218 protein-coding genes, 9 tRNA genes, 1 other RNA gene, 24 pseudogenes and 1 riboswitch (2 of these 253 running past the window's edge) are annotated in these 230,686 nt (G+C 38.3%); of the genes and pseudogenes, 93 read left to right on the top strand and 159 right to left on the bottom strand.

Going from position 1 to position 230,686, the window contains the following annotated elements; genetic code table 11:
* From ACLKL2_RS18230 to trmJ, 3 genes are all read right to left on the bottom strand, one after another.
* Nucleotides 1-620 carry the 5' portion of an IscS subfamily cysteine desulfurase gene (locus ACLKL2_RS18230; protein ID WP_413692716.1) on the bottom strand. Its footprint begins 574 nt before the window's first position, so 620 of the gene's 1,194 nt are visible here — the first part of the coding sequence; the start codon lies at nucleotides 618-620; the stop codon falls past the left edge of the window.
* Between the two features lie 16 nt (nucleotides 621-636).
* Nucleotides 637-1,113, bottom strand: a complete 477-nt coding sequence (locus tag ACLKL2_RS18225; protein ID WP_413692715.1) for a Fe-S cluster assembly transcription factor — start codon at nucleotides 1,111-1,113, stop codon at nucleotides 637-639.
* A 120-nt stretch (nucleotides 1,114-1,233) separates the two neighbouring features.
* The gene (gene trmJ, locus ACLKL2_RS18220; protein WP_113818959.1) at nucleotides 1,234-1,992 is read right to left on the bottom strand and encodes a tRNA (cytosine(32)/uridine(32)-2'-O)-methyltransferase TrmJ; all 759 of its coding nucleotides are present in this window, start codon (nucleotides 1,990-1,992) and stop codon (nucleotides 1,234-1,236) included.
* Between the two features lie 215 nt (nucleotides 1,993-2,207).
* Between trmJ and suhB the strand changes: the two genes are divergently transcribed.
* The 6 genes from suhB to ACLKL2_RS18190 all read left to right on the top strand — a co-directional run bounded on the left by suhB (nucleotide 2,208) and on the right by ACLKL2_RS18190 (nucleotide 7,386).
* Entirely contained in the window at nucleotides 2,208-2,996 is a 789-nt protein-coding gene (gene suhB, locus ACLKL2_RS18215) for an inositol-1-monophosphatase (protein ID WP_413692714.1), read from the top strand.
* Nucleotides 2,997-3,173: 177 nt separating this feature from the next.
* On the top strand, nucleotides 3,174-4,670 hold the full coding sequence (locus tag ACLKL2_RS18210; protein WP_413692713.1) for a YbhB/YbcL family Raf kinase inhibitor-like protein: 1,497 nt from the start codon (nucleotides 3,174-3,176) through the stop codon (nucleotides 4,668-4,670).
* Nucleotides 4,671-4,706: 36 nt separating this feature from the next.
* On the top strand, nucleotides 4,707-5,204 hold the full coding sequence (locus tag ACLKL2_RS18205) for a hypothetical protein (RefSeq protein ID WP_413692712.1): 498 nt from the start codon (nucleotides 4,707-4,709) through the stop codon (nucleotides 5,202-5,204).
* 75 nt (nucleotides 5,205-5,279) lie between these two features.
* On the top strand, nucleotides 5,280-6,704 hold the full coding sequence (locus ACLKL2_RS18200) for an ATP-binding protein (RefSeq protein WP_413692711.1): 1,425 nt from the start codon (nucleotides 5,280-5,282) through the stop codon (nucleotides 6,702-6,704).
* Nucleotides 6,701-6,931: a response regulator gene (locus tag ACLKL2_RS18195; protein WP_413692710.1), complete on the top strand. Its 231-nt coding sequence runs from the start codon at nucleotides 6,701-6,703 to the stop codon at nucleotides 6,929-6,931. Before ACLKL2_RS18200 ends, ACLKL2_RS18195 begins: the two co-directional genes overlap by 4 nt.
* A gap of 2 nt (nucleotides 6,932-6,933) precedes the next feature.
* The gene (locus ACLKL2_RS18190) at nucleotides 6,934-7,386 is read left to right on the top strand and encodes a winged helix-turn-helix domain-containing protein (RefSeq protein ID WP_413692709.1); all 453 of its coding nucleotides are present in this window, start codon (nucleotides 6,934-6,936) and stop codon (nucleotides 7,384-7,386) included.
* A 99-nt stretch (nucleotides 7,387-7,485) separates the two neighbouring features.
* On the opposite strand, the gene ACLKL2_RS18185 is transcribed toward ACLKL2_RS18190, so the two are convergent.
* Entirely contained in the window at nucleotides 7,486-8,412 is a 927-nt protein-coding gene (locus ACLKL2_RS18185; protein ID WP_413692708.1) for an endonuclease/exonuclease/phosphatase family protein, read from the bottom strand.
* Nucleotides 8,388-8,522: a hypothetical protein gene (locus ACLKL2_RS18180; protein WP_413692707.1), complete on the bottom strand. Its 135-nt coding sequence runs from the start codon at nucleotides 8,520-8,522 to the stop codon at nucleotides 8,388-8,390. The genes ACLKL2_RS18185 and ACLKL2_RS18180 overlap by 25 nt, the downstream gene beginning before the upstream one ends.
* A 212-nt stretch (nucleotides 8,523-8,734) precedes the next feature.
* On the opposite strand from ACLKL2_RS18180, the gene ACLKL2_RS18175 reads away from it, so the two are divergent.
* From ACLKL2_RS18175 to ACLKL2_RS18120, 12 genes are all read left to right on the top strand, one after another.
* A complete protein-coding gene (locus ACLKL2_RS18175; protein ID WP_413692706.1) occupies nucleotides 8,735-11,101 on the top strand; it encodes an AsmA family protein in 2,367 nt (788 codons plus the stop codon).
* A gap of 187 nt (nucleotides 11,102-11,288) precedes the next feature.
* Complete coding sequence (locus tag ACLKL2_RS18170) at nucleotides 11,289-12,110, top strand: TIGR01459 family HAD-type hydrolase (protein ID WP_413694363.1); 822 nt, start codon at nucleotides 11,289-11,291, stop codon at nucleotides 12,108-12,110.
* A 732-nt stretch (nucleotides 12,111-12,842) separates the two neighbouring features.
* The gene (locus ACLKL2_RS18165) at nucleotides 12,843-13,715 is read left to right on the top strand and encodes a porin (RefSeq protein ID WP_413692705.1); all 873 of its coding nucleotides are present in this window, start codon (nucleotides 12,843-12,845) and stop codon (nucleotides 13,713-13,715) included.
* A 166-nt stretch (nucleotides 13,716-13,881) separates the two neighbouring features.
* Complete coding sequence (locus tag ACLKL2_RS18160) at nucleotides 13,882-14,481, top strand: YccT family protein (protein ID WP_413692704.1); 600 nt, start codon at nucleotides 13,882-13,884, stop codon at nucleotides 14,479-14,481.
* A gap of 145 nt (nucleotides 14,482-14,626) precedes the next feature.
* A riboswitch (TPP riboswitch) is annotated at nucleotides 14,627-14,743 on the top strand.
* 105 nt (nucleotides 14,744-14,848) lie between these two features.
* Entirely contained in the window at nucleotides 14,849-15,700 is an 852-nt protein-coding gene (gene thiD / locus ACLKL2_RS18155) for a bifunctional hydroxymethylpyrimidine kinase/phosphomethylpyrimidine kinase (RefSeq protein WP_113818980.1), read from the top strand.
* A gap of 1 nt (nucleotide 15,701) precedes the next feature.
* On the top strand, nucleotides 15,702-16,493 hold the full coding sequence (locus tag ACLKL2_RS18150; RefSeq protein ID WP_413692703.1) for an ABC transporter ATP-binding protein: 792 nt from the start codon (nucleotides 15,702-15,704) through the stop codon (nucleotides 16,491-16,493).
* Nucleotides 16,486-17,283: an ABC transporter permease gene (locus ACLKL2_RS18145; protein WP_413692702.1), complete on the top strand. Its 798-nt coding sequence runs from the start codon at nucleotides 16,486-16,488 to the stop codon at nucleotides 17,281-17,283. Before ACLKL2_RS18150 ends, ACLKL2_RS18145 begins: the two co-directional genes overlap by 8 nt.
* Nucleotides 17,284-17,346: 63 nt before the next feature.
* The gene (locus ACLKL2_RS18140; RefSeq protein WP_413692701.1) at nucleotides 17,347-18,111 is read left to right on the top strand and encodes an ABC transporter substrate-binding protein; all 765 of its coding nucleotides are present in this window, start codon (nucleotides 17,347-17,349) and stop codon (nucleotides 18,109-18,111) included.
* A 222-nt stretch (nucleotides 18,112-18,333) separates the two neighbouring features.
* Nucleotides 18,334-19,011, top strand: coding sequence for a TenA family protein (locus tag ACLKL2_RS18135; RefSeq protein ID WP_413692700.1), 678 nt, complete (start codon nucleotides 18,334-18,336; stop codon nucleotides 19,009-19,011).
* Entirely contained in the window at nucleotides 19,011-19,817 is an 807-nt protein-coding gene (gene thiM / locus ACLKL2_RS18130; protein WP_413692699.1) for a hydroxyethylthiazole kinase, read from the top strand. Before ACLKL2_RS18135 ends, thiM begins: the two co-directional genes overlap by 1 nt.
* Before the next feature lie 17 nt (nucleotides 19,818-19,834).
* On the top strand, nucleotides 19,835-20,467 hold the full coding sequence (gene thiE / locus ACLKL2_RS18125) for a thiamine phosphate synthase (RefSeq protein ID WP_413692698.1): 633 nt from the start codon (nucleotides 19,835-19,837) through the stop codon (nucleotides 20,465-20,467).
* Between the two features lie 112 nt (nucleotides 20,468-20,579).
* The gene (locus tag ACLKL2_RS18120) at nucleotides 20,580-21,461 is read left to right on the top strand and encodes a LysR family transcriptional regulator (RefSeq protein WP_113818973.1); all 882 of its coding nucleotides are present in this window, start codon (nucleotides 20,580-20,582) and stop codon (nucleotides 21,459-21,461) included.
* A 320-nt stretch (nucleotides 21,462-21,781) separates the two neighbouring features.
* Here the strand turns inward: ACLKL2_RS18120 and ACLKL2_RS18115 are convergent, their stop codons facing one another.
* The 4 genes from ACLKL2_RS18115 to ACLKL2_RS18100 all read right to left on the bottom strand — a co-directional run bounded on the left by ACLKL2_RS18115 (nucleotide 21,782) and on the right by ACLKL2_RS18100 (nucleotide 28,415).
* Complete coding sequence (locus ACLKL2_RS18115) at nucleotides 21,782-23,428, bottom strand: hypothetical protein (protein ID WP_413692697.1); 1,647 nt, start codon at nucleotides 23,426-23,428, stop codon at nucleotides 21,782-21,784.
* Nucleotides 23,429-23,614: 186 nt separating this feature from the next.
* Nucleotides 23,615-24,283, bottom strand: coding sequence for a response regulator (locus ACLKL2_RS18110; protein ID WP_113818975.1), 669 nt, complete (start codon nucleotides 24,281-24,283; stop codon nucleotides 23,615-23,617).
* A gap of 18 nt (nucleotides 24,284-24,301) precedes the next feature.
* Nucleotides 24,302-25,660 (bottom strand): ATP-binding protein, encoded by a 1,359-nt coding sequence (locus ACLKL2_RS18105; RefSeq protein ID WP_413692696.1) that lies wholly within the window; start codon nucleotides 25,658-25,660, stop codon nucleotides 24,302-24,304.
* 526 nt (nucleotides 25,661-26,186) lie between these two features.
* Nucleotides 26,187-28,415, bottom strand: a complete 2,229-nt coding sequence (locus ACLKL2_RS18100) for an NADP-dependent isocitrate dehydrogenase (protein WP_413692695.1) — start codon at nucleotides 28,413-28,415, stop codon at nucleotides 26,187-26,189.
* Nucleotides 28,416-28,722: 307 nt separating this feature from the next.
* Here ACLKL2_RS18100 and ACLKL2_RS18095 point away from each other — a divergent pair, with 307 nt between their 5' ends.
* Nucleotides 28,723-29,415 carry a pseudouridine synthase gene (locus ACLKL2_RS18095; protein ID WP_413692694.1) on the top strand — a complete coding sequence of 231 codons (693 nt, stop codon included), beginning with the start codon at nucleotides 28,723-28,725 and terminating at the stop codon, nucleotides 29,413-29,415.
* A gap of 7 nt (nucleotides 29,416-29,422) precedes the next feature.
* Here the strand turns inward: ACLKL2_RS18095 and murI are convergent, their stop codons facing one another.
* On the bottom strand, nucleotides 29,423-30,058 hold the full coding sequence (gene murI, locus ACLKL2_RS18090; protein ID WP_413692693.1) for a glutamate racemase: 636 nt from the start codon (nucleotides 30,056-30,058) through the stop codon (nucleotides 29,423-29,425).
* Nucleotides 30,034-30,240, bottom strand: a complete 207-nt coding sequence (locus tag ACLKL2_RS18085) for a hypothetical protein (protein ID WP_413692692.1) — start codon at nucleotides 30,238-30,240, stop codon at nucleotides 30,034-30,036. Before ACLKL2_RS18085 ends, murI begins: the two co-directional genes overlap by 25 nt.
* 323 nt (nucleotides 30,241-30,563) lie before the next feature.
* On the opposite strand from ACLKL2_RS18085, the gene trmA reads away from it, so the two are divergent.
* Nucleotides 30,564-31,673: a tRNA (uridine(54)-C5)-methyltransferase TrmA gene (gene trmA / locus ACLKL2_RS18080; RefSeq protein ID WP_413692691.1), complete on the top strand. Its 1,110-nt coding sequence runs from the start codon at nucleotides 30,564-30,566 to the stop codon at nucleotides 31,671-31,673.
* 82 nt (nucleotides 31,674-31,755) lie between these two features.
* On the opposite strand, the gene ACLKL2_RS18075 is transcribed toward trmA, so the two are convergent.
* From ACLKL2_RS18075 to ftsY, 8 genes are all read right to left on the bottom strand, one after another.
* Nucleotides 31,756-32,676 carry a dienelactone hydrolase family protein gene (locus ACLKL2_RS18075; protein ID WP_113819867.1) on the bottom strand — a complete coding sequence of 307 codons (921 nt, stop codon included), beginning with the start codon at nucleotides 32,674-32,676 and terminating at the stop codon, nucleotides 31,756-31,758.
* A gap of 172 nt (nucleotides 32,677-32,848) precedes the next feature.
* Nucleotides 32,849-33,694, bottom strand: coding sequence for a prephenate dehydratase (locus ACLKL2_RS18070; protein ID WP_413692690.1), 846 nt, complete (start codon nucleotides 33,692-33,694; stop codon nucleotides 32,849-32,851).
* 107 nt (nucleotides 33,695-33,801) lie between these two features.
* Nucleotides 33,802-34,650, bottom strand: a complete 849-nt coding sequence (rpoH, locus tag ACLKL2_RS18065) for an RNA polymerase sigma factor RpoH (RefSeq protein ID WP_113819865.1) — start codon at nucleotides 34,648-34,650, stop codon at nucleotides 33,802-33,804.
* A 110-nt stretch (nucleotides 34,651-34,760) separates the two neighbouring features.
* Nucleotides 34,761-35,081: a hypothetical protein gene (locus tag ACLKL2_RS18060; RefSeq protein ID WP_413692689.1), complete on the bottom strand. Its 321-nt coding sequence runs from the start codon at nucleotides 35,079-35,081 to the stop codon at nucleotides 34,761-34,763.
* 124 nt (nucleotides 35,082-35,205) lie between these two features.
* Nucleotides 35,206-35,412 carry a hypothetical protein gene (locus ACLKL2_RS18055; RefSeq protein ID WP_413692688.1) on the bottom strand — a complete coding sequence of 69 codons (207 nt, stop codon included), beginning with the start codon at nucleotides 35,410-35,412 and terminating at the stop codon, nucleotides 35,206-35,208.
* Between the two features lie 5 nt (nucleotides 35,413-35,417).
* Nucleotides 35,418-36,197 carry a cell division protein FtsX gene (locus tag ACLKL2_RS18050; RefSeq protein WP_413692687.1) on the bottom strand — a complete coding sequence of 260 codons (780 nt, stop codon included), beginning with the start codon at nucleotides 36,195-36,197 and terminating at the stop codon, nucleotides 35,418-35,420.
* 1 nt (nucleotide 36,198) lies between these two features.
* Nucleotides 36,199-36,870 carry a cell division ATP-binding protein FtsE gene (gene ftsE, locus ACLKL2_RS18045; protein WP_113819862.1) on the bottom strand — a complete coding sequence of 224 codons (672 nt, stop codon included), beginning with the start codon at nucleotides 36,868-36,870 and terminating at the stop codon, nucleotides 36,199-36,201.
* Between the two features lie 17 nt (nucleotides 36,871-36,887).
* Nucleotides 36,888-38,573: a signal recognition particle-docking protein FtsY gene (gene ftsY, locus ACLKL2_RS18040; protein WP_413692686.1), complete on the bottom strand. Its 1,686-nt coding sequence runs from the start codon at nucleotides 38,571-38,573 to the stop codon at nucleotides 36,888-36,890.
* Between the two features lie 97 nt (nucleotides 38,574-38,670).
* Here ftsY and rsmD point away from each other — a divergent pair, with 97 nt between their 5' ends.
* Together rsmD and ACLKL2_RS18030 are read left to right on the top strand one after the other, a co-directional pair.
* Nucleotides 38,671-39,279, top strand: a complete 609-nt coding sequence (gene rsmD, locus ACLKL2_RS18035; protein ID WP_413692685.1) for a 16S rRNA (guanine(966)-N(2))-methyltransferase RsmD — start codon at nucleotides 38,671-38,673, stop codon at nucleotides 39,277-39,279.
* Nucleotides 39,279-39,542: a DUF1145 domain-containing protein gene (locus tag ACLKL2_RS18030; RefSeq protein ID WP_413692684.1), complete on the top strand. Its 264-nt coding sequence runs from the start codon at nucleotides 39,279-39,281 to the stop codon at nucleotides 39,540-39,542. The genes rsmD and ACLKL2_RS18030 overlap by 1 nt, the downstream gene beginning before the upstream one ends.
* A 254-nt stretch (nucleotides 39,543-39,796) precedes the next feature.
* On the opposite strand, the gene ACLKL2_RS18025 is transcribed toward ACLKL2_RS18030, so the two are convergent.
* The 8 genes from ACLKL2_RS18025 to ACLKL2_RS17990 form a co-directional block, all read right to left on the bottom strand.
* Nucleotides 39,797-40,756: a KpsF/GutQ family sugar-phosphate isomerase gene (locus ACLKL2_RS18025; RefSeq protein WP_113819858.1), complete on the bottom strand. Its 960-nt coding sequence runs from the start codon at nucleotides 40,754-40,756 to the stop codon at nucleotides 39,797-39,799.
* 47 nt (nucleotides 40,757-40,803) lie between these two features.
* A tRNA-Pro gene (locus ACLKL2_RS18020) sits at nucleotides 40,804-40,880 on the bottom strand.
* A 147-nt stretch (nucleotides 40,881-41,027) separates the two neighbouring features.
* Nucleotides 41,028-42,224, bottom strand: a complete 1,197-nt coding sequence (gene fabV, locus ACLKL2_RS18015; protein WP_413692683.1) for an enoyl-ACP reductase FabV — start codon at nucleotides 42,222-42,224, stop codon at nucleotides 41,028-41,030.
* A 156-nt stretch (nucleotides 42,225-42,380) separates the two neighbouring features.
* Entirely contained in the window at nucleotides 42,381-43,598 is a 1,218-nt protein-coding gene (locus ACLKL2_RS18010; protein WP_413692682.1) for an FAD-dependent monooxygenase, read from the bottom strand.
* A complete protein-coding gene (locus ACLKL2_RS18005; protein WP_413692681.1) occupies nucleotides 43,595-44,584 on the bottom strand; it encodes an FAD-dependent monooxygenase in 990 nt (329 codons plus the stop codon). The genes ACLKL2_RS18010 and ACLKL2_RS18005 overlap by 4 nt, the downstream gene beginning before the upstream one ends.
* Nucleotides 44,503-44,865: a hypothetical protein gene (locus tag ACLKL2_RS18000; protein WP_413692680.1), complete on the bottom strand. Its 363-nt coding sequence runs from the start codon at nucleotides 44,863-44,865 to the stop codon at nucleotides 44,503-44,505. Before ACLKL2_RS18000 ends, ACLKL2_RS18005 begins: the two co-directional genes overlap by 82 nt.
* Nucleotides 44,858-46,156: a Xaa-Pro aminopeptidase gene (pepP, locus tag ACLKL2_RS17995; protein ID WP_413692679.1), complete on the bottom strand. Its 1,299-nt coding sequence runs from the start codon at nucleotides 46,154-46,156 to the stop codon at nucleotides 44,858-44,860. Before pepP ends, ACLKL2_RS18000 begins: the two co-directional genes overlap by 8 nt.
* A gap of 11 nt (nucleotides 46,157-46,167) precedes the next feature.
* A complete protein-coding gene (locus tag ACLKL2_RS17990; RefSeq protein ID WP_113819853.1) occupies nucleotides 46,168-46,737 on the bottom strand; it encodes a UPF0149 family protein in 570 nt (189 codons plus the stop codon).
* Nucleotides 46,738-46,908: 171 nt separating this feature from the next.
* On the opposite strand from ACLKL2_RS17990, the gene ACLKL2_RS17985 reads away from it, so the two are divergent.
* From ACLKL2_RS17985 to ACLKL2_RS17960, 6 genes are all read left to right on the top strand, one after another.
* Nucleotides 46,909-47,211: a cell division protein ZapA gene (locus ACLKL2_RS17985; RefSeq protein ID WP_113819852.1), complete on the top strand. Its 303-nt coding sequence runs from the start codon at nucleotides 46,909-46,911 to the stop codon at nucleotides 47,209-47,211.
* Between the two features lie 394 nt (nucleotides 47,212-47,605).
* A non-coding RNA gene (ssrS, locus tag ACLKL2_RS17980) (6S RNA) lies at nucleotides 47,606-47,789 on the top strand.
* Nucleotides 47,790-48,013: 224 nt separating this feature from the next.
* Nucleotides 48,014-48,622 (top strand): 5-formyltetrahydrofolate cyclo-ligase, encoded by a 609-nt coding sequence (locus ACLKL2_RS17975; protein WP_413692678.1) that lies wholly within the window; start codon nucleotides 48,014-48,016, stop codon nucleotides 48,620-48,622.
* A 112-nt stretch (nucleotides 48,623-48,734) separates the two neighbouring features.
* Nucleotides 48,735-49,391 (top strand): ribose-5-phosphate isomerase RpiA, encoded by a 657-nt coding sequence (gene rpiA, locus ACLKL2_RS17970; protein WP_113819851.1) that lies wholly within the window; start codon nucleotides 48,735-48,737, stop codon nucleotides 49,389-49,391.
* A gap of 209 nt (nucleotides 49,392-49,600) precedes the next feature.
* Nucleotides 49,601-50,830, top strand: coding sequence for a phosphoglycerate dehydrogenase (gene serA, locus ACLKL2_RS17965; protein ID WP_413692677.1), 1,230 nt, complete (start codon nucleotides 49,601-49,603; stop codon nucleotides 50,828-50,830).
* A gap of 426 nt (nucleotides 50,831-51,256) precedes the next feature.
* Complete coding sequence (locus tag ACLKL2_RS17960; RefSeq protein ID WP_413692676.1) at nucleotides 51,257-53,335, top strand: methyl-accepting chemotaxis protein; 2,079 nt, start codon at nucleotides 51,257-51,259, stop codon at nucleotides 53,333-53,335.
* Nucleotides 53,336-53,385: 50 nt separating this feature from the next.
* Here ACLKL2_RS17960 and ACLKL2_RS17955 read toward each other — a convergent pair whose 3' ends face one another.
* Both ACLKL2_RS17955 and ACLKL2_RS17950 read right to left on the bottom strand, forming a co-directional pair.
* Nucleotides 53,386-54,135, bottom strand: a complete 750-nt coding sequence (locus ACLKL2_RS17955; RefSeq protein ID WP_413694362.1) for a LysR family transcriptional regulator — start codon at nucleotides 54,133-54,135, stop codon at nucleotides 53,386-53,388.
* Nucleotides 54,136-54,144: 9 nt separating this feature from the next.
* A pseudogene (locus tag ACLKL2_RS17950) lies at nucleotides 54,145-54,230 on the bottom strand (helix-turn-helix domain-containing protein); the annotation flags it as partial.
* Nucleotides 54,231-54,397: 167 nt separating this feature from the next.
* Here ACLKL2_RS17950 and ACLKL2_RS17945 point away from each other — a divergent pair.
* Nucleotides 54,398-55,600 (top strand): MFS transporter, encoded by a 1,203-nt coding sequence (locus tag ACLKL2_RS17945; protein WP_413692675.1) that lies wholly within the window; start codon nucleotides 54,398-54,400, stop codon nucleotides 55,598-55,600.
* A 77-nt stretch (nucleotides 55,601-55,677) separates the two neighbouring features.
* Here ACLKL2_RS17945 and ACLKL2_RS17940 read toward each other — a convergent pair whose 3' ends face one another.
* Nucleotides 55,678-56,106 (bottom strand): organic hydroperoxide resistance protein, encoded by a 429-nt coding sequence (locus ACLKL2_RS17940; protein ID WP_113819846.1) that lies wholly within the window; start codon nucleotides 56,104-56,106, stop codon nucleotides 55,678-55,680.
* Nucleotides 56,107-56,228: 122 nt separating this feature from the next.
* On the opposite strand from ACLKL2_RS17940, the gene ACLKL2_RS17935 reads away from it, so the two are divergent.
* The gene (locus ACLKL2_RS17935; RefSeq protein ID WP_413692674.1) at nucleotides 56,229-56,693 is read left to right on the top strand and encodes a MarR family winged helix-turn-helix transcriptional regulator; all 465 of its coding nucleotides are present in this window, start codon (nucleotides 56,229-56,231) and stop codon (nucleotides 56,691-56,693) included.
* 91 nt (nucleotides 56,694-56,784) lie between these two features.
* Here ACLKL2_RS17935 and ACLKL2_RS17930 read toward each other — a convergent pair whose 3' ends face one another.
* From ACLKL2_RS17930 to ACLKL2_RS17905, 6 genes are all read right to left on the bottom strand, one after another.
* Nucleotides 56,785-57,114, bottom strand: coding sequence for an antibiotic biosynthesis monooxygenase family protein (locus tag ACLKL2_RS17930; RefSeq protein WP_413692673.1), 330 nt, complete (start codon nucleotides 57,112-57,114; stop codon nucleotides 56,785-56,787).
* 12 nt (nucleotides 57,115-57,126) lie between these two features.
* Complete coding sequence (locus tag ACLKL2_RS17925) at nucleotides 57,127-57,417, bottom strand: SelT/SelW/SelH family protein (protein ID WP_413692672.1); 291 nt, start codon at nucleotides 57,415-57,417, stop codon at nucleotides 57,127-57,129.
* Between the two features lie 20 nt (nucleotides 57,418-57,437).
* Nucleotides 57,438-57,920 carry a GNAT family N-acetyltransferase gene (locus ACLKL2_RS17920; RefSeq protein WP_413692671.1) on the bottom strand — a complete coding sequence of 161 codons (483 nt, stop codon included), beginning with the start codon at nucleotides 57,918-57,920 and terminating at the stop codon, nucleotides 57,438-57,440.
* A gap of 1 nt (nucleotide 57,921) precedes the next feature.
* Complete coding sequence (locus ACLKL2_RS17915) at nucleotides 57,922-58,605, bottom strand: EAL domain-containing protein (RefSeq protein ID WP_413692670.1); 684 nt, start codon at nucleotides 58,603-58,605, stop codon at nucleotides 57,922-57,924.
* Complete coding sequence (locus ACLKL2_RS17910; RefSeq protein WP_413694361.1) at nucleotides 58,593-59,105, bottom strand: diguanylate cyclase domain-containing protein; 513 nt, start codon at nucleotides 59,103-59,105, stop codon at nucleotides 58,593-58,595. Before ACLKL2_RS17910 ends, ACLKL2_RS17915 begins: the two co-directional genes overlap by 13 nt.
* Before the next feature lie 160 nt (nucleotides 59,106-59,265).
* Nucleotides 59,266-59,514 (bottom strand): hypothetical protein, encoded by a 249-nt coding sequence (locus ACLKL2_RS17905; RefSeq protein WP_413692669.1) that lies wholly within the window; start codon nucleotides 59,512-59,514, stop codon nucleotides 59,266-59,268.
* Between the two features lie 398 nt (nucleotides 59,515-59,912).
* On the opposite strand from ACLKL2_RS17905, the gene ACLKL2_RS17900 reads away from it, so the two are divergent.
* A complete protein-coding gene (locus ACLKL2_RS17900) occupies nucleotides 59,913-61,226 on the top strand; it encodes a DKNYY domain-containing protein (protein ID WP_413692668.1) in 1,314 nt (437 codons plus the stop codon).
* A gap of 62 nt (nucleotides 61,227-61,288) precedes the next feature.
* Here ACLKL2_RS17900 and nfsA read toward each other — a convergent pair whose 3' ends face one another.
* On the bottom strand, nucleotides 61,289-62,011 hold the full coding sequence (nfsA, locus tag ACLKL2_RS17895; RefSeq protein ID WP_413692667.1) for an oxygen-insensitive NADPH nitroreductase: 723 nt from the start codon (nucleotides 62,009-62,011) through the stop codon (nucleotides 61,289-61,291).
* Between the two features lie 309 nt (nucleotides 62,012-62,320).
* Here nfsA and ACLKL2_RS17890 point away from each other — a divergent pair, with 309 nt between their 5' ends.
* Nucleotides 62,321-63,223 carry an HPP family protein gene (locus tag ACLKL2_RS17890; RefSeq protein ID WP_413692666.1) on the top strand — a complete coding sequence of 301 codons (903 nt, stop codon included), beginning with the start codon at nucleotides 62,321-62,323 and terminating at the stop codon, nucleotides 63,221-63,223.
* A gap of 394 nt (nucleotides 63,224-63,617) precedes the next feature.
* Here the strand turns inward: ACLKL2_RS17890 and ACLKL2_RS17885 are convergent.
* A pseudogene (locus ACLKL2_RS17885) lies at nucleotides 63,618-64,021 on the bottom strand (glutaminase).
* An 80-nt stretch (nucleotides 64,022-64,101) separates the two neighbouring features.
* Nucleotides 64,102-64,542, bottom strand: coding sequence for a glutaminase (locus tag ACLKL2_RS17880; protein WP_413692665.1), 441 nt, complete (start codon nucleotides 64,540-64,542; stop codon nucleotides 64,102-64,104).
* 323 nt (nucleotides 64,543-64,865) lie between these two features.
* On the opposite strand from ACLKL2_RS17880, the gene mrcB reads away from it, so the two are divergent.
* From mrcB to ACLKL2_RS17865, 3 genes are all read left to right on the top strand, one after another.
* The gene (gene mrcB, locus ACLKL2_RS17875) at nucleotides 64,866-67,136 is read left to right on the top strand and encodes a penicillin-binding protein 1B (RefSeq protein ID WP_413692664.1); all 2,271 of its coding nucleotides are present in this window, start codon (nucleotides 64,866-64,868) and stop codon (nucleotides 67,134-67,136) included.
* Nucleotides 67,137-67,148: 12 nt separating this feature from the next.
* On the top strand, nucleotides 67,149-67,562 hold the full coding sequence (locus tag ACLKL2_RS17870; RefSeq protein ID WP_413692663.1) for a tetratricopeptide repeat protein: 414 nt from the start codon (nucleotides 67,149-67,151) through the stop codon (nucleotides 67,560-67,562).
* A 182-nt stretch (nucleotides 67,563-67,744) separates the two neighbouring features.
* The gene (locus ACLKL2_RS17865) at nucleotides 67,745-68,710 is read left to right on the top strand and encodes a 2-hydroxyacid dehydrogenase (protein WP_413692662.1); all 966 of its coding nucleotides are present in this window, start codon (nucleotides 67,745-67,747) and stop codon (nucleotides 68,708-68,710) included.
* Nucleotides 68,711-69,027: 317 nt separating this feature from the next.
* Here the strand turns inward: ACLKL2_RS17865 and ACLKL2_RS17860 are convergent.
* Nucleotides 69,028-69,185, bottom strand: a pseudogene (locus ACLKL2_RS17860) (YqaE/Pmp3 family membrane protein).
* A gap of 649 nt (nucleotides 69,186-69,834) precedes the next feature.
* Between ACLKL2_RS17860 and ACLKL2_RS17855 the strand changes: the two are divergent.
* The 8 genes from ACLKL2_RS17855 to ACLKL2_RS17820 all read left to right on the top strand — a co-directional run bounded on the left by ACLKL2_RS17855 (nucleotide 69,835) and on the right by ACLKL2_RS17820 (nucleotide 76,056).
* Entirely contained in the window at nucleotides 69,835-70,389 is a 555-nt protein-coding gene (locus tag ACLKL2_RS17855) for a DJ-1/PfpI/YhbO family deglycase/protease (RefSeq protein WP_113819834.1), read from the top strand.
* Nucleotides 70,390-70,423: 34 nt separating this feature from the next.
* Nucleotides 70,424-71,104 (top strand): SDR family oxidoreductase, encoded by a 681-nt coding sequence (locus ACLKL2_RS17850; RefSeq protein ID WP_413692661.1) that lies wholly within the window; start codon nucleotides 70,424-70,426, stop codon nucleotides 71,102-71,104.
* Between the two features lie 112 nt (nucleotides 71,105-71,216).
* On the top strand, nucleotides 71,217-71,675 hold the full coding sequence (locus tag ACLKL2_RS17845) for a hypothetical protein (RefSeq protein WP_413692660.1): 459 nt from the start codon (nucleotides 71,217-71,219) through the stop codon (nucleotides 71,673-71,675).
* 121 nt (nucleotides 71,676-71,796) lie between these two features.
* Entirely contained in the window at nucleotides 71,797-73,860 is a 2,064-nt protein-coding gene (locus tag ACLKL2_RS17840; RefSeq protein ID WP_413692659.1) for a catalase, read from the top strand.
* A 91-nt stretch (nucleotides 73,861-73,951) separates the two neighbouring features.
* Complete coding sequence (locus tag ACLKL2_RS17835) at nucleotides 73,952-74,215, top strand: DUF7218 family protein (protein WP_413692658.1); 264 nt, start codon at nucleotides 73,952-73,954, stop codon at nucleotides 74,213-74,215.
* Between the two features lie 110 nt (nucleotides 74,216-74,325).
* A complete protein-coding gene (locus ACLKL2_RS17830) occupies nucleotides 74,326-75,123 on the top strand; it encodes an alpha-amylase family glycosyl hydrolase (RefSeq protein ID WP_413692657.1) in 798 nt (265 codons plus the stop codon).
* Nucleotides 75,093-75,566 (top strand): hypothetical protein, encoded by a 474-nt coding sequence (locus tag ACLKL2_RS17825; RefSeq protein WP_413692656.1) that lies wholly within the window; start codon nucleotides 75,093-75,095, stop codon nucleotides 75,564-75,566. Before ACLKL2_RS17830 ends, ACLKL2_RS17825 begins: the two co-directional genes overlap by 31 nt.
* Nucleotides 75,547-76,056 (top strand): hypothetical protein, encoded by a 510-nt coding sequence (locus ACLKL2_RS17820; RefSeq protein WP_413692655.1) that lies wholly within the window; start codon nucleotides 75,547-75,549, stop codon nucleotides 76,054-76,056. The genes ACLKL2_RS17825 and ACLKL2_RS17820 overlap by 20 nt, the downstream gene beginning before the upstream one ends.
* Nucleotides 76,057-76,248: 192 nt before the next feature.
* Here ACLKL2_RS17820 and ACLKL2_RS17815 read toward each other — a convergent pair whose 3' ends face one another.
* The 4 genes from ACLKL2_RS17815 to ACLKL2_RS17800 form a co-directional block, all read right to left on the bottom strand.
* The gene (locus ACLKL2_RS17815; protein ID WP_413694360.1) at nucleotides 76,249-77,019 is read right to left on the bottom strand and encodes a formate/nitrite transporter family protein; all 771 of its coding nucleotides are present in this window, start codon (nucleotides 77,017-77,019) and stop codon (nucleotides 76,249-76,251) included.
* Between the two features lie 562 nt (nucleotides 77,020-77,581).
* Complete coding sequence (locus ACLKL2_RS17810; RefSeq protein WP_413692654.1) at nucleotides 77,582-78,076, bottom strand: hypothetical protein; 495 nt, start codon at nucleotides 78,074-78,076, stop codon at nucleotides 77,582-77,584.
* Between the two features lie 929 nt (nucleotides 78,077-79,005).
* A complete protein-coding gene (locus tag ACLKL2_RS17805) occupies nucleotides 79,006-79,506 on the bottom strand; it encodes a hypothetical protein (protein WP_413692653.1) in 501 nt (166 codons plus the stop codon).
* 110 nt (nucleotides 79,507-79,616) lie between these two features.
* Entirely contained in the window at nucleotides 79,617-80,483 is an 867-nt protein-coding gene (locus ACLKL2_RS17800; protein WP_413692652.1) for an MBL fold metallo-hydrolase, read from the bottom strand.
* A 106-nt stretch (nucleotides 80,484-80,589) separates the two neighbouring features.
* On the opposite strand from ACLKL2_RS17800, the gene ACLKL2_RS17795 reads away from it, so the two are divergent.
* Together ACLKL2_RS17795 and ACLKL2_RS17790 are read left to right on the top strand one after the other, a co-directional pair.
* Nucleotides 80,590-81,480: a LysR family transcriptional regulator gene (locus ACLKL2_RS17795; RefSeq protein WP_113819824.1), complete on the top strand. Its 891-nt coding sequence runs from the start codon at nucleotides 80,590-80,592 to the stop codon at nucleotides 81,478-81,480.
* Nucleotides 81,481-81,793: 313 nt separating this feature from the next.
* Entirely contained in the window at nucleotides 81,794-82,162 is a 369-nt protein-coding gene (locus ACLKL2_RS17790) for a ribosome recycling factor family protein (RefSeq protein ID WP_413692651.1), read from the top strand.
* 291 nt (nucleotides 82,163-82,453) lie between these two features.
* On the opposite strand, the pseudogene ACLKL2_RS17785 reads toward ACLKL2_RS17790, so the two are convergent.
* The 3 genes and pseudogenes from ACLKL2_RS17785 to pnp all read right to left on the bottom strand — a co-directional run bounded on the left by ACLKL2_RS17785 (nucleotide 82,454) and on the right by pnp (nucleotide 86,950).
* A pseudogene (locus ACLKL2_RS17785) lies at nucleotides 82,454-83,703 on the bottom strand (cation:proton antiporter).
* Nucleotides 83,704-84,509: 806 nt separating this feature from the next.
* Nucleotides 84,510-84,626: pseudogene (locus ACLKL2_RS17780) on the bottom strand (S1 RNA-binding domain-containing protein); the annotation flags it as partial.
* Nucleotides 84,627-84,838: 212 nt separating this feature from the next.
* Complete coding sequence (gene pnp / locus ACLKL2_RS17775) at nucleotides 84,839-86,950, bottom strand: polyribonucleotide nucleotidyltransferase (protein ID WP_413692650.1); 2,112 nt, start codon at nucleotides 86,948-86,950, stop codon at nucleotides 84,839-84,841.
* Nucleotides 86,951-87,209: 259 nt separating this feature from the next.
* Between pnp and ACLKL2_RS17770 the strand changes: the two genes are divergently transcribed.
* Nucleotides 87,210-87,866, top strand: a complete 657-nt coding sequence (locus ACLKL2_RS17770; protein WP_413692649.1) for a glutathione S-transferase — start codon at nucleotides 87,210-87,212, stop codon at nucleotides 87,864-87,866.
* Between the two features lie 58 nt (nucleotides 87,867-87,924).
* On the opposite strand, the gene ACLKL2_RS17765 is transcribed toward ACLKL2_RS17770, so the two are convergent.
* Nucleotides 87,925-88,572: a TenA family protein gene (locus tag ACLKL2_RS17765; RefSeq protein WP_413692648.1), complete on the bottom strand. Its 648-nt coding sequence runs from the start codon at nucleotides 88,570-88,572 to the stop codon at nucleotides 87,925-87,927.
* Between the two features lie 241 nt (nucleotides 88,573-88,813).
* On the opposite strand from ACLKL2_RS17765, the gene ACLKL2_RS17760 reads away from it, so the two are divergent.
* Nucleotides 88,814-89,194: a VOC family protein gene (locus ACLKL2_RS17760; protein ID WP_413692647.1), complete on the top strand. Its 381-nt coding sequence runs from the start codon at nucleotides 88,814-88,816 to the stop codon at nucleotides 89,192-89,194.
* Nucleotides 89,195-89,277: 83 nt separating this feature from the next.
* Here the strand turns inward: ACLKL2_RS17760 and ACLKL2_RS17755 are convergent, their stop codons facing one another.
* The 7 genes and pseudogenes from ACLKL2_RS17755 to ACLKL2_RS17725 form a co-directional block, all read right to left on the bottom strand.
* Nucleotides 89,278-90,081: an ABC transporter ATP-binding protein gene (locus tag ACLKL2_RS17755; protein ID WP_413692646.1), complete on the bottom strand. Its 804-nt coding sequence runs from the start codon at nucleotides 90,079-90,081 to the stop codon at nucleotides 89,278-89,280.
* Nucleotides 90,078-90,983: an ABC transporter permease gene (locus ACLKL2_RS17750; protein WP_113819816.1), complete on the bottom strand. Its 906-nt coding sequence runs from the start codon at nucleotides 90,981-90,983 to the stop codon at nucleotides 90,078-90,080. Before ACLKL2_RS17750 ends, ACLKL2_RS17755 begins: the two co-directional genes overlap by 4 nt.
* 12 nt (nucleotides 90,984-90,995) lie before the next feature.
* Complete coding sequence (locus tag ACLKL2_RS17745; protein WP_413692645.1) at nucleotides 90,996-91,955, bottom strand: ABC transporter substrate-binding protein; 960 nt, start codon at nucleotides 91,953-91,955, stop codon at nucleotides 90,996-90,998.
* A gap of 279 nt (nucleotides 91,956-92,234) precedes the next feature.
* Nucleotides 92,235-95,205: pseudogene (locus tag ACLKL2_RS17740) on the bottom strand (putative bifunctional diguanylate cyclase/phosphodiesterase); the annotation flags it as partial.
* Between the two features lie 539 nt (nucleotides 95,206-95,744).
* Nucleotides 95,745-96,014 (bottom strand): 30S ribosomal protein S15, encoded by a 270-nt coding sequence (gene rpsO, locus ACLKL2_RS17735; RefSeq protein WP_028870486.1) that lies wholly within the window; start codon nucleotides 96,012-96,014, stop codon nucleotides 95,745-95,747.
* A 301-nt stretch (nucleotides 96,015-96,315) separates the two neighbouring features.
* Entirely contained in the window at nucleotides 96,316-98,730 is a 2,415-nt protein-coding gene (locus ACLKL2_RS17730) for an ABC transporter permease (RefSeq protein WP_413692644.1), read from the bottom strand.
* On the bottom strand, nucleotides 98,727-99,413 hold the full coding sequence (locus tag ACLKL2_RS17725; RefSeq protein ID WP_113819724.1) for an ABC transporter ATP-binding protein: 687 nt from the start codon (nucleotides 99,411-99,413) through the stop codon (nucleotides 98,727-98,729). The genes ACLKL2_RS17730 and ACLKL2_RS17725 overlap by 4 nt, the downstream gene beginning before the upstream one ends.
* Between ACLKL2_RS17725 and tesA the strand changes: the two genes are divergently transcribed.
* From tesA to ACLKL2_RS17710, 3 genes are all read left to right on the top strand, one after another.
* Nucleotides 99,412-100,017 carry a multifunctional acyl-CoA thioesterase I/protease I/lysophospholipase L1 gene (gene tesA / locus ACLKL2_RS17720; RefSeq protein WP_113819723.1) on the top strand — a complete coding sequence of 202 codons (606 nt, stop codon included), beginning with the start codon at nucleotides 99,412-99,414 and terminating at the stop codon, nucleotides 100,015-100,017. The two genes, ACLKL2_RS17725 and tesA, sit on opposite strands and share 2 nt — an antisense overlap.
* Before the next feature lie 210 nt (nucleotides 100,018-100,227).
* Entirely contained in the window at nucleotides 100,228-100,431 is a 204-nt protein-coding gene (locus tag ACLKL2_RS17715) for an EamA family transporter (protein WP_413692643.1), read from the top strand.
* 23 nt (nucleotides 100,432-100,454) lie between these two features.
* Entirely contained in the window at nucleotides 100,455-101,102 is a 648-nt protein-coding gene (locus tag ACLKL2_RS17710) for a DMT family transporter (protein ID WP_413692642.1), read from the top strand.
* A gap of 265 nt (nucleotides 101,103-101,367) precedes the next feature.
* Here ACLKL2_RS17710 and ACLKL2_RS17705 read toward each other — a convergent pair whose 3' ends face one another.
* From ACLKL2_RS17705 to grpE, 10 genes and pseudogenes are all read right to left on the bottom strand, one after another.
* A complete protein-coding gene (locus tag ACLKL2_RS17705; RefSeq protein ID WP_413692641.1) occupies nucleotides 101,368-102,060 on the bottom strand; it encodes a PEP-CTERM sorting domain-containing protein in 693 nt (230 codons plus the stop codon).
* Between the two features lie 560 nt (nucleotides 102,061-102,620).
* Nucleotides 102,621-102,706, bottom strand: a tRNA-Leu gene (locus tag ACLKL2_RS17700).
* 11 nt (nucleotides 102,707-102,717) lie between these two features.
* Nucleotides 102,718-102,791 (bottom strand) — tRNA-Cys (locus ACLKL2_RS17695).
* An 8-nt stretch (nucleotides 102,792-102,799) separates the two neighbouring features.
* Nucleotides 102,800-102,875: transfer RNA gene (locus ACLKL2_RS17690), tRNA-Gly, on the bottom strand.
* Nucleotides 102,876-103,046: 171 nt separating this feature from the next.
* On the bottom strand, nucleotides 103,047-103,610 hold the full coding sequence (pgsA, locus tag ACLKL2_RS17685; RefSeq protein WP_113819227.1) for a CDP-diacylglycerol--glycerol-3-phosphate 3-phosphatidyltransferase: 564 nt from the start codon (nucleotides 103,608-103,610) through the stop codon (nucleotides 103,047-103,049).
* 165 nt (nucleotides 103,611-103,775) lie between these two features.
* Nucleotides 103,776-105,607: pseudogene (gene uvrC / locus ACLKL2_RS17680) on the bottom strand (excinuclease ABC subunit UvrC).
* A 71-nt stretch (nucleotides 105,608-105,678) separates the two neighbouring features.
* On the bottom strand, nucleotides 105,679-106,323 hold the full coding sequence (uvrY, locus tag ACLKL2_RS17675; RefSeq protein ID WP_113819225.1) for a UvrY/SirA/GacA family response regulator transcription factor: 645 nt from the start codon (nucleotides 106,321-106,323) through the stop codon (nucleotides 105,679-105,681).
* 406 nt (nucleotides 106,324-106,729) lie between these two features.
* Nucleotides 106,730-107,863, bottom strand: coding sequence for a molecular chaperone DnaJ (gene dnaJ / locus ACLKL2_RS17670; protein WP_113817925.1), 1,134 nt, complete (start codon nucleotides 107,861-107,863; stop codon nucleotides 106,730-106,732).
* A 143-nt stretch (nucleotides 107,864-108,006) separates the two neighbouring features.
* On the bottom strand, nucleotides 108,007-109,923 hold the full coding sequence (dnaK, locus tag ACLKL2_RS17665) for a molecular chaperone DnaK (RefSeq protein ID WP_113817926.1): 1,917 nt from the start codon (nucleotides 109,921-109,923) through the stop codon (nucleotides 108,007-108,009).
* Between the two features lie 315 nt (nucleotides 109,924-110,238).
* Nucleotides 110,239-110,832, bottom strand: coding sequence for a nucleotide exchange factor GrpE (gene grpE / locus ACLKL2_RS17660; protein ID WP_113817927.1), 594 nt, complete (start codon nucleotides 110,830-110,832; stop codon nucleotides 110,239-110,241).
* A 140-nt stretch (nucleotides 110,833-110,972) separates the two neighbouring features.
* On the opposite strand from grpE, the pseudogene nadK reads away from it, so the two are divergent.
* Nucleotides 110,973-111,870, top strand: a pseudogene (nadK, locus tag ACLKL2_RS17655) (NAD(+) kinase).
* Nucleotides 111,871-112,021: 151 nt separating this feature from the next.
* Nucleotides 112,022-113,701 (top strand): DNA repair protein RecN, encoded by a 1,680-nt coding sequence (gene recN / locus ACLKL2_RS17650; protein WP_413692640.1) that lies wholly within the window; start codon nucleotides 112,022-112,024, stop codon nucleotides 113,699-113,701.
* A 382-nt stretch (nucleotides 113,702-114,083) separates the two neighbouring features.
* Here recN and ACLKL2_RS17645 read toward each other — a convergent pair whose 3' ends face one another.
* The 3 genes and pseudogenes from ACLKL2_RS17645 to ACLKL2_RS17635 form a co-directional block, all read right to left on the bottom strand.
* Nucleotides 114,084-115,031, bottom strand: coding sequence for a putative bifunctional diguanylate cyclase/phosphodiesterase (locus ACLKL2_RS17645; protein ID WP_413694359.1), 948 nt, complete (start codon nucleotides 115,029-115,031; stop codon nucleotides 114,084-114,086).
* Nucleotides 115,014-115,376, bottom strand: a pseudogene (locus ACLKL2_RS17640) (diguanylate cyclase domain-containing protein); the annotation flags it as partial. The pseudogene ACLKL2_RS17640 and the gene ACLKL2_RS17645, both read right to left, overlap by 18 nt.
* Before the next feature lie 10 nt (nucleotides 115,377-115,386).
* Entirely contained in the window at nucleotides 115,387-116,028 is a 642-nt protein-coding gene (locus ACLKL2_RS17635) for a GAF domain-containing protein (protein WP_413692639.1), read from the bottom strand.
* 582 nt (nucleotides 116,029-116,610) lie between these two features.
* Here ACLKL2_RS17635 and lolB point away from each other — a divergent pair.
* The 6 genes and pseudogenes from lolB (at nucleotide 116,611) to ychF (ending at nucleotide 121,675) form a co-directional block, all read left to right on the top strand.
* On the top strand, nucleotides 116,611-117,222 hold the full coding sequence (gene lolB / locus ACLKL2_RS17630; RefSeq protein ID WP_113820203.1) for a lipoprotein insertase outer membrane protein LolB: 612 nt from the start codon (nucleotides 116,611-116,613) through the stop codon (nucleotides 117,220-117,222).
* Between the two features lie 9 nt (nucleotides 117,223-117,231).
* Nucleotides 117,232-118,085 (top strand): annotated as a pseudogene (gene ispE / locus ACLKL2_RS17625) (4-(cytidine 5'-diphospho)-2-C-methyl-D-erythritol kinase).
* Between the two features lie 76 nt (nucleotides 118,086-118,161).
* Entirely contained in the window at nucleotides 118,162-119,109 is a 948-nt protein-coding gene (locus tag ACLKL2_RS17620) for a ribose-phosphate pyrophosphokinase (protein ID WP_113820205.1), read from the top strand.
* Nucleotides 119,110-119,341: 232 nt separating this feature from the next.
* Nucleotides 119,342-119,968 (top strand): 50S ribosomal protein L25/general stress protein Ctc, encoded by a 627-nt coding sequence (locus ACLKL2_RS17615; protein WP_413692638.1) that lies wholly within the window; start codon nucleotides 119,342-119,344, stop codon nucleotides 119,966-119,968.
* Nucleotides 119,969-119,970: 2 nt separating this feature from the next.
* Nucleotides 119,971-120,561 (top strand): aminoacyl-tRNA hydrolase, encoded by a 591-nt coding sequence (gene pth, locus ACLKL2_RS17610; RefSeq protein ID WP_113820207.1) that lies wholly within the window; start codon nucleotides 119,971-119,973, stop codon nucleotides 120,559-120,561.
* Nucleotides 120,562-120,584: 23 nt separating this feature from the next.
* Nucleotides 120,585-121,675 (top strand): annotated as a pseudogene (gene ychF / locus ACLKL2_RS17605) (redox-regulated ATPase YchF).
* Between the two features lie 67 nt (nucleotides 121,676-121,742).
* Here ychF and ACLKL2_RS17600 read toward each other — a convergent pair.
* The 6 genes from ACLKL2_RS17600 to sbcD all read right to left on the bottom strand — a co-directional run bounded on the left by ACLKL2_RS17600 (nucleotide 121,743) and on the right by sbcD (nucleotide 128,495).
* Entirely contained in the window at nucleotides 121,743-122,621 is an 879-nt protein-coding gene (locus ACLKL2_RS17600; protein ID WP_413692637.1) for a diguanylate cyclase, read from the bottom strand.
* A gap of 60 nt (nucleotides 122,622-122,681) precedes the next feature.
* Nucleotides 122,682-123,443 (bottom strand): DeoR/GlpR family DNA-binding transcription regulator, encoded by a 762-nt coding sequence (locus tag ACLKL2_RS17595; protein WP_113820210.1) that lies wholly within the window; start codon nucleotides 123,441-123,443, stop codon nucleotides 122,682-122,684.
* Between the two features lie 117 nt (nucleotides 123,444-123,560).
* Nucleotides 123,561-124,082, bottom strand: a complete 522-nt coding sequence (locus ACLKL2_RS17590) for an SbcC/MukB-like Walker B domain-containing protein (RefSeq protein ID WP_413692636.1) — start codon at nucleotides 124,080-124,082, stop codon at nucleotides 123,561-123,563.
* Complete coding sequence (locus ACLKL2_RS17585; RefSeq protein WP_413692635.1) at nucleotides 124,067-124,501, bottom strand: hypothetical protein; 435 nt, start codon at nucleotides 124,499-124,501, stop codon at nucleotides 124,067-124,069. The genes ACLKL2_RS17590 and ACLKL2_RS17585 overlap by 16 nt, the downstream gene beginning before the upstream one ends.
* Nucleotides 124,435-127,272, bottom strand: a complete 2,838-nt coding sequence (locus ACLKL2_RS17580; protein WP_413692634.1) for an AAA family ATPase — start codon at nucleotides 127,270-127,272, stop codon at nucleotides 124,435-124,437. Before ACLKL2_RS17580 ends, ACLKL2_RS17585 begins: the two co-directional genes overlap by 67 nt.
* Nucleotides 127,269-128,495 carry an exonuclease subunit SbcD gene (sbcD, locus tag ACLKL2_RS17575; RefSeq protein ID WP_413692633.1) on the bottom strand — a complete coding sequence of 409 codons (1,227 nt, stop codon included), beginning with the start codon at nucleotides 128,493-128,495 and terminating at the stop codon, nucleotides 127,269-127,271. Before sbcD ends, ACLKL2_RS17580 begins: the two co-directional genes overlap by 4 nt.
* A 245-nt stretch (nucleotides 128,496-128,740) precedes the next feature.
* Here sbcD and ACLKL2_RS17570 point away from each other — a divergent pair.
* From ACLKL2_RS17570 to ACLKL2_RS17545, 6 genes are all read left to right on the top strand, one after another.
* Nucleotides 128,741-128,817, top strand: a tRNA-Met gene (locus tag ACLKL2_RS17570).
* A gap of 10 nt (nucleotides 128,818-128,827) precedes the next feature.
* Nucleotides 128,828-128,912: transfer RNA gene (locus tag ACLKL2_RS17565), tRNA-Leu, on the top strand.
* A 56-nt stretch (nucleotides 128,913-128,968) separates the two neighbouring features.
* Nucleotides 128,969-129,043, top strand: a tRNA-Gln gene (locus ACLKL2_RS17560).
* Between the two features lie 112 nt (nucleotides 129,044-129,155).
* A tRNA-Gln gene (locus ACLKL2_RS17555) sits at nucleotides 129,156-129,230 on the top strand.
* 5 nt (nucleotides 129,231-129,235) lie between these two features.
* Nucleotides 129,236-129,320, top strand: a tRNA-Leu gene (locus ACLKL2_RS17550).
* Nucleotides 129,321-129,799: 479 nt separating this feature from the next.
* A complete protein-coding gene (locus ACLKL2_RS17545) occupies nucleotides 129,800-130,264 on the top strand; it encodes a hypothetical protein (protein WP_413692632.1) in 465 nt (154 codons plus the stop codon).
* Between the two features lie 62 nt (nucleotides 130,265-130,326).
* Here ACLKL2_RS17545 and ACLKL2_RS17540 read toward each other — a convergent pair whose 3' ends face one another.
* The 10 genes from ACLKL2_RS17540 to ACLKL2_RS17495 form a co-directional block, all read right to left on the bottom strand.
* Nucleotides 130,327-130,755, bottom strand: coding sequence for a hypothetical protein (locus ACLKL2_RS17540; RefSeq protein ID WP_413692631.1), 429 nt, complete (start codon nucleotides 130,753-130,755; stop codon nucleotides 130,327-130,329).
* 3 nt (nucleotides 130,756-130,758) lie between these two features.
* Nucleotides 130,759-131,388, bottom strand: coding sequence for a DUF6796 family protein (locus tag ACLKL2_RS17535; RefSeq protein WP_413694358.1), 630 nt, complete (start codon nucleotides 131,386-131,388; stop codon nucleotides 130,759-130,761).
* 121 nt (nucleotides 131,389-131,509) lie between these two features.
* On the bottom strand, nucleotides 131,510-131,905 hold the full coding sequence (locus ACLKL2_RS17530; protein WP_413692630.1) for an ASPIC/UnbV domain-containing protein: 396 nt from the start codon (nucleotides 131,903-131,905) through the stop codon (nucleotides 131,510-131,512).
* Entirely contained in the window at nucleotides 131,872-133,110 is a 1,239-nt protein-coding gene (locus tag ACLKL2_RS17525) for an FG-GAP repeat domain-containing protein (protein WP_413692629.1), read from the bottom strand. The genes ACLKL2_RS17530 and ACLKL2_RS17525 overlap by 34 nt, the downstream gene beginning before the upstream one ends.
* 460 nt (nucleotides 133,111-133,570) lie before the next feature.
* Nucleotides 133,571-133,792 carry a thioredoxin domain-containing protein gene (locus tag ACLKL2_RS17520; RefSeq protein WP_413692628.1) on the bottom strand — a complete coding sequence of 74 codons (222 nt, stop codon included), beginning with the start codon at nucleotides 133,790-133,792 and terminating at the stop codon, nucleotides 133,571-133,573.
* 55 nt (nucleotides 133,793-133,847) lie between these two features.
* Complete coding sequence (locus ACLKL2_RS17515) at nucleotides 133,848-134,000, bottom strand: hypothetical protein (RefSeq protein WP_413692627.1); 153 nt, start codon at nucleotides 133,998-134,000, stop codon at nucleotides 133,848-133,850.
* 15 nt (nucleotides 134,001-134,015) lie between these two features.
* Nucleotides 134,016-134,495, bottom strand: a complete 480-nt coding sequence (locus tag ACLKL2_RS17510) for a glycosyl hydrolase family 8 (RefSeq protein ID WP_413692626.1) — start codon at nucleotides 134,493-134,495, stop codon at nucleotides 134,016-134,018.
* The gene (locus ACLKL2_RS17505; protein ID WP_413692625.1) at nucleotides 134,411-135,049 is read right to left on the bottom strand and encodes a glycosyl hydrolase family 8; all 639 of its coding nucleotides are present in this window, start codon (nucleotides 135,047-135,049) and stop codon (nucleotides 134,411-134,413) included. The genes ACLKL2_RS17510 and ACLKL2_RS17505 overlap by 85 nt, the downstream gene beginning before the upstream one ends.
* Before the next feature lie 103 nt (nucleotides 135,050-135,152).
* Nucleotides 135,153-136,031, bottom strand: coding sequence for a CPBP family intramembrane glutamic endopeptidase (locus tag ACLKL2_RS17500; protein ID WP_413692624.1), 879 nt, complete (start codon nucleotides 136,029-136,031; stop codon nucleotides 135,153-135,155).
* Between the two features lie 100 nt (nucleotides 136,032-136,131).
* Nucleotides 136,132-137,307: a cystathionine beta-lyase gene (locus ACLKL2_RS17495; protein WP_413692623.1), complete on the bottom strand. Its 1,176-nt coding sequence runs from the start codon at nucleotides 137,305-137,307 to the stop codon at nucleotides 136,132-136,134.
* A gap of 189 nt (nucleotides 137,308-137,496) precedes the next feature.
* On the opposite strand from ACLKL2_RS17495, the gene ACLKL2_RS17490 reads away from it, so the two are divergent.
* A complete protein-coding gene (locus ACLKL2_RS17490; protein ID WP_413692622.1) occupies nucleotides 137,497-137,982 on the top strand; it encodes a YcxB family protein in 486 nt (161 codons plus the stop codon).
* An 86-nt stretch (nucleotides 137,983-138,068) separates the two neighbouring features.
* Here the strand turns inward: ACLKL2_RS17490 and ACLKL2_RS17485 are convergent, their stop codons facing one another.
* Together ACLKL2_RS17485 and truC are read right to left on the bottom strand one after the other, a co-directional pair.
* Nucleotides 138,069-138,800, bottom strand: a complete 732-nt coding sequence (locus ACLKL2_RS17485) for a hypothetical protein (RefSeq protein WP_413692621.1) — start codon at nucleotides 138,798-138,800, stop codon at nucleotides 138,069-138,071.
* 1 nt (nucleotide 138,801) lies between these two features.
* Nucleotides 138,802-139,575 (bottom strand): tRNA pseudouridine(65) synthase TruC, encoded by a 774-nt coding sequence (gene truC / locus ACLKL2_RS17480; protein ID WP_113820514.1) that lies wholly within the window; start codon nucleotides 139,573-139,575, stop codon nucleotides 138,802-138,804.
* A 313-nt stretch (nucleotides 139,576-139,888) separates the two neighbouring features.
* Here truC and ACLKL2_RS17475 point away from each other — a divergent pair, with 313 nt between their 5' ends.
* The 10 genes from ACLKL2_RS17475 to ACLKL2_RS17430 all read left to right on the top strand — a co-directional run bounded on the left by ACLKL2_RS17475 (nucleotide 139,889) and on the right by ACLKL2_RS17430 (nucleotide 149,601).
* The gene (locus ACLKL2_RS17475) at nucleotides 139,889-141,058 is read left to right on the top strand and encodes a glycoside hydrolase family 88 protein (RefSeq protein ID WP_181817782.1); all 1,170 of its coding nucleotides are present in this window, start codon (nucleotides 139,889-139,891) and stop codon (nucleotides 141,056-141,058) included.
* A gap of 174 nt (nucleotides 141,059-141,232) precedes the next feature.
* Entirely contained in the window at nucleotides 141,233-141,874 is a 642-nt protein-coding gene (locus ACLKL2_RS17470; RefSeq protein WP_413692620.1) for a PEP-CTERM sorting domain-containing protein, read from the top strand.
* A gap of 609 nt (nucleotides 141,875-142,483) precedes the next feature.
* Complete coding sequence (locus tag ACLKL2_RS17465; protein ID WP_113820498.1) at nucleotides 142,484-143,365, top strand: NAD(P)-dependent oxidoreductase; 882 nt, start codon at nucleotides 142,484-142,486, stop codon at nucleotides 143,363-143,365.
* 461 nt (nucleotides 143,366-143,826) lie between these two features.
* On the top strand, nucleotides 143,827-145,980 hold the full coding sequence (gene katG, locus ACLKL2_RS17460) for a catalase/peroxidase HPI (protein WP_413692619.1): 2,154 nt from the start codon (nucleotides 143,827-143,829) through the stop codon (nucleotides 145,978-145,980).
* A 165-nt stretch (nucleotides 145,981-146,145) separates the two neighbouring features.
* Nucleotides 146,146-146,463, top strand: a complete 318-nt coding sequence (locus ACLKL2_RS17455; protein WP_113820496.1) for a DUF6693 family protein — start codon at nucleotides 146,146-146,148, stop codon at nucleotides 146,461-146,463.
* A gap of 104 nt (nucleotides 146,464-146,567) precedes the next feature.
* Nucleotides 146,568-147,614, top strand: coding sequence for a DUF3549 family protein (locus ACLKL2_RS17450; protein ID WP_413692618.1), 1,047 nt, complete (start codon nucleotides 146,568-146,570; stop codon nucleotides 147,612-147,614).
* Between the two features lie 11 nt (nucleotides 147,615-147,625).
* Complete coding sequence (locus ACLKL2_RS17445) at nucleotides 147,626-147,946, top strand: DUF3301 domain-containing protein (protein WP_413692617.1); 321 nt, start codon at nucleotides 147,626-147,628, stop codon at nucleotides 147,944-147,946.
* A gap of 10 nt (nucleotides 147,947-147,956) precedes the next feature.
* Nucleotides 147,957-148,295 carry a hypothetical protein gene (locus ACLKL2_RS17440; RefSeq protein ID WP_413692616.1) on the top strand — a complete coding sequence of 113 codons (339 nt, stop codon included), beginning with the start codon at nucleotides 147,957-147,959 and terminating at the stop codon, nucleotides 148,293-148,295.
* Between the two features lie 2 nt (nucleotides 148,296-148,297).
* Nucleotides 148,298-149,074, top strand: coding sequence for a Zn-ribbon-containing protein (locus tag ACLKL2_RS17435; RefSeq protein ID WP_413692615.1), 777 nt, complete (start codon nucleotides 148,298-148,300; stop codon nucleotides 149,072-149,074).
* Nucleotides 149,075-149,121: 47 nt separating this feature from the next.
* Entirely contained in the window at nucleotides 149,122-149,601 is a 480-nt protein-coding gene (locus tag ACLKL2_RS17430) for a CreA family protein (RefSeq protein ID WP_413694357.1), read from the top strand.
* 65 nt (nucleotides 149,602-149,666) lie between these two features.
* Here the strand turns inward: ACLKL2_RS17430 and hemH are convergent, their stop codons facing one another.
* The 8 genes and pseudogenes from hemH to ACLKL2_RS17390 all read right to left on the bottom strand — a co-directional run bounded on the left by hemH (nucleotide 149,667) and on the right by ACLKL2_RS17390 (nucleotide 159,053).
* Nucleotides 149,667-150,686: a ferrochelatase gene (hemH, locus tag ACLKL2_RS17425; protein ID WP_413692614.1), complete on the bottom strand. Its 1,020-nt coding sequence runs from the start codon at nucleotides 150,684-150,686 to the stop codon at nucleotides 149,667-149,669.
* 189 nt (nucleotides 150,687-150,875) lie between these two features.
* Nucleotides 150,876-151,649, bottom strand: coding sequence for a bifunctional 2-polyprenyl-6-hydroxyphenol methylase/3-demethylubiquinol 3-O-methyltransferase UbiG (gene ubiG, locus ACLKL2_RS17420; protein ID WP_413692613.1), 774 nt, complete (start codon nucleotides 151,647-151,649; stop codon nucleotides 150,876-150,878).
* Nucleotides 151,650-151,682: 33 nt separating this feature from the next.
* Nucleotides 151,683-151,943, bottom strand: a complete 261-nt coding sequence (locus ACLKL2_RS17415) for a DUF3081 family protein (protein WP_413692612.1) — start codon at nucleotides 151,941-151,943, stop codon at nucleotides 151,683-151,685.
* Nucleotides 151,944-152,041: 98 nt separating this feature from the next.
* On the bottom strand, nucleotides 152,042-153,376 hold the full coding sequence (locus tag ACLKL2_RS17410) for a DEAD/DEAH box helicase (RefSeq protein WP_413692611.1): 1,335 nt from the start codon (nucleotides 153,374-153,376) through the stop codon (nucleotides 152,042-152,044).
* A 195-nt stretch (nucleotides 153,377-153,571) separates the two neighbouring features.
* Nucleotides 153,572-153,889: a DUF406 family protein gene (locus ACLKL2_RS17405; RefSeq protein WP_113820488.1), complete on the bottom strand. Its 318-nt coding sequence runs from the start codon at nucleotides 153,887-153,889 to the stop codon at nucleotides 153,572-153,574.
* 105 nt (nucleotides 153,890-153,994) lie between these two features.
* Nucleotides 153,995-156,472, bottom strand: a complete 2,478-nt coding sequence (locus ACLKL2_RS17400) for a glycogen/starch/alpha-glucan phosphorylase (RefSeq protein ID WP_413692610.1) — start codon at nucleotides 156,470-156,472, stop codon at nucleotides 153,995-153,997.
* Nucleotides 156,473-156,758: 286 nt separating this feature from the next.
* Nucleotides 156,759-158,412: pseudogene (gene pgm / locus ACLKL2_RS17395) on the bottom strand (phosphoglucomutase (alpha-D-glucose-1,6-bisphosphate-dependent)).
* 29 nt (nucleotides 158,413-158,441) lie between these two features.
* On the bottom strand, nucleotides 158,442-159,053 hold the full coding sequence (locus tag ACLKL2_RS17390) for a replication initiation regulator SeqA (protein WP_413692609.1): 612 nt from the start codon (nucleotides 159,051-159,053) through the stop codon (nucleotides 158,442-158,444).
* Between the two features lie 139 nt (nucleotides 159,054-159,192).
* On the opposite strand from ACLKL2_RS17390, the gene ACLKL2_RS17385 reads away from it, so the two are divergent.
* From ACLKL2_RS17385 to fur, 4 genes are all read left to right on the top strand, one after another.
* Nucleotides 159,193-159,978, top strand: a complete 786-nt coding sequence (locus ACLKL2_RS17385; protein WP_413692608.1) for an alpha/beta fold hydrolase — start codon at nucleotides 159,193-159,195, stop codon at nucleotides 159,976-159,978.
* A gap of 618 nt (nucleotides 159,979-160,596) precedes the next feature.
* Complete coding sequence (gene ybfE / locus ACLKL2_RS17380) at nucleotides 160,597-160,875, top strand: LexA regulated protein (protein WP_113820484.1); 279 nt, start codon at nucleotides 160,597-160,599, stop codon at nucleotides 160,873-160,875.
* Between the two features lie 10 nt (nucleotides 160,876-160,885).
* Complete coding sequence (gene fldA / locus ACLKL2_RS17375; RefSeq protein WP_113820483.1) at nucleotides 160,886-161,413, top strand: flavodoxin FldA; 528 nt, start codon at nucleotides 160,886-160,888, stop codon at nucleotides 161,411-161,413.
* A 29-nt stretch (nucleotides 161,414-161,442) separates the two neighbouring features.
* Entirely contained in the window at nucleotides 161,443-161,868 is a 426-nt protein-coding gene (gene fur / locus ACLKL2_RS17370) for a ferric iron uptake transcriptional regulator (RefSeq protein ID WP_413692607.1), read from the top strand.
* 120 nt (nucleotides 161,869-161,988) lie between these two features.
* Here fur and ACLKL2_RS17365 read toward each other — a convergent pair whose 3' ends face one another.
* From ACLKL2_RS17365 to clcA, 7 genes and pseudogenes are all read right to left on the bottom strand, one after another.
* Complete coding sequence (locus tag ACLKL2_RS17365; RefSeq protein ID WP_413692606.1) at nucleotides 161,989-162,951, bottom strand: TAXI family TRAP transporter solute-binding subunit; 963 nt, start codon at nucleotides 162,949-162,951, stop codon at nucleotides 161,989-161,991.
* A gap of 77 nt (nucleotides 162,952-163,028) precedes the next feature.
* Nucleotides 163,029-164,363 (bottom strand): annotated as a pseudogene (argA, locus tag ACLKL2_RS17360) (amino-acid N-acetyltransferase).
* A 129-nt stretch (nucleotides 164,364-164,492) separates the two neighbouring features.
* Nucleotides 164,493-164,780: a trimeric intracellular cation channel family protein gene (locus ACLKL2_RS17355; RefSeq protein ID WP_413694356.1), complete on the bottom strand. Its 288-nt coding sequence runs from the start codon at nucleotides 164,778-164,780 to the stop codon at nucleotides 164,493-164,495.
* A 156-nt stretch (nucleotides 164,781-164,936) separates the two neighbouring features.
* A pseudogene (locus ACLKL2_RS17350) lies at nucleotides 164,937-165,118 on the bottom strand (trimeric intracellular cation channel family protein); the annotation flags it as partial.
* A gap of 275 nt (nucleotides 165,119-165,393) precedes the next feature.
* On the bottom strand, nucleotides 165,394-165,744 hold the full coding sequence (erpA, locus tag ACLKL2_RS17345; protein WP_113820478.1) for an iron-sulfur cluster insertion protein ErpA: 351 nt from the start codon (nucleotides 165,742-165,744) through the stop codon (nucleotides 165,394-165,396).
* 90 nt (nucleotides 165,745-165,834) lie between these two features.
* Nucleotides 165,835-166,545, bottom strand: a complete 711-nt coding sequence (locus ACLKL2_RS17340) for a DUF6776 family protein (protein WP_413692604.1) — start codon at nucleotides 166,543-166,545, stop codon at nucleotides 165,835-165,837.
* Between the two features lie 10 nt (nucleotides 166,546-166,555).
* Entirely contained in the window at nucleotides 166,556-167,980 is a 1,425-nt protein-coding gene (clcA, locus tag ACLKL2_RS17335; RefSeq protein ID WP_413692603.1) for a H(+)/Cl(-) exchange transporter ClcA, read from the bottom strand.
* A 210-nt stretch (nucleotides 167,981-168,190) separates the two neighbouring features.
* Here clcA and hemL point away from each other — a divergent pair, with 210 nt between their 5' ends.
* The 4 genes from hemL to rraB all read left to right on the top strand — a co-directional run bounded on the left by hemL (nucleotide 168,191) and on the right by rraB (nucleotide 173,156).
* Entirely contained in the window at nucleotides 168,191-169,468 is a 1,278-nt protein-coding gene (gene hemL, locus ACLKL2_RS17330; RefSeq protein WP_413692602.1) for a glutamate-1-semialdehyde 2,1-aminomutase, read from the top strand.
* A 220-nt stretch (nucleotides 169,469-169,688) separates the two neighbouring features.
* The gene (gene parC / locus ACLKL2_RS17325; protein WP_413692601.1) at nucleotides 169,689-171,968 is read left to right on the top strand and encodes a DNA topoisomerase IV subunit A; all 2,280 of its coding nucleotides are present in this window, start codon (nucleotides 169,689-169,691) and stop codon (nucleotides 171,966-171,968) included.
* A 3-nt stretch (nucleotides 171,969-171,971) separates the two neighbouring features.
* Nucleotides 171,972-172,715, top strand: a complete 744-nt coding sequence (locus tag ACLKL2_RS17320; RefSeq protein ID WP_113820473.1) for a 1-acylglycerol-3-phosphate O-acyltransferase — start codon at nucleotides 171,972-171,974, stop codon at nucleotides 172,713-172,715.
* 75 nt (nucleotides 172,716-172,790) lie between these two features.
* Nucleotides 172,791-173,156: a ribonuclease E inhibitor RraB gene (gene rraB, locus ACLKL2_RS17315; RefSeq protein WP_113820472.1), complete on the top strand. Its 366-nt coding sequence runs from the start codon at nucleotides 172,791-172,793 to the stop codon at nucleotides 173,154-173,156.
* A gap of 76 nt (nucleotides 173,157-173,232) precedes the next feature.
* Here the strand turns inward: rraB and ACLKL2_RS17310 are convergent.
* The 4 genes and pseudogenes from ACLKL2_RS17310 to ACLKL2_RS17295 form a co-directional block, all read right to left on the bottom strand.
* Nucleotides 173,233-173,621, bottom strand: a pseudogene (locus ACLKL2_RS17310) (DUF2750 domain-containing protein).
* Nucleotides 173,622-173,629: 8 nt separating this feature from the next.
* Nucleotides 173,630-173,893 (bottom strand): ubiquinone biosynthesis accessory factor UbiK, encoded by a 264-nt coding sequence (ubiK, locus tag ACLKL2_RS17305; protein WP_113820470.1) that lies wholly within the window; start codon nucleotides 173,891-173,893, stop codon nucleotides 173,630-173,632.
* Between the two features lie 92 nt (nucleotides 173,894-173,985).
* Nucleotides 173,986-174,867 carry an HTH-type transcriptional activator IlvY gene (ilvY, locus tag ACLKL2_RS17300; protein ID WP_413692600.1) on the bottom strand — a complete coding sequence of 294 codons (882 nt, stop codon included), beginning with the start codon at nucleotides 174,865-174,867 and terminating at the stop codon, nucleotides 173,986-173,988.
* Nucleotides 174,857-175,738: a sulfurtransferase gene (locus ACLKL2_RS17295; protein WP_413692599.1), complete on the bottom strand. Its 882-nt coding sequence runs from the start codon at nucleotides 175,736-175,738 to the stop codon at nucleotides 174,857-174,859. The genes ilvY and ACLKL2_RS17295 overlap by 11 nt, the downstream gene beginning before the upstream one ends.
* A gap of 303 nt (nucleotides 175,739-176,041) precedes the next feature.
* On the opposite strand from ACLKL2_RS17295, the gene ilvC reads away from it, so the two are divergent.
* The 3 genes and pseudogenes from ilvC to ACLKL2_RS17280 all read left to right on the top strand — a co-directional run bounded on the left by ilvC (nucleotide 176,042) and on the right by ACLKL2_RS17280 (nucleotide 179,099).
* On the top strand, nucleotides 176,042-177,526 hold the full coding sequence (gene ilvC / locus ACLKL2_RS17290; protein ID WP_113820467.1) for a ketol-acid reductoisomerase: 1,485 nt from the start codon (nucleotides 176,042-176,044) through the stop codon (nucleotides 177,524-177,526).
* Nucleotides 177,527-177,776: 250 nt separating this feature from the next.
* Nucleotides 177,777-178,556 (top strand): annotated as a pseudogene (locus ACLKL2_RS17285) (PAS domain-containing protein); the annotation flags it as partial.
* Nucleotides 178,557-178,664: 108 nt separating this feature from the next.
* Nucleotides 178,665-179,099 (top strand): methyl-accepting chemotaxis protein, encoded by a 435-nt coding sequence (locus ACLKL2_RS17280; RefSeq protein WP_413694355.1) that lies wholly within the window; start codon nucleotides 178,665-178,667, stop codon nucleotides 179,097-179,099.
* 80 nt (nucleotides 179,100-179,179) lie between these two features.
* Here ACLKL2_RS17280 and ACLKL2_RS17275 read toward each other — a convergent pair whose 3' ends face one another.
* From ACLKL2_RS17275 to ACLKL2_RS17260, 4 genes and pseudogenes are all read right to left on the bottom strand, one after another.
* Nucleotides 179,180-180,316 carry a sensor histidine kinase gene (locus ACLKL2_RS17275; protein ID WP_413692598.1) on the bottom strand — a complete coding sequence of 379 codons (1,137 nt, stop codon included), beginning with the start codon at nucleotides 180,314-180,316 and terminating at the stop codon, nucleotides 179,180-179,182.
* A 337-nt stretch (nucleotides 180,317-180,653) separates the two neighbouring features.
* Nucleotides 180,654-181,390, bottom strand: a pseudogene (locus ACLKL2_RS17270) (response regulator transcription factor).
* A 67-nt stretch (nucleotides 181,391-181,457) separates the two neighbouring features.
* A complete protein-coding gene (locus ACLKL2_RS17265; RefSeq protein ID WP_413692597.1) occupies nucleotides 181,458-182,171 on the bottom strand; it encodes a spondin domain-containing protein in 714 nt (237 codons plus the stop codon).
* A gap of 8 nt (nucleotides 182,172-182,179) precedes the next feature.
* Nucleotides 182,180-182,854 (bottom strand): spondin domain-containing protein, encoded by a 675-nt coding sequence (locus ACLKL2_RS17260; protein WP_413692596.1) that lies wholly within the window; start codon nucleotides 182,852-182,854, stop codon nucleotides 182,180-182,182.
* 269 nt (nucleotides 182,855-183,123) lie between these two features.
* On the opposite strand from ACLKL2_RS17260, the gene tcdA reads away from it, so the two are divergent.
* Entirely contained in the window at nucleotides 183,124-183,906 is a 783-nt protein-coding gene (gene tcdA, locus ACLKL2_RS17255; RefSeq protein WP_113820461.1) for a tRNA cyclic N6-threonylcarbamoyladenosine(37) synthase TcdA, read from the top strand.
* Nucleotides 183,907-184,013: 107 nt separating this feature from the next.
* Here the strand turns inward: tcdA and ACLKL2_RS17250 are convergent, their stop codons facing one another.
* Together ACLKL2_RS17250 and ACLKL2_RS17245 are read right to left on the bottom strand one after the other, a co-directional pair.
* Nucleotides 184,014-188,819, bottom strand: coding sequence for an NAD-glutamate dehydrogenase (locus ACLKL2_RS17250; protein ID WP_413692595.1), 4,806 nt, complete (start codon nucleotides 188,817-188,819; stop codon nucleotides 184,014-184,016).
* Between the two features lie 396 nt (nucleotides 188,820-189,215).
* Nucleotides 189,216-189,638: pseudogene (locus ACLKL2_RS17245) on the bottom strand (DUF4437 domain-containing protein).
* Between the two features lie 2 nt (nucleotides 189,639-189,640).
* Between ACLKL2_RS17245 and ACLKL2_RS17240 the strand changes: the two are divergent.
* Complete coding sequence (locus ACLKL2_RS17240; protein WP_413692594.1) at nucleotides 189,641-190,012, top strand: LysR substrate-binding domain-containing protein; 372 nt, start codon at nucleotides 189,641-189,643, stop codon at nucleotides 190,010-190,012.
* Between the two features lie 142 nt (nucleotides 190,013-190,154).
* On the opposite strand, the gene ACLKL2_RS17235 is transcribed toward ACLKL2_RS17240, so the two are convergent.
* The 8 genes from ACLKL2_RS17235 to ACLKL2_RS17200 form a co-directional block, all read right to left on the bottom strand.
* On the bottom strand, nucleotides 190,155-190,514 hold the full coding sequence (locus ACLKL2_RS17235) for a VOC family protein (protein ID WP_413692593.1): 360 nt from the start codon (nucleotides 190,512-190,514) through the stop codon (nucleotides 190,155-190,157).
* A gap of 212 nt (nucleotides 190,515-190,726) precedes the next feature.
* Nucleotides 190,727-191,038: an antibiotic biosynthesis monooxygenase family protein gene (locus ACLKL2_RS17230; protein WP_413692592.1), complete on the bottom strand. Its 312-nt coding sequence runs from the start codon at nucleotides 191,036-191,038 to the stop codon at nucleotides 190,727-190,729.
* Between the two features lie 152 nt (nucleotides 191,039-191,190).
* Complete coding sequence (locus ACLKL2_RS17225) at nucleotides 191,191-192,024, bottom strand: SDR family NAD(P)-dependent oxidoreductase (protein ID WP_413692591.1); 834 nt, start codon at nucleotides 192,022-192,024, stop codon at nucleotides 191,191-191,193.
* Between the two features lie 60 nt (nucleotides 192,025-192,084).
* The gene (locus ACLKL2_RS17220; RefSeq protein ID WP_413692590.1) at nucleotides 192,085-192,309 is read right to left on the bottom strand and encodes a MerR family DNA-binding protein; all 225 of its coding nucleotides are present in this window, start codon (nucleotides 192,307-192,309) and stop codon (nucleotides 192,085-192,087) included.
* Nucleotides 192,309-192,437: a MerR family DNA-binding transcriptional regulator gene (locus ACLKL2_RS17215; protein ID WP_413692589.1), complete on the bottom strand. Its 129-nt coding sequence runs from the start codon at nucleotides 192,435-192,437 to the stop codon at nucleotides 192,309-192,311. Before ACLKL2_RS17215 ends, ACLKL2_RS17220 begins: the two co-directional genes overlap by 1 nt.
* 261 nt (nucleotides 192,438-192,698) lie before the next feature.
* A complete protein-coding gene (locus ACLKL2_RS17210; protein ID WP_413692588.1) occupies nucleotides 192,699-192,962 on the bottom strand; it encodes a hypothetical protein in 264 nt (87 codons plus the stop codon).
* A 14-nt stretch (nucleotides 192,963-192,976) separates the two neighbouring features.
* On the bottom strand, nucleotides 192,977-193,111 hold the full coding sequence (locus ACLKL2_RS17205) for an HNH endonuclease (protein ID WP_413694354.1): 135 nt from the start codon (nucleotides 193,109-193,111) through the stop codon (nucleotides 192,977-192,979).
* A gap of 68 nt (nucleotides 193,112-193,179) precedes the next feature.
* Nucleotides 193,180-193,779, bottom strand: coding sequence for a DUF4202 domain-containing protein (locus ACLKL2_RS17200; RefSeq protein ID WP_413692587.1), 600 nt, complete (start codon nucleotides 193,777-193,779; stop codon nucleotides 193,180-193,182).
* A gap of 297 nt (nucleotides 193,780-194,076) precedes the next feature.
* Between ACLKL2_RS17200 and ACLKL2_RS17195 the strand changes: the two genes are divergently transcribed.
* On the top strand, nucleotides 194,077-194,238 hold the full coding sequence (locus ACLKL2_RS17195) for a hypothetical protein (protein ID WP_413692586.1): 162 nt from the start codon (nucleotides 194,077-194,079) through the stop codon (nucleotides 194,236-194,238).
* Between the two features lie 54 nt (nucleotides 194,239-194,292).
* Here ACLKL2_RS17195 and ACLKL2_RS17190 read toward each other — a convergent pair whose 3' ends face one another.
* Together ACLKL2_RS17190 and ACLKL2_RS17185 are read right to left on the bottom strand one after the other, a co-directional pair.
* Nucleotides 194,293-194,973: a DMT family transporter gene (locus ACLKL2_RS17190; protein ID WP_413692585.1), complete on the bottom strand. Its 681-nt coding sequence runs from the start codon at nucleotides 194,971-194,973 to the stop codon at nucleotides 194,293-194,295.
* The gene (locus tag ACLKL2_RS17185; protein ID WP_413692584.1) at nucleotides 194,871-195,104 is read right to left on the bottom strand and encodes an EamA family transporter; all 234 of its coding nucleotides are present in this window, start codon (nucleotides 195,102-195,104) and stop codon (nucleotides 194,871-194,873) included. The genes ACLKL2_RS17190 and ACLKL2_RS17185 overlap by 103 nt, the downstream gene beginning before the upstream one ends.
* A 427-nt stretch (nucleotides 195,105-195,531) precedes the next feature.
* Between ACLKL2_RS17185 and ACLKL2_RS17180 the strand changes: the two genes are divergently transcribed.
* Nucleotides 195,532-195,951 carry a DUF3429 domain-containing protein gene (locus ACLKL2_RS17180; RefSeq protein WP_413692583.1) on the top strand — a complete coding sequence of 140 codons (420 nt, stop codon included), beginning with the start codon at nucleotides 195,532-195,534 and terminating at the stop codon, nucleotides 195,949-195,951.
* A 264-nt stretch (nucleotides 195,952-196,215) separates the two neighbouring features.
* Here the strand turns inward: ACLKL2_RS17180 and ACLKL2_RS17175 are convergent, their stop codons facing one another.
* From ACLKL2_RS17175 to ACLKL2_RS17150, 5 genes and pseudogenes are all read right to left on the bottom strand, one after another.
* Nucleotides 196,216-196,764: a hypothetical protein gene (locus tag ACLKL2_RS17175; protein ID WP_413692582.1), complete on the bottom strand. Its 549-nt coding sequence runs from the start codon at nucleotides 196,762-196,764 to the stop codon at nucleotides 196,216-196,218.
* A gap of 205 nt (nucleotides 196,765-196,969) precedes the next feature.
* A pseudogene (locus ACLKL2_RS17170) lies at nucleotides 196,970-198,515 on the bottom strand (transposase).
* Nucleotides 198,516-198,745: 230 nt separating this feature from the next.
* On the bottom strand, nucleotides 198,746-199,162 hold the full coding sequence (locus tag ACLKL2_RS17160) for a hypothetical protein (RefSeq protein WP_413692580.1): 417 nt from the start codon (nucleotides 199,160-199,162) through the stop codon (nucleotides 198,746-198,748).
* 163 nt (nucleotides 199,163-199,325) lie between these two features.
* Complete coding sequence (locus tag ACLKL2_RS17155; RefSeq protein ID WP_413692579.1) at nucleotides 199,326-199,664, bottom strand: hypothetical protein; 339 nt, start codon at nucleotides 199,662-199,664, stop codon at nucleotides 199,326-199,328.
* Nucleotides 199,654-200,001, bottom strand: coding sequence for a hypothetical protein (locus tag ACLKL2_RS17150; protein ID WP_413692578.1), 348 nt, complete (start codon nucleotides 199,999-200,001; stop codon nucleotides 199,654-199,656). Before ACLKL2_RS17150 ends, ACLKL2_RS17155 begins: the two co-directional genes overlap by 11 nt.
* 373 nt (nucleotides 200,002-200,374) lie before the next feature.
* Between ACLKL2_RS17150 and ACLKL2_RS17145 the strand changes: the two genes are divergently transcribed.
* Nucleotides 200,375-200,584 carry a site-specific integrase gene (locus ACLKL2_RS17145; protein ID WP_413694352.1) on the top strand — a complete coding sequence of 70 codons (210 nt, stop codon included), beginning with the start codon at nucleotides 200,375-200,377 and terminating at the stop codon, nucleotides 200,582-200,584.
* Between the two features lie 176 nt (nucleotides 200,585-200,760).
* On the opposite strand, the gene ACLKL2_RS17140 is transcribed toward ACLKL2_RS17145, so the two are convergent.
* From ACLKL2_RS17140 to ACLKL2_RS17100, 9 genes and pseudogenes are all read right to left on the bottom strand, one after another.
* Complete coding sequence (locus ACLKL2_RS17140) at nucleotides 200,761-201,237, bottom strand: hypothetical protein (RefSeq protein ID WP_413692577.1); 477 nt, start codon at nucleotides 201,235-201,237, stop codon at nucleotides 200,761-200,763.
* On the bottom strand, nucleotides 201,200-202,261 hold the full coding sequence (locus ACLKL2_RS17135) for a discoidin domain-containing protein (RefSeq protein WP_413692576.1): 1,062 nt from the start codon (nucleotides 202,259-202,261) through the stop codon (nucleotides 201,200-201,202). The genes ACLKL2_RS17140 and ACLKL2_RS17135 overlap by 38 nt, the downstream gene beginning before the upstream one ends.
* A gap of 928 nt (nucleotides 202,262-203,189) precedes the next feature.
* Nucleotides 203,190-204,823, bottom strand: a pseudogene (groL, locus tag ACLKL2_RS17130) (chaperonin GroEL).
* A 44-nt stretch (nucleotides 204,824-204,867) separates the two neighbouring features.
* Complete coding sequence (locus ACLKL2_RS17125; protein ID WP_113819130.1) at nucleotides 204,868-205,158, bottom strand: co-chaperone GroES; 291 nt, start codon at nucleotides 205,156-205,158, stop codon at nucleotides 204,868-204,870.
* Nucleotides 205,159-205,340: 182 nt separating this feature from the next.
* Nucleotides 205,341-205,580, bottom strand: a complete 240-nt coding sequence (locus tag ACLKL2_RS17120; RefSeq protein ID WP_413694351.1) for a DUF1107 family protein — start codon at nucleotides 205,578-205,580, stop codon at nucleotides 205,341-205,343.
* Between the two features lie 128 nt (nucleotides 205,581-205,708).
* A complete protein-coding gene (locus tag ACLKL2_RS17115; protein ID WP_413692575.1) occupies nucleotides 205,709-206,179 on the bottom strand; it encodes an FxsA family protein in 471 nt (156 codons plus the stop codon).
* 128 nt (nucleotides 206,180-206,307) lie between these two features.
* Nucleotides 206,308-207,459 (bottom strand): 3-phenylpropionate MFS transporter, encoded by a 1,152-nt coding sequence (locus ACLKL2_RS17110; RefSeq protein ID WP_413692574.1) that lies wholly within the window; start codon nucleotides 207,457-207,459, stop codon nucleotides 206,308-206,310.
* A gap of 154 nt (nucleotides 207,460-207,613) precedes the next feature.
* On the bottom strand, nucleotides 207,614-208,231 hold the full coding sequence (locus tag ACLKL2_RS17105) for a prepilin-type N-terminal cleavage/methylation domain-containing protein (protein WP_413692573.1): 618 nt from the start codon (nucleotides 208,229-208,231) through the stop codon (nucleotides 207,614-207,616).
* A complete protein-coding gene (locus tag ACLKL2_RS17100; RefSeq protein WP_413692572.1) occupies nucleotides 208,225-208,743 on the bottom strand; it encodes a GspH/FimT family pseudopilin in 519 nt (172 codons plus the stop codon). The genes ACLKL2_RS17105 and ACLKL2_RS17100 overlap by 7 nt, the downstream gene beginning before the upstream one ends.
* A gap of 199 nt (nucleotides 208,744-208,942) precedes the next feature.
* Here ACLKL2_RS17100 and ACLKL2_RS17095 point away from each other — a divergent pair, with 199 nt between their 5' ends.
* Nucleotides 208,943-209,128 carry a DUF3545 family protein gene (locus ACLKL2_RS17095; RefSeq protein ID WP_258546879.1) on the top strand — a complete coding sequence of 62 codons (186 nt, stop codon included), beginning with the start codon at nucleotides 208,943-208,945 and terminating at the stop codon, nucleotides 209,126-209,128.
* A 461-nt stretch (nucleotides 209,129-209,589) separates the two neighbouring features.
* Here the strand turns inward: ACLKL2_RS17095 and rpoS are convergent, their stop codons facing one another.
* The 18 genes and pseudogenes from rpoS to mazG form a co-directional block, all read right to left on the bottom strand.
* Nucleotides 209,590-210,570: an RNA polymerase sigma factor RpoS gene (gene rpoS / locus ACLKL2_RS17090; protein ID WP_413692571.1), complete on the bottom strand. Its 981-nt coding sequence runs from the start codon at nucleotides 210,568-210,570 to the stop codon at nucleotides 209,590-209,592.
* Nucleotides 210,571-210,678: 108 nt separating this feature from the next.
* Nucleotides 210,679-211,512 carry a peptidoglycan DD-metalloendopeptidase family protein gene (locus ACLKL2_RS17085; RefSeq protein WP_413692570.1) on the bottom strand — a complete coding sequence of 278 codons (834 nt, stop codon included), beginning with the start codon at nucleotides 211,510-211,512 and terminating at the stop codon, nucleotides 210,679-210,681.
* Nucleotides 211,513-211,518: 6 nt separating this feature from the next.
* A pseudogene (locus ACLKL2_RS17080) lies at nucleotides 211,519-212,066 on the bottom strand (YqaA family protein).
* A gap of 111 nt (nucleotides 212,067-212,177) precedes the next feature.
* A pseudogene (gene surE / locus ACLKL2_RS17075) lies at nucleotides 212,178-212,923 on the bottom strand (5'/3'-nucleotidase SurE).
* The gene (truD, locus tag ACLKL2_RS17070; protein WP_413692569.1) at nucleotides 212,920-213,216 is read right to left on the bottom strand and encodes a tRNA pseudouridine(13) synthase TruD; all 297 of its coding nucleotides are present in this window, start codon (nucleotides 213,214-213,216) and stop codon (nucleotides 212,920-212,922) included. Before truD (ACLKL2_RS17070) ends, surE begins: the two are co-directional and overlap by 4 nt.
* Complete coding sequence (gene truD / locus ACLKL2_RS17065) at nucleotides 213,183-213,962, bottom strand: tRNA pseudouridine(13) synthase TruD (RefSeq protein WP_413692568.1); 780 nt, start codon at nucleotides 213,960-213,962, stop codon at nucleotides 213,183-213,185. The genes truD (ACLKL2_RS17070) and truD (ACLKL2_RS17065) overlap by 34 nt, the downstream gene beginning before the upstream one ends.
* Entirely contained in the window at nucleotides 213,959-214,441 is a 483-nt protein-coding gene (ispF, locus tag ACLKL2_RS17060; protein ID WP_113818283.1) for a 2-C-methyl-D-erythritol 2,4-cyclodiphosphate synthase, read from the bottom strand. Before ispF ends, truD (ACLKL2_RS17065) begins: the two co-directional genes overlap by 4 nt.
* Nucleotides 214,442-214,500: 59 nt before the next feature.
* Entirely contained in the window at nucleotides 214,501-215,028 is a 528-nt protein-coding gene (locus ACLKL2_RS17055) for an IspD/TarI family cytidylyltransferase (RefSeq protein ID WP_413692567.1), read from the bottom strand.
* 20 nt (nucleotides 215,029-215,048) lie between these two features.
* Nucleotides 215,049-215,180: a 2-C-methyl-D-erythritol 4-phosphate cytidylyltransferase gene (locus tag ACLKL2_RS17050; RefSeq protein WP_413692566.1), complete on the bottom strand. Its 132-nt coding sequence runs from the start codon at nucleotides 215,178-215,180 to the stop codon at nucleotides 215,049-215,051.
* Nucleotides 215,173-215,442, bottom strand: coding sequence for a cell division protein FtsB (ftsB, locus tag ACLKL2_RS17045; protein WP_413692565.1), 270 nt, complete (start codon nucleotides 215,440-215,442; stop codon nucleotides 215,173-215,175). The genes ACLKL2_RS17050 and ftsB overlap by 8 nt, the downstream gene beginning before the upstream one ends.
* Before the next feature lie 128 nt (nucleotides 215,443-215,570).
* Complete coding sequence (locus tag ACLKL2_RS17040) at nucleotides 215,571-216,131, bottom strand: phosphopyruvate hydratase (protein WP_413692564.1); 561 nt, start codon at nucleotides 216,129-216,131, stop codon at nucleotides 215,571-215,573.
* Nucleotides 216,132-216,475: 344 nt separating this feature from the next.
* Complete coding sequence (eno, locus tag ACLKL2_RS17035; protein ID WP_413692563.1) at nucleotides 216,476-217,774, bottom strand: phosphopyruvate hydratase; 1,299 nt, start codon at nucleotides 217,772-217,774, stop codon at nucleotides 216,476-216,478.
* Nucleotides 217,775-217,896: 122 nt separating this feature from the next.
* Nucleotides 217,897-219,533, bottom strand: a pseudogene (locus tag ACLKL2_RS17030) (CTP synthase).
* A 328-nt stretch (nucleotides 219,534-219,861) separates the two neighbouring features.
* On the bottom strand, nucleotides 219,862-220,584 hold the full coding sequence (locus tag ACLKL2_RS17025) for an amino acid ABC transporter ATP-binding protein (protein WP_113818278.1): 723 nt from the start codon (nucleotides 220,582-220,584) through the stop codon (nucleotides 219,862-219,864).
* On the bottom strand, nucleotides 220,581-221,231 hold the full coding sequence (locus tag ACLKL2_RS17020; RefSeq protein WP_258546846.1) for an amino acid ABC transporter permease: 651 nt from the start codon (nucleotides 221,229-221,231) through the stop codon (nucleotides 220,581-220,583). Before ACLKL2_RS17020 ends, ACLKL2_RS17025 begins: the two co-directional genes overlap by 4 nt.
* Entirely contained in the window at nucleotides 221,200-221,901 is a 702-nt protein-coding gene (locus tag ACLKL2_RS17015; RefSeq protein WP_413692562.1) for an amino acid ABC transporter permease, read from the bottom strand. The genes ACLKL2_RS17020 and ACLKL2_RS17015 overlap by 32 nt, the downstream gene beginning before the upstream one ends.
* A gap of 209 nt (nucleotides 221,902-222,110) precedes the next feature.
* Nucleotides 222,111-222,938 carry a transporter substrate-binding domain-containing protein gene (locus tag ACLKL2_RS17010; RefSeq protein ID WP_113818275.1) on the bottom strand — a complete coding sequence of 276 codons (828 nt, stop codon included), beginning with the start codon at nucleotides 222,936-222,938 and terminating at the stop codon, nucleotides 222,111-222,113.
* Between the two features lie 525 nt (nucleotides 222,939-223,463).
* Nucleotides 223,464-224,279: a nucleoside triphosphate pyrophosphohydrolase gene (gene mazG / locus ACLKL2_RS17005; RefSeq protein WP_113818274.1), complete on the bottom strand. Its 816-nt coding sequence runs from the start codon at nucleotides 224,277-224,279 to the stop codon at nucleotides 223,464-223,466.
* A gap of 425 nt (nucleotides 224,280-224,704) precedes the next feature.
* Between mazG and ACLKL2_RS17000 the strand changes: the two genes are divergently transcribed.
* Nucleotides 224,705-226,087 carry an L-cystine transporter gene (locus ACLKL2_RS17000; protein WP_413692561.1) on the top strand — a complete coding sequence of 461 codons (1,383 nt, stop codon included), beginning with the start codon at nucleotides 224,705-224,707 and terminating at the stop codon, nucleotides 226,085-226,087.
* Between the two features lie 92 nt (nucleotides 226,088-226,179).
* On the opposite strand, the gene pdxJ is transcribed toward ACLKL2_RS17000, so the two are convergent.
* The 6 genes and pseudogenes from pdxJ to lepA form a co-directional block, all read right to left on the bottom strand.
* Nucleotides 226,180-226,920 carry a pyridoxine 5'-phosphate synthase gene (gene pdxJ, locus ACLKL2_RS16995; RefSeq protein WP_113818268.1) on the bottom strand — a complete coding sequence of 247 codons (741 nt, stop codon included), beginning with the start codon at nucleotides 226,918-226,920 and terminating at the stop codon, nucleotides 226,180-226,182.
* A 24-nt stretch (nucleotides 226,921-226,944) separates the two neighbouring features.
* Nucleotides 226,945-227,646 (bottom strand): DNA repair protein RecO, encoded by a 702-nt coding sequence (gene recO / locus ACLKL2_RS16990; protein ID WP_413692560.1) that lies wholly within the window; start codon nucleotides 227,644-227,646, stop codon nucleotides 226,945-226,947.
* A gap of 35 nt (nucleotides 227,647-227,681) precedes the next feature.
* Nucleotides 227,682-228,585: pseudogene (era, locus tag ACLKL2_RS16985) on the bottom strand (GTPase Era).
* A 58-nt stretch (nucleotides 228,586-228,643) separates the two neighbouring features.
* Nucleotides 228,644-229,330: a ribonuclease III gene (rnc, locus tag ACLKL2_RS16980; RefSeq protein WP_113818265.1), complete on the bottom strand. Its 687-nt coding sequence runs from the start codon at nucleotides 229,328-229,330 to the stop codon at nucleotides 228,644-228,646.
* Nucleotides 229,327-230,247: a signal peptidase I gene (gene lepB, locus ACLKL2_RS16975; RefSeq protein ID WP_413692559.1), complete on the bottom strand. Its 921-nt coding sequence runs from the start codon at nucleotides 230,245-230,247 to the stop codon at nucleotides 229,327-229,329. Before lepB ends, rnc begins: the two co-directional genes overlap by 4 nt.
* A 142-nt stretch (nucleotides 230,248-230,389) precedes the next feature.
* Nucleotides 230,390-230,686, bottom strand: partial view of a translation elongation factor 4 gene (lepA, locus tag ACLKL2_RS16970; protein WP_113818263.1) — the end only. 1,500 nt of this gene lie beyond the right edge of the window; only the last 297 of its 1,797 coding nucleotides appear in the window; the start codon falls outside the window, past its right edge — the gene reads right to left on this strand; the stop codon is at nucleotides 230,390-230,392.

Here is a 230,686-nt window from a genome sequence, read left to right as displayed (position 1 = left end):
GCTTTATGTGCAGAGAAAGAGATAAGATCCACCTTCATCGCTTGTACATCTATCTCAACCTTACCCGCACTTTGCGCCGCATCTACATGTAACACTGTGTTATTAGCGCGGCATAATTCACCAAATGCAGCGATATCTTGAATAACCCCAATTTCATTATTCACATGCATTAGGCTCACTAAAATAGTGTCTTCACGCATTGCTTGCTGTAGTTGTTCTGGAGTAATAATACCGTCTTCTGGTGGTGTTAAATAAGTCACTTCAAAGCCTTCATGCTCTAATTGGCGACAGGTATCTAATACCGCTTTATGCTCTGTTTTAGCCGTAATAATGTGTTTACCTTTATTTTGATAAAAGTGCGCGGCACCTTTAATCGCAAGATTATCTGATTCAGTTGCACCAGAAGTAAACACAATTTCACGTGAATCAGCGTTAATTAATTCAGCCACTTGTTCGCGTGCGATATCAACGGCTTCTTCAGCTTGCCAACCAAAACGATGTGAACGCGAGGCTGGGTTACCGAAGTCACCATCCACTGATAAGTATTTAACCATTATGTCAACAACGCGCTGATCAACGGGGGTCGTTGCTGAATAATCAAGATAAATTGGTAATTTCATTTTTTCTCCGCTGCTGTTATTTGGCTATAATATTCAGCAGTTCACTATTGATAAACTTATTATTTTGTTGCTCAGAGACATTTTGCACATGCTCACTTGCCATTAACTCTTGTAATGTAATTCCGTCCAGAAAAGAGCTAATACGCATACTTAATTGCTCCCATAAAGCGTGCGTTAAACACTCCACACCATCTTCTTGGCAGCCACCTTTACCAGCACATTTACGCACATCAACACTTTCATTGACCGCGTCAATGATCATGGACACTGATATTTCTGATTTACTTTTGCCTATTTTATAGCCCCCACCAGGGCCTCGGACACTACTAACTAACTGCTTTTGTCTGAGTTTAGAGAATAATTGCTCTAAATATGAAAGTGAAATTCCTTGGCGCTCTGAAATGTCAGCGAGTGGTACGGGTCCTGTATGCTCTTTTATTGCAACGTCTAGCATTGCAGTGACCGCATAACGGCCTTTGGAAGTTAATTTCATAATAGAGTTCGCTATAATAAGAGTTGATGATTCAACCAGTGCAAGACTGGTGATATAACACTCTCAGTATAAATACCCGACAGTTTTAGTCAAGTATCAAACTCTATACCTTAATTGGTCTTATTTTTTGCTATCGTTTTTGTTATTTCTTGGATTTTCTTCAAGACTTTCTACCGACTTTTGCATGCTACTAAAAATACCACGTAACATTTTTAACTCATTAATTTCAGGTCTTGCTCTATTAAATAGACGACGTAATTTATCCATTACTAAACCAGGGTGAGCTGGCACAATAAAGCCAATTTGGAATAAGGTTTTTTGAAGATGTTCAAGCATACCTTCAAATTCAGAAGCTCGAGGGTACTCTTCTACTACTTCAGGAAAAGATTCAGAAGCTAAATAAGCCATACGCACTTCATAGCTTAATGTTTGTACTGCCATCGCAAGATTCAATGAACTATAGTCAGGATTTGCTGGAATAAACACGTGGAAATGACACTTTTGAAGTTCATCATTAGTTAACCCACTGTTTTCACGACCAAATACTAATGCTACTTTATGTTTTTTACCTTCTGCAGCTGCTTTTTCACCCATTTCTCTAGGGTCAAGCATAGGCCAGTTAAGGGTTCTAGGGCGAGCACTTGCACCAACCACTAAACCACAATCAGCAATCCCTTCATCGAGTGTTTTATATACTTTATGATTTTTAAGTACATCACTTGCGCCTGCAGAAAGGGCAACAGACTTACCATCCACTTCACATTCAGGGTCAATCAACACCAAATCGGTCAAACCCATCGTTTTCATAGCTCGAGCAGCACTGCCAATATTGCCTGGGTGAGAGGTACCAATTAATATAATACGCACATTGTCTAGCATTGTTTTTCCTTTGTGATCCTGTGATTTTTTTGAGCGCAAAGTTTAGCACTATTCAATTAACAACTAAACTAGTGCAAAGGTGCATTTATCATATAATGCTTAATAAACAGGCTAAATTTTGAACAATTAAATTATTGCACAATAGTGTGACCTGTGTATAATTCGCGGCCGAAGGAATTTCCCTTCATGTTCTTTTAAAATCTAATGGTGATCCAATGCATCCAATGTTAAATATTGCGATTCGTGCTGCGCGTAATGCGGGTAAAGTAATTGTTAAAGGTTATGAAAATTTAGAGTCAGTTGAAGTGGAAGAAAAATCCCTTAATGACTATGTAAGCAGCGTAGATAAAGAAGCTGAATTAGCAATTATTGGTACGTTACGTAAATCTTACCCAGACCACAGCTTTGTTGCTGAAGAGTCAGGTATCGATAATGGTAAAGATACAGATCACCAATGGATTATCGACCCACTAGATGGGACAACAAACTTCATTCGCGGCATACCTCACTTTGCTGTATCAATTGCATTAAAAATTAAAGGCCGTACTGAAGTCGGTATCGTATTCGATCCTATCCGCAATGAATTATTCTCTGCTGTTCGTGGTCAAAGCGCTCAAATCAACGGTTACCGTACTCGTACAAGTTCAGTGCCTAAACTAACTGGTACATTATTAGCGACTGGTTTCCCGTTTAAGCAAAAATACAACCTTGAAGCTTACTTAAACATCTTCCAAGATTTCTTTAACGATGTCGCTGATATGCGTCGCGGCGGTAGTGCTGCCCTTGACCTAGCTTACGTTGCAGCAGGCCGTATGGACGGTTTCTGGGAATTTGGTCTAAAACCATGGGATATTGCAGCAGGCGAATTATTGTTAAAAGAATCTGGTGCCATGATGACTGATTTTAACGGTGGTAATGATTACTTCAAATCTGGTGATGTTGTTGCCGCTAACCCGAAACTATTAAAAGAGATGTTAACCGTTATTCGTAAGCAAAATGCTTAATTGAATATAGTGACAAACTAACCATTAGATATAAGCCAGGACTTTTGTTCTGGCTTTTTTTTACCTATTTTTAGCCACTACATAATTCCCCTACATTTCCTCACTATACTTCAAATAGCAGTCCTTATTTAAGGATTATGTAACCCTCTATTATCGACGTTAATCGGATTGTAACTTATGAATAAAATTTGGCTAAGTGCACTGACTTTACTGTGTGGTACAGTACTTGGTGCTTGTAATAATAATACATCGCCGTATCCATCAAACTTCACTATTAGTAGCACAGTTATGCAGGACGGTGGCACGCTTCCTAAAATTTACACGTGCGATGGTGAGAGTATTAATCCACCAATTAGTTGGCAAGGTGCGCCCGAAGGCACACAATCTTATGCCGTTATTATGCATCACAATGCCCCTGAAGGAATTCATTGGTACTTAACTTTATATAATCTAGCGGTAAATATTACCCATTTAGACAGTGGCTTTTCCTTCAATAAAGAACAAGGACAACAAGGTACCAATAGTGTTAATCAACGAACTGAGTATGCACCACCTTGTTCGAAAGGCCCTGGTGAAAAAGCGTATATTTTTACTGTTTACGCACTCTCTGAAAAAGTATCATTGTCAAATAATACACAGGTTGATCGAGCCACTTTATTAACGGCAATTGAAAATGTCACCTTAGCATCTGCCAACATGACAGTTACCTACCAACGAAGTGAAACGGATCAGCCGCCTACACCTAAACCTCCAATCGAAAAGAAACATACAACAACGCAACCATTGGAGTCAGCAAGGTGCACTCGTATTGAGAACTCAATTAAACAAGCTGGATTTGCAAATAGTGTTCAAGTCACTTGTGATCAAGAATATGCTTATGTAGCTTCGTCAACTTATCCAGATCATCAAATGATGACAGGTATTACTAGCACTAATGAGCAAGTACCTGTACCCGCTTTAGATTATTCAGCCCCCATTAAATTACAGCCTAAGAAAGCAGATCAGATAACAACCATTGATGCAGCCGTTGGTGTTGCTGTTAATGGAGTTCCTATTTACGACTACTCATCTCAAGGTGAACTCTCCATTGAACAATATGATGCTGCACACGATACATTAGCACTTGGCCAGTTAGATATTTGTGGCGGTCATTCAGGAAGAGGTGATGATTACCACTACCATGTTTCCCCCACTTGTATGATAAACACAATGAGCAACCAAGGTAGCGATGCGATTATTGGTTGGGGTTACGATGGTTACCCTTTATATGGAAATAAAAACCCTGACGGCACGACTATCTCTGAAAATACGTTAGATGTATGTAATGGACAATCGGATCCAGAATTTGGCTACCGTTACCACACCTCTATAAAGCCGCCTTATATTATTCAATGTTTAGTCGGAGAGGTAGATACAAATCAATTACCAAGAGTAGCTCCACTGAGTGGTGATACCCAAGGAATACGCGCAGACCTAAGACCACCACAGGATAGTGTTGAGAACTTACAATATATCACTGAAAAAGACGGCAGTCGTAGCATGCGCTATAGCTACCAAGGTAAAGAATACTTCACAACCTATCGTCCTAGCGACCAAGGTGAGCAGTGTTATGACTTCCAACAAAAAACCATTAGTAATGGCGGTAAGCTAGAAAGCGGGACTTTCTGTCGATAAAAATTATCTGCTAAACCATTAATACAAAGGTAAATAATGCATCAAATAACATTCCGACTATACATATATCTACTATGTTTACTCTGTTTCAGTGCATCACTAAGTGCACATACATTAAAAGAGAGCACGGCTCAGGTTATCTTACGTGATGGACAAGTAGAGATAACGATTATTACCCAGCAAGATCATTTAATTATTGCCATGCAAAATGATCTTGCTTGGTTAATGGGCGACTTACAGGAGGTTATGCCAGATAATTTAAGTGCAGCAAAACAACAAGCATTTATCGCACATAGCTTACAAAAATCCACTCAACTAACAGTTAATAATAAAAGTATTGATATACAAACAGGCAAACTTGTTGCTCATGAGAAAGGAGAAATCGAAATAACCTTACAAGCGAAACATCAGTTTGAAATGGTTAAAGATATCTCAGTCAGTTTCTCTAAAACACTGGGCGTGGTACACGTTAGCTTTGTAAAACCTCAATATGCTTTGGTTAAAGCTGGTCAAGCAGCCAGCGCTAGCTTTTAAATTGTTTGGTGATAATCATTATGCAATACTACTTTAATGCGTTAAATCAAATTGCCTATTAATACTAGAGAACCTGTGAAACTAATACATAAGTTTTTTCTTGCTTTTTTTATCACCAATATCACCTTAGTCGGCGTGATGTTGGTTTTTATTTATATTAATTTCACCAAAGACTTTAATCATTTCATTGACCAACAAGAGCAAAAGCACTTTAGTGAAGTTAAACAGCAGCTAATAGATATCTACAAAAAAACCAGAAATTGGGATGCAGTAGTAGATAATAGTCAACAATGGCGCGCTATTGTTGACCCTCAAGAAAAACCACAAAATGATAAGCAAGCGATAACAGAGCGCCCTACTCTTCCTTCTCTATTATGGTTTGAACTCCCTAATAACCTATTAAAAACAGGTCGCCGTATTAGCCTGTATGACCAACAAAAAAAGGTCTTAGTCGGTCGGGAAGATATTAATGAAAACCCTCTGATTGAACCAATTTTAATAAATAATAAAGCGGTTGCCTGGCTTGGTCTGGTCCCATCTCGATTGTCTGCCAGTAGTCCTGCTAAAGCCTTTTTAAATGCACAACTTCATAACTATTTAATGATTGCTTTATTGGTAATATTACTGGCCTTTGTGATGGCCATTTTGTTATCAAAACACCTCACTAAACCTATTCAACAAATCGTCAACGCAACAACCGCACTTAATGAAGGTGACTTTGATAAAAGAATCCCCTCACTCTCTCAAGATGAATTAGGCACCTTGTCCCAAAACGTTAACCATTTAGCCAGCACCCTACAAGATAACCAACAAATGCGCTTTCAGTGGATGTCCGATACCTCTCATGAATTAAAAACACCATTAACCGTATTACGATCACATTTGATTGCAGTACAAGACGGTATATTTACCGCCGATCAAGATCGTATTAGCTTGTTAATCAATCAAGTAGATAATTTAAATTACATTGTTGATGATTTATCACAACTCGCCCACAGTGATACCGCACATTTAACCTATGAGTTTCAAACATTGAATATGGCCGAGTTAGTACAACAAACGATAGACAGTTGCCGAGCTCGGTTTCAACAACGTCAGCTCCATGTGGCTCCGCTACATTTAAATAAAGCACACCATTATCAAGTGAATGGCGATCCAGAACGTCTTAAGCAATTATTGATGAACTTGATGGAAAACAGTTGTCGCTATACAGATCCTGGTGGGCAAATTGCAATCTCCCTTAAACCAGTAAAACAGCAACTTCAATTAACGATTTCAGACTCTGCTCCTGGGGTGAGTAAACAGGAACGAGATAAATTATTTGAGCGATTTTATCGTGTTGAAAAATCACGTAGTCGAGAGTATGGCGGTTCAGGGCTTGGCTTAGCACTTTGCCAACAAATCACTACTGCACATAAAGGTGAGATTTCATTGCAAGACTCACCTTTAGGTGGATTACAAGTGACATTAACACTACCGAAAATAGGTACATTTAGATGAAGCACCCTACTATTTTGATTGTTGAAGATGAACGGCATATCGCAGAGGTATTAATCGCCTATTGTTTGCAACAAGGTTATCACGCTCATCATCTTGATAACGGCGCATTAGTTGTCGACTATATTAAACAGAATCCTATTGATTTGGTTTTATTAGACCTAATGTTACCGGAAGTTGATGGAATAACGCTATGTAAACAGATCAGAGTTTTTCTAACCTCCCAATAATCATGGTAACAGCCAAACAACAAGAGCAAGACCGTTTAATAGGACTAGAAACGGGAGCCGATGATTATATTGTTAAACCTTTCAGTCCTAAAGAGGTGATCGCAAGAATTAAAGCCGTATTGCGCAGAACTAATCACACTAGCTTGGATACAATCAATTACGCCGGATTTCAGCTTTATGCAGACGGTTACGTGGCCTTATTGGAACAACAAAAAATCGACTTCACTGCCGTAGAGTTTAAAATTTTCCTGTTGTTTATCACTCATCTTGGAAGAGTGTTCACCCGCGAAGATATTATTCAACATATCTACAAAGATGATGCATTAGAGGTATCAGACCGAAATATTGATACTCATATAAAAAATATTCGAAAAAAAGTGGCTGCAATTAAAAGCGACAGTAACCCTATCAGAGCCATTTATGGTGTAGGTTATAAGTTTGCACAGGAACAGTAATACTAAGGATAAGGCGAATACCATGAAGTAAAATAATTTATTAGCTCATGGTAAGCAGCTTAAAAAGAGCAAGAACTTAACCAGTTGATAATATTATCACTACGCTCTTAACCTTAAACAAATACTAACGACCGCATGGTCGGTACTTTCACCATCAATATCAAAGATTGGGTTTATTAAGTGTTTATCGGTATTAATGTAATCACTTACTTCATAAAAGTTAGACTGCGCTTTGGTATCAAATTCACTAGATAGCAAAATATAATCCAGCACTGAGCTACTTTGACCGAAATAATGAGTCGCTGCTCGCTTTAGCTGCTCCTCTGATAAAACGGCTTGATTCGTTTCGTATAATGTCCATGCATCACGCAAGGTATAAAACTGCATTAACTGCTGTTGCTGCTGATCATTATTAAACAACAAATTTGGAGTCGTTAAATGCGCTAAAATGCCATCCTGCAATGGGTTATTAAAATCCCCCATTAAGATCATTGCATTCCCTGTTTTGGCACGCCTTTCAACCATATGCATCATCAATAAAGTCGCTTCACTACCACGCTGAATAGAAGAAGCCCAACCACCAGCAACTTGCGCTTTAAACTGTTCAATCACTTTTCCTTCTAATGACGTAAGCGGATCAAGCTCAACCTGCCATGCGGCACGCTTGGATTTAAAGTGCACGACATAACAATCACATAACCCTAAATGCGGTATATCAACCGTTGCTCTCACCACTTGCCGACTAAAATCAAACTCAGCACTTAACCCTAACTGAATAACAAGATCTTTATCAACAGGCACAGATGCAACATCAACAATAGGAAATTTACTGGCTAAAGCGACAACAGGGTCACGATAAATAAAATCATCAATGACAGTCGGTTGGTCAACCACAGCAAAGTGTTGGTAGCCGGAATCAGCCACTAAGCTTTGTAAAGATTCAATACTAAACACTTCTTGAAAGCCAATAATGTCAGGCTGATGTTCAGTTAAGTAGGTTGTTATCCAGCGCTGTTTTTTTGCCATTGCTCCGCTGAGTAGATGCGATCAAAATCATAAAAAGCATCCGGCGGAGCTAGATAATTGAACAGGTTAAAGGTCGCGACTTTAAATGCAGTTTGTGTACTATTTGGCACATCAGATACCTCACTCTGCTTCAGTGAAGGGCCAGAAGAATTAACTGCAGTAATATGATTAATGATGGAAAGTCCTTATAAATTGGATAGATACTCTCAATGCCTTAAATAATAACACACAACACACACTTCAAAACAAAAGGGTGATCATGAACCCTTAAGCTATTACACTGTCTATCATCAATACATCTTTTCTTTATAAGGACATGTTAATGAAATTGTTTCTGAAACTCGCATTAGCCCTATTGCTTTTATTAGTTATCGCAGTCGTTGTTGTTGTCGCAACAGTGGATCCCAATGACTATAAACAGCAAATTCAAGATCAAGCAAAAAACGCCATTGACCGAGACTTAGTGATCACTGGTGACCTAGGTTGGAGTTTGTATCCACTACTCGGTTTCAAGAGTGGTCAAGTAACACTACAAAATAGCCCTGAATTCGAAGAAAAAACGTTACTAAATGTACAAGAAGCAGCGGTATCAATTAATATATTGCCATTATTCTCAGGCAATATCGAAATTGGAGAGATTGTGCTTGATGGTGTTGAATTTAATTTAATTACCAATAAAGACGGTACGACTAACCTCGATGATCTTACTGCTGAAAGCACTGATGAAACAGCAACTGATACTGCAGAACAAGAAACAACAGACACAGAGGAAGAAACCTCGAGTTCACTAGACCTCTCTAAATTTGTATTATCAGGTATCAATATTACCAATGCCACTTTAAAAGTGATTGATCATCAAACCGATGAAATCCAAGAAGTGGCGATCAATAGCCTACAACTTGAAGAGTTTGCATTTGGGCAAGTTGCTCACTTTAGCTTAAATAGCTCAGTTAAAAATAGCCAAGTAGAAGCGGATATTGATGTTAATGCAGATATCTTTGTTGATGCTGACTTAACTACGGTAGAACTGACTAACCTAACCATTGAAAGTGATATTTTAAGTGATGCCCTATCAGGCAGTAAACTTAATACAGTGTTCACTAGTGGTTTAAAATACCAACCAGAAACACAAGAGTTAGATATTCAAGCAATCACTATTAACAATACATTTACAGGTGATTTCTTAGATGGCACCATTTATATTAACAGCAGTGATATCAATGTTGTTGAGCATAACCAAGTGAACCTAGGTAAATTAACTTTAACGAGTAGCTTAAATGGTTCTGCATTACAAAATAACCAAGTAAATAGCACATTAGAAACTAATCTTGCGCTAGATATCGCCAAACAGACAGCAAAAATTGATACCTTTAAAGTAAACAATACCGTTAAGGGTGATGATGTTGAAGGCGAAATGAACTTCTCGCTACAAGAACTAACCATCAGTGATTTCCAAAAAATCCTTATTAAACAATTCACCATCGACAGTGAAGTCACGGTTGCCGCTATCGGTGAAAACAAAATCAATAGTGATATCTCTACTGACATCAGTTACGACCTGGACCAGCAAAAACTGAGTTTAACGTCACTTAAAACCAAAGTGGATGATATTGAATTAAATGGTAAAGTGAGCTTTGTGCAACAAACTGTGCCAGTAATTCGTTACACACTAAACGGTAATGTTTGGAACCTTAACCCTTATTTACCTGAAGCAACTGAGAGTACTGAGTCAGCAGAAAGTACAACTACAAGCACAGAAACAAGCGAAGAAGTTGAACCCGATTTAAGTATTCTTAACGACTTAGATATCAAAGGGACGTTAACGATTGCCGGCGTGTTATACCAAGATATTACTATAGGTAAAATCACCAATGGTTTAACCGTTAAAGATGGTAAAGCCACCATTAACCCATTGACTGCAAACCTATATGACGGTTCAGTTAGTGTGAATGCTTCAGTTGATGAAAATGGCGGTAAAAATAGTTACCAAGCAACCACGGCACTTAAAAATGTTGCCTTGCTGCCTCTATTAACAGATGCTGCACAAGTTGATCTGTTAAGTGGTACAGCGAACTTTAACCTAGCAGCTAGCGGACAAGGTCTAACCAGCACTAAAATCCAGCAAGGTGTCAATGCTAAAGGTGATTTTAAAGTAATAGATGGTGAGTTATATGGAATCAACTTACCTTATGAAATCCGTGTATTTAAAGCCAAACTAACAGGTAAAACCATTGAAGAAGATAAACTAGTTAAAAAGACAGACTTTGCTTCTTTGACCGGCGAGTTTACCGTAGATGAAGGTATTGCGGATAATCAGAAACTAACCATGACATCTCCAGTTATTCGTTTAGATGGTGCAGGGACAGCAGATACTATCAAGCAAACTATCGATTACAAGTTGGGAGTCACACCTTTATCTAAAACTGATGAAAGTACTAGCTATGGAGACTTAAGTGGAGTTTCTATTCCACTGCGAATCCAAGGGTCATTCTCTGACCCAAGTTTTAGCCTAGATACTGAAGGTGCATTAAAAGAGCAACTTGAAGCCGCTAAAACAGCTGTGAAAGATACCGCTAAAGAAGCATTAAAAGACACTGCTAAAGATATACTATCTGGTGAAAAAGTCTCTAAGGATGACTTAAAAGAGGAAGCAAAAGACCTAAAAGACAAGTTAAAAGGATTATTTTAATCGATAATATTTAACATCTTTTATTGTTTTATAAAAAGCTGATTCAGGAAACTGGATCAGCTTTTTTAATAGAATGTATATCTGAAACATAATACCTATACACTATTACCAATCAAACTCATTAACCAATCTATTTTACTTGTTAAAATAATTGGTATTACTTTTAAGAGGAATTGACTCTGTGAAAATGATCAACGGTTTAACAGATATTATTGATAAATTTGACACCTTCATTCTTGATCAATGGGGAGTGTTACATAATGGTGGAAAGGCTTTTCCTGAAGCAATACAAGCATTAAACTTTTTAAAATCACACAACAAAAAAGTCGTTATCTTATCCAACAGCGGCAAAAATAGTTCATTTTCCTATGCCCGACTCACTGAATCAGGCATCAACCGTGACCTTTATCTAGATGTGTTAACTTCTGGCGATCACATGCGTCATAACTTCAAGTCAGGAAAGTTCAAAAGCCTAGGGCAACAAGCTCTACACTTTAAGTGGGAAGAGGACGATACAGTACTCGAAGACTGTGCAGTGCAATCAGTTGCAACAGTTGAACAAGCCTCCTTTGTATTATGTTGTGGGGTAGACAGAGGTAGTGTTGAAGCTTATATGGATGATTTAACCATTGCCTACCGTAATAACCTAGAATTAGTCGTAAGTAACCCTGATCTGGTTGCCATGACCCCAGAAGGTAACTTAAAAACCTGCCCAGGTGCCATTGCTATTGCTTACCAAGAAATGGGCGGAAAAGTACATTGGCATGGCAAACCACAAAAAAAGATCTACGACATGTGTAAAACACTGGTCGGCGGTTGGGATAATGCGATAGCTGTAGGCGATAGCTTAGAACACGATATAGCAGGGGCAAATGGTGCTGGTATCAGTAATTTGTTTATTACCAGCGGTATTCATGCCGATAAGATTTCAGATAAAGCAAGTATCGAAGTAATTTCCAAGCAATATGAAGTATCTCCGGACTTTTATGTCGACTGGTTTAAACAATAAGCTTGATATCTTCTCTCTCTGTTAATGAGTCAATTTACTGACCGTTAAAATTTGAGCTAGGCTATTTTGTTTGTAACGATAGCCTAATTTAACCTTTTTCTATTTTATAACGTACATATTACATAGCGATTAAAGAGAAAAATTTAATCGCTTATATTTATCAGAAATAGGCGTTTATTAACCATCAAAATTAATATTAATCTCTCTATCTACTCACTTTCCCCTAGTCTTTTTGCTCATTTAATGTACAAAGAACTATTCTCAAAACAATCAAGATGCTGGGTATTTTGGTAAAAATAAAACGATGTCGAAGAACAATATAAAATAAGAATCATCCCACGTAGACCAAAATTCAAAAAACATAAAATTTTAAACAACAAAAATTGTGATAAAGATCACTATATGTCACTTTTATTATTACTTTATTGTGAATTCTTGGAGAAATTTATATAGATTGGCAACTGTGATTTAAAAGGACACGGAAAGTCTACATTTTTGCAGGAAGCTTTTAACACATCTTCCTGCTTGCCTCAATAATAACATTTAAATATGACAGTTTTTTAATTTAAATGACTCTAATAAAAACAGGAAAATGAATATGACATTCAATAAATATCTACTAGCTATCACGTCTAGCGCAGTTATCGCCTCTCCTCTTTATGCAGCAACAGTTTACCAAACAGACTCACAAGTTACCAAACAGACTCACAAGAATTTAATATCGGTGGCCGTGTGGAAGTACGTGGGAACGTCACTGATGGCGAATACTCTGATGCATCACGTGTACGTTTAAACGTAAACGGTAAAAACAAGCTAAATGAAGATTTAACTGTATTTGGACGTTACGAGTTTGAAATAACTGAAAATGAAGATGATAATGATGCGAACCTAAACACTCGTCACCTATACGTAGGTGCAGATACACAGGCAGGCTCATTTATTTACGGTCACCAAGCTAATGCGGTAACTTACTTAACTGACTTTACTGACCTAGCAGAAACATTCAGTGGTTACGTTAATGAAAATACAGTAACAACCGCAGACCGTTCAAAGAATACATTACGTTACGTGTACCAAGCTGATGCTTTAACTGTACAAGCTTCTGCTACGCAAAACGCAAATGACAACGCTGACGGTTACGGTTTAATGGCAGCTTACAAGTTTAGCCCAGAGCTTGAATTAGCAGCTGGTGTAGCAACAAGTGACCAAGAATACGGTAATGGTACAGACACAGATGATTCAACATCATACTTAGTAGCTGCTAAATACGCTAAAGATAGTATTTACCTATCGGCAATGGGTATGGCTGGTAATATCTCGGCAGATGGTATTGAAGACTCAGACTTCGTAGCTGCCGATGCCTTTGCAGCTTACTACTTTGGTGCCAACCAAGAGAACGTTGTGAATGCAAGCTACAGCTACTACTCAGCTGACGATATCGATTCATTAGATACAAACTTTATTGGTATTGAATACGCTCGTTACATGGGTAACTTTGCATTATACGGTAGCTACAAACTAGCGCTAAACAACGATAATTCAAGTGATTATACAGCTGGTAACCGTGAAAATGAGCTACAGTTCGGTGCTCGTTACGGTTTCTAAGGCTTCTGATTAAACACGCACATATCAAAAAGCACTCTTCTGAGTGCTTTTTTGTGTTAAATTAAAAGATTAATTGATTAATAAAAATAATTTTTCTCTATACACACAGACCAAATTGCTCAATCAACACATTTCTCTTCCCCTTTAAGCATAATGAGTATCAAATATGAAACTATTGAAATTTATAACCCTTGCCTTAATCAGTAGCCTAAGCCAACAAGCCTTTGCAGATATCCAGCTAACCGTGCCCTCTCAGGTATCACTAAAGGTTGTGAATGGTGAGATCGCTAAACAACAAAACTCGTTAATATTAAAAGATGGTAAAAACCAAATTGCTTTTCAATATGAAGGGAATTACCGTGCAGGTGGCGAGGTTAATTATTTCACCACAGATATCATATTAATCACTTTTGAAGGAAACAACCAAGACTACACAATGAGCTTACCTAGATTACGCTCTGAAAAGCAGATTAATCAATTTAATGAACAGCCAGAAATCACCTTAACAGATACTAGTGGTAAAGCCGTTTCTTTTGAGCAAGGTAAATTAATGAAAAATGGCATCCAATTTAACCGAGACTTAGTAGCTGAAGCCGCAGCGTATAATCAAACAGACAAACCCGCTTCATTACACCAACCTGCCACTATTATTGTTCCTGCCAATGGACAAACAGAAGGCGATGTAGCAGGACAAATGCTAGATTACTGGTACAAAAAAGCAGATGAGAAGACCCGTGCGCAATTCAAAGCACGTATTAACCAATAATTTACTTTTATCTCTTGTTTGCGCTTTGCTTGACTCAGCAAGCGCAAACATCTGCCTCCCCTTTTCCTCATCAATTTATGCCTCACAGATAACAAAGCGCTATATGTTGCATTGCACTTTCATCTAAACTTGTTATGATTCAAAACACTTATAGTCGGGGAGCCGAAGGCTGAGAACGAATGCGATACCTTTTAGGATTGCATCGATACCCGTTGAACCTGATACAGTTAGCACTGACGCAGGGAACTATGTAAACACCTACCATAGTGCATCTTTGCGCGTATTGGGTTTTCTCATATAGTTCCGAGGCGTTGTAATCGGAGCAATGATGGCCAATAGCAACCTTAAAACTCAAATAGCAGATTCAATGACAACCTCTTCAGCTCAGGCGGAGGTGCCGATCGTATTGACCATCGCAGGTTCCGATAGTGGCGGTGGTGCAGGTATTCAAGCGGATATTAAGGCTATTTCAGCCACAGGCAGTTATGCTTGCTCAGCAATTACCGCGATCACAGCGCAAAATACCTTAGGTGTTTCTGGTATTTTCCCCATTCCACTAGAGCATGTTGAAAAGCAATTAGACGCCGTTTTCAGTGATTTAAATATCGTGGCGGTAAAAGTTGGTATGCTAGCTGATAGTGATATTATCAGCTTGGTGACCAAAAAATTAAAACAGTACCAGCCTCAATTTATCGTCATTGACCCGGTAATGGTCACCACCAATGGTGACTTATTATTAGAAAAATCAGCCATCCAAACATTAAAATCTGAGCTGTTTCCTTTAGCAAACATTATTACTCCAAACCTACCTGAAGCCGCAGCATTAATCGGCGACAGTACATCACAGAACCTTCCTGAAACAACCCAACAAATGCAGTCGATGGTCAAAGGGTTACGTCAATTAGGAGCTAAAGCCGTGTTATTGAAAGGGGGATATTTACAACAAGATAAGCACAGTACCGATCTGTTAATTTTATCTCATGTTATTCAAGAGTTAACAGCTGATCGAGTTTACACCAATAATAACCATGGGACAGGTTGTACACTTTCTTCGGCTATTGCTTCCTATTTAGCACAAGGTTATCTATTGGCAGAGGCAGTACAAGCAGCAAAAAATTATATTACGCACGCGTTAATGCATGCTGACCAACTCACTATCGGTAAAGGACGAGGCCCGGTACATCACTTTTACCAACAACACAACGACAGTGATTGCTAACATGGCCTTAACCATTACAAAAACAAAGATGCTACATTCACCAGCCATTACTATTGAACAAGGTGTTATACGCTATCAACAAGATACTCAACCTGTATTATCTGGGCTGGACATGCAGATGCCTGCACAAGGATGGAGCTGTATTTTAGGTCGCAGTGGTTGTGGCAAAACGACCCTATTACGCTACCTTGCGAATTTACTAACGGACAAGGTGCAGTGGTCTGGCGAGTTATCTACTAGCAATCAAATAGCACTTAAAGAGCAAGTCGCTTATATGGCTCAACAAGACTTATTAATGCCTTGGTTAAACGTATTAGATAATGTATTACTTAGCGAAAAGTTTACCCCCAAAACACCATCTTCCCCTTCAAAAACACAGCAACACCATAAAGCATTAACGTTGTTAGCTGAGGTCGGCTTAGCTGATAAGGCCCAAGCATTACCACAAAATTTATCAGGGGGAATGCGCCAACGTGTCGCCTTAGCCAGAACCTTGATGCAAGATAAACCAGTAGTATTAATGGATGAACCCTTCTCGGCTTTAGATGCAGTAACGCGCTATAAACTACAAAACCTAGCACACCAATTATTAAAAGATAAAACGGTTTTATTAATCACTCATGACCCATTAGAGGCCGTTCGCTTAGCTGACCAATTATATATCTTGCATGGAAAGCCCGCCTTTGCGAGTGTACTTTCATTGCCAAATTCCGCCCCTCCCAGAGCATTGAATGCAGAAAGTGCGATATTACAGCAACAAATTATTCAACAATTAGAGCAAGATTATGAATAAATTTCCTAATATTAACGTCTTAACTCAGCGTATTAACAACCCTGAAAAAGTGTTGCAAAACAGCCTACGAATAATATTCACGTTATTGATGCTTTTGGTGATTTGGCAAGCCAGTGTATTAATATTTAAGTTACCTAGTTTTATTTTACCAGAGCCTTTATCGGTATTTGAACGTTTAATAAGTCGTCTCGATATTTTACTTAAGCATAGCTGGGTAACAACACAAGAGATTGTTTTAGGTCTATTGTTAGGCTTATCCATGGGACTATTTTTTGCCTTACAGATGCTCCTATTTAAACCGGTAAGACGTTGGTTACTACCCATTTTGATCGCTAGCCAAGCTATTCCCGTATTTGCTATCGCCCCTATTTTGATGATCTGGTTAGGTTACGGTATTGCCTCAAAAATAGTGATGGCGGCGATTATTATTTTCTTCCCTGTAGTGACCTGTTGTTATGACGGGTTAAAGAACACACCTACTGGGTATCTCGATTTAGCCAAGACAATGCAAGCCACTAAATGGCAACTATTACGCCATATTCAATTACCAGCCTCTTTACCTACACTCGCTTCAGGGATACGTGTCGCTGTGGTGATAGCGCCTATTGGTGCAGTTGCTGGCGAATGGGTTGGGTCAAGTCAAGGCTTGGGATATTTGATGTTACAAGCCAACGCCCGCATGTTAATTGATGAAATGTTTGCCGCGCTATTTATCTTATCGGCTATTTCCGTTGGGCTTTATTTCATCACGGACAAACTTTTAAACAAATTAATACCCTGGCAACTTTAGTTATTTACACACAACACTGTCCATTGAATGGACTAATATTGGAATAATAAGGAAATACCTGCAATGAAAAAGCACTTTTTACTGACATCACTGACATTACTTTTCACTCTGTTTACACAGTCGACAATGGCACAGGAAAAGAAAGTCACCTTGATGTTAGATTGGTTTGTTAACCCAAACCATGGCCCAATTGTGATAGCACAACAACGAGGCTACTTTAAGCAACAAGGTTTAAGCATTGATATTCAAGAGCCAGCCGATCCAAGTCTTCCTCCTAAACTAGTGGCGGCAGGTAACCTAGATTTAGCAATAACCTACCAACCAAACCTAATTATTGATGTCGCAGAAGGGCTACCGTTAGTACGTTCTGCAACCCTCATTGCCACACCATTAAATACCTTAATGGTATTGGATAACGGCAAAATTAATAACCTAAGTGACTTAAAAGATAAAAAAGTCGGCATTGCTATCTCAGGTAGTGAAGAAGCGATTATCGGCAAAATGTTAGAGACAGTAAATCTAACTTATAATGATGTTGAAATCATTAATGTGGGTTGGGCTTTATCTGCTTCTTTAGCATCAGGCAAAGTGGATGCCATTTGGGGTGGATTACGTAACTTTGAAAGTAACCAATTAGCTTTAGAAGGTTTTGAATCAAAAGCTTACTTCCCTGAAGAGCACGGCGTACCTGCTTATGATGAATTAATCTTTGTTGCCAATGCTAACAACTATGATGCAGCGATGATCAAAGCCTTTAACAAAGCCTTAGAACAAGCCACTATTTACATCACTAATCACCCTCAAGCGGCACTGGAAAGAGTTTGTTAGTTATGCACCAGATACCTTAGACAATGAGCTTAATAAACGCGCTTGGAAAGATACTCTGTCACGCTTTGCACTGCGCCCTTCAGCAGTCGATTTAACACGTTACGACGATTACGCTCAGTTTATGTTTGACAATAAACTGATTAAAAAACTGCCACAGGCAAAAGACTACATGCCAAGCTTCAAATAATATAGTGATTAGCCTACTGATTAAGCGAGATAACCATGAATCATCAAGATTTAATTAACGCTTGCCAAGCTGATTGGCAAGCCTACACAAAACACCCTTTTGTATTGCAGCTTGGCAATGGCAGCCTAGCACAGCCATGCTTTTTACATTATTTAAAGCAAGACTTTCTATTTTTAAAACAGTACGCCCGTGCTTATGCTCTCGCCATTTATAAAGCAAATACATTGGCTGATATGCGTAAAGCCTTACCGAGTGTGCATGCATTATTGGACTTTGAAATTAATCACCATATTACCTACTGTAAAAACTGGGGATTAAACGAAGCTGATTTAGAAGCAGAAGATGAAGATGTGGGCACTGTGGCTTATACACGTTACGTGTTAGATGCTGGGATGACAGGCGATCTCGTAGATTTATATGCAGCGCTTGCGCCTTGCTCTATAGGTTATGCTGAAATAGGTCGATTTTTAGCTGAAGACAAAAATACCTTATTTGAAGGCAATGAATTTGCTAGTTGGATCGAACTCTATAGTGGAGAAGAGTTCCAACAAAGCATCATTGAAAGCACACAACACCTTGACCAGTTGTTAGCTGATATTGATATCAATAGCCCACGTGGCCAGCAGCTTATTAAAGTGTTCAAAACAGCCACACGAATGGAAGTGGCTTTTTGGCAACAAGGGTTAGATGCACTCAATCAAGGAGCTAAATAATGACTACAATCCAAGACAAACAACAATTGATCACAGAGGCACTACTTAGCTTACGTGAGCAAAAACCACTGGTGGTCAACATCACTAATTATGTGGTAATGAATAATACCGCTAATGCATTACTAGCCATTGGAGCTTCACCTATAATGGCGCATTCCCGACAAGAGTTAGCGGAAATGATGTCCTTTAGCGGCGCTTTAGTGATTAATATTGGCACCTTAGACAGCCAATGGATCCCACGTATGCTATATGCTGTTGAGCAGGCTAATGCCAATAATAAACCTGTGGTATTAGATCCTGTGGGGTGTGGCGCGAGTAGCATACGCACAGAGACTTCACGTCAAATTGCAGAACTCGCCAAACACCTGATTATTCGTGCTAACGCCTCTGAAATCATCGCTTTAGCCGGAGAGCAAGCGACCAGTAAAGGTGTGGATGCGCTAGACAGTAGTGAATCGGCGGTCAATGCTGCACGTTATTTAGTTAAAACTTACCAAGCTAATGTAGTTATTTCTGGTGAAGTGGATTACATCATCACAGCACAGTCTGAAATACAGTTATATAACGGGCATGCAATGATGCCATATATTACTGGTATGGGCTGTAGTTTAAGTGCCCTAACCGGTGCCTTTGCTGCGATTGGTGAAGATACAGGTTTAGCCGCAGCTGCCATTTTAGGTATTGCCGGTGAACTGGCAGAGAAAAAGTCAGCTGGACCAGGCAGTTTGCAAATGAATCTCTTAGATTTGCTATACCAAATTGATTCTGAAATGATTGTTCAACACCTAAAACTGACCATTAATTAAATTATCAAGGAATATACATGAACCCGTATCGTTTATATTTAGTTACTGACGACCAGCAAGATTTAACAACTCTGTTAAAAGTGGTTAAAGAAGCCGTTGCGGGTGGTGTAACCATGGTACAAGTGCGTGAGAAAGGCGATAATATTCAGTCTTATATTAAACGTGCTCAAGCCGTGAAAAAGGCATTACAAGGAACTCAAGTCGCACTTATTATTAATGACCGTGTAGATGTCGCTTTAGCTGTTGATGCTGATGGGGTGCACCTTGGACAATCAGATATGCCAGTTCAACTAGCCCGCAAACTAATTGGTCCAAATAAATTATTAGGGTTATCCATAGAGAATGAGCAACAACTGCTTGAAGCAAATGATTTACCGCTGGACTACATTGGCTTAAGTGCAATTTTTGCAACACCAACCAAAACCAATATCAAAAAACAGTGGGGAATACAGGGGCTAACAAAAGCACTACAACTTAGCCAGTTCCCAATTGTTGCTATTGGTGGGATCAATCACACTAATTTAGATTCAATTATCGAGACAGGTGTGGACGGTGTCGCCTTAGTATCAGCCATTTGTCATGCAGAATCGCCACAACAAGCAGCTGCGGATTTATTAAAGCAGATACAAGCAGCCACACCTCACCATTAACTCTATTTTTAGGGCAGGTTAACGCTAACGATTAATCTGTCACTGTAAAACTATTAAGAATAATTTACACTGTAGCTCATATCGTTAAGCTAATCATAACAATGAGCGCATTATGAATATCACCTTAAAACAACTGCATATTTTTATCACCATCACTCAAGAAAAAACCTTAACCACAGCGGCGGATAAACTGTTTTTAAGCAAACCAGCGGTTAGTATGGCCTTAGCGGAGTTAGAAAAGCAGCTAGGGCATAAATTGTTTGAACGTAAAAATAACCGTTTATTGATTAATGAAATGGGTAAGGCTTTACTGCCTTTAGCCGATGAACAATTAGAGCGTAGCAAGGCGATTATTACCCTCTTTGACAGTCATAACTTTCAAGGCAAATTACGTATAGGGTCGAGTAATACCGTAGGTAATCATCTGCTGCCTATTTTATTGTCTCAATTCAGGCAAGTGAGCACTCATCAAGATCAATTTATGTGCATCGATAACAGTACCAGTATTGGTAACCAACTGATCGACTACGAGCTAGATATTGCATTGGTTGAAGGTTTACTCATTGATAAACAATTACACGTTGAACGATGGTTAAAAGATGAGATGGTGATTGTTGTACATCCTGAACATCCATTAATGAAGCATAAAGTAGTGACGATAAATGATTTACATAATCAACATTGGATATTACGAGAGAAAGGCTCTGGCTCACGACACTTTTTTATTGACCATATTGGGCAACATTTAACAGATCTGGATATCGCCTTTGAGTTAACCAGTACCGAAGCGATCATCAATTGTTGTGCATCCGGATTAGGGATGGCTTGTATGTCTAAAACTGCAGCGCGTCATGCATTAAACGATAAACGCGTAGTCACCTTACCTATTGATATTGATATGTCGCGAGATTTATACCTGGTCTGGCATAAGGAAAAATACCAAAGCCCAATTTTACAAGAGTTTATTAATTATTGCCGTCAATGGACTTTATAATACTAATTAGATTAAATAAGTGATCTAAATTTTGCGTAGGAAAAATGACTTAGTTTAAGGTGTTAATTGAGCCTATCGATGATTAACTTCGTTAATCATCTGTCGGAGAATGAACGAAAAGATATTCATTCTTTAATGGCTATTTCCTTACGAAATTCACAACAAATAAATAAGTTATTTTAACAAGTATAATAGATCAGTTAATTAGTATGATTGGTATGATTGGTATAATCCTTAAACGAAATGCCCCATACAAAAATGCCCGATAAGCGAACTTTTCAGGCATTTTAAGATTAGCTGGTGAATAGGGAAATACCCGTTTATTTAGCTTTTTTCATCTCACCTTTATGTTGTAAAAAGTTATTAAATTCAACATTTGTAACTTTACCATCGCCATTTGCATCTAACATGTCGAATGTAGGACGTTTTTGACCTTTATGCTTCATGATAACTTTTGCATCAATCTCTTGTTGTGTAATTTTACCATCAGCATTGCTATCTAACTTATCAAAACCTTTTAATAAACGCCCTTTTGCTTCATCTTTAGTGATTGCACCGTCGTTATTTGTATCGAATTTCTCAAAGTTTGCTTTTGGGTGACCTTTACCTTTATGCATTTTTTTCACTAACTCAAACTCAGCAGAAGTAATTTTACCATCTGAATCTGTATCAACTTTATCGAAGCCTTTTAGTAAACGCCCTTTTGCTTCATCTTTAGTGATTGCACCATCGTTATTCGCATCGATTTTATCAAAGCTTGGTTTTTTATGGCCTTTATCTTTGTGCATTTTTGAGGCTGCTTTTAGCTCTTGCTTAGTAATATCGCCACTGTTGTCTACATCAATTTTATCAAAGTTATCTGCTAAACGCCCTTTTGCTTCGTCTTTACTGATCACACCATCATCATTGCTATCCATTTTCTTAAAGTTAGCTTTTTTATGGCCTTTACCTTTGTGCATATCAAATGCAGCTTTTAACTCTTGTTTAGAAAGGTCACCACTTTTATCTGCATCAATTTTATCGAAGTTTTCAGCCAAGCGACCTTTTGCTTCGTCTTTGCTGATCACACCATCATCATTGCTATCCATTTTCTTAAAGTTAGCTTTTTTATGGCCTTTACCTTTGTGCATATCAAATGCAGCTTTTAACTCTTGTTTAGTAAGGTCACCACTTTTATCTGCATCGATTTTATCGAAGTTTTCAGCCAAGCGACCTTTTGCTTCGTCTTTGCTGATCACACCATCACTGTTGCTATCAATTTTCTCAAAGCTTGGTTTTTTATGACCTCTGCCTTTACCTTTATGCATCTCTTGAATTTTTGCAAATTCAGCTTCAGAGATTGAACCATCATCATTGCTATCTACTTTATCAAAATGCTTTAACAACATGCCTTTAGCTTCACTCTTAGAGATAGCTTTATCAGCGTTTGTGTCCACATCAGAGAAGTCTAATTTATGGTTTCCACCTTTACGCATGTTTTCCATTGCGTTGTATTCAGTCGTTGATAATGAACCGTTTGCGTCACTATCAATTTTATCAAAGTGCTTCGCTAAACCACCTTTTGCTTCATCTTTAGTGATAGCACCATCTTTGTTTGTATCTACTTGTGCAAACTCAGGCTTCTTAGGTTGCTTACCTTTATGCATTGGTTTTGCAGCATCAAATTCAGCTTTAGTAATTTCACCATCATTATTAGTATCAAAATCAGCAAACTTAGGTTGTTTACGATCTTTCTTCATTTGTTTGATGTTCTCAAACTCTGCTTTTGAAATTGAACCGTTTGCATCCGCATCCACTTTATCAAAACGCTTAGCTAATTTACCCGTTGCTTCTTCTTGGCTAATTTCACCATTGTTGTTGCTATCAAAACTTGCGAAGTCGTTATTTGCAACTTTATTCACTGCAGCCATTGTTAGAGAGCTAGAAACGATTAATGCAACACTGCTTAACATAAATAACTTTTTCATATAAACCTCTTTTTACTTTAGTAATAATGGCTCTGTTCTAAGCCGATGTAGAGATAATAAAGAAGCAATGTGCAGGAAATATGGATAAATTAAGGAGTTAGCGTTTTTATGCTATTTTTTAAGAGATATTGATCACTGAATGTTGATGTGTATCGCCTCATTGAGGCGATACACTGAATAGTGGCTTTATAGTGCGAACTTATAACCCACACCATAAATTGATTGAATACAATCAACCTCGGCATCGACATTTTGTATCTTACGACGTAGGTTTTTAATATGGCTATCAATGGTTCTATCTGTTACTACTCGGTTATCAGAATAGATTTGCGACATCAATTGCTCACGGCTAAATACTTGGTCTTTATGTTGATGAAAGTGGGCAAGAAGACGGAATTCTGCACGTGTTAAGCTAACCTCTTGCCCTTTCACTAATACTTGCATAGTTGACTCATTAATACTTAAAATTTGCTCAAAGGCTTTTGTATCGTCACTAGCACGCCTTAATATGTTCTTTACACGTACCACTACTTCACGTGGACTATAAGGCTTACAAATATAATCGTCAGCACCTAGCTCTAAACCAATAAGACGATCGATTTCATCTACACGAGCGGTTGCCATCACCACAGGAACCTCACTAAAGGTACGTAGTTCTCGGTAGATATCTAAACCATTTTTCCCTGGTAACATAAGATCTAAGATTAACAAATCAATAGGATTATTTTTTAACCAGTCAATGGCTTGACTGCCATCATTAATCACATCGGTAACAAAACCCGATAAACTAAGATACTCGCTTAGCACTTGTGCTAAGGACTCTTCATCTTCCACAATTAAGATACGTTGTGACATAACACTTCCTTTAAACAATTATTTTGATGAGATAGGCAGGTTAATAGTGATCGCTAAACCACCTAGCTCTGAATGGCTTGCTAACATTTTGCCATGGTGTGCTTTGACAATCGTTTGGCAAATAGATAAACCTAAACCTGAACCACCACTTAAACGACTTCGTGATTCATCAACCCTAAACAAACGTTCGAATAGTTTAGGTAATGCAGCATCTGGCACACCAGGCGCACTATCTTCAATACGAATTTGCATGATCTTTTTATCTTGGGTGACTTGCACATTTAAAATACCAGGACCATCGGTATAACGTAAACTGTTCTCGAATAAATTAGAGAAGAGTTGAGTCAAAGCCTTACTGTCTCCGGTAATTGTATTAACTGCACTTTCTTGAAAATAATGTTGTAACTGAATTTTTTTCTCTTGAAAACGTAATTGATATTGTAAGCAATTATTTTCAATTAGTTTCTTAATGTTAACCGACTCAGTTAAATCAAATTGCATGCCCGCATCGGATAAGGATAACTGATATAAATCATTCACCAGTTTATTCAAGTTTTGTACTTGGTAATGCAAAGAGTCAATATACTTAGGCTCTGGTTTACGGATACCATCCTGTAATGCTTCAATTTCGCTTTTTAACACGGAAATAGGGGTGCGTAATTCATGTGAGATATCAGCCAACCATTGTTCTCTGGTCTCTTTTTGCACTAATAAGCTTTGGCTTAATTCATTAAAACGCATTGATAACGCAGCTAACTCATCTTCACCATCTATTTGTATTTTAGTTTGGTAATCGCCTTCCTGTATTGAACTAGTTGCATCTTCCAAGCGTTTCAAAGGCGTTAATAAGTGACGCACTAACAACCATGACAGCACAAAGGAGATTAATGTCACCCACAATACAATCCACATTAAGTTGTATTTTTGTTGTTTATGGAAGCTGCTCTCTAAAGCGCCAGGTGTAATATCACGCTTTTTGGTTGCCACCCAGCCCACCAGTTTATGGTTATATCTGATTGGCACTTTAACTATCTCATCATTGCCTAGTGTGATGTCTTTATTCCATAGCGGCCTCCAGTTATTATCAAATACAGTAATACGTCTCAGTAATCGAGCCACATAACGTGATCGAGCTTTTTGTGGTTCACTACTATTTTCTGATGGTCGCGCAAAAATACGCCCGAGAATAAATTCTGCTACTTCAGGTGTTAACTCATCCCACCCTTTATCTTCAGAATAATAGGAGGAAAGGTTTTCTGACACTAGGCGTAGTTTCCGCTCTTCTCCATGGTTTAAATAACGCTGTAACCCTTGTTGAAAGCTATCATCAATTAAACTGGCGATACCGATCACCATCAAGGAACTGATCAGTAACATAGAAAATAGGATTTTTTAAACAAGGTAAGACGCATCAAGCACCCTTAAACAGTAAAAGTAAACAAAGTATAAGATAGGCATAGCTTATAGCCGAAAGTACATAATATCATTTTTATCGTAATAACAGACAATAGCACCAAAAATGAACATTATTTTTTCTATGACATAGTTTGATGAGTAAAAGTTCGCCCTTTCTAATAGCCCGTTATACCAATTGTATTAAATAACTGATCTAAATTTTGCGCCGGAAAAATGGCTTAGTTTGAGGCGTAAGTTGATGTAAATGGTTGTTCCCTATACGAAAATTACAACGAAAAAATAAGTTGTTTTAACAAGTAAAATAGATCAGTTACTTACTATGATTGGTATTAATATCAATCACTCTCATTAACTACTCTATTCCCCTTGTTAAAGTAATTACTATCGCTGACTTCAAATAATGGGCAAAAAAAACCATTAAGTCATCGACCTAATGGTTTTTATGTAGATGCAAAAGTTATTGCATCACAATATGCCTATTGCAGATTTAGATATTATCTACAGCAGCATTTAACGTTTTACTTGGACGCATTGCAGTAGTTACTTTAGCTGGATCAGTATGGAAGTAACCACCTAAATCAACTTGCACACCCTGTGCATCGTTCAGCTCTTGTACAATCACAGCTTCATTACTTAGTAGTGAATCAGCTAGTGGTTTGAATTGTGCTTGTAGCTCAACATCTTTAGTTTGAGTAGCTAAGGCTTCAGCCCAGTACATTGCTAGGTAGAAGTGGCTACCACGGTTATCCAATTCACCTACTTTACGAGAAGGAGATTTATCTTCTTTTAAGAATTTACCATTAGCTACATGTAATGCTTCAGCTAGTACAACTGCTTTCTCATTACCTGTTTTAGCCGCGATATCTTCAATAGATACCGCTAGCGCTAAGAACTCACCTAGTGAATCCCAACGTAAATGGTTTTCTTCAACAAATTGTTGAACATGCTTAGGAGCTGAACCACCTGCACCTGTTTCAAATAGACCACCACCTGCAAGTAACGGTACGATTGAAAGCATTTTAGCACTCGTACCTAACTCTAAAATTGGGAATAGATCCGTTAGGTAATCACGTAAAACGTTACCCGTTACAGAGATAGTATTTTTACCTTCTTTAACTCGTTGTAGTGAGAATTTACATGCTTCAACAGGGGCTAAAATTTGAATATCTAGACCCGTTGTATCGTGATCTTTTAAGTAAGCATTTACTTTTTCGATAAGGTTTTTATCGTGTGCACGTTTTTCATCTAACCAGAAGATAGCTGGTTGGCCTGTTGCTTGCGCACGGCTTACAGCTAAACGAACCCAGTCACGGATTGGAATATCTTTAGCTTGACACATACGCCAGATATCACCTTTCTCAACATCGTGAGACATCAATACATTACCTGCTGAATCAGTTACTTTTACAGTACCCGCTTCAGTGATTTGGAATGTTTTGTCATGTGAACCGTACTCTTCGGCTTTTTGTGCCATTAGGCCAACGTTAGAGACGTTACCCATAGTTGCTGGGTCAAATGCGCCATTTTCACGACAGAATTTGATTGTTTCTTCGTAGATACCTGCGTAACAACGATCTGGAATTAATGCTTTAGTATCTTCAAGTTTACCTTCTGCATTCCACATTTGACCGCTAGAACGAACCATAGCAGGCATAGAAGCATCGATGATCACATCACTTGGTACATGTAAATTAGTAATCCCTTTATCTGAATCTACCATTGCTAGGCTTGGACGCGTTGCGTAAACCGCTTGGATATCAGCTTCAATAGCCGCTTTTTGATCAGCAGGTAGAGTAGCGATTTTAGCGTATACATCACCTAGACCATTACGCTCATCAACACCTAACTCTTTAAATAGGTCAGCGTGTTTAGCAAATACATCTTTAAAGTAAACCGTTACAGCGTGACCAAACATAATTGGGTCAGATACTTTCATCATCGTTGCTTTCAGGTGAAGCGATAACATGATGTTGTCTTCTTTTGCTGCTGTCATCTCTTTTTCAAAGAAAGCACGTAATGCTGAAGCGCTCATACGAGATGAATCAATAACTTCATCTTTTAATACAGGCGTTGACGCTTTTAATACTGATGTTTCGCCAGCTGCATTAGTGAATTCAATTTTCAGATCATCATCTTGTTGTAATACAACAGATTGCTCAGAGCTGTAGAAATCACCTTCAGACATGTTTGAAACATGCGATTTAGATTCTGTAGACCATTTACCCATACGGTGTGGGTTGTCTTGTGCGTATTGTTTTACTGCATCAGCAACACGACGGTCTGAGTTACCTTCACGTAATACAGGGTTTACTGCACTACCTAACACTTTTGCGTAACGCGCTTGTGTGTCTTTCTCTTCGTCAGTTGTTGCTACTTCAGGGTAAGCCGGTAAGTCAAAACCGTGTGCTTGTAATTCTTTAATCGCAGCTTGTAGCTGAGGAATCGATGCACTTACGTTCGGTAATTTAATAATATTTGCTTCAGGTGTTTTAGCTAACTCACCCAATTCGGCTAGCGAATCTGCTTGTTGCTGATCTGCTGGCAGTTTATCCGAGAAGTTAGCAATGATTCGACCAGCTAAAGAGATATCACGCGTTTCTACAACAATGTTTGCAGCTTTAGTGAAGGCATTAACAATCGGTAATAGAGAGTGAGTTGCAAGCGCAGGTGCTTCATCTGTTTGTGTATAGATGATCTTTGCTGATTTATCTGTCATTTTATTTCCTTTAACAAAAATTTATGAAGTGAATTAATTGCGTAAAAAATGTTATCAGTTTGTTACACAAAATAATTAAGCCGATATCATATCGAAAAAAACAAAATTATCTAGTTTAGTGCTCTTATCTCAAAGGTTTAAATGTGACCTTGATCACCATTCATGCACTGTATATGTTACAAGCTAGTAACAAAACAACTGAAAACATGATTATTCGACACCCTTAAACATACCATTTAATCACTGCACTGCGTGAATTTTTTATTCTGATATACTTAACCTTTTTCAACTGTGTTAAGGAACATAAGTGACTCAAGCTCCCATCAATAAAAAAAGTAACAATAACAAAACAGGTGAAAATAAGCGTAAACACCCAACTAAAAAACCCACTCACTTTAATGTAAAGAAAGCGGCGCATAAAACCTTTGTTCCTAAAAAAGTCATGCCTAAATCAATGCAGAAGATTGTATTGTTTAATAAACCATTCGATGTATTGAGCCAGTTTACCGATGAAGGCAATACCGATAGCATGCGAGAAACCTTAAAGGACTATATTGATATTCCTAATATCTATGCAGCAGGACGCTTAGATAGAGACAGTGAAGGATTATTGGTATTAACCAATGATGGGCAATTACAAGCTGAAATTACTCAACCTGGTAAGAAAACAGCCAAAATATATTGGGTACAAGTAGAAGGTGTGCCTACTGAAGCGGATTTAGATAAGCTACGTAAAGGGGTTACATTAAAAGATGGTTTAACCTTACCCGCGAAAGCTAAAATTATGGATAACCCTGAAATTTGGGAGCGTTATCCACCGATCCGCGAACGCGCTAATATCCCAACCACGTGGTTAAGCATTACTATTATGGAAGGCCGTAACCGCCAAGTCCGCAGAATGACAGCTAACATTGGTTTCCCTACGTTACGACTTATTCGCTATGCAATCGGCGATTGGACAATTAAAGACTTAGATAATGGCACTTATAAGGTACTGTAACCTTGGTTTATAGATTGCAAAGCTGTAACTCATTAAAACCATAACCAGAAAAACTCTGTGTTAATGCAGCTAGGTGTTGGTTATCGTTAAACAACTTAGTATAAAAAGCTTGATGTGCATTAGCCTGTTGGCTCTGTAAATCAAGCTTTTGCTCTTCCCCCAATAACTGCTTTACTCTTAAGGCAATCGCTTCACCTGAATCCACCAAGTTTACCTCAGTGTTAAAACACGCTTGTATCTCTGTTTTTAATAAAGGGAAATGTGTACACCCTAAAACTAAAGTATCTGGCATGCTGGCGTTTTGGGATAACCAAGGGGCTAAAATATCCATAAACTCATCTTGGCTTAGTAGTTTCCCCATTAACTTATCTTCCGCCAATTTAACTAATTGCGTAGAGCCAATACTTAATACGCTTTTATCTGCAGCAAATTGCGAGATCAATTTATGGGTATAATCACGAGCAATAGTACCAGGAGTGGCCAGTAAACCTATCACGTTATTACGAGTCACTAAACTCGCAGGTTTAATGGCAGGTACCACCCCAACAATCGGAATAGTAAAGTGTTGGCGTAGGGCTTTTAGGGCAACGGTGCTGGCTGAGTTACAGGCAATGACAATCAAGTCAGCTGGATATTGTTGCAAAAGTCCGTTAGTAACTGAGTAAGCCGTGCTACTAATTGGGTTTGCTTTAATTCACCATAGGGGAAGTAAGCATTATCAAAAAGATACTGACATTGAATACCAGGGTTAAGCTTAATTACCTGCTCAAAAACAGACAATCCACCCACACCAGAATCAAATATAAGTACACGTTTTACAGACATTAACCCACTTCCTAGAGAAAAAAACTATTTTATACCAATTAGATTAAATAACGGACCTAAATTTTATCTAGAGGAAATAACAACGTGATAATACAAGTTAAGCTAACTCCTTACCTTTTCTTTTAAAAGAACAACTAATTTTTCATGGATTTAGCAAATAAGATAGCGTGTTCATGACTGTAATAAACCTGTGCCTGAACAGATAAATAAAGAAATAGAATGATATAACCTAGCCAAGCTCAAGCGCCTGCTTTAGAATGCCCCTCCATTTATATGTTATTGAAAGAATAGCGCCAAAAAAGCAATAGAATACAGAGGTAGAAATGAGCATAGAGTTTGTTGATCCGGATAATTATGAATCACAATTAGACGCTAAAAAAGCACAATTTAATCGCCTTTTTTCGACCTTTGAATTACCTGAATTAGAGTGTTTTACTTCTCCAAAAACACATTATCGTATGCGCAGCCAATTCCGTGTTTGGCATGAAGATATGGATTTATACTTCTACATGACGGATCAAGAGACTCGTCAGCGTATTCGTGTCGACCAATTCCCACCTGCAAGCGAGCTAATCAATCAATTAATGCCAAGGTTAGTTGAAGAGTTAAAAGTCTCTCCCATTCTTCGTTATAAGCTCTTTCAGGCGAATTTCTTATCCAGTATGAGCGGCGAAATTATGGTTAGTTTTCTTTACCATAAAATATTGGATGAAGAATGGTTAACGGCTATTAAAGCACTTAAAGAACGTTTATCGGGAGAATTTAAGATTAACTTCATTGGTCGCGCTCGTAAGCAAAAACTTATTGTTGACCACGATTACGTCATTGAAAAACTACAAGTTGATGGACAAGAGTTGATCTACCAACAAGTTGAAAATAGCTTTACCCAGCCAAATGGTAAGATTTCAGAAAAAATGTTGGATTGGGCCATTGAATGTACCCGTAATAGTGAAGGTGATTTGTTAGAACTGTACTGTGGTAATGGTAACTTCTCACTTGCTCTGGCTAAAAACTTTAACCGTGTATTAGCCACTGAAATTTCAACGCCTTCAGTGAACTCAGCACAATACAACATCGCGGCAAATAACATCGATAACGTCACGATCGTGCGTATGTCAGCAGAAGAGTTTACCCAAGCTATTAATGGTGTGCGTGAATTTAACCGTTTAAAAGAGAAGAATGTCGATTTATCAAGTTATCAATGTAACACCATCTTTGTTGATCCACCGCGTGCTGGGTTAGATGATGAAACGGTAAAAATGGTACAAACCTACGATAATATTATGTACATCAGTTGTAACCCTGAGACCTTGAAAGCGAACTTAGAAGTCTTTACACAAACCCATGATATTAAGCGTTTCTCTTTATTTGATCAGTTCCCTTACACTCATCACACTGAAGCCGGTGTGTACTTAGTGAAACGTTATGATTAACTGACAATGTAAAAGGGCTGAATAGATAATCTATTCAGCCCTTTTAGTTATAATAGCAATCATACTGATTCGCTGTTCAGGATTAAGTTAATTTCTCAGTAAAGAAGTCAATGCTTCGTTTCCAAGCTAATTCAGCCATAGTCGGTACATAACGCGCTGTAGAGTCATTATGGAAACCATGGTTGGCTTTTTCATACATAAACATCTCGTAGTCCACATCGTATTTTTTCAAGTCAGCTTCATACTCAGGCCAATAAGCATTCACCCTTTTATCTAACTCTGCCAGTTGAATCACTAACGGGGCTTTAATGTTTTTTCTGATTTCTGCGGCGGCAGGTGTTCCATAAAAAGGCACACCAGCATCTAACTTATCTGGCACAGTGGCGGCAAGGAAATTAACGATATAACCACCAAAACAGAAACCAACCGCGCCTAATTTACCTGTGCTTAATGGATGTGTTTTCAGGAAATCAGCAGCAGCGATAAAGTCTTGCTCGATCTTCTCTTTATCCAATGATTTTTGCATTACTTTACCTTCATCATCATTCCCTGGATAACCACCTAAGGAATATAAAGCATCAGGCGCAAAGGCAATAAAGCCTGCTTTAGCAAGACGGCGAGCAACATCTTTGATGTAAGGGTTAAGACCACGGTTTTCGTGAATGACTAATACAACAGGTAACTTACCTTCAACAGTTTTTGGCGTCACAAAGTAACCTTGCCCTTCACCGTGTCCGTCTGGTGATGCAAATTTTTCATAGGTTGCAGTAATATCATCATCATTAAAAGAGACTTGCTCTGCTAGTGCATAATTAGGAGTTAGTGCTGTTGATAATGTCGCAAGCGTAACACCTGCGCCAGCAATACCCGCTAAACGTCTTAAGAAAGTACGTCTATCAATATCACCGTGTGCATATTCGTCATACCAATCGAAGGCTTCCTGCGGTATTTGCACTGTGCTTTGCTCTTCTGTTTCCGATTTTAACTGTGTAGATTTAGTCATATTAACACTCTCATTATTTAAAATTTATTAGAAATAAAGAAACGATCGTTCAAAACATAACTATTTTTTAAGCAAGTGTAAATTAATTAATAACCATTATATTATTAAGGAATTGTCTAAAAGAAAGGAATATTTTAGTTTTCACAAACTTGGAAAGGTTGAGTTTTGACGCTTAATTAAGCGCCTTAATATATGACCCAATCACGGTCACGTCATAGGATGACTGTATCTCAGCTAAGGCTGTCGCAATATGCAGATCTTCTTGGTGACCATCAATATCGATGAAAAAGTGATAATTACCAATTTGTGAACGTGTTGGTCGAGACATTATTGAGGTTAAATTTACTTTCTGTAATGCAAAGGCGCTCACAATATTACCTAACACACCAGGACAGTCTTGCTTGTTATTAACCACTAAAGTGGTTTTATATTCTTTGTCAGCAATACGCGCCTGCGGTGTTTCTGAAAGCACTAAAAAACGTGTTTGATTATTCGCGTAATTAGTTACATCGTTATTAATGATATTGGCATCTTGTGCATGAGAAAGTGCATGTTGAGGAATAATCGCCCCCGCATTTTTACCATGCTTTTTAGCTAACACTAAAGACTCTATATTGCTCTGAGTGTTATGAATTTTTACCCCTTCCAAACTATTAATAAACTCAGCACACTGCCCATGTGCCACAAATTGCACATATAGGTCTGTTAAGTCAGACATCTCTTCACAAAAACCCGCAAAGGAAAACTGAATAGGTAATAACAGCTCAGAAATAACTGATAATTTAGTATCTAACAGTTGGTCTAATACAACTTGAACATAACCTTCCGATAAATTCTCAATAGGTAAAACACCTAATTGACACTCTTTACCCACTGCCTGAAAAGTCTGGGTTAAGGTACCGTAGTATTTAATATCGGCAGTTTGTACAGGTTGTTTGGCTTGGATTGCTTGTATGTAGCGCTTTGTAGCTAAATCAGAAAATGTATCTTTAGGGCCAAGCGTTGCAATAGTAAGCATAAAATACCGAGAGTAATAGAAAAGGAAATTGGCTAGGGATTATATTCAATAAATAATGAGTTTTACATAAAAAAGGTGAGCTAGTTGCTCACCTTTAATTTAACTAATTAAAAATCCATATTGGTTTTTAATTTTTTCAGGGCGTTGGCCTCTAATTGGCGAACACGTTCAGCTGAAATATCATAACGAGCAGCTAAATCATGCAGTGTTGCTTTAGGCTCGCTTAACCAGCGTGAACTTAGAATGTCTTGGCTACGTGTATCTAACGTCGATAAGGCTGAATACAGTTTGTTTTTAGTATGAGACTCTGTATTTTCCTGTTCTATCTGATTTTCAACACTTGCTGTTTTATCTTCAAGAAAGTGCATTGGTGCGAAGTTATTATCGTCATCATCGTTAACACTTAAATCAAATGAATGATCCTGTGCATTTAAACGAGACTCCATTTCAAGTACATCTTTAGTACTTACATTAAGTTCTTCCGCTACAGCTTCCACTTCTTCCTGCTTAAACCAACCTAAACGTTTTTTAGATTTACGCAGATTAAAGAATAATTTTCGTTGTGCTTTTGTAGTGGCAATTTTAACCACACGCCAGTTACGAATAACGTATTCATGAATTTCAGCTTTTATCCAATGCACAGCAAAAGAAACCAGACGCACACCCACAGTTGGGTCAAAGCGTTTTACAGCTTTCATTAAGCCGACATTACCTTCTTGAATCAGATCCGCCTGTGCTAAACCGTAACCGGCATAACTTTTAGCAATGTACGCAACAAAACGCAGATGCGACATAACTAGTTTTTTAGCGGCTTCTAAATCACCTTGGTAAAATAGACGTTCTGCTAACTCTTGCTCTTCTTCAGCGCTTAGCTTGGAGAATGAATTAACAGATTGAACATAGGCTCCAATACTTCCTTGAGGAACGAGACTCATCGAATTTATTGTTTCACTCATGATTCACCTTTGAATACTTTAAGTTTTTGTTAATAAATGTTTCTTAACAAGAAACAACTTATTATACAGTAGCAAAATAAAAATAAAAATATTTTAAGCCGCTAAAAAGGTTAACTGGCTATCAAAAAATTTAAATAACATTTATCTGCTATTTTTCGCTTAACATAACGTGATAGCCAATATTGGGCCAACACATGATGTTGGAATAGATCTCTAAAATGTAGAGAGTTAACTCGCATTATTTGACCATCAATTAAGTCAAAAGTTGCATAGGCAATTAACCTCCCATCCAGACGAATTGCTAATATTTCCTTACATTCAGCAATTATATCGATTAATTTTGTCTCTTTTTGAACCGCTATCTGTTCTTGAATTAACGTTTGAAAAGTAGGTGAAGAGACTGGTAACAATTTAATATCAACAACTTTCATAAAACACCTGTGCTCCTTGTTCACAATTTATTTTGTGAACTAGATCACATTCTACAGGCAAAAAAAGAGATCAAGCAGATCTCTTTAATTTAAATTCAGATGTTTTTGATATTTTTCATGCGTATTATTTAGGCTCTATCGTCACTAGGTACTGTTTGACCGATATAAATGAGGCAATAAGCCCCAATAAAGCACCTATAAACAATAACATAATAGACTCATTAAAGGTCAAAGAGATAATCTCAAATTTAGCTTTATAAAGCCCTGTTAAGTTAACAACACCAGACTCTAACCAGATAACCATAATGGTTGAAAATAACCACGCAATCACCCCACCTAAGAAACCATACCAGGCACCAATGTAAAGGTAAGGCAATTGGATAAAGCGGTTAGTTGCCCCACTAGCTTTAATACTTCTATTTCTGCACGTTGATTAAGGATATTAAGGCGAATGGTATTACTTACGATTAATAACACTGACAATAGTAATAAGGTAGCAATGGCAATTACAATGTCCACCACTAAATAGAAGATAGCCTGTAGTTTCTCAATCCAATCAATATCAACACGCACTAAATCTATATCTTGTTCACGCTCTAAATTAGCCACTAACAACTTAGTACCTGCGGAATTCATTGCTGATTCAACGGGCACCACAATCAATACGGCGGGTAATGGATTTTCATCTAAATAGTTTAAGGCTTTAGAGAAACCCGACATCTCTTTAAACTCTTGTAAGGCTTGATGACGAGAGATATAGGTAACCGTTTCAATATTCTCATACAAGCCTAATTTATTGATTAATACTTGTATCTGCTCTTCAGAGAGATCCTTTTTCAAGAATAAACTGATTTCTGATGCGCTTTCCCATTGTCCACCAACACGATCAACGTTTTTATAAACAACATGAAATACTGTGGGTAATGATAGTGCTAACCCTAATACTAAAATGGTCATCGATGTAGCAAATGGGGTTTTCCATAACTCCATAAAGTTATGAACAAGTTGATGAATGTGTTGACTGATAGTGGCTTTGACACGTCCAAAAAATGAGACTTTATTAATCTTTGGAGAGCCTGATAATTTTCTTTTGCTTGCACCCAAACTGTTATTCATATCAATCCCTTAGTAGACCATCATTAATCATATGACCTTCACGCAAGGTCAAGGTACGATAACGCATTTTAGCAATTAGTCCTAAATCATGGGTGGCGATTAAGACTGACATACCGAACTTATTTAAAGATTCAAATAGCGTTAAAATTTCTAATGACAATTTAGGGTCTAGATTACCGGTAGGCTCATCGGCAAGTAATAATGGAGGTTGGTTGATAATAGCGCGCGCAATACCAACACGTTGTTGTTCACCGCCCGACAAGTTGATTGGGAAGGCATCTTCTTTGCCTGACAGACCAACTTTCTCTAATGCTGCTAGGCTACGACGTTTAATTTCAAAACGGCTATAACCTTCAATCAATAAAGGTAAACCAACATTATCTAATACGGTTCTATTCATTAACAGACGATGATCTTGAAAAATCATTCCAATATGGCGACGTAAATAGGGAATATCGTTGCCTTTAATATGACTGATATCATTACCATTTAATACAATTCGCCCCGCCGTTGGTCTTTCCATTAGGCTAACTAATTTTAGTAACGTACTTTTACCGGAACCAGAGTGCCCTGTTAAGAAGGCCATTTCACCTTGTTTTAAGTGAAAGTTAACGGAATTTAATGCGATATGGTCATCACTATAAACCTTACTGACTTCTTCAAATAATATCATCGTCTATTTTTACCTTGTTATGATTCTTCTTCTTTTGAGAAAAGTGCATCAATAAACTCTTTGGCATTAAACTCTCTTAGATCATCAATGCCTTCACCTACGCCTATATAACGAATAGGTAATTTAAACTGATCGGCAATAGAGAAGATAATCCCGCCTTTCGCTGTACCATCTAATTTAGTGAAGGTAACGCCGGTTAACCCTACCGCTTCGTTAAATAATTTAACTTGGCTAATGGCATTTTGTCCGGTACCTGCATCAATGGTTAACATGATCTCATGTGGCGCAGTCTCATCTTTTTTACGCATGATACGCACCACTTTAGCTAGCTCGGTCATCAAGTGATCTTTATTTTGTAAACGCCCTGCCGTATCAGCAATTAATACATCAGCGCCACGTGCTTGTGCGGCATCCATTGCATCAAATAAAACCGATGCACTATCTGCACCTGTTTGTTGGGCAATCACTGGGATATCGTTACGCTCCCCCCATACTTGTAACTGTTCTACCGCAGCGGCACGGAATGTATCACCCGCAGCAAGCATCACTGATTTTCCTTCGTTTTGATATTTTTTCGCTAGCTTACCAATGGTGGTGGTTTTACCCACACCGTTTACTCCTACCATTAAAATAACGTAAGGTTTTTTGGTTTGGTCAATGACTAGCGGCTGCTCAACTTCATCTAGGATATCAGACAGATCTTTCTTTAATAGGTCATACAGTACTTCTGCATCTTTTAACTGTTTTCTATTTGCATGATCAGTTAAGTTATTAATGATACGTAAGGTTGTTTCCACACCAATATCGGCAACGATCAGTTGTTCTTCTAACTCCTCAAACAGATCATCATCAATTTTTTTACCTTTGAATAAAGATAATAAACCGCTACCAATACTCAGACGTGTTTTCTTTAACCCTTGAGCAAAACGAGCAAAGAAGCCTAATTTTTTATCTTCCTGTGGGGCAACAGTTTCACTAACAGGTTCAACTTGTTGCTCTTGTTCAATTTCCTCAACAACATCTTGCTCTACCTGTTGGCGAGCTAACTCTGCATTTCGCTGAGCTTCTTGGTATGCTAAACGCGCTTTCTCTGCTTGCTCTTTTTTGGCTTGCTCTACCGCTAACGCTAGCTTTTCTTGCTCTGCTTTTTCAGCCGCTAATTTAGCTTCTGCTGCAAGACGTTCCTGCTCAGCTTTCTCAGCCATTAGTTTAGCTTCTGCTGCAAGACGTTCCTGCTCAGCTTTCTCAGCCGCTAGTTGAGCTTCTGCTGCAAGACGCTCTTGCTCAGCTTTCTCAGCCGCTAGTTGAGCTTCTGCTGCAAGACGCTCTTGCTCAGCTTTCTCAGCAGCTAGTTGAGCTTCTGCTGCAAGACGCTCTTGCTCAGCTTTCTCTGCCGCTAACCTAGCTTCTACAGCAAGACGTTCCTGCTCAGCTTTCTCGGCCGCTAGTTGAGCTTGCTTATCTGCTTCTGCTTTTTCTGCTGCTAATTTAGCTTCAATAGCAAGACGCTCTTGTTCAGCTTGTTCAGCAGCTAACTTGGCTTGCTGTTCTGCCTGTGCCGCTTTTTCCTGTTCAGCTAATTCGGCTTGTTGCGCCGCTTCCTGTGCTTCTTGTTGAGCTAATACTTCTGACTGTATCTCTTGCTCTGTTTTCTTGGCTGGTTTTTTAGAAAACCATGAAAACAACCCTTTCTTTTTAGACATTAATTAAAAACCTTACTAACAAGCTGATTACCCTGCTAAAATAGCGAGCATACTGAACTGCTATATTAACACTATTGCTTCCCGGACTTAAAATAATATGCGTAAAAATCAACGAGCTTCAAGCCAAGAAAAAGGCAAAAAGCCCAACTCCGATGGATTTATCCGATTAATATCAGGCCAATGGCGTGGAAAAAAGCTGCCAGTCAAAGATAAACAAGGATTAAGACCTACTACAGACCGCACCAAAGAAACCCTGTTTAATTGGCTAATGCATGATATTCGTGATGCAAACTGCCTCGATTGTTTCAGTGGCAGTGGTAGTTTAGGCTTTGAAGCTTTATCTCGTTACTGCCAATCTTGCACATTTTTAGAGTTAGATAAGCAAGTCGCAACGCAATTAAAAAATAATATCGGCACATTAAAAGCAGAAAATGCCCAGGTGATACAGGGTGACTCTTTACGCTATTTAACCCAAACAGCCGACCAACAATATGATGTAGTCTTTGTTGATCCACCTTTTAACCTTGGCTTGGCACAACCTTGTATCGACCAATTAGAAGCACAAGGTTACTTAACCGACAACAGCCTTATTTATGTAGAAGTTGAAAATACCTTAACTAACTTGAACTTTCCGAATAATTGGGCGCTACTAAAAGAGAAAAATGCCGGACAAGTTCGCTATCAATTATTCAAGAGAGAGAAATAATGGCTTATTTTATCCCCTTTGCAAAAGGCTTGATGGTGATTATTTGGGGCTTATTACTGGTTAATTTAGTATTGCCTTTCCTAGGTAAAGCAGCCATGGCTTTCTACTTTTTATTAGCCTTTGTTGTCGTTATGCATGCAATCCAATTATTAGTGATTTATGGGGCTTTTGCTGAAAAGTTAAAATTAACCAAAAAAGAAGGGGTTGAGATTTTCTTTTTTGGTGTGTTCAAAATGTGGCAACTTAAAGACCGTTTGATGTAATACCAATTGTATTAAATTACTGATCTAAATTTTGCGCCGGAAAAATGGCTTAGTTTGAGGCGTAAGTTGATGTAAATGGTTGTTCCCTATACGAAACTTACAACGAAAAAATAAGTTGTTTTAACAAGTAAAATAGATCAGTTACTTACTATGATTGGTATAGTTGCTAGTACTCTTAATGAAGATGCCTTAAAAACAAAAAAGGATGAACACAAGTTCATCCTTTCTACTTTAAAGTCTTTGGCTAGCGAGTTCTACTGCCCCCACTCGATAATACCATCCACTTTTTTACCATCTTCACTGACCACCAGCCATTTAATATGCTTTTCACGCATTAACTCTTCCGCTTCGGTTAAGCGAGCAGATGCAGAAATTAAACGAGGTGTTGTATTCATTAAGTTTGATGCTTGGCTATCCACAATACTTTCACCAGAAATCAAGAAACGACGAACGTCACCATCTGTGATCACACCTTGTAAGTTATCACCGTCTAACACTAAAGCTAAGCCAGTACGCGTTTCAGTCATCACCATTAACACATCTGTTACTGACGTTTGTGCACTAACAATCGGTAAGTTATCACTGCGCATTTCATCACGAACAAAAGTCAGTAATCGTTTACCTAAGCTGCCTCCTGGATGAAAACGCGCAAAATCCATTGGGCTAAAGTCTTTTTCTAAGGTTAATGTATTCGCTAATGCATCACCAATCACTAAGGTTAAGGTGGTAGACGTACTTGGTGCTAAGTTGTTTGGGCAGGTCTCTTTTTCTACACTAGCATCCAATACCACATCAGAGTGCTTGGCTAATGTTGAGTCTTTGCCGCCAGTAATAGAGATGATTTTATTACCAAAGTGTTGTAATGATGGGATGATTTTTAATAACTCATCTGTCTCCCCACTGTAAGAAATAAGCAGTAATACGTCATCTTTAGTGACCATCCCTAGGTCACCATGAAAGGCTTCACCTGGGTGCATAAAGAATGAAGGTGTACCAACAGATGCAAGTGTTGCAGCAATCTTAGTACCGATATGTCCAGACTTCCCCATACCACATACAATCACACGACCTTGGCAGTTTTTCATCAATGCTAAAGCTTGTAAGTAAGCTTCACCCACTTGATTACTATGATCCGTGATTGCAGCACTTTGTACTTCAAAAACAGTTTTAACTTCTTTTAATAGTTGAGATTCTGGCAATGAAAAGCGAGACATGAAACTTCCTTTATATGAGAGGAAAGGTAATTAATAAACGAGGAAATTGGTCGGTATGAGAAGATTCGAACTTCTGACCCCTGACACCCCATGACAGTGCGCTACCAAGCTGCGCTACATACCGATGGTGCATAATTCTAATTATTTAGTGAGAAGTTGCAACAAAAAAGTCATCTGTTTGTTACTCCCAAATACTAAAGCTTAACGCTTTGCTAAAAAAATACCCGCATAAAGCGGGCATTTTCAATTTATTCAATGATTGAATACGTAATTATAGGCAATCAAACTCTACCAATGTGTCCACATCAGCTTCGTAATCAACACCGTCAACACCAAAACCAAACAGTTGTAAAAACTCATCTTTGTATTCTTGGTAATCAGTTAATTCAAACAGATTTTCTGTGGTGATTTGTGGCCATAATTCTGCACAAGCTTGTTGAACTTCATCACGAAGCTCCCAATCATCAAGACGCAGACGACGTGCTTCATCAGTCGTTGGTGCAGCACCATCAGCTTTGAATAGTTGTGTTGTGAATAGACGATGAATCTGTTCCATACAACCTTCATGTAAACCTTTTTCTTTCATGATTCTAAATACCATTGATAGGTATAAAGGCATAACAGGGATCGCAGCACTTGCTTGCGTAACAACACTCTTCTGTACTGATACGTAAGCTTCACCACCTAGCGAATCAAGTTGTGCTTGGATAGCTGTAGAAGCACGATCTAAATCGATTTTTGCTTTACCTAATGCGCCATCCCAGTAGATTGGCCAGGTAATTTCAGTACCGATGTAAGAGTAAGCAACGGTTTTAACACCTTCAGCTAACACACCAGCCTCTGCTAATGCATTCATCCAAAGTTCCCAATCTTGTCCACCCATTACAGTAACAGTATTAGCAATCTCTTCTTCAGTTGCAGGCTCTACAGACGCTTCAATGATCGTATCTTTGTTAGTATCGATAGCCGTTGATGTGTAAGTCTCACCAATTGGTTTTAGGCTTGAACGTACTACTTCACCTGTATCAGGTAGTTTACGAACTGGCGCAGCAACTGAGTAGATAACCGCATCAATTTGACCTAGGTCAGCTTTGATTGTATCGATAACTAATTGTTTAGTTTCGTTAGAGAATGCATCACCGTTAACGCTTTTAGCGTATAGGCCATCTGCCTTTGCTTGCTTATCAAAAGCAGCACTGTTGTACCAACCAGCAGAACCAGGTTTACGATCAGTAGCCGGTTTTTCAAAGAAAACACCAATCGTTGATGCGTCACTACCGTATGCCGCAGCAATACGTGATGACATGCCGTAACCAGCAGAAGAACCAATCACTAATACACGTTTAGGGCCTTTTTCAATTTTGCCTTGTTCTTTAGTGTATTCAATTTGTGCTTGAATGTTTTTTTCACAACCCGTTGGGTGTGTAGTCGTACAAATAAAGCCACGAATCTTTGGTTTAATGATCATATTATTTCGCTCTTATGGTATTAGAAACCTTCAATCATAGACTCGTTTTATTAATAAACGAGGTATTTAATCAAAGGCGTAAGTAAAATTATCGCTAATATACCTGTTCTCTTAGCAAATGCCAAAAAACAAGGTTACAAGTTAATGATTTAGCCTTTAAACAAGCGCTTTAGGTAAACAGATGGCAGGTTTATGGCCATTGACCCCCATTGCTTGTTTAATAAATTGTTTTTTTAATGGCGAAATAGTATCGGCCATTAACAAGGCGGTATCTCTTAATATTTTTTTAACTGGATTATCACCGTCGAACAATTGTTTTAATAACTCCATTGAAGCAATCATTTCAGTCGCTTCAGTCTTACGCCAACGTTCAAAGTGGCGCAAGTTTTGGTACAAGCCAATATCACTGCCTTGCTCAACCTGTTTGAGGATCTCTTCAGCTAAACAAGCGGCATCGAGTAACCCCAAGTTAACACCCTGCCCAGCTAAAGGATGAATTGTATGTGCTGCATCTCCAATCAAAGCTACGCGGTGTTTTGCAAAGTCACGTGCATAGCGCATGGTTAACGGAATACAATGACGCTTACCTTGCACTTCACACAAGCCTAAACGGTTATCAAAGGTACGCGCTAAAACTTGATTGAAAGCTTGATCATCTAAGGCCATCAATAAACTAGCTTGCTCTGGAGGTAATGACCACACTATCGAACTAGTGTATTGACCATATAGAGGTAAAAAGGCTAACGGTCCTTGTGCGGTAAAAATTTGTCGAGCACAAGCTTGATGGGGATCTGCAGTTTTAATAGTAGCAACAATCGCATTATGCTGATAATCCCATTGGGTTAATGGAATATTTAATTGCTGGCGTACCCATGAATTAGCACCATCGGCAGCCACCACTAATTTAGAAGTAAGCTGTTTGCCGCTTTCTAAAGTTAACCAAGCTTCGCCGTCACCAATCGCCATATTTTGCAAAGCATCAGGACAAAAGAAGCTCACATTCGCCTGCTTTTGCACGCTAGTTAACAAAGCTTGTTGTAGATTAGTATTTTCAACAATATAACCTAGATCAGACTGATTAACCTGTTTGGCATCAAAAGCAATTTTTCCAAAACTGTCTTTTTCCCATACTTGCATCTGATGGTATGGCGTAACGCGTTGCTCAGATAAATGTGACCAGACATCTAAATTTTCAAATAAGGTTTTACTCGCAAAACTTAATGCGCTGACACGATTTTCAGGCTCTGCTGTCAATACAACAGGTTGCTTAGACTCTATGATCGCAATCGACAATGTGCTATTCGCTAAACAGCGGGCTAGCGTTAAGCCAACCATACCGCCACCAACAATGGTGACATCATAGGATTGCATCATGATAATTTCTCTCTGTTAAACAAATCAAACTGCCCTTTAGACTGTTCGATAATAGGCGTAGATAAAAATGGAAAAAGATTCATTGCTTTTAGACCAATGTTACGAGGAATACTTAACATTGGATAATGGTTGCTAAAGATACGCACTAGGCTATCGGTCATCCAAATTGTACTGTGGTGATCTTTTTCACGACATTGCCAATAATCATTTAGCATGGAAAACGATCCAACATCATCAGACGCAGCAATAATAGTCGCAAGTACAAACAGATCTCTTAACCCTAAGTTAAAACCTTGCCCAGCCACAGGATGTAAACTATGCGCCGCATTACCAATACAAACAGTGCGATGAGAAAGTGGTTTAGTGGTTTTTAATAGGTTTAAAGGATAGATATCACGCTTACCAGTTTGCTCAAATAATCCTGCACGATAACCAAACTTTTTCTGTAATTGCGCTAAGAACTCACTGTCAGATAGATCAGCAATCTGTTCCGCTTGCTGTTTCTCAACACAATACACTAATGAGAAACGGTTATCCGTAAGTGGCAACAAAGCGATCGGCCCACTTTTAGTAAAGCGTTCATAGGCGATATTTTTGTGGGCTTTATTACATCGCACATTACAAATAATCGCACTGCGCTGATAGTCAGACAAGCTACTACTAATACGCGCTAATTTTCGCACCTGACTATGGCAGCCATCGGCCCCAACACATAACTTTGCACTCACCGTTTGGCCATTATCCAAAACACATTGGATCAGCTCGGGTTGTTGATTTAAGTCTGTTAATTTGACTTGATGTAAAGTAGTTAAAGAGGAAAAAGCCGCTAATGTACGTGACAGAACTTTACCTACGCGACGTAACTCCACCACATAGCCAAAAGCCTCTCCTGATAATTCAGGTGTTAACTCAGCACCACCAAAGTAGCCCTTATCTGAAACTTGAATGCTTTCAATCGGCTGTGCATGGGCTTTAATATCCCCCATAAAGATAAACCACTTAAAATATCAACAGAGCCAGCATTTAATGCAATACAACGCGCATCGAAACTGGGGTGGTACTCAAACTCTTTCTCTTGTATGGACTCTAGACGTTGTGCATTTTCGTCTAATAACAAGACCTTCAATTGTGGGTTTTGCGTTAACAAGGTTAGCGCTAATAACGAGCCCGACATCCCCGCCCCGACAATCACTACATCGTAGATGATAGCGTCAAGCGGCTCTGCCGTATCAAGTATTGGTCGATGTGGTTGAGATAATTTAGCCATTCATTAACGCTTCAATTGCTTTAATCTCTTTTGGCACAGCAGACGTTAAAATTTCACAGCCAGTCTCTGTCACAATGACATCATCTTCGATACGTACACCAATACCTTTCCAGCGGTCATCAACATCTGCATCTTGGCTAATATATAAACCAGGCTCAATGGTAATAGCCATGCCAGCTTGTAGCGCACGCGGCGATTTAATGGTGCCAGTATTGCCCACATCATGCACATCTAAACCAATAGGATGCCCTAAACCATGCATGTAAAAAGCGCGATAAGCTTGTTCTTCAAGCAAACTGCTTAAGTCACCTTTTAACAGTCCTAACGCTAATAAACCTTCAGTCATTTTAGTCACAACCTGTTGATTGATCTCTAAGACACTAATACCAGGTTTAACCAACGCTAAAGCTAATAACTGACAATCTAATACCAGTTGATAAATAATCGCTTGTTCTTCTGTAAAACGGCCATTAACAGGGAAAGTACGTGTAATATCACCTGCGTAACCTTGATATTCAGCACCCGCATCGATCAACACCAAATCGCCATCTTGTAATACTTGGTCATTTTCCGTGTAATGTAAGATACAAGCGTTATTACCGCCAGCAACAATGCTGTTATAAGCTACATCACGTGTACCTTGACGTGCAAACTCGTATTCCACTTCTAATTGTAGTTGAAACTCAAACATACCAGGTTGGCACTGTTGCATGGCACGAACATGACCTAATGCTGATATTTCACCGGCTTTACGCATTATCGCTTGCTCAGCTTCACTCTTAAATAAACGCATCTCATGTAAAGCAGGTCGCCAATCTAAAAATTGATTAGTACTGATCACGCCACTACGAGATTGACTACGCAACCCATTTAGTACTTTTTCTAAAGACTGGTCTAAAGCAAAACCGCTTAACGTTGGGTAATATAAATTTTCAATGCCTACCAACAGTTCACTTAATTTACTTTCGAATTCATCGATAACATATGCTTGATCAACTGCGAGAGTGTTAATTGCCTCAGCTTGTCCCATACGGTAACCATGCCAAATCTCAGCTGTTTTATCTTTTTTACGATTAAATAAAACCGTGGTTAGTTGCGCACCTTGTTTAATCAATAGCAGGCATGCATCAGGTTCATTAAACCCGCACAGGTAATAGAAATCACTGTTTTGACGAAAGCGGAATTCAGTATCATTGCTTCGGGTTAGTTCTTGATTAGCAGGGAAAATAGCCATGCTGTTATCTAGCATGCTATCGGCAAATTGTTGACGGCGTTTTATAAATTCAGTCATAAGCTCTCAGATTAATGCAGTGTGTTAGAAACAGGTGACGATGTTTGACGAGAAAAAGTATTAAAACATAACATCGCACTCACTCGAAGGTACTCAACAATTTCTGTAAATGCAATTTCTGACTCTTCATCTTCTTGTTCGAAATCAAGAGATAGTTGAGAAATATCGCGAATATCACGAATCACTTCTTGAACATCTTCCGATGCTTGATTCAGAGACTGTTGCACCATACCAAAACCAACTAAAAAACCTTGAGCCCATTGCGCCATTGCTTCTGCACGCTCATCTAAGGGTTTATCGTCCGCTGGAAGTAATAAATGAAATCCTAATCCATCATCTGTACATTGTTTTACTACGTCAGCGTAGATTTCAGCGATCAGTTTTTTCAGCTCTGAGGGTAACCCCATCCCTTCATTCACCACATCATTAAACAATGGCTGCCAGCTTTTATCATCCAATGCGATGCCACCGCATACAAAGCCAGATAGTACCCCATGGGTCTCCGCGGCATTAGTGAATAGCTCCGCCTGTTCAAGGGCTTGCGAAATTTTATCAAAACTTGGTAATACAGCAGAATTCATAGCGACACTCATAATAAACGAAAGATAGTTAACTTATTCTATCATCCACGGGATCTCGTCGCCAGTAAGTACTTGAAACTTGATAGCTAGGTCGATATAGTTCGCGCACAATACAACATTTTTTTAGGGAAACAGACCACTCCCTTATTTAATCAATTTAACGGGGGCATTATGGCACATCTTGATATCACTATTTTAGGCCAACAGTATAAAATCGGCTGCCCTGACGGTGAGCAAGACAACCTGCTAGGGACTGTTGCTCAAGTTGATGAGCATCTTAAAGAGATGAAAAGCAACACCAGACATCTACGTAATGATCAATTAGTGGTGATGGCTGCATTAAACTATCGCCATCAACTCAATACGATCAAAGCAGAAATGCAAGCACAGACAGACCAATTAAATAACCGTATTCAACAATTACAAGATGCAATTAATGGTGCTTTAGATAAAACACCTACAAGCGAAGAGTAATCTCACACAGAATTAATAACGCCTTATTCATTTGGTTTTATATCCAGCCTTAAAAACATACCGACACCACTTAACATAAAAAATTAACGGTTTCGGTATTTATAACAATTTTTATTTTAATTACACTTAATCACTCTTAATACCTCTTAATCGTCCTTAAATTAGTCGGCTAATTTTAATGAAAAATAGCAAATGAAAGACAAAGAATTGAAACATAAACCATTTTCCCAAGCCTACTCCTTAAGTCTAGTTATCAAGCAAAGATCGTACACAAAATAACGCCATTAATTAGCGTGAGTGAAATATTGTGTGTAAAAAAACATCAAGCAGTCACAAACTTCCCATTTTTTCTTAAAAAGCCTTTAAAAACCCAATTAAAGTAGGTACAGTTTATTCAACCCTCGGGTACCCGTTAATCTTGACTAAGTCCCTGAGCCGATAAGTATTACCCTGGTGAATTAGGTTGATTACTATTGTGTAAACTCGACTAGTATCGAGAAACCTGCGGTAAGCACTGATACACCACCTTGACCTTCGGGTTCAAGGTCACAGTCAACAGCGGTATCCTTGGGTTAACTCATTTCTAGCTGATTTTTTTATTGTTTTTATAACAATAACTCAGCGTTTAAAATTCAGCATTTTACGTTCCTAAAAACATCCCTATATAAACTTCCCCCACTGAATTTAATCAATCTCTTTGGTTGTGTGTATAACTGTATTGTTGATAAAATATTAGCTATCTCAACACAACTTATTGGTGACGGTTATTATTACTTCTCAGCGTGACAAGATTCGAAAAACCGTGCGCCAAGCACGAAAAGCATTAAGTGAAGAACAGCAACAAATTGCCTCTGCCGATTTATTTTTACGTTTGCAACAACATACTCGTATTGCACAAGCGCAACATATTTCAGTGACCTTAGCTTATGATGGAGAGATAGGCCTAACACCGTTTATTGAGTGGTGTTGGCAACAAGGTAAACAAGTCTATCTACCTATGGTGCATCCAACGCAAACAGGCCATTTATTCTTTTTAGCTTATCAAGCAGATACAGAGATGATCATCAACCGCTATGGTATCAAAGAGCCCAAACTGGCTAGCTTATTTAATCAAGCTCCTGAGCAGTTAACTCACCTTGCAGAGCACCCTGAAATTTTCCCCGTTGAGAAATTAGATATTGTATGCACACCTTTAGTTGCCTTTGATACACAAGGTAACCGTATTGGTATGGGCGGTGGTTATTATGATCGTCTGTTAGCCCCTTGGTTTACAGACCAATCAGGGCCTTATCCAATCGGTTTAGCACATGACTGTCAATGCGTAAAATCACTGCCCATTACAGCTTGGGATGTGCCCTTACCAGAGATAATAACACCGCAACAACATTTACTTTTTTCAGACAAAAAATAAACCCCACAATTAATTCACGGTTTTTCATAAATTTAGCTTAAATTAACAGCGTAATTAAGGGTATAATCGCGCCACTTTCAAGACTCACTCTCACAGAACAGGATTAAAAGTCATGACGCAAGACGACAAGAAAAAAGCAGCCGCTTATGCAGCCCTAGAATATGTAGAAAAAGATACCATTGTCGGTGTTGGTACAGGTTCAACGGTTAATCATTTTATTGATGCATTAGCAACCATCAAAAACGACATTGTTGGTGCAGTATCCAGTTCAGAAGCGTCCACTGAAAAATTAAAAGGGTTTGGCATTGAAGTGTTCGACCTTAATGAAGTGTCAGAGTTGAGCATCTATGTTGATGGGGCAGATGAAATTAACCCATACAACCACATGATTAAAGGTGGTGGTGCTGCATTAACACGTGAAAAAATAGTATCAGCCGTTGCTGATAAGTTTATTTGTATCGTCGATGATACTAAAAATGTCGATATTCTGGGTGAATTTCCGCTACCTGTTGAAGTGATTCCAATGGCGCGTAGTTACGTTGCACGTGAATTAGTTAAATTAGGCGGTGACCCGGTATACCGTGAAGGCGTAGTAACAGATAACGGTAATGTTATTTTAGATGTATATAATCTTAAAATTGCTGAACCATTAACGTTAGAAAACCAAATCAATTCAATTGTTGGTGTTGTAACGAATGGTTTATTCGCAAACCGCGCAGCTAACGTGGTACTCGTTGGTACAGATAGCGGTGTAGATACCTTAAAATAAATGTAAAGTTGGCTCTCGGCTAGATTCAATACAGTGAGAGTCAATCTAGCGTAATCGCACAACAGTCGTCAGTAATAAGTTGTTTCATTTTAGCATATAGGAAACAGCACTCTCAGATTCACAATGACGACTATTTTTGCTATTTTACGCGCACTAAAATTATTCGCAAAATTGTCCATTCACCTTTAAATAAGGCTCAAGGAAATACAATGACTAAGTATTCACTCAATAAAGATAAAATTAAAGTTCTTCTACTAGAAGGTTTACACCCTAGTTCAGTGGCAACATTCACTGATGCGGGTTACACAAACATTGAAAGTATTAAGACTTCATTAAGTGAAGAAGATTTAATTGAAAAAATTAAAGACGTACATTTCATCGGTATCCGTTCTCGCTCTAACCTAAATGCAAAAGTATTAGCAGCAGCAGAGAAACTAGTGGCTATCGGTTGTTTCTGTATCGGTACTAACCAAGTGGATCTAGACGCAGCACAAGCAAAAGGTGTTGCTGTATTTAACGCGCCTTTCTCTAATACACGTAGTGTTGCTGAATTAGTACTTGGTCAAGCATTACTATTATTACGTGGTGTTCCAGAGCGTAACGCTAAAGCTCACCGTGGTGAGTGGGATAAGTCTGCAACTGCATCATACGAAGCGCGTGGTAAAAATCTAGGTATTATCGGTTACGGTCATATCGGTACACAGTTTGGTATTCTTGCTGAAGGTTTAGGTTTTAATGTTTCTTTCTACGACATTGAAAACAAACTGACATTAGGTAATGCAACGCAAGTAGCAAGCATGAAAGAGTTATTAGCTAAATCAGATGTTGTTAGCTTGCACGTACCTGAAGTTGATTCAACAAAGAATATGATGGGTGCTGAAGAATTCGCACAAATGAAAGATGGTGCGATATTCATGAATGCTGCACGTGGTACTGTTGTTGACATCCCTGCACTTTGTGATGCATTACGTAGCAAAAAATTAGCGGGCGCAGCGGTTGATGTATTCCCAACTGAGCCAAAATCAAACACAGAAGAGTTTGAATCTCCTCTACGTGAATTTGATAACGTGATCCTAACGCCACACGTTGGTGGTAGTACGCAAGAAGCACAAGAAAATATCGGTTACGAAGTAGCGGGTAAACTGGTTAAGTACTCTGATAACGGTTCAACATTGTCTTCTAAGAACTTCCCTGAAGTGTCTTTACCTGCACATAAAGATGCAAGCCGTCTATTACATATTCACCGTAACCAACCAGGTATCTTAACTAAGATCAACTTGGCGTTTGCTGACAACGACATCAACATCGCAGCACAATACTTACAAACTAATGAAAATATTGGTTACGTAGTTATTGATGTAAACAGTGAAGATGCAGATACAGCATTAGAAAAACTGAAACAAATTGAAGGTACTATCCGCGCACGTTTATTAAACTAAGCGCCGAATAACCTATTACGAAGGGACTCATTGAGTCCCTTTTTTTAGTCTAAAACCAACACAAACCTATACTAAATAAATACCTAATACCAATTGTATTAAATAACTGATCTAAATTTTGCGCCGGAAAAATGGCTTAGTTTGAGGCGTAAGTTGATGTAAATGGTTGTTCCCTATACGAAACTTACAACGAAAAAATAAGTTGTTTTAACAAGTAAAATAGAGCAGTTACTTACTATGATTGGTATAAGGTCACTTCCTCTAAAAAATCAACACTTCCTTCTCACCTAAACATCTAAAATTAAGCTGTTTTTTGGGAAATATCAGCAGAATTGATAAATATCACTAAAGTAGTAACTATTAAAAATATCCCCTTCTTTCTGGTCTATAATTCCTGTAATTAAATATCTAAAGCAAGGAATATAAATGTCCGTATCATTAACTATCAAAACAAAGCTAGTGATTACACTATGTGCGCCGCTATTAATTATGGCGGCATTTTTTATCTATTCTTCTATTGAGACTGAAAATTATGTACTCGATAAAGAAAAAGAAAATGTACAAGTACAACTAGCTGAAGTACTCAACAATAACCTTAAAGGTCAAATAGATACCATCACCTATGCAATAACTGGTTTTTATAACGATTCAAAAATTGAGAATATTAAAAAAGGCCTCGCTGATGAAATGTCTGAATTCAGCTCAACCTTCAACAATATCTATGAAAATAGCAATTCTAAAGCAGAAGCTGAAACAAGTATTTATAACTTTATAAACCAATACCGCTGGAATAATGGCCGTTATTTATTTGCTTATAATGCGTCATCTTATATAGCAAAAGCTTACGGGAGTAATTTAAATAACATAGGTGTAAATGATTACAATAAGGTCAGTGGAGACGGTAAATATTTTGTCCGAGATATTGTTAAAGCCGCTAAAGATAATGAGATAGGCTTTAGCGAATATGCTTTTACCAACCCAACAACAAATACTCAAGAAGATAAAATTACGGCTTCTTTTTATTTTGCACCTTTAGACCTTGTTATTGCTAGTGGAGAATATATAAGTACGTTACGAGCAGATAAGATAAGTGCCGCCTTGCATGCAGTGGTCGTTGCTAAATATGGAAAAAATGGATACTTCTGGATTCAAGATAAAGAGGGGAAGATCATCGCTCACCCTAAAAAATCAATCATAAATACAGCAACAGAAAGTACTAAATTAATTGCAAATGGTATTAAAGGTAAAACGGAAGCAATAGTAAAAGTCGTTTATGAAAACTCGGCAACGAAGCAACATGAAAACAAAATAACCTATTCTCGAAATATCTTCCCAGATTGGGGGTGGACTATTGTTACAGGTGTATATGAAAACGATATTATTGAAGTTCAAAATAGCTTGACAGAAGTTACTGAAAATATATTTGATCAACAAGTCACCTCAATGATCACTACAGCAAGTGTGTTAATCCTCTTATCATTTGTAATAGTTGTTTGGATCATTACGGCGATTATGAAAAATTTACGTATATTAAAAGATCGTATTGATACGCTATCCACTGGTGAAGCAGACTTAACATCACGCATAACGATTATGAATAACGATGAATTAAGTGATATTAGTAGATCTGTAAATAACTTTATTATTTATCTGCAATCTATGATGCTTGATATTTCACAAGCTTCCTCAAATATCACAGCTACAACAAAACAATTAAATGAGCAGTCAATAAAATCAAATAATGCCTTACTCACTCATGCAAGTGAAACAGATCAAGTCGTCAGTGCTATTACAGAAATGAGTAGCACTTCTGAAAGTGTTGCACAAAACGCAGCAGATACATCAACGAATACACAAAAAGCTAATGATGAAGCGATATTATCAAAAAAAATTGTCACAGAGGCTTCAAATAGTGTTATTGCATTAGTAGACGAGGTTGATTCTGCTTCAGCAAGCATTAATACCATGAGTAACAATACCCAAGAAATAATTAAAGCATTGAGTGTTATTGGCGAAATAGCAGATCAAACCAACTTATTAGCCCTAAATGCAGCGATAGAAGCAGCCAGAGCAGGAGAACAAGGACGAGGCTTTGCAGTGGTTGCTGATGAAGTGCGTTCTTTAGCTGCACGTACACAAAGCAGTACAGGTGAAATCAACCAAATACTTACAATATTAAGTAAAGATGCTGACAATGCAGTCGCAGCAATGGATATCACTAGAAGTAGCTGTCAACGAACGGCTGAAAATACAGCGAAGGTAACAGACAGCCTAGATAACATGACTAACTTTATAATTCATATCAATGACTTAAGTACTCAAATCGCAACAGCATCGGAACAACAAAGTGTTGTTACCGAGGAGGTAAGTTGCAATATGACGACTATCAACGAGATGGTACAACAATTGAAAATGAATGGCCAAGAAACACTAGATAGTACTGAAGAGCTAAGTTCAGCTAACAATCAGCTAGACCTATTAGTTAAGAAGTTTAAGTTGCAATAAATAAAGCTATTAATCAGTTAATGAGGCACCTAATCGTAGGTACCTCACTACTATCGCTTATTTTTAACCTCTTCTAAAATAAAATCTCGAAATACCTGATTCGCACGAGAAAGATAACTGTCCTTTCGCCATGCCAAACTAAGGTCAATACAGAAAGGCTCTACAAAAGGGCGAGTAATAATTTCATCGTCATCTTGAATCGCCACTTTCCACATCGGAGAGATCGCATAACCTTTACGAATAATCGACTTAATCAAAGGCAGTAGATTACTGGTAAATGCTATCTGAGGGCTGGCTTTCTCTTTCTGACTGATCCTTTCAATTAATGAATGATGGTAATAACCTTTACCAAACAGTATTAATTCATACTTCAGAAACTCAGCATATTCAATTTTATCAAACTTCGCTAAAGGGTGATCGGCAGCCATACATACCACCATCTCCTCTCGCATCAGTTTACCGGTTTCAAATTCAGGTGGTAAATCGTGGTCAGCTACAACACCTAGTTCCAAATCACCTTCTAACAAACGCTTACGGATGTTACGTGTGCCAGTATCGATGATATTCATACCTAATGCAGGATATTGATGTTTAAAGGCCATTAATAAAGGGGGTAAAAAATAGGATCCGAGCATAGGTGGTACACCGATATCTACTTCACCTTGATCTAAGCCTTCAATTGCTTGCATCGCTAACTTCGCATCACTAGCTTGCTGTAGAATCTGTTTAGCATGCTGTAAAAATTTGGCCCCTGCTTCAGTTAACGACACACCACGTTCACGTCTATGCAATAAGGGCATATTCAATTCATTTTCTAGTTTTTTAATACTTGCACTAATCGCCGGTTGTGCCAAAAAAGGTGACGAGCGGCTGCAGAAATACTCCCCGTTTCCACGATCGCAACAAAGTGTTGTAGTTGTCTAAATTCCACTTTTTTATCCCTATAAATTGATCTAAACACCCATAAATTATATCTATGGATAACATAAAAACAACAGAATTTATTTATTTAAATTAGGCGGTTATTATGCGCGTATCAAACAAGGGGCTTCTGTCAAAAAAATGAAAAAATTCACACATTACAATCGTTTAGTTATCGCTGTTTGTCTATGCTCAGTGGTGACATTTTCTAATATCTACTGGTTACAACCATTACTTCCAACCTTACAGCAGGAATTTAATGTTAGCCTGTTAGCAGCTAACTTAGCGATGTCAGCCCCTTTGTTAGGTATGGGCTTGGGGTTATTAATCTTTGCCAGCATTTCCGACTCAATTGGACGAGGCCCTATTCTTTTAAAAGGCATGATTGCAGGCTTATCTATTTCATTCATGCTCCCTATGGTAGAAAACTACACGGTATTTTTATCATTACGTTTTATTCAAGGTGCTTTGCTATCAGTATGCCCTGCTGTGGCTATTCCGTTATTAGGAGAAGAGTTAAGAAAAAGCTGGCTACCAACGGCTGTTGGCTTTTATATCGCTTCTAACACCATTGGTGGCATCAGCAGTCGTTTAATTGGAGGCGCATCTGTTGACTTACTAGGCAGCTGGCAGGCAACGGGCTTTGGAATGGCAATTGTCACGGCAATTTTATTTATTGGCGTTTATGTTGCATTGCCACAACAACGTCACTTCACCAAACAAAAACTCCAACTAAAACCTAGCTTAAATATGTTTGCTAAACATATACAAACTCCACAGCTTCTTATTATCTACATCATCATTGGTCTTGGTTTTGGCTGTTTTGTTAACCTATTTAGTTACTTAATGAGTGTCTTAGAAGCGGCACCTTATGAATTACCTAGTGCACTACGTAGTTTGATCTTTGTAACCTTCTTAGGTGGCACAATGAGCGCTTCATTGGCAGGTAAATTTGGTAATCGTTATGGGCAGCTTGCAGGTGTTGCAACAGGTATTTTCATTATGTTGGCCGCTAACCTTTTATTAAGTCATCAAAACTTATCAGTCATGACCCTAGGCATGATCTTAATGGCTTTTGGTTTTTTCTTTTGTCATGCACAAGCAAGTACTTTAGTGGGTCGCTCAGTGAAAAAAGGTAAAGGTAGCGCGCAGGCGTTATACAGCTTATTTTATTACAGCGGTGCTAGCTTAGGTGTATTCTTCATCGCGCCTTTTTATGAGCAATGGGGATGGCAAGGTGTATTAGGCAGTACTAGTCTCGCATTAATTATTTGCTTGTTATTATTAGTAGTATATCAGGTGAAATATAACGGCCAACAAAAACCAGTGGTACGTTCTGCATAAAAAACCGCTGATCATTAAACGATCAGCGGTTCTTATCTACTATTCGTATTAACACTTAATACGAATGAACACTCTGATTAGATGATCACTAGTTCTTTAGCAATGTTGCCACGTGTTGCATTTGAGTATGGACATACTAAATCAGCTTTTTCTACTAATGTTTCAGCTTGTGCTTTATCCATGTCGCCTAGTGAGATAGATAATTTAACAGCGATACCAAAACCACCTTCGATTGGACCGATAGATACTTCAGAGTTGATGTATAAGTCGCTTGGTAATGCGATTTTTTCAGCACCAGCAACGTGCTTAAGAGCACCGATGAAACATGCTGCGTAACCTGCACCAAATAGTTGCTCAGGGTTAGTACCTTGACCGTCATCACCACCTAAGTTTTTAGGAGTAGATAGTTTAACATCTAAACGACCGTCATCAGACTTAGCGATACCTTCACGGCCACCTGTTGCTGTAGCGTTAGCTGTGTAAGCGACTTCTTGTAATACATTCATAATGAACTCCAACGTTGAGATTAATAAAATTTATTTATTTTGCACACAAAATAATAACTAGAATAAATAGCAATTGCAAATACTTTGCATGCAAATTAAAATGTTTGATAAAAGGAGTCGCCATGTCATATGCACAACTACAATTAAAAAACCAATTATGTCACCGTTTGTACATGGCATCGAATAGCATTGCCCGCACTTATCGACCTCTATTAGCCGACATTAACCTGACATACCCTCAGTATGTGGTAATGATGGCACTATGGGAAGAAGATAAAATAACCATTGCCGCTTTGATTGAGAAAACTGCGATTGATGGCAGTGCCTTGACACAAATCTTAAAAAAGATGACAGACAAAGCACTCTTAATGGTGATTAAAGATGAATCAGATAAACGTAAACGTCTTATTCAATTAACTAAACAAGGGCAGTCTCTTAAACAGCAAGCCAGTGATATACCAAATAAAATCCAGTGTAAGTTTAATAGTATTGATAGCACACAAGCAGAACAGTTAATGCACTTACTGGACTTAGTGGTACACGATTTAAATAGCGAAGAATTGAATATGTTAGATATTGAGGAGTAACCGCTCATTTGATTTAGCATTATAAAGTAACGATAGCCAATACAGTGCTATCAATACAGTGCTATCAATACAGTACTAAAAGCTACCGTACTTAACGCTCAAACTCAGCACCATAATCTCGCTCTACTTTGCTGATACGCACCTTAAACTCACTATACCAATGTTGATACCCCATTTTCTGGGCTACTCTATGCTCAACATTTTCTTTCCACTGTTTGATAGACGCTAAATCAGACCAGTAAGAGATAGTTATCCCAACCTCTTCTCGTGCTGATTCAATCCCTAAAAAACCCGGTTGTTGTAAAGCAAGTTCCATCATACGGTCCGCAGTCGTTGCATAGCCGTTATTGCCTTCAGTGCGTGTTGAGGTGAAAATAACCGCGTAATAAGGTGGTTTGGGTGTATCAGCAATTAATGACATTGTAGTAATAACCTAGCTCTTATTACTTTTACGATCGATACAGCCAAGATCTTTATCAGGTGCAATCACATTTCTCACTAATTGTTTAAGCTCAGTGATTTCAGGGAAACCGCCCATCTCTTTACGTGACCAAATGAGCGTACCATTTGCATACATTTCAAAAATCCCACCTTCTCCTGGTTGTAAGGCAACCTCATCTAACTCATTTTCGAAGGTACTTAGTAACTCTTGCGCCATCCATGAAGAACGCATTAACCAGCGGCATTTTTTACAATATTTAATTTCTATTTTATTCATCAGCATTAAGGCTCAGTTAGGTAAAGTTAATACGATACTCTACACGTTAAATCTAAAGACATAAATTTACTATTAGGATCTGCCTGGTAATCAGAGAATGGACCACAAAAAGTAAAACCATGTTTTAAATATAAAGCATGGGCAGGTAAAAAATAATCCATTGACCCCGTTTCAAGACTTAACTGGTTAAATTCACTCAGTTTAGCTTGAGTAATAATATGCTGTAACAAGCGTGAAGCGACACCTCGATGTTTATAATGTTTAGCCGTTCTCATTGATTTTATTTCTGCTTGTTGCTCATTTAACTGCTTAAGCGCTGCACACCCAGCTAAGTTTTCGCCATCCCAGATGGTCCAAAATTTTACAGAAGGATCTTTTAACCCTTCCAAATCTAGGGCGTGTACACTCTCAGGTGGAGAAGTTGCATGCATATCTTGTAGGTGTTCTTGTAACAAGGAAATAATCTCATTGCCTGACAAATCATCTAATTTTATCGAAAACGGCTGCATCTTAATTAAGCTCATTAATGGATTTTTTAAAATGGTTTATATTCATTCTTAAATTTTCTATGGGTAAAGGTCGGCTATAATAAAAACCCTGTACATAATCACAATTTAAGCTGATCAAGGCTTGCTCTGTTTCATAATCTTCAACCCCTTCTGCAACCACACTACAATCTAATTGCTCAGCTAAAAAAACAATAGATTTTACGATGGCATAATCCGCTTTTTGAGTAAGCATTCCACTCACAAAGGAGCGATCTATTTTGATCTGATTGATCGATAACTCTCTTAATAAAGAGAACGAGGAGAAACCTGTCCCAAAATCATCAATACTAAATTGAAAACCTTTTTCAGTCAGCGCTAAAATTATCTCTCTTGCGCACTTTATATCCGTCATCATCGCACTTTCAGTGATCTCAAAAACCAGTACATCGGTTATCGTCGTGTCATTTTCATGTAATGAACAAATAAACTCATAAAAGTCGTGACTTTTTAAATCTTGAGCAGATAAATTAATATGCAGCGAACCACTAAAACCCGCTTCATATAAACGGGATAAATTGTTCAAGGCTTCAACAATCACCCATTTAGTAAGAGACAAAATAAGTGTACTGCGCTCTGCAATCTTAATGAAGTATTCAGGTGAAAGATAACTACCATCAGGCTGAGGCCATCGGATCAAGGCTTCCAAGCCATGCTCTTCGCCACTTTTTGCGCAAATAACCGGTTGATAAAATAAAAGAAACTCCCTGCTTCAATGGCCGTTTGAATTTTAGTGGTCATCAATAAGAAGTTACTCTCTTTTTGAATTAATTTATCATGATAAAAAATCAGTGTTTGCTTGGTATTTTTAGCTTCATACATAGCGAGGTCAGCAAACCTCACTAATTCATGCATATCAACGCTATCTTGCGGGTAATGACTAACACCAATACTCAAGCGAACATTAATAAACTGGTCATCAATCTCCACCGGTTGCTTTGCTACTTTGGTAATAATATCAACACATTGATCTAAACCATTGGCGCTTTGATAGGTGGTCAATACCGCAAACTCATCACCGCCGATTCGATATAGTGATGCATAATTACTTATATTTTGTTGTATCCCCCGTGCAGTAGCAATTAATAATTGATCCCCAAAATGATGCCCAAAGGTGTCATTAACTTGTTTAAAGTCATTTAAATCAATAAATAAAACCGAACAAGCCGTATCATCTGCCAGCGTTTTAGCTAGGTTTTTAAAAACATTTTACGGTTAGGTAATCCGGTTAATGCATCATGCTCCGCCTGATAACGCTGTACTTCAACCGCTTTTTCAATACTCAATAAGCTGCCATAACTTAGTTTGATCACCAAAAAACAAATGCACCGCCGCCAAACAAGATACAAGCAACAATAGAAACAAGCATTGTGTCTATCGGGAAAGAGACAAAGTAGTAGAGGATACCGACATAACCGATAATAAATAAGATAATGAAATAAAACAGAATATACCAAGATGCTAACGATGTTTTTCTACAAATACGCAACGTACTTACTAAACTCGCTAATAAAAAAATAGTTCCAGCAATGATGGTCGCAATAAAAAATTCGCTCAAATAAGGCCCCTCATTTAATATCCATAAAATAATAAGAACAGATAAAAAGTGCTTCGTCTACAAGTATAGTTGAGAGCATGAACTGAACATGATGAATTTAATGAAAAATCCATAAAATATAGCTTAACATAGCATACAAATAAAATATTCATCACTAAAAACACCATTATTGAATATAAACATGTGATACCTGTCCTTGCTTACAGTGATAAAATCGATACCTTTATAGAGTCAAATAGTCACATCAAGCAAAGTAAAGAAAGGAAGGGTTTAATATTTAGATTAGCGTATTAAACAAATTTAGATGAAGTCAAACATAGACAATCACATCTAAAATTTATATAAATATATTATTTTATATACAACTAATAATAATTAATAATAAATGGGGTAGATAAATGAAAATACTTATGTGGATAGGCTTAGTGTTACTTGTGATATTTGTGCTTTATGCATTAATAGTATCAGTTTTCTCCTATTATGTTAGCAGCCCTCGCACACATAATGCGACGGTATTAAACGCTAATTTAAGTAACCAATATTACCTGCAGGAAGATAAAGTTATCTTTGTGTTAGATGGTAACTTCTTTCAAATTGGAGGGGTTGATATAGAAGGTGCTGACCCTAATAGCTTTGAGGTTATCGACCAATCATATGCAAAAGATAACAACCGCCTCTATTACAACGGCAAACCGATTAGTGATGTCACGCCAGATTCTATCGTCAATGTCACCTCGACCTTTGATGAAAATGCAAAGAACTCAGGTTACCTCATTAGCAATGGGAAAGTATTTTGTTACGGAGAAGTTATCCAAAGAGCTGATACAGACACATTCAGCTTCCTAGCTGGATTATATGCTATGGATAAAAACTACCTTTATTATGACACTAATATCAAAATTCCGCGTGAAGTTGAACCAACTTTAGTCGACCATACAAACTTCCAGTATTTGAAACACGGCGACCAAATATTTTATCAAGGTGAGCTAATCAGTATGCTGGGTAGTCAATTTGAGATTATTGATGACCAATACTCAAAGGATGCAGTTCATGTTTATTCACACGGTGAAATAATAAAAGAAATGACACCAGAAGGCTTTACTGTTATCTCGCCTTATTACCGAAAAGATAAAAACCAAGCATATTATTTCAACAACCCTATTCCAGAAAGTGACCCAAACACATTCAAAGTGTTAAATGATACGATTGCAAAGGATCAGCACCACCTCTATTACAATGGTTATATCATAGACAATAAAACTACAGCAGAGGTTAATCGATCAGAAGCGAATGAGTTAGCTAAAAGGTGGAAGTGGAGAGAGCTACATTTATCGCCAACAACGGTTATTGTTGTGCCAAGTGATAAGGTTGAAGATATTGCCTACGAATACTTTGCTTACAATAACGACGTCTACACAAGAACCCAAAAATTAGAGGGTGTCACCGCCGATCAAGTGATTGTTCTGGACCGAGACAGCAAAGAGTTTACAAGAATTGGCGATCAAGTTTTTTATTTTGGAAACCCTATTGAAGGTGTAGATGCCAACACCTTTGAACTCATTGCAGATCGTTTTTCACAAGATGCAGAGCATATTTATTGGGGAGAGCATAAGGTAATAGACGCCAACCCCTCAAACTTTGAATATGATGAAAGGTTATTTGCAGATGAAAATGAAGCCGGTGAGTTTGTTTTAAAAACAGTAGAATACTAACCTAATACTAGCAATAACTGACTCGCGTGATTATTTACTTATCACGCGAGTATGACTAATCATTAACGCTTCGTTAGCCCTTTTTTATTTAAGTATGGCAGGATATGTGGGCGAGATTCTTTAGATAACTGCCCTGTTACTTGCTCTGACCAAGTGCTTTGTTTTTGGTTACTGCTACGACTTGCATAGTAGTCATGAATCACTTGATCGTAACCTTTAATATCGTCCATATTAAGCGGCTGATATTGATTTTCATGCATAATCACATTAGCAGGCAAACGTGGCTTAACTTCAGGATCTTGGGCAGGGTAACCTAAACACATCCCAAATAATACTGATGTATTCTGTGGCAATGCTAGCAATTCATCCACCAGCTCAATTTTGTTACGTAACCCACCAATATAAACACCACCTAACCCCATTGATTCAGCTGCTAACAAACAATTTTGCGCCATAATGCCACTATCAACAGCGCCAATCAGTGTCAGCTCTGTAAAGTCCGCTTGTACCTCAGGGTTAATGCTCGCATGACGTTGGTAATCAATACAAAAAACTAAAAATTCCGTCGCCTTTTCAACATACACTTGATTACCTGCGTATTCAGCTAACAACTTACGTTTACTTTTATCTGTCACTCTAATGATAGACACAACCTGCAGCATACTTGAAGAAGAAGCCGCTAATCCAGCTTGAATAATCGTATCCAGTTGTGATTTCTCTATAGGCTGATCAGTATATTGGCGAATCGAACGGTGACTTAACATAGTCTCAATCGTTTTGTTCATAAAATCGGTAATCCTTATCATTATAATTGTCGTTGTAAGGTGCAGCCCTATATTAATGATATTTGTGAATAGTTTGAAATAAAGGTAACAGAAATAACACGCCTAACGAAGTTTATCCAAGCGTATACCTCAAATGTTCACCATTGAATCCTATTAACATATATACCCATCAAATTTAACATACCTTATTCAAATAGTTTACTTTGATTTAAAGACTTCACCCTATATCCTCCAGCGTCTTGTGGGAGGTTTGGGTTAATAGTATCCAGCAGAAAATAATAAAAAAATAAATAACATAAGTGATAACAAATGATTCAGGCAATTATTCGATTTTTAGGAATTCAAAGTAGCGTCGTTAACTCAGAAAAAACCGTCGCAACAATAGGTGGCATGTTAGCTATATTTTGTTGTTTTTATGCAACCGTCTACTTTACAGGGGATGCTGGTTCAGTGGCTATCTTGCCTTCGATGGGCGCTTCCGCAGTATTGCTTTTTGCAGTTCCTCACGGTCAGCTATCGACGCCTTGGGCTTTTTTAGGAGGTAATATTTTTTCCGCTATTGTTGGTGTAACTTGTGCAACCTTGATAGAGCCTATGTTGATCGCAGCACCAGTTGCCGTAGCATTATCTATTTTAGTCATGCACTTAACGAGAAGTTTACACCCACCAGGTGGAGCAACAGCATTAGCAGCAGTAATCGGTGGACCAACTATCCATGGACTTGGTTATTGGTATGTGATCACACCAACGCTAATCAATTGCAGCATATTATTCTTAATCGCGATGATTTTTAATAACCTATTTCATTGGAGGCGCTATCCACAAAGTTTTATGCACTACCAAAGCGCTGGCTATCACCCCGATACAAGACGCATTAAGATGCAACATATTCATCAAGCCATAAAACGCTCAGATTTAGTGATTGATGCCAGTGACGAACAAATAAAACGCGTGGTTGATTTAGCTGATGCAATTTACCACGAAGAAATGATTAAACAGTTTGTATTAGAACTTGGTGCTTACTATACCAATAGCAAACCCAGGAGGCAGTGGTCTGTGCGCCAAATAATCGACCAGCGAGAGCATCAAGATCCATCTCGTTATCTAGTCATATATCGTATTGCAGATGGTGAAAGAAAAGGGACAACTGATAGTTGTACATTACAAGAGTTTGCAGAGTGGGCAAATGAAAAAATGCGCCCAAAAGGTTGACTAACAAGGCAGTAGAAAGCTTGAGTATCATGTAAAAAAGGTCATCGTTAAATTGATGACCTTTCATCTAATATCTATCTACCTAAAAATCCAACTTTGGCATTTTTAGCAACTTTTACTGCTCTTTTTCTTTGGCTGTTAAAAGCGGTTTTTTCTTGCCGTCTTTTTTACTGTCTTGGCCTTTACTCACGATGCTTTCCTTTCATTAAGATAAACAACTACTAACCCTTTGACGTATGTTATACGAGGCATTGAGCACTCTGCTAACGGCGAGATTATGTTCCTAACAATTAAAAATAGATAGCAATATTTCTCATAAAATTAAAAATAATTTAGCCCAAATTTAACAGATTAATTTAGGTTAAATCCAAAGTCTAAAACGGCATGATAAAGACTAGAAAATGGAGTCTTCCATTTTAGTGGTTAACAATTCCAACACCTTCATTCCCATATATGAATTCCCTTTTTTATTTAATCGAGGACTCCATACGGCTACAGCATATTTTCCGGATGTAATGCAACAATGCCGCCACCGACACCACTTTTACCAGGTAACCCGACTTTAAAAGCAAACTCCCCAGCTTCATCATAAAACCCGCATAACTGCATCACCGCATTGATACGCTTAGCCTGACTTGGATTGACAATCATCTCTCCCGTTGTCAAGTCAACACCACCACTCACTAAAAACATAAATGAATGTGCTAATTCACAGCAATTCATTTCAATCGAACAAAGATAAAAATACAGATCTAAAACTTCATCAACATCATTGTGAATATTTCCAAAATCACGCATTAAATGAGATCAGCGCTTTATTTCTATCACTAGTGAGCTTCTCAGATTCAGCTACTTTTTCGTTATATTGTAAGCTTTGGTTATTGGCTATTTTTCTTACAAAATTTAATAGAATCAGCTTTAGGGTCATCCAGATAAGACATCAAGACATCACAAATAACAATGGCCCCAGCGTTAATGAATGGATTACGAGGAATACCATTCTCAACTTCTAATTGTATTAAAGAGTTAAACGCCGTACCCGATGGCTCCACACCAACACGTGACCACAACTCACCACCAAGAATACGCATCGCTAAGGTAAGCGAAAATACTTTAGAGATACTCTGAATCGAGAAGCGCTCTTGGCTATCACCTTGATAAAAATTACCTTTATCAATATGTACTAGATGAATCCCTAATTTATCAGGTTCAATCTTCGCCAGCTCTGGAATATAAGAAGCCGCAACCCCTTTATTTTCCAAAGGTTGCAGTTCAATAAAAATATCGTTAAATACCGTTTTAAAGTTAATATCTTTCATAAAGAGTTTAGGACAGCCATATATTGAGAATAGAAATATAAAGGTAAATGATAACCGAAAATATTAACGAAGCACTCCCTTTATATTCAAAAATAAAAAAATTAAAGCTGATTAGATGGTTAGTAGTAAATGCAGGCATGTTTAATATTAAGGCAAGATAGTTAAGGACATATATGGTCAAGATTTACAAGATTTAAAATGCTCGTGAACTTTCTTATCTAGCTAGCTGTCCTAGACCTTTACTTCAATGAAAAATCGCAATTCACTTTCTCTGTAGTGACCATGCGACTACTTTTTATTTCTCGTTCTCATAAGGTCTTACATTGGTTGATAAACACGCGAAAACTCGTCAAAAATTGAATGAAAAATGGGCTATATTAATAATATTAGTCATCATCGCCAGCAGCATCCTCCTCTATTTAGACTCCCTCGTTAATTCAACGTTTAAAGATAAACAGTGGTCAGTTGCATCTACCGTTTATGCTCGACCTCTAGAGATATATGAAGGCTTACCACTCAAGTTGACAGACCTTCGTGAAGAGATGACCATGCTTGGTTATCGTTTTGTTCAAGACGTTAAGAAACCAGGTCAGGCATTGTTCAATGGCAACAAGGTCACAATATTTATCCCTAAATTTCAGTTTAGTGATGAGTTAGCGCCAGCACAAAAAATCAACATCACCTTAAATAATGGCTTTGTATCAAAACTAGAAAGCGAAGAAAATAAAGCGTTAGTACGTTTACAGCCCTTGGTGATCGGTGGCATCTACCCTTCACACAATGAAGATAGAATCTTAGTACAACTGGCAGATGTTCCTGATTCTTTACAAGGAATGTTAGTGGCAGTTGAAGATAAAGACTTTTATGACCATCACGGGATTTCACCGCGTGGTATTGCACGAGCAATGGTGACCAATATTAAAAATGGTGGATTCTCACAAGGTGCATCAACACTAACGCAACAATTGATTAAAAACTATTACCTAACACCAGAGCGCACATTAATTCGTAAAGCACAAGAAGCGCTGATGGCGATATTATTGGAGTTTCATGCTAGCAAAGCCGATATTTTAGAAGGATACATGAATGAAATATACCTTGGTCAAGATGGTCCGCGTGCCATTCATGGCTTTGGTTTAGCCAGTCAGTATTACTTCAAAAAAGATCTAACGGATTTATCTCTTTCACAACAAGCCCTGTTAGTGGCATTAGTACGTGGCGCAAGTTTTTACAACCCATGGCGCAACCCTGAACGCGCATTAAAACGCCGTAATTTGGTGTTAGATATTGCCGTAAGAGAGGATCGCCTCGATCAAGATGCAGCTGAATTAGCTAAACAAGCGCCACTAGAAGTTGGTGAACGAAGTGCCAGTGGCCATAAACGTTACCCAGCTTATTTAGACCTAGTGCGTAGACAATTACAGAATGATTATAAAGCAGAAGATTTAAGCTCAAATGGTTTGTCTATTTTCACCCACTTTAACCCGCTAATTCAAGAAACCGCTGAAGCTAGCTTAGTTAAAGCAATGGAGAAACAAAAACAGTCAGATCCAGAGCATAAGTTACAGGGAGCCGTGATTGTTACACAACCAAATACAGGTGCAGTTACTTCAATCGTAGGCGGCACCGACACTCAATATGCAGGGTTTAACCGCGCCATAGATGCGCGTCGACAAATCGGCTCATTAATGAAACCCGCAGTATATTTAACCGCATTACAAAAAAGTGAAGAATATACTTTAGCTACCCTCATCAGTGATGATGCCTACGAACAGAAATTACCTAACGGCACCAGTTGGACACCTAAAAATTATGACTTAAAAGATCATGGTGATGTGCTTTTATATAAAGCATTAGCACATTCATACAACCAAGCAACCGCTCGTTTAGGTAATGACTTAGGCTTAGATAATATATTATCAACCATCAAACAACTCGGCGTTGATAATGATATTCCCGCTGTCCCCGCTATTACATTAGGAGCCGCAGAATTAAGCCCGCTTGATGTGGCTAAAATGTATCAAACCATCTCATCCGGTGGATTTTACACACCGTTATTAGCAATCAGCTCAGTTGTGGATGCACACGGAGAATTACTCACTAGCTACCCTATTGATATTGAAAAACGATTCAATTCCAGTTCTATTTATACCTTACGCCACGCATTACAGGCTGTTACGCACGAAGGCTCAGCTAAAGCGTTAGAGTGGTTATTACCAGACTTTGCTGTTGCAGGAAAAACAGGCACAACAAATGATTTACGAGACAGCTGGTTTGCAGGGTTTTCAGAAGATATGCAAGCAGTCGTCTGGCTTGGCCGTGATGATAACAAATCAACAGGGTTAACAGGCTCAAGTGGTGCGCTACGTGTTTGGGCAGATATTTTCAAAGCACGCGCTTATCAAGCTCTACAAAATACGCCACCCAAAAATATCACCCTAAGTTGGGTTGATAGCGAAACAGGTGTTGGCAGTGAAGATAATTGTAATAACGCAATTCAATTACCATTTATAAGTGGCAGTGAACCAACACAAGAGAAACGTTGCGGAGCAACGGATAAAGTCATCGACTGGTTCCGTAATTTAACCGATTAAAGGGAGAAAATAATGAAGCATCACAAAATTGCTATTGTTTGTTTATCTAGTTTTTTATGGGCCTGTAGCACCAAACCGACTGTCACCGCACCGGTAACAGACCCGATAACACCCAACTCAAGCAGCACGACCACAGACAGTAATGATAATAACGTTAAGCGACGCTCCGCATTAAACTCATTATTAAACCTTGCAGAGCAACAAGAAAGTCAAGGGAACTTACAGGGAGCAACACGAACCTTAGAGCGAGCAATCAGAATCTCTCCACGTAACCCTGAAATCTATTTACAATTAGCTGAATTAAACTACCGCCAAGGCAGAAATGCTCAAGCAGAGTCATTCGCTGAAAAAGCACTCAGCTTTAATCCGAATGATACAATCACAGAGAAAGCAGAATTATTATTGAAAAACCTTGAGACTAAATAGAGATATAACCTTGTTAACAGTAAGTTATTTCTAAGTAAGTCTTGTTTTTGGAGAGTGAATCAGCCAATAAAATTTATGGGTGTCATCGACATTGTCATCATTGCGGCAATAAAGTGAGCTCGTATTAGGGTAATATCATTGTTAAATGTAGCCTGGACTATCAAAACGGTTTAAAAGGAAAAATGATGAAAGATAAAGTTGTGTTATATAAAAAGATCCCTGAACAACAACAATTATTATTAAGCCAAATGTTTAACCTTATCTGTTTTGATAAAATTGATGAAAGTAATTTACAAGAATTTATCCATGAAATTAAAGATGCCATTGGCTTAATTGGCTCTGGCGTTAAATTACCTCAAGAAATTTTACAGCACGCTCTGAATTTAAAAGTAATATCAACCATCTCAGTTGGCTATGATCACTTTGATCTTGAGTACCTGAAATCACGCAACATTGCATTAATGCACACTCCCGATGTCTTAACTGATACTACTGCTGACACTATTTTTACTTTAATCATGTGCTCAGCAAGACGAACCACTGAATTAAATAACTTCGTGACATCCGGCAAATGGTCTAATAACTTAAAAGATGATTATTTTGGTGTCGATATTCATGGTAAAAAACTCGGCATATTAGGTATGGGGCGCATAGGTTATGCCGTTGCTAAACGAGCGAATTTGGGGTTTGACATGCCAATAAATTACTATAACCGCAGTGTAAACTCAAAAGCAGAAAAAAACTTCAACGCACAAAAAATGGAGCTTGACGAATTATTAGTTGATTCAGATTTTGTTTGCTCAATATTACCCGCTAATCAACAAACAGACCTACTCATTGGCCAAAGAGAGCTTGAATTAATGAAAAGTTCAGCCATTTTCATTAATGGTGGACGAGGAAATGTAGTTGACCAAGATGCACTCGCCATCGCATTAAAAAATCAAACAATAAGAGGCGCTGGTTTGGATGTTTACCAAGTCGAGCCACTTCCACAAAGCTCTCCTTTAATGGAGTTAAAAAATGTAACACTCTTCCCCCATATTGGCTCTGCAACCTCAGAAACAAGAGTTGCAATGATTACATGTGCAATAGAAAACCTCAAAGCAGCTTACATTGGAGATTTAACAAAAAATTGTGTTATTAGTTGAATAAAAAAGTAGGCCACACCACTATTTTAAATAACGAAACTAACTATTTTCGGTACTTTCTACGATAAGTTATTGGTAAGGAAATATTGTTTTGAGGGAGTTAAGTAAACAATAAAGTTTATGGGTGTCCTCTCTCAACCTACTCTCTCAACCCTTTGCCTCTTCACCCTCTCTGCCTAAGCGCAGTTGAACCAAACTCTTAACACCAACTTATCTAAGTACATATGCATTCCCATGCACAGCATGGGAACGAGCTAAGTTTCGGTGTCCACCTACTGACCATCCCAACCGGTAAGTATTAAACCGAATCTATTTTGTTACTTTCTTGCGATAACCCAAATCGCATGGATAATCCCAGGATATAACCGAAAAGCGTCAAAATGATATTCAAGACTAATGTCCATGAGAATCCGACTTGTAAAAAAACACCTAGTGGTGGCAATAAAACAGCAAAAATGATTCTAATGATATCCATTGGTTAATCCTTAAATGTAAATGAGTCTTTGGAAAGGGCTAAGCGATGATTTCAACAACCTAGTCTAGTACCCACTTTCCACGTTTAACATATTCGTGTAACAGTAAACATTAGAGCAAATAACATGCCATGGGTTTACAGTTCAAAAATAGGCAGTGTTTTTTTATGGAGGGAGATACAAATTATTGCATCAGGAAATAGGTTTAGTTAACAGATTGAAACAGACAACTTTCATCTATAGAGATGAATCTAGAGCAAGTGTTTATAAGGCTTTTAACTCTATATCAATATGATTCAAAGCTAACATTCCCCCTTAAAAAATTAATACTCTTATGCGTATTTATCGCACTATTTAAAAAATAATAAGGGTATTTATTTACTGAAATACAAATATTTCAATATTGGTAAAAGTGACCACACCATGAAAATATTACATTTATAAATAAAAATATTACATCATTCATTTCAATGTATTCATTACTCTGCAACGCCTATAAACACTCCAAACAACTGTTTTAATTGATATATACCATTTTTCTACAACATGGTATTGCTATTGCAATGTCAAAAGTAACTAAACAACCAGAATAGACGCTACACACATCAAGCACTAGCGATTACTCATTAATCTCTTTGAATGGGAGGCAGAATGAATAACAACAATTCACTTAAAAATAAAAAAATAGCAATGATTGCAACCGATGGTTTTGAGCAAAGCGAATTACTTCAACCCAAACAAAGTTTAGCGGCACTGGGTGCAGAAGTAGATGTTGTATCAATCGATAACAATCAAGAAATTTGTGGATGGGATGTCAATAAATGGGGCGATAAAATTAACGTCGATAAACAAGTTGGCGATATAACCCTTTCAGATTATGACGGTATTACTTTCCCTGGTGGTCAAATCAATCCAGACATATTACGCGCCAATCAACAGGTCGTGTCGTTGACTCAAAAAGCAACAAAAGAAGACAACATAAAAGTTATCGCTGCTATTTGCCATGGTCCTTGGTTATTAGCAGAAGCTGACATTGTAAACAACAGAAAGGTCACCTCTTTTCCAAGTATCAGAACAGACTTAAAAAATGCGGGGGCACTCTGGGAAAATAAAAAAGTAGTCGTAGATGGAAAATTAATCACTAGCCGTAACCCCGATGACATTCCTGCTTTTGTCGACGCGATTGCATACCAATTGACACATTAAATTGCTTACGTGAAAGATAAATAGAGGATCAAACATGAATAATCAAAAAATAATAGTCGTAACAGGCGCTTCAAGTGGCATAGGCGCAGCGACGGTAGATAAAGTGCTCGAAGCTGGACACAAAGCAGTAGTCACCGCAAGAAGCACAGAAAAACTTAACAAAATAGTACAACGTTGGGGTGAAGATAAAGTATTAGCTGTCACCGCAGATGTCACAAACTTGGATGCAATAAGTAACGTCATCAAAAAAGCTAACCAGAAGTTTGGCAGAGTAGACGTTGTATTTGCCAATGCTGGCATGGGTGCCAGTACACCTGGTATTGAACATGGCGATCCAGATGATTGGAAAACCATGCTAGATGTCAATATAAACGCTTTACTGTATACCGCTAAAGCAAGTCTTCCTGCACTAAAAAAAACGCAAGGACACTTCATCGTCACTAGCTCCATAGCAGGAAAAATTTCACTTAAAGGTTCAGTGTACGGTGCTTCAAAATGGTTTGCTTATGGTTTTGCGCAAAACTTAGCTATTGAGATGGCAGAATGGAAAGGTCGTTGCACCACCATCTGTCCAGGCATGGTCAACACCCCTTTCTTTGATGAAGCTAAGCCCGACAAATTAGATCCAACAGATGTTGCAGAAGCAGTTGTTTATGCCATTTCAGCCACCCCACGTTGTGATGTTAGAGAAATAACACTTATGCCGACAAACTAATCTACATTACTGATTTACATGACTTATTTGCATAGCTAGGCCTATTTAACTCTCTCAACAGGCCTATCAATCAACATTAAAAAGTAAGTAAAAATTTAAAGGAAGCCACTTAATGAATAACTTTAATAATGTGCACGACTTCTTAAAACAAAATCAAAAATTGCACTTACGTATTGCAGAATTTTATCGTTCGTTATCAATGAAAGCTGAAAGCCAACGAACCAAATTATTATTGGATATTCTGATAAAACACGAACTTGAATTACTCGATTTTGTCAGTGCCTACCTTGATAAAGCATCGGATAAAACTCAAGAAGCATTTATTCAATTTGATCCTGAGCAAAATATTGATTCTTTATTTTCAACTGATTTTAACCACGCACAAGTCACAAGCGAACAGGTTGAAGCATTAGCTGGACGATTTAACCAATATTTATCAGATATTTACCAAGGTATTGCTAAATCAAATGAATCCCAAGAAGTAGAAAAAGTGTTTGATAACCTTCATCAACACACTGAACAAAAAAAGAAACAACTCTCCATCGATATCAATGAAATGAATGATATTTAATAAATACTTACTGGCAAAAAAAGATCAGTATTTGGCATTTTTATTACTATTAATCAATGAGGTAAGTGTTCAATTGTTAGCCTCTACACATTAATTTTTAGCAAAAGATTAAGGACTAGATATGACAGAATCATTTAAATACTCAGGCGGTAAAGGCAAAGGCGGAGAACTTCACCAATCAAGTGATGATTACCCCACCATGACCACCAGCCAAGGCTGTCCAATCAGTGATGATCAAAACTCTTTAAAAGCCGGAGCAAATGGCCCCACCTTGATGGAAGATCAAGTATTAAGGGAAAAACTGTTTCATTTCGATCATGAAAGAATTCCAGAGCGAGTGGTACATGCCAGAGGATATGGTGCGCATGGTTACTTTGAAACCTACGAATCATTATCTGATATAACTTGTGCAGATATCTTTCAGCGAGCAGGTGAAAAAACACCCTTATTTACACGAATCTCAACGGTAGCAGGTAACAAAGGCTCAGGCGATTTGGCTCGTGATGTGCGAGGTTTTGCTGTTAAGTTTTACACTAAAAAAGGCAATTGGGATCTTGTAGGTAATAATATTCCTGTCTTCTTCATTCAAGATGCCATGAAATTTCCTGATTTAATACATGCAGCAAAAGAAGAGCCTGACAGAGGCTTTCCGCAAGCACAAACAGCACATGATAATTTCTGGGACTTTGCCAGCCTAACACCTGAAGCAATGAATATGGTGATGTGGACAATGTCCGACCGTGCGATCCCCCGTTCATTGCGTTTTATGGAAGGTTTTGGTGTGCACACCTTTAAATTGATTAATGCTAAGGGTGAAGAAAAATTTGTTAAGTTTCATTGGAAACCTAAACTCGGTATGCAATCAGTGGTTTGGAATGAAGCACTCAAAATAAACGGTGCAGATCCTGATTTTCATCGCAGAGATATTTGGGAGTCGATTTTAGCGGGTGATTATCCTGAATGGGAGTTAGGCCTGCAAGTGTTTGACCAGCAATTTGCTGACGATTTTGAGTTTGATGTTTTTGACCCAACTAAGCTAATTCCTGAAGAGCAAGTACCGATTAAAATTGTTGGCCGTATGGTTCTTGATCGCTTAGTCGACAACTTTTTTGCTGAAACTGAACAAGTCGCATTCTGTACCCAAAACATAGTGCCAGGCATTGATTTCACTCCAGATCCTTTATTACAAGGCCGTAATTTCTCTTATTTAGATACTCAAACTAAACGACTTGGTGGCCCCAACTTCACTGACATTCCGATTAATGCACCAAAATGTCCAATGCATCATTTTCAACAAGATGGGCACATGGCAATGAAAAATCCAAAGGGTCGTGTTAATTATGAACCTAACTCTTGGGATGCAGATGAAAATAATCCTCGCGCTTGTCCTGAACAAGGTTTTAAAAGTAGTACAGAGCAAATGACCGGAGATAAAACACGCTATCGTTCTGAAACGTTTTCAGATCATTATAGCCAAGCTCGCCAGTTCTATCTCAGCCAAACAGGCGTAGAGCAGAAACACATTCAATCTGCACTTGTGTTTGAATTATCAAAAGTCGAAAAATTAGCTATCCGAGAACGTTTAGTATCACACCTCATCAATATCGATAAAAAGTTAGCTGAAAACGTCGCTACAGGTTTAGGTTTAGAAACCATGCCAGAAGCCGCTGAAGCAGCAAAAGCAACACGTACCGATTTACCTGTATCAGATGCTTTGAGTATATTAAAAAATTCAAAAAATACTTTCAAAGGTAGAAAATTGGGTATATTAATATCAGAAGGTTTTGACGGTGCATTATTTAAATCAGTTACTGATGCATTAGCTGATGAAGGTGCTCGATACGAAGTGGTTGCAGCAGACATAGGCGGCGCAGCTTGTTCTAAAGGTAATCACGTTAAAGCACAGCAAGCTATTGCCGGTGGTCCATCTGTCTTATACGATGCAGTATTAGTCCTAGTGAGTAATGACGGAGCTGACTATTTTGCAACAGTGCCCGAAGCTAAAGATTTTATTAGTGATGCTTATGCCCACAAAAAATTCATTGGTTATACGCCTGAAGCACAAGCTTTACTCAAAGCCGTGGGGTTAGATGAGGTAAAAGATAACGGCATGATTAACGTAGAAGATAAAGAAGCGGATTCATTTATTAACACACTTCGCTCATTGCATTTCTGGCAACGATAGGTCAACTAGACAGTTATCACTAAGCAAGTACTGTGAATGAATAATAAACGGCCGTTAACTCGGTCGTTTTCTCACCATTAAAGGGGAAATTATGTCTCATCAACATGGTAAACAAATTAAAAATGACAGTGTTTACGAAGCCTTAATTAACCAAGGAAACAGTAAAGAAAAATCGGCGCGCATTGCCAATGCGCAAGCAAATCCAGAGATGCATCCATCTAAAAAAGGCGGAAAAGCGCAGCCATATGAAAGCTGGACTAAAGCAGAATTGTACAAACGAGCACAAACATTAACTATTAATGGCCGCTCTAACATGAATAAAAAAGAATTAATTGAAGCGTTAAGATCCCATTAGTTAATCACCCCAAGTAATTCAGAGGGCATATTAATGATAGTTTCAAAAAATTAAATAATAGATAACTCGCTACTTTCATCTTTTCGAGTACATCATTGGAGCATAAAACTATGTCAACATATCAAGGTGTTTTAGGTGTGAATAAAATTGATAAAGGTTACCAATTTTCAGTATGGGCACCCAATGCTAAATCCGTTTCTTTAGTGGGTGACTTTAATGACTGGGACGAAGACCAAAATGCAATGCAACAAGCAGATAACGGGATTTGGTGGGTCGATATTCCAACAGCCGCTAATAATGATGAGTATAAATTTTGTATTGAATCTGCCGATAATAAAAACAACAAAAAAAACGATCCTCGCGCTAGAAAAATGACTAATAGCGTAGGCAATTCAATCATATATGATGATGATTTTGATTGGAAAATAGACAATTTTGAATTACCTCCTGTCCATCAAAGAATCATTTACGAAATGCATATCGGCACCTTTAATCAACTATCAGGCGAACGTGGCACCTTTAACTCTGCAATCGAAAAGCTGGATGATTTAGTTGAATTAGGCGTCAATGTATTAGAAATAATGCCAGTTAATGAATTCGCCGGTGATATTAGCTGGGGTTATAACCCAGCAGCGCCCTTTGCTATTGAAGAAGCTTATGGTGGTCCCGATGGTTTAAAGCAATTTATAGATGCAGCACATCAGCGAGGCATGGGTGTCATTTTAGATGTTGTTTATAACCATTTAGGACCAAGTGATTTGAACATATGGCAATTCGATGGTTGGAGCGAAAACGATAAAGGCGGCATTTACTTTTACAATGACCAACGAAGCTCAACCCCTGGGGCGAGACCCGACCTGACTATGGTCGCATCGAAGTGCGCGACTACATTAAAGACAATGCATTGATGTGGTTGCGAGAGTTTAAAGCCGATGGGTTGAGAGTAGATATGTTGCCCTTTATGCGCTGTATTTCTGGGGCAGACAACGGACAAGATGATATCCCAGAAGCCTACGAGCTTATCCAGGATATCAATTCAACCATCAAACAACACTTTCCTAATAAAGTGTGTATAGCCGAAGATCTACATAAACATAATTTCATCACCGATCCAGTAGAACAAGGTGGATGTGGTTTTACATCGCAGTGGGATGCAGAATTTGTACACCCAATACGAGCAGCGTTAACTCAACCAACCGCTGAAGATATAGACCTTGATAAAATAGTAGGCGCCCTACTGCATAGTTACAGTGGTAATATTTATTCACGGGTTATATACACAGAATCACATGATGAAGTTGCTAACGGACAGGCTAGAATAGTAGAAGAAATTGCCCTCAAGCCACGTTGACGATGATTTTTTTGCTCGTCAAAAAGGGATTATTGCAGCCACGTTAGTGTTAACAACGGCTGGAATCCCAATGCTGTTTCAAGGGCAGGAGATGAAAGAAAGTGGTTGGTTTGATGACAATGAAGCTCTTAATTGGCACAAAAAAGAGCAATTTAATGAATATTACGCAGCCTTCCAACAATTAATTGCATTACGTAAAAATAGTGAGGGTCATTCAGCAGGGTTAACAGGTGACCAAACACACATTATTCACCGAGATGACGCGCATAAGATTATTGGATTCAGCCGTTCAAATGGTGTTGATGATGAACAAATTAATGTTTACCTGAATCTATCTGATGTTGAAATAGAGGAGTATGCATTAAGTGAACTACATGAAGAGGCCACCTGTTTATTTGCGTGGTCTGATGGCATAGTGACTGATGAGGTTAGCGTAAAGAATGGATCTATCAACATACCTAAATACAGTGTGTTCATTTTTTCTAATTAGGTAAAGAAAACAAACTGGACAGTCATAAATATTTAAAAAAGTACTACTCATCATCAACGAGTCGTCAAAGTTTATGGGTGTCCGCTATTTTTAGTTAATAGATAACATTGTAAAATAACCGATGATTTACGCTACATTCATAATATGTTTTAAATACAGAATGGGATATAGACATTATCTGAAGTCGTTTTCTCATTTATTAAGACCTCTAATATGCCCATAATTCAATAGGGCAACAAAAATGCTGCCGCCAATCGCATTCCCTAATAAAGCTAATAAGATAACCGGTGTAATCGTCATTAATGTAATCTCAGGAGACATTAGATAACCAATAAATAATTCTACAGATCCGGCAATAGAATGATGAAGACCACCAATACCGATAAGAAAGGTAGCAATATAAATACAAAGAATTTGACTGGAAGTTGAATGTGTAGAAAGAATGGTCCAAGCACCAATAGCCATTAACCACCCTGCTAATACAGCACTAATAAGTAAACTAATTGAGTCATACTGTAAAACATGCTCAGCAACTAATAAATATCCCTCTTTAGCATGAATAACAGGTTCGGCAGCATTCAATAAGACTGAAATGGTAAAACCACCGGCTAGATTACCTAAAATAACAATGACCCAAAGTTTTAATGCGCCTGCAATATCAGTACTTCCATCAAGTAAAGGATAAACAGCTGTGGCGGTGTGTTCGGTAAAGAGCTGCGTACGGCTTAATATGCATAAAACAAAGCCAAGAGGATAAACTAACGCCATAAATACACGGTTAATACCTTCCGTGCTCCCCACAATACTTGTCATCACCGCGACAGCTAATACTGTAAACCCGATGATCATGCCCGCAGCAACCGAGGATAATAGTAAACCTAAAATAGGCCTCTCTATTTGGCTTTTACCCTCATGTATTGCAAGTTGTAATATATCGTCAGCGTGCCTGAAGGTACCGTCAATGCGTTTTACAATGACTTCTTTATAGTGTTCAGCTTCTATTTTTCGTTCTTTGCCTTGTTCAATATTGTGCTTACCAATACGTTTTTTAATCTTATCGATATGATAAGTATCAGGTTGATCTGTGATGTTTTTTTCTTGAGTATCGTTTTATTTGTCATCATTTTACTCTTTTATATTTAACATAAATAAAAGTTACATTAACAAGAAAAACAGCCTAAAGAAGAACAGTAAAGAAGTTAATAAGATTGGCAGTCAGAGATGTTGAGATTAAGCATCCCTTTTACGCATTAATGAACACGTATTAGCTGAATATCACTTAAAGTTAATACCTTATTTACGATGTTTTTTTAGAAAGACTCTTTTACAAAAAACAGACATAAGTATTGATATTATAGGTAAATGAATGGTTTATTTTTAGTAAATTGGGTTTGTGAAGGGGCAATAGCATGCTTGCCCTTAAGTTAAATGTCAATCAACGTTTCTATAATAGTTATTCAATCTATATTACCTATTACACAACCTCATTTGCCATTTAATGGTACCGATTACGCTATAGCTACTTTTATGCTGTAGCTACTTTTTCAGCATTCATGCCTTCTAAGATATCTTTAATTTCATCTTTGTTATCGCTATTGTATTGCACACCGATAAGTACAGAACCTTTCTCGATAGCATCTTCGTAATATTTAACTTCGTGTTCTGGAATAAATGCACCGATAACAGCACCTAAACTACCGCCTACTGCTGCGCCAGCGCCACCCGCTGCAAATGCTGCAACTAATGGACCTGCAACGAGTAAACCTGTACCGCCTGTTGCAACGGCACCAACAGTTGTAAACCCTGCGATAACTGCTGCTAATATACCTGTAGATGCGGCACCTACAATACCACCTTCAGCGGCTTTTGTACCTTCGTCTACAGCAAAGTCATCTGTAGAATATGAGTCATTAGCTATTACACTTATGTCATCTTGTTTAACGCCAATTGCTTCTAATCTATGAATTGCAGCACTTGCTTTTGATGAGTTTTCGAATAATCCAGTAATTACTTTGCTCATAATGAAACCTCTTGTTAGTTAAAAAACTAGCTAATTTATTACCTTAGCTATAGTGGTATCAGCAATCACTGTGCCAGCATGACCCTTTGCGCGTTCAAAAAACAAAATAACATTAATTATCAGCCACTTACTATTTAATGGTCATTATTAGAAATCAATATTATTGTGTATTGCTTCATTGCTAAAATAGGTTTACGTGTAAGCTTTACATCAGTTATTATAATTTTTACACGCTCTATGTTAATTAAACTGGCTCTAGTAAGTTATTAATTTTTTAGTAACCTTTACTATCTTTAGATAACTGACAAATTAAGAAATAATTAATATATAAACTGCGCACAACAGACCGGTCAGGCAAAAACAACTTATGCAGGACAGCCAATGTTTTTAAAATATAAAACAGATCTAAATATAATTGCCCACATCATCGCGAGTATTAACGAATACACTTTTTAGTGTGTAAAGATAAAGAATAATGCTCATTTTCAGACAAATCAGAAATTCTGCGCATGCAGGCCATCAACGAATGCTAATTATCTTTTTATTGAACATGGTTACAGAAAGTGAATAGGTGACCGCGATCTTATTATGATTGGTACTGTTTACTAACGGCCCAGTCGTGAACATCATAAATAAGCACACTATCAGCATCACTTGATAGCGCGGTGCCCTTTTTAACCTCCGCCCATTTACTGCGGTAGATTTGATTAAACATAAACCCAATTTTAACCCTCAATAAGCACTTTCCTACACATTAATAATCTCAAGATTCGTCAATATCAAATCTCCTTTAACGACAATATAACACTAGGTCAATATAAGCCTAGTGTTTAGGTTATAAAACATAAGTGGCACGAGCTTAATGAATTAAGTGCTTATAAGCTCGAGTCACTCTCTTTATCCAGCGTAATAACTACATGCCAAATAAGCTATAAGCTTTCTAATAACCCTCTCCATCCTGTGATGTTGTTATAAAATTGAGCATGAGGTAATCGAGTATATTTACCTTCTTTTTCTACTATAAAAGAGGGAAAACCTTGAAGGCTCCATTGTTGCATTAACATATGGCTCTTCTGAATCGCATTAGAAGAGTGCACTCCCTCTGCTGACATCAAATCAAACCAGTGATGCTTATCAGCCCCCAGCCTAATCGCAATTTCAGCTAATACGTTAGAATTACTTGTATCAAGTGCTGATTGATAATGAGCTTGCTGAATCGACTTCAGCATCAAAAAGCCCTTGTCATAATGTTTTTCCATAACCCAAATAGCTTGAGCCGTTATATATGAATCCAGTATGATCGATTCATTACCACTCAGTCTTTCATGATAAGCTTGAGAAAATACCTGCCCAGTACTTAATGCGATTTTTTGATCATGACTCTGCGCCATTTTCCTAAACCCACTATCTATTTCTCTTCTTTTGATCATGCCTCCAGGGTGCATAACTAATTGAATAGATGTCAGTTCATATATCATTTCTACAAGGGGAGTTGCTCCGAAGCATCACCCGCACATTGGATCATATAAATAGTGAATTTTTACCATTTCATCTCCCCCATATGAACCTTTGCACCTATATTCAACGCAAGTGGAAATGAGGCATTAGGGTAAGCTTCCGACATTTTATTGATCAACTCTTCAGCATTTGTGCTGTGTTGTTTTTCTTGTTCGAATTTCTTTAAGTATAAAGCGGTATAGTTGATGTTATCTGGTGTTAGACTGGTATTAGGAGTCATATGCCCAGGTACTGCAATAAGTGGATTTAATCCTTGCATTTCAGCTAATTGTTCCTGCCATGCATCCAATTTCTGTTCGCTTTGAGTATCTGCAGTCCACACATGCAAATTACCAAATATTCCAATATTCCCCACTATTGCTTTTATTGATGGGATCCAAAGGTAAGGTCGATATGCAAGTAAACCTGATGTCCCGTGAATCTCTACTTTATATCCATCTATAGTAAAATCACTGTCGGTGATTGCTTTAGGTAGTATTGGTGAATGAGGGGCATTGTTACCCATTTTAGGTCCCCAAAAAGCTAACTTTCCAGCCATTTTACTTTGGATCACTTTTTGAACTGCTGGTGTTGTGATTATTTGTGCATTAGGAAATATCTGCTTTAGCATTTCTGTACCAAAATAATAATCAGGATCCGCCTGACTAATGAAAATGGTCGTGAGTTTTTTACCTGAATCAAGTACGTTAGCTGCAATTCTTAAAGCATCAGCCTTAGTAAAACCAGCATCTATGATAGCAGCCTCTGTCTCACCGTATATCAAGGTTGAGTTAACGTGAAAGCTATGACTATCTGCGTTATATACTTTTAATGATAGTGCTGTTTCACTAGTAGCATATGCTGTATTAGCAAATAGTATCGAGGCGATAATTAATATAATTTTGTTCATTCTGTTACCCATGTCATTTATTGAAGTGGGGATAATTATGAATGATTGATTGGTACGTTTATATACACAATAATGCACAATATTGTTTCATATATCGGACATATAAATGGATAGAATAAAAGCAGCTCAAGTATTTATTGATGTGACACGTTCCGGCAGTTTTACTGCAACGGCTGACAGACTAGAGATGTCGAGACCAATGGTTACTCGTTATGTAGAGACAATGGAAAACTGGTTTGGGGCACGCTTACTTCACCGTACAACTCGAAAGGTAACACTAACGACGATAGGTGAAGAGTGTCTTGAAGATGTAGAGCAATGGCTCAGCGTTGCTGATAAGCTTGTTTCTAATATTAAATCTTCAAAAGAGTTGTCAGGTTCAATAAAAATAGCCACCAGCATGTCTTTCGCTCACTCTCAATTTATGGCTGCTATTTGTGCGTTTATGTCGTTACACCCCAAAGTTAAAATTGATGTGAATCTACAAGATACCGCTATCGATTTAATAGAGGGGCAAATTGACTTAGCGATTCGAATTGCCTCTGCACCAGATCCTGCTTTGATAGGGAAACCTATTGCAGTATGCCGGTCAATCATCGTTGCCAGCCGAGCTTATTTAGCAACAAAACCAACCATTTTTACACCTGAAGATATCAGCTCACATGAATGTCTTAGTTACGTTAATTTTGAACGCCATGTTTGGCATTTAAAACGTGAAAATGAACATAAGTCTTTACATGTTAATTGTAGATTAACAGCCAATGAAGCCACCGCTCTACTTGAAGCGACTTTGTGTGGTGCAGGTTTATCAATGCAACCGACTTATATGGCCAACGAAGCTGTGAAGAGAGGTGATTTAGAACATGTATTACCTGATTGGAAAGCAAATGACATGAATATATATGCATTATATTCATCTCGGAAATTCTTGCCTCCAACAGTTCGCGCTTTAGTTGACTTCCTAAGTGAATATTTTAAACAGCACCCTTGGGATTGATCATAATAATAAATAAATTGTCCCATTAACAAAGGTATTTACGATTGGGAAAAGTGATTCAGAGTCAGTCTTTTTAATTACTTTTTCTTCTGAACAAGAAAAAGTAAAGTCACCGACAAGGCAAAATGCTACTAATAATAATCGAGAAAAACCGACGAGCTCAGGTTAAGAATAGGTCAAATTAGTGGACATATATATAAATTAAAGTGGTGGATGAGTGCCGCAAAGCTTTCCTTAAACGCTTCATTTATTCGTCAAATTATTCTACATACGTTATTATTTATTGTTATCCAAAACCTTGCTGGAAAAATCTGTGCCAAATAACACCACAACCACGCTCTCCATTAAGTTAAACAACTTTCTGCATCGCATTGATTGTAAGGTAACGTTAATAGCATTGGTTACTGAGTGTGGTTGCAGTTTAAAACGTATTCGTCGTTCTAAAAACTGGTCACTCACAGGCACGCAAAGCCAACTTGTTAAGATAAGCGAGCAGTTAAAGCAGGGGAGAACGCTGTGGATTGCAGAATCGATTAATAAAGGCTTACCGAAGCCTACCTTTGATTTAACAGCAATCGTTCAATCAAACCCCGACATGACCCTCAATCGTTTAATAGCAGAAACAGGCTGCACATTAACAGAAGCCAGAGCCGCCCTGGATAAAGCAGAAGACTTAATTTAAGCCTCTTGTCACTATTTAATCATTTTATCTTTCACGGTTTGTTATTATTAAAGCCAAAAAATTTGATAGTCAGTACGGCTACAACTGCCCCATTGTCAGGATGAGAAAGCGATTCGGTGGCCAGTTTCTTTGCCTCCTTTTTTTCTAAAAGCAAGGAGGTCGCCAACAAAGCGAAACCACAGCCAATAAAGCGCTACCAGCACAACGAGCGAAGACGAGGCAACTCTTAAACAATGACAATTTAAAAAAATACCCATTCCCACACCCCGCAAGAAAGCCAGTTATTTGTAGTTAGCCGATCGTTTTGGCCACTTTACCAATACTCAAACCTTGAATTAAAATAGAAAACACCACAACCGCATAAGTGAGAGTCAATAAAATATCGCGCTCTGTTCCATCAGGTAATTGCAATACCAGTGCAACCGAAATACCACCACGCAAACCACCCCATGTTAAGACTTTCCACGCCCCCGATGGCAAGGCTAATTGTTTATTAAATATAGTGGTGGTTGTCCCGACAACGATTAAACGTGCAAGTAACGCGATTAAAACGGTTACCCCACCAGCAATAACCAGGTTACTCGAAAACGCAATCATGACCACTTCGAGCCCTATCAGTACAAACAAAATGGCATTTAAAATTTCGTCAATCAGTTCCCAAAACAGATCAACGTAATGGCGTGTTTTATCGCTCATCGCCATACTACGACCATGATTACCGACCATTAACCCCATCATGACCATTGCCAGTGGTCCCGACAAATGCCAATGGCTTGCAAGTGTATACCCGCCGATAACGCCCGCTAAAGTCAGTAGCACCTCTTCTTGGTAACTATCAATGCTTTTAAGCAGGTAATATAAAATCCCCCTAATACCAAACCAAAAACAATACCGCCGCCCGCTTCAACTCCGAACGTATGCGCTACATGGTAGGTAGTAGGAATATCTCCGCTGGATAACACCCCCAATAAAAGCACAAAAATAACCACGCCTATACCATCGTTAAATAACGATTCGCCTGCGATTACTGTTTCAATACTTTTTGGGGCGCCCGCGGATTGTAAAATCCCCATTACCGCAATCGGATCCGTTGGTGAAATTAAGGCACCAAACAGTAAGCACCAAATAAACGCTAAATCAAAACCAAGCAAAGGAAGTAGTAAATAAAGCGCACCAGCAATAATCACGGTCGATAACAAGGTACCAACACACGCCAAAATACCTATTGGTAATTTATATCGCCTTAAATCACTCACATTGACGTGCAGCGCTCCAGCAAAAAGTAGCATAGAGAGCATCCCATCAAGCAAAACTTCAGTAAAATCTAACTGGTCAAGCAAGCTCACTTCGTAATCGATCAGGCCATCAAACCCTAAAAAACCCAAAAATATTGCGATCATAGATAAAATCATTGAAATAACCATCACACCAATAGTGGTGGGTAAGCCAATAAAGCGATGGTTTACATAGGTGAGTAACGCAGTAATGGATAAAAATATCGCACTAATTTCAAGTACGCTTAAGCTGGTTGCTGATGCCATAGTTTAAGCCTCAATTTTTATTGAATGATGCTTTGCTCAAAACAAGTAAAGCAGAAGAGTTATTATGCGGTTTTCTCGTATTATATTGATGTAGCGTAAACAAGCACACCCAAAACATCGATATGTAACATCATTATAAATTTAAAATAAACAAGATTCATAGCAGCTAGCTACCCCCTACTCGTTGAGTTTTTAATAACGTCAAACAAGCAGGCTAAAAAAGAAATCACAGAGCGCTTCCGTTCATAACACTAGCCTCTCGGCTAATTCACCCAGCGCCCCAAAACACCACCACTTTCCTACAGGCACAAAAAAGGAAGCCAAAGCTTCTTTTATAAAGTAACCACAAATAAACCAGCTAAAACGAGCGTAGACGAATCAAAACTCAACGTGGCTACAACTCCCTCCGTTGAGCTTTCCCAATTCATTCAGGCATTTTAGTAAGGCCAAACAGGATGTTTGGATTAGTTGAGGCTAGTGCATGGAGCGATTTATGCACAGCATAGTGTTATGAGTGGACTAAGCTCTGCGTGTCCTTTGCACGTCCGAAACGGTACGTTTAAAATGAATGAATTAATTGGATTAGAAAGCGATTCGGAGCGCTCCTTTTCTTTGGTTACTTTCTTTTGGGCATGCAAAAGAAAGTAACACGCCGTTAGGGCGGAATACCAAGTGATAAACAAACTTAAAGCCACGACGAGCTCCCCTTTCTACAATTTTCTTTCAGGCACAAAAAAAGCAAGCCGAAGCTTGCTCTATCAAGTTATGCAAAAGTTTACTTAACTAAAAGCAAACTTTAAGAAAAATTACTCAGCAGCTGGTGCCGCTTCTTTTTTCTTCTCTGCAGCTTCTTTCATAGAAAGACGTACGCGACCTTGGCGGTCTACTTCTAGTACTTTAACTTTAACTTCTTGACCTTCTTTATTACACCAAATACATAAAAGGCTAATGATGAGCAACCGAAACGTAGTTTCGCAGTGCGAAGAAGAAACTGATACTTTTTGTACACGCTCTTCACCGTTATTTTTAATATAGCTGTGAGATGTGAACAAGACCGTCTTTCTTCTTTTAGCATTTTATAAGTATAAAAAAAGGAAGCCGAAGCTTCCTTTTTAAAGTTAAGAGTTAAGAAAAGTTACTCAGCAGCTGGTGCCGCTTCTTCTTTCTTCTCTGCAGCTTCTTTCATAGAAAGACGTACGCGACCTTGGCGGTCTACTTCTAGTACTTTAACTTTAACTTCTTGACCTTCTTTCAGGTAATCAGATACTTTTTGTACACGTTCTTCACAGATTTGTGAGATGTGAACAAGACCGTCTTTACCAGGAAGGATGTTAACGAATGCGCCGAAGTCAGCTAGACGAACAACTTTACCTGTGTAGATAGTACCTACTTCAACTTCAGCTGTAAGTGCTTTAATGCGGTTGATTGCATCGTCAGCTTGCTCACCAGAAGTTGCAGCAATTTTAACTGTACCGTCATCTTCGATTTCGATCGTTGTACCTGTCTCTTCACATAGTGCACGGATAACCGCACCACCTTTACCGATAACATCACGGATTTTGTCCGTGTTGATTTTCAGTGTATGGATACGTGGAGCAAATTGTGAAATATCTTGGCGACCTTCAGAAATTGCTTCATCCATTACAGACAGGATGTGTAAACGTGCAGCTTTTGCTTGGTTTAACGCAATTTGCATGATTTCACGTGTGATACCTTCAATTTTGATATCCATTTGTAAAGCAGTGATGCCGTTTGTAGTACCCGCTACTTTAAAGTCCATATCACCAAGATGATCTTCATCACCCAAGATATCAGAAAGAACAACGAACTCTTCGCCTTCTTTCACTAGACCCATCGCGATACCCGCAACAGATGCTTTAAGTGGTACACCAGCATCCATAAGCGCTAGAGATGAGCCACAAACAGAAGCCATTGAAGATGAACCGTTAGATTCAGTGATTTCAGATACAACACGTACTGTGTACGGGAATTCTTCAACCGTAGGCATTACTGCTAATACACCACGTTTAGCTAGACGACCGTGACCAATTTCACGACGCTTAGGTGAACCAACAAAACCAGTTTCACCTACACAGTAAGGAGGGAAGTTGTAATGTAATAAGAAGTGATCTTTCTTCTCACCCATTAGGCTGTCGATGATTTGTGCATCACGTTGTGTACCAAGCGTAGCTGTTACTAATGCTTGCGTTTCACCACGTGTGAATAGAGAAGAACCGTGAGTACGTGGTAATACACCAGTACGAACGTCAAGTGCACGAACACTTTCAGGATCACGACCATCGATACGCGGCTCACCTTTGATAATGCGCGTACGTACAACAGTTTTCTCTAAATCGTGTAGGTATTCACCTACTTGTTTAGCAGCTAGCTCTTCGTCAGCAGCTAATAATTTTTCTTTAACTTCAGCAGTGATAGCTTTGATTGCGTCGTAACGCTCGCCTTTATCACTGATTTGGTAAGCTTCTTCAAAACGCGCTTGCGCTTCAGTTGCAACAGCAGCATCAAGTGCTTCGTTACGTGTTGGAGCAGTCCAATCCCATGCAGGGCGAGCTACTTCAGCAGCAAATTCTTTAATTGCAGAAACAACAGCTTGTTGCTCATCGTGACCGTATACTACCGCGCCTAACATTACGTCTTCGCTTAAGATACCCGCTTCAGATTCAACCATTAATACAGCGTTGTCTGTACCAGATACAACTAAGTCTAGCTCACTTGTTTCTAGTTCTGTTTTAGTTGGGTTAAGTAGGTATTCACCATCTTTATAACCAACACGAGCACAACCGATAGGACCGTTAAAAGGCATACCAGAGATAGATAGTGCCGCAGATGTTGCGATCATAGCAACGATATCTGGGTTAACTTCTGGGTTGATTGAAACAACAGTTGCAATCACTTGTACTTCGTTTTTGAAACCTTCAGGGAAAAGAGGACGAACTGGACGGTCAATAAGACGTGCAATTAACGTTTCTTCTTCAGATGGACGACCTTCACGTTTGAAGAAACCACCTGGGATTTTACCTGCAGCGTATGTTTTTTCTTGGTAGTTAACAGTCAGAGGGAAGAAATCACGCTCTTGATCATCTGCATTTTTACCAACAACAGAAACGAATACACATGTATCGTCCATGCTACACATTACAGCGGCAGTTGCTTGACGAGCAATTACGCCTGTTTCTAGTGTTACCGTATGTTCGCCATACTGGAAACTTTTAACAATAGGAGTCATTTTTTTCCTTTAATAGTATTATTTTCATTTTGCTTTTTATCGCGCCGACAGTATACGTGATGCAAATAAGTTTGAACATTTTTTAGGTGAAAATTTTAAGAGAAAGCCAGCAGCACCATCAAAAATAAACCGTTAAACAATGAATCCTTTAAAAAGTGTACAAATTCAGCCTAGCAATTCTACAATCATTTTCTGTGCTGGTTCGTTGTTTATTGTACAGGTAGTATATGAACTATTTACGTCTGTTATGCGAGTTCAAATGCCAAGCGATTTACCTATTCTTTATTCACTACAACATTGCCCTTATGCAATGCGGGCTCGAGTCGCTATTTTTCGTTCACAGCAACCGGTATTAATACGTGCCATTAAACTCAATAATAAACCACCTGAAATGTTAGCGTTATCCACCAAAGGCACGGTGCCGATGCTCGTATTACCTGATAACCTGGTGATTGAAGAAAGCCTCGATATTATCTTAAAAGTATTAAATGACAGCGACCCACACCAATTACTCACGGCGCATGGTCAGCAACCTCTTACCGATATCATTGCCATTATCACTGAATTTGAACAAGGCTTCTTTGTTGCTGTTGAGGCCTATAAATGTGCAAAACGTTATCAAGAGGCAAATATTATTGAATGCCGTGAAGCCTGTGAGGTGTACTTACAAAAGTTAGAAGAGCGTTTAACCCAACACACTTTTTTAACCGCTGACCGAGAGGGGTTATTAGACATTGCTTTGATGCCCTTTGTACGTCAATTTTCAAAAGTTGAACGACAATGGTATCAGCAATCGCCCTACCCTAAACTGCGTGCTTGGTTAAATGGTTACTTACAAAGTGCGATGTTTACTAAAGTCATGGCAAAACATGAGTTATGGGTTGATGGACATAAATATATTACGTTTGGAGGGTAAAATAACAGCTCAACACTGCATATAAGCATTGAGCTGGGAACGTGCTCATTCTAATAAATTATGCATAACACGCATCAAAAAACTGCTTTTCTAATAACACTGCCTGCTGAAAGTACTCTTGTATCGTTGCTTGTTGACTTACATCTGCTGCAAGGTAAGCAGTATCAAGTTGTGTGCGTAAATGCTCAACCACTGATTCAAAATACTCGCCAGCATGCAGGGTTATCCACTCACCAAAATAAAATGGCAATGATTGCACAGCATCAACAACCGGCTCCGCCCAGCTTAAGTAGACCCATTCAGCCACACACAGTACTGCAACCATATTGCCATATTCACCGCTATTTGCTGCTTTTAACATTAAGGCTTGAAAGTCACTGGTTGGCTTTAATAAGGCAGGAGAAACGCGCTGAGATTGTTCCACCTCCAACATGTCAAAAGAGCGTTGAAAGTAAGTATTTTCAGGGCCTGCGATATTGCCTAGGAAATGCGCTAAAGGTAAACGGTCAGGTAAAGATGGTGCATGATGTATTGCAGAAGCTGCTAAACGGACGAAGTTATCGATAAACGTATAATCTTGCGCTAAATAAACACGCATTTTAGCTAAGGGTAGATTACCGTCAGTCAATTCAAGACAAAAAGGATGAGTAGTCGCGGCAGACCAGTTATTAATACAACTTTGTTTTAATTGTTCACTTGCGCGCATTATTTTTTCCTAGTTGGTTAATAGAGAGGGGCAAACAATACTATTGTTTTAATGAATCTGTAACCTTGCTTTGTAAATTCGCTTCTACTTTTTAGTTTATCTTTATGTGCGCTCTCTCATTTTATTACCAATCAAGACTATAAATTCAATTTTTATAATCTAACTCTCCCTATCCAACTTGAATTGTCATAACGCTCATGTATTAATCAAATAGTTTATGTAACAGTCAGAGGAGAAGAATATGCCTAACAATCCCATTGGTTGGTTTGAGATTTATGTGAATGATTTAGAGCGTGCAAAAACCTTCTATGAGACCGTATTTGAGGTCAGCTTAGAAAGTATTGGTGACCCAAATGATAGCAGCATACAAATGCTCGCCTTCCCTTCTGATATGGAAAGGTATGGTGCAACGGGTGCGTTAGTTAAAATGGATCATGTATTAGCTGGCGGCGGTGGCACACTTGTTTATTTTGCATGTGATGATTGTGCCATTGAAGAAGCCAGAGTCACAGCTGCAGGCGGTTCAATTCAAAGGCCTAAAATGGATATAGGTGAATATGGCTTTATCAGTTTAGTGGTCGACTCGGAAGGTAATATGATTGGCTTACATTCAATGACTTAGTTAAGCCTTTTTAACAGCTATAAAAATAAAAAAGAGCCCTTAGGCTCTTTTTTAACATTAACGGAAGTTAAATTGGTTAAAGATCAAGCCCCTAACAACAACTTATCATCATCTAATTCTTCGCCGTCAGTTCGTGCTTGTGCAAATAGATTTAATAAGTCTTTCACTTCATAACCTGCACGTTTTTCACCCGCTAAGTCAAAGATGATCTTACCTTCATGCAACATGATAGTACGTGAACCATGGTCTAAAGCTTGACGCATTGAGTGAGTTACCATCATTACTGTTAACTGCTTTTCAGCAATAATTTGTGATGTGATATCCATAATCAATGCGGCGGTTTTTGGATCTAATGCTGCTGTGTGTTCGTCTAGCAGTAAAATAGTACTTGGCTGTAATGCAGACATTAACAAACTAACCGATTGGCGTTGACCACCCGATAACAGCCCCATTTCACTTTCCAAACGATTCTCTAAACCTAGGTTTAAACGGCTTAATTGTTCGCGGAATACTTTACGCATTTTGCTGTTAAGCGCAGAAGATAAACGCCCTTTTTGACCTCGACCATAGGCTAGCGCCATATTTTCTTCAACCGTTAAGTCACCACAAGTTCCCGCAAGTGGATCTTGGAATACACGTGCGATATCAGCAGTACGCCCTGTCGCAGGTAACTTAGTCACATCACGGTCACCAAATAATATTTGCCCTTTGGTGCTATTAATATCACCAGCAATGGTATTTAACAGTGTGGATTTACCGGCACCGTTTGAACCAATAACAGTAACAAATTCACCCATGGGGATAGTTAAATCGATACCACGTAATGCTAGCTTTTCCGTCGGTAACCCTCGGTTAAAGGTAACATGTAAATCTTTACAACAGATCATGCTTCATTCCTCGCAGCTTGTTTGGCTTTCCATTCTTTACGTAATTTAGGGAATATTAATGCGAGTGCTACTAATACTGCCGTAATTAAATTAAGGTCTGAGGCACTGAATCCTAAGAAGTCAGCATTCAATGCTAAAGAAACCGCTAAGCGATACAACACTGAGCCCACAATACAACTTAATACAATCACATACATAGAACGGCTTGCGAATAATGATTGACCAATGATCACCGCCGCTAAACCAACAACGATAGTACCAATACCCATGGTCGAATCAGCAAAACCATTAGTTTGTGCAAACAATGCCCCCGCTAAACCAACAAGACCATTAGACAAAGCTAAACCTGCGTAGACTTTTTGTTTAACCACAATACCATTAGCCTGTGCCATGCGTTTATTTGAACCTACTGCGCGCATTGCTAGACCGTATTGTGTCCTTAAGAACCAAGCCACTAACAAACCACCAGCAACCGCACATACAGCAACAAAAATCACACGCATGTACATATCAGGTAACCCAAAGATCCCTTCAAATGGCGTTAAGATGGTTGGCTCCATGATTAACGCTACATTTGGTTTGCCCATTACACGTAGGTTGATGGTATACAGTGCAGTCATGGTTAAGATACTGGCTAACAGGTGCAAGATATCAAAACGTAAATTCAACCATGCAGTGACTAACCCAGCACAAGCAGCCGCTAAAGTACCCGCCAGCGTAGCTAGTAATACATTAACACCCATTACAATCAGTGTTGCAGTGACTGCAGCACCTAAAGTAAAGCTACCATCAACGGTTAGATCGGGAAAATCTAAAATACGAAAAGTAAGGTAGACCCCAATGGCAACTAAACCATAAATGAGGCCAATTTCTAAGGTACCTAAAAATGAAAAAAGTGACATAGTGTTCCGTTCTTATTTAATAACTTTAGTAGCGCGTGTTAACACAGCTTCAGGGACTTCAACGCCCATACGCTCAGCCATTTTAGGGTTAACAAATAAGTCAGTTCCCTTAGCTAATTTCACATCAATTGCACCTGGTTTTTCGCCATCTAAAATACTCACAACGATATCACCAGTCTGACGGCCTAAATCAAAATAGTTGTAACCAACCGCCGCAACTGCACCACGTGCAACTGTATCTGTATCACCAGCAAATACTGGAATTTGCGCATCGATACCCACTTTAATCACAGACTCTACCGCACTGATAATGGTGTTATCGATTGGACAGTAAATCGCATCCACTTTACCGACTAATTGCTTACTCGCAATCATCACATCAGAAGATTTAGGAGCAGCAGACTCAATCACTTTAATCCCCATTTCAGCAGCGGCTTCTTTAAGCGCAGCAACACTTGATACTGAATTCGCTTCACCTGGATTGTAAGGTACGCCTAATGTTTTTAAGTTAGGAACAAACTCTTTAATTAATTCTAAGTGTTGTTTAACGTTTACCATGTCTGATAAACCCGTCACGTTACCGCCAGGTTGCTCAAGTGTTTGTACTAACTTAGCGCCAATAGGGTCTGTTACCGCAGAGAATACAACAGGGATATCACGGCTTACGCTGACCGCAGCTTGCGCAGATGGCGTAGCAATGGCAACAATCACGTCTGGTTGTTCACCTACTAATTTACGTGCTATTTGTGCAGCAATAGCGGGCTGACCTTGTGCACTTTCATAAGTAAATTTTAGTTCATCACCTTTATATTTACTTTCGTCTAAAACAGACTTAATACCGTCACGAACCGCATCTAAAGCTGGGTGTTCAACAATTGCAGTAGTCGCAACATAAACAGGTTTTGCTTGTAAACCAGAAGAGATGAGTGCCGCAGCAAGGAGAGTTGTTTTAACAATTGAATTTAGCTTCATAATATAATCCTTTAGGTAAGCTATTTTAATGAGATAAAGCATGGCGATAGCCTGTGGCACGCCATCTAGCAGGTTTTATTGCGCTTAACGTTACCAGTTAACTTTCAGATTACCAAGCACCTCGTATTAAAATCAGCAATAGATCCTTGTTACATCAAAAAATGTTTCATTTCTTGTATAAAAATTAAAACTAGCCTTGATAAATAGCCTTTTTTTCAATCAATTATTATTGAGTCATTATTACCGACTAAGCACCTTGCTGATTGAAATACAGTAACTCTATCTCTTTTGCGACCTGTGGTTTTGAGAAAAGTAACCTTGAAATACCTGACAGCCATGCGCTAACAAAAAGTCTAACTGAGTGTGATCTTCTACCCCTTCCGCGACGGTGGCTAAACGTAAGCTCTTGGCTAAATTAATAATGGTTGCGCAGATTTCGCCATCCTCAACTAACGTGGCACAATCATCAACAAAAGACTTATCGATTTTTAATACATCAATAGGTAAACGTTTTAAGTAATTTAAAGAGGAGTAACCAGTCCCAAAGTCATCAATGGAGATTTTAATATTTAACGCTTTAAGCTGTGACAACACATCAATACAACGGTCAATATCCGTGAGTAATACCCCTTCGGTAATTTCAATCTCTAGTAAATTAGCATCAAAATTATGTTCAGATAATAACTGTTCGATAAAAGGCACTAAGCGCTCTGAAACAAGGTGTTTACCTGAAATGTTCACTGATACGGGTACATTTTTATAGCCTTTATTCTGCCATTCACCTAATTGTTGAACCACTTCTACTAAGGCAAACTCACCAATATTGATAATTAAATCCGACTCTTCAGCGATCGGAATAAACTCCGCAGGCGAGATAAAACCCTCTTTAGGATGGTTCCAACGCATTAATGCTTCAAAACCTAACAACTCTCCAGTTTGTGTCACTTTAGGTTGATACACTAAATGAAACTGTTCACCAGAATGAATACCCACTAGCATCTCTTGCTCATAGTTAAAGTTACGTTGAGCACTATCTACCATTTCCATCTTAAAGATTTGGTAATTATCACGTCCACGCTCTTTGGCATGATACATCGCGATATCGGCATGCTGAATCAGCTCTTCCGCTTTATATTGTTTGCCTTTTTCAGTCATTACAACCCCGACACTGGTAGGGATAGTGAGGTTACGCCCAGCTAGTTGTAATGGGTTACGCATGATGGTTAATACATCATTGGCTTTTCTATTGGCGACTTCAGCGGTGAAGTTACCCGTCATAAAGATAACAAACTCATCTCCCCCAACGAGCAATAATATCGTTAACATGCGTGACTTTAATTAATCGAGTTGCCACTTCACATAACAGATCATCACCCGCTTTATGGCCTAGGGTGTCGTTTATTTTTTTAAACTTATCTAAATCCATAAAGAACAGCAAAATGTTGCCATCTTTATACTGATTTAACTCAATTGCTTTGCTTAACGAGTCCATTAAGTATGTACGATTATATAAACCGGTTAAGGGATCGCTATAGGCAAGTTGGCGTAAATTATCCTGTAGTTTTAATTGGCGGGTCACATCGCGAATATGTAAGGTAAACTCATTATCCTTACTACCACCGAAGTTAGCACTGGTCACGGTAATTTCCGCTGAAAACGTTTCAGTCACATTACGTACTAAGGTAATACTGTTGCGAATATTACGTAAAATACCTTCTGAACCTGAGAACTTACACGCTAAGCTAGCTTCAATCACCTCTCTATCCGCATCCTGTATAAACAGGTCAATAAAACGCTTTCCTTTAACTTGCTGTTTAATACAACCAAAATTACGCTCTGCAGAAGGGTTGAATTCAATGATTTCACCGGTCAAATTAATGATAATAATACTATCCATAGACGATTCGAGGATCGCACTTTTACGTTTTTCACTAGAGCGAAAATCATCAAGTGCGTTATCACGTTTAGATATCTCACTGTTTACCCGTTCAATCACCTCATTGTATTGACTAGCGATCTGCCCTACTTCAGTGAATGGCTCTACCGGGACCGGCTTATTAAATGTACCCGCTTCTTTTTGCTGATGCATGGTGCTTAGTAAATCAATTAATTCGGTAGAAGCTTGATGCTCTGAAATATTCATGCCCTGAAACTCAGACTCAACAGAAACACGTAAAGGGATAAACCGCTTTAGCAATGAAATCAATAGATAGCTTAATGCAAAACAATAAACACCTATACTAACCACACCGATTAACTGTGCTTGAAGTTGCTCCCAACGAGTAAGCCCAGTGCCTAATTCAGATAAATCTGCAAATAAAGCAACGGCTATGGTCCCCCATATGCCAGCAAACAAGTGAGAAGGCACAACACCTAAAGCATCATCTATTTTCAACTTTTCTAACCACAGGGTAGAAAAATATAAAATAGCGCCGCCAACAATACCAATCAGCATCGCCTGAAATGGAGTGACAACATGGCAGTTTGCAGTGATTGACACTAATCCAGCAATCACCCCATTTAAGATAAAACCAACATCAAAAAAGCGTTTAAAGTAGTAATGTAAAATAGAAGAAACAATACCGCCCCATGCGGCAGCTAAACAGGTGTTTAAGATGATTAGTGGTACTTTATCTGTTAACTGTAAGGTACTTCCGCCATTAAAGCCAAACCAACCGAACCATAGCAATAACACGCCAAGTACTGATAGAGGGACATTATTGCCCGTGGGGAAATCTTTTTTATCATCAAAGCGCCCTAGCCTTGGCCCAATAATGATAATGGCAGCTAGGGCAACATAACCACCAACGGAATGCACCACGGTTGCCCCCGCAAAATCAACAAAACCAAGTGATTCTAACCAGCCTTGATTACCCGCTTGATAAGCCGAGGCCCACACCCAATGACCAACCACCGGATAGATAGCCGCTGATAATATACCGGTAATACAAAGGTAACCGACAAAGGTCATTCGCTCTGCAACAGCGCCTGAAAGTAGAGTCGCCGCAGTACCACAGAACATCATTTGAAAGAGGAAAAAACTGATTTGATAAGGGGATTGGTGTTCGCCAACAAAGAAACCACTAAAACCTAATATGCCATTGAAGGAATCGCCAAACATAATAGCAAAACCAAAGATCCAAAAGATAACGCTAGAAAAGATAAAGTCAGAGATATTTTTAGCAGCGACATTGATGCTATTTTTACTGCGAATTTTGCCACTTTCTAAACATAAAAATCCTGCCTGCATACAAAATACTAATAATGCGCAAATAAGCAGCCAAGAAAAATCCATTTTGTTTAACCCTTTTTATATTTATTGAGCAATACACCATGACGTTACAGCAAAATTTAGACAATCAAAAAGAGCGTATTACTATTTATAGTTTATATAAATATATGAATAACATGGAATTTACAACAACAAAAGAGCCAGTTTGGAGAATTTAGATAAGGTTTACTATCACGAATTTGACTAATAGATACCAACAAAATGCTCGCAATAAGCAAGTAACCAAGGGGATTGAATACCGTTTATTAGTAAGTTTTTATAAAGAAGGAGTTATACCAATTGTATTAAATAACTGTTCTGAATTTTGCGTCGGAAAAATGGCTTAGTTTGAGGCGTAAGTTGATGTAAATGGTTGTTCCCTATACGAAACTTACAACGAAAAAATAAGTTGTTTTAACAAGTAAAATAGATCAGTTACTTACTATGATTGGTATTACCTTTAGCAGGCACAAAAAAAGAGCCCTTAGGCTCTTTTTGAAATTAAGTTAAACCTCGAATTAACGACGTAGACCTAATTCTGCGATTAATGCTGTGTAAGCTGCAACATTTTTACGCTTTAAGTAGTCAAGTAATTTACGACGTTGACTAACCATGCGTAATAGACCACGACGGCTGTGGTGATCATGGATGTGCTCTTTGAAGTGACCTTGAAGGTGGTTGATTTGTACTGTGTACAATGCAACTTGAACTTCAGGTGAACCAGTATCGCCTTCTGCGCGACCAAATTTTGCTACAATCTCAGCTTTCTGTTCTGCACTTAGTGACATAACGTACTCCGATATTTTGCGGTTATGTGGATAACCTATTTTAATTATTATCGCCGATCACTAATTCAGCGATAAAGTGAAGGCCGAAGTTTACGGACTTTTAACCTTATGTGCAACTATAAACACGCTTATTTTCGTGCTATTTATGCGTGGCTTCGCAAGCTATTAACCCAAGCATTTAATGCACCTATGAATTCAACGAGTAAACGACTTTATGCTCAATGAAAAGGTCGTTATTTTCAATAAAAAACGGCTTTTGTAAAAACAAAAGCCGTGATTATTTAATTATGCATAAAAGTAGTTAACGTAAAGGTTTTAATAATCCTTTAATGACTGAACGTAAACTAATAAATACCACAATTATCGCGAGAACAGGCAACACAACAAACATACTTGGGTGCCACTGTGGTGACAACTCAAATCCCCAAATCATTAATGCAGATAAAATAATCTCCGCCGCAATGGCAGCAACAAAGCCACCACTAAGTGCTAATAAACCATATTCAGCCCATAATGTATGACTGATACGTTTTTTACTTGCCCCTAATGTTCGGTAAAGCGTTATCTCTCTTTTACGCTCACTTAAACTTAAGCGTAGTAGAGTGAAAATTAGCAAGATACCCGCAACAACACCTAACGCCGCTAACCCAGTTAAAGACCAAGATATTTGTCTTAATAGACTTTGTACCTTAGTGGCCATAGTACGCAAATCCAATAGGGTAACCGTCGGGTAAGCGCGCGCTAATTCATTCACTAAAGGTGTTTGATCCTCTTCGGCTCTAAAACTGACCATCCAAGTAGAAGGTAAATCAGCCACCGCATCTTTACTAAAGATAAAGACAAAGTTTGGTTTTAAACTTTGCCACTCTACCGCTCTTAATGAATTAACCGTTGCCGTGAAAGGTTGACTATTCACTTCAAAAGTCATGGTATCGCCTATTTGTAATCCAAGCTCTTGCGCTACTTCTTGCTCTACTGAGACGGTTTTCTTACCCGTCCAATCACCTGCAATCACTTCGTTATAATCAGGTAATTGATCCATCCAAGTGAAATTCACTTCACGCTTCAAAATACGCACTTCAGGATCTTGGTATGCAGGTAGCTCGGCCGAGTCTTGACCTTGTATTTTAGTAATACGCCCTCGAATAATGGCAAAAGCATCACTATGCGGTAGCCCAGCTTGATCTAACGCTTGTAAATACCCTTGTTGTTGCTCTGGACTGATATTAATAGAGAACACATTCGGCGCATCGGGCGCTAAGGTTTGCTGCCAGTCACCTAACAAGTCACTTTTCACCAACCAAATTAACGCCACTAACATCAGCGAACCAGATAACGCAGCTAGCTGCATCATACTGTTTTTTGGTGAACGACTAATACGGCTTAACGCTAGGCTCAGCGCTGCTCCCCACTTTATTTTTCCTAATAGCTGTAAAAAGCCATAACTTAAACCAGCTAACACAACAAACAGCACTAATAAGCCGATTAACACCATCCACACTAATTTGTTACCACCATAAAACACGACTAGTGCCGTAAAAGGTAATAACAATAACCACCAGCTAGTTTTACTGTATGTCACTGCTTGCTTTTGAATGACATTAATCGCTGGGGCATCTAATAAGCGAGTTAATGGGATCAGCAATGCCGGTAAGCCAATGCAAAGTGCAACGCCTAAGGCAAACAAGAAAGGTTGTACACCAACACTTGGTAACTGTTGAGGCAAAATATCGGCAAGCGGTACACGTAATAGATACTCTAATAACAAACCTAATGAACTACCAATCACAAAAGCACTGATAAACATAATCAATACTTGTGTGGTTAACCAAGTCCGCAACCAAGCACGACTAGACCCCATGCTTTTTAACATGGACACAGTTTCACTGCGATTTCGCACATAATGCAGGCAAGTTAAGATAAGTGTCACCGCTGCCATCAATATCACCATCAAAATAGTCAGTGATAAATATTGCTTAGCTTTATCCATTAAACGAACAGCACGACTCTCTCTATTTTGATCAACCCATGACTCACCAGGTTGTAACTCATAACTCTCCTGAAAAGCAGCTAATGCAGTAGGCTCACCGTTAATGAATAGACGATAACGTACTCGACTACCTATTTGAATTGCACCGGTTTTATCGAGGTCAGTGCTATGAATAAATACATTGGGGATACTGTTAAATGGGTTATAAGCTAACTCTGGCTCCTCTTCTATGGTGCCACTGATCGCAAGTTCAGCATCACCGATGGCAATCGTGTCGCCAACCTTGCTTTCTAAGATTGAAAATAAACGAGGAGAAAGCCACAACTCGCCAGGTTTAACTTGTTTTTGAGCCGATTGTTGAGCATCTCTAAGGGTTAATGACCCACGTAATGGATAACTAGTTTCAACACTTTTCACTGTGACTAATTGTAAGTTCTGATCACTAAACGCCATGGTTTGAAAACGGCTTTGTGAAGAAGTACTTAACCCTGCGGCTTGTGCTTTATCCACTAACTCTTCTGGCACAGGGTTTGTTGATCGAAACACAAGATCTGCCGCTAATAGATCACGTCCTTGATTGGTCATGACCTTTTCAACACGTAATGCCAGAGTCGATAAAGCAACAACACAAGCAATAATCAAAGTTAATGCCACCATCACAGGCCATAACTGACCAGACCAGATCTCTCGCCAACTCCAGCTGATTATCATTTTATTTGTTTTCATGCGCTTTCCTGACACTGACCAGCATTCATAATCAAAGTGCGTTGACAACGTTTTGCCAACTCAGGATCATGAGTGACTAATACCAAGGTGGTGCCTTGCTCTTTATTCATAGCAAATAACAACTCAACAATCGTCTTAGCGGTTTTTTGGTCTAAATTACCCGTAGGCTCATCGGCAAATAAGATTTTAGGTTGAGTAACAAAGGCACGTGCTAAGGCAACACGTTGTTGTTCACCTCCGGATAACTGCGTAGGTAAATGTGTTTCACGTCCAGATAATCCTACTTCAGCCAATAGCTTCTTCGCTTTAAGCTCATTAGCTGCTTGATCTTCATTACCACGTAATAACATAGGTAGCGTGACATTTTGTAATGCAGTGAGTGACGGGATTAATAAAAAATTCTGAAACACAAAACCGATTGATTCACTACGCATTTTAGCGCGTTGCTCATCATCCATTTCTGAAATAGTTGAGCCTAATAAGCTAATAGTCCCTGAGCTGGGTTGATCTAAACCTGCCAATAAACTCATCAGTGTGGATTTACCCGCACCTGAAGTTCCCATGATAGCAACAGACTCTCCTGCATTGATGTTGAAGGAGATCCCCTTTAGGATAGACAGTTCGTTATCATTACTAATCACAGATTTAGTAATGTTTTCAACATTGATAATGGATTGACTCATGATTAAACTCGTTTCCTTAATATTTTCGTTGCTTATTTTTTCATCTGCAGCTAACAGTAACACGTTACTTATTGTCGGAGATAGCTTAAGTGCTGGTTATAAAATACCTGTTGAACAAAGTTGGGCAGTACTGCTACACGAACAATTAAAAGCACAAAACCAAGACCTTGAAGTGGTTAATGCCAGTATTTCTGGTGACACAAGTGGTAATGGTTTAGCGCGATTACCTGGCTTGTTAACAACACACCAACCCGATTATGTATTAATCGAACTGGGTGCTAATGATGGCTTAAGAGGTTTCTCTCCAACCATTATCAGTGACAATTTAAACGCTATGATTGAATCAATCAAAGCTGAAAATGCCAAACCGATATTAATGCAAATTCGTGTGCCAACTAATTATGGGCAACGTTACGGTAAAGCTTTTTCAGATATTTACCCCGCATTAAGTGAACAGACAGATACGCCATTAATGCCATTTTATTTAGAACAAGTCATTACAAAACCTGAGTGGATGCAAAATGATGGCTTACATCCTAACGTTAAAGCGCAAAGTTGGATCGCTGAGTTTATCGCAACAGAACTTGGTAAAATAATTAAATAATCTGCTGCATAAAACAGAATAATACAGTTCCTTTTTAATAACTGTATTATTCGACCGCTCTTCTATCTGAATAATTTCACTTTAGAGTGAATGAAAATAAAATAACTAGTCTGCTAAAGATTTTAGACTTAATATCAAAAACTTAATTCAGTCAAAAATCAAAAAATAATATATTAGTAGATACGACACTAATCTTAGCGGGGATCAAGGATGATTAAAAATCAAAAAACGGCGACTCTTTTTGCTCTATTAGCCGTACTGATGTGGTCAACTGTTGCTACTGCATTTAAAGTGACACTTCTCTATTTCAGCGCATTACAAATGCTATTTGTGGCAAGTTTAACAAGTAGCCTTGTATTGTTAATTATCTGCTACCAACAAGGCAAACTTAACTTATTAAAAGAGAGTTTTTAAAACGCCCCTATTTTTATTTATTAATGGGCGCGATCAATCCATTTTTATATTATTCTCTGCTGTTTCAAGCTTATGACCTGCTGCCTGCACAACAAGCACAATCACTCAATTACACCTGGGCGATTACTTTATCTTTATTAGCCGTACCAGTATTAGGACAAAAATTACGCAGAAATGACGTGATTGCTATTACTTTAGGTTATCTAGGTGCGTTAATCATTGCGACTAAGGGCAACTTATTGACGCTCGATTTTGTAAGCCCCTTAGGTGTTGGCTTAGCTTTATTAAGTACTATTTTGTGGGCCTGTTATTGGATATTTAATAGTAAAAACGATGCTGACCCTATCGCTTCTTTGTCGCTATGTTTTCTTTGTAGCTTACCGATGATCTTAGTTTCTGTGATGGTGTTTGACGATATCAGTATGACGGCTTGGCAAGGCTGGTTAGGTGCAACCTACATTGGCTTATTTGAAATGGGTTTAGCTTTTGTGGCTTGGTTAACAGCGCTTAAATATGCGGAAAGTACCAGTAAGATCAGTAATCTTATCTTTATCTCGCCTTTTGTTTCCTTGTTATTACTTAACTTTATTATTGGAGAAACTATCTACGCTGCAACGATTATCGGATTGGTCTTAATTATTGTAGGCTTGTTGATTCAGAAAAAGAATTAATACCAATTGTATTAAATAACTGATCTAAATTTTGCGCCGGAAAAATGGCTTAGTTTGAGGCGTAAGTTGATGTAAATGGTTGTTCCCTATACGAAACTTACAACGAAAAAATAAGTTGTTTTAACAAGTAAAATAGATCAGTTACTTACTATGATTGGTATAATACCATCAATAACAACCTTTGCTCTACCAGCCTATAAAAACAAAAAAGCACTGACCATTGCGATCAGTGCCTTTGAAAATAAGTATAACGGGTTAATTAAGCCTATTTTTTAGCTTTACGTGCAAATGACAAGCCAACCAATGCTAACCCGAAAATAGCGATAGTAGAAGGAGCAGGTACATTCACCACCAATGCAGCGTTATCAAAACCAGCACCTTGATAAACAGTGGAATCAGCAAATAACACAAAACCATAATTATCAGATACACCATTAACCCAATCTTGGATCGTACTTGTCACATCTAATGTGTAAGTATCAAATGTCGCTGTTTTAACGTCATCTACTACCGTTGTTTGGTTCGTTGATAAGTCTGCCCATTCATATAATGGTAAAGAGCCTGCAGTATCTGTCCAAGCACTTTCTACTTCACCTAATAACACACCCATTGCATTTTTAGTATTTACAGTAGAAACAAAATCAATGCTGAATACGGCAGAAAAGGCATTATTATTAACATCGCTTGCCGTTAGGTAACTTAAGTCAAAATCAAAAAAAGTAGCAATACGTAATGATTCTTGAGAGGTATTTTTACGCTCACGTACAATTAACTCAGAACTGCTTAAAGGACCGCTGTTAACTGTACCTACTGAACTCTCGTCGCCATCAGCAGAAACACTCACAATAGTATCTGGTGAAACACTAATAACGCTGGCTTGAGTACTTGGTGCGATAAGTGCCGACATTAAACATACGCCAGCAGAGAGGCTTGTTAACAGTTTTTTTGAATTGATCATAAATTATTCCTTTTGCTACTTACCTAACCTAACCAATATTGATCTCACTTAGGCTAATCCATTAATATTTATTTAATGACTAAATAAAGCACAATCTATGCCAAAATTAATACCTCTTTAGTTTCAGTTAGATACAAAAAAAGCAATAAGTACCTACAAATAGATGTAAAAAAACCGACAATTATCCCTTTATAAATATTAAATTACCTAATTAATCTTACAATAGAAAACAATAATTACTTTAATGCACAGATCTAAGGTCAACTAGCCAAGGGTGGGGTAATACCAGTTACATTAATGAGCGTATCTATTTTACTTGTTAAAATAGATCAGTTACTTACTATGATTGGTATTAGAGCACATTATTTAATGTCACGGGTATAAATTGAATTGAACGTATATTTCAAATAAAAATGCTGCTAGCTGCTAATGGTGTTCAAAGTAAATGCAGTAAATAATTTTTGAAGTAATAAGGGACTAGGAGGAAAACAAGTTTAGCACTATTTAACTCAAATTTTAGGCATAAAAAAACCAGCTTATCGCTGGCTTATTTATAGAATTGGTGCCTGGAGCCAGACTTGAACTGGCACGCCTATTAAGCGACGGATTTTAAATCCGTTGTGTCTACCGATTTCACCACCCGGGCAAATTCTATAATGGAGGCGGAACCCGGAGTCGAACCGAGGTAGATGGATTTGCAATCCACTGCATGGCCACTCTGCCATTCCGCCAAAACATTTGGAGCGGTACACGAGACTCGAACTCGTGACCCCAACCTTGGCAAGGTTGTGCTCTACCAACTGAGCTAGTACCGCATCACTATGTTTATCTCAAGAAGAAGCAGTAACTGTTTCCCCTCTCGATGAGTGCGCATTCTAATGATTCTTCACAATGAGTCAACACTATTTATCGACTTTTTTACTTCTTTTAAACTGTTCGCCGATTTTTTAGACTAAGCGGCGAGATATTCAACGATATTAGTGAAATTAATCACTTTTTACTTCGTTGCCTTTTTTTAATAATGGCCACGCCGCTTTTAAATAAACAATCATAGACCAAAGCGTTAATGCAGTTGCAATGTACAGGAATACAAAACCAGCCCACTCCATTGTCACTGAGTATTGCCATATTAATAAAAATAACGCTAACATTTGTGAAGCGGTTTTTACTTTGCCGATCCATGACACAGCAACAATGCCTCGCTCACCTAATTCCGCCATCCATTCACGTAATGCTGAGATAATAATTTCTCGGCAAATCATCACCATTGCCGGGATAGTGATCCAAATTACCGCATAATGCTCCACTATCATCACTAATGCGACGGCCACCATTATTTTATCGGCAACAGGATCTAAAAACGCACCAAAAGGCGTTTGTTGATTTAAGCGACGTGCTAAATAGCCATCAAGCCAATCTGTTACACCTGCTAAGCAAAATACAAACGCAGCTGCAGCAGACGCCCATACACTTGGAAGGTAGTAAATAATGACAAATACTGGGATTAATAAAATTCGAAATGAGGTTAATATATTAGGTATGTTAAGCATTGAAATATCCTTTAGGCTATGCCCGCTTATTTTGGCACTTTATGCTTAGTATTTGCAAATGCTTAACCGATAAAATAGCTATTAAAATGAACTAACTACTTGTTATGAGCAATATAGTTTATATTTCCTTTGTTTGTGGTTAATGGTTTAACTTTTAAACTCAAATTAATGGTGTAACGCTTCATGAATAGTCTCAGCTAAACTCTTACTTATTCCGTTTAATTTACTTAATTCATCAATACTCGCAGACTTCACTCCTTGCAAACCACCAAAATGATTAAGTAGCATTTGACGTCGTTTAGCACCCACACCAGTGATCCCTTCCAAGGTACTCGTTCTTCTTACTTTATCGCGCTGCTGTCTATGCCCCATAATGGCAAAACGGTGAGATTCATCTCGAATCTGCTGAATAAGATGCAATGCAGGTGAATCACTCTCTACTTCTAATATTTCATGGCTATCGGCTAAGATTAATGTCTCTTCACCGGCTTTACGTGCCACCCTTTAGCAATACCAATTAATAAAGGGTATTTTTCAGGAAAGTTATGCTCTAGAGAACTAATAATGGTCTCAGCTTGGCTTAACTGCCCTAACCCACCATCAATAAAGATGATATCAGGTGTGGTTTCCGCGCTTTGTACATCCTTAAAGCGTCGTGCTAATACTTGTCCCATGGCGGCATAATCATCACCTGGAGTGATACCAGTAATATTAAAACGACGATAATCTGATTTTTTCGCCCCTTCGCGGTTAAAGACAACACATGAGGCGACGGTTTTTTCTCCCATCATATGCGAGATGTCATAACATTCCATACGTTGAATAGGCGCCGTTAACTCAAGCTTCTCTTCCAATAGGTTATAACGTTGTAAAATCGACTTCTGTTGGCTTAAATGCGTGCTTAAGGCTATTGTTGCATTGGTTTTTGCTAACTTAATAAAACGTAAGCGTTCACCTCGCATTACAATCTTTAGTTTGGTTTTGTAACCACTGTGTTCTGAGAATAGATCTTCAAATATTTCACGATCAGCAAAGTCATCGGTTAATAAGATTTCTCTTGGTATTGCACGGCCGTTTTGACCTGACAGATAAAACTGACTTAAGAAACTACTTAACACTTCTTCTTGCGAAGAGTTTTTAGGCACTTTAGGGAAGTAGTTACGACTCCCTAACACACGCCCTTGTCGAATAAACAACATATGAATACTGGCAACACCATGTTGATAAGCAAAGCCTAATACATCTAGCTGCTCAACTTCACCGCTAACCCATTGTTGCTCTTGTACTTTTTTTAAGGATTGAATTTGGTCACGTCTTACCGCTGCTTTTTCAAATTCGAGATTGACACTAGCACCTTCCATCTCTGTCACTAATTGCTCAATCACCCCTTGACTCTTACCTTGCAAGAATGCGGTCGCAAGCTCGACTTGGTGCGTGTATTCCTGCTCAGGCATCGCATTAACACAAGGGCCTAGGCAGCGTTTTAATTGATACTGTAAACAGGGACGCGAACGGTTTTTATAGTAGCTATCTTCACATTGGCGAATGGGAAATAATTTCTGCATTAAATGCAAGCTTTCACGAACAGCACCACCACTTGGGTAAGGGCCAAAATAGGTGCCTTTACGCTTTTTGTTTTGGGAGCGTACTAAGGTTAATTGAGGATGTTTGTGGTCACTTAAAAACAGGTAAGGATAAGATTTATCATCACGCAATAAAACGTTGTACTTAGGTTTATGCTGCTTAATAAAATTATGTTCAAGGATCAACGCTTCTGTTTCAGTATGCGTAATGGTGACTTCAATACGTACAATATGGCTTACTAAAGCTAAGGTTTTAGGATGTTTTTGGGTCAGGCTAAAATAACTGCTCAAACGTTTTTTAAGATTTTTAGCTTTACCGATATAGATAATTTGATCTTTATCGTCAAACATCCGATACACACCAGGTTCAGTGGTTACGGTTTTTAAAAAAGCATCTGAATTGAATTTAGTCATAAATGAGATCACTGCATATAATAAAAAGGCACCTAAGTAGGTGCCTAATATATCATTTCAAAATAGGTATTTTAAAGCGTATCGGCATCTAACATGCCATAACGAATTGCAAGGTGCGTTAATTCAACATCCCCTTGCACACCTAATTTATCAAACAAGCGGTAACGGTAACTGTTCACCGTTTTAGAGCTTAAACTTAATTGCTCAGAAATATCCACAACACGTTGCCCCTTAGTGATCATGATCATGATCTGCAGTTCACGCTCCGATAGCACACGGAATGGATCTTCATCACTTGGTGCAAGTTGCGATAGCGCCATCTGTTGCGCAATTTCTGGTGTTAGGTAACGTTGTCCTGAGTTAACAGCACGGATCGCATTTAACACTTCATCTGGACAAGCAGCTTTACTGAGGTAACCCGCAGCGCCCGCTTGCATTACTTTTGTTGGAAATGGATTTTCAGTATGCATGGTTAACATAATGATTTTGATATCTTCATTGATACGCAAAATCTTATTCATTGCATCCAACCCACCAATACCAGGCATATTAATATCCATTAAAATTACGTCTGGTTCATTACTTCTGCACCACTTCACGGCTTCTTCACCGCTTTCCGCTTCGCCTATTACTTTCATGCCTCGAACATCATCAATGATACGGCTTATCCCTGTACGAACTAATTCATGGTCATCGACCAGCAGGATATTTATCACTAAACTTCTCCGTATGAGTAAAAACTAACTCATAAATTAAACAGGTTAATCTATTATGTTTGATACTGTTATTTTCTGTTCTTCATCTATTCTGCTAACAAACATAATATACTGAATAACTTACTAATCTTAATTTGAGCATCAATTTTGCAACGAGCTACTCTACCTAATTTTTTAGGTCGCTTATAGAGCCAGAGTTAACTATTGCTACGCTATGCGATTTTTTCTCCTTGTCATGCTTATAAAACACACAAAAAAGCTACTTTAACGCTTTATATTTAATAATACAATTTAAGTAACGCGACATCATAGCAAACTATTTATAATAAAATACAAAAAAAAGGCCACTTGAAAGTGACCTTTTTAAAGAATATCAGATTTTAAGTAATAATGACTATTATTTCTATTACTTACTTATATCGTCAAAAAACGTTTTTAAGCTGTTTAAAAAACCTTCTGACTTAGGTTTATGCTTTTTGCTGCTGCTTGAGCATAATGAGTTTTCAAATTCTTTTAATAACTCTTTTTGCTTGATAGAAAGTTTCACAGGTGTTTCCACTGTTACTTTACACATCAAATCACCGGTAGAGTGGCTACGTACCGATTGAACACCCTTGTTACGCATACGGAACATACGGCCCGTTTGTGTCTCTGCGGGTATTTTTAATTTAACGCGTCCATCTAAGGTAGGGACTTCAATTTCGCCACCTAATGCTGCTTCGGTAAAGCTAATTGGTACTTCACAGTACAGGTCATTACCATCACGCTCAAATACATCGTGTGGACGTACATTCATTTGTACGTATAAATCCCCTGCTGGTGCACCATGCTCTCCCGCTTCACCTTCACCACTTAAACGGATACGGTCGCCAGTATCAACACCTGGTGGGATTTTAACTGATAATGTTTTGCTACGCTCGTAACGACCTTCACCATGACACTTGTTACATGGGTCAGTAATAATTTTGCCTTTACCATGACAAGTTGGACAGGTTTGGTTAACAGCAAAGAAACCTTGACGCATTTGTACTTGGCCTTGACCATGACAAGTGCCACAAGTTTTACTGTCTGTGCCTTTTTTAGCGCCTGAGCCATTACACTGTTCACAATGTACTAACGTAGGAATTTGGATCTCTTTAGAGATACCTTTAACAGCCTCTTCTAAGGTTAGTTCCATGTTGTAGCGTAAATCAGAACCTTGCTGTGCACGTTGACCGCCACCACGACGACCACCGCCAAAGATATCTCCGAATATATCGTCAAAACCACCGCCGCCGAAACCACCACCGAAGCCGCCGCCACCTTGACCTTGCTGATTAACACCATCGTGACCGTATTGATCAAATGCTGCTCTTTTTTGAGGATCGCTAAGAATTTCGTAAGCTTCTTTTACTTCCTTGAATTTTTCTTCTAGCGCAGTATCACCTTTAGTACGGTCTGGATGGTACTTCATCGCCAGGCGTTTATAAGCCTTTTTAATCTCTTTCTCTGTCGCATCTTGGCCTACACCAAGTACTTCATAACAATCACGTTTAGACATGGTCAGTTCTCAAACCTTTTTTTATACTTCGTTCAACAAATAGCTGCTTGTTGAAATTGGTATTGTTCAAAACAAACGCGCGGATTATAGATAAATCCATAACCCGCGAGCTGATACGATACTGCTAATTAGGGGTTACCCAATTATTTTTTCTCGTCTTTTACTTCTTCAAACTCAGCATCAACGATGTCATCGTCTTGTTTAGCTTCAGCTTCTGGCTGTGCTTCACCGGCTTCGCCTGCTTGTGCTTTTTGTTGAGCAATTTCCATCAGTTTTTGAGAAGCTTCAGCTAGGGCTTGAGTTTTAGCTTCGATTTCAGCTTTATCTTCACCTTTGCTTGCTGTTTCAACTTCAGCAATTGCTGCTTCAATTTTCTCTTTCTCATCAGCTGGTAATGCATCACCTGCTTCTTCAATTTGTTTCTTAGTACCGTGAACCATTGCATCTGCTTGGTTACGCGCCGTTACTACTTCTTCAAACTGTTTATCAGCATCAGCATTTGCTTCAGCATCATTTACCATTTTTTCAATCTCTTCGTCAGATAGACCTGAGCTTGATTTGATAGTAATTTTTTGCTCTTGGTTTGTATCTTTATCTTTAGCAGATACATGTAAGATACCGTCCGCATCCATATCGAAAGTTACTTCGATTTGTGGAGTACCACGAGTCGCAGCACGGATACCTTCTAAGTTAAATTGACCTAGAGATTTGTTGTCTGCAGCACGTTTACGCTCACCTTGAAGAATGTGGATTGTTACCGCACTTTGGTTATCTTCAGCTGTTGAGAATGTTTGTGACTGTTTAGTCGGGATAGTTGTATTTTTCTCGATAACTTTCGTTAATACGCCACCCATTGTTTCGATACCTAAAGATAACGGTGTAACGTCTAATAATAGAACGTCAGTTTTGTCACCTGAAAGTACAGCACCTTGAATCGCAGCACCCATTGCAACCGCTTCATCAGGGTTAACATCTTTACGTGCAGCTTTACCAAAGAACTCTGCTACTGCAGCTTGTACTAATGGCATACGTGTTTGACCACCTACTAAGATAACATCATCGATGTCACCAACAGAAAGGTCAGCATCTTTAAGTGCAATACGTAATGGTTCAAGTGTTGCTTTAACCATATCTTCAACTAGAGACTCTAGTTTAGAACGTGTTACTTTAATGTTTAAGTGCTTAGGACCTGATGCATCAGCTGTGATGTATGGCAGGTTGATATCTGTTTGTTGTGCAGAAGAAAGCTCGATTTTTGCTTTTTCAGCCGCTTCTTTAACACGTTGCATCGCTAGAGGATCTTTAGTTAGATCGAAGCTTTGCTCTTTTTCAAATTCTTTAACAATGTAGTTAATTAAACGGTTATCGAAATCTTCACCACCTAAGTGTGTGTCACCGTTTGTTGCTAATACTTCAAATGTTTTCTCGCCATCTACTTCATCGATTTCAATGATTGAGATATCGAAAGTACCACCACCTAAATCGTATACAGCAACAGTGCTGTCACCTTTAGTATTGTTAACACCGTAAGCAAATGCAGCAGCAGTTGGCTCATTGATGATACGTTTAACATCAAGACCAGCGATACGACCAGCATCTTTAGTTGCTTGACGTTGTGCATCGTTAAAGTAAGCAGGTACTGTGATTACTGCACCAGATACTTTTTCACCTAGGTAATCTTCAGCTGTTTTCTTCATTTTCTTAAGAATTTCAGCAGAGATTTGCGGTGGTGCCATTTTGTCACCGTGTGCTTCAACCCATGCATCACCATTATCAGCTTTGATAATTTTGTAAGGCATGATTTTGATATCACGTTGTACTTCTTCATCTTCAAAACGACGACCGATAAGACGTTTGATTGCAAATAAAGTATTTGTTGGGTTCGTTACAGATTGACGCTTAGCAGGTTGACCTACTAATGTTTCGCCGTCTGTGTAAGCAATGATTGAAGGAGTAGTACGTTCACCTTCTGCGTTTTCAATGATTTTAGCTACATCACCATCCAGTACAGAAACACATGAATTTGTAGTACCTAAATCAATACCAATAATTTTACCCATTTTACTTTCTCCACATTTATTAATGTTTTATTTGTTTAGTTGACTCTCTGCAGTATTGCAGTGTCCGTTTCATACTTCATATATAAGGGGCTATTTTTAGGTTTCAAGGGCAACAAGTAAAAAAATCATTTTTTAAAATTAATTTCAAAAGGTGAGCCAGTTCAGCGAAATCTCTTGTCCTTTATGCGTCATCAATTAATAACTTGTTGAAAGTCCTCTTAAGCCAGTCCCTTATTTTCTCGTAAATACAAAAAAGGCACCGAAGTGCCTTTTAATAATCAATCAGCAGATTGATTTATCATATTATCGCGATGACTATGCGTCTTTTGACACAACAACCATTGCTGGACGGATGATTTGACCGCCACTTAACTCGTAACCTTTTTGCATTACTGCAACAACTTGGTTAGCAGGAACGCCTTCAACCACTTGCATGCTCATTGCTTGGTGTTTTTCTGGGTTTAATGGCTCGCCCATAGGGTCAATTTGTTGAATGCCAATGCTTGAGATAGCTTTTAATAACTCAGTTAAAGTCATTTCCACACCATCAACCATAGGTTTTAGCGTTTCATTCTCTTTATCAGCATGTTGAATTGCTAACTCAAGGTGGTCAACAACAGGCGTTAAAGCATTAGCAAAAGTTTTTAATACTGATTTGCGACGGTTTTCTGCATCGATACCCGCTTTACGGATTTCGTTTTGTGAGAAAGCTTGCGCACGAATTACTAAATCTTTCTGCTCTTTGATCTCTTCTTCAGCGGCAGCTAGCTTTTTAGTTAGCTCTTCAATTAAAGCTGATTGGTCATCGGCTGTTTCAAGTGTACCTTCAACCGCTTCTTGCTCAACGGCCTCATCACCTAAAACCGTGTCAATTGCTTCTTCAACCGTGTTTTTTTGTTCTTCGCTCATAGCTCAATCCTACTTAATTTTATTTTGGTCAATAATATATGCTCTATTATGGGGATAGTAATAATAGTTTCAAGGCTGTTAATAAAAACATTTTTAAGAGGTATACTGAAAATCACCACATTTTATCGAGTATCTATTTTATGACGCAAGACACTAAGCAACAAAGTCAATTTCAAACCATTGGATTAATTGGCAAACCTCAGCACAGTGAAGCATTACAAACCCTCGCTAGCTTATACTTTTTTGCAAGCTCGTGGTCATGCAATTATTATCGATATTCGTCTTGCTGATGACCTAGAACTCCCACAAATTCGTTATGAAGATTTAGTCGGCATAGGTCAAAAATGTGATTTAGCAATAGTCGTTGGTGGTGATGGTTACATGTTAGGTGCGGCCAGAGTATTAGCTCGCTTTGACTTGCCAGTGATCGGAGTGAATAGAGGTAACTTAGGTTTTTTAACTGATTTAGATCCCGATGATTTTGAAAAACCATTAAGTGAAGTATTAGAGGGTACTTACCAAACAGAACATCGTTTTTTATTAGAAGCACAAGTATATAGCCATGGTCATTTAAGAAGCAGCAGTACGGCCGTTAATGAGGCAGTATTACATCCAGATAAAATCGCGCATATGATTGAGTTTGAAATCTATGTAAATGATAACTTTATGATCAATCAACGTGCCGATGGTTTAATTCTTTCAACACCAACAGGCTCTACAGCTTATTCGCTGTCTGGCGGCGGCCCAATCATGACCCCTAAACTGGATGCAATCAGTTTATTACCTATGTTTCCCCATACCTTAAATAGCCGCCCTATTGTGATTGATGCCAATAGCACAGTGCGTTTAAAAGTAGCACAAAGTAATAGCACAGAAATGCAAATCAGTTGTGATAGCCACGTTAACCTATCTGTATTACCTGGCGATGAAGTGATCATTAAAAAGACCAAACATCAGTTAACCTTATTGCACCCACAAAACTATAACTACTTCCATGTATTACACACCAAATTTGGTTGGGGTAACAAACTATTCTAAGCATTCATCCAATGGCTGACTAATCAGCATAAAATAAAATATTTAGCATAAAATAGATAAACAGCACTTTACTGTTTAAAAAAACAGTACTAAACTGTATTTTTAAACAGTAGTTTTATCGTTGTTAATATCATCATAGGATAACCATTTTATGCTAAGTCAATTAACTGTTCAGCACTTTGCCATCGTAAAGTTCTTAGAGCTTGATTTCCACCAGGGTATGACCACTATTACCGGTGAAACAGGTGCAGGTAAATCCATTGCTATCGATGCATTAGGGTTATGTCTGGGTGCACGTGCCGATGCAAGCATGATTAGGCAAGGCACGGATAAAGCAGAAGTTAGTGCACGCTTTAATCTAATCGATACGCCTAATGCCTTGATTTGGTTAAAAAGCAACGACCTTGAAAACACCTTAAATGATAATCCGAACGAATGCTTATTACGCCGAGTGATCACACGCGAAGGCCGATCTCGTGCATATATCAATGCCATTCCAGTCCCATTATCACAACTCAAAAGCTTGGGGCAGTTATTAGTTAACATACACGGTCAACATGCACACCAAAGCTTATTACGCACCGATGTACAGCTATCAATTATTGACGAATATGCTAACCACCAACAATTACTACAAAAAGTAAAAGACACCTACCAAGGTTGTCACTTTCTTAAGAAGCAATTACAGCAACAACAATTAAGCCAACAAGAGAAACAAGCGCGTAAACAGTTACTTGAATATCAAATTATTGAGTTAGATGAATTTGCACTAGGTGAAGGTGAGTTTAGTGAAATTGAGAGTGAACATAAAAAACTAGCAAACAGCGGCGCATTATTAGAAAGCACTCAAGTGAGTTTAAATCTGTTGGCTGATTCAGATGAAGTCGATGCCCTTACGTTAATACAGAAAACTATCTCTTTATTAGAACCACAGGTTCAACATGATAGTCAGCTAGAGCCCATTGTTAGCGCATTACAAGAAGCGGTGATCCAGGTTGAAGAGGCAGGTTATGAATTACGCCAGTACAGTGAAAAACTAGAGTTAGACCCTGAGCAGTTTGAACAACTTGAATCCCGTTTAAGTCAGGCGATGACGCTTTCTAGAAAACACCAAGTTCAACCTGAAATGCTTTATGAATTTCATCAGAAATTGAGTAAAGAGTACCAACAACTAAACAACAGTGAAGCACAGATTGAACAGCTCACTGCAGAGCTACATACAGCTAAACAAGATTACGTAAAACACGCTCAAAAACTCAGTCAAAGCCGCCAACGTTACGCTAAAGAGTTAAGCAAAAAAATCACTAAAAGCATTCAAAAGTTGAATATGGAAGATGGTCAATTCGAAGTCGCCATGACACAACATGAAAGTGATAGCCTTAGCCCATTAGGTATTGACGGTATTGAGTTTCAAGTGGCTGCGAATGCAGGGCAAGGTTTGCAAAACTTAGGTAAAGTCGCTTCGGGCGGTGAATTATCTCGTATTAGTTTAGCGATTCAAGTGATCATCAGCCAACGAGTATCGACACCTACTTTAATCTTTGATGAAGTCGATGTGGGTATCAGTGGGGCAACAGCGGCCGTTGTTGGTAACCTATTACGTCAGCTTGGTGAAACCACACAAATTTTCTGTGTAACGCATCTACCACAAGTAGCAGGTAATGGTCATCAACAAATGATAGTGAATAAACAAAGTGATGGTAAGAGCACTAACACTAGTATGCAGCTATTAGACGAAACACAGCGTATTCATGAATTAGCAAGATTATTAGGTGGTGACAGTATTACCGAACATACATTAGCCAACGCTAAAGAGTTATTAATTGTTTAATAGCCTTTCAACAATTTACAGTTAAGTCTCCTTACATATTTGGAGGCTTAACATGCTAAAAAATGATTTCAAAAGGTAAGCGTTGAGGCGATGTTAGTGTAATAAAACCTTTTTGATAACAAGAAATAATTGTTAATAAAGCCTAATAATTTCAGATAAAAACTAACAGCAGATGCTATTGTCATAATGATATTAGCAACAAAAAAGCCGCCTAAATAGAATTTGAGCATAAAAGCGGTTGTTTAATACCAATTGTATTAAATAACTGATCTAAATTTTGCGCCGGAAAAATGGCTTAGTTTGAGGCGTAAGTTGATGTAAATGGTTGTTCCCTATACGAAACTTACAACGAAAAAATAAGTTGTTTTAACAAAAAAATAGATCAGTTACTTACTATGATTGGTATAAATTCATTTATTATTAAACAACTCATTAATGAACAAACTAAACCGTACCTGTTAAACACTAGTTTCAATTTTAAAAAATCATTCTGTTGTGACATTAACGTAAGAAGATCATCCGCATGAATCGGTTTAGAAATTAAATACCCCTGTAAATAATCACAACCATTCTCAAATAACCAACTCGCTTGCTCCTGTGTTTCTACCCCTTCTGCCACTATATCTAAGCCCATTCCTTTAGCCAAACCAATAATAGACTTAACAATACAAATATCCTCGTCACCATGTGGTAACCCATCAACAAAAGACTTATCAATTTTTAGCTTAGATACATTGAGATTCTTTAAACGGGAGAGTGAAGAATACCCTGTGCCAAAATCATCAATGGAGAGTTGAATCCCTAGATCAGTTAACTTATCTATTTGTGTTGATAACACTTGAAAGTCCCCTGCCATCAATTCTTCTACTATTTCAAACTCAACTAATGCAGTAGGTACCTTTTGCTCCTTTAAACAGCTTTCAATCTGATTAATTAATTGTGGTGAAAACAGTTGTTCTGAGGAAATATTGACAGAGATTCGCTTCAGTTTTAGTCCTAATGCTTTAAACCTCTTAATATCAACACAAGTTTGTTCAAAGATAACCATGCCTAACAGCCCCATTAACCCTAAACGCTTAGCAATAGGTAAAATGATATTTGGTGTTATTACCCCCTTAGTAGGGTGTAACCAACGAACTAGCGCCTCTAAAGAGAAGCCCGAGCTTTGATAGTTTTGTTGAATAATAGGCTGGTAAAAAGCAACAATCTCACCATTGTTTAATGCATCTACAAATTCATGCTCTAATGAAGCTTCTTCCTGGTGTTCTATTAACCATATCGGGTTAAAGTAAGAAACTCTGCCATTGCCATTAGCTTTAGCCTTCAGCATGGCGATTTCAGCTTTACGTAACGGATCTTTATCTGCTAATTCTTTAATACAACAATGAAACACCCCAAGGCTAGCGGTTAAGTTAATCACTTCATTAGTAAAGGTTTTAAACCCGTCATTAAACTGCGCTTTAATACTTGCAATCACATATTCTAGCTGGCTATGCTTTCTAAAGTCAGCTAACCATAGCGCAAAAAGGTCACCACCAACTCGAGATAATTGATAAGGTAAATTGACTGAGATACTTTCTAAACGGCGCGCAATTTCACATAATAATTTATTGGCAAAATCGTAACTAAAGCGTGCATTAATATTAGTAAATTCATCTAAACCGATTAACACAACGGCACAGTTATCATTGGGGAAGCGTGGCTAATATCTTGAAATATTCTTTTTGAAAAAATAAACGGTTTTCTAAACTGGTTAATGGATCTACTCTTTCCATATAACGTATTTTTTGCTTTTCAAACAGCCATTTGGACTGCGCATAAACCAATGAAATACAATCTGCAACTGAAACTGCATAGGAAATTTCCGCCATATCCCAATATTGATGTTGTAGTGTTTGCTCAATACATAACACCCCTGATAACTCGCCATCTCTAAAAATTGGCGCATCTAACATGGACATAATATTAAGCGGAGTCAAATAGCCTTCTAAAAACTCTTTGGTTCTGCTATCAGTTCTTGCATTATCGGCGTTAATAACGCGGCTCGTATTTAGTGACTTAAAATACTCAGGACACGAAGACTCTAGTATCTCTATACCGGCGTCGAATCGGTTCTCTTCTTTAATATAGAGATATTGGCAAACGATACTGCTTTTTTGATCATTAAAAAGCCATACACTAACACGTGAGACATTTAACAATTGACAACAAGACTTTAAAATAGTCTGTATTTTAAGCGCTGAATCGTCTTTTTCAGAGTCACTATGCTGCACCCCTAACTGTGTTAAAGACTGCTGTAACCCTAAAAATTTATCCAATAAGTGCATGACATTATCCTTAATCAGCCTTTTACAACTTATACCTTAGTTTTATTAAACCAAGACAAGTTTATTTTCTATAAAAAATACTTAATGTGTTCATTCAATACTTAACAAATTAACAAAAATCGCTTCCCCTCCTTGTGAAATCATTTTTACTCATTAAATATGTAATTTACACAACAACTATAACTAAAGAGATATTTTTTCTTCGATAAGTGACTTTATAGCCATATTTTGATAAAAAACAAGACAAGGCTAAAAAGAATATCGATGATTCTAATATCAATGATACAAAATAATTAATTATCTAACTTTCCCTCCCTTTTAAGCATGCCATTACGTTTGCAGATCAGCGGCCTTATTTAAATGGTTTGTTGTAAAAATTAATTCAATTAATCAAATATCTATTAAAAATAGTATAAGAACTTAATTAATCCATCTTTTGGTGCCAAAATGTCAATCAAGAAATATCTATACCTTATCCCCCTTTTACTATCACTAAGTTACTAATAGATTTTTATAAAGGAACAAAGCCATCGATTAAATACTTTGCTATATTAGAGTCACTTCTTTAGATGGGTTTAAATAATGAAAAAATTAGCAACACTATTCCTTATGATCACCTTAGCTGGTTGTTCTCAATTCAATACTTCCGAAGAGCCCTCTGTACCAAGCAATCTCACATGGCAACAACACCAAAAACAACTACAACAGTTAGATGATTGGATATTAACGGGTAAATTAGCTATTTTCCTTGAGTCCGAACGCCAGACTGCCAACATATATTGGCGTCAACAAGGTGATAATTACGCGATACAATTAACTACTTTCATTGGAACCCGTATTTTACAGGTCACTAAAAATGAGCAAGGGGTAGAAATCATTGATAATGATGATCAGGTTTATACCGGACAAGATGCTAATACCTTAATTAAGCAGTTAGCGCCTGGGTTAGATTTACCTGTTCAAGCATTACAACAATGGGTTAAGGGCAACCCAGAGCAGGCACCTTATCAACTTAATGAACAACAACAAGTGAGTGATTTATTAGGAACAGATAGTAGTGGTAAGCAATGGGAAATTAGATATCAAGACTACCAAGACTTTTCAGGCTACTACTTACCACGAAAAATTGACCTTAACCGCGATGATATCAAACTTAAAATAGCGGTTAGCCAGTGGAACACCCAACAACAATAGAGTTTATCCATGCGTATCGAAAAAATTCGCTGGCCCGCGCCAGCGAAACTTAACCTATTTTTATACATCACAGGGCAACGCTCTGATGGTTACCATAATTTACAAACCCTATTTCAATTTATTGACCGTTGTGATTTTCTCACCATCAAAGCCAATCGTAGTGGAGAAATTACTATCTCGCCAGAGATTGCAGGCGTACCTCTTAAAAGTAACCTAATTTACAAAGCTGCTCGTTTACTGCAAAAGCACAGCAATTGCCCACTTGGCGCACATATCGAATTAGAGAAGAACCTGCCCATGGGCGGAGGCTTGGGTGGTGGATCATCAGATGCAGCAACCACATTAGTTGCCTTAAACTATCATTGGCAACTTAATTTAAGTAAACAAACATTAGCAGAGCTAGGTGTCAGCTTAGGAGCAGACGTACCGATTTTCATACATGGTAAAGCGGCCATTGCCGAAGGCGTTGGTGAAAAGTTAACATCGGTTAACCCACCACAACCCTACTATCTTGTTGCTATGCCTAGCTGTCATATTTCAACACCAGCCGTATTTAAAAATCCATCATTAAAAAGAGATACAAAAAGCTTTCACATGAACAGCTTATGAGCAATAAGTGGACAAATGATTGCCAACCTTGTGTTAAAAAAGAGTATCCCGAGGTTGCTAAGACTATAGACTGGTTGCTAGAATACGCTCCGACTCAAATGACCGGAACAGGAGCATGTGTTTTTAGTACATTTGAGCATGCTGATGATGCTGAATTATTAGCAAAAAAGTCGCCAAATTGGTTGAATTGCTTCACCACCAAAGGCGTAAACATTTCACCATTACGTGAATTATTAACTACCAAACTAGATTAATTACGATTTAATTAATCACACTTGTTAATGGTACATTGCCATTAGCCAAATCAACAGGATTACAGAGGTCCTCATAGTGCCAAACATGAAATTATTTGCAGGTAACGCTACCCCCGAATTAGCCCAAAAAATTGCTGATCGTCTTTTCATCAAATTAGGAAGTGCTGATGTAGGCCGTTTTAGTGATGGTGAGATACATGTTCAAATTAATGAAAATGTTCGTGGTGATGATATTTTCATCGTGCAATCGACTTGTGCTCCAACTAACGACAACTTAATGGAACTGATTGTCATGATTGATGCACTACGTCGTGCTTCAGCAGGACGAATTACTGCGGTAATCCCATACTTTGGTTATGCACGCCAAGACCGTCGTGTGCGTTCAAGCCGTGTTCCAATTACTGCAAAAGTAGTGGCTGACTTTCTATCTAACGTTGGTGTTGACCGCGTAATGACAGTTGACTTACATGCAGAACAGATTCAAGGTTTCTTTGATGTACCTGTTGATAACGTATTCGGTAGCTCTGTACTACTAGAAGATATGTTAGAGAAAAAATTAGAAAACCCAATGATCGTATCACCAGATATCGGTGGTGTTGTTCGTGCTCGAGCACACGCTAAATTATTAGATGATGCAGACTTAGCAATCATTGATAAACGTCGTCCTAAAGCAAACGTTGCACAAGTAATGCACTTAATCGGTGACGTTGAAGGCCGTAACTGTATCATCGTTGATGACATGATCGATACTGGCGGTACATTATGTCAAGCGGCAGCAGCACTTAAAGAACGTGGTGCATTATCTGTTTACGCTTATGCAACTCATGCAGTATTCTCTGGTTCTGCATTAGAGAACATCAAAAACTCAGTTATTGACGAGTTCATCGTAACCGATTCTATTCCATTAACAGATGAAATCATGGCAACAGGCAAAGTAAAACAGCTTACTTTAAGCGGTATGCTAGCTGAAGCAATTCGTCGTGTAAGTAATGAAGAATCTATCTCTGCGATGTTCCATTACTAAAAATCAATAAGATAGTAACACTGTCTTAGTTTGCTTTTAGGAAAGCGTTTATTTCTTAGGAATAAACGCTTTTTTTCGTATTTAATTTGTACAAACACACTTACTGAGTTACTATAGCGCGCCTTTTTTATACACCCTTAACTAAGGGGAAGGTGGTTATCGCTGGTCGCAAACGATAATCTATTTTAATTTGAGGAATTAATATTAATATCCTCATTAATGGAGTTTTACCATGTCAATTACATTAATCGCTACAAGCCGTACAGACTTAGGGAAAGGTGCGAGCCGCCGCCTACGTCACACAGACCAAACACCTGGTGTTGTATACGGTGCTGGAAAAGAGCCTGTTTCTTTAACTTTTGAACACAAAGAGTTAATGAAAGTTGAAGGTATCGAAGCATTTTACTCTTCTGTATTAAGCCTAGAAATCGACGGTGTTGCTGAGCAAGTACTGCTTAAAGATATCCAACGTCACGCTTTCAAAGAGCGCATCCAACATTTAGACCTTTTACGTGTTGATGCAACTCAAGCAATCACAACTACAGTTCCTCTTCATTACTTAAACGAAGAAACTGCAGAAGCAGTTAAAAATGGCGGCGTAGTTGCTCACTTAGCAAACGAATTAGAAGTAACTTGTTTACCAGCTGATCTTCCTGCATTTATCGAAGTTGATATTGCAAACGTTGAAATTGGTCAAACTGTTCACATCTCTGATGTTGCACTTCCAAAAGGTGTTGAATCTGTTGAGCTTAACAAAGGCGAAGAGCATGATTTACCACTATTAGCAATCACTGTTAAGAAAGCAGCGGCTGTTGAAGAAGAAACTGAAGAAGCAACAGAAGCTGACGCTGCTGAGTAATCGTGTCAACTACGATTAAATTGCTTGTGGGCCTGGCTAATCCAGGCCCCGAATATGCAAATACTCGACACAATGCCGGACAATGGTACATACAACAACTCGCCTCTCAAGAAAACATCCAGCTAAAACCAGAAGCTAAATTCTTTGGCCATACTGGTCGTATTCAGTTTGCTGGAAATGACATTCGCTTATTAGTCCCAACTACCTTTATGAACCTCAGTGGTAAAGCGGTTAGCGCAATGGCAAAATACTACCAAATTAAACCCGAAGAAATTTTAGTAGCTCATGATGAGCTAGATATCGTTCCTGGTATCGCTAAATTTAAACTAGGTGGTGGTCATGGTGGGCATAATGGTTTACGTGATATCATTTCAAAGTTAGGCAATAACAAAAATTTCTACCGTTTACGTATTGGAATCGGCCATCCAGGCGATAAAAATCGTGTGAGCGGTTATGTACTTGGTAAAGCAACGAGTACAGAACAAAATTTGATCGAGCAAAGTATCGATGAAGCAGCGCGTTGTACCCATATTTTAGGGGTCGACGGTATCGAAAAAGCGATGAATCGCTTACATAGCTTCAAAGCACAATAACAGTAAATTAATAGGATAAAATCATGGGTTTTAAATGTGGTATTGTAGGTTTACCCAACGTTGGTAAATCGACCCTTTTTAATGCATTAACTAAAGCAGGCATTGAAGCGGCTAACTTCCCTTTTGTACTATCGAGCCTAATACTGGCATCGTACCTGTACCAGATCCACGTTTAGACCAACTTTCTGCTATCGTCAATCCACAGAAAGTAATACCAACAACGATGGAGTTTGTTGATATTGCGGGGTTAGTTGAAGGTGCATCAAAAGGTGAAGGTTTAGGTAATAAATTCCTAGCTAACATCCGTGAAACTGACGCAATTGGTCATGTTGTACGTTGTTTCCAAGATGAAAATATCGTTCACGTAGCAGGTAAAATCGATCCACAAGAAGATATCGATATCATTAACACTGAATTAGCATTAGCTGATTTAGAAAGCTGTGACCGCGCTATTTTACGTTTAGGTAAAAAAGCAAAAGGTGGCGATAAAGATGCTAAATTTGAATTACCAATTTTAGAGCGTATTAAAGCACACTTAGAAGATGATGGTATGGTACGTGGTTTAGACTTCGAAAAAGAAGAACTAGCGGCTATCCAATACCTAAGCTTTTTAACACTAAAACCAACTATGTACATTGCTAACGTAGCTGAAGATGGTTTTGAAGATAACCCATTCTTAGATAAAGTACGTGAAATTGCATCCAAAGAAAATGCTGTAGTTGTGCCTGTGTGCGCTTCAATTGAATCTGAAATCGCTGAATTAGATGATGAAGATAAAGCAGAGTTCCTAGAAGGAATTGGCCAAGAAGAGCCTGGATTGAACCGTGTAATCTACAGTGGTTACGAGTTATTACACTTACAAACTTACTTTACTGCAGGCGTTAAAGAAGTACGTGCTTGGACTGTCCCTGTAGGAGCGACTGCGCCACAAGCGGCTGGTAAAATCCACACTGACTTTGAACGTGGCTTTATCCGTGCTGAAATCATTGGCTTTGACGACTTCGTTGAATGCAAAGGTGAAGCAGGTGCAAAAGAAGCAGGTAAATGGCGTTTAGAAGGTAAATCATACATCACTCAAGATGGTGACGTGATCCACTTCCGTTTTAACGTTTAATTACGTTAATAATAAAAACGGCAACCTAGGTTGCCGTTTTTTATATCTTTAAAAAATATTGATAGAATCAAAAAGCAAGTTCTAATCTATTTCTACCATTCTCTTTTGCTTTATATAACGCTATATCAGCCCGTTTTAATAGACTATCAAAATCTTTGTCTTGCTCAGAAATTTTTGCCATACCAATACTAATAGTGACATTAATCTTATGTGGATCAAGGCTCTCTATGGCGTCCAATAACAATATCGCTTTATTAAAAGCTTCTTCATCGTCACATTGATCAAAGAGAATAACAAACTCTTCCCCACCAGAGCGCGCAGTCACAGCGGTTTCGTCATCTATCGCTAACGCTTCTCCAACTTGCTGTAACACCAAATCTCCTACTGAGTGACCATGGTTATCATTAATCGATTTAAAGTGGTCGACATCAACCATTAACACCCATAACGGATGCTGCTGTTGTTGGGCTGCTTGCATTTTTTGCTTAGCAACATCCATTAAATAATGTCTATTATATAAACCAGTTAGCTGATCATAAAAAGCTAATTGATTAAGCTTATCTTGCTGCAACTTAATGGTTAAATGTGTGCTCACACGTGCAGCTACAATCGCAGGTCGAAAAGGTTTAGTAATATAATCAACGGCACCAATCATGAGACCTTTCTCTTCGTCCTTTTCACCCTGTAATCCGGTCACAAAAATAACGGGAATAGATGCTGTCACGGGATCAGATTTTAATGCTTTACACACCTCATAACCATCCATCTCAGGCATGGATACATCTAACAAGATTAAATCTGGCTGTGGAAATTGCGCAGCTATCTGTAAACACGCTTGTCCACTGTGCGCGGTATTAATATTACAGAGCCCTTTAATACATGACGCTAACATTTTTAAGATACTAGGTGAGTCATCGACTATCAGTACCTTTTGCTCATTAGACATTATTATTCAACTCCTATTTAACCAACCGATTAATCCATTAATCTATTTCTATTTCTATTTCTATTCGCCACACAATTGTATATTAATCCCTTGATCCGCAAACAAACTAAGTAGTTTGGGGTCTGACTTTGGATCAGTAACCAAGTAATTGATCTTATGTGTACCACATACTTTATAAGTACTCATTTTCCCCAGCTTTAAATGTGAAGCAAGAGTAACGACCTGTTCTGACTGCTCAATGATAGTTGCTAAGGTTTCCGCTTCATCGATATGATTGATGCTTAACCCTTGGCTTGGGTGCAATGCCCCTACTCCTAAAAAACAAGTGTCGAAGTGGATCTTTCTTAACATCGCATTGGTGGTTGCCCCTAACGCCATCACAGCTGGTTTAAATATTTTTCCACCTAATAAGATTAGTTCAATATTATTATGATGAATAAGCTTTGTTGCGACTAAAGGGCTAGGCGTGACAACTGTAAAGCTAAAATCAGTGGGTAAATTCATTGCTAACTGCAGGCAAGTCGTACCTGAGTCAATGAGGATCGTTTGTCCCTCCTTAATAAATGGGATAGCCGCCATCGCCACACGTTGTTTTAACGGGTCAATCTCTTCATGACGTTGACGATACTCTTGATGTTCATGCTGTAAGGGTAACGCACCACCGTGTACACGTCTTAGTTGTTTTAACTCATCAAGTGCTTTTAAATCTCTACGGACCGTATCTTCAGAAACCCCTAATTGCACACTTAACTCTGCTGCGTAGACTCGCCCGAATTGACTGAGTAACATTAAGATTTTACTGTGCCTTTCCTGCTGTAACATAATTTACCTTATTATTTTTATCTGATTTTACTTAAGCGCCGATAAATATCTACTTTTAGGTACTCTTGTTTTGCTCTGAGTCTCATTATTTATATAATTAAATTCATGTACTTAGGATTAATTACTCGCAGTATCTGCGTTAAATCGATAGCCTGCTGCTAATTGACTAAACCCAGCTGATGTGCCTTTAGTAACATGTATTTGATGATTAATGCGCTCTTTTAAAGCATCTACGTGCGATATAATGCCAATTAGCTTACCGCTCGCATTAAGTCGCTCTAATGCCTCTAAAGCAACTTCTAAGGTACCAGCGTCTAAGGTGCCAAACCCTTCATCTAAGAACAAGGATTCTATTTGTGTTTTATGGCTCACTAAGTTGGATAAGGCTAAGGCTAAACCAAGGCTCACTAAGAAACTTTCACCACCCGATAAGGTTTTAACATCACGTACTGCATTTGCTTGCCATAAATCGATCACCTGTAATGCTAAAGGTTGATTAATATTACGTTGCAATTGATAACGTTGGTGTAAGTTCGCCATCTCTTTATTCGCCAGATAGACTAAATTATCTAAAGTCACTCCCTGTGCAAAGGTTCTAAATTTAGCCCCATCTGCAGAGCCAATCAGTTTATTAAGCATCTCCCAATGCTGCGCATTTTGTTGTTTTTGTTGCTGTTGTTGAAGAATACCTTGTTGCTTTTTTTGTTATTATTATCAGCTTGTAGCAAGCCAAACTGTGTCGCATACTTGGTCTGGTGTGCCTGCATTTTTTGTTGCAGTTGAAGTATATCCTCCTCAACTTGTGCTAATGCTTTATCAGTTAGCTTACTTGCTTGTAATTCTGCCAGTTGATGACTCAACGTTTCCAAGCGAGTACTCTCTTTTAATGCACTATCTTGTAACTGTTGACGTTGAGACAATAAGGCTTGAATCTCTTCTGCTGCTAAACAAGCGCTCAAATACTCAGCTTGGTCTATAAATGCAGAGGCGATTAATGCTTTTTCAAACTGTGACGATTTAGCTTTAGATTCTGCTTGATACTCTTGTTCAGAAGCCAATAATTGCGCACTTTCCCCTTTAATGCTTGCGCCTTATCCGTTAATACTTGTAACTCTGTGTTGATCTCTTCTAGCTTAGCTTGGCTAGCGGTTAATTTTGCATTCGTGCTTTCACGTAATTGTTGTTCACTTTTTTCCCCAAACTGCTGCGCTCTTTGTAATTGTAGCTGTTCAATCTGTTTCGTTAATACCGTCACTTTCCCGCTAAGCTCATCTAATGCTAGCTTTTGTTGTTGTAATGCTTGCGTTAATAATTGTGTTTGTTGATTTAACTCAGTGAGTTCGGCCGTCATTGTCTGTTGAAGCTGTAATTGCGATTTATATTGCTCCACTTGCTCTTTCGCTTTTTCAAGCCATTGCTGTGGGGCTGAAAAGAGCAGTTTCCCCATGACATCATTAGCTGCAACTTGCTCAGGTAACTGCTCAGTAATGCTAGCCTGTAATGCTGCTATTTTATGCTTGCTTTGTCTCAACTCTTCAGAAAGTGAATTAACCTGCTCCAGCAGCGTTTTTTCTTCATAACGGTTTTGCTGCTGTTGTAATGATAGTTGATGTTGATTTTCAGACATCTTTCGTATCTGCTTTTCTAACTCAAGGTGCGACTGTTGTAACCCACGAACCTTTTCAACCTGTTGTTGAGTGTAACTTAGCTTAGTTTCAAGCTCTTGATACAAGGTCTTCAACTGCTGGCTGCTATTGGCATCATAAACACGATGCTGCAAATACGCATGATTTGACCAATGTTGCTGATATTCACTTTTATCATTTAACTGCGATTGCAGTGAAGTTTGTAACTCTTTAAACTGCTCAATCTTGGTTTTAAACTGCCCGTTTAATTCAGCATAATCTTTACGTGCTTTCATTAATGCTTGTTGTAGTTGCTGTAAACGTAACTGATGCTCCGGTACATCTATCTGTTGATAGTTGACCAGTGCAGGATGAGATAACGAACCACATAACGGGCAAGGTTGGTCTTCTTGCACCTTTAATTGCAACTCAGCTAAGCTGTGAATAATTTGCTCCTGCTCGAGCAGTTTTTCAGTATTCGCCACATCGTTAGCTAATTGATAGCCGTGCTCCTTTAGATTCTCTAACTGTATTTTATCATCATGAATGCTCGTCTCTAATCGATTTAAGTCACCTTGCTTTTTAAGCAATTCCATTTCAATTTGATCTAACTTTTCAGACAATGGCAAACAGGTTTGTAGTTGCTTTAACTCTCCCTGTAATGTCATCAACTGTTGGTCCCCACTTGCCAAAGTAGCACCAGGTAACACATCACAGGCATGACTTATATCAGTATTTAATTGTTGCAACTGAGTTTGTAACGGCTGCGTATTGCTTAACAGGGTTTGTAGCTCTTGCTCCACCCTTTGATTATTGGAGTACAATAACTGTTTTTTCTGTTCCGCTGCGTCTAATGACTGGACCAAGTCAGCGCGCTTGGTTTTAGCCTCATCGAGCTGTGTTAACTGCAAAGCGACACTAGCGAGATGTTCGCCTACAACAGGCATATAATCTTGCTGTTTTAATAAGGTATCTAACTCATTTATTTTTGTTTGTGCACTCTTTACTTTGTTCTCTTCTACACTGAGCTCTTGCTGACTTAACGCCACCTGTTTTTGTTTACTGGCTAACTCTGTTTGCAAGGTCTCTTGTTGTGCTTTTTTATCTGAGATTGCAATATCTAAAGGCACTAACACTTTATTAATCTCATCCAGTGCTTTAGTCGCTTCTTGCTGTTGTAATGAAACACTCGTTGCTTGTTGTAACTGCTTTTCTTGCAAGGTGGCGATAGCACTATTATTTGCTTTATCTTGCTCCACGACACTGGCTAATTGTGCTTTTATTTTTATATGTTGAGCATCTGCGTATTGCTGTGCGTCATAAATAGGAGTGAGTTTCTCAGCTTTTTCAGCCTTTTCTAAACTCACTTGCTTACTTTTAAAGTCACTTTTTTGCTGTTCAATATTAGCAAGTATTAACTTTTGCTCTGCGACAGCCTTTTCATACTTTGTGTTCTCTTGTAACCAAGTTAATGTTTTATCTAAAGCTTGGGCTTCAACAGTGAGGCTTTTTTGTTGTGCTTCGAGTTGTTTTACCTCTTCAGCTAAGGTTTCTCGCTCTGCTTCATCTAATACACTCAACACTTTTGCTTGTTCGGTTAATAGTGTTAATTCCGCTTGTACCTGCTTATTTTGCTGATAAACATATTGTGCGATTTCACAATAGATCTCTGTACCTGTTAACTCTTCTAATAATTCAGCTCGCTCACCACTAGAGGCATTTAGAAAAGCAGCAAAACCACCCTGCGCGAGTAACATGGACTTAGTAAAACGTGAAAAATCTAATCCAGTTAACTCAGTGACCTGCTTTAATACGTCACTACTTTTTGTTGCTAAGACTTGCCCATCAACTTCACTCAACTCGCATAGCGGCGCTTGTAAGTTACCATTTGCTTGATTACGAGCGCGTTTTTGAGACCAATAGACACGGTACGCTTTGTTTTTAACAGCAAACTCAACTTCCGCTAAACAATCGCCTGTACCACGAGTCATTAACTCATTTTTGCTTTGTGTTAATTTATCCAGGCGTGGAGTTTGTTGGTATAACGCCAAACATATCGCATCTAAAATGGTGCTTTTACCTGCGCCGGTTTGACCTGTGATCACAAATAAAGCGTTATCTTGAAAAGCTTGATCCTGGAAATCTATTTTCCACTCGCCCTTTAATGAGTTTAAATTTTTAAAGCGTAACGATAATATCTTCATGATTGATGCTCCACTGCTGACAACACTTCAGCAAAAAGCCCTTTCAGTTGTTGCTTCTGCTCATCACTTATATTGTCTTCAATCTCTAAACGATGTTCAAACAGCTGTACAGGCGTCACATTTTCTAAGCTCTTTTTATCGTTTTCTTGCCATTGATTAGTTTCATTAATTTGCGGACTGCTGACTTTTAAAATATCAATGGCCGTGCCTTCTACTAACTGACTTAAATGGGTATGAAGATCAGACATATACTCAGCTTGCTTTAACTTGACCTCTACCCAAACAGTTTGATCTTTGAGTTCAGATTTAAGGTGGTTAATTTGCTCTGTTATCTGTTCGAGATCACCACTAATTATTTTCAATGTTTGAAAGCGTGGAATATCCAGTTCACTTACCTGTAGATCGGCTTTATCAGTAAATTCAATAATATTTATTTTTTTGGTTTGTTTACTTTCATCAAAACTTAAAGGAATAGGAGAGCCACAGTAACGGATCACCTCAGACTTTTGTACTCGCTGTGCTTTGTGTAAATGGCCTAGGGCAATGTAATCAAAAGCAGGAAATAAAGCCGCAGGAAAAGCCGTTAATGTACCAATATAAATTTCACGTACTGAATCAGAGACCGAACAACCCACAGTGGTTAAATGACCACTGGCAATAATAGGCGTGTTATCTGCTAACTTATCCTCTTTTATTTTAGTTTCAGCTAAGTCATAAAGTGACTGATAAGTGTCGGCAATGCCTTGTTGTAATGATTGCTGCTTTTGCTCAGCTGAACTACCTTGCTCGCTCAACATAACGTCATTAGCCCGTAAAAAAGGTAAGGCACACATTAAAGCCTGCTGTTCACCTTTTTTATCTTTTAAACTAATAAGGTGATCGGATAAATCATCACTTAACCCTGCTAAAACAGATACATTTAAGGCACTTAACAATGATTTACTTTCATTAAGCACGGCTACACTATCGTGATTACCAGAGACAATTACTAATTGAGAACAAAAGCTCTGCTGTAATTGCACTACAAAATCAGCATATAGTTTTCGTGCATAGGAAGCTGGCGAGGCACTATCAAAAATATCCCCTGCTACAATCACCGCATCTATTTGCTGTTCATTTACCACCTCAATTAACCAAGATAAAAATCCTTTATGTTCGCTTTCTCGCGTTTTCATCATAAAATACTGGCCAAGGTGCCAATCTGAGGTGTGTAATATCTTCATAGTTCGCTATCGTTGAGTTTAATTACCTTCAGTTTAACTTTTTCGTTAATAGAAAACTCTATAACAAGGTGTTTTTTGGTTATGTTTGCACAAAATAAAAACAACTTGACTAGCATTTAGGCAAATAAACAAAAAAACCTTTTTTTCTTAAAAATTAGTTGACGAGGTACGCCGATATCCGCATAATGCGCCCCATCGAAACGACGCACTGTTCTGCAGAGCAAGTTAAGATTAAAGTAAAAAATGGCTACATAGCTCAGCTGGTTAGAGCACATCACTCATAATGATGGGGTCCCAGGTTCAAATCCCGGTGTAGCCACCATTTACTTTACGCGGAAGTGGCGGAATTGGTAGACGCGCTAGATTTAGGTTCTAGTATCGCAAGGTGTGAGAGTTCAAGTCTCTCCTTCCGCACCATTCTTTATTTCATAAAGAATCCAATCAGAGAAATTCAACTCTTTAAAAATAAAAATTGGGATATCGCCAAGCGGTAAGGCACCAGGTTTTGATCTCGGCATTCAGAGGTTCAAATCCTCTTATCCCAGCCACATTCTCTAATACGTTATTAACGGATTAGAATCCTTGAAGAAGGTTAAACTTGAAATAATGTTTTATTTAATTATAAAATATTAAAGAGAAGTAAACTCTTAAAATAACAACTGGGATATCGCCAAGCGGTAAGGCACCGGGTTTTGATCTCGGCATTCAGAGGTTCAAATCCTCTTATCCCAGCCACATTCGCGGAAGTGGCGGAATTGGTAGACGCGCTAGATTTAGGTTCTAGTATCGCAAGGTGTGAGAGTTCAAGTCTCTCCTTCCGCACCATTCTTAACTAAGCGTTAAGAAATAATAAAACCAGCTAATTGCTGGTTTTTTTATGCCTGAAATTTGAGTTTATACAAATTAACTTCAAATTTTTTATCCCAGCCACGTTCTTGGAAGTGGCGGAATTGGTAGACGCGCTAGAGTTAGATTCAGCTATTCCCAAAGAAGGCGCAAGCTGTGAGAGTTCAAGTCTCTCCTTCCGCACCATTCTTAACTAAGTGTTAAGAAATAATCAAACCAGCTAACTGCTGGTTTTTTTATGCCTGAAATTTGAGTTTGTATATTCCTAACCCCTTTCACACAATTAACTCCATCAGCGAAAGCTTTCGCCTCCCCTCTATAGATAAACTGAAACAGCACATGCAATACTCTACTCAATAAAATACTATTATGTTAAGTTACTCTTAGTTGAACTATTTAACTGGTTACAACGACTTATATGTTAATGATAAACCCCATAAAAGAGAGATGGATAGATTATGTTTACTAAAGAGATGGTACATACAGCACTACAAACTTGGTGTGATAACGTTGTTAAAGTAGGGAAAGTTCACTCTGAAGGTGGCGATGCACAAGCATTTTCTCTTCAAGTGTTATCTGAAAGTTACGACTACGACAACGGCCATGTATTGTTCAAGCCAACTTTAACATTTGGTCAACAAACATTCCGCCCTACTAAAGAGGGTGCACTTTCTTACTTTGTTGGTGGCAACAGCGAATTTCCAAATGATAATGGCTTTAAACTTAAGCCTTGGGTTAAAGTTTGGTACAGCAAGGAAGACTTTATTCTGCATGGTGATTTAGCGATAGTGCAATGTAATGTGCATTTCATTGGGGAAGATGACAGCCATATTTTTGTAAATAAGAGCTTTGTATTTAAACTATGCGAAGATAATAAAGTACGTATTATCTTGCATCAATCTTCTCTACCTTACCAACCATAAGTATTTAATAACCCACTTATTTGGGTTTCAAAAAAACCAGCTTTACGCTGGTTTTTAACTATTTAACTACTTAGCTTGGTAGTTTTTAGCCAATATAAAAAAGCAACAAATACACCAAAGCTCAATGAGATATAACAAAGTGGCGTACCCATTTCACTTCTTGGACAAATATCTCCCTGAGAGAACTCCAGTGCACTGCCTACAACAGCAATTAAGATTACTGGTGCCCAACCTATGATAAATAGCCATTTGGAATATTTTTTGCGATCAAATAAAGCAGCGATTAGCATTAAGAAATAACCAATACTCACAATATAACAAGCCGGTATATTAATAACCGATGGACAAGGGGCAATACCTGTAACAGTTAAATAAGAAACAGAAATCCCCCCATATAATCCTGCACTTAGCGACACTAATAGAATAGCCTTAATAGCTATGGCGATTGGTATATTTAGTCTCTTATTTTCATTCTCAGGTATATTGTTCATCGTTTATAAATTTAACTTTTTGTATTGTCTATGCACGGCATAAATCGAAATAGAAAATATAATTAAATGCACAACGTTCATTGCCGCAGGTAACAACCACACACCAATACTTAAACCAGTAAAGTAAGTAGCAAATATTGCCCCTAAAATAACTGCAGGGCTAAATAAAGCAACCCAACGCGGATATAAGGTTTTACCTAGTGCAATACGCCATATCCAGAGTATAGAAACAACAACCATTGCTAAACGTAACGCATTAACCAAAGGTTCATTATGTGCGCCAAACTCACTTAATAAACTTTGTAATTGCAAAACAAAATTAGAGTCCGTTGTGTCGGCTATTTCATGGGCTGTTAGCGCTAAATAAATACGCCCTCCTAACCATGCATTACCGACCATAAAAGCATAACCACCGAGTAGAGTAATGATCCAACCATGTACTTTACTTCCGCCTTTAATAAACATTTGTCCTAAGTGCCAATACCCTAAAATATATAATGGGGCAGCTAAGGTACTAAAAAAGTGTCCTATTGTTAACCTGTCTTTACTTACATTAGCAAAGTAACCATAGCCTTCAGCTTCATAACCGCCAAGAGGAGAAAACTGTAAAGTAAACTCCCTATTCCCACTAATAAAGCAGCAAAAAATCCGGCGATCCCCGTTAATAGCAAGATGTTATATGTTTTTTTATCCACAAAAATGCTCTCTTATTAATAATTTAAAGCGCTAAGCTTTTATTTAATATCACTGTTGATTATTGATAATCAGCAAGGTTAATCGTGGAATCCACTTGAGGTGAATCAATACTCACTGTTTTGCCATTTTGGTAGCTTACTTGTATAGACTTAATGTTAGTTTGATTATCTAAACCAAAAAACAGGTCACTCGTTTGATCAGAGCCTAAGCCTTCACTGCTATAAAACTGGTTTGTATAGGTTTGACCATTTTCCATAGTAAGTGTCACAATTGCCCCTAATGAGCGTGTTTGGTCTTTAAATCGCACTTTTAACCAATGGCGTTTACCACCATTGTTAATAAATGCGCGCAACTTACCGTTTAAATTACCAATAACGGCATCAGGCCAACCGTCCTGATTAAAATCTGAAACAACGGTAGTCACACCAAAGTGCTTATTGATAATACCAGCCACTTCTTCGACAGGCTTAAATGTATTATCTTGATATTGTTGTAATAGGTTTCCGGGTAGAGATCCAGATGTTCAACAGCAGGAAAGCGGATATAGTTTTGAGTAATAAGATAATCAGCTAAAGAGTCGTTATTAAAGTCATAAGAGACAAGACCCCAACCAAATCCATATTTTGCGGCATTATTTGCTAATGCAGTATCCTTGAATTTAAAGTCACCTTGATTTTCTAGCAAGATATAGTCTTTATTTAAGGTTTGCTCGGCAGTTAAATCACCAACAACTAAAAAATCAGGTAAGGTTTTTCCTACGTTACTGAAGTATAAATCTAACAGCCCATCATTGTTATAGTCACTAACAGCAATGCCCATTGGATAACTATAGGTAACCGGTAGTTCAATACTATCAAATGTTAAATCACCGTTATTTTTAAATACACGAACAAATCCTGTATCTTGAGCCACTACTAAATCACTTAACCCATTATTATTTAAATCAACAAAAACAGCTGTGAAGGTATTATGTTGCTCAAATACACCTGATGACTTAGTAACATCGGTAAAAGTATTATCACCATTATTTAAAAGTAAGTTGCTAATACCGCCATAAACTTGATTAAAAATAGTTTCACCTTCAACGTATTCTGGGCGAATATAGTTAGAAACATATAAATCAACGGCACCATCATTATTAATATCGCCAAATGAAATTGATAAAGGCAACGATTTTTTATCTAAAGGAAATTCTATTTTTTTCCCAATAAAACCTTCACCTGTATTTTCATAAAGGTAAACTCCGCTACTTCGAGCAACAAATAGATCTACCCGCCCATCATTATTAGCATCAATGGAAGCAGCTCCATAAGTTGGGTCATCATTAGCTTTATCAAACCAGCCCTCTGTAGGCAAACTCACCAAGCTATTATTAACATACTTTTGTAAGCTATCTTGTTGACCAATACCACCACCAACAAAGATCTCATCAATATTGTCATTATCTATATCAATGGTAGATAACGCCATAAAGGGTAAACCAGCAAGAAAGTCTGATTGATGTGTAAAATCAGTACTAATTTCAGTAAAACGCAAATCAGTTTCCCCTTGTGCTTGTTCTGCTCCTTGTACAATATAAGTTACAATTCTAGTAAAAAAGAATGAAATACATATTAATATACCGATAACAATTAACGATACTTTCTTCCATCTACTCATAGTTTTCTCCGGTTGAGTGACCAATTTATTCGTCCTTGATAAGGGCTATATTAATAAGACCTAATAAAGCACTTAAAACATTCAATTTTTATATAAAATGGCTATAAAAATTAAAATATAAGTATAGAAGAAAATAGAGTTGTTTAGATTAAAGGAAAGAATCATGCTAACTTTTCTTTATTGCACGTAGTACATATTGAAATCAGAAGCGATTTTAAACGGAGAAATACTGCCCAAAGTAGTATGTAATTTATAAAATTGTTAAACCCATTATATGGATAAAATAGTGGTAACCACTTTCTGACTGAGAGTGTAAATAACGACAAAGATACAAATAAAATAAACAATGCAAAAAGGACTGTATTATTATTCAGCAAGTTTATTTAAACAAATTACTGGCATTAAATTAATCGACATGGGGATGTTATCCATGTCGAAATATCTTTATATTAAATCGCAGCTACTTTAATAATGCCTGTGCTAACCAAGTTTTGAACTGCCCAGCTGGTAAGGCACCATTCAGGGTATCTACGACTTTTCCCTGTTTAAATACCATCAAGGTTGGAATACTGCGAATATTATATTGCGCGCCTAATTGTTGTTGATCTTCAGTATTTACTTTTAAAAATCTTGCGGTTGTATTTTGTGTCGCGACCTCTGTAAATGTCGGTGCGAAATTCACACAGAGGCCACACCATGGCGCCCAAAATCAATAACTACAGGTTTATCACCATTGATTAATACGGATAAATTCGCTTGAGTTCCTTCAATAGGAGCGCCTTGTAATAACTCCTTTTACAACGTCCGCAGCTTGGGTTTGCTTCAATTCGCTCAACAGGTAAGCGATTCAGGGATTGGCAATGCGGGCATCTAGAAGTAATTGTTGTCATTTATAATCTCTCTTTTTACTGCTTAATCATGGCTAATTGCGATAATAAAATAAAGGTGGCTGAATAATAATCAGTTTCTGCATTTACTTCAGGGAAGGTGATTTCAGTATTACCCTGCATGTTAGCCTCAGTAGCCTTTTCAATAGCTTGCATACCACTATTAGCAGATAATGTTGAAACTTCACCCGTTAATAAATCCACTGATGCAGGCACAGGTTGTTGGCTCCACCAGTCGATAAATGGCGCAACTAACTCAGTTTGGTAATCTTTAGCTAACATCAAGTAAAGAGGCAACCTATTTGCATTCTCACCATATTCAGTTGAGTTGGCCCCAGTTAAAGTGACTTTATCTTCTGAAAGTATCATCCAATCCGCAGGTAAACTCCAATCACCAAAACGAGCCCATTCCATTAATGAGGTACCCGATTGGTAGACATCACCCCAGATAGGGTCTGCAGTGATGTCAGAGAATAATTTAAATGCAGGAACACCCAATAAGATAAATTAACTTGCACACTACCATCGGCTAATTCAAAACCTGTTTCACTTGGTAAAACGACTTGGTAATCAAACTTTTTACGTATTAGTTTAGCTTTAATGGCTTCTAATACACGGAAACCTTCCACTAAATATATTTGACGGTCCCATTTATTCTCAGCCGCAAATAATGCCCATGCAATAATGAGATCGCCATTACTTGTATTAGGTTTAGCTGAAATACAGGTTTTATCACAAGTCTGCTCTGATGAATCAACTTCGCCACGAAACAGGTAATCTTTACGCTGCATATGTTGCTGAGTCCATGCCCAGACTTTCTCAAATTGCTTCCTATCATTTGAGAAAACAGCAAATAACAATGCAAAGCCTTGCCCTTCGCTAGTGGATAGGTTGTTATTTTCTTGGTCAATAACTTGCCCATTTTTAATAAATTGCTCTTTATAAGCAATCCAATTTTTTTGATAGGGTGTTCGTTCAAAAGAAAGAAATTGTGGTAGAAGTGATATGACAATGAAAAACAATATTATTAAGGCGAATATAATTTTCTTCATGTTTCCAGTATTCCTTAACTTTTTAACAGGCAGATGTATTGATAAATAGGCCTCTATGATAAAGGTGAACACTATAAAGATCACCAAAAATTAACCTCAAATACTATTTAAGCATGGGGTAGGTAAATAGAAAAAAGTGGCAAAGATTTACTAACCAGTGACATAAAATAGCCCACTCTAAGCGTTGTGTTTTATAAAAGATATATCCGTAACCTAAACCAGCTATGGCAGACACCAATACATAGTTGAGTCCTCCGATAAAGTGCGCCACTGCAAAAATAGAAGCAACGATAATAGGTGCCAAAATAGGGATCCGTGTAGGACTTAATAGTTTCGAAAGTTTACTTTGTAAAACACCTCTAAATAATGCTTCTTCCGCTACGCAGGTGAATAACAGATTAATGGCGATAAACTCAAACCAAAAGTCTGGCACCTTAGGCTTAAACGCCACCAGCCCTAATAACACAGCACCAATCAATGTCGCAGAGATAGTACAGCCAATAACCAAGAGAGGTTGTTTTACACTTTGCCAATGTGCATGTGAGACATTAATACTTTTTTCAGTGGTAGTACTGCTATTTAGTTTTCGAAAGCAATAAGCGGCTAACAACAAACCAGCAATCCCTTTATCAATATTTGCATACAAGGTATAAGTTATCGCATCCTGGCTGATTGGCTCATTAATGATAATGGGTAAATTATTAAACCCAGGTACAAGATGCAAGGCGAGCGCTACACTAGCAGCAATGAATACACAGCTAAATAATCGAGATAACCGAACCTGTTTTATATTTAACGCAGCATAATACAAAGCAAAATAGCAAGTGAGATTTGCTAATCCCATTACGTTTATATGCTTCTCTTTAAAAGCAAAGCAAAGACAGATTAACAATAAAAATGACCAAAGTGGCTGTCTGGCTAGTGTAATTTTACAAAAAGGAAAAGCAGCTAATATCGCTAAGCCTAAAAAGTAGAAAGTCATATTCCATTGTTCATATGTGCTTCACGACCTAAAAAATAGGTATAGTTAAAAACAAAAAAGGAGCCAGCTTGGCCCCTTCTATCAATTACAACAATTTAAGTTATTTAAGTGCTGCATGAAAGCGTTCAAAACCCGCTTCTAAATCGGCAATCAAATCTTCTGGGTTTTCTAAACCGATATGTAAACGAATCAATGGCTTGCTGCTATCCCATTCGGTCACGGTTCTGATTTTATCAATACCCGATACACTTAAAATTAAGCTTTCAAAACCACCCCATGAGAAGCCCATTTTAAAATGATCCATATTCTCAACTAAGGCGGTTAATGATTTGCTGTTCCCTTTCTTTAATACAAATGAAAATAAACCATTTGCCGCGCTGAAATCTCGTTTGAAGAATTCATGTCCAGGGCAAGATTCAAATGCAGGATGGCGAATATGATCCACTTCTGGACGAGTTGCTAACCAGTTTGCTACTTGTAATGCATTCTTTTCATGCTGTGCCATACGTACGCTTAGAGTACGTAAACCTCGGCTTGCTAGATACACATCATCAGGCGATGTACATTGCCCCATTAGGTAACTATTTTCACGTAATTGCTCCCAATGTGCTTCATTAGATGTTGCTGTTCCCATCATCACATCAGAGTGACCAACAATATATTTAGTCGCAGCTTGAATCGAGATATCAACGCCCATTTCAAATGGACGTGAATTAATAGGTGAAGCCCACGTGTTATCTAACATCACCACTAAACCATGCTCATGTGCAATTTTGCTTAATGTGGGTACATCTTGAATCTCCATGGTAATTGAACCAGGCGATTCTAAAAATAATACTTTTGTATTGTCTTGAATCAGGTCTTTAATACCCGCGCCAATCATTGGGTCGTAGTAAGTGGTCTCAATACCAAACCCTGCTAATAAGCTATCGCATAATGCACGTGTAGGCTCATAAGCACTATCTACCATTAACAGGTGATCACCGGCTTTTAAAAATGACATTAGTGAATTGCTAATAGCCGCAGAGCCCGATGGATAAAGTGCAGTGCCTACACCACCTTCTAATTCTGCAATCGCAGCTTGAAAAGCAAAGTGTGTTGGGCCGCCACGACGACCGTAAAACATCTCTCCATTAGCTTTATTCTTTGAAGCAAAACGCATCTCTTCCATGGTTTCAAATACCATAGTTGAAGCTCGTACCACAGGTGGGTTGATCACCCCTTTAGTCCATTTTTTATCGCGACCTAGTGTTACTATCTGTGTCTCTTTTTTCATTTAACTCATCCACCCCATCATTAATAAAGCATTGAAAAATCTATTTAGTCTCTAATAATCACATACTACCACTTCAAAAATAGATAAACAGCGAGAAAATTGTCATAAGATAGTCTGGATTAAATGGCTTAGTGATTGAAGAAGTGGGTATAATCTTTATTTATATTGCTTAACATTGATAGGTTTACCATGCAGTTAGAAACAGTTTTCACACTTGACCGCTCCCATTACGCAGAATGCTTTGATCAATCTATGTCATTAAAAGCACCACAAAAGCCACGTTGGGGATTTATTATAGGTGCGATTATTACTGGTTTATTTTTTCTGTTTTTAACTGAAGTTCAAGGTTTATTAGCCTGGTTCTTCTTCGCTATTGCAGTCCTTGAATATCTGAGCTTTAAATATCGCAAAGCATGGTGGCTGACACGACAAATGATCAGTAAAAATGCAGGCAATAAAATCACTTTGATCTTTGATGAAAATGGCATTGGAAATAAAAGCGTTTACATCAATAGTCAATTGGCTTGGGAGTCGATTAAAAGCTATCAAGAAACGGATGCTGGGTTTATGTTGAATTTACAACAAGGTGGTCAACAGTACCTCAGTAAAAGCTGTTTAAACAAAGAGATACAAGATTACTTATTGATGCAGCTTGAAGGTAAGAAAACAGCATAAAATAGTTCCCACCTAAAATAAGCAGTAGATTAAGAACCTACAGTGATAAAAAACTCAAAACGATAGGCTCCCTTTATTAGAGAAAGCTACTCCGCAATTTTTCTAAAAGTAGCGTTCTCATCATTACTTGGATCTAACGCAACAAGTTGTAAATCAATGTGGTTATCTTGTGTTGGATACTCAGAAGCCGCTTGGTCAGGACCATGAGTTTTAAAATGCACTTTAATAAAACCTTCTTGCACAAATACCTTGTCTTTCACCACACTTTTTTCTTCAATCACAATCTTTGCTTCACGCACTCGGTTACCTAATAACTCAGAGCTGAGGTGACGCGCTTGCTCGGTGTTAAAGTCATATGAAAACAGTCCAACATAGGTAAAAACACCACTGCCCATCGTATTAATAATAAAAGGCGCTGAAAAATAGGTTAGCCCACTTCTGTTATCACTTAATAAAGCCATTTTAGACATATTTAAATATGCAGTCCCACGGTCATATACTGGGCCAGTTTCTGCTTGTGCAGGCGCAACTAACACATCAAATTGCCCATGTAGAAAGTCATTACCTTGCACTTTTTCTAGAGTATCTAATAAAACAGGTCGCTCATTTTCTGGATAAATAATCGAGGTTGGATGAGCATTAGCCAGTGATTCAAAAATAATCTTTTTACTGCTTTTTTCACAGACTTTTTGCGATTCATTCCAAAACCCTTGTTCAGTAATGCAGGCTTGTTGGGTATTACTACCTTGTTGAAAGTAGTAGAAAACACCCATTATTATCAAAACAATTAATAGCACTTTGTTAAGGGATTTATTCATCTTATTTCTCTATTGATAAATTAATGTCAGTTAACACACGCGCAAACTCACTGGTTAAAGGCGCATGAATTTCCACCTTTTGCTCAGTATGCGGGTGTGTAAAGCTCAAGTAAGCGGCATGTAACAATAAGCGATGAATATCAAAATGCTCTCTAAACATCGTATTATGCTTACCATCACCATGTGAAGTATCTCCGACAATAGGGTGGCGTAAATGTTTCATATGGCGGCGTAATTGATGTTTACGGCCTGTTTTAGGCTGTAACTCTACTAATGAATATCGAGAAGCCGCGTAAGGTCCAACTGCAATCGGTACTTCCGTTTGAGAAATACAACGATATTCGGTTACTGCATCTTGAGCGGGTTTAGTCATATCAGCTTTTTTATCGGCAATTTTGTCATATTGGTATTTCAAAGGGTAATCTAAAACACCTTGCCCGATATGCCCTCTTACTACTGCTAAGTAACTTTTTTCAGTGCTATGATCGATAAACTGCTGCATCAGATGACGTGCGCTGTCTTTATCTAATACAAACAATAACACCCCAGAAGTAGGTCTATCTAGGCGATGTACAGGGTAGACATGTTGACCAATTTGATCTCGTAACTTTTGTACTGCAAATTCTGTAGCATGCGTATCTAACCAACTACGGTGAACTAATAATCCCGAAGGTTTATTGATCGCCACTAAATAATCATCTTGGTACAAGATATCTAATTCAGGTGTATTACTTTCAACCACAATGTCTTGTTGCTCAGCCACTGTCGCTAGCATTGTTTCTAGGTTGTCTAGCTCGTTATCTGCTACTTGTACTGCTTCGGAGGTGTGTTGTTTTGACGTCATAACTCTCGCTTACTGCTCACCCCTAAGACATGACTCAATAACGTCATAGTGGCTAATAATGTTTATTCGATAAACGGTAAAAATAAGCGACTAATATAACAATAAACGCTAAAAACTTCATCTCTGTATTGGTTAAAGCCAACAATACGAATAGACTGCTTCACAGCGAGTGCTTTAACCATACTAAATGCCTAAGGATAGATAAATGCACATAATAAAAGGGGTAATATTAAGCGTGTTGCTAATGAGCAGCACGATTACATTGGCAGCTTCAAATGAAGACGATGCAGCGTTTAATAAACGTATTTCTCAAGCTATTCAGGCGTCTCTTTCTCATCTAGAAACAAGTGTTGCATTGATTAAAGACCCTAACCTCTTCCCTACTTATGGCAACCATGATCTGACTTGGCAATTAAATAAGTCCCATAAATGGACTGCTGGCTTTTACCCCGGAGCATTATGGCAAGGTTACCAGTTAAGTGGTGATACTCGTTTTCAAGAGTGGGCCAAACAATGGACTGAGTCCTTAGCAGACCAAACACATGATACGGGTAGTCATGACTTAGGGTTTAAATTTATGGCCACTTACGGTCAGGCATTAGCAATCAGTCATGACATTGATGTTGGCGCTTATCAACAGATCATGCTCTTTGCAGCTAATACCCTCGCAGATCGCTATCATAAAAATATCCAACTACTCAGCTCAGATTGGGATGATAAGTATTTTGAAAACTCGATCCCCGTGGTTATCGATATCATGATGAACTTAGAACTCTTGTTATGGGCTGCGGAAAACGGTGGTGATACACAATGGGCAGAAATAGCAAAAGATCATGCATTAAAAACTTACCAAGACTTTATACGAGAAGATGGCAGTAGTTATCATATTGTTCGCTACAACAAAACAACAGGCGAAGTGATTAATAAGGGCACATTACAAGGCGATGGAGACGAAACGACTTGGTCTCGAGGTCATACATGGATAATTTATGGCATGGTCGTTATGTATCGTTACACACATGATGATATTTACCTTCAATATGCACAAACCTTAACTGACTATTTTATTAAACAACTGCCCGACGATGGCATTGCAATGTGGGATCTCGATAGTAAGGTTTTACAACCTGACACATCAGCGTCTGCTATCTTTGCTTCTGCGTTAATCGAATTATCAGGGTATATTCAACAGCAAACCAAGCAAGCTGCCTATATACAAACCTATAAACGAATATTGAACTCTTTAATTTCAACTCCTTATTTTATTAAAGACATCACCAAAGCCCCTATTATTAATAAATCAGTACATTATTATACAAAACCCAATGCCATTGATGTACCTGCTATTTTTACTGACTATTACTTCCTAGAAGCGCTAAACCGCTACCAACAAAAGCATATACATAACCATTAACCCATTAAACAGGGTGTCAGAATATTTTACAACATTCAGGTTAGCTCACATTATCATAACAAAAACTTCACTGATTACAGCAACATAGTTAAATGGCATTTTTCTTGCTTAATCTGTACTATACAGCACGCTATTTAACACTCGTATTTAAAAGACTTAAGCGTTGGAGTTAACATGATAAAATTAATGGGTATCTTCTTTTCCCTCATCCTCAGTACAACTGCTAATTCAACACTTCTATATGATTCAGGTGAACCAAGTGGCACAAGTTTACGTTGTGTTGCAGAGGGTTGTTTAGGTTCAACAGAGTGGTGGGTTATTTCAGAGTTTACAGCTGACCAAGATTGGGATATTACTGGTTTTGAATTCTTTGCAAAAGATAACAACGGCAATAATGGTAACGGAGACGGAGCGGGTATTGAAAATTATATATCTACAAGTTGGAAGATTATATCCGCCGATGACCCCTTTGGAGAAGCGTTGTTAAGTGGTACAACTGTTGCAACAACAAGTACTTATGATCTTAACAACCTTAATGTTACTTCATTCTTATTGTCTGATTTAGAGATTTTATTAGCAAGTGGTACTTATTATTTGGCTCAACATCATGATTTTTCTGATGAATCTGAATATCTAGTATTGGAATCAAGTTATTATTCAGAGTATTACCATACGGATTATGTAGATCGTGAATATGAAGTAAATGGTACTGCTGCTGTAAAAATTATCGGCACTGTACCTGAGCCAGCTTTATTTGGTTTATTTGGTTTGGCATTAATGGGTTTGAGTTTGTCACGCAAAAAGAAAGTGGCTTAGGAAATGCACTTTATAAAAGTGTCATCCTCTATTTAAAGATGCTTCCCAAAAACAAACAAATTAAAACTAGCCTCTATATCAGAGGCTTTTTTATTTCCGCTTAAAAAATATATTTGAAAGCAATAATCTCTATAACCACTGCAATACTAATAATTAGTATGACTATTCCCTTCTTTCCTTTAACATCATACAAATAATGATTAATGAAAATATACTTGATAGGAGTACTTTTCATTGTGTTAAGTAGATTATTAATCATTTTCTAATCACTACACCGCCACTTTTCTTAAAATACTTTAATACCTATTCTTATAATGAATGCTCCCCGAAACCTTTATTAGAATATATAAAATAAACAGAGAAAACACATAAACACCTGATATTAAAGTTAATTTAACTTTTAATTTTCATAATCAAACGAAACAAGCCTAAGATAACAAATACTTTATACAGGTCACAAAAAACATTCGATATTAGTGAATTTACCTGCGTGAATCGCAGTAATCGTGACCTCAAAAGGATTTCACTGCATCAAAGATTGATTAAATATAACGAGCCAGTTATCCTTACCGAAACGTAAACATATAATAAGACATTTAGGAGTTAGTTATGACAAAACCAGTAATCGGTTTCATCGGCCTTGGCCTTATGGGCGGCAACATGGTTGAAAACTTACAAACACGTGGTTTTCAAGTAAATGTAATGGATCTCAATAAAGATGCTGTTGCTAAAGTAATTGCACGTGGTAACGCGACAGAAGTTGCTTCTGGTAAAGAGTTAGCTGAGAAAAGTGACATTGTAATGCTAGCATTAACGACTTCAAAAGTAGTTGAGCTAGTTGTTTATGCTGAAGATGGTATTTTAGCGGGTATGTCTGAAGGTAAAGTGTTGATCGATTTCGGTACATCTATTCCAGATTCTACGCGTAAAATCGGTGCTGCATTAGCAGAAAAAGGTTGTGGTATGATCGACGCACCACTAGGTCGTACGCCTGCACACGCTAAAGATGGTTTATTAAACATCATGGCAGCTGGTGATATTGAAACATTTAACAAAGTTAAACCAGTACTAGACGAGCAAGGTGAAAATGTATTCCACCTTGGTGCATTAGGTGCAGGCCATACAACTAAACTAATTAACAACTTTATTGGTATGACCACGGTAACTGCAATGTCACAAGCCTTTGCTGTAGCAAAAGCAGCGGGTGTTGATGGCCAACAACTGTTTGATATTATGTCTGCGGGTCCTTCTAACTCACCATTTATGCAATTCACTAAATTCTATGCTGTAGATGGCGAAGAAAAACTAGGTTTCTCAGTTGCTAATGCGAACAAAGATCTTGGTTACTTTAACCAAATGGTTGCAGACCTAGGTTCTGAATCTTTAATTGCTCAAGGTACTTCAGCAAACTTACAAGCAGCTGTTGATGCAGGTCTTGGTCAACACGATGTACCCGTTATTTTTGATTACTTTACTAAATTAGAAAAATAATTAAAAAGTACCTTTAAAAATAAATAAAGCTCGCTTATTTCTAATAAAACTATGTGGGCTTGAAACACAACTTCGACACTGATATTGTATTTCTTAAGTTAATTCTTAATGAAGTTATAATATCAGTGTCTTTTTGTTTATGTTCATAAAAAATTCATAGAAATAACATCTGCTAGTAAAGTGATCACCTGCCATTATAAACTCTTATATTTGATATTTTATTTATTGAGCTCCTTCACACTAACCGCTTTATTTATCACCACATCTTGGCTATATTCTACATCGTTAGTAGTAATTTAAAAACGTGAAGCCAATCAAAAAACCAAGTTTAATTGCCCCAAGCTATCAATCTCATTGATACAAACAACTTCACATTTAAAATTTTATAAGCAATAGTAACACTCAAGAAACAATAGAATTGTGCAGTAAAGTTTACCATTTTAATTTAAGAGGATTTACATATGTCTGAAAGCAAATGTCCAGTAATGCATGGTGGCGCGACAACACCAACAGCAAATAAAGTATGGTGGCCTAAAGCGCTTAACCTAGATATTCTTCATCAATATGATACCAAATCTAACCCTCTCGAAGCAGATTTTGATTACCGTGAAGCGGTAAAAACACTTGATGTAGAATCACTTAAAAAAGATATGCACGCGCTAATGACTGATAGCCAACCTTGGTGGCCAGCAGACTGGGGACATTATGGTCCATTAATGATTCGTATGACTTGGCACTCAGCAGGTACTTATCGTATTGCAGATGGTCGTGGTGGTGCAGCAACAGGTAGCCAACGTTTTGCTCCTCTAAACTCATGGCCTGATAACGTTAACTTAGACAAAGCGCGTCGTCTTCTTTGGCCAATTAAGAAAAAATACGGTAACAAACTAAGCTGGGCAGATTTAATCGCTTACGCTGGTACTATCGCTTATGAATCAATGGGACTTAAAACGTTTGGTTTTGCTTTTGGTCGTGAAGATATCTGGCATCCAGAAAAAGATATCTACTGGGGTTCTGAAAGAGAATGGTTAGCACCAAGCGGCAGTGAAGGTTCTCGTTATTCAGGTGAGCGTGATCTTGAAAATCCACTAGCATCAGTAATGATGGGTCTTATCTACGTGAATCCAGAAGGTGTAGATGGTAAATCTGATCCACAAAAAACAGCTGATGATATTCGCGTTACTTTCGAACGTATGGCAATGAATGACGAAGAAACGGTTGCACTAGCGGCGGGTGGTCATACAGTTGGTAAATGTCACGGTAATGGTGATGCAGCTGAATTAGAAGAAGATCCAGAAGGCGCAGCACTTGAAGATCAAGGTTTCGGTTGGTTAAACAAAACTAATCGTGGTATTGGTCGCAACACAGTGTCTAGTGGTATCGAAGGTGCTTGGACTACTAACCCAACAAAATGGGATAACGGTTACTTTGATCTACTACTTAAATATGATTGGGAACTAAAACATAGCCCAGCAGGTGCAACACAATGGGAGCCAATCGGTCTTGCAGACGAGAAGAAACCAGTTGATGTTGAAGACCTAACAACACGTTACAACCCAATTATGACTGATGCGGATATGGCAATGAAAGTTGACCCTATTTACCGTAAGATTTCTGAGAAATTTGCTAACGATCAAGAGTACTTCTCAGAAGTATTTGCAAGAGCTTGGTTCAAACTAACGCATCGTGATTTAGGTCCTAAAGCACGTTACATTGGTCCAGATGTACCGCAAGAAGAGTTAATCTGGCAAGACCCTGTTCCAGCTGGTAACACTAACTACGATGTTGATGCAGTTAAAGCTAAAATCGCAGCATCTGACTTAACAGTAAGTGAACTAGTTGCAACGGCATGGGATAGTGCAAGAACTTACCGTAACTCAGATAAACGTGGCGGCGCTAACGGTGCTCGTATTCGTCTTGAGCAACAAAGAAACTGGGAAGGTAACGAACCAGAGCGTTTAGCTAAAGTATTAAGCGTACTTGAAGTAATCGCAGCTGAAAGCGGTGCAAGCCTAGCTGATGTTATCGTACTAGCAGGTAGCGTAGGTATTGAAAAATCAGCAAAAGAAGCTGGCTTTGACATTACAGTACCATTTGCACCTGGTCGTGGTGATGCTTCACAAGAGATGACTGATGATGAAGCTTTTGAAGTACTTGAACCTATCCATGATGGATTCCGTAACTGGCAGAAAGCACATTACACTGTAACACCTGAAGAGATGCTACTTGATAAAGCGCAACTATTAAACTTAACTGCGCCAGAAATGACAGTGCTAATCGGTGGTCTACGTGTAATCGGTACTAACTACGGTGGCACTAAGCATGGTGTATTTACTGATAACGAAGGCGCATTAACTAATGACTTCTTTGTTAACTTAACTGATATGAGTTACTCATGGATAGCGACTGGCCGTAACTCTTATGAGATTCAGGATACAGCAACTAAAACAGTTAAATGGACAGCAACACGAGCGGATTTAGTATTTGGTTCAAACTCAATCCTTCGTTCATACGCTGAAGTTTACGCACAAGACGACAACAAAGAGAAATTTGTTAAAGACTTCGTTGCAGCTTGGGTTAAAGTAATGAATGCAGACCGCTTTGATTTAGTATAAACCAACCATTAGGCTGTCATGGCCTAATAAAATAATCGCTAAGCCCTGATATTTCAGGGCTTTTTTGTATCTATACTGCCTGAATTAACAACCTAGACATCAAATAATGGTCTTCCTGCACTAAATACGTTAACTTTGACTTAACCAAATTTACTGAGGAAATATATGAAGATTCAAGCAGATGTAGCAACAATCGATATCTTAGGCCATATCATACTGTGGTTTTTATTAATCATGGTGACCTTTGGTATTGCCGCTTTCTTTTACCCTTACTCATTTTCTAAGTTTATTATCAATCGTTCTGAATTCATTGATGACCAAGGTCGCTCAAGAAAGATGTCATGTAATACCGATATTTTTGGCAATATTGGCCATGTTATTTTATGGATGATCATTTCTATTTTAACGCTAGGGTTAGGTTATGCCTTTTACTTTTATAAAGTCTGGAATTACTCGTTGAATAACACCACTGTCGCTAATTAACCATGGCTAAGGCGATAAATACAAGAGAGTTTGAAGCACAATATAGAGGTCTTGCTGATACCTGTATATAATCGCCATACCATTAATAAATAAAGACAGTTTTCATGAGCATGAACACCCTGACCGATTTTTTAGAACAAGCCCAATGCCAATTTCGTGTATATGATCTAGGGCGTATTGTACAAAAAATAGAGAATAGCGAATTTCAAAAAGTGGCTAACAACAAACAGCCCTACCCATACCCTATTCAACAACATGCTTTTGTCGCGCTGACCTTTTGGCAAGTTGCAGCTCAAAAAGAGCATTTTGTATGGTTTCTAAAAATGCCTTTGGATGAACAAGGTTTAATGAAAATCACAGCGCAAACTAGCTTTATCCGCATGGTAGTCGAAGCCATGGGAGAAAACTTAACCGCCGATGTTAGCGATAAAACCCAGGAACGCCTTGCCAGTAACCCTTTTGTATTTAAACCAAGTACTGAAAAACTAGCGATTTTTAATTCAAATATGAACAGTATTTTTGTGCGCCCTGCTTCGTCATTCTACCCTGCAGTACAAGCCTATTTTTCAGGTTCAGTGAATAACCAAGATTGGCAAACATTAGGCTTTCAAGGTTTTGCCGACCTAGCAGCACGTTTAGATCATGATGATAACCAACAAAAAATAATATCTGCTTTATCAACACTGCCAGAACAACCTTTACAAACCTTATGTTTGTGTCTGGAAAACCAAAGCAATATCGGTAGCCCATTAGCTGAAAAAATAATAGAACAAGCTAAGCAACGATTACAACAGGGGCAAACCACCAGCGCTATTTTATTATTAAGAGCGCTCGCCAGTGCAAAAGGGCAAGGCTTCACTAAACAATTACTAGATGCACAATTTTCCACACCGCTCTTACATGAAGCTGATTGGTATATCACTATTGCTGGGCGCTGTTGGACACAATTACAAGATGAGACCTTGTTAAACCGTTACTTTGAAGCCTTAGCAACACATCAACAAGCGCTATTCCCACAATTATTTTCGGATCTTGTTGCTATCCCTGCATTACGTGACAAAGTGTTAAAGCAGTTACGTTTAACGGCTCGATCTCCGGCGTTATCACAGGCTATTGGCCTGTTATTTTCAGGATTAAAGCCAAACACATAAGGACCATCCATATGATTATTTGGGATCTGTTATTTATTTTATTGATGGTGTTAGCGGGTACCACTATTTGGAAGTTACGCCAGCAATCAGAGTTAGCTAAAAAAATAACTGAAATGCATTGTCAGAAGTTAGATTTACAACTACTGTCTTTTTCCCGATCTCGTTTTAATTTTAAATTAGGCAGTGATTTTTTGCAGGCTAATTTTGTATTTGAGTTTAGCAGTGACGGTGACAATAATTATCAAGGAACCCTCACCTTAAACGGTTTAGTTAAACCTCGTTTTCAATTACCTGCTTATCGTGTTGTTGACGAACAGCAGTCTTTTCACTAAAGGTGATTCTATGGATCGTATAATCTTAATTGCTCAACAATTAATCAAAGAAGGTAAAACGCCAACCACTAGCTTAATCAAAGCGCGTTTACCCAAAAACACCCCACTGCCAGCCATTATTCAAGGCTTAAAAATGTGGCAAGACAATCCTAATAAAATAATTGAAGCTCCCACAGAACCGGCGTTAACAAGCTCAGCCTCACAATCGGTTTCGGGTAGTATTGATGAACAGATTGATAGTCGCATAGCACAAGCTATCGCCCCATTAAAAGAAGAGATTAACACCCTAAAAATGCAAGTAAAAACCCTACAAACCAAGATTGCTGCAGCGCAATCGCAGGAAGACTAACTGTGTATATTAAAGAATTAAGCTTTGAGTGTTACCAAGATACACAATACGCTGCAGTAGAACGCGCTATTAACAATTACTTAGATATGTTGCGCTATAACGGTCAAATACTTGGTAGAGAGTTCCCAGTGGCCATGCAAGGTGCTATTTTTACAACTCGCTTAGTGTGCCCAGAAGAGCACAGTTTACTCGCACGCTTTAATAGCCCGCAAGTTACCCACGCATTACAGGGATTAACTAACGCAGGTTTATTAGCACCTAAAATCAAAACCATCGCGGAAGATCTTAACTCACAACAATGCGCCACTAATTTTACTCCAAGCTGGCAGATTTTATATACTACCTTTCTCGACACTTGCTCGCCGATCCGTTGCGGTGAAACCTTAGCGCCTATTCCCCTTTACCGCACGCCAGAGGAGATAAGCAATGGTGATCGTAAAAGTGCGATAAAGTGGCAAGAGGAATGGGTCAACCTAGATGAATTGCAAATGAATGGCTCTGCAGTGTCCAGTGCCGCTTTAAAAGAGTTAGGAGAAGTAGATAGTAAATTTTTTTATCGTGGAACCAATCTGTGTAAACGCATTCAATATATAACTAAAGTGCCAACTTATTATTATTTGTATCGTGTAGCAGGAACCTCATTACAGGAAGAGCAAAATAGACCTTGCCCAAGCTGCGGTGGTGAATGGAGATTAAATGAGCCTTTATTCGATATTTTCGATTTTAAGTGCGACCAATGCCAACTTGTCTCGAACCTTTCATGGGACTTTAAAAAATAGGAATTTAATATGTTAAAGAAGATAAAACTAATCATCATGGTCATAGTATTACTGGTTATCGGCTTCTTTTTTTACGAGGCTGCTCTCAAGATGAAGTGGGAGATGTCAGCTTAGGCTTGTTTACCACGCAGGATATTAAACTTAATATGTTAAAAGATCCGTTAGTGTCTGGTGTTACCTGTCATATCGCGTCCATCGAAGCGGACTTAAGCTTTTCTGACCCGAGTGATAGCGCAATTTCATGTCGTCAAACAGGTAAAATAACACCTGCCATGATTGCTAATATCGATAAAAGTAAATCAGGTGAAGTGGTATTCAAAAAGTCTAAAAGTATCTTCTTTAAGAACATGAAGATTCGCCGTATATTTGATGCTGATAACCAAACCTTAATGTATGTTTCATACTCTACCAAAGAGACATCAGGTAGCTTTAAACATAGTCTTTCAACCGTACCGTTATGGGGAACTGATGCTTACCAAGAGAAAGAACAAGTGACACCGGTACAAGAAGTAAACGAAACTTTATAATCGTAATTAAAAAATGCCCCGTATAAGCATCGCTTAACGGGGCATTTTTGATTCACTTTCAACCATTATAAATTAGGCTTTAACACCTCAAACATAGCTTCAATATGATCATCACGGTCATTTAATGCAGCGATATAACGGTATTTTTCACCGCCCGCCTCTTCAAATATTTCCCTATTCTCTGACTCTAGCTCTTCTAATGTTTCTAAACAGTCAGCACTAAAGGCAGGACTAATAATTGCAATATCTTTGATACCTTGTGCCGGAAAGCTTTCTAACGTTGCGTCGGTATAAGGCTTTAACCATTCCGCTTTACCAAAACGGCTCTGGAACGTGCTTATCACTAAATCTTTATCAAGGTTTAATTTTTCTACCACCAAACGGGTTGTTTGCAAACATAAACAATAATAAGGGTCACCATTTTTCAAAAATAGCTTTGGCATACCGTGGTATGAGAAAACGATTTTTTGAGGTGTACCATTTTTTTGTAAATCTTCTTCGATACTATTCGCTAACGATTCAATGTAACTAGTGTTTTTATGGTAGCCATTAATAAAATGTAACTCGGGTACCCAACGCCATGTTTGTAATACTCTCGATACAGCATCAAAAGTTGAACCTGTGGTTGGGCTGGAATATTGAGGATATAAAGGCAACACCACAATACGGGTAAAACCTTTCTCTCGTAACGCTTTCAAACCAGACTCAATCGACGGGTTACCATAACGCATACTCATCACTACTTCTGTATCTTGGTAACCTTTTTCTTTTAGTAACGCACTTAGTTTATCGCGTTGCAGTTCAGTAATATGCGTTAAAGGAGAGCCATTTTCAGTCCAAACACTCTCATATAATTTCGCTGATTTTTTAGGTCTAAGGCGTAGCACAATACCATGTAAAATAATCATCCAAATAAGACGTGGGATTTCGACAATACGTCTATCCGATAAAAACTCTCGCAAATAAGTGCGTACCGCTTTTGTAGTCGGTTGATCTGGACTACCTAGGTTTGTGAGTAAAATACCTGTTTTTTGATGAAACCGCTCTTCGTGAGGGTTATCTGTGATGCCAGAGAATCGTGACACATTAAGCTCCTTTGTTGAGCATTAAAATTGATAGTATGAGGGTATCTATCCTCGCCTGCATTAGTTTAGATCAATATTAAATTAACGGATGATTTAACCACTGATGCAACAATTTAACTTACTTCTTTAAATGCTGTGTTAATTGGTTAGGTTCGCTGCGACAACCTAAATAACTGATTGAAATATAACTTATTCAGACCTCAAGGAATAATCTTTTTTATCTATTGAGTCCATCGGTTTTACAATGCTCATAACGTAATTAACTGAGAGATCCTTAGTTGAAATAGACCAACGCCAACGTAATGGATTAAATACAAAACCATGTTGCTGAATACAGGTTAATGTTGCCTGCTGGACCATTTCTTTTAATTCGGTAGGTTTAATAAATTGTCCCCATTGATGGGTTCCAACCGGTAACCAGCGCATCACCCTTTCAGCACCAAAAATTGCCACGATATAACTTTTAATATTACGGTTGATAGTGGAACATAACATAAGCCCATTTGGTTTTAGTAAGCCCCCACAAGCGCCTATGAAAGCATTAGGGTCTGCAACGTGTTCAATCACTTCCATATTTAGTATCACATCAAACTGCTCGCCCTCTTCTAACAAGTGCTCTGCCAATGTATTTCTGTAATCAATAGTTAAACCTGCTTGTTTAGCATGCAGTTGCGCCACGGGTATATTGTTAGGTGCAGCATCAGCCCCTAATACATCTGCCCCTAAAGCGGACATCGGCTCACTTAATAAACCACCACCGCAGCCAATATCTAATAAACGTAGTCCTTTAAAGGGTTGTTTGTGTGTTAGGTCTCTATCATAGTGAGTGGCGATTTGTTGTTTAATATAATCAAGACGCGTTGGATTGAGTTGGTGTAATGGTTTGAATTTACCTTGCGGATCCCACCAATCATTTGCCATTGCTTGGAATTTTTCAATTTCTTTGGGGTTTAGTGTATTCATTATTTCCCATAGTTTTGCATAGTTTTGAGATGTTTAGTCATCTAATAGGTTAGCAATTTTCTTAAAGAAGATTTTTAAGGTTTCTTCACTTTTATAATCTAGGTCATAGGCACCATGGAACAATAATGTAACGGTGAGATCTTTAAAGGACAACCAACAGGTATATCCATCAAAGTCTTGCGACGCCTTAATATCATGGTATTCATATACACCTTCAGTTTTAACACCCTTACGAGTGATCAGCTCAAACACTTGCAGTAAGTGGCGCTTTTTCATTTTATTAATATCCATCATTCACCTCTTTAATTAGTACGTAATGGCAGATAAAAAGATCAAAAAAACCCCGCTGATTGCTCAGCGGGGCAGAATAATAATAAAACCTAAGCTAATGATTAATCTCCTGAATCATCAATAATTGTGCGTTTTTTACGACGCATTGGCGCCGCGCCAACATCAATAGACTCGTGAAATACATTCTCTTGTTTTTTATTGGTTACTCTGGCTTTTTTCACCGCTGCTTTTTTCTTAACAGCTGTCACTTTTTTCGCTTTAAAGACCTTCTTAGGTGCTGGTTTCAATCCTTTAAATTTAGGATTAATGCCTTCCACCTTATCAAAGCTAATTTTTTGAGCAACAAAGCTTTCTACTTTTTTAAAGTTATCCCAATCTTTTGGTCCAATGATAGAGATAGCATCACCCAACTCACCAGCACGACCAGTTCGGCCAATACGATGAATATACTCTTCGGTATGCTTTGGAATATCGAAATTTAAAACGTGACTAACATGAACAAGATCTAAACCGCGTGAAGCGATATCCGTTGTTACTAATATTTTTTGTTTGCCACGAGAGAATGAGTCCATAATTTTATTACGGTTTGCTTGAGACAAATCACCATGCAAGGCTGCCGCTGACATGCCTTTCTCAATTAAAATAGCACTTAAACGCTCAGTATCGGCGCGTGTTGCAGTAAAGATGATCGCTTGATTAATCTGTTCCTCTTTTAAGAAGTGAAACAGTAATTTCTCTTTTTGGTTAAGATTATCAGCCAAGTAAAAACGTTGTGTTATTTCACTGTGTTGCTGATTCTCTTCACCTACTGCAATACGAATAGGTGCTTTTAATAGGTGTCCTGCAAATTCATTCACTTCTGCGTGACCTAATGTTGCTGAGAACATTAATGTCTGACGCAAACGATGGTTAGCCGCTTCATTGATTGCTGTTAATTGCTCAGCAAAACCTAAATCCAACATACGGTCTGCTTCATCTAAAATAAGTAGCTCTAAACCTGGTAAGTGTAAAAGCCCTTTTTTAACATGGTCCACAATACGTCCTGGTGTACCGACGATGAAATGCGGGTCTTTATCAATGGCTTTTACTTGGTCATTAAAGTTTTCACCACCTAATACTAAAATCGACTTCACGCTGGTGTTAGACACTAATAAACGCAATTGAGCATAAACTTGTTTGGCTAGCTCACGAGTAGGCGTAAGGATCAACACACGAGGGTCACGTCGTGTAAGTGCACGACTTTTCAAAACACGCTGCATAGCAGGTAATAAATAAGCCAGCGTTTTGCCTGAGCCTGTTTTAGAGGATGCTAAAAGATCTTTCCCTGCAATTGCCACCGGAATGGAATCAGCTTGAATTTGTGTTGTTTCTTTAAAACCTAAATGTGAAACAGAAGTGATCAAACGCTGATCAATGGGTAAATCTTTAATTAGCAATGTATGCTCCAAAACAGTCAAAATAATGAGTTAAAGGTTAAGTATAACGATTAAGCAGAAAATTAAGAAATGAAGTTTGCCATTGTGAAGAAAAAGTTGGTTTTAAGGGCAAGTATATTAACAGAGAGTTGTATTAAGCTCCCGATACCATCACAAATAGGGTGGGAGCTTGTTCAATTGTTTAATTTAAGCTGACTAGATACTACTCAAGCCCATTTCAAAAATTAACTTTTCTGCAGTACATTCAAATTTCAGGCTCACTTTGCTTTCAACAACATATTCCATTTCTTTATAGTCTACTGAAACTTGTACTTCCGGAAAGCGAGTTTGTGCAGATTGAATATACTTATCAGCTAATTGCTCAACACTTGCTTTGTCAGGGCCGTTGAATGGCAGGACAAGTAAAGTATCATCCTCAGTGATCACTGAACCGAGTTCAACAAAAGTGCCGCAGGCTTCGCAAATATCATTCTCTTGATTGTTTTTTTGTGGTGCTGTTTGTTGTGTCAACATAATGCCCTCGTCGCTGGTTATACATCATGTTTAGATTGTAACTCTGTTTAAATAAAAAAGGCGACACCTACGGAGCCGCCTTTCACCTTTTAATGATTTATATCATTAAGCGATGGGAAATTTTTTCAAATTCCAGATTTTAGTTGCATAATCTTCAATTGATCTATCTGAATTAAATTTACCCATAGCCCCTGCATTAAGGATCGCTTTTTCAGCCCATGCAGACTGATCACGATATAATGTATCAATGGCTTGATGCGCATTCACATAGGACTCGTAATCAGCGAGACACAGATACTCATCGCCCCACTCTAATAAACTACGTTTAATATCTGATAGTAATCCTGGGTGACTAGGCGTGAAGAAATCACTGTCTAACCAATCTAATACCGATTTTAACTCAGGGTTCTTGTAATAATAATCGTATGGATTATAGCCATCAGCTTTTAACGCTTTCACTTCTTCAACACTTAACCCGAAAATAAACATGTGCTCAGCACCAATCTCTTCAGCCATCTCAATATTTGCACCATCCATAGTACCTATGGTTAATGCACCGTTTAGAGAGAACTTCATGTTACCAGTCCCTGATGCTTCCAGCCCTGCCGTTGATATTTGTTCAGAGACATCTGCCGCAGGAAACATATGCTCAGCCAAAGAAACACGGTAATTTGGTAAGAACACAACCTTCAGTTTATCGTTAATACGTGTATCGTTATTCACCTTGTCAGCAATTTTATTCAAAGCAAAGATGATCTCTTTTGCCATGTGGTAACTCGGCGCGGCTTTTGCACCGAACAAGAAAACACGTGGCACCATATCGTAATCAGGATCTTCTAATAAACGTTTATACAAGGTAAGAATATGGATCAAATTTAACTGCTGACGCTTGTATTCATGCAAACGCTTAATTTGCACATCAAAAATCGCATCCACAGAAACATCAACGCCCGTTTCCTCTTTAATAATTTTAGCCATCGCCACTTTATTTTCTTTTTTAATGTCCATAAAGCGTTTCTGGAAAGCAGTATCGGTTGCTTTAGGTAGAATCTCCTTAAGTTTATCTAAATTCAGCACCCAGTCATCACCAATGCTTTCATCTAACAAGGTAGCTAACCCAGGATTACAGGCTTTTAACCAGCGACGTGGGGTCACCCCATTAGTCACATTTACTAACTTGGTTGGGAATAACTCATGGAACTCTGGAAACAGATCCGTTTTCACTAATTCAGAATGGACGGCCGCCACACCATTAACCTTGTAAGCAGTGATCACACAAAGGTTCGCCATGCGTACCATACGTGGTTGCGACTCTTCAATAACCGACAATTTAGATTTTTTCGCATCATCTCCAGGCCATTTTTTCTCAACTACTTTAGTCAGGAACTGAGAGTTAATCTCATAGATGATTTCTAAATGACGTGGTAATACTTTCTCAAATAATGCCACAGACCATTTTTCTAAGGCCTCTGGTAATAGAGTATGGTTGGTATACGCGAAGGTATTTTGACAAATTTCCCATGCTTCAGGCCACTCTAAGCCTTCTTCATCTATTAAAATACGCATCAATTCAGGTATCGCGATCGTTGGGTGAGTATCGTTTAACTGAATAGCGACTTTTTCGGGTAATAATGACCACTCTTCTTTATTCGCTCGTTTAAAGCGACGCAGAATATCTTTTACAGAACAAGCGCAGAAGAAGTATTGCTGGATTAAACGCAACTCTTTACCTGCGTCTGTTGAATCATTTGGATATAACACCTTAGAAATGGTTTCTGCTTTAGATTTTTCAGTTTGTGCATCCACATAACCACCGGCATTAAAAACGTCCCAATCAAATGCTTCATGGGCACGGCTTTCCCATAATCGTAAAATGTTAACGGTTTTTGCTCCATAACCCACGATTGGAATATCCCATGGCACACCTTTTAGTTTTTGACCCGCATGCCATACTTTGCGAGAACCTTTACCCTGTTCGTAAACCGTTTCAACATAACCGTAAAGTGGCACAAATTGAATAGATTCAGGGCGACAAATTTCCCACGGGTTACCGTATTCTCGCCATGTATCAGGGCGCTCTATTTGACGCCCATCTTGAAATTCTTGTTTAAATAGACCATGTTCGTAATGAATACCATAGCCGATAGCTGGGTAACCTAACGTGGCTAAGGAGTCGATAAAGCAGGCAGCTAGTCTTCCTAAACCACCATTACCTAATGCCATATCAGGCTCTTCATCGCATATTTCGTAGAGATCTTTACCTAGCCCTTTTAAGGCTTCTTGAGTGACATCGAAAACTTCTAAATTTTGTAGATTATTGGACAGGAGTCGTCCCATTAAAAACTCAAGAGAAAGGTAGTTAACCGCGCGGGTATCTTTTTCCGCATGGTTTTGATGTGTTTGTGTTAGCTTTTCAAAAACCAGTTCATTCACTGCTTGGCAAGTGGCATTCCACCAGGCTTTGTTATTGGCTTTATCTTTATCGGTACCTAATCCTTTATGAAGACGGTCGATAATCGCTTGTTGCATTTCCGCACAGCCTACTGCAGGCACTGCAACTTTTGTCGTTTTTTTAGTCGCCATTGATACACCCATTAATTTCATAAGTTGTTAAAAAGAAGCTCTATCGCGTGTAAAACCTTTTTGTATAAATAATGAGTCCAAAAGAGCAATACAGTCAAATAAAACAGATTATTCCTCGCACACATAAAGTAATACTAAAAAAACCATCAAAAAACAACTTTAATAAAATTAAATTGAAAAGAGCTACGGAAGCCATTAGGTTGGAAAAAGGATATAAAAAAGGCGAGGTAAAAACCTCGCCTAAATACAGTCGTTTAACTTTCACTCATCAGATATGCGTGAAATATTATAAACCAGCCTTAGCAAAGGCTTGTGCAACGATCTCTTGTGCTTCTGTTTGAATTAATGCGATATGCTCTTCGCCAATGAAAGATTCAGAATAAATTTTATAAATATTTTCTGTACCCGACGGGCGAGCTGCAAACCAACCATTTTCAGTGGTCACTTTTAAACCACCAATAGCGGCACCATTGCCAGGCGCGTGGGTTAATTTAGCGGTAATTTTCTCACCGGCTAATGTTTCCGCTTCCACCATATCAGGGCTTAGGTTTGCTAATACTTTTTTCTGTTCAGGCAGAAGCTGGTGCATCAAAGCGTTGGTAAACAGGTGCACCAAATTTTTCAACAAATTCAGCATAATGTTCACCAGGATCTTTGTTAGTAACAGCAATAATCTCTGCGGCTAATAAAGCAAGGATGATCCCATCTTTATCTGTACTCCACACTGTGCCATCTTTACGAAGGAAAGAAGCACCAGCACTCTCTTCACCACCAAAACCAAAACTGCCATCAAATAAGCCATCAACAAACCATTTAAAGCCCACTGGCACTTCTGACATATCACGGCCTAACTCATTTACCACGCGGTCAATCATTGAGCTTGATACTAAGGTCTTACCAACAATTGCTTTGTCAGACCATTCACTACGGTGGGTAAATAGATAATTAATAGCAACGGCAAGGTAGTGGTTTGGATTCAATAAACCAGATGATTTAGTCACAATACCATGACGGTCATAATCAGGGTCATTGGCAACGGCTACATCAAACTTATCTTTTAACTCAATTAATCCAGCCATCGCATAAGGAGATGAACAATCCATACGGATTTTGCCATCTTTATCTAATGTCATGAATGAGAATGTTGGATCAACACGACCGTTAACCACTTCGATATTAATGCCGTAAGTTTCAGCAATAACTGGCCAGTAAGCCACGCCAGAACCACCTAAAGTATCAACACCAATCTTGATGCCTGATTTCGCAATAGCTTCAACGTCTAATACGTTCTTCAAGTCATCAACATAAGGTTGAATATAATCGTACTCTTCCACTAAATCAGACTGCATCGCTTCGTCAAAATCAGCTTGCAAAATATCGTCGAAATTATCGTTGAGTATTTCATTGGCACGATCTTGAATAATCTTAGTAACATCGCTATCAGCTGGGCCGCCGTTTGGTGGATTATATTTAAAACCACCATCTTCCGGTGGGTTATGTGAAGGTGTAATAACAATACCATCAGCCAATGAATCTGGATTAGCTTTGTTATATTGTAAAATAGCATGAGAGATAACAGGTGTTGGAGTGTAACCTCCACCCGCTTGCACCACGACTTTAATACCATTTTCAACTAACACTTGTACTGCAGATATAAATGCAGGTTCAGACAGCGCATGTGTATCTTTCCCAATAAACATTGGGCCAGTGTAACCTTGCTCTTTTCGGTACTCTGCTAATGCCTGAGTAATCGCCAGAATATGTAATTCGGTGAATGCATAATTAAAAGAACTACCACGGTGACCCGATGTGCCAAAAGCAACTTGTTGCTCAGCAACTTCAACGTCTGGTAAGTTTACATAATATGCAGAAACTAATTTTGGAATATCAACTAAATCATTTGCTTGTGCTGGTTTACCAGCGCGTGGATGAATTGCCATAAGTGCCTCAGATTTGTTATTGGAATAAATTAAATTTCTTCTTTTATCCGTCCGATCAAGTGATGTGGGTAACCCATTGATGCCATCATTTGTGTCAGAATAATACGTTTACGTCCTGTATTCGCATTGGTGATCACCCAGTACGGTGTATTAGGAATGGTTCTTGGTTTACTTGCTTTAAACTGGGCTAACTCCTCTTCATTATCCGAGTTTAATAACTCTTCAAGTTGTGTCCCTAAGTAAGCGCGGGTACGTCCTTTGGTGGTTTCAGCAGCCTCAATAAACTCTGCTTTTTTCTCAAAGTACATGGTGGTTAGCATCATCATAAATTTATTAGTGATCACGGTTTCCGCTTTAAAAGCAGGATCACTAAATAACTCTTTGACACCTTTATGAACATACAAGGCTTCTGGTTGATTGTTTAGTGTTTCTGCTGGCTTCTCTTTTTCACTAGATGTTGCAGTGATTTCCACAACTTCTGCAACTTCAGGTTGAACAGGCTTCACTTCTACTTCAACAGAAGTGCTTTCTTTCGGTAGCGCCAATAAACGACGAAGAATTTGCGAGGGAGTTTCGCCGAAAGCTTCAATATTGTTTAAAATATGCTTATATAGGTCATCTTCTATTTCAATCGTCTTCATTATATCCCCATGACATGACTTATTTATCCATCAAAACACCATTAATCTGCGTAATAAGTACGCTGTCATTAGGTTCAGCTTTAATGCATAATTTGTTATTCTTTAACACTTTATTTATTTTTACTTAAAATGAGCCGTTATGCTACTAAATTACCAATTAAAACCATCTACTCGTGACCAATCACCAGATAAAAAACAGGTTATTTTTTTAATTCATGGCTTATTTGGTAGTTTGTCTAATCTCTCAGGGTTAGGAAAAGAGCTACAAAGCGATTACGACGTTATCCTAGTTGATGTAAGAAATCATGGGCAAAGCGAACGCAATAGTTCCATGAGTTACCCACAAATGGCCAATGATATTTTTGAATTAGCCGACCATTTGCAAATTGAGCAGTTCTCGATTTTAGGGCATTCCATGGGCGGGAAAATAGCCATGAGTTGTGCATTAGCACAGCCACAACGTATCCAACGTTTAATTGTGGCAGATATTGCTCCCACTTCACATGCAGATAAACACAGTGATGTGTTTGCCGGATTAAAAGCAGTGAAAGCCTCTAATGTACAAAGCAGAACAGCTGCTGATAAAGTATTAGCTGATTATGTTGAAACACCAGAGATCAGACAGTTCCTGTTAAAGTCTTATCAACGCACAGCTGAGGGTTTCCAGTTTGTTTATGACTTGGAAAATTTATACAACAATTACGCCTCGATTATTGATTGGCCAGAGCAAAGCAACACCTATACAAGCCCAACCTTGTTCATTAAAGGTGAATTGTCTGATTACATTGAAGAAGCCAGCCAGCCGGCAATAGTTGCTCTCTTTCCAAATGCGAAATTAAAAGTGATTAACGCAACAGGACATTGGTTACATGCAGAAAAACCAAAAACCTTCAACCGCTTGGCGATTAACTTTTTTGCTCAATAAATCACCATTTTAAGAACATATTTATCTATTTTAGATGGCATCTGATGTCGATACCCGTTATCATTCGGGGTGCAAAATTCAAGCAAGTCAAAAACTCAGTTTTCTAGGTGACAATGTGTGACCTAGAAACCGAAATGGACTTTCTAATCTTGATACTGACCATAAGGTCGGGTCAGGGTTAACTAGAGGATTAACTAAAATTAATCGCTCAAAAACAACTAAAATGTTTGCCTCAACACTTGCTATGCAAGTCGTTAGTTCAAAAACCAACTTACTACTATAATTAACGTAAAGGTGTTATCACCTTAGGTTGTATTATATGTTGAACACAGTTCCGGCAGTGTTTATGGGTGAGTAGAAACGGGCGTGTATACATTTTTAAAACAGTTAAAATAAGGTTGTAAGAATAATCCCAGTAATCAATTAAATTGGGATATTCGGCACTGACTTAACAGCATTAGCTATAATCAGTTAAGTAGTGATTTTGAGTTGTATTGGCTTTATTGCAAAAGCAATGATTGAAATTGTGTGGGTGAATTCAGGCATTGGTTAAAAAATTAAATTCAATGATTGTATTGTTAGGTAAGTGTAGTTAAGTAAGAATTGTTAGGTAACAAAATGGCAAAGGAATCATTTGATCGCATTACTAGCGATCTATTTGCAAACGAGGTACGCCGAGGCAGACCTAAAAGTAATCCTCATTCGCGTCAAGTTCAGCTGAAAATAAACAAGCAGAAACAGACGTTAAGAGATAAACAAAACGGTTTAAAAAGAATCGAATTAAAAGTAGATAGTGCATTATTTGATAAACTTAATGCGTTATCAGATACACAATCAATAAGCCGTGCAGAGTTAATTAATCAACTACTTCACGCACAGTTAAATCAAATAAATTAAGGTATAAAGTATGTCTAGCGTAGGTATTTTCTTTGGTAGCGATACAGGTAACACTGAAGCTGTTGCAAAAATGATACAAAAAGAATTAGGTAACAAATTAGTCGAAGTAAAAGATATTGCCAAAAGTAGCAAAGAAGATATCGCTGAATTCAGCCTTATTTTATTTGGAATTCCTACTTGGTACTATGGTGAAGCACAATGTGATTGGGATGATTTTTTCCCAGATTTAGAGGATATCGACTTTACTGATAAGTTAGTTGCTATCTTTGGTTGTGGTGATCAAGAAGACTATGCAGAGTACTTTTTAGACGCAATGGGACAATTAGGCGATATAGTTGAAAGTAAAGGTGCTATTATTGTTGGTAACTGGTCATCTGAAGGTTATGACTTTGAAGCATCAAAAGCGATGGTTGATGATAATCACTTTATTGGTTTAGGGATTGATGAAGATCGTCAACCTGAACTAACAGCATCACGTGTGAAAGCATGGTCAGAACAAATTTATAATGAAATGTGCTTAGCAGAACTAGCTGACTAAATTCACCATACAAGTATTTAGGACATAACATGAGTAATGAAAATTTAGCCCTTAAAGAAGCAGGTTTAAAAGTAACATCACCACGTTTAAAGATTTTAAGTTTATTACAACTACCAGAAAATCAACATTTAAGCGCAGAAGATCTGTATAAAAAATTACTAGATCAAGGTGATGAAGTGGGTGTAGCCACTGTTTACCGTGTATTAAACCAATTTGATGATGCAGGGATAGTTACTCGTCACCATTTTGAAGGCGGAAAATCAGTATTTGAATTAACGCATAAAGAGCATCACGACCATTTAGTTTGTCTAAAATGTGGTGAGGTGATTGAATTTAATGATCCAATCATTGAAGAGCGTCAAATGCTAATCGCTGAGAAATTTGGTATCAAACTAACCAACCACAGTTTATATCTTTACGGTGAGCCAATAGATGGTGAGTGTAAGCATAAATAGTGGTCACTTCAGTTGAGTTGTTTTCATTGGTAAAACAGTTCAACTAGTTAATGACTTGATATTGCCCCCGCAAAAAGCCTGTTTTATAACAGGTTTTTTTATACCTATTGCTTTCTGCTTTTATGGTAATAAGCCAACCTCTTTATAATAACGAAGTGCCCCAGGATGAATCGGCGCCGTAAGATATTGCGATACCATTTCCTGCTTTGTTAAACCTTTAAAAGAGGGATGTAATTGAATAAATTCTTGGTGGTGTTCAAATACTGCTTTGACCATTTCATAGGCAATATGATCAGGTAAATTCGCAGTCGTTACAATCGTCGCCCCAACGCCAAAGGTGTTAGTTTGCTCTGGGCTACCGCGGTACATACCAGCCGCTATATTGGCACTCTCATAGTAAGCATGGTTTTTAATAAGCGTCGATATTTTTTCACCAGTAACATTAACCAGCTGCGTCTTACAGGCACTAGTGGCTTCTTTTATAGAGCTATTAGGGTGCCCAACAACATACACGATAGCATCTATTTTATTATCACAAATCGCTTGGGCTTGTTCACTAGGTGTTAAAGAGGTCAGCTCAGCAAAGTCTGATGCTTGCCAATGATAAAGGTCCAATAACATTTCCATGGTGGCTCGTTGCCCTGAATTAGCAGCTCCAATGTTAACGCGCTTTCCCTTTAAGTCTTCAAAGTTATGAATATCCGCATCTTCTCTGGCTAATACCGTAAAGGGTTCGGAATGCACTGAGAAGAGAGAGCGAAGCTCAGTAAACTTCCCCTCATCTTTAAATAAAGAGCTGCCATTATAGACATGAAATTGCCAATCAGACTGCACCACTACAACATCAATTTTTTTATTCTTTAACGCTTCTAAATTATAGATAGAGCCCGGTGTGCTTTTAATATCGCAATGGATATTATCAACACCTCTGACTTGATTCAGTAAAAAGCAGATAGCCCCACCGGTTGGATAATACACACCACTAATGCCACCCGTGCCTATTGATACATATTTATCTTTAGCAAGCGCAACAGAGGATGAGGCGATAAGTATCAAGCCTACCGCTAGAGTATGAATTAACAAGGAGGAACCTTTCAATAAGCCGTTATGTTTATTTAGCTTATTAAAGAAAATCCCTTTTAGTGTGGCACTGGTTTTAATCATATTATTTTTTTAACAAGCACCTTAGAGTTACGCTTCAGGTTATACATCTCTTTTTTAGCGTTCGGTAAATGATTTATCTCAGCAAACACAAAACCGCGCTCTCTAAACCAATGAATACTTTGTGTGGTTAAAACAAAAATAGATTCTAAGCCTAACTGTCGAGCTCTTCGTTCTACATGCGCGACTAAGTTATCGGCACGCGCCGCTCTACGGTATTTAGGGTGGCTCACTAAACAAGCTAACTCCTAGGTTTTATCATCTGGGAATGGATATAAAGCAGCACAGCCGATCACCATGCCGTCTCGCTCTACGATAAAGAAAGATTCAATCTCATTCTCTAATAGTTCACGAGAGCGTTTAACCAATATCCCCTGCTTTTCAAGAGGTTCAATTAATTGCAACAAACCACCAATATCATCAATGGTCGCTGGACGTATTTGCTCATAACTCTCTTTCACTATTTGCGAGCCGGTACCATCACGAGTAAACAGTTCTTTTAATAAAGCCCCATCTTGATGGTAGCTGAGAAGATGGCAACGTGTTACATCTGCTTGGCAAGCAGCAACAGCGGCACGTAAAAAACGTAAAGTCCCCGATGCTTGTCCTGATAATAGTTCGTTTCTATCAATATGTTCTTGCGCTTGTTCAGGCAATAGCTCTGAAATAACATTGCCCTGTTCATCTAACACACCTTGGTTAGAGCAGAAGCCAATGAGTTTGTCGGCTTTTAAATCAATGGCAACTTGTGTCGCAACCTCCTCCGCTAACAGGTTAAATACCTCGCCAGTTACCGAATAACCAATAGGAGAAATAATCGGAATTGCACCAGAAGATAGCTGAGTACGTAAGCCTTCAACATCAATACGTCTAACCTTGCCTGCATGACACAAGTCGATGCCATCTTTAACACCAATAGGTTGTGCTGTGACAACATTGCTGATCACAGTGCGAATCGCGGCACCTTGCATAGGAGAGTTCACCAGCCCCATTGATAAACCAGCCTGTAACTCTATCTGTACTCGCCCGATTGCTTGTTTGATTAATTCTAAGCTGCGATCATCGGTGATTCGAACATCTTGATAGAACTCACTGCTGTGACCATTCATCTCTAGCTGTTTTTGAATTTGCGGACGGACACCGTGCACTAACACCAACTTAACGCCTAAGCTATTAAGTAGTGCAATATCATTGATAATATATTGAAAGTTATCTGTTTCTAATGCTTCACCACCAATCATTAACACAAAGGTTTTATGACGATGCGCATTAATATATGGCGCTGAATTACGAAACCAATTAATCAGTTGTGTTGAATTTGTTACTGCTTCCATTTCCCTACCTATTAATCACAACAATTGACAATTCATACTAGACGATAGAGTTTATCAATTAGAAGTTTATGTTTGCAAAACAATTGTTTAAAGAATGTTAAATAAACGAGAAAATACCAATAATGCCTTTTATGCTTCCCTATCATTACTGAACACAGGCAATGATAAATGGTAATAAATAGCACACAGTCTTAAGGATAAAGTACCTAGCATAGCAATCGCCATGGAGAAAATAGGCCCTAATGCAATATAGTCACATAACACATATAACGTCGCCCCTAAAATAGAGGCGGTTGCGTAAATCTCCTTTTGCAATACAAAGGGGATTTGTCCACTTAAAATATCTCGAATCATGCCCCCTACAACACCTGTAATACAGCCCATGACGATAGCAACCGGACCACTAAAACCTAACATCAAGGCTTTTTGCGCACCAACAATGGTGAATATAGCGAGACCAAAGGCATCAAAAATAGGTAACAGATACGCTGGAAAACGATGGATTCGATGCAACCATAACACACTCACTAAAGCGCTTAGGAGAATCACGTAAATATAAGTATTATCAACAATCCAAAATACTGGTGTTGCGCCCATCATCATATCACGTAGCGTACCACCACCAATACCAGTAACCCCGCTAATACGGTAATACCAAAAGGATCCATTCGTAACCTGGTCGCCACTAATACACCAGAAATAGCACAGGTTATAACCCCGATTAAATCTGAAATATAGATGAAGTTTTCTAACATATGATTGTTAATTCCTAGGTAAATATAAGTTAATTTTCACGCATGTTATAACAAATAGAATACCAATCACACTAAATAACTTGTGGTGATTATATTACGCTGTTTGGCTCATAAAAATAGTCCCAGCAGAAGACAGAAATAGTGGTATTTGATTGATAAATACTAATTAGCATTAAGAGGTTATAATAAAGCTGGTTGAATGGGGAATTGGTACTTACTTTATAGGGGAGATAAAATAAGTACCAATTTAATAATGGCTAATAATAGCCATTATTTTAAATAGAGAATGATGAACCACAACCACAGGTTGATGTTGCATTAGGATTATTTACTAGGAAACGAGAGCCTTCTAACCCATCTACAAAGTCAACGGTACCGCCTACTAAGTATTGTAAACTCATTGGATCAACCGCTAAAGTCACTCCACAGTTTTCAATTAAGGTGTCATCGTCATTAATTTTTTCATCGAAAGTAAAGCCATATGAAAAACCAGAACAGCCACCACCAGTTACATACACTCGTAACTTAAGATCAGGATTATTATCTTCTGCAATCAATGTTTTTACTCGATTTGCTGCGCTATCACTGAAATAAATCGGTAATGCCATTTCTACTTCACTTGTCATTTAACTTTGTAATCCTATTAATGTGCCCAAGGCTATTATCTAATGCTTGACTAGTTTGTTCAAGTATTAGCAGCGGTTTATCTATGCTAGTTATTCCGATTGAGTCGCTAATTCTTCTAAAGAAGTCGCACCATCTTCAATAAAGTTCTTCCAATCGTATACTTTTTCAATACGTTGCGAACGACTCCATTTTGACGCTTTAGCTTCAGCGACCACAAAAATTTGCTCAACTGTTGCTTGTTCAGGCAAGGTAAAACTGCCTTTGAGGTGCTGGAAGTACTTAAACTTAAAAGCAGAATCAAAATTGGTATTCAGATCTTTTAAGCTGATTTTCTGATCGCCATCGGCACTAGCAAAGGTGATTTCAACTTTGCCATTTAATTCATGTCGCCCTTTTTGGCCTTGCATTAATACCACTTCAAATAACCAAGTCCCCTGCTCTTCACCAGCAGTAACATCAAAGGAGTAGATATTAAGCCCTGCTTTTGACAGTTCAGGCGCCACCACTTGCTCATAAAAATACAGCTTGTTGTTGCTTGCATCTAAGGCATTATTCAACGTAAGATTTTCTTTTTCTAATACGCTATGCACTTGTTTTTCAGAGTTATAATCTGCTTGTATTAGGTTAAGACGCTCAGTGAGTTGAGTATTCTCTAAGGTCAGGCTTTCTACATCTAAGGCTAATGATTGCACCTTATGTTGTAGAATATCCTGCTTAAACTTACCCACCATAAAGCCAAAATAGATACAGATCAGGCTGATCAACAACCATTTTAAAAAGCTTATTTTCAATTGCTTCATCACTGTCTTCTTACTTATCCTGCTTGGCGTATTTACCAGAAACACGTCCCATCGCTTTATCTGTTGCTTCTTGACGTTTAGCACGCATAGCTAGTTTTAAGGTTCTTTCTAATAATTGCGTATAGATAGGTCGTCCACCTAATGTTTGAGCCACCATGGTAGCCCCTAAACAGGTCACAATTAATGGCAGAATCATTTCATAGTTACTGGTCATCTCAATAACCAATAATATTCCCGTAATAGGAGCACGTACTGTTGCAGCAAATAGCCCGCCCATACCAGCAATCGCAAATGCACCAGGCTCAGTGATTAAATCAGGGAATAAAGCTTGAGCAATAACCCCAAACAACATACCAAATAATGTGCCTAAAGCCAGTGTTGGAGCAAATACACCACCCGGTGCGCCTGAACCAAAACTGATTAAAGTGGTAAAAGTACGTACTAAGAATAGAAGTAATAATCCACCGGCTAAGAAGTGCCCACCTTCAACATGTGGTATCAACTCAATACCACTAAAGGCAACATCTGGCGCAACAATCGATAACGCCCCAAAGATAGCGCCAAGGAATGCACCAATGCCAACAAAATACCAGCGACGACCTTTGTGGATAGAAAGATAAATATCCTGCGTAGCTAGAATCATTTTATTAAAATAGATGCCAATAACACCAAAGCAGAAACCTAAAATAAGGTAAAAACCCAGTGTATGTAAATCGGGATGAGAGTATTGAGTAACGGTTACCACCGCGTCTTGATCTGTAAATAGACGCATCACTATGGTCGCCATCACCGCACTTAAGAAGACACTTTTAGTAGAGGTTAAACTATAATTAAACTGCGAACGCATCTCTTCGATAACAAACATAATACCAGCCAGTGGTGCATTAAAAGCAGCCGCTAATCCACCCGCAGCACCTGCCGCTAGTAACGCTTGTGCATCCACTTTATTCACTTTAAATAGATCTGAAATCATACGCCCGACATTGGCGCCCAGTTGCACCGACGGCCCTTCTCGCCCCAGCGCCATACCACTGCCTAAGGCTAACAAACCACCCAAAAATTTGACTGGGATAACGCGTCTCCAACGTACTGGACGCATTCCTTCCATGGCACCTTCAATTTCTGGAATACCACTACCGCCCGCTTCAGGGGCAAAACGATGAGTAATGTAGAAAGCCGTGGCGGCCATGATCGAGGAAACAGGAATAGCAATTAACCAAAGGGGAATATCACCTTCACCATAACGATGAATAAAGTCTAAGCGCATTTCAGAGACTAAAATAATACCATGGTCAAATAAAGCAGAAACACTACCAGCAAGTAACCCGATAAAAACAGATAACCAAATTAATAACGCACTACTTTTACGGGTAAAGAAACGATCAATGAAACTTTTAATTCCATTAACAAACACAATGGGCACTGCTATTTTCATAATTGCGATACAACCTAAAGCAAAAAAGCGGTAAAAAACCAGTATTATAAAAAGAATAGTCACTCGTAGACTTATTCCTGCCATGTTAGCAAAGATTTTACAAAGAAACCCTGTTAAAAAGCACTGATCTAACTACTTTCTCAGTTGCATCTTGTTTTTTCATGGGTATATTGCTGTTTTAATCATTTTAAAAATCATTAATGGGAAATTATGAGCAAATCATCAGAGTTATTTAATCGAGCACAATCTATTATTCCTGGTGGCGTAAACTCGCCGGTTCGCGCATTTAATGGCGTTGGTGGCGGCCCATTATTTATACAAAAAGCACAAGATGCTTATATCTATGATGTTGATGATAAACAATATATTGACTATGTTGGCTCATGGGGCCCAATGATCTTAGGGCATAACCACCCTGCGATTAAACAAGCTGTGATTGAGGCAGCAGAAAATGGATTAAGTTTCGGCGCACCCACTGAAATTGAAATCACCATGGCTGAAAAAGTGCAGCAACTAGTTCCTTCTATGCAACAAGTGCGTATGGTGAGTTCAGGTACAGAAGCAACCATGAGTGCAATTCGTCTTGCCCGTGGTTACACTAATCGCGATAAAATCTTAAAGTTTGAAGGTTGTTACCATGGTCACGCTGATTCTTTGTTAGTAAAAGCAGGCTCAGGCGCACTAACTTTAGGCCAACCAAGCTCGCCAGGAATCCCAGCTGATTTTGCAAAACACACATTAACCGCGAACTTTAATGACCTTGCTTCGGTTAGAGCTTTATTTGAAGAATACCCAGAGCAGATTGCTTGTATCATCGTTGAACCAGTAGCAGGTAACATGAACTGTATTCCTCCAGTGGAAGGTTTCCTGGAAGGCTTACGTGACATTTGTGACCAATACCAAGCACTGTTAATCTTTGATGAAGTAATGACAGGTTTTCGTGTTGCATTAGGTGGTGCACAAGCCCATTACAGTATCAAACCAGACCTAACCACACTTGGTAAAGTGATTGGTGGCGGTATGCCTGTGGGTGCTTTTGGCGGTAGTCATAAAGTGATGCAATTTATCGCACCAACTGGCCCTGTTTATCAAGCGGGTACTTTGTCGGGTAACCCGATTGCCATGCATGCTGGCTTAGCGTCATTAACCGCACTTGATTCACCTGAATATAAACAACTAGCAATCAAAACGAAACAACTAGCCGAAGGCCTTAAACAAGCTGCTAAAGAGGTAGGCATTCCATTAAGCATTAACTACGCGGGTGGTATGTTTGGTTTCTTCTTTACGGAAGAAGCTGAAGTGACTAACTTCCAACAAGTGTGTGCTTGTGATGTAGAACGATTTAAAAAATTCTTCCACCTAATGTTAGAAGAAGGTGTTTACCTAGCACCTTCAGCTTTTGAAGCGGGCTTCTTATCGTTAGCACATACAGACCAAGATATTAGCAATACCATTGCCGCTGCTAAAAAAGCTTTTGCACAACTATAAATTTTAAAGAAATACCAAAGCAGATTATTCACTCATACAAGTACAGTGATTAATCTGCTTTTAACCACTAAAAAGTCACCTCTTTCTTACCTTCACCGTTGTTTTAAAGCAAAAAACACCATATTTCATCCACACAAATTCATTTCTATTTCTGTCTTGCAATACAACTACTGTATACTCTACCTTTAACTAGTTATTTTTAATTACAGGGTTGTAAAATATGAGTGAAGTCATAGACATGAGTTTAGAAGGCATTGAGCAACTATCGCTCGCTAAATTTACTGAAGATGCCTACCTTAACTACTCCATGTATGTGATCATGGATCGTGCCTTACCGCATATCAGTGACGGTTTAAAACCTGTTCAACGACGTATCGTGTATGCGATGTCTGAATTGGGGTTATCTGCTTTAGCCAAATATAAAAAATCAGCACGTACCGTAGGTGACGTATTAGGTAAATACCACCCACATGGTGACAGTGCCTGTTATGAGGCCATGGTATTAATGGCTCAACCTTTCTCATACCGTTACCCATTGATTGATGGTCAAGGCAACTGGGGTGCTCCCGACGATCCGAAATCATTCGCAGCAATGCGTTATACGGAATCGCGTTTATCTGCCTTTTCAGAATTACTGTTATCAGAGATTGGACAAGGAACTACCGATTGGAAGCCTAACTTTGATGGTACGTTAAAAGAGCCTGAATTATTACCTGCACGTTTACCACACATTCTATTGAACGGGATCACAGGTATTGCTGTTGGTATGGCAACCGATATTCCGCCGCATAATGCGCGTGAAGTAGCTGAAGCTTGTCTACACCTAATCGACAATCCCAAAGCACAACTTGAAGACTTGATGGAATTTGTGCAAGGCCCAGATTACCCTACTGAGGCCGAGATCATTACTCCACGTAAAGAGATTATCAATATCTACAAAACCGGTCGTGGTAGCTTTAAAAGCCGTGCCGTATTTGCCGTAGAAAATGGCGAGATAGTGGTAACAGCATTACCTCATCGAGTGTCTGGCGGTAAAATATTAAAAGATATCGCGAAACAGATGCAGGATAAAAAACTGCCGATGGTGGCAGATTTACGTGATGAATCTGACCATGAAAACCCAACTCGCTTAGTTATCATTCCTCGCTCAAATCGTATTGATATCGAAGCATTAATGAATCATCTATTTGCTTCTACTGATTTAGAAGTTAGCCATAAAGTTAACTTAAACATGCTAGGGCTAAACCAACGTCCAAGCGTGAAAGGATTAGTAACGATTCTGAGTGAATGGCTAGTGTATCGTCGTAATACCGTACGTCGCCGTTTACAACATCGTTTAGATAAAATCCTTGCACGCGTACATATTTTAGAAGGTTTATTAATCGCCTACTTAAATATTGATGAAGTGATTGAAATCATCCGTACTTACGATGATGCAAAAGCAGAATTGATATCACGCTATGACTTATCTGAAACACAAGCACACGCTATTTTAGAAATTAAATTACGTCAATTAGCTAAGCTTGAAGAGATTCAAATCCGTGGTGAAATGGCTGAACTATCGGAAGAGCAGAAGAAATTAGAGTTATTGCTCGGTTCAGACCGTCGCCTTAATACCCTAGTGAAAAAAGAGATCAAAGCTGACGCTGATAAATACGGGGATGATCGCCGCTCTCCTATGGTGGAAAGAGAAGAAGCTAAAGCTTTAACTGAAAAAGAATTAATGCCAAGCGAGTCGGTAACCGTCGTATTATCAACCCAAGGCTGGGTGCGAAGTGCAAAAGGTCATGATGTTGACCCACAAGCTTTAAGTTTTAAAGCCGGTGATGAGTACTTAACCAGCTGCCAAGGTAAGAGTAATCAAAGTTGTTTGTTTATTGATACATCCGGTCGAGTATATTCGCTTGATGCGCATTCATTACCTTCAGCACGTACTCAAGGTGAACCACTTACTGGTCGCTTTAATCAAAATGAAAACGTGCCTTTTGCCTGTGTATTAATGGGTGATGAAACAGATCGTTATATCATCAGCAGTGACCATGGTTATGGTTTTATTGCTAATCTAAGCGACATTAATAGCCGTAACAAAAATGGTAAAGCGTTAATCAACTTAACCACTAACGCACAGCTTATCGCACCACAGAAACTATCTAATAATAAAGATGATTTGTGTTTAACTATTAGTAATGAAGGCCGTATGTTGATCTTCCCTGTTGCTAGCCTACCAAGTTTAAGCAAAGGTAAAGGCAACAAGATGATTAACATCATGACAGCAAAAGCGACTAAACGAGAAGAGTTTGTTACTATGCTGAAAATTATATCACCAGAGAGTGCAGTCACCCTTCATGCAGGGAAACGCAAGCTCACCCTTAAACCAAATGATTTGGCCCATTATCAAGGTGAGCGTGGTCGTCGCGGTAATAAATTACCACGTGGATTGCAGCGCGTTGATAATATTGAAATCATCACCTCTGAACCTGAACAAGAAGAGAATTCATAAACTATGTTATTTATTATCAGAGCAATTTTAATTATTGCTGTCGTTATTTTAATGAGCGTGTACTCACTGTTTTACTGCATTTTGAGTCCACGTAACCCTAAAAATACTTACCACTTTGCTATGCTATTTAGCAAAATGTCACGTTTAGTGGGCTTAAAAGTCACCATTAGAATACCTGAAAGTGCTAAAAATAATGGCTCAGTGGTGTATATTGCAAATCACCAAAATAACTACGATATGGTAACCACTACGGGTGCTGTTCAACCTGGCTCAGTTACTATTGGTAAAAAGAGCTTAGTGTTAGTGCCTTTCTTTGGCATTATCTACTGGTTAACCGGTAACATCTTAATTGACCGAGATAATAAAGATAAATCAAAAAACACCATTACTGACGTGGTTAATCAGATGCGTGCAAAAGACCTAGCGGTATGGATTTTCCCAGAGGGAACCCGTAGCCGAGGTCGTGGTTTAATGCCATTTAAAATGGGGGCTTTCCATACGGCACTGCAAGCGGGTGTTAACGTAGTACCTACCGTTATTTCAAACACACATGATCAAGTTAAACTAAATCGTTGGGACAACGGTGAAGTAATTGTTGAGATGTTAGAGCCGATTGATATTACTCAATACAAAAAACGTGAAATTCGCCGTTTAATGAATGACTCTCATGAGATAATGCTAGCGAAATACAAACAACTTAATAAAGAAGTTAACCGCCCAGATAACAACCCAGGTTGTTGCGATTAACTAAAACGTACAGATACGAGTGGCTGGCAATAGGTCTACGCCACAACCGTAAACCTTGATATAGAAGAGATAAACATGTCAGAAGAACTTACATTTGAAGAGCTATTAGCCGAGTTTGCTGAAGAGACTGCCGATATTGTAGAAGCCGTGTTGGAAGATGGTAGTAACCCAGATGCAATTTATATGATCGAACACCACCTTTCTTGCGACAACTTTGATGTCCTAGAGAAAGCCGCTGTTGCGTGTTTTAAAAAGGGTTATGAAGTAACCGACCCAGAAGAATTAGAGTTAGAAGATGGTTCAATCATTTTAAGTTTTGACGTGGTAGTTGAAATGAATCTTGATGAAGAAGCGATTTATGAAGATGTGGAAAGACTACTGACATTAGCACAATCTTTTGGTATCGATTACGACGGCTGGGGCACTTACCCAGAAGAGTAATATCGATTATTACTATCGCTGATATAAAAAAACCAAGCTAATAGCTTGGTTTTTTTATATATAATACTAAATAGAGTTATTCTGCTTCAGCAGTTTCAACCTCTTTTTGTTGAAAGTTTTCCACTAACGCATTTTTAAGTACCATTGCTTCAATTTCTAAACCACACAACTCTTGGTCCCAGTTAACGCCTGCAAACACTTGTTGTTTTTGCATGCCATCTAACCAAGATTCAAAAAAACGTCCAATGCGATACTTTGTACTTGGTAGTCAGCCCACTCTTCATTTTGTAATTTAGCCGCTTGTTTTGCATCAGACCAAAAAAGATAAACGGCAGTCGCGTCTTTATTATCATGTGCATGGCAGTTTGCCCAACCTTGGTTTTCATCAAATAAACCAAATAACTCACCTTGCTCGGCAACTTGCTCAACAAATAGCTCAGCATTCTTTAAATATTGTTCTTTCATTCTACTCTCTACTTGTCTTCGCTTGATGCATCTAATTTCTTTTCTAACTCAGCAAATTTTGCTTCCATTGCATTAAGTTTTTCACGAGTGCGAAGTAATACTTGTGTTTGTACATCAAACTCTTCACGGCTTACCATATCTAGTTTGCCTAACTGTGCTTGTAACACTTGTTTGATTTTACGATCAATTTCATTACCAAAGCTTTTTACACCTTCAGGCATTGCGTCACTTACTTGCTTTGCGATTTCTTCTAACTTCTGTGGATTTAACATAAAAAGCTCCTTCAATTATTAACGCATTGTAAACCTCACCCCGAATAAATTCTATGGGAATATAAACAAACTTGGTTTTAGTTAGGAAATGATTAAGCTTCTACGCAATTTAAAAAGGCTTCGATTAAAGGTTCATTTAATCGATTTTTATAACAACATACACCTAGATTAAAAGAAGCTAACTCTCCGTCATAAGACAAACTTTGTACACGGTCTCGCACTGGACTATTTTCCACTACCACATCAGGTGCAACACCAACCCCACAACCAAGTGCAACCATGCTAATTAACGCCTCATGCCCGGCCACTTTGGCATAAATATGTGGTTTACCTACTTTATTAGAGCGAAACCAAGTATCAAAACGGCGTCTGATAGCACCGTGCTCAGGCAAGATAAAGGGGATATGTTTCCAATCAACCGGTGAATGAGTAATTAATTTAGTCACTGCACAAGGAATTGTTGGGGCAATTAATGACAAAGGAATTTCAGCCAAAGGAATAAAATGCATTCGGTTAGGAAAATTATCAGGGTAAGCGGTGATTGCAAAGTCCACCTGATGTTGCATCACTTGTTCAATAGCCACCGCGCTGTCACCGGTAGTCAGCTTAATATCGACATGTGGATGGTTACGTCTAAAACGTTCTAATATTGGTGGTAAATGACTGTAAGCAGCAGTTACTGAGCAATATAGATTAATCTCACCTTCTAATTCATTGGTGTCTTTTAAAATAGAGTGCTTTAATAATTCCCATTGCTCAATTTGCTGTAGTGCAAATTGCTTAAACGCCACACCCGCATCGGTTAATACAACAGAGCGATTATCACGAATTAATAAACTCGCCCCTAACTCATCCTCTAAACGCTGAATTAAACGACTTAACGTAGAGGGGCTAACGTGCATCGCCAATGCGGTTTTAGAGAAATGCAGGCTTTGACTTAAATGCACAAAAATTTGTAGTGATTTAGTGTCCATGACTAGTACTTTGTTTTGATTGTACTACAGGCAGGGTTTGATTCGCGCCCCACTCGCTCCAGGATCCATCATAAACACTTAATGCATCGTACCCCGCTAACTTAGCGGCTAAGGCAAGAATGCAGGCAGTTACACCTGAACCACAACTAAATACCATGCGCTGTTTTTGTGGCATTAATGCTTCAAATATTTGTGCTAGTTGATAGGCATTTTTCATGGTTTGGTTATGTAGCACTTCGCTGATCGGTAAATTAATTGCCGTTGGCATATGACCAGATCGCAACCCTTTACGTGCCTCAGGTACTTCCCCTAAAAAGCGATTTCTTGCTCTCGCATCAATGATTGCCACTTGTTTATCTTCTATAGCATCAACCACTTGCTCGGTATCACTGATTAAGTCGGCATGATAAACCGCTTTAAAATCTCCTTGATGAGCTACTTTTTGTGGTGGTTGAATATTCAAAGGTAATCCCGCCTCTTTCCATGCAGGTAAACCACCATCTAATACTGCCACATGGTTGAAGCCCATGGTTTTAAACATCCACCAAACACGCGGACTAGAGAAAATCCCTAAACTATCATAAACCACAATCACGCTATTATTGTTGATACCTAGTAGCTGAGCAGATAATTCAAAATGTTGTGGGGTAGGCATCATATGTGGAAAAGCTGACTCTTGATCACAAACTTCACGATCAAAATCAAAAAATTGCGCGTTATCGATACGTTCATTTAACCATTCTTGATAACCGTTACGTTGCGTTAATGGCATGTGCCAACTGGCATCTAGCAAGATTAAATCGGGGTGGTCTCTATGTTCTGCTAACCATTGGCTAGAGACTAACTCTCCTGGCAACACCAGTGAAGGCATATAAACTCCTTTTTATACAATAAGTTAACAAATAAAGACAATAGTAAGTGGACCATTAAAAAAATACATCATAATCGCAAAATAACCTTCATGATATCGTGATGCTCACATTTGTATGATAAAAGTAAGATTCACTTCACTAAATGCAATACTGCCATTGTATCATTTCATTTAACGCAACGTAACATTGCTAATATATCATTTTGCGCAATACTCGATATGCGTTATAGTGACTCCCGAATTCAAATGACCCCTTATTAAAATGTCATTTCCCCTATTAATTTATTTCGGAGTGCAGCTAACATGGCTAACTACTTTAATACTCTTCCTCTACGTGAGAAGTTACATCAACTAGGTCAATGTCGTTTTATGGATCGCAGCGAATTTGCTGACGGTTGTGAAGCATTAAAAGGCAAAAAAGTAGTTATCATCGGTTGTGGTGCGCAAGGTCTTAACCAAGGTCTTAACATGCGTGACTCAGGTCTTGACGTTTCTTACACATTACGTGCTGAAGCAATCGCTGAAAAACGTCAATCTTGGAAAAATGCAACTGAAAATGGTTTCACAGTTGGTACTTACGAAGAGCTAATTCCACAAGCTGACTTACTATGTAACCTAACTCCTGACAAACAACACACAGCGGTTGTTGGTGCAGTAATGCCATTAATGAAAGAAGGTTCTACACTAGCTTACTCTCACGGTTTCAACATCGTTGAAGAAGGTATGCAAGTACGTGAAGATATCACTGTTATCATGTGTGCACCTAAATGTCCTGGTTCTGAAGTACGTGAAGAATACAAACGTGGTTTCGGTGTACCAACACTAATCGCTGTTCACCCTGCAAATGACCCACAAAACCACGGTTTAGCATGGGCTAAAGCATACGCATCTGCTACTGGTGGTGACCGTGCTGGTGTTCTTATGTCTTCTTTTGTTGCTGAAGTTAAATCTGACCTGATGGGTGAGCAAACTATCTTATGTGGTATGTTACAAACTGGCGCAATCTTAGGTTTTGAAAAAATGGTTGCTGACGGTCTTGAGCCAGCATACGCTTCAAAACTAATTCAATACGGTTGGGAAACTGTAACTGAAGGTCTTAAATACGGCGGTATCACTAACATGATGGATCGTCTATCTAACCCTGCTAAAATCAAAGCATTCGATATGTCTTTAGAACTTAAAGATATCCTACGTCCGCTATTCAACAAGCACATGGATGACATCATTGAAGGTGAATTCTCTGCAACTATGATGGCTGATTGGGCTAACGATGACGTTAACCTACTAAAATGGCGTGCAGCAACAGCTGAAACTGGTTTCGAAAAACAACCAGCTGGTGACATGGAAATCGATGAGCAAGAATTCTACGACCACGGTATCTTCCTAGTAGCAATGATCAAAGCAGGTGTTGAACTTGCATTTGAAGCAATGACTGCATCAGGTATCATCGAAGAGTCTGCATACTACGAGTCTCTACATGAAACGCCACTAATCGCTAACACCATCGCTCGTAAGAAACTTTACGAAATGAACGTTGTTATCTCTGATACAGCTGAGTACGGTTGTTACCTATTTGACCACGCTGCAAAACCACTACTTGCAGACTTCGTTAAAGCAATGAACCCTGAGTTCCTAGGTAAAGCATTAACAGTTAAATCTAACTCTGTTGATAACGCTCGCTTAATCGAAATCAACGAAGAGATTCGTAACCACCCAGTAGAAATCGTAGGTAAGAAATTACGCGGTTACATGAAGGACATGAAAACTATCGTTGAAGCATCTAACTAATTTTTAGTTAATTAGCTTTAAGATATTATAAGCCAAGCATTTAGCTTGGCTTTTTTGTGTCTGTTATAAAGTAGAGAAATTACGTACGTGATGAAAACACGAAAGATATGAAAACTATCTTTTAAATAAATTCATTTATCCCCCTCTAAAACACTAATTTATCATCATTTAATTACCACTTTTTAATTAAATTAACTACACTCTTATCCATAGTGTATTTTTTATAAACAACTTTTTAGAGAGCAAGTACATGTTTAAGAGCAAAGCATTAAAGGAAGAAAATAAAAAACTTCAGGACGAACTATTTATTCTTAAACAGGTTGGCCAGAGCCTTAAAGAAGATATGATTCATTTTGCGTTGGATAAAAGCGGGAAGATAACAGCTATCAACGATATGACAGAAACGGAGTTAGGTTTCAAGATCAATGACATTGAAGGCAAACATTTCACAGAAATGGTACCAGAACACTACCGAGATACAGCCCATTTTAAGGCTTTAAAAGCAGCATTACTCTCAGGTAATAGTTGGCACGGCGCAGTGCAAGCAGATAAAAGCAATGGGGAATTAACTTGGCTTAGATCCATAATTGAACCGATTGTAGATGAGCAAAATAATTTAGCTTCATTTGTGGTTTTCTGTACTGAATTAACACGTACTATCGAACACTCACGTCAACAACAAGACACATTAGCGGCTATAAATCGCTCTATGTCTACTATTGAGTTTACACCTACCGGCGAAGTGATCACAGCCAACAGTAACTTTTTACAAGGCATGGGTTATCGCCTAGATGAGATTCAAGGGCAGCATCACCGTATGTTCTGTGACCCTGTAGAAACAAGCACTGATGAGTACCGTCTATTCTGGGAAAAACTAGGCAGTGGTGAAGCGGTCTCTAACCGCTTTAAACGCATTGATAGTGGTGGTCGAGAAATCTGGTTAGAAGCGTCCTATAATCCAATTCATAATGACCGTGGTGAACTCTATAAAATCATTAAATTTGCGACCTTAATTACCTCACAAATAGAGCAGGAACAAGCCGCCATTGAAGCCTCACAAATAGCTCACCAAGTCTCAGGTGAAACACAGGATCAATCGGAGAAGTGTAAAGGCATTATTCAAGATACCATCAATGGTATGCAGCAGTTAACGGAGCAAATGGAAAAAGTCAGTGAAAACATTAAGTTTTTAAATGTGCATTCAGAACATATTAGTAACCTAGCAGGCAGTGTAAAAGGCATTGCAGAACAAACTAATTTATTAGCACTTAATGCTGCGATTGAAGCTGCTAGAGCCGGTGAACAAGGCCGTGGTTTTGCAGTGGTTGCTGATGAAGTAAGAAGCCTAGCCTCACGCACCAACACCACCACTGAAGAGATCAGTAAAGTGGTCAACGATAACGTGCAACAAATGGCAGAGGCCGTGAGTTTAATAGACCAATGTAAAAGAGAAGTAAGCAATGCTCTAGAGTTTTCAACAGAAGCTGGTATCACTATGGAAGATATACAAAATGGTGCAACACGAGTGGTTGAAGCCATTGAGCACTTCAATGAAAATGTTCGTGTTAAGTAAAAATCATCAATAAAAAAACAGTGCTTACGGCAAATGTAAACGTAAGCACTGGTAGGAAAGTGACATGCTTAAAGGGGGAGTTAGCTTCTGTTTAGGCAAAAATGAAAAGAAGTACCTTTGCCGATTTGGCTTTCTACACGAATCTCAGAGTGTAATAAACGTAATAACTTTTGGGTGATTGCTAACCCTAAACCACCATGTTCTTTTTTATCGAAGATGGCATTACTTGCACGGTAACGTGCATCAAAGATATAAGCTAATTCATGCTCATGAATCCCAGTTCCATTATCCCTGACCGTAAGGTGTAACTTGTTGTTATCCTCTTCGTTCACTGCAATACTGATACAACCGCCCTGATGGCTATGACGAATGGCATTATCAATCAAGTTACTTAACACTCGCTCCAATTTACCAATATCCGTGTACACCATATAGTCACAATGCTCAGGGGCAATGTTTAGCTTCAATTGTTTATCTTGCAAACGATGTTGAAACTTAGCCACAATATCATGCAACAATTCAGGTAACGGGAAGGTTTCTAATTGTAAAGTAACCTGCCCACCATCTAGATGTGCTAATTCAAAAATTTGATCCACCAGCTTTTTTAATTGATTGGCATTTTTAAACGCTATGTCAATAAAGCGCAGATGTTGTTCTTTATCTAAAGCATCACCACGTAACTGAATGGTTTCTAAGTAACCTTGTAAAGCCGCCAAGGGTGTACGTAAGTCGTGAGAAAGATCCGTTAACATCTCTCTTCTGGTTTTATCAATGGATTGCAGTTGTACAAATTGATAATTAATTTGTTCAGCCATCTCATTAAAGGCATCACCGAGTTCATGGATCTCGTTATGTTTTGCAGCAGGCCACTGTTGCAACTCTACTTTGTTCTTTTCAAATCCGGCTTTTTTAAAAGCACGGATATTATTGGTCAACTGTTTTAAAGGATTAGTTAAAATACGTAATAAGATGATCGATACTAAAAAGAAAGCGACCACCACAGCTAATATAAAAATAACCGATTGCGAGCGCAGTAAATCAGACTCTACATCAGCAAAAGCGGAGTCATAGGCTTGACCGCCAATGATCACATATAAATACCCTTGTAGGTTTTCATCGTTATAAATAGGTGCCGCAGAGAATATTTTCTGCTGATTACTATCACGAGGATCATCACCATAAATAGGCAATGATTTTTTACGATTGATAAAATCCACTAAGGGTGCCACATTAATCTGTTGGCGCTTTATTGCACTCTTTTCAGCAGAGTAGCTAACTAATTGGCCACTTGGAGAAATAAAATAAAATTCAAAACTAGGCCCTAAAATCATTAAGCTATGAAACAGGTTTTTAAGCGCACCTTTGTCATAAACCCCCTCTTTTAATAATGGGTTATCGTGACCTAAATGTTCAGCAAGTTCTAGATGAAGACGCTGCTCCGCTTCGTGATGAGAGCTTTTTCTAAAGTCTTAGACCACCAAGAAACTACACAGGTGATGGCAATAAACAGCAGTACTAAAGCTAGAGTCATGCGTTGATAAAGGGACACCTTCATTAAGCGACACCTTCCGGACTAAACTTATAACCCACACCAAAAACGGTTTGGATGATATGTGGGAATACTTTGTTATTTGAATTAGGTTGACCAGCCACTAACTTGTTACGAAGACGATTAATATGTGAATTTACAGTGTGCTCATAACCACTATGCTGATAACCCCACACTTTATCCAATAGTTGTGTACGTGAGAATACTTGCCCGGGTGTTGAGCCATAAAGCTCAATAGGTCAAATTCAGTGGAGGTTAACTCTAAACTCTGTTCACGCAACACCACTTCATGGGTGCGCTGGTTAATCATTAATTGGCCATGACAAATAACGCTGTTATCGGCTACCGGCTCTTGAGTTTGGTTATTTTGTAAAAGATGAACACGGCGTAGTAAGGCATGTACACGTGCTTGTAACTCTCTTACGCTGAAGGGTTTCGCCATATAATCATCGGCCCCTAACTCTAAGCCTAGGACACGATCTAATTCTGAGGTTCTTGCGGTAAGCATTAAGATTGCTTGAGCAGGTTTACTCTCTCTGACTTTACGACAAACATCTAAACCACTACAACCAGGTAAATTCAGGTCTAACATTAATAATGAGTAATCATTTTCTAAAGCTTGTTTAATCGCATCTTCGCCATTATCACAATGTGTTACTGCTAAACCAAGGTCCTCCATATTCACCTTTATTAACTCTGCAATGTCTTGGTCATCTTCTACGATTAAAATACTATCTGCCATTTTCAACTCTCTAAGAAAGAGACTTATTGAAGGTTAAAGCGGTCAACAATCAATAAGTCACACTAGTTTACCTGGTACGAGTGATGGTAACTGACATAACAGGGTTATCGAATTTTTGTTGGTAAGTTAACGCTGATGTAGTTAAACCATCATCACTACTCACAATCCCTGGGTGCATTGTCACTATATCTATATCATCTCGTTCAGCATTAAAGGCTTCGCCAGCAGTCCCATCCGAAGAGGCTGCGTTAGAAGCTGGACCTGGTACAGTATCAGCCGTTTCTGTGTTTGCTTCAGTACCTGCATCATAAGCCACTGTTTGGTAGGTGACTGAATCATTCAGCGCTAAATCTGTTAAGTCCACTTGGTTAAGACCGGTGAAAGCATCATTACTATTTCCTAACATGCTAACAAATGACAAATATTTTACATTATCGGTGTAACTCACTGTAATTGAGGTAGATGTACCATAGGTAATACCGCCACTAGCACTCGCTGAACTGAGAATAAAGCTAGTGTCACTTAATATTTCACTCGCATCCCCTGATTCTGCTAATAGCTCTAGTGCCTCAGAAGCAGATTCACCAACGGTAAACAGCGCGCCAGTATCGTGTAACAGTAATGATGGTGGTGAAATAGGCTGACCATTGGTTAGGTTCTTTAATACCACTTCATACTCTACGGGTGTTTCAATTATAGTCACTGTATCAGAGTCATCATTACATGCTGCTAATGCTAACCCGCCAAGGGTTGCTATAGTGACTTTAGCAAATTTACTCATAAAGCCTCCTATTTAACAACAACAGTCAATTTAGCAACAGGGTTTAACCAACGATGTGAACTATTGTCTAAATCACTAATGCCACCTTCCGCATCATCATCCCCCACAACACCAGGGTGAATATGCACAGTTGCATTGCTGATTTCTGTTGTCACACCTGAACCGCCTGAACCTGCATCACCACCAGGAAAGGCTGGGATACTTGCCGCTAATTCATCATTGACTTCTGTTCCTGCATCATAAGCATTCAAGAAAACAGTGTAAGTACCGGCTTCACTTGGGATCTCCCAGCTATCTAAACCAATAAAGGCATCATTGGTTGGAAGCATCATAGCGGCAACAGATAGGTAATCGTTACCACTTGAATTACTTAATACAAAACTAGTGGATTCACCTGATGCTAATAAACCACCAGCAGGATTTTCAATAACATCTGCACCCGCATTACCTAAGATACTACTTACACCAGAGATATCACCACCTTCTGCTAACTCCTCTAACTCGGCTGTTGCCGCTGTGGTGGTTTCAAAGATTTCAGTCGCTGAATCATGTGCGCCCGCAATAATTGGAGTGAAATAGATATTATGCGTTAAGTTAGTGACAGTAACCGTTAAATCTTGTGCTTGAGTGGTTGCCGAAAATAGCCCCAAAAGTCCAGCCGTAATAAAATGCTTGTTTGTCATGTTGAAACTCCCTTTTATCTTAAGTTAAGTGTGCTTAGTTGATGAAGAGAGTATGGCGAGTAGATATCACGAACTTATCACGCAATATTCACTATTTTGTTGTGAAATATTCGCATTCTTATACTTTGATCAAACTAATTGATAAACAGGTAATTATTTCTAATAAGTAGGTGAAATGCTTCCTTTCTTAGCTGGAAAATCAATACTGTTTTTTGCATATTCAATAACAGGCAGTATAATCCTGCTTCCAAAATCAACATGAGTTACCCATGAACGAACAATATGAAAACCGCTTTGGTGGCATTAAACGCTTATATGGCACACGTGCATTAAACAAATTTAAAGACAGCCATGTCTGTGTGGTTGGGATTGGTGGTGTCGGATCGTGGGTAGTAGAATCATTAGCACGCTCAGGTATTGGTCAAATTACCTTAATCGATATGGACGATTTATGTGTGACTAATACTAACCGTCAAGTCCATGCGTTAGCGGACACCGTTGGCCAACAAAAAATTGATGTGATGGCTGCTCGCTGTAAACAGATCAACCCAGATATTATCGTTAACTGTATTGATGATTTTATTGATAAACAAAACTGCTTTGATTATTTAAATAGCAATATGGATTACATCTTTGATGCCATTGATAGTATCCATGCAAAAGTCGCGTTAGTGGCGCATTGTAAGCGTAATAAATACCCATTATTAACCTGTGGTGGCGCAGGTGGACAGTTAGATCCAACACAAATTCAAGTCACTGACTTAGCACGTACGATTCAAGACCCTTTAGCTGCTAAAGTGCGTTCAGAATTACGCCGCCACTTTAACTTTACAACAAACCCTAAACGTAAATTCAGAATTAACTGCGTGTTTTCTACTGAACAGTTAAGTTACCCAGATTTAAACGGGGAAGTGTGTAAAGAGAAAGCTGAATCAGACGGTAATATGAAGATGGATTGTGCCAGTGGTTTTGGTGCATCAACCATGGTTACTGCTAGCTTTGCTTTTGTTGGTACATCATTTATGCTGAAGAAAATTGCTGAGAAAGCCTAGCGCTTTTAATTTTCACTGTGAATAGCAAAAACTGACAATAAAAAAGGCGATGTTATCACTAACATCGCCTTTTTGGTTTTAGCTGCTTAAGTTGTTTAAGCTTTTATCTAATTCTTCGACAGGTCAAGTAACTCTCTTAATGCCACCTGACACATACTAAATTCAGGCAGGCTAACCGAGAGTAATGCATCGGTCATTTTCAACCAACGATCAGCTAAGCTTTGGTGTTGAGACTGCCAATTTGCATAGGCTGTTTCCACATCTTTGTCTTTCATGGTTAACAATACCGCACGGGTAATGCGTTTTTGTTGCCACTCTAAATCATCACGCATCGCTTCACGAGCAAGAGATTGCCAATGACTATCAACAGGCAACAAGTTAAGTTGCCCTGCAATATCCATTAACTTCAACTTCTCTTCTGAATAAAAGTAAGCTTGCGCCGCTAACTTCACGTCCAGTTTCAGTTTAGTGGCAACATCAATGATGTTTAATAGAGCATAAGATTGCTCGGTATTACAAAGCTTCTCAGCTAATGCTTTAGGCACGCCTTCCTGCTCAGCATAGGCTAACTCAGCTTGGCGTTTTAACAGGCTTTTCTCACTTAATAAAGTGGGTAAGTTGCCTTTCACTTCATGTAACGCTTTTTTATAGGTATCAATTAAAGAAGCACAATCTAGCTGATCTCTATGCCCTCTTACAATCCAACGTGAAGCATGTCGTACCATACGTTTTAGCTTGTTAATTAACTCAGCCTGTACCGCACTTGCTATCTTATTATCTAAGGATTCAATTTCAGCTAATAACTCTGGTAAATCGAAGATATCACGAGCCGCTACCCAAGCTTTTGCTAACTCTAGGAAAGAACAGCCTGTGCTTGACATAATACGGTGAGCAAAGCTCGCGCCCATAATATTAAACAGATCATTACTCACCTGGGTGGCAACAATTTCAGATAATAAAGGATGCTCGTGGATCTCCGCTTTATAAGCTTCAACCAATTCACCTGGGAACACTTTTTCAGCCTCTTTCGCTAAGTAACCATCTTCAGCAATACGTGCTTTAGCCAGTTCCTCTTTCATCTCATTTTTAGCGTAAGAGATCATCACCGAGATAACCGGACGCGTTACACCTAACCCAGCATTTTTACGCTCACTGATCTCTTCATCACTTGGGATGAACTCTAAGCTACGATTCAGTTTTCCCTTCTCTTCCTGGCTATTGATTAATCCTCGTAATGCTTCAATGCTCTTGGCACCTTGTAAAAACGATAAACTAATACTCTGTGCTTGGCGGTAGTTATTGTGCAGTACTAAGTCTGACACTTGTTCAGTCATATTCTGTAACCAAACATTACGCTGTTTAACCGTGAGGTCACCTTTTGACACTAATTTATCTAATAGAATTTTAATATTAACTTCTAAATCCGAACAGTTTACACCCGCCGCATTATCGATAGCATCCGTGAAACATTGTCCGCCATTAACAGAAAACTCAATACGCGCACTTTGTGTCATGCCTAAGTTACCGCCTTCGCCAATCACTTTACAGCGTAACTCATTTCCATCTACACGTAAGATATCATTGGCTTTATCACCAACATCTGCATGACTTTCTTTGCTACTTTTTACATAAGTCCCAATACCGCCATTCCACAGTAAATCCACTTCAGACTTAAGCAGTAATGAGATCAATTCGGTAGGTGTTACTTTGGCTTTTTTGATATCAAAAGCTTTTGCCATTTCTGGTGAAACTGCAATCGACTTCGCAGAACGTTCAAATATACCACCACCAGCAGAGAGCAATTTAGTATTGTAATCAGCCCAGCTAGTTCTTGGTGTATCAAATAAACGTTGGCGCTCTTCAAAACACGCATCTAGCTTTTGGGGATTAGGATCAATGAAAATATGCAAGTGGTTAAACGCAGCCACTAATTTAATCTTCTTAGAACACAACATACCGTTACCGAATACATCGCCGCCCATGTCGCCTATACCCACAACCGAAATGGGATGTTCTTGTACATCAACACCTAGCTCTCTGAAATGACGCTGCACGCTGATCCAGGCACCTTTTGCTGTGATCCCCATCTTCTTATGGTCATAACCATTACTGCCACCCGATGCAAAGGCATCGTTTAACCAGAAGTTACGATCCATTGCTAACTCATTAGCAATGTCAGAGAAGGTCGCAGTCCCTTTGTCAGCGGCTACCACTAGATACGGATCATCATTATCGTAACGCACCACCTGTTGAGGCGGTAGCAGGTTACCTGCCTCTAAATTGTCTGTGATATCTAATAACGCACTAATGAACATTTTGTAACAGGCAATCCCTTCCTGCATAAAGGTATCTCTATCCATGCTAGGGTTTAAACGCTTAGCCACAAAGCCACCTTTTGCGCCTACCGGAACAATCACAGAGTTCTTCACTTGTTGCGCTTTTACTAAGCCTAATACCTCAGTTCGGTAATCTTCCCCGCGGTCAGACCAACGCAGGCCACCACGAGCAACATTACCACCACGAAGATGCACACCTTCAAAACGAGGAGAGTAAACAAACACCTCATAACTCAAACGTGGCAATGGAATTTCACCAATCCTGTTATGGTCAAATTTGAAACTAATGTATTCTTTGAATTGCCCATCTTGCTGTTGGAAGTAATTACTACGAATCGTCGCCATGATCAGCTCAACATATTTACGCAGCACTCTATCTTCATTCAGGTTGCTGACTTCATTAAGCGCTTCCAAAATATTATTTTCTAGAGTGGCTTGTTGTTCTAAGCTGACCTGTTGCTCAGGGTTAAAGCGCGCATGGAATAGTTCGACGATCTGCTTTACAAAACCACTGTGATCTAACAAGATTTTAGCTATCGCATAATGGCTAAAACCAAAGCGGATCTGTTTCAAGTATTTGGCATAAGCACGCAACATAGCGATATCACGCCACGCAATGCCAGCCCCTAAAATAAGCTTATTAAATGGGTCATTATCAGTTTCGGCATACCAAATAGCTAAAAATGCATCGGAGAACAGATGACGGTAATTCTCTGGGTCAAAACCAGCGTCATCCCCATATAACAAGGTAAAGTCATATAACCAGAAAGTACTTTCACCTGCTGGGCAAACTTGGAACGGATATTCTTGAGCAACTTTTAACCCTAAGTTTTCTAAAATAGGAATTAAATCAGATAATAATAATGCGCCATCTTGATGGAATAGTTTAAGTTTTAAACCACTGTTATTGGCTTCAATAGAGCGGTAAAAACGTAACCCCATTGAACGTTCAGGTGAGTTAAATAAAGACTCAATGCGTGCAATGTCTGTCACTGCAACACGAGAACTAAAGCTATCTTGGTAACTCGTTGGGAAAGCAGAGCTATATTTACGCGCTAACTTGACTGCCGTTTCTTCACCGTAGTTTTCAATGAGTGACTCTTGTAACTCTTCACTCCACGCTTTGGTGATCTGCTGCATACGTAGCTGAATAGCATTCGTTTCTAAGTCACCTTGGTAAGGCTTATCTAGATGAATGACCAAACGTAAACGCGCTAAATTGGATTCACTTAAGTAAGTTTGAAAATCACTGTCAGCAATATCCAGCGTACGAGATAACAGCTCAACGAATTTTAATCTGACTTCCGTATTATATAGATCACGCGGCACATATAATAACGCCGTCACAAAACGCTTATTACCGTCGGTTCTTAAGAAAAGTTTAAGCTGCTTTCGCTCTTGCGCATGCAAGACTTCAATGACATTGTTCAGCAAGGTTTGCTCATCACATAACAGCAAATCTTCCACCGCGTAGGTTGATAAAATTTGTGTTAACTCTTTGTAGTAATGACTTCCTAAGCTCAAACCAGACTGGGCTAAAACATTACTGATTTTATGCTGAACAACTGGGATACCTAGTGGACTACCGCTGTAAACAGAAGAGGTATAAAGGCCAATTAAACGTATCCCTCCCACTAACTCCCCTTGTTTATTAAACTGCTTAATATACACAACATCAGGGTAAGCAATACGGTGTACCATCGCACGCTGTGAGACTTTGCTAAAGTGTAATAAAGAGCCATTTTTTAATTCACTTAAACAATCAAAGTGCTCTAAATCCGCCATGAAATCTTTATGTTTAAATAGGCCTAAGGCGCTACCTTCACTAATGCTAATAACATTATCTTTTACTTTAAATTCATCACAGGCTAAAAAGGTGAAGTGATCATCTAACATCCAACTTAGGTAAGTTTGTTGTTCTACAAAGTCATCTTTCTCTGTAATTAACTTACTCTCTTTTTTACTCTTTTGAATAGCACTTTTTACTTTGCTTTGAATGCTAGTGTAATCATCAACCACTAGCGACACATTCGCTAATGCTTGCTCTAAACTCGCTTGAATTTTAGTGCGTTCAGCCGATGAACTGGTTTGATCAATTTCAATGTATAACAATAACTCGGTATTTAAATCGTTAACCTTGATGTCATCGGTATTAAGTTTACGTAGTTTTCCTGCCACAGTACGCTCACTGCATACTTCACTGTAAAAGATACGGTGCAATTTGGTATTTAATTTATTGAGGGTGATCTTAATGGTATCAATAACAAAGGGAATATTTCGATTTAAGATACTAATAATAGTATGAGTAGACTGCCACTCATCTTGCTCTACATCTGGATTAAACACTTTAACTTTGGCAGCTTGCCCTTTCCAAACATGCACTTCACGCCACAAAGAAACCGTTAACCCCGCTAAATCATCTGGGCTAATAGTGGCTAAATCAACAATACTCACATCACGATAAATGCCGGAAATAAAGTTTTCTAATAAAGGTTGTTCTCGCACCGGAAAATGTGCTTTTAGTTGGGTAAATACTTGCTCGAGAATATCTAACTTTTGACTGATTTGACTATTCATGTATACCTACTTAAGTATCGGAGAGTAACGACAAAGCACAAGGCTATGTAAAAAGAAATATATTAACAATACAATAAATTAAGAAGCGCTCGATAGCACACAAAAAAGCACTAAATTACGTAATTAATTCGATGAAATTGTGAAGCCACTTTTTAGTTATGAAGATACAGACAGGAAGTTGTTATTTTAAATTTCATTAACGCTTATGAAAAAGCAAAAATTGTAAGAATAGTTGGTTTTATAAAGGTGTGCTCTAAACGCTTTTTAAAGCAGTGTTTCATGATTTGGATTGTTAGTATGAAACATGAGAGCTACCTTTTTAGCTGTTTTGAAATAAAGATTCGACACCTTTATCAAAACGGGTAACTCTCAACTTTTCAAGTCAAAATGTCAGATCTAGTCTGAACTAAAGAAACTACTTGGTGATAGAGAGGTCACTTTCGGATCTAAAGACCATTGATAATTTGCACTCCCTTTTACCACTACAGCTTTCATTTCAGTATCATTTTCTAAGCTACCTTTAAAGCCAGCCGGTAACTTAACAAAACTACCGTTAGTCGCTTTTGGGTTACCCCAAAGGTAACTAATTTTAGCGCTACCTGCATCTAACCAGTTCGCATCATTAGCCGTTAACCAAAACATATTATTTTCAGACACATTAACTGGTCGCTCACCATTATCGAAAGCTTGGTCTTATGGCTCTACTAAGTATGGCCCGCTATCAATCTCTAAATAAATAAGATTCTCTTCGCCACTTGCCGCAGTGATATGGCTTTCACCAGCATGTTGTATCCAAAATGAACCACTAGGCAACCACATTTTTGCTGCATTGGCTGATTTATAAAGACTCACAAGCATTTAAAATAAAAATGAGCAGTAACCGTGCAGCTAATGATAGAGACTTGGTGCGCCGCTGGTGCATTGATGGTGTTGGTGTTGCCAAGAAATCAGCTATCGATATTGCAGAAGCATTATTAAACGGGCAGCTCACAAGAGTGATGACCGACTACCATTTTCCTACTACAGAGTTATGGTTAGTTTTGCCTAGCAAACAGATGATCACACCAGCAGTGAGATTGGTACGAGACCAACTAAAACAAAAAGTCGGTGAGTTACGAAGCCAGTTGATCAATGCCAACCAACTTTCAGAAGAGGAGTGGCCGCTCTCTAGCTCTCCCAATCAGCCTATATAAATCAGTTATGCACTGTTAATTAAACAGCACCTTCAAGCGAGATCTAGCTGTAATAAGTATGTTTTTTATTTAGGAGGTGTAAAGATATTTTCTTAAAGATGGATATATGCAACTTTCTTAACATACCTACTAAAGGCATTTGCTATGTATCCGTTACACACCAAACAGCAAACTCATTGCCACTAGGTTCAATAAAATGAAAACGACTGCCACCAGGAAATGAAAAAATGGGGGTAGATATTTTACCACCAAAAGATTCTACCCTTGATTTAGTTTGCTCTAAGTTACTTGTTTTCAATACGAGTAAGGCAGCCCCATTTGAAGCTAGCGATGTTAAATCAGACTTATAAAAGCCACCGTCTAACCCTTCATTTTCAAAAGCAGTGTAATCTGGACCGTAATCAATAAAGTTCCAACCAAATGCATCTTCGAAGAACTTTTTTGTGGCCGAGATATCTTTAGCGGGAAACTCAACATAATTTAACTTTATATTTAATGGCATAACCTACCCCATTTATAGTGTACATCGAAGCGATAGAACTCCCCATAAGCAGTCTAATGTTAATTATTAAACTCAGTATTTTGTATTTACTTGAGATTTAAATAGATTATAAAAAATGGGTGCCCGCTATTTTTATACTTTTACGACATTCATAACCAAGCAATCAATTATTTTAACCAGCTAAGTCGATCGGTTAATTAGCCTGATTAGTATTACACAAGACCTTTCAACAAATCAGTATCTAATGTCAATTTGTGAAGCAGTGTTGGCTTACCTATTTTAAGGGTCGCTCTCATTCTTTCTCTAGAGTGTGCGCAATTAACAGGCCAATTGTGCTCACTTTCATAAATATCTAAACTTGGCCATTGTGCGTAAGCAATAAACTTACCATTTTCTGCTTTATGTAACCTTGAGCCTAAACTGCCAAAATGTTGGTATATCAACTCCGTCGTTTCAATCCACGCAATTCTAAATTCCTCTTCCATCCCTTCAATTACATCAAACTCTAAAATAACAGCTAACATAAATTTCCCCTTTCACTCTTTCCCTATAAAAAATATCTAGAAGCGATAGTAAAATAAACGAGCACTTGACTCATTCAACCTTTTTTAAAACAAAATATTGCTGCTTTAAAAGCGCCCCATCACTTTTAAAGCAGTAATAAGTTAACTCCCTTTTAGAGTGTGGAGCTATGCATTTTTTGCTGAGCTTTATTATTTAACACACTATGTTTAAACATCTTGGCAACAATGATCATTGCTCTCTTTCGCGAAATAAATCGAGGTATTAATGATGTTAAATAATTAACGCAACCAGATACTACATAGACGCGGTTTTTACCATATGCACTTAATGCAGTGTTAACCACTTTTTTTGCAGATAAAAACGTCATTCCTGATGTATCTGCATTTGCTCTTTTCATAAAATTAGATTCAGTTACACCAGGACATAAAGCCATCACTCGAATGTTTGTATCTAACAATTCACCAGTTAATGCTTCTGAAAAGCTTAATACGAAAGCTTTACAGGCACCATATACTGCTTGATAAGGTAAAGGTTGAAAAGAGCCTGTAGATGCAACATTAATAACGCCTCCACTATTTTGCCCTTTGAAATGAGGAATAAATAGATGAGTAAGCTCGACAAGGGCATGCATATTGAGCATCATCATTTCATGGTAGTTTGAAAAAGTTTCGTCTGAGAACTCACAAAACTGACCAAAGCCAGCATTGTTTATTAGGAAGTCTACTGATAGTCCCATATCGCCAACGCCTGAAAATAGCAATTGAGCACCATTTGCTTCACTTAGATCGACGGAAATTGTTTTTACCCAAATATCCGAATTTTCAGACTGTAATGTGTTAGCTAACTCAATAAGATCGCTCGTTGTTCTTGCAGTAATGATTAAGTTTGCATTTTGGTTAGCAAGTTGATGAGCAAATTCTTTACCAATGCCTGAAGAGGCACCAGTGATTAATACCGTTTTGTTCTTAAAAGTTAAATCCTTCATGATAAATATCTCCGTTAATAAATTCAGAGACAAATATAAGCCTTGCCCTTAGAGACAAGGTCAAGAAAATTCTTTAATCAAATCAATTTTAAATTGATTTAGGTTTTCAATCTTAGACTGTAAGGACAATGCTTCTTTCTCTAATTCGATGACTTTATTGTCTATTTGAGCAGAAACAAGCGGTATAGGCAGTTTTTGATCGGCAATTTTTCTAGATACAATATCTTTGAGCTCTTTGAGGCTAAAACCGAGGGCTTGTGCTCTTCGAATCATACTGATCACCATTACGTCATGATCGCTGTAAACTCGATAACTACCGCTTCTTTTGGGAGAGGGATTAATTCTATCGCTTCATAATGACGAATAGCTTTACGAGTCGCGCCAGTAAGTTCTGCAACTTGACCGATTAACAAAATATGAACTCCCAGATTAGTAAATAATGGCGCTGTAGATTTTCTAAACCTTAAAGAAATCACAACCATTATTTAAACTTAATTTTAATATAAAACAAAAAACGAGTGTCAAAGCAACGGTGAAGTAGACGATTTATGCAGCCAGAATGCCGGATAAGGAGCGATAATGACTGTTCACCCCTCCCCTAAGAGCCGTACGTGCGAGTTTACCCGCATACGGCTCAAGCCTTTATAAGTCAGTACATAAGTACAGCCCAGCGTTTAAATCGAGCCTCCGTTTGCATACATTGTTTTCTTCAACTCAGGATCCGACTCAGAGATAACTCTAAACTTAGTTCCATCACTTCTTAGAAGGTCATCATCTTCATCAACAGTAAATTCCTTGTTGCCTAGACCAGAAAGAGAGTCTTGATCAAATATAGCGCAAGGATCTCCTATTTTGTCATGATATACATCATTTAAAATAAATCCTATTCTACGGTTATCCCAAATAACATAATATTTAATATCTTGTTCTCTAGTCATAAATACTGTTTATTTCAAATGGTTGACGGTAACACATGCAATTTTCGATGATAATTAGGGGGCAACAACACTAAGCTACTCAGTTCATTACTACCGCCTTTACCTTTTTCAACAATATGGTGAATATGCCATTCTGTGGTTTTAGTAATTCGATAAAAAATTTATATATGCCCACTATTTTTCTCAACAAACAAAAAGCAGAGTCGTAAGAGAGCAATTAACTAATTGCTTTAACAATTAAACCTTGTAAAGGTGCAGGTAAAGTAATCCCGCCGTCTAATACAAACTGATGCGCATCATCAGACATTTTCTTCCAGGTTTTAAGGATAATACCCATCCACTTCTCTTCCGTATATTCAGGGTGTTTGTTAGCAAACTCAAACATGTAGTGCTCAACAAACACTAACCCTGCAACGTCTTCAAGTAGTTGTGTATCAGGGTTGCGTTTAATGGATTTTTTACCCACGGCCTGTTTAACTTGATCAATTTCTGCCTGCTCATAACCAGCCTGTTGCATTAATTCAGCGACACGCTCAGCGTGAAAGCTGTAAAGCTCGGTTCGCCATTGATGGTAGCCTTGTTTGCCTAACGGATAGTCACTTCGTAATGATTTCCAACGCAGTATATGTTGTGCTCGAACAGCAATTTTAATGACATCCTTGGCCTCCGGCTTAAAACGCATTAACATTTCAGTCATTCGTTCTGAATACAATCGCTCTTTTGGCCATTCAATATTGCCATTCCAAACTTTATTAGGATCTTGATTATTCGCGTCATCAATCAAGGCAATTACTTGCTCAAACTGTTGTGTACTCATCACTCACTCCTGATGCCATAGGCAATATTTTACAATCCATATAAAAAACCTCGAAGATATTAATATCGCTTAGCGGTTCAGCAGTCAATTTATAAATGGATTAGTTGGGAAAACATTGTTTAATCTTAATATTCTAATAAGGAGTTGAAGATAATGATCTGCAAATTTAGAAGAAAGCCAAATAGCTTAATAGTATGAGAGACTGCATAGAATCACTAACCATGTATTTTTTAAAATATATAACCTTGTATTATATATCCACTAGGACATTAGATTATTAATCAAAATCGGGGCTTTATGAACATAATAACGAAAGCATGGCAACGCTACTGCAACTGGTTAGATGAAATGGGGTTAACACCAGAAAATAAACGTTGTTGTGTTCCATTGGATGAACGCGCACAAAACGCCCTTCGTGCCGAGCAAAACCCAGGCACAACAAAAGAGGGTAAAAAGTAAATAAGCTTACTGGTTATTAACACTCACTAATAACCGCTAACAGCGCTTTATTTTTTATTCAATAGCAACCCGCTTTCGCGTGAGTGCGATGCCTATAATGATGAATATCATTGCTGCTAGAGTTCGCCATTCTATAGCTTCGCCCAAAAGTAACGCGCCAGTAAAATACGCCACAATTGGGATCACGTAATTTATATAAGAAAGAAACGTAGGACCTGCTGAGCCAATAACGGCAAACAAAAGAATGGTCGCAAACGCAGTCGGGCCGACACCTAACCACAACATGGATAACGAGGCTGTTAAAGAATAACTCTGTTGCCACGGTAAATCCTGCCACAGCCACAATGGCACTATAACGAGACTCGAAATAATCATCACCCCAGCGGCTGTCACAACAGGGTTATAAGAAGGTAATCGCCTCACCAAAATAGCATTTATCGCATAACTAAAAGTGGCGAATAAAATCAACAGACCACTCAGTAAACTACTGTGAGCGCCTACTAGCGACGGCCAAAGTACAATCACCACACCAGTTATACCTAACAAAAAACCGAAAATTTTAAAGCGATTAAGGCTCTCCCCTGACACAAAATAATGTGCCAAAATCATTGTTACCAACGGCATAAATGCCATCAATAATCCGGTAATGCCTGAGCTGATATCTTTTTGCCCCGTTGATATAAGAAAAAAGGCAACAAATTCCCCATAATACCGAACAGTAAAAAGATCCCCCAAGCCAACGGCTCCACAGGTAGACGCCACCCTTTAATATACATAAACAGAGTGAGAATTATCGCCGCAATCAACACTCTCAGAGAGACTATCGCCACAGGGCTAAAGCTTTGCAGTGAGACGGCAGTAAACATAAATGATGTTCCCCACAACAGAATGAGTAACAACAGAAAAAGCCAGTCTTTAATAGTAGGGATGTAGTTGAGAGTCATGTGTTTAATCCAATAAGCATGATAACGAGAGCGTTTAACCAACCTCTCCGCACTTTGTTAGGGGTGTTAATACAGAATAACAGAATGCCCATGGTATTAAATCGTAAAATTTTGATTTGATTGTGTTTACCTAGTGGGTGTCTTGACGTCACCTTGCGCGTTGACTTATTAATACAGTCAGGCCACAGAGAAATAAAATTGATTGGTTAGATTAGCACAATCAATTTTTGATATTGAACTATTGATTAGTACTTTTCGTAACTCATTTATAAATTGTTACTTTATTCATATTTTAAACTCAGTACTAAAAGCTCCGTGCTTAAAACATTGACACATAAGGCATCTCGCAATGAAAAAATTTACTAATCATATTCAACTTGGTTATTTAGGATTATTGCCATTTTTAGGCAGCGTAGCCTGGCCGATATTATTTGGAAGTAATAGTGCGAACTTAGCGTTTTTTACCTTTTATAGTATTGCCATACTTGCTTTTATGGCCGGTAATTTGTGGCGTGCTGGTAAACAAAGTTATAGCGATGCAATAAAAGCAGTAGTACCTGTTATTCCGGTACCCTTTTTATCCTTTTTGCCTGTTGAATGGGCGCTTGCTTGGTTAGGAGCAAGCTTTTGGTTGGTGCTTGTATTTGAAAAGACCACAGCGCAATGGAAAACCTATCACAAAGATTATCAAAAGATGCGTTTTGTGCTGACTACGGTAGTGTTTGTGTGCCACATACTTACCATAGGAATGAGCCTTTATTCTAAATGACGATGAGCAGGTTAACCTTATTACTGAACAGCTAAATAATTATAAAAGTATATTTGCTTTCCACGGCCTTTGTTTGATGCAATGGGCATTATGACGAAAGAGCTTAATGAATCAGGCATCATTTTATAAACGACTTGCTGCTCTTGGGGGTTACTTAGCCTCACGCTATAAGGTTGTTACATTCATAGTGCGGCTAACATCTTAAGGACGTTGACTAACAACGAGTAACGTTTCATTCAGAGGCAATAAAATAGCTGTTTAAAATTAGCGAGGTACAAGCAAAAACCAGCTGTTTTTGTCCTGCTGAAATGACATATTAGCTTTATTTTTTGCTATTTGACTGGGGAATAAATTTCTAGCAATAATATATAAAAGCCCAATAAATTGTATTGGAGTTTCAATAATTAATGCAGTTATGGCTATTTCTGATATCCCCCAACTATAAATAGAATCCAGAATAACGATAGCATAAGACGCTATGGTGAAGAGACATGTCAAAATCAAAAATGCCACACCAAAGTTAACTTTAAGTTTCCTATCAAGCTCATTAGTTAAAAGAGTATCAAAGGTCTCTGGGTCGACATCAAGTTTAGCCAACTCTTTCATTAATTCAGTTTTTTCCTCGGCTAGAGATTTCTTCTTTTCGCCAGATAACACGATGTCAGGGAAATGAATGAATGAACTTCCAGATATAATGTTTGCTGCAGCTTTAGCAAGTAAAGGAGTAGTTATTTTGCTAATTGTAACTATATCTCCTGATACAGAAGAAGACTTTATTTTACCTTTTAATTCCTTTTCATTATCGTCAGACACCAGACTCTCCTTGTAAAGCTAACGAGGCTGTAGAATTTTTCATTCTCAGCCCGAATTTTAATTATAAAAGCACAGTATTTTATATTTACTTGAGATTCAAATAGATTATTCACTTTTCAATAAATGATTGATTAAATTGAGTTGTAAGAGTGTTTATGAGGTTAATTAGGTTGGATTATTGCGAATTAAGGGCTTAGCCCTTGGATTAATGTAAATTATTCCTTAACTTCTCTATATTATGAACGAGACAGTACATTTTCCATTGCGTATTCACTTTATCTTGGCCGCGCAGCGTGAATTTATTCATCCCTTTATTCACAGTAATATTGCCGAACACAGGTTCAATGGCTCCGAGTCGTTTACTGTATTCTCGCCTGCCAGGACTGCTGTCTATTTTGACTCGCATTTTATCAGTATACGAGATGGGTTTTGCAGATACATTTATTTCAAACTGAACCTGCCGACCTTGTTTTATAGGTTTCTTTCTCATGCATTGAGTTTGCAGAGGGCAAACGCGGCAATCTTTTAAATATCCTGAGTAGCGAACATAATGTCGACCTGCTGTTTCGACATCTTTAACACTCAACCACATTTCCTTACCAGCTGGGCAATGACATATTTGTTTCTTTTCATCAAAGTGGAAGTCACTACTATTAAATAATCTAGAGCGTCCTTTACTCCGTTTTAATCGTCGTTTTTCTTGCTCTGTATGATAGGTTTCGCTCTCTTTAAATAATGGATTACGACTTCTAAATGCAGTGTCTGCCATGTAAGCATCAAGCCCCGTTGTAGCCATAAATTCAAGATTAACTTCACTATGAAAACCGCTGTCAGCAGTAAACTTTGCTTCACTAAAGGTCTCGGGCGTACCAAGTTGAGTCAGTTGTTTTTGCAAAACTTCGATAGCGGGTTTTAAGGTTTGTTGCTCTCCCACACTTCCCCATGTTTGGGCTTGTAAAATGATTTGATGTTTATCATCGTTAATGGCAATGCCGTTATAGCCTTGAATAGTACCTTTACTCGTGGTCATCTTCGCACTGTCTGGGTCAGTGATATTACTTTTTACGGGCTTTCTCTGACTACCTAACTTCTCTTCATTGGTCGCCAAAAATTCTTTAATTTTATCCGCGCTTTTATCAAGTTTAGCCTGCTGTTTTAAATCATGGGCAATTTCATCTTCACTCAAACTATCTTGTGCTTGATGACGTGCAAGTATGCGCTGACTTGCACTGCGCAACTTCGCTTGTTTACGCTCAAGTTCATCAAATGTGCCACTCCACTCTTTACTAGCATTCGAACGAATTTTACATCCATCAATCGCAAACATGTTACGGCCTATCAAACCTTCACGGTCGCATATCATTAATACTTGAGTAAAAAGTGGTTCAATTTGGTCTTTCATTTTAGCGACAAAACTGGCAATTGAAGTGTAATGAGGTTGCTCATCACCCCCTCTTTTTTCAACAACATCTCATGAAGGTAATATTGGTTTCACACGCATTTGCAATACGACGGCTACTGACTAACCCACGCGAATAACCAAACAGAACTATCTTCAACATCACTGACGGTGGATAAGCAGCCGCGCCATTTTTATCGTTGTTGTACCATTTATCAAAAGTACTTAGATCAAGGTGTTTGTCGACGATATGGGAAAGTGCGTATTCAAAAGTACCGGGGATAATTTGCTGTGAAAAATCAATCGGAATGAATTTACTTTGGCAGGATAAGTCAGGTTTATAGTTAGCCATTACATTTAACTCTGAGCGAATAATAGCTATTAGATCACAGTCGATCACCGCATTCAAGGTCGTTTTCTGTACAATGAGACATAATTAAAAAAAGAGCGATAAACGCTCTTTTTGGAGAAATTCTACAGCCTCAACGCCCAAATAAGGGGCTGATTAACAAGTTGGCTAAAATGTGAAGCGGAGCGGAACCGAGCCAACTGTTAGCAGTCCCGCTTAATTTTCTTGTTAGTTTACGTTGTGCACAGATGGCTTGCGAATGGCTCAGACCATTGATATTTCTGTACGTTCTTCCCATATTCAGTGACGTTATCTATTAACCCATGTGACTCTAATATTTTTACCTGTTGCTCTAAATGAGTATGATCTTCGACAAAGTAGGCTAGGTATTTTCCTGCGTGATTAAAACAACCACCTTTATTTAAAATAAAAAACTCTCTATGAAACTCGTACTCTGGGTTAAGTAAATCTTGTTTCATTTCTGTTAATAAAACTTGGTGATTTGACCACAAATCATTAAAAAAACGTTCAGAGTCTTTTTTATGCTCAATTTTTTTGCGCTTATCAGTGTATTTATTACCAAAATAAGTTCCTGCGGCACCAGTAGCACTTCCTACAAGGAATCCAACAGCTAGGCTAACGAAATCCATACTTTCTCCAGTAAACTAACGCCGCACTAAGCGGGCTAAAATTGTGGGTTAAAATGTGTAGCGAAGCGAAACATAACCCACTGTTTTAGTTCCGTTTAAGTGCCTTGTTATACAAACTTACCCAATTTGCCCTTGGATTGCTTCAACGGCTAAATCAAACTTCTTACTCACCACTGGAGTTATATGTTGCGATATTAATAGAGTTCTCATTAGATTCTTCGTTAGCATCTCTAAATATATCTTTGGCAACATCGTTATTTAAGCTTAAATAAACCATCTCCTTTCTCGCCTTACTAAAGTAAGCACATCCGTACTTAGATTGAAAACAGTAATCACTTATAAACAAGTAATACTCTTTGACAGGATCTAAAAAATCATCAAGTTTGGTGAAAGTACAATCAATATAAGAACGACCATTTCGTTTTACACCACTTAAAATATAATGAACCGTTATCAATTGGCTAATATTTATTAATTGCCCATCGAGTTCATCAAAAAACACTGTTGATTCTTCTTTTTCTAAATGCACCAGAAAGTATATGCAATCTAAAAGTAGAGCCTAATTTCGCCACACTTTCTAATAATTTTTTATGGTGCTCTATTAGCAGTATATTTTTTTGTTGCTCTTTCCAGCCAACATACAAAAATATTGCAAATACAAGTGCTAAGAAAGATGATAATGAACCTAGTAAACCAACATTATTTACGATGAAGGTATACATCGTGTCTTTAGGTATTTTTTCTACATAAACCTCAACAACTTGAACGCCTAATACTGCACCAATAACAAACCCAACAACTAAGGACAATATTAAAGATATAAAGAATACTGATTTCATATAGGTTCACTTTGAGGTTTGTATAACAGTATATTATCCATAAATCACGATAGTAACGGATTATGAAACAAAAAAATAACAAAACAATAATAATTAAATCATTTTCTGTCAAAGCTTTATAGTCAAAGAAGTGATCTTATTTGAAGTATTAACCTTGTAGAAACTAAGCACTGCGTCATACTCAGCTCTTTTGTGCTGAGTATGACGCAGTGCTTAATAAATTAAATGCTATAAATCAATGGATTATAAATTTACCTATGTAGAAAGTGAGCATATTAGTGCTTACTTTCTACACAAAAAATTGTATTTTTGGAAAAATCCATTATAACTGTATATACGAACAGTTAGCTAAGGTGTTTTTTATGATCATCCAATCTCCTTTTTTACAATCCTTCGAGATGTCATTCGAACAAAACGAGTTAGCTTACAAACAGAAAAAAGTTATTTATATTGGGTTAAGTTTTTCATTATGTTTAATGATAAAAGACATCCTAAAGAAATAGGTGCAGCGGAAATAAATCATTTCTTGACTCATTTAACTGTTAATAGAGGCGTTAGCGCTGCAACACAAAAAAGCGCATAGAAAAACAAGGTTGAGTCTATCCAGGGCTGAGATAAAAAACAGCCAACCTATGGCTGCTTTCTTCAAATCAGTATTAAGTTAACTGCTGAGCTAAAAACCTGAATACATTTTATCTTCATCTTCAGTAATACGAGTATTATCAGAGACTGTATTAGTCGTATCAACATTATTTTTAACTACCCAATGCGTAGGTTTGATATCATCAGTTGTACTAACACTGTTCGCATTCCCCTGGATCCTAGTGGTAGTGTAATGGTCACAGATACTTTGCTATCATCATAATAATCATCATCGAAAGTAACACTATTATTATGAATGTCATTATAAGCGCCCCAACCAGATGATTTTTCATTTATCTCAAAGGCGTTTTCGAAGTACTCATTATCATTTTGATCGCCAGTATTGTAGGCTGCTTCAGCATAATTACCCTTGAAATCAATAAAGCTTAAACCGCCGTTAATAATATCATTCATCCCCTCTGCATCGAACGTATTACCAATCACGTAAGCATAAGATGACCCCTCTTTAATATCGATATGTTCGGCAGTCACATTTGGGCCGATGATATTATTCAAAATTTGCGCATAATCAACAGCTGGATCGTATTCTGAAGAGCTACTTCCTCCAGTGCCATTTAGTATAATCAGAGCCAATATAAACACCTTCGCCATATTTCACGTTATACAAACCTGTATCATGAATATAAGAGTCCTTAACAATATTATATTTACTACCATCTCTAAGATGAATGGCTGATTGACCAATGTCATATACTTCCACGTTATCTATTGTCACATAATCAGCTTGGTCAACCGAAATGCCTGTTCTCGCGTTGCTTACTTTAATACTTTCAACATAGATATAACCGATACCACCAGCGTCTTCACCATCAATGGCTAAAGTCGTACTATTGTTATAATCATCACCATCCAGAATAGGCATGTTAGAGACATTTTCAGCTACAATCCATATAGGTTTATTTTGAGAACCACCAACTTTAAGCTTAAAGTTACCGACATAAGTACCCGATGCGATGACGATTTTATCACCTGCCGATGCCTCTGAAAGCGCATTTTCAAGTTCACTTGCCGTATTAACCTCTACCGTGTTCCAAGACACATCATCAAAATCTAGCGTCATCTCATCACCCGTTAACGCATAATTTTCAGCATAGCCCGTGGAGGGGTCGACTCCTTCGCTCGTGCTTTCACTTTCCCCGTATACCTCTACTTCTTTAATATTTGTCCACTCATCACCGGCGCTATTTTCAAAGGTTTTCACTCGTATTTGTTGCGCGTCGATATCATCGATATCATATACTTCAATACTGGAAGTCGTACCGCTACTTAAACTGTCATAGACCTTAGTCCAACCACCACTAGTCCCTGGACGCGCATAGACCTCAAATGTATGAGTTTGACTGCCACCTTTACCCCATGAAATACCGACCTCTGATACGCTTTGTGTTGAACCAAGGTCAAGTTTTAGGTTAACCGGAGATCCTGATGCAGCCCAACGTGAGCTCCAAGCCAAGCTGCCGTCAATAGCGTTGTCGGCTGGATAGCTTTCATGGCTATTACCAAAATCTGTTGCACTGTCTATAGATAAACTCGCTGCAGTGGCAAATGCACTCGATAGTGAAAGTGAAATAAGACTAAGTTTAGTTAAGATTTTCATCAAGATTCCCTCGGTTATTAACGATTTTCTTGCTCTATCCATGAGCGAAGTTCTCAGCGGTTATAGCAAAAAACATATCAGGCGATAGCCCCTCAAAATGTCCCGAAAAAGTACATGAAAATCTTAACCTTGTTACTTAAATACTACAAAACTGTGACAACAGCACAGCAACTTTTAAGCATAAAAAAAGCATGAAAATTAATCACTTCTCTTATATCAGAAAGGAAGGTTTGATTGATTTATAGTCTATAAACTAGGTTTTTATGGGGTTTTGTAATTTACAAAGAAATGAAAAACAATGATTTTAAAGTCAAATTAAAAGATTAAAAAACAAATGAACAATTAAAAAGTAATAAAGTTAAAGCCGTGATCTACCTATCATTTGTTAATACAATTTAATAAAGCAAAGATGCATATATCAGATAACAATAATTGAAATTGGTGAGATTAAGGCATCACTCGATACCTCCTCAATGCACAAATAAGTACTTTTAAAACAGGAGTAGAACTAAAAAATTATTCAAAGTTGGTGGAACCCAGATCTATTGGGGTAATTTGCTGTGCAAAATCAATCGTAATAACTTTACTTTAGCCAGATGATACAAAAAAGCTCACCGAAGTGAGCTTTTTAGATGCTTCATAGATAGCATTCTGGATAGTAGAAATTGTTTAATTCAAGGCGCTTTGCCACGACGTTTAGTGTTTCTTAAACGAGTGGCAACAGCAACGATGAAGTAGACGATTTATGCAACTATGCAACAAAACATCAGATACAAAAAAGCTCACCGAAGTGAGCTTTTTAGATGCTTCATAGATAGCATTCTGGATAGTAAAAATTGTTTAATTCAAGGCGCTTTGCCGCGACGTTTAGTGTTTCTTAAACGAGTGGCAACAGCAACGATGAAGTAGACGATTTATGCAGCCAGAATTACATCATGCCACCCATGCCGCCCATATCAGGCATAGGCGCTGAAGCTGGTGCATCTACCGGTAAGTCTGTGATCATACATTCTGTAGTGATCATTAGGCCTGCCACTGACGCTGCAAACTGTAGTGCGCTACGTGTTACTTTAGTTGGGTCAAGAATACCCATTTCTAACATATCGCCGTATTCACCTGTGGTTGCGTTATAACCGTAGTTTGCTGTGCCTTGTTGTACGTTGTTTGCTACAACTGACGCTTCTTCACCACAGTTTGAAACGATTTGACGTAATGGAGACTCCATTGCACGTAATGCTACGCGAACGCCTACGTTTTGGTCATCGTTGTCGCCTTTTAAGTCTTTTAATAGACCAGCGACGCGTACTAGTGCAACACCACCACCAGCAACAACGCCTTCTTCAACGGCTGCACGTGTTGCGTGTAATGCATCGTCTACACGATCTTTCTTCTCTTTCATTTCAACTTCAGTTGATGCGCCTACTTTAATCACTGCAACACCGCCAGCTAGTTTAGCTGAACGCTCTTGTAGTTTTTCTTTATCGTAGTCAGAAGAAGATGCTTCGATTTGTTGTTTGATTTGACCAACGCGCGCTAGGATTGCTTCTTGCTCACCCGCACCATCGATAATGGTTGTTTCATCTTTATTGATAACAACGCGTTTTGCTTGACCTAAATCTTCAAGTGTTACTTTTTCTAGGTCTAAGCCAATCTCTTCAGAGATAACAGTACCGGCTGTTAAGATTGCAATATCTTGTAGCATTGCTTTACGACGGTCACCAAAACCAGGCGCTTTAACTGCAGCTACTTTCACGATACCACGCATGTTATTAACGACTAATGTTGCTAGCGCTTCGCCTTCAACATCTTCAGCAATAATCATTAATGGTTTTGATGCTTTTGCTACTGCTTCTAATGTTGGTAGTAGTTCACGGATGTTTCCGATCTTCTTATCAACAATTAGGATGAATGGGCTATCAAGCTCAACCGTACCGGCTTCTTGATTAGTCATGAAGTAAGGAGATAGGTAACCACGGTCAAACTGCATACCTTCTACAACGTCTAATTCGTTTTCTAGACCTTGACCTTCTTCAACAGTAATAACACCTTCGTTACCTACTTTTTGCATAGCAGTCGCGATGATTTCACCGATTTCAACATCAGAGTTTGCAGAGATAGTCCCTACTTGTGTGATCGCTTTTGAATCTGAACAAGGTGTTGATAGTTTTTTAAGCTCTTCAACCGCTGCTTTAACTGTTTTATCAATACCACGTTTCAGGTCCATTGGGTTCATACCCGCAGCTACCGCTTTCAAGCCTTCAGTGATGATTGATTGTGCTAATACCGTCGCTGTAGTTGTACCGTCACCTGCTGCATCATTAGTTTGAGACGCTACTTCTTTTACCATTTGCGCGCCCATGTTTTCAAACTTATCAGCCAGTTCGATCTCTTTTGCTACTGTCACACCATCTTTAGTGATGTGCGGTGCACCGAAACTTTGTCGATAACAACGTTACGGCCTTTAGGACCTAGCGTAACACGTACTGCATTTGCTAATACGTTAACGCCTTCAAGCATTTTAATTCGTGCATCATTACCAAATTGAACTTCTTTAGCAGACATTATATTTTCCTTTTACTGTGTTCTTTAAAATAAAATAATAACGATTATTCAACGATCGCTAGAATGTCATTCTCACTTAAGATAAGTACTTCTTCGCCTTCAATCTTTTCTGTTTTTAGGCCATAACCTTCACTGAAGATAACGGTATCACCTACTTTTACATCTAATGGTCTTACTTCACCATTTTCTAGAATACGGCCATTACCTACTGCAATAACTTCTCCGCGTGTTGATTTTTCAGCTGCGCTTCCAGTTAAAACAATACCGCCCGCAGATTTAGTTTCTTGCTCTGTACGTTTTAGAATAACGCGATCGTGTAGAGGACGAATAGACATTGTGACTTCCTTTAATAGTAATAGTTAACAGAATTGGTTGATTAAGTGATGGGGTCAAAAAGGTACGATTCAAGAGATGTAATAAAAAAATAAAAATAATTTGGAATGGGCAGTAAAAAAGGCTTATTTTCCCTCAATCTAACTGTTGATGGAAAATAAGCCTTTAAACATAAAGTTAAAAATTATGCTGGGATGGTTTTGGGATTAGATAATTCTGAGACCATTTTGTTAATTTCACTAGCAGCAATGATCACTTTTTGCTCTGCTTTGAGACACTGATAAGCAACTACTTTGCCTTCTATTACCCTAAAGCGGCCTAAGCCTGCAATAAAAATACGCGCATTAAAAAAACCTTTTGCAAATTTTGCAATCTGACGTGGTTGATATTTTTTAAAAATTCTTAACGTGCTAGGACGATTCATCACCGAGCCCCCTTTTTTATTCTTATTTACTGTTTCTAGTGTTCAATAATAAACATCGCACATATAGTACGTAGCTAATGTGACAAATGGATTACTCATTGAGCAATTTAAAAAATAATAAGTATTTATTAATCAAGCTTCTTTTCTTCTCTGCGTTCGAATTCACCTTCAATGATTGTGTCATCATGAGCTGATTGTCGACCAAAGCCTTGGCTTGAAAAACTTCCCATTCCACCTTGTGGTGCAAATTTAACATTAGATAAAATTAGTTTAGCTATATTACCGCGAATAGTAGGCTGTAATAATAGTAAACCTGTTATATCTGTCACAAACCCAGGTGTTACGAGTAAGATCCCTGTAACAACTAACATCATTCCTTCAATTAATTGTTGCCCTGGCATTTCACCTTCAGCCATGCGCTGCTGTACTTTTTGTATAAGTTGTAAACCTTGGCTTCGCACTAAAGCAGAACCAATTAATGCGGTTAAGATGACTAATGAAATAGTTGGCCAAGCGCCGATGAAGCCGCCTACTTTCACTAATACAAATATTTCTAATAAAGATACACCAGTGAAAATTAAAAATAACCGAGCAAACATAGGAACCTCAATAAATATTATGAATACACTTTAGTTATGGGGATTATTTTATTAATTTCAAGTTATTAGAGCTTTAGTACGTAGATAAGTTCAGATTAGATCTATTTCTCAACAACTTAAGTATTAAATTAATGAGATGATGAATCACATTTCCAACGTTTTAATAACAATAAAACTGGCAATAGAATAAGCGCCATCCAAAGAAAGAGGCTGCTATCTTGCGGTGCATAGATCCAACCGGATACAAAGGTTAATACAGCCATAACCAAGCCTAATGCCACGCCGGAATACAGCGTTTGATAACCAACCATTAAATGCTCGTCTTGCATTGCAATAAAGCGCATCGCCGCTAAGTGGGCTAGCGCAAAGGTAAAAGCATGAAAAGTTTGGACCACCAGCAACCAGATAAAGTCTGTGGTTTGATAGAGGGTTCCCCAACGGACTAAGCCAGCCGCTAAGGCTAATAAACACATCTGTTTAACAGACCATTTATTAAATAATCTGTCATTGAAACGCATTAGTATTACTTCAGCAAATACACTCAATCCCCATAGGATGGCGATATTAAACTCACTGATCCCCATTGATGTCCAATAAAGAGCACTAAACGAATAGTAAGCAGCATGACTACCTTGAATTAATCCCATCACAAGAATGAAATAAATAACATTAGGCTGTTTCAACAGCGAGAGTAAATTGTTAGTGCTCCCTGCATTGGGCCGACTTTGTTCTTGTAATTGTGGATTAAGTTTAATCAGGCTTAAACTGTAATTTAAAAAAACAGCAAGAATAATCAACCATAAAATACTATCGTACCCAAACTCACCAATCGTCCAGCCTACAAAGGTCGAACCAATAATAAAGCTGACCGATCCCCAGAGCCGTACCTTGCCATAATTCATTTGGATCTGTTTAACTAAGCGAGTGCCAATGATGTCCCCAAGCGGCACCATAGGCGCTAATAGGAAGTTAAGTAGTAAGGTTGCAGCCCCTAAGGCATACCAACCTTGAAAGAACACTAATGAGATTAAACATAGTAAGGTAAAAAAGGTTAGGTAACTAACCATAGTAAGAGGTGCATTAGCGGTTTTTAAGCGGGGTAATAGGCCAATATTACTCACGAAGCGTAATACTAACCCTAATGAAAATAATGTCCCAATTTGCTCAGGGCTGATCCCTTTTTCAGCTAACCATACTCCCCAAAAAGGTAAGAAAATTCCCCAAATGAAGAAGAAGCAAACAAAATAGCTCGTTATCCAAGACTTCGCAGGTAGGTTCAACGCATTATTTCCTTATAAAAAAATATACAGATTAGTTTATATTTATTAAAGGTTTATAAATAGTCTATTTTTGGGTTAAAGGTAAATAGTGATACAAATAAAGAAAAGTTGGCAATTGGTAGCCTGCTTAATAGCTTCTATCTAGAAGCTTAAATCATTGCCACTCAGGATTTCTGGTTTGTACCAAAGTGCTTATTTGGTGGTTATATTCACTATCTTTTACCCATTCAACCTGAATGTCGATATGCAGATGGCGTAGGGTTAGTTGAGAATTTGCGACCTCACTCTCCAAAAAGTTTAATTGTTTAATTTTTAAAAAGTTAGGATCCGTTAAATTAACCCAATAACCACTAGAAAAGCAGTTACTCACTTGTTTATCTACCTTGCGTCCAAATTGTATGCTTTTATTTTTAACGGAATAACGAAACCCCATAAAGTGTTGTACATCAGGTGATTCAGCATGATCAAAGTTATAAGTATAAACAACACATTGCTGATCTACTGTATTGGTAACAGCAAACACTTTATCGCTATCATCTCCGACTAAAAAGGCTTGTCCACCGTAACCTGCTCGACGCAAATCGTTTTCCATGATCCCAATTAAAGCCTGTAGGTCAGTGCGTAAACGCGAATGAATTAGCGATTCATTAGTATTACCAAGGTTACTCACATACAAACCGATGATCATAGCTAACAATAAAGATCCTAAAAAAAGACAAACTAAAATCTCGACTAGGCTAAAGCCTCTTTGATATCTATTGGTTACTAACATTTTTTATGCCCAAGTGCGGCTTTACCTGGCGAGCATACCCGTAAACGCATTGCACTTTGAATAACAGATAACGCACCTTGATGTTGGTTTGTTAAGGTGACCGAACCGGTTTTAACAGTAAAGCGTAATGATCCGTAGGAAGCTTGATCATCTACAAATTTCATATTCGCTTGACTGATCATGACTTGCTCACCATCCACTAGATGTTGCACATTATCAACACCATCCAATTGGCATGAGTTCACTGTAAAGCAATCACAACCAGACTCTTCACTCATGCCAACATACCAATTAGATAATTGTTGGCAAAAGTGAACGTAAACCTTTTTGTTGCGCTTAATCGCCTCTGTTTTTGCTAACTGTAGCGTGTAATAAACTTGGTTCGTTGCATGTGACAATGCTTGATTGGCGACTAAAGTTTGATAGGAAGCAGCAGAGATAGCCAATACAATTGATATCAGTGCTAATCCAATCATCAACTCTACTAAGGTAAATCCTTCACCTTTCTGCATAACCCCTCCTTGTTGTCAGCCACCTACCTTTTTTAAGGTTAGCTAACTAGCATAGGTTACAAATTCACTTATGACCTTCTATCTAAAGAGGTAGGTTTTATTAATAAAAGAAACATTGTGCCGTCATAAAAATGCAATAAACCCGCATTATTGTGTTTAGCATGAAATAAACATTGGAAAGTAAATGTAAGGAGATAGCATGCAACAAGCTCAAATGAACGATACAGAGATGACCCTAGATAGTTTATTAGCCACTCCAGTTAAACGTAAACCTAAACCGCGTAAATGGCGTGAAATTGAAAATGCAAAAGCTCAACTTTTATTAGCAAAAGAGCTAAGAGAGATAGACCCTTCCTTTAGTTTTTCACAATCTGAATTAATGTAATTAATACCAATTGCATTAAATAAGTGCTCTAAATTTCGCACAGGAAAATGACTTAACTCAAGGCGTAATTTAAGCATTTCGACGATTAACTTCGTTAATCGTCTATCGGAGAATGAACGAAAAGATGTTAATTCATTAATAATTGCTCTATTTGCGAAAGTGACAACGAAGTAATAAGTTATTTTAACAAACAAAATAGAGCAGTTATACCAATTGTATTAAATAACTGATCTAAATTTTGCGCCGGAAAAATGGCTTAGTTTGAGGCGTAAGTTGATGTAAATGATTGTTCCCTATACGAAACTTACAACGAAAAATAAGTTGTTTTAACAAGTAAAATAGATCAGTTACTTACTATGATTGGTATTATTTAGTGTGATTGGTATAAAACTTTTTTAAAATAAAAAAACGCATCCGAAGATGCGTTTTTTATTTTCCTGCTTAATTATTTATTAGCAAGTTTACGATTGAAATAATGAATCAATAGATAAACCCTGTGCCGATAAAACTGAGTGCAAAGATTTTAAGGCTTCCACTTGAATTTGACGAACTCGTTCACGTGTTAAGCCGATCTCTTTACCTACGTTCTCTAAGGTATCCGCTTCATACCCTAACAAACCAAAACGTCTTGCTAAAACTTCACGTTGTTTTGGTTGAAGATCTTCAAGCCAATCTACAATACGTAATTTCATATCATTGGTTTGTAGGCTGTTTTCCGGTGTATGATCTGTACTATCCGGGATAATATCTAATAAGTCTTTGTCAGCCGTTGTGCCAAGCGGGCTATCAACTGAACTAATTCGCTCATTGAGTTTTAATATTTTAGACACCTCTTTTGCAGGCACATCTAATTCTTTAGCAATATCTTCAGGTGTTGGTTCATAAGCCAGTTTATGGGCTAGTTCACGTGCGGTACGTAAATAAACATTAAGTTTTTTGACAATATGAATCGGTAAACGAATCGTACGTGTTTGATTCATAATAGCGCGCTCAATGGTTTGACGAACCCACCAAGTAGCGTAGGTTGAAAAACGGAACCCTTTTTCAGGATCAAATTTTTCCACGGCGCGGATCAAGCCTAGGTTACCTTCTTCAACAAGATCCAAGAGTGATAATCCACGATTGTTATAACGGCGAGATATTTTCACCACTAATCGCAAATTACTTTCTATCATACGTTTACGTGCCGCTTGATCACCTCGCTGGAGACGACGTGCGTAGTAAACTTCTTCTGGGGCTGTTAATAATGGTGAATAGCCAATTTCTCCTAAGTAGAGTTGGGTTGCATCCATTACTTTGTGTTTTTGATTGGTTTCAAAAGTACTTGAATTAGACTCTTTTTCAGATGACTTTTGCATATTAATCTCATGCTGTTCATCATCAAAATGCATCTGTGCATTATAATCAAGTTTATCTAAACTTACTGAGGCTGTTCCTACCATGGTTAAAACTCCTTTTAACTCTATAATATTTCGAACAAACTCCATGTAGATGAGCCTAATTGATTGTTTATACCTTTAAACAATCAATTATCTGTGCTCTTTGCATCGCTACCTTTTTGGTAAATAACGTAAAGGATCAACAGACTTGCCTCGATAACGAATATCAAAATGTAAATAAACGCTATCTGTGCCACTGTCTCCCATCACGGCTATTTTCTGGCCCATCTTCACTTGTTCATTCTCTTTAACGAGTAGTTTGTCATTATGCGCATAAGCACTTAAATAATCGTAGTTATGCTTAATGATCACGAGGTTTCCATATCCTCTTAAACCACTCCCTGCGTATACAACCTGACCACTAGCTGCCGCATAAATAGAGGTGCCTCGGTCATTTGTAATGGATATGCCTTTCATACCCTGTGTTGAATTTGCAAATGTTTTAGTTAATTTCCCTTCACTTGGCCAACGCCAATCGGATACCTTTTTAGCAACTGGCTGTGAAACGGGCTTTTTAGTCACTTTTTTATCAACAACTTTTGCAGGATATGCTTTTGTTGATTTTTTAACAACCTTTACTTTTTGATTTTTTGCGCAGCTTTGCCCTAAACAACCATTTGAGGCCACTTTTTGCTTATTTTGTGAAACAGTCGAAACTTTTTTACTAACATTTCTAAGTGTCAATACCTCTCCTTGTCTAATAATATAAGGTTTTTTGAGGTTATTTCGCATAATAAGCGTGTTTACGTTCATTTTTGCACGCCAAGCAATGGAATACAGCGTATCGCCTTTTTCCACTATATAGGTAGCTTGTCCTGGCGAAATGCTTTGTCCTGTTGCAACATAAGGCTTAGGAGTCGAAGTCGCATCATAAACAGGTGCTCGATCACTTTGCCCAGAACAAGCAGTTAATAGTACAAAAGTGGCAGATAATAGATATTTCACTGTTATTTAGTGCTTAATTGTAAAATATAAAATAACCGCCGCTAAAATAGTTAACCAACCTAATGCATCGATGTATTTACTTAATTTCGTTTCCATTTTCTCTCCCCTAGGACCATCAATCCAGCAACTAAGAAGAAGCGCATCGCTCGCCCAACTAATGCAGTTAACATAAATGGCCAAAATGCCATGCTCATAACACCTGCAGTTACGGTAAAGACTTTAAATGGAATAGGTGTAAAACTCGCGATAAAAATCACTAATACGCCCCACTCACTAAACCACGACTGTGCTGTTATCATTTTGCCTTGGTAATGCATTGCTTCAATAAAAGGTAATACCACAGGGTCATATAATGCGCTACCCAAGTAATAACCTAGGGCACCACCTAGAACAGAAAAAAGTGTTGCGCCAAAAGCAAACTGCCATGCTTTTTCTCGTTTAGCCAATGCCATCGGTGCCAGCATAATGTCTACTGGAATAGGCCAAAATATAGACTCTATAAACGCCGTGAGATAAAGATAAAATGGCGCATATTTATGTTTTGACCAAAGCATTACTTTTTCATATAGGGGGCAAATATTTTCACTTAGTTTCTCTTTTTAGGTTATTGGCTTAACTATCAGCGCTTAAAGGTGTCGGCTTAAGCGGTCATTACTAATGTTCAATCAAATCTCTTTTAACCATTTATCAACCATAGGCAACTGCTCTATCGCGGTTAAATCGACTTTGATTGGGGTAATTGATACATAACCATGCTCAACGGCATGAAAGTCTGTGCCTTCACCTGCATCTTCAATATGCCCTGGAGGCCCAACCCAAAAATTTCACGCCCTCTAGGGTCAATACTTTCTTCAATCATCTCTGCTTGATGACGTTTGCCTAAACGCGTGACTTTAATCCCTTTAATCTGCTCAAAAGGTAAATCAGGTACGTTAATATTAATAACTTGATGTTGTTCCAATGGCGAAACCAACAAATGCTCTACTAATTTTTTAGCATAGCGAGCAGCACTTTCGTAATGCTCAGTACCATCTAATGAAACAGCAACAGCTGGTAATCCTAAAAATCGTCCTTCCATTGCTGCAGCAACTGTCCCCGAATACAACACATCATCGCCCATATTGGCGCCAGCATTAATACCAGAAACGACCAGTTTAGGCGGAGTTGAACAAAGCTTATTTAATGCTAAATGCACACAGTCAGTAGGTGTGCCATTAACCGATATAAAGCCATTATCTAATTGATGCTTTCTTAAGGGGTGCTCCAGTGTTAATGAATTACTAGCGCCACTATGATTACGCTCAGGAGCAACAACCATAGTTTCAGTGTCATCAATTTGACTCAAGTGCTTGTGTAACGCAGACAATCCTGGTGCTAATACACCGTCATCATTACTAATTAATAGCATCATATATTTATCTCAATAAGCTCACGAATTACACTGGTTGCATAACAACCCGACGGTAAATAAAATGACAGTGTTAATGTTGCTTGATCATTCCATTGATAACTAAACTGCTCAGGTATTAATAATAACGGGCGTCGCTCTTGCTTTAACCCTTCTTTTGCTAACCCTGCTTGTAAATCAGCAAACTCCTGTAAACAATTTAATTCATATTCTTGTGCATCCTCGCTTGAGGTCAATTCACCTTTACCCCATAAAGGTGCTGTTAAGCAGACCTCTCGTTGAGATAAACGTTGCAAGGTTTGTTCCGATAAATCAGGTAATGGAAAAAAGATCGATTCGCAACAAATTGCACACAATCGCCAAGCATTGGAGATGCTTGTAAATTATCTTCAATACGCTGAGAAATAACACGGTTAAACAGGTAACTTCGCGCTGCGCTCAGATACATACCACGTTTAAATCTATCTTTTATTTTGCGACCATTAAACATTTGCAGTGCAGCATTAACATTATGACCGTCAAAACCGAAACGTTGATTACCAAAGTAATTAGGAACACCATGCTGAACTTTATCGAGTACTTTCTGTAATTGCGCTTTATCAGACACCTCACGCAAAGTAATGGTGAAGTTGTTACCAGATAAGCATCCTGTTCGTAGCTTTTTATTATGGCGAATCACTTTTAAAATACTGACACCAGGTGATTCAAAGCTGCTAAAGTCTGGGGTTATTTTTCCAGGAATATATAAAGAGAACCATTGATAAGTCTCTGCTTGGCGATCTTTTAAGCCTGCATAGCTTACATTCTTAGCAGCAATACCTGCAAATTTTGCTAGTTGCCTAGCTAGGTAATCAGTGTTTTCACCTACTTTTTTAACCCATAAACAAACATGCTCACCTTCACCGGTTAATTCAAAATCTAACTGCTCTTCTACGCGAAAGTCTTCACAATGTTGTTTAAAGCGACCTGTACAAGTGGGTTTCCCATAAAGGTAATTAAAGTCTAATGGGTATACCTTTTTTTCAGGCTGCAACTCACTCATTGTGCATCCTTTAATAAGATCACTACCGCATGTGAAGAGATGCCTTCTTTTCGCCCCATCGGACCTAACTTCTCTGTCGTGGTTGCTTTGACATTGATATTTCCTAGGTCGGTATCAAGTAAACGTGTTAGCTCTGCACACATATCGGCAATGTGTGGCGCCATTTTAGGCGCCTGTGCAATGATGGTGATATCAGCATTACCTAAACGGTAACCTTTATCCTTAGCTTGTTGATATACATTAACTAATAATTCTCGGCTATCGATGCCTTTAAAAGCATCATCATTATCAGGAAAGTGACGGCCAATATCACCTAATGCTAACGCGCCAAGTATCGCATCACACAGAGCGTGGATCGCTACATCACCATCTGAATGAGCCAGTAAACCTTGAGTGTAAGGGATCTTTACACCTGCAATGGTAATTGGGCCTTCGCCACCAAACTTGTGTACATCATAACCATGTCCGATACGGATCATAAATATTCCTTAACAATGTGTATAAAATTAACCGTGTGTTTTAAATGTAAAAATATGTATTAAATTTTTGAGAGATAGAATTCCGCTAATAATAAGTCTTCTGCTTGTGTGACTTTAATATTATCACTACGCCCTTCAATAATTGAAACACTCCCACCAGATAACTCTATGGCTGACGCTTCATCGGTAATCAGGTGCTGCGCTTCGATACTAGTAATAGCATTAATTAGCTGTTGGTTTTTAAACATCTGCGGCGTTAATGCATGCCACAAATTATCGCGATCGACCGTATGTTTAATCTGTTGTTCAGGATCGCTACGTTTCATAGTATCACGCACTCGATAAGCCAACATTGCACCGCTATCATGTTGTTGAGCATGATCGAGCAGTTTATCAATGTCGGTGGTTTGTATACAGGGACGAGCAGCATCATGCACTAAGACATAATCAGTGACAGGTAATGACTTTAATGCACTTAACACTGAATCTACACGCTCTTTACCGCCTTTAACCATACTCAATTTAGGGTGATTAACAACGCTCAAGTTATTGAACCACTGATCATTATCAGCAATAGAAACAACCACTTGATTAATATCAGGGTGTGCTAAAAAGGAGCAAGGCTATATTCAATAATCGTTTTATCTAAAATCGTTAAATATTGCTTAGGAATGTCCGAACCAACACGCTTACCGATGCCGGCAGCAGGCATCACCACAGAAAAACAGGGCTTATTCATCTAACTCTCCGCCTTTAGGAACGATACGGAAAAATGTTTCGCCTTCTTTAATTAGCCCTAGTTCATTGCGGGCTCGCTCTTCTATTGCTTCAGTGCCAGTTTTTAAATTATCAATTTCAGAGAACATCATTTGATTACGTGTCGTGAGTTCTGTATTACTTGCCGTAGCGAGATCAACGGCTTTTCTATATTCACGATTATCTTGCAGCCCATTTTTACCAAACCATAAATGGTACTGCAATAAAGAGAAGAGGGAAAACAAACACAAATAACAGTAAGCGCATGATAAGTAAACTCAATAATAAAAAGTTAATCATCCCATATTACAAGGAAAATTAACATTAGCTCAAGCATGCTAAATTAGACTGTGCTTAATTATTTTGCCTAACGTCATTTTTTCCAAAAAAGTAATTTGCTCTCTAATTGTGGGAAAAGCGGATGGAAAAATAGCTTATGAGTCATAATTAAACCAACAATCGCTTTGATAACAATCATTTGATCGATGCCTAGTAAATAATAAGCATAGCCGCCAACAAAAGCAGATATCCACATAAAAAACTGGAAAAATCGGATTTTTTTAACACTCAGCGCGGTTAAAATAATCGCAAAATCAACCCAAGTTAATAACAGTCCTAAAGATGGATTAGCCAGATAATCATTCACTGAGAAGTAAGTTGCGTAAGTTAAAAAAGCGATCATAATTACTAAGATAATCAGAGTGATACGGCGTGATAATTCAGTAAAATCACATAAATAACGGTATAAGGTCACGCTTCCCACTACTAGGTTCAGCAATACCTTTGGCATCACACCAATTAAAATCCCCCAGGAAACATCATTAATGACTGATAAAAAGGAAGCTAAGCGTATGTTTTTCATGCCATTAAAGACCATTAAAAAGACATAAAAGAAAACACTGGTCCACCCAAGGATCTCAATAACTACAGGCATTACTTTTCCACCACTACATTTAAAAAATGCGCATTTTACGCTGACTTTAAGCATTAAGATATGATTTAAGCTAAATGCCCAGGGGATTAGAAAGGTTTAATGCGCTTTCACCTAACCTTTTACCAAACAGCAGGCAAAAAAATCCCCAACCTAAGTTGAGGATTTAAATCTTAAGATTTAAAAATCGTATTCTATTTAAAGAATTACTGACCTTTAACTTCTTTAAGACTGAAGTAATGAGGTGCTTTGCACCTAATCTTTCACCAAACAGCAGGCAAAAAAATCCCCAACCTAAGTTGAGGATTTAAATCTTAAGATTTAAAAATCATATTCTATTTAAAGAATTACTGACCTTTAACTTCTTTAAGACCGTTGTAAGGTGCTTTTGAACCTAGCGCTTCTTCGATACGTAGAAGTTGGTTGTACTTAGCAACACGATCAGAACGGCTTAATGAACCAGTTTTGATTTGGCCAGCAGCTGTACCAACAGCTAGGTCAGCGATAGTTGCATCTTCAGTTTCACCAGAACGGTGAGAGATAACAACTGTGAAACCAGCGTCTTTAGCCATTTTGATTGCAGCTAAAGTTTCAGTTAAAGAACCGATTTGGTTGAATTTGATTAAGATTGAGTTAGCAATACCGTTGTCGATACCACGCTTAAGAATCTTAGTATTTGTTACGAATGGATCGTCACCAACTAATTGAACTTTATCGCCCATTAATTTAGTTTGATGTGCGAAACCATCCCAGTCAGACTCGTCAAGACCATCTTCGATAGAAACGATTGGGTACTGTTCAGTAAGATCTTTAAGGAAGAAGTTGAACTCTTCTGAAGTGAATTTTTTACCTTCACCTTTAAGGTCGTAGATGTTTGCTTCTTTATCGTAAAACTCAGATGCAGCACAGTCCATCGCTAATGTAATGTCTTTACCTAGCTCGTAACCAGCGTTTGCAACAGCAACTTTGATTGCAGCAAGTGCAGCTTCGTTAGAAGCAAGGTTTGGAGCGAAACCACCTTCATCACCAACAGCAGTTGAGTGACCGTCAGCTTTAAGTACTTTAGCAAGGCTATGGAATACTTCAGCACCCATACGTAGACCTTCGCGGAAGTTAGCAGCGCCAACAGGTTGGATCATGAATTCTTGGATATCTACAGAGTTATCTGCGTGTTCACCACCATTGATGATGTTCATCATTGGAAGCGGCATAGAGTAAACACCAGAAGTACCGTTTAGATCAGCAATGTGAGCGTATAGTGGTACTTTTTTAGAGATTGCAGCAGCTTTAGCAGCAGCTAGAGAAACAGCTAGGATAGCGTTTGCGCCAAATTTAGCTTTGTTTTCTGTTCCGTCTAGGTCGATCATGATTTGGTCAAGCTCAGCTTGTGCTAGTGCATCTTTACCAGCTAGTGCTTCAGCGATTGGACCGTTTACAGCTTCAACAGCTTTAAGTACACCTTTACCTAGGTAACGTGCTTTGTCGCCGTCACGTAATTCAAGTGCTTCACGAGAACCAGTAGATGCGCCAGATGGAGCAGCAGCCATACCGATAGAACCGTCTGCTAGATGAACTTCAGCTTCTACAGTTGGGTTACCACGTGAATCCATGATTTCACGACCAAGTACTTTAACGATGTTTGACATGATTTTTCCTTTGTTTTAATAAAAATAAATTTTAAAAATTCTTCATTACAAGCTGTGATTTGTGACCACAGCCTTTTAATGTGTAATTTTTTAACAAACTAATGCGATCGGGTCAACAAAAACTATGAAAAACGACCTTGTTGATGATCTATCGCAGCTTTTATAAACCCTTTAAATAAAGGGTGACCATCACGAGGCGTTGAAGTGAATTCCGGATGGAATTGCGCTGCAACAAACCAAGGATGATTTGGGTTTTCAATGATTTCTACTAGTTTCTTATCTTCAGATAAACCAGTGATCTGTAAACCCGCTTTCTTAATTGCTGGTAATAGGTTGTTATTTACTTCATAACGATGACGGTGGCGCTCAAATATTTCCTTGCTACCGTACATTTCCAATACTTTAGAGTTACTCGCTAGATGACACTTCTGCGAACCTACACGCATTGTACCACCTAAGTCCGAATCTTCAGTACGTTGTTCAACTTCACCTGATTTATCAATCCACTCAGTAATTAAACCAACCACTGGGTTTTCTGATTTTTCATCAAACTCTGTTGAGTGTGCATTTTTAAGACCTGCTACATTACGAGCAAACTCAATTAATGCCACTTGCATACCTAAACAGATGCCTAAATAAGGTATCTTATTTTCACGTGCATATTGTGCTGCAAGAATTTTACCTTCAACACCACGCTCACCAAACCCACCAGGGATTAAGATCGCATCAACACCTTCAAGAACAGATAGTCCTTTAATCTCAACATCTTGTGAATCAATGTATTTAATCTTAACAGTGGCAGCATTTTTTAGACCACCGTGTTTTAACGCTTCATTCACAGATTTATATGCATCTGGCAATTCAATGTATTTACCAACCATACCAATGATCACTTCACTGGTTGTATTTGCTTCTTCTGCAACTACTTTTGACCATTCGCTTAAATCAGCTTCAGGACAATCTAAACCAAAACGTTCAACACAGATTTGATCTAAACCCTGTTGTTTTAATAAAGCTGGAATTTTATAAATTGAGTCAACATCACGTAATGAAATAACTGACTTCTCTTGAACGTTACAGAATAAAGCAATTTTTGCGCGTTCATTCGCTGGGAAGCTCACTTCACTACGACAAATTAGAATATCAGGTTGAATACCTAGACTACGTAACTCTTTTACCGAATGTTGCGTTGGTTTAGTTTTTACTTCACCCGCTGTTTTTAGATAAGGTAAAAGTGTTAAATGCATGAACATTGCATTTTCACGACCGACTTTTAATGCCAATTGACGAATAGCTTCAAGGAATGGTTGTGACTCAATATCACCTACTGTTCCACCTAGCTCAACAATAGCAACATCATGTCCTTCACCACCAGCAATAACACGTGCTTGGATTTCATTAGTGATATGAGGAATCACCTGAATAGTAGCCCCCAGGTAGTCACCGCGACGCTCTTTAGCTAATACGTCAGAATAGATTCGACCTGTTGTAAAATTATTGCGTTTAGTCATTTTGGTACGAACAAAACGTTCGTAGTGACCTAAGTCAAGATCCGTTTCAGCACCATCGTCAGTCACGAATACTTCACCGTGCTGAATTGGGCTCATTGTGCCCGGTCAACGTTAATATACGGGTCAAGTTTTAGAATCGTTACGTCTAAACCACGCGCTTCTAAAATTGCGGCAAGAGAGCCTGCAGCAATACCTTTACCAAGTGATGAAACAACACCACCAGTTACGAATATATATTTTGTTGTCATAATAACCCTGAGCCATTAAGAAGAAAAAGAGTGTTAATTTTATTCACCAATAAAAAAATCACACGCAAAAATAGCCTAACTTGTTAATTATTAAAGTTAAGATTTTTAAAGTGTGACCGCTTTATCAAAATGGAAGAAAATTGAACATTTAGATGGGAGAGCAGTATATCAACTACTGTGATTCCCGACAAACGATAAAAACACTTTAATGCATAAATGGTATTTTTTTGAGAACAAAGTGCACCCGAAAATCATTTGGTTTTTAAAGCTAAATTAAAAAAACGGCGCTATTAGTTAGTAACTAGTAGCGCCGTTTTCGAAAGAGCGATTAAAGCACTTTACTTAAAAACTGCTTAGTACGCTCTTTTTGTGGGTTCTCTAACACCTGTTGCGGGGTACCCATCTCTTCGATTAATCCTTTATGGAAAAAGGCCACTTTATCAGAGACCTCTTTGGCAAAGGCGATCTCATGGGTCACACAAATCATGGTCATGCCATCATCACGTAATAACCTCAATGTATCCAACACCTCACCCACAAGTTCAGGGTCTAATGCCGAGGTCACTTCATCGAACAACATATAAGGCGGATCCATCGCTAGTGCGCGCGCAATTGCTAAACGTTGCTGCTGACCACCAGACATCTTGGTTGGATATTCATGTAACTTATCCCCTAGTCCCACATGAGTAAGCTCTTTTGTAGCAATCTCTTCGGCTTTTTCTTTACTAAAACCTTTTACCACTTGTGGCGCTAATGCCGCATTTTCCAATACCGTTAAGTGCGGGAAGGAGTTCCATTGTTGGAATACCATGCCTAAATTTTGTCTTAGTTGGTTTTTATCCGTATTTTTATCGTGAACATCTACCCCATCCACTAATATCTTGCCGCCATTAATCGCTTCAATAGCATTAATACAATATAGAAGCGTTGATTTACCGCTACCACTGGCACCGATAATACTGACTACTTCGCCTTTTTTAACATCAAGATCAATACCTTTTAATACTTCTAAATCACCAAAAGATTTATGAACACCTTTGATTTCTATCATCTTGTCATTTTCCTTTCTATGTATTTACCATAAAGCGACAATGGGTAAGAGATCAAAAAATAAAACAACCCTACGCCTACTAAAATCATCACGGCCTGTTGCGAACGTGATATCAACTGCTCTGCAGTTCTTAACAATTCCATATAACCAATGACCGATACCAGTGCTGAGTCTTTAATCACACTCAAGCCAACACCTATCCATGACGGTAATACCGACCGCATGCCAATCGGAATACTAATATGTCGGACAGTTTGCCAATAACTCATGCCCAATGAGCGCGCTGCTTTCTTGGTCGCTGCGGGCACATTATCAAAACCACTTCTAAATACCTCAACCATAAAGGCCATGGTATACAGTGATAAAATAATCGAGCCAGCTACAAATGGTTCAAGTGGGTAACCCATGGCACCAATAAAAGTACTGAATAAGATAAGCTGAATAATCAGGGGTACCGATTTTAAGATGTCCAGTACACCACCTAAACACATATTCACTATCTTGTTACCTTCTGCTCTAGCAAACCCCAGTACTAAACCTAAAATAGTACCGAAGAAGATCGCAATCACAGAGATATAAACGGTATTTAACACGCCCGTTAAAATGAAACCTGCATCATTCCAAGAGATAGGAGTAAATAAATTCATTATGATAACTCCCTTTAAAGACACGTTTCGATACTAAGTGCGCAGCAAATAAAACTAGCTTAGCAATTACGTAATACATGGCCGCAGCGACAATAAAGAACTCTAAAGTTCTAAAAGAGCTAGACTGTAAACGTTGTGTTTCTCCTGACAAATCATTCATTCCCACTAATATACCTAATGAACTCATTAATATTGACCAGATAAATTGATTGGTCATTGGGTGATAAATGCGTCTAAACATTTGCGGTAAGATAATATGACGATATGCCTGCACACTATTCATGCCTAAAGAGCGCGCTGCATTGTATTGTGTTGGTGGAATAGATTGAAAACCACCACGAAATGTTTCTGCTAAATACCCACCATTTACAAATACTAAGGCAGCAAAAACCGATAAGTAAGGGCTTAAATGGATGCCGTAAGCACCTAAGCCAAAGTAAGCCATATAAATCAGAAATAATGCCGGTGTATTTCGAGAAAGCTCAATCCATATACTGGATAAAAAAGATAAAATCTTAGAGTTAGACATTTTACCCAATGCTAAAAAAACCGCCGCAACGATCCCTACTAACATTGATAAAACAGAGACGTGTAATGTAGTAAATGCGCCACCTAATAATTGCGGAAAAGCATCCCATACTACACTCCAATGAAAGTTATAACTATCCATATACCCTCTTTAAATAATTCAAACTGCAGTGAGTTAAACTCAAATGCTACTTTGTCCATCCCCAATAAATATTGCTATTAGGAGCCTGTTTGAATTTTTGATATTACGAAAGTGAAAAACTGCCCTATTAATAGGGTCTCTCTACTATAAAAACAAATGGCCTACTTTATTTAAAATAAAAGTAGACCATTAAATAATTACGCTAGAGATTAGCGGTTTTCAATTAACGCTTTCACCATATCTTCAGATACAGGAGAACCAAAATGTTTAACATGTAAGTCGTTTAACTTACCGTCACGCACTTGGTGGATTAAGAATAGATTTAAGTAATTGATCCAAGCAATCTCATCACGCTTAGCAATAATACCTACCACATCATCATAGTTAGGCACGTAAGGACCAGCAACAAAGTCATCAAATTGACCAGAAGCTAATTTAGTTGCAATGTTGGTATTAGTTGAAACAAGTGCATCGATTTTACCTTGGTATAAACCTAGGAATGCATCATTTTCAGATTTGAAAGAAGTGTAATTATCTCTTCCCCAGCCTTTTTCGTCAGCGTATTTAAAGTACTCTGTTTCGTAAGTAGTACCAATGGCAGCACCCACTTTAACGTTTTTAAGGTCATCAAAAGAATCGATTTCCACGCCTTTTTTAGATAACACTTGGAATTTAAAAACAAAGTAAGGATAAGTGAAACCAACTGACTTAGCTCGTTCTAGCGTGTCTGAAGTAGAACCGATAACCACATCTGTTTTTGAAGAGATTAAAGAAGGGATCCTGTCTGCCCAAGTTAAATTAATAACGTTAGATTTAACGCCTAATGCTTCTGCTAAATCATTACAGTAGTCAACATCAAAACCTGCTGGTTGGTTGTCTTTATCAGTGTAGCCCATAGGTGGGAAATCAAGTACCACACCGCAATTTAGTGCGCCTCGCTCAATCACCGTATCTAAGGCATCTGCATTGGCTGTAGATAAAGCACCTATCGCCGCCATTGAAGCAACAACCATCGAGATTTTTTTAACTAACTTCATACTTCCTCCGTGAGTTTTACGAATAATAAATTTTCAACTACCACCTTCGCTAGCATCCTAACTAGCCTGATCAAATAACTTTCGTTTTCCATATCAATATTGAAAAAGAAAACTATTTTGTATAACGCTAAATTAAGGCGTCTAATGAATGTGGTTAGTTTGATGGGTAGTCAAATCATTTACCCAAATGCGTATTTGCATATTTATTAACATATCATAAATAAATCAACGATTCTTCGAAGTACAAAATTCCATCAGGGTTTGTTTGAAAAATAACAGTGTTATTAACGCGCAAAAATAGAGTCGATCAGGTGTGTTTAAGATTGGTGATATTAGCTAAGAGACCTATAGCCATAGGGTCTATAGCTAGGTCACTGAAATTTAAAGGAGTCGATTATTAAAGGCCATAAAACAGTAGGAAAAATTTAATGAAATTAAATATAAAAAGTGTGAAAAGGCAGCAAGATTGTTTAAGTTTCATACACAAAATAACTCCCTTTGACTCCCTTAATAGCATCAAGCAAGTTATTGAGGAAGGTGCTTAATCTCATTCCAAATTGCATCTAATTCATTCAATGTGCAATCACCCATCTCTTTACCTAATGCTCTAACATGTGCCTCAACACGCTTAAAACGCGTTGAAAACTTACTATTTGCTTGAGTTAATACTTGCTCTGGATTAGCTTTTAGGTGGCGAATCAAATTAACATTGGCAAATAATAGATCACCTAATTCATCGACAATACGCTCTTTTTGTTGAGCATCATTTAGATCCGTGCGTTTCACTTCCACTAATACTTCATCTAGCTCTTCATGAATTTTAGCAACCACAGGCTCTAATTCCGCCCAATCAAACCCGACACTGGCAGCGCGCTTTTGAATTTTGTAAGCACGTGTTAAGGCAGGTAATGCTAATGGAATATTATCTAATACGCTCTCTTGTTTATTTTGTGATTGTGCTTTTTTCTGACGCTCTTTCTCTTTTTCTGCTTCCCAGTTGGCATTAATTTCAGCATCCGTTTTTATTTCTGAAGTAGAAAACACATGTGGATGACGACGGATCAATTTTTCATTCAATACCGCCAATATGTCATCAAATTCAAATAATTCCTGCTCTTTGGCCATTTGTGCATAAAACACCACTTGGAATAATAGGTCTCCTAATTCGCCTTTTAGATCATCAAAGTCTTTATTGGCAATCGCATCAGCCACTTCATAGGCTTCTTCTATCGTATGAGGAACCACGCTATCAAAGGTTTGTTTTAAGTCCCAAGGGCAGCCTGTTTCCGGGGTACGAAGTTGCTGCATAATAGAGAGTAATTGCGTTAAGTTAGCTGACATGAAATATTCCCAAAGTACTAAAAAATAGATTAATACAAGAATCATAAATGCTCGGTTCTATTGATGTAAAGCTTTCATTAAAAGCACATAAAAAAGCATGATGTTTGATGACAGTTATTGATGCCAACGATTTGTTATGATTATTATAAATTAATGCACTTTCCAAGATGATTCCAAATGCTCATAACCATGAAAAATGTAGAGCATTAAAGTTATTGGCGGTCTTTACTTTAGAGTCTAAATTCAATATCAAAACCACTGTTAGTTATTACTTATAACCAAACGACATAAACAATGATTTATCTGGCTTTGTTATTTGCTTATTAGGTGATTAGAATCCCTGCCCATCTCATCTAACGCGCTAGTTAGGTGAAAATAAAATCAATGTTATTCATTTCATTCGTACTTATTATTAAGGAAATTCCATGTCAATTGCAGTTATCGCTAACTTAGCGGTATTTGTTTTCATCCTGTTGTTCTTATTTAAGCAGCAAAGAAAAGCTAATACATTATCTCGACAAGTCTTACTAGGCTTAGTATTAGGTAGTGCTTTTGGTCTTATTATTCACCTTATTTATGGTGAAACTAATCCAATCATCAAACACACATTAGAATGGGTTAATGTAGTGGGTAGTAGCTACGTTGGGCTATTAAAGATGGTGATCATGCCATTAGTATTAGTGTCCATGATTGCTGCAGTAGTAAAGCTCGAAAACTCAGGTTCGTTAGGAAAGATTAGTGCATTAACCATTGCTATTTTGTTATTCACTACCATGATTGCAGCGCTGATTGGTATTGTGGTAACACAGAGTTTTGGTCTTTCAGCTGCAGGCTTGTCTGAAGGTGTGCGTGAAACGGCCCGTATCAGTGTATTAGAAAATCGTTTAGGCAGCGTCGCTGACCTGACTATCCCACAAATGCTGGTTAGCTTTATTCCTACTAATCCTTTTGCTGATTTAACAGGTGCCCGTTCTACGTCGATTATTGCCGTGGTAATATTTGGCATTCTGGTAGGTATTGCGGCTCGCCGAGTGATGATTGAAAAACAAGAGCTTGAAGCGCCTATTCGCACCTTTATCGAAGCGGCACAATCTGTTGTGATGCGTTTAGTAAAAATGATCATTGCACTCACGCCATATGGTATTGCGGCATTAATGGCAAAAGTCGTTGCGACATCTAGCTTAAGTGATATTTTAAACTTACTGGGCTTTATCGTTGCTTCATATATCGCTATCTTATTAATGTTTATTGTTCATGGTCTATTAGTGTCATTAGTGGGTGTTAGCCCTGCGCAATACTTTAAGCGCATTTGGCCAGTATTGACCTTTGCTTTTACCTCTCGTAGCTCTGCAGCGACTATTCCTTTGAATGTCGAAGCACAAATAACCAAGTTAAATGTGCCACCAGCCATTGCTAATTTATCTGCGACTTTTGGCGCAACCATTGGACAAAATGGCTGTGCGGGTATCTACCCTGCTATGCTTGCAGTAATGGTCGCGCCGACCATGGGTATTAACCCGATGGAAATTAACTTCATTCTGTCGTTAGTAGCGATTATTGCTATTAGTTCATTTGGTATTGCTGGGGTGGGCGGTGGTGCAACCTTTGCTGCTTTGATCGTATTACCTGCTATGGGTTTGCCTGTTACTATCGCAGCCTTACTGATCTCTATTGAGCCTTTAATCGATATGGCACGTACCGCATTGAATGTAAGTGGTGCAATGACTGCAGGCACTATTACTTCACGTATATTGGGTGATAAAAAAGCGATCAACAAATCATTTAACCAACCCCTAGACAAGCGGTAGATTAACCAAAAAATCCCACTCACCTTGCCCGATAACCAGTATCAGACAAAATGAGTGGGATTATAAATTTTTTTATATTAGGTAGTAGAGCGTTATAAACTCTGATTACGGCCTTCTACCATTAAGCGTTTCATTTCACTTACCGCAACAGCAAAGCCATCTACTAATGCACGAGCAACAATGGCATGCCCAATGTTAAGCTCAATAATTTCTGGTAAAGCAGCAATCGGTTTAACATTATGATAATTCAAACCATGACCCGCATTCACTTTGATACCGGCTTTCTGACCATAAGTGGCAGCTTTAGCAACACGAGCCAATTCAGCTTCTTGAACCGCTTCGCTTTCCGCGTCGGCATACTGTCCTGTATGTAACTCAACATAAGCAGCTTGCATTTTCACTGCTGCATCAATTTGTGCAGCTTCAGGGTCGATGAACAAACTCACTTGAATATTAGCCGCATTTAAACGACTAACAGCATCGGCAATTTTATCGTAATTACCTACTACATCTAAACCACCTTCAGTGGTCAACTCTTCACGCTTTTCTGGTACTAAACAAACAAAAGCAGGTTTGGTTTTTAATGCAATCTCTACCATTTCATCTGTGACAGCCATTTCTAAATTCATGCGTGTTTGTAATGTTTGCGCTAATACCGCAACATCACGGTCATGAATATGACGACGGTCTTCACGTAGGTGAATAGTAATACCATCTGCACCAGAAGTTTCAGCAACAGCGGCTAAATGTGCAGGCTCAGGATAACAAGTGCCACGTGCATTACGTAAGGTTGCAACGTGGTCAATATTCACACCTAATAAAATTTTGCTCATCTTCTTTCCTTTATCTCTACTCTGTTATTTAGCTGCAAACAAGGTGCGGCTATGAAGTGGCTTATCGCCTAATAAGTTTGCTAATGCTTGACGACAAAAACGCTTTGCCATCTTCAGTGTGGCTTCACTATCGAGCTTGCGTTGCGATAGATTGATAATATCTTGGCCATCATAAACTTGATCAGGTTTACAGATAGCTTGTTTAGCAAAAAAACCAAGCTGCTGTTGATACTGATACTGAAAACCGGCTTCAATCAACTCTTCGCTATACACATCTTGCTCAAAATTAACACCATAACCAAGTGTTTCTAATAGCGTTAATTCAAACAAGCGAAGTGATTTTTGCGGATCTTCGTCGCGGGCAATACTAATTAAAGTACGTTGGTAACATTCAAATAGACCATCACAGGCAGTTTCAGCTTGTAATAATCGATACAGTAGCTCGTTGATATACATAGCAATATAAAGTCGTTGTCCATGTAATGGCACCACTTGTGTTTGTGCTTCCAAGGATTTGACTGTTTTTAAGCTACCACGTCCAAAGTAACTGGCTAACAATAAGGTGAAGGGTTGGGGCATACCACGTTTCATACGGGTACTGCTTCTACCACCTTTAAAAATAAGACTAACTTTACCTATATCTTGGCAAAACAAGTCAACGATCTGACTTGTTTCACCATAGGGACGACGATGCAGTATAAACGCATTGTGACACTCAATAGACATTCAAAAACCCCTATCAGCAACATGCTCAGCGACCATTAGCCGCTGTAATCATCACCGTAACCTAACGAACGTAATGCACGATCATCATCAGCCCAACCAGATTTCACTTTGACCCAGATCTCTAGAAATACTTTTGAATCAAATAACTCTTCCATATCGATACGTGCTTGTTTACCGATAGCTTTTAACTTCTCACCTTTGTTACCTATCACCATACGTTTTTGGCCATCACGCTCTACCAAAATAAGGGCGTTGATATGCAATAAACCATTGGCTTTTTGCTTAAATTGCTCAATTTCAACAGTAACAGAATAAGGTAACTCATCGCCTAAAAAGCGCATTAGTTTTTCACGTACTATCTCTGATGCCATAAAACGAGAAGAGCGATCCGTAATATAATCATCAGGGAAGTAGAACTCTGACTCAGGCAAAATATCTTTCGCCCACTGTCTAATTTTCTCTACGTTATCACCAGATTTAGCCGACATAGGTAAGATATGTGCAAAGTTAAAACGCTCACCTAGCTGTTGAAGATGTGGCAATAACAGTTCTTTATCTTCGACATTATCAATTTTATTAACAGCCAAAATAACTGGGCATTTTTGATGTGTTAGTTTCTTTTAATACCATCTCATCATCTTCATTCCAATTGGTCCCCTCAACAACAAAGACCACCATTTCAACATCATTAATTGAACTTGATGCAGCACGATTCATCAGACGGTTAATGGCACGTTTTTCTTCAATATGTAACCCTGGTGTATCAACAAAAATAGTTTGATAATCACCATCGGTATCAATACCTAAAATACGGTGACGGGTAGTTTGTGCTTTACGTGAAGTAATACTTACTTTTTGACCAAGCAAGGCATTGATTAGGGTCGATTTGCCTACATTAGGGCGTCCGACGATGGCTACTAAGCCACATTTTTGAGTCATTATTTAGCTCCTAATAAGGTTAATGATAGTGAAGTATAAAGTTTAGTAACAGGTAACATTATTGGTCACCCAACAAAGCAGTTAACATAGTTTGTGCAGCCAATTGCTCTGCTTTACGGCGGCTAGTGCCTTTGCCTTGCACAGGCTGCATCCCTTCGATTTGACAGCTCATGGTAAACTGTTGGTTGTGCGCTTCGCCTTTCACATCTAATACTTCGTAAACAGGCAAAGCTTGCTTACGAGATTGCAGGTGTTCCTGTAGACGTGTTTTAGGGTCTTTCTGCGTAATACCAGGCTTAATGGTTTTTAAACGGCTATCAAACCAACTTAAAACGAGTTTATTGACGGTATCAATGTCTGAGTCTAGGAATACCGCACCAATAATCGCTTCTACACCATCGGCAATAATAGAGTCACGGCGGAAACCACCGCTTTTTAACTCTCCAGGCCCTAAGATCAGGCAATCACTTAATACAAACTCACGCCCTACCTCAGACAGCATTTTTCCGCAGACTAAGGTGGCACGCATACGGCTTAAATCACCTTCATCAACTTTTGGAAAACGTTTATACAGATCCGTTGAAATAGCGAAACTTAAAATAGAATCCCCTAAAAATTCTAAGCGCTCGTTATGTAAACCTAATGCACTTCTATGCGTTAATGCTTGTTTTAATAACGAGAAATCTGAAAATTGGTATCCAATACGCTTCTCTAAACGTTTTAACTCTTGTTCTTTCATCTTCATTTAATACTACCTATACGCTCAAAACGCACATTACTTGGTACCCAACTTGGTAAGAAGTCATCTGCGCCTCGGTCAAACTCAAAACTAATCCATTTTGCTACGGCTTTACCCACTAGGTTACGCTCAGGAACAAATCCCCAAAAACGGCTATCACGACTATTGTCGCGGTTATCACCCATTACAAAATAATTGCCTTCTGGTACAACCCACTCATAGGTATATGTCGATATATCTTTTTGTTGGTAATAAGCTTCCACTTGTTCTCTTCGTAAAGGATTAATTAATAACTGATGTTCTACGTCACCTAATACTTCAGAATAAACTTTTACCGTATTGCTCTCGTTTTTAAAATCTTGCTCACCTAAGAAAGAGGTATCTAATTTTTTATAATCACCACAACTAGCATCACCACATGCAGGCGCAATATAAAGGGCTTTATCTTTATAAACGATACGATCACTGGGTAAACCTACAACACGCTTAATAAAATCTACGCGTTGATCTTCTGGATATTTAAATACAGCAACGTCTCCGCGTTCAGGGTGACCTGTTGGAATCAATGTATTTTGCCAAACCGGTTCTTTAATACCATATGAAAACTTCTCAACTAAGATAAAGTCCCCAACAAGTAAAGTCGGCATCATCGAACCCGATGGAATTTGGAAAGGCTCATAAATAAAAGATCGTAATACAAATACAATGGCAATAACCTGGAAAAGGCCACGTGCATTTTCAATGATTGGATTTTCTGGGTACATTTTAGCTAGCTTTTTATCATCTAATTTAATCTCAGATTTAGCCTGTAATTCAGCATATGCTTGCTTGCGTTTTTTTGCCCACTTAATTTTATCAATAACCCAAATAACGCCTGTAACTAACGTTAAGATAACTAATATTAGTGCAAATGAGTTTGCCATTTTTTTCCTAATGAATGTAAATCATATTAATTAATGTATTTAACTAATATGACTCGTTTAAAATACAAAATGCGCTGATTGATTAACCAGCGCATTTCCATTAAATAATGATTACTTTTCCTGCTAACACAGTAATCACAAACTACTTATCTTTACCGATATGTAATACCGCTAAGAAGGCTTCCTGTGGCACATCAACATTACCAACAGACTTCATGCGTTTTTTACCCTCTTTCTGTTTCTTCAGTAGTTTTTTCTTACGGCTGATATCACCACCGTAACATTTTGCTAATACGTTCTTGGTTAATTGCTTAACCGTTGAACGTGCAATAATCTTGCTACCAATCGCGGCTTGAATCGCAATGTTAAACATTTGACGAGGGATCAGTTCCTTCATTTTTTCAACTAGATCACGGCCGTAACTTTCTGAATTATCTCG

Source organism: Psychromonas sp. KJ10-2 (genome assembly GCF_047323255.1).
GTDB lineage: Bacteria > Pseudomonadota > Gammaproteobacteria > Enterobacterales > Psychromonadaceae > Psychromonas.
This window is presented reverse-complemented; position numbering and strand designations above follow the sequence as displayed.

Bases quoted from the DNA above. Each gene is read 5' to 3' on its own strand.
- ACLKL2_RS18225 (WP_413692715.1), bottom strand. From the start codon at position 1,113: ATGAAATTAACTTCCAAAGGCCGTTATGCGGTCACTGCAATGCTAGAC.
- trmJ (WP_113818959.1), bottom strand. From the start codon at position 1,992: ATGCTAGACAATGTGCGTATTATATTAATTGGTACCTCTCACCCAGGC.
- suhB (WP_413692714.1), top strand. From the start codon at position 2,208: ATGCATCCAATGTTAAATATTGCGATTCGTGCTGCGCGTAATGCGGGT.
- ACLKL2_RS18210 (WP_413692713.1), top strand. From the start codon at position 3,174: ATGAATAAAATTTGGCTAAGTGCACTGACTTTACTGTGTGGTACAGTA.
- ACLKL2_RS18205 (WP_413692712.1), top strand. From the start codon at position 4,707: ATGCATCAAATAACATTCCGACTATACATATATCTACTATGTTTACTC.
- ACLKL2_RS18195 (WP_413692710.1), top strand. From the start codon at position 6,701: ATGAAGCACCCTACTATTTTGATTGTTGAAGATGAACGGCATATCGCA.
- ACLKL2_RS18190 (WP_413692709.1), top strand. From the start codon at position 6,934: ATGGTAACAGCCAAACAACAAGAGCAAGACCGTTTAATAGGACTAGAA.
- ACLKL2_RS18185 (WP_413692708.1), bottom strand. From the start codon at position 8,412: ATGGCAAAAAAACAGCGCTGGATAACAACCTACTTAACTGAACATCAG.
- ACLKL2_RS18175 (WP_413692706.1), top strand. From the start codon at position 8,735: ATGAAATTGTTTCTGAAACTCGCATTAGCCCTATTGCTTTTATTAGTT.
- ACLKL2_RS18170 (WP_413694363.1), top strand. From the start codon at position 11,289: ATGATCAACGGTTTAACAGATATTATTGATAAATTTGACACCTTCATT.
- ACLKL2_RS18160 (WP_413692704.1), top strand. From the start codon at position 13,882: ATGAAACTATTGAAATTTATAACCCTTGCCTTAATCAGTAGCCTAAGC.
- thiD (WP_113818980.1), top strand. From the start codon at position 14,849: ATGACAACCTCTTCAGCTCAGGCGGAGGTGCCGATCGTATTGACCATC.
- ACLKL2_RS18150 (WP_413692703.1), top strand. From the start codon at position 15,702: ATGGCCTTAACCATTACAAAAACAAAGATGCTACATTCACCAGCCATT.
- ACLKL2_RS18145 (WP_413692702.1), top strand. From the start codon at position 16,486: ATGAATAAATTTCCTAATATTAACGTCTTAACTCAGCGTATTAACAAC.
- ACLKL2_RS18140 (WP_413692701.1), top strand. From the start codon at position 17,347: ATGAAAAAGCACTTTTTACTGACATCACTGACATTACTTTTCACTCTG.
- ACLKL2_RS18135 (WP_413692700.1), top strand. From the start codon at position 18,334: ATGAATCATCAAGATTTAATTAACGCTTGCCAAGCTGATTGGCAAGCC.
- thiM (WP_413692699.1), top strand. From the start codon at position 19,011: ATGACTACAATCCAAGACAAACAACAATTGATCACAGAGGCACTACTT.
- thiE (WP_413692698.1), top strand. From the start codon at position 19,835: ATGAACCCGTATCGTTTATATTTAGTTACTGACGACCAGCAAGATTTA.
- ACLKL2_RS18120 (WP_113818973.1), top strand. From the start codon at position 20,580: ATGAATATCACCTTAAAACAACTGCATATTTTTATCACCATCACTCAA.
- ACLKL2_RS18115 (WP_413692697.1), bottom strand. From the start codon at position 23,428: ATGAAAAAGTTATTTATGTTAAGCAGTGTTGCATTAATCGTTTCTAGC.
- ACLKL2_RS18110 (WP_113818975.1), bottom strand. From the start codon at position 24,283: ATGTCACAACGTATCTTAATTGTGGAAGATGAAGAGTCCTTAGCACAA.
- ACLKL2_RS18105 (WP_413692696.1), bottom strand. From the start codon at position 25,660: ATGTTACTGATCAGTTCCTTGATGGTGATCGGTATCGCCAGTTTAATT.
- ACLKL2_RS18100 (WP_413692695.1), bottom strand. From the start codon at position 28,415: ATGACAGATAAATCAGCAAAGATCATCTATACACAAACAGATGAAGCA.
- ACLKL2_RS18085 (WP_413692692.1), bottom strand. From the start codon at position 30,240: ATGTCTGTAAAACGTGTACTTATATTTGATTCTGGTGTGGGTGGATTG.
- trmA (WP_413692691.1), top strand. From the start codon at position 30,564: ATGAGCATAGAGTTTGTTGATCCGGATAATTATGAATCACAATTAGAC.
- ACLKL2_RS18075 (WP_113819867.1), bottom strand. From the start codon at position 32,676: ATGACTAAATCTACACAGTTAAAATCGGAAACAGAAGAGCAAAGCACA.
- ACLKL2_RS18070 (WP_413692690.1), bottom strand. From the start codon at position 33,694: ATGCTTACTATTGCAACGCTTGGCCCTAAAGATACATTTTCTGATTTA.
- rpoH (WP_113819865.1), bottom strand. From the start codon at position 34,650: ATGAGTGAAACAATAAATTCGATGAGTCTCGTTCCTCAAGGAAGTATT.
- ACLKL2_RS18060 (WP_413692689.1), bottom strand. From the start codon at position 35,081: ATGAAAGTTGTTGATATTAAATTGTTACCAGTCTCTTCACCTACTTTT.
- ACLKL2_RS18050 (WP_413692687.1), bottom strand. From the start codon at position 36,197: ATGAATAACAGTTTGGGTGCAAGCAAAAGAAAATTATCAGGCTCTCCA.
- ftsE (WP_113819862.1), bottom strand. From the start codon at position 36,870: ATGATATTATTTGAAGAAGTCAGTAAGGTTTATAGTGATGACCATATC.
- ftsY (WP_413692686.1), bottom strand. From the start codon at position 38,573: ATGTCTAAAAAGAAAGGGTTGTTTTCATGGTTTTCTAAAAAACCAGCC.
- rsmD (WP_413692685.1), top strand. From the start codon at position 38,671: ATGCGTAAAAATCAACGAGCTTCAAGCCAAGAAAAAGGCAAAAAGCCC.
- ACLKL2_RS18030 (WP_413692684.1), top strand. From the start codon at position 39,279: ATGGCTTATTTTATCCCCTTTGCAAAAGGCTTGATGGTGATTATTTGG.
- ACLKL2_RS18025 (WP_113819858.1), bottom strand. From the start codon at position 40,756: ATGTCTCGCTTTTCATTGCCAGAATCTCAACTATTAAAAGAAGTTAAA.
- fabV (WP_413692683.1), bottom strand. From the start codon at position 42,224: ATGATCATTAAACCAAAGATTCGTGGCTTTATTTGTACGACTACACAC.
- ACLKL2_RS18010 (WP_413692682.1), bottom strand. From the start codon at position 43,598: ATGATGCAATCCTATGATGTCACCATTGTTGGTGGCGGTATGGTTGGC.
- ACLKL2_RS18005 (WP_413692681.1), bottom strand. From the start codon at position 44,584: ATGGGGGATATTAAAGCCCATGCACAGCCGATTGAAAGCATTCAAGTT.
- ACLKL2_RS18000 (WP_413692680.1), bottom strand. From the start codon at position 44,865: ATGGCTAAATTATCTCAACCACATCGACCAATACTTGATACGGCAGAG.
- pepP (WP_413692679.1), bottom strand. From the start codon at position 46,156: ATGACTGAATTTATAAAACGCCGTCAACAATTTGCCGATAGCATGCTA.
- ACLKL2_RS17990 (WP_113819853.1), bottom strand. From the start codon at position 46,737: ATGAATTCTGCTGTATTACCAAGTTTTGATAAAATTTCGCAAGCCCTT.
- ACLKL2_RS17985 (WP_113819852.1), top strand. From the start codon at position 46,909: ATGGCACATCTTGATATCACTATTTTAGGCCAACAGTATAAAATCGGC.
- rpiA (WP_113819851.1), top strand. From the start codon at position 48,735: ATGACGCAAGACGACAAGAAAAAAGCAGCCGCTTATGCAGCCCTAGAA.
- serA (WP_413692677.1), top strand. From the start codon at position 49,601: ATGACTAAGTATTCACTCAATAAAGATAAAATTAAAGTTCTTCTACTA.
- ACLKL2_RS17960 (WP_413692676.1), top strand. From the start codon at position 51,257: ATGTCCGTATCATTAACTATCAAAACAAAGCTAGTGATTACACTATGT.
- ACLKL2_RS17955 (WP_413694362.1), bottom strand. From the start codon at position 54,135: ATGCCCTTATTGCATAGACGTGAACGTGGTGTGTCGTTAACTGAAGCA.
- ACLKL2_RS17945 (WP_413692675.1), top strand. From the start codon at position 54,398: ATGAAAAAATTCACACATTACAATCGTTTAGTTATCGCTGTTTGTCTA.
- ACLKL2_RS17940 (WP_113819846.1), bottom strand. From the start codon at position 56,106: ATGAATGTATTACAAGAAGTCGCTTACACAGCTAACGCTACAGCAACA.
- ACLKL2_RS17935 (WP_413692674.1), top strand. From the start codon at position 56,229: ATGTCATATGCACAACTACAATTAAAAAACCAATTATGTCACCGTTTG.
- ACLKL2_RS17930 (WP_413692673.1), bottom strand. From the start codon at position 57,114: ATGTCATTAATTGCTGATACACCCAAACCACCTTATTACGCGGTTATT.
- ACLKL2_RS17925 (WP_413692672.1), bottom strand. From the start codon at position 57,417: ATGCTGATGAATAAAATAGAAATTAAATATTGTAAAAAATGCCGCTGG.
- ACLKL2_RS17920 (WP_413692671.1), bottom strand. From the start codon at position 57,920: ATGCAGCCGTTTTCGATAAAATTAGATGATTTGTCAGGCAATGAGATT.
- ACLKL2_RS17900 (WP_413692668.1), top strand. From the start codon at position 59,913: ATGAAAATACTTATGTGGATAGGCTTAGTGTTACTTGTGATATTTGTG.
- nfsA (WP_413692667.1), bottom strand. From the start codon at position 62,011: ATGAACAAAACGATTGAGACTATGTTAAGTCACCGTTCGATTCGCCAA.
- ACLKL2_RS17890 (WP_413692666.1), top strand. From the start codon at position 62,321: ATGATTCAGGCAATTATTCGATTTTTAGGAATTCAAAGTAGCGTCGTT.
- ACLKL2_RS17880 (WP_413692665.1), bottom strand. From the start codon at position 64,542: ATGAAAGATATTAACTTTAAAACGGTATTTAACGATATTTTTATTGAA.
- ACLKL2_RS17870 (WP_413692663.1), top strand. From the start codon at position 67,149: ATGAAGCATCACAAAATTGCTATTGTTTGTTTATCTAGTTTTTTATGG.
- ACLKL2_RS17865 (WP_413692662.1), top strand. From the start codon at position 67,745: ATGATGAAAGATAAAGTTGTGTTATATAAAAAGATCCCTGAACAACAA.
- ACLKL2_RS17855 (WP_113819834.1), top strand. From the start codon at position 69,835: ATGAATAACAACAATTCACTTAAAAATAAAAAAATAGCAATGATTGCA.
- ACLKL2_RS17850 (WP_413692661.1), top strand. From the start codon at position 70,424: ATGAATAATCAAAAAATAATAGTCGTAACAGGCGCTTCAAGTGGCATA.
- ACLKL2_RS17845 (WP_413692660.1), top strand. From the start codon at position 71,217: ATGAATAACTTTAATAATGTGCACGACTTCTTAAAACAAAATCAAAAA.
- ACLKL2_RS17840 (WP_413692659.1), top strand. From the start codon at position 71,797: ATGACAGAATCATTTAAATACTCAGGCGGTAAAGGCAAAGGCGGAGAA.
- ACLKL2_RS17835 (WP_413692658.1), top strand. From the start codon at position 73,952: ATGTCTCATCAACATGGTAAACAAATTAAAAATGACAGTGTTTACGAA.
- ACLKL2_RS17830 (WP_413692657.1), top strand. From the start codon at position 74,326: ATGTCAACATATCAAGGTGTTTTAGGTGTGAATAAAATTGATAAAGGT.
- ACLKL2_RS17810 (WP_413692654.1), bottom strand. From the start codon at position 78,076: ATGAGCAAAGTAATTACTGGATTATTCGAAAACTCATCAAAAGCAAGT.
- ACLKL2_RS17805 (WP_413692653.1), bottom strand. From the start codon at position 79,506: ATGATCAAAAGAAGAGAAATAGATAGTGGGTTTAGGAAAATGGCGCAG.
- ACLKL2_RS17800 (WP_413692652.1), bottom strand. From the start codon at position 80,483: ATGAACAAAATTATATTAATTATCGCCTCGATACTATTTGCTAATACA.
- ACLKL2_RS17795 (WP_113819824.1), top strand. From the start codon at position 80,590: ATGGATAGAATAAAAGCAGCTCAAGTATTTATTGATGTGACACGTTCC.
- pnp (WP_413692650.1), bottom strand. From the start codon at position 86,950: ATGACTCCTATTGTTAAAAGTTTCCAGTATGGCGAACATACGGTAACA.
- ACLKL2_RS17770 (WP_413692649.1), top strand. From the start codon at position 87,210: ATGCCAAGCGATTTACCTATTCTTTATTCACTACAACATTGCCCTTAT.
- ACLKL2_RS17765 (WP_413692648.1), bottom strand. From the start codon at position 88,572: ATGCGCGCAAGTGAACAATTAAAACAAAGTTGTATTAATAACTGGTCT.
- ACLKL2_RS17760 (WP_413692647.1), top strand. From the start codon at position 88,814: ATGCCTAACAATCCCATTGGTTGGTTTGAGATTTATGTGAATGATTTA.
- ACLKL2_RS17755 (WP_413692646.1), bottom strand. From the start codon at position 90,081: ATGATCTGTTGTAAAGATTTACATGTTACCTTTAACCGAGGGTTACCG.
- ACLKL2_RS17750 (WP_113819816.1), bottom strand. From the start codon at position 90,983: ATGTCACTTTTTTCATTTTTAGGTACCTTAGAAATTGGCCTCATTTAT.
- ACLKL2_RS17745 (WP_413692645.1), bottom strand. From the start codon at position 91,955: ATGAAGCTAAATTCAATTGTTAAAACAACTCTCCTTGCTGCGGCACTC.
- rpsO (WP_028870486.1), bottom strand. From the start codon at position 96,014: ATGTCACTAAGTGCAGAACAGAAAGCTGAGATTGTAGCAAAATTTGGT.
- ACLKL2_RS17730 (WP_413692644.1), bottom strand. From the start codon at position 98,730: ATGAAAACAAATAAAATGATAATCAGCTGGAGTTGGCGAGAGATCTGG.
- tesA (WP_113819723.1), top strand. From the start codon at position 99,412: ATGATTAAACTCGTTTCCTTAATATTTTCGTTGCTTATTTTTTCATCT.
- ACLKL2_RS17725 (WP_113819724.1), bottom strand. From the start codon at position 99,413: ATGAGTCAATCCATTATCAATGTTGAAAACATTACTAAATCTGTGATT.
- ACLKL2_RS17715 (WP_413692643.1), top strand. From the start codon at position 100,228: ATGATTAAAAATCAAAAAACGGCGACTCTTTTTGCTCTATTAGCCGTA.
- ACLKL2_RS17710 (WP_413692642.1), top strand. From the start codon at position 100,455: ATGGGCGCGATCAATCCATTTTTATATTATTCTCTGCTGTTTCAAGCT.
- ACLKL2_RS17705 (WP_413692641.1), bottom strand. From the start codon at position 102,060: ATGATCAATTCAAAAAAACTGTTAACAAGCCTCTCTGCTGGCGTATGT.
- pgsA (WP_113819227.1), bottom strand. From the start codon at position 103,610: ATGCTTAACATACCTAATATATTAACCTCATTTCGAATTTTATTAATC.
- dnaJ (WP_113817925.1), bottom strand. From the start codon at position 107,863: ATGTCTAAACGTGATTGTTATGAAGTACTTGGTGTAGGCCAAGATGCG.
- dnaK (WP_113817926.1), bottom strand. From the start codon at position 109,923: ATGGGTAAAATTATTGGTATTGATTTAGGTACTACAAATTCATGTGTT.
- grpE (WP_113817927.1), bottom strand. From the start codon at position 110,832: ATGAGCGAAGAACAAAAAAACACGGTTGAAGAAGCAATTGACACGGTT.
- recN (WP_413692640.1), top strand. From the start codon at position 112,022: ATGCTAAGTCAATTAACTGTTCAGCACTTTGCCATCGTAAAGTTCTTA.
- ACLKL2_RS17645 (WP_413694359.1), bottom strand. From the start codon at position 115,031: ATGCTGAAGGCTAAAGCTAATGGCAATGGCAGAGTTTCTTACTTTAAC.
- ACLKL2_RS17635 (WP_413692639.1), bottom strand. From the start codon at position 116,028: ATGCACTTATTGGATAAATTTTTAGGGTTACAGCAGTCTTTAACACAG.
- lolB (WP_113820203.1), top strand. From the start codon at position 116,611: ATGAAAAAATTAGCAACACTATTCCTTATGATCACCTTAGCTGGTTGT.
- ACLKL2_RS17615 (WP_413692638.1), top strand. From the start codon at position 119,342: ATGTCAATTACATTAATCGCTACAAGCCGTACAGACTTAGGGAAAGGT.
- ACLKL2_RS17600 (WP_413692637.1), bottom strand. From the start codon at position 122,621: ATGTCTAATGAGCAAAAGGTACTGATAGTCGATGACTCACCTAGTATC.
- ACLKL2_RS17595 (WP_113820210.1), bottom strand. From the start codon at position 123,443: ATGTTACAGCAGGAAAGGCACAGTAAAATCTTAATGTTACTCAGTCAA.
- ACLKL2_RS17590 (WP_413692636.1), bottom strand. From the start codon at position 124,082: ATGCTTAATAAACTGATTGGCTCTGCAGATGGGGCTAAATTTAGAACC.
- ACLKL2_RS17580 (WP_413692634.1), bottom strand. From the start codon at position 127,272: ATGAAGATATTATCGTTACGCTTTAAAAATTTAAACTCATTAAAGGGC.
- sbcD (WP_413692633.1), bottom strand. From the start codon at position 128,495: ATGAAGATATTACACACCTCAGATTGGCACCTTGGCCAGTATTTTATG.
- ACLKL2_RS17545 (WP_413692632.1), top strand. From the start codon at position 129,800: ATGTTTACTAAAGAGATGGTACATACAGCACTACAAACTTGGTGTGAT.
- ACLKL2_RS17540 (WP_413692631.1), bottom strand. From the start codon at position 130,755: ATGAACAATATACCTGAGAATGAAAATAAGAGACTAAATATACCAATC.
- ACLKL2_RS17525 (WP_413692629.1), bottom strand. From the start codon at position 133,110: ATGAGTAGATGGAAGAAAGTATCGTTAATTGTTATCGGTATATTAATA.
- ACLKL2_RS17515 (WP_413692627.1), bottom strand. From the start codon at position 134,000: ATGACAACAATTACTTCTAGATGCCCGCATTGCCAATCCCTGAATCGC.
- ACLKL2_RS17505 (WP_413692625.1), bottom strand. From the start codon at position 135,049: ATGAAGAAAATTATATTCGCCTTAATAATATTGTTTTTCATTGTCATA.
- ACLKL2_RS17500 (WP_413692624.1), bottom strand. From the start codon at position 136,031: ATGACTTTCTACTTTTTAGGCTTAGCGATATTAGCTGCTTTTCCTTTT.
- ACLKL2_RS17495 (WP_413692623.1), bottom strand. From the start codon at position 137,307: ATGAAAAAAGAGACACAGATAGTAACACTAGGTCGCGATAAAAAATGG.
- ACLKL2_RS17490 (WP_413692622.1), top strand. From the start codon at position 137,497: ATGCAGTTAGAAACAGTTTTCACACTTGACCGCTCCCATTACGCAGAA.
- ACLKL2_RS17485 (WP_413692621.1), bottom strand. From the start codon at position 138,800: ATGAATAAATCCCTTAACAAAGTGCTATTAATTGTTTTGATAATAATG.
- truC (WP_113820514.1), bottom strand. From the start codon at position 139,575: ATGCTAGCGACAGTGGCTGAGCAACAAGACATTGTGGTTGAAAGTAAT.
- ACLKL2_RS17475 (WP_181817782.1), top strand. From the start codon at position 139,889: ATGAGCAGCACGATTACATTGGCAGCTTCAAATGAAGACGATGCAGCG.
- ACLKL2_RS17470 (WP_413692620.1), top strand. From the start codon at position 141,233: ATGATAAAATTAATGGGTATCTTCTTTTCCCTCATCCTCAGTACAACT.
- ACLKL2_RS17465 (WP_113820498.1), top strand. From the start codon at position 142,484: ATGACAAAACCAGTAATCGGTTTCATCGGCCTTGGCCTTATGGGCGGC.
- katG (WP_413692619.1), top strand. From the start codon at position 143,827: ATGTCTGAAAGCAAATGTCCAGTAATGCATGGTGGCGCGACAACACCA.
- ACLKL2_RS17455 (WP_113820496.1), top strand. From the start codon at position 146,146: ATGAAGATTCAAGCAGATGTAGCAACAATCGATATCTTAGGCCATATC.
- ACLKL2_RS17450 (WP_413692618.1), top strand. From the start codon at position 146,568: ATGAGCATGAACACCCTGACCGATTTTTTAGAACAAGCCCAATGCCAA.
- ACLKL2_RS17445 (WP_413692617.1), top strand. From the start codon at position 147,626: ATGATTATTTGGGATCTGTTATTTATTTTATTGATGGTGTTAGCGGGT.
- ACLKL2_RS17440 (WP_413692616.1), top strand. From the start codon at position 147,957: ATGGATCGTATAATCTTAATTGCTCAACAATTAATCAAAGAAGGTAAA.
- ubiG (WP_413692613.1), bottom strand. From the start codon at position 151,649: ATGAATACACTAAACCCCAAAGAAATTGAAAAATTCCAAGCAATGGCA.
- ACLKL2_RS17415 (WP_413692612.1), bottom strand. From the start codon at position 151,943: ATGATGGATATTAATAAAATGAAAAAGCGCCACTTACTGCAAGTGTTT.
- ACLKL2_RS17405 (WP_113820488.1), bottom strand. From the start codon at position 153,889: ATGTTGACACAACAAACAGCACCACAAAAAAACAATCAAGAGAATGAT.
- ACLKL2_RS17400 (WP_413692610.1), bottom strand. From the start codon at position 156,472: ATGGCGACTAAAAAAACGACAAAAGTTGCAGTGCCTGCAGTAGGCTGT.
- ACLKL2_RS17390 (WP_413692609.1), bottom strand. From the start codon at position 159,053: ATGAAGACGATTGAAATAGAAGATGACCTATATAAGCATATTTTAAAC.
- ACLKL2_RS17385 (WP_413692608.1), top strand. From the start codon at position 159,193: ATGCTACTAAATTACCAATTAAAACCATCTACTCGTGACCAATCACCA.
- ybfE (WP_113820484.1), top strand. From the start codon at position 160,597: ATGGCAAAGGAATCATTTGATCGCATTACTAGCGATCTATTTGCAAAC.
- fldA (WP_113820483.1), top strand. From the start codon at position 160,886: ATGTCTAGCGTAGGTATTTTCTTTGGTAGCGATACAGGTAACACTGAA.
- fur (WP_413692607.1), top strand. From the start codon at position 161,443: ATGAGTAATGAAAATTTAGCCCTTAAAGAAGCAGGTTTAAAAGTAACA.
- ACLKL2_RS17355 (WP_413694356.1), bottom strand. From the start codon at position 164,780: ATGTTAGGTTTTAGTGGTCCGGTTGCTATCGTCATGGGCTGTATTACA.
- erpA (WP_113820478.1), bottom strand. From the start codon at position 165,744: ATGACAAGTGAAGTAGAAATGGCATTACCGATTTATTTCAGTGATAGC.
- ACLKL2_RS17340 (WP_413692604.1), bottom strand. From the start codon at position 166,545: ATGAAGCAATTGAAAATAAGCTTTTTAAAATGGTTGTTGATCAGCCTG.
- clcA (WP_413692603.1), bottom strand. From the start codon at position 167,980: ATGAAAATAGCAGTGCCCATTGTGTTTGTTAATGGAATTAAAAGTTTC.
- hemL (WP_413692602.1), top strand. From the start codon at position 168,191: ATGAGCAAATCATCAGAGTTATTTAATCGAGCACAATCTATTATTCCT.
- parC (WP_413692601.1), top strand. From the start codon at position 169,689: ATGAGTGAAGTCATAGACATGAGTTTAGAAGGCATTGAGCAACTATCG.
- ACLKL2_RS17320 (WP_113820473.1), top strand. From the start codon at position 171,972: ATGTTATTTATTATCAGAGCAATTTTAATTATTGCTGTCGTTATTTTA.
- rraB (WP_113820472.1), top strand. From the start codon at position 172,791: ATGTCAGAAGAACTTACATTTGAAGAGCTATTAGCCGAGTTTGCTGAA.
- ubiK (WP_113820470.1), bottom strand. From the start codon at position 173,893: ATGTTAAATCCACAGAAGTTAGAAGAAATCGCAAAGCAAGTAAGTGAC.
- ilvY (WP_413692600.1), bottom strand. From the start codon at position 174,867: ATGGACACTAAATCACTACAAATTTTTGTGCATTTAAGTCAAAGCCTG.
- ACLKL2_RS17295 (WP_413692599.1), bottom strand. From the start codon at position 175,738: ATGCCTTCACTGGTGTTGCCAGGAGAGTTAGTCTCTAGCCAATGGTTA.
- ilvC (WP_113820467.1), top strand. From the start codon at position 176,042: ATGGCTAACTACTTTAATACTCTTCCTCTACGTGAGAAGTTACATCAA.
- ACLKL2_RS17280 (WP_413694355.1), top strand. From the start codon at position 178,665: ATGCAGCAGTTAACGGAGCAAATGGAAAAAGTCAGTGAAAACATTAAG.
- ACLKL2_RS17265 (WP_413692597.1), bottom strand. From the start codon at position 182,171: ATGAGTAAATTTGCTAAAGTCACTATAGCAACCCTTGGCGGGTTAGCA.
- ACLKL2_RS17260 (WP_413692596.1), bottom strand. From the start codon at position 182,854: ATGACAAACAAGCATTTTATTACGGCTGGACTTTTGGGGCTATTTTCG.
- tcdA (WP_113820461.1), top strand. From the start codon at position 183,124: ATGAACGAACAATATGAAAACCGCTTTGGTGGCATTAAACGCTTATAT.
- ACLKL2_RS17250 (WP_413692595.1), bottom strand. From the start codon at position 188,819: ATGAATAGTCAAATCAGTCAAAAGTTAGATATTCTCGAGCAAGTATTT.
- ACLKL2_RS17235 (WP_413692593.1), bottom strand. From the start codon at position 190,514: ATGCCATTAAATATAAAGTTAAATTATGTTGAGTTTCCCGCTAAAGAT.
- ACLKL2_RS17230 (WP_413692592.1), bottom strand. From the start codon at position 191,038: ATGTTAGCTGTTATTTTAGAGTTTGATGTAATTGAAGGGATGGAAGAG.
- ACLKL2_RS17225 (WP_413692591.1), bottom strand. From the start codon at position 192,024: ATGAAGGATTTAACTTTTAAGAACAAAACGGTATTAATCACTGGTGCC.
- ACLKL2_RS17220 (WP_413692590.1), bottom strand. From the start codon at position 192,309: ATGGTGATCAGTATGATTCGAAGAGCACAAGCCCTCGGTTTTAGCCTC.
- ACLKL2_RS17210 (WP_413692588.1), bottom strand. From the start codon at position 192,962: ATGACTAGAGAACAAGATATTAAATATTATGTTATTTGGGATAACCGT.
- ACLKL2_RS17200 (WP_413692587.1), bottom strand. From the start codon at position 193,779: ATGAGTACACAACAGTTTGAGCAAGTAATTGCCTTGATTGATGACGCG.
- ACLKL2_RS17195 (WP_413692586.1), top strand. From the start codon at position 194,077: ATGAACATAATAACGAAAGCATGGCAACGCTACTGCAACTGGTTAGAT.
- ACLKL2_RS17185 (WP_413692584.1), bottom strand. From the start codon at position 195,104: ATGTTTACTGCCGTCTCACTGCAAAGCTTTAGCCCTGTGGCGATAGTC.
- ACLKL2_RS17180 (WP_413692583.1), top strand. From the start codon at position 195,532: ATGAAAAAATTTACTAATCATATTCAACTTGGTTATTTAGGATTATTG.
- ACLKL2_RS17160 (WP_413692580.1), bottom strand. From the start codon at position 199,162: ATGGATTTCGTTAGCCTAGCTGTTGGATTCCTTGTAGGAAGTGCTACT.
- ACLKL2_RS17150 (WP_413692578.1), bottom strand. From the start codon at position 200,001: ATGAAATCAGTATTCTTTATATCTTTAATATTGTCCTTAGTTGTTGGG.
- ACLKL2_RS17135 (WP_413692576.1), bottom strand. From the start codon at position 202,261: ATGAAAATCTTAACTAAACTTAGTCTTATTTCACTTTCACTATCGAGT.
- ACLKL2_RS17125 (WP_113819130.1), bottom strand. From the start codon at position 205,158: ATGTCTATTCGTCCTCTACACGATCGCGTTATTCTAAAACGTACAGAG.
- ACLKL2_RS17120 (WP_413694351.1), bottom strand. From the start codon at position 205,580: ATGAATCGTCCTAGCACGTTAAGAATTTTTAAAAAATATCAACCACGT.
- ACLKL2_RS17115 (WP_413692575.1), bottom strand. From the start codon at position 206,179: ATGTTTGCTCGGTTATTTTTAATTTTCACTGGTGTATCTTTATTAGAA.
- ACLKL2_RS17105 (WP_413692573.1), bottom strand. From the start codon at position 208,231: ATGTTAGTAACCAATAGATATCAAAGAGGCTTTAGCCTAGTCGAGATT.
- ACLKL2_RS17100 (WP_413692572.1), bottom strand. From the start codon at position 208,743: ATGCAGAAAGGTGAAGGATTTACCTTAGTAGAGTTGATGATTGGATTA.
- ACLKL2_RS17095 (WP_258546879.1), top strand. From the start codon at position 208,943: ATGCAACAAGCTCAAATGAACGATACAGAGATGACCCTAGATAGTTTA.
- rpoS (WP_413692571.1), bottom strand. From the start codon at position 210,570: ATGGTAGGAACAGCCTCAGTAAGTTTAGATAAACTTGATTATAATGCA.
- truD (WP_413692568.1), bottom strand. From the start codon at position 213,962: ATGAGTGAGTTGCAGCCTGAAAAAAAGGTATACCCATTAGACTTTAAT.
- ispF (WP_113818283.1), bottom strand. From the start codon at position 214,441: ATGATCCGTATCGGACATGGTTATGATGTACACAAGTTTGGTGGCGAA.
- ACLKL2_RS17050 (WP_413692566.1), bottom strand. From the start codon at position 215,180: ATGAATAAGCCCTGTTTTTCTGTGGTGATGCCTGCTGCCGGCATCGGT.
- ACLKL2_RS17040 (WP_413692564.1), bottom strand. From the start codon at position 216,131: ATGCCTGTAGTTATTGAGATCCTTGGGTGGACCAGTGTTTTCTTTTAT.
- eno (WP_413692563.1), bottom strand. From the start codon at position 217,774: ATGTCAAACATCGTTAAAGTACTTGGTCGTGAAATCATGGATTCACGT.
- ACLKL2_RS17025 (WP_113818278.1), bottom strand. From the start codon at position 220,584: ATGATAGAAATCAAAGGTGTTCATAAATCTTTTGGTGATTTAGAAGTA.
- ACLKL2_RS17020 (WP_258546846.1), bottom strand. From the start codon at position 221,231: ATGAATTTATTTACTCCTATCTCTTGGAATGATGCAGGTTTCATTTTA.
- ACLKL2_RS17015 (WP_413692562.1), bottom strand. From the start codon at position 221,901: ATGGATAGTTATAACTTTCATTGGAGTGTAGTATGGGATGCTTTTCCG.
- ACLKL2_RS17010 (WP_113818275.1), bottom strand. From the start codon at position 222,938: ATGAAGTTAGTTAAAAAAATCTCGATGGTTGTTGCTTCAATGGCGGCG.
- mazG (WP_113818274.1), bottom strand. From the start codon at position 224,279: ATGTCAGCTAACTTAACGCAATTACTCTCTATTATGCAGCAACTTCGT.
- ACLKL2_RS17000 (WP_413692561.1), top strand. From the start codon at position 224,705: ATGTCAATTGCAGTTATCGCTAACTTAGCGGTATTTGTTTTCATCCTG.
- pdxJ (WP_113818268.1), bottom strand. From the start codon at position 226,920: ATGAGCAAAATTTTATTAGGTGTGAATATTGACCACGTTGCAACCTTA.
- recO (WP_413692560.1), bottom strand. From the start codon at position 227,646: ATGTCTATTGAGTGTCACAATGCGTTTATACTGCATCGTCGTCCCTAT.
- rnc (WP_113818265.1), bottom strand. From the start codon at position 229,330: ATGAAGATGAAAGAACAAGAGTTAAAACGTTTAGAGAAGCGTATTGGA.
- lepB (WP_413692559.1), bottom strand. From the start codon at position 230,247: ATGGCAAACTCATTTGCACTAATATTAGTTATCTTAACGTTAGTTACA.